The sequence below is a fragment of the Sphingomonas sp. 1185 genome (assembly GCF_040544655.1).
GTDB lineage: Bacteria > Pseudomonadota > Alphaproteobacteria > Sphingomonadales > Sphingomonadaceae > Sphingomonas.
Window position 1 is genome coordinate 1 of record NZ_JBEPKL010000005.1, and the last position, 181,723, is coordinate 181,723.

General features: G+C 67.6%; 192 protein-coding genes, 1 tRNA gene and 1 riboswitch. Of the genes, 94 read left to right on the forward strand and 99 right to left on the reverse strand.

Annotation, left to right across the window (positions count from 1 at the left end; genetic code table 11):
• The first annotated feature begins 215 nt into the window (after positions 1-215).
• The 4 genes from ABIC44_RS05440 (at position 216) to ABIC44_RS05455 (ending at position 2,756) form a co-directional block, all read left to right on the forward strand.
• Positions 216-647 carry a VOC family protein gene (locus ABIC44_RS05440; protein WP_354294182.1) on the forward strand — a complete coding sequence of 144 codons (432 nt, stop codon included), beginning with the start codon at positions 216-218 and terminating at the stop codon, positions 645-647.
• A complete protein-coding gene (locus tag ABIC44_RS05445) occupies positions 644-946 on the forward strand; it encodes a polyhydroxyalkanoic acid system family protein (RefSeq protein ID WP_354294184.1) in 303 nt (100 codons plus the stop codon). The genes ABIC44_RS05440 and ABIC44_RS05445 overlap by 4 nt, the downstream gene beginning before the upstream one ends.
• A gap of 41 nt (positions 947-987) precedes the next feature.
• Entirely contained in the window at positions 988-1,617 is a 630-nt protein-coding gene (locus ABIC44_RS05450) for a LysE family translocator (RefSeq protein WP_307104734.1), read from the forward strand.
• Positions 1,618-1,829: 212 nt separating this feature from the next.
• Positions 1,830-2,756 (forward strand): IS110 family RNA-guided transposase, encoded by a 927-nt coding sequence (locus ABIC44_RS05455; protein ID WP_354294185.1) that lies wholly within the window; start codon positions 1,830-1,832, stop codon positions 2,754-2,756.
• 25 nt (positions 2,757-2,781) lie between these two features.
• Here the strand turns inward: ABIC44_RS05455 and ABIC44_RS05460 are convergent, their stop codons facing one another.
• Positions 2,782-4,113, reverse strand: coding sequence for a PQQ-dependent sugar dehydrogenase (locus ABIC44_RS05460; RefSeq protein ID WP_354294187.1), 1,332 nt, complete (start codon positions 4,111-4,113; stop codon positions 2,782-2,784).
• Positions 4,114-4,241: 128 nt separating this feature from the next.
• On the opposite strand from ABIC44_RS05460, the gene ABIC44_RS05465 reads away from it, so the two are divergent.
• Positions 4,242-5,090, forward strand: coding sequence for a hypothetical protein (locus tag ABIC44_RS05465; protein WP_354294188.1), 849 nt, complete (start codon positions 4,242-4,244; stop codon positions 5,088-5,090).
• A gap of 813 nt (positions 5,091-5,903) precedes the next feature.
• Here ABIC44_RS05465 and ABIC44_RS05470 read toward each other — a convergent pair.
• The 12 genes from ABIC44_RS05470 to ABIC44_RS05525 all read right to left on the reverse strand — a co-directional run bounded on the left by ABIC44_RS05470 (position 5,904) and on the right by ABIC44_RS05525 (position 16,505).
• The gene (locus ABIC44_RS05470; RefSeq protein WP_354294190.1) at positions 5,904-6,809 is read right to left on the reverse strand and encodes a hemolysin family protein; all 906 of its coding nucleotides are present in this window, start codon (positions 6,807-6,809) and stop codon (positions 5,904-5,906) included.
• 9 nt (positions 6,810-6,818) lie between these two features.
• Positions 6,819-7,334, reverse strand: coding sequence for an rRNA maturation RNase YbeY (ybeY, locus tag ABIC44_RS05475; RefSeq protein ID WP_307102851.1), 516 nt, complete (start codon positions 7,332-7,334; stop codon positions 6,819-6,821).
• Positions 7,335-7,428: 94 nt separating this feature from the next.
• Positions 7,429-8,427, reverse strand: coding sequence for a PhoH family protein (locus ABIC44_RS05480; protein WP_354294192.1), 999 nt, complete (start codon positions 8,425-8,427; stop codon positions 7,429-7,431).
• Between the two features lie 401 nt (positions 8,428-8,828).
• The gene (miaB, locus tag ABIC44_RS05485) at positions 8,829-10,151 is read right to left on the reverse strand and encodes a tRNA (N6-isopentenyl adenosine(37)-C2)-methylthiotransferase MiaB (protein ID WP_354294194.1); all 1,323 of its coding nucleotides are present in this window, start codon (positions 10,149-10,151) and stop codon (positions 8,829-8,831) included.
• A gap of 98 nt (positions 10,152-10,249) precedes the next feature.
• Positions 10,250-10,999: a lysophospholipid acyltransferase family protein gene (locus ABIC44_RS05490; RefSeq protein WP_354294196.1), complete on the reverse strand. Its 750-nt coding sequence runs from the start codon at positions 10,997-10,999 to the stop codon at positions 10,250-10,252.
• Positions 10,996-11,418, reverse strand: coding sequence for a Fur family transcriptional regulator (locus ABIC44_RS05495; RefSeq protein ID WP_007406973.1), 423 nt, complete (start codon positions 11,416-11,418; stop codon positions 10,996-10,998). Before ABIC44_RS05495 ends, ABIC44_RS05490 begins: the two co-directional genes overlap by 4 nt.
• A gap of 99 nt (positions 11,419-11,517) precedes the next feature.
• Positions 11,518-11,988 carry a GNAT family N-acetyltransferase gene (locus ABIC44_RS05500; protein WP_354294198.1) on the reverse strand — a complete coding sequence of 157 codons (471 nt, stop codon included), beginning with the start codon at positions 11,986-11,988 and terminating at the stop codon, positions 11,518-11,520.
• On the reverse strand, positions 11,988-12,626 hold the full coding sequence (gene tsaB / locus ABIC44_RS05505) for a tRNA (adenosine(37)-N6)-threonylcarbamoyltransferase complex dimerization subunit type 1 TsaB (RefSeq protein ID WP_354294199.1): 639 nt from the start codon (positions 12,624-12,626) through the stop codon (positions 11,988-11,990). The genes ABIC44_RS05500 and tsaB overlap by 1 nt, the downstream gene beginning before the upstream one ends.
• Before the next feature lie 7 nt (positions 12,627-12,633).
• The gene (locus ABIC44_RS05510; RefSeq protein WP_307102863.1) at positions 12,634-13,224 is read right to left on the reverse strand and encodes a malonic semialdehyde reductase; all 591 of its coding nucleotides are present in this window, start codon (positions 13,222-13,224) and stop codon (positions 12,634-12,636) included.
• The gene (locus tag ABIC44_RS05515) at positions 13,224-13,796 is read right to left on the reverse strand and encodes a NifU family protein (RefSeq protein ID WP_307102865.1); all 573 of its coding nucleotides are present in this window, start codon (positions 13,794-13,796) and stop codon (positions 13,224-13,226) included. Before ABIC44_RS05515 ends, ABIC44_RS05510 begins: the two co-directional genes overlap by 1 nt.
• Before the next feature lie 146 nt (positions 13,797-13,942).
• Positions 13,943-15,685 carry a methyl-accepting chemotaxis protein gene (locus ABIC44_RS05520; RefSeq protein WP_354294201.1) on the reverse strand — a complete coding sequence of 581 codons (1,743 nt, stop codon included), beginning with the start codon at positions 15,683-15,685 and terminating at the stop codon, positions 13,943-13,945.
• A gap of 103 nt (positions 15,686-15,788) precedes the next feature.
• Positions 15,789-16,505 carry an aspartyl/asparaginyl beta-hydroxylase domain-containing protein gene (locus ABIC44_RS05525; RefSeq protein WP_354294203.1) on the reverse strand — a complete coding sequence of 239 codons (717 nt, stop codon included), beginning with the start codon at positions 16,503-16,505 and terminating at the stop codon, positions 15,789-15,791.
• Positions 16,506-16,705: 200 nt separating this feature from the next.
• On the opposite strand from ABIC44_RS05525, the gene ABIC44_RS05530 reads away from it, so the two are divergent.
• A complete protein-coding gene (locus tag ABIC44_RS05530) occupies positions 16,706-19,666 on the forward strand; it encodes a M16 family metallopeptidase (RefSeq protein WP_354294205.1) in 2,961 nt (986 codons plus the stop codon).
• A 153-nt stretch (positions 19,667-19,819) separates the two neighbouring features.
• Positions 19,820-21,661, forward strand: a complete 1,842-nt coding sequence (gene typA, locus ABIC44_RS05535; RefSeq protein ID WP_354294207.1) for a translational GTPase TypA — start codon at positions 19,820-19,822, stop codon at positions 21,659-21,661.
• 364 nt (positions 21,662-22,025) lie between these two features.
• Here typA and ABIC44_RS05540 read toward each other — a convergent pair whose 3' ends face one another.
• From ABIC44_RS05540 to ABIC44_RS05550, 3 genes are all read right to left on the reverse strand, one after another.
• On the reverse strand, positions 22,026-22,526 hold the full coding sequence (locus tag ABIC44_RS05540; RefSeq protein WP_354294209.1) for a hypothetical protein: 501 nt from the start codon (positions 22,524-22,526) through the stop codon (positions 22,026-22,028).
• Between the two features lie 135 nt (positions 22,527-22,661).
• The gene (locus ABIC44_RS05545; RefSeq protein WP_307102875.1) at positions 22,662-23,549 is read right to left on the reverse strand and encodes an LOG family protein; all 888 of its coding nucleotides are present in this window, start codon (positions 23,547-23,549) and stop codon (positions 22,662-22,664) included.
• A gap of 33 nt (positions 23,550-23,582) precedes the next feature.
• Entirely contained in the window at positions 23,583-24,245 is a 663-nt protein-coding gene (locus tag ABIC44_RS05550; protein ID WP_354294211.1) for an extensin-like domain-containing protein, read from the reverse strand.
• A 295-nt stretch (positions 24,246-24,540) separates the two neighbouring features.
• Between ABIC44_RS05550 and ABIC44_RS05555 the strand changes: the two genes are divergently transcribed.
• The 5 genes from ABIC44_RS05555 to ABIC44_RS05575 all read left to right on the forward strand — a co-directional run bounded on the left by ABIC44_RS05555 (position 24,541) and on the right by ABIC44_RS05575 (position 30,424).
• Positions 24,541-25,695, forward strand: a complete 1,155-nt coding sequence (locus ABIC44_RS05555) for a phosphoserine transaminase (RefSeq protein WP_354294213.1) — start codon at positions 24,541-24,543, stop codon at positions 25,693-25,695.
• 151 nt (positions 25,696-25,846) lie between these two features.
• On the forward strand, positions 25,847-27,424 hold the full coding sequence (gene serA, locus ABIC44_RS05560) for a phosphoglycerate dehydrogenase (RefSeq protein ID WP_354294214.1): 1,578 nt from the start codon (positions 25,847-25,849) through the stop codon (positions 27,422-27,424).
• Between the two features lie 152 nt (positions 27,425-27,576).
• Positions 27,577-27,918: an endonuclease domain-containing protein gene (locus tag ABIC44_RS05565; RefSeq protein ID WP_354294216.1), complete on the forward strand. Its 342-nt coding sequence runs from the start codon at positions 27,577-27,579 to the stop codon at positions 27,916-27,918.
• On the forward strand, positions 27,915-29,021 hold the full coding sequence (locus ABIC44_RS05570) for an ATP phosphoribosyltransferase regulatory subunit (RefSeq protein WP_354294217.1): 1,107 nt from the start codon (positions 27,915-27,917) through the stop codon (positions 29,019-29,021). The genes ABIC44_RS05565 and ABIC44_RS05570 overlap by 4 nt, the downstream gene beginning before the upstream one ends.
• A 113-nt stretch (positions 29,022-29,134) precedes the next feature.
• The gene (locus ABIC44_RS05575) at positions 29,135-30,424 is read left to right on the forward strand and encodes an adenylosuccinate synthase (RefSeq protein ID WP_307102887.1); all 1,290 of its coding nucleotides are present in this window, start codon (positions 29,135-29,137) and stop codon (positions 30,422-30,424) included.
• A gap of 233 nt (positions 30,425-30,657) precedes the next feature.
• On the opposite strand, the gene ABIC44_RS05580 is transcribed toward ABIC44_RS05575, so the two are convergent.
• The 6 genes from ABIC44_RS05580 to ABIC44_RS05605 all read right to left on the reverse strand — a co-directional run bounded on the left by ABIC44_RS05580 (position 30,658) and on the right by ABIC44_RS05605 (position 35,640).
• Positions 30,658-31,044 carry a hypothetical protein gene (locus tag ABIC44_RS05580; protein WP_307102889.1) on the reverse strand — a complete coding sequence of 129 codons (387 nt, stop codon included), beginning with the start codon at positions 31,042-31,044 and terminating at the stop codon, positions 30,658-30,660.
• Positions 31,045-31,106: 62 nt separating this feature from the next.
• Positions 31,107-32,174: a chorismate synthase gene (gene aroC / locus ABIC44_RS05585; protein WP_354294219.1), complete on the reverse strand. Its 1,068-nt coding sequence runs from the start codon at positions 32,172-32,174 to the stop codon at positions 31,107-31,109.
• Complete coding sequence (locus ABIC44_RS05590) at positions 32,171-32,716, reverse strand: GNAT family N-acetyltransferase (protein ID WP_307102894.1); 546 nt, start codon at positions 32,714-32,716, stop codon at positions 32,171-32,173. The genes aroC and ABIC44_RS05590 overlap by 4 nt, the downstream gene beginning before the upstream one ends.
• 206 nt (positions 32,717-32,922) lie before the next feature.
• Entirely contained in the window at positions 32,923-33,714 is a 792-nt protein-coding gene (gene fabI / locus ABIC44_RS05595) for an enoyl-ACP reductase FabI (RefSeq protein WP_261269366.1), read from the reverse strand.
• An 8-nt stretch (positions 33,715-33,722) separates the two neighbouring features.
• Entirely contained in the window at positions 33,723-34,694 is a 972-nt protein-coding gene (locus tag ABIC44_RS05600) for a YihY/virulence factor BrkB family protein (protein ID WP_307102896.1), read from the reverse strand.
• Positions 34,695-34,701: 7 nt separating this feature from the next.
• Positions 34,702-35,640, reverse strand: coding sequence for a DnaJ C-terminal domain-containing protein (locus tag ABIC44_RS05605; protein WP_354294221.1), 939 nt, complete (start codon positions 35,638-35,640; stop codon positions 34,702-34,704).
• A 99-nt stretch (positions 35,641-35,739) separates the two neighbouring features.
• Here ABIC44_RS05605 and ABIC44_RS05610 point away from each other — a divergent pair, with 99 nt between their 5' ends.
• On the forward strand, positions 35,740-35,985 hold the full coding sequence (locus tag ABIC44_RS05610) for a hypothetical protein (protein WP_307102899.1): 246 nt from the start codon (positions 35,740-35,742) through the stop codon (positions 35,983-35,985).
• A 192-nt stretch (positions 35,986-36,177) separates the two neighbouring features.
• Here the strand turns inward: ABIC44_RS05610 and ABIC44_RS05615 are convergent, their stop codons facing one another.
• Genes ABIC44_RS05615 through ku form a run of 4 tightly spaced genes read right to left on the reverse strand, consistent with a single transcriptional unit; the run spans position 36,178 to position 42,894 of the window.
• Complete coding sequence (locus tag ABIC44_RS05615; protein WP_307102901.1) at positions 36,178-37,071, reverse strand: transglutaminase family protein; 894 nt, start codon at positions 37,069-37,071, stop codon at positions 36,178-36,180.
• Positions 37,068-39,524 carry a circularly permuted type 2 ATP-grasp protein gene (locus tag ABIC44_RS05620; protein ID WP_354294223.1) on the reverse strand — a complete coding sequence of 819 codons (2,457 nt, stop codon included), beginning with the start codon at positions 39,522-39,524 and terminating at the stop codon, positions 37,068-37,070. The genes ABIC44_RS05615 and ABIC44_RS05620 overlap by 4 nt, the downstream gene beginning before the upstream one ends.
• A 45-nt stretch (positions 39,525-39,569) precedes the next feature.
• Complete coding sequence (gene ligD, locus ABIC44_RS05625; RefSeq protein ID WP_354294224.1) at positions 39,570-42,011, reverse strand: DNA ligase D; 2,442 nt, start codon at positions 42,009-42,011, stop codon at positions 39,570-39,572.
• On the reverse strand, positions 42,004-42,894 hold the full coding sequence (gene ku / locus ABIC44_RS05630) for a non-homologous end joining protein Ku (RefSeq protein WP_354294226.1): 891 nt from the start codon (positions 42,892-42,894) through the stop codon (positions 42,004-42,006). The genes ligD and ku overlap by 8 nt, the downstream gene beginning before the upstream one ends.
• Positions 42,895-42,990: 96 nt before the next feature.
• On the opposite strand from ku, the gene pdxH reads away from it, so the two are divergent.
• The 3 genes from pdxH to ABIC44_RS05645 are packed head-to-tail and all read left to right on the forward strand — an operon-like array spanning position 42,991 to position 45,325.
• Positions 42,991-43,572 (forward strand): pyridoxamine 5'-phosphate oxidase, encoded by a 582-nt coding sequence (gene pdxH, locus ABIC44_RS05635; protein ID WP_354294228.1) that lies wholly within the window; start codon positions 42,991-42,993, stop codon positions 43,570-43,572.
• A complete protein-coding gene (locus ABIC44_RS05640; RefSeq protein WP_354294230.1) occupies positions 43,569-44,522 on the forward strand; it encodes a cation diffusion facilitator family transporter in 954 nt (317 codons plus the stop codon). The genes pdxH and ABIC44_RS05640 overlap by 4 nt, the downstream gene beginning before the upstream one ends.
• The gene (locus tag ABIC44_RS05645) at positions 44,522-45,325 is read left to right on the forward strand and encodes a PhzF family phenazine biosynthesis protein (protein WP_354294232.1); all 804 of its coding nucleotides are present in this window, start codon (positions 44,522-44,524) and stop codon (positions 45,323-45,325) included. The genes ABIC44_RS05640 and ABIC44_RS05645 overlap by 1 nt, the downstream gene beginning before the upstream one ends.
• 202 nt (positions 45,326-45,527) lie before the next feature.
• On the opposite strand, the gene ABIC44_RS05650 is transcribed toward ABIC44_RS05645, so the two are convergent.
• Positions 45,528-48,914, reverse strand: a complete 3,387-nt coding sequence (locus ABIC44_RS05650) for a chromosome segregation SMC family protein (RefSeq protein ID WP_354294234.1) — start codon at positions 48,912-48,914, stop codon at positions 45,528-45,530.
• A gap of 228 nt (positions 48,915-49,142) precedes the next feature.
• Here ABIC44_RS05650 and ABIC44_RS05655 point away from each other — a divergent pair, with 228 nt between their 5' ends.
• Complete coding sequence (locus ABIC44_RS05655) at positions 49,143-49,523, forward strand: hypothetical protein (RefSeq protein ID WP_354294236.1); 381 nt, start codon at positions 49,143-49,145, stop codon at positions 49,521-49,523.
• A gap of 201 nt (positions 49,524-49,724) precedes the next feature.
• Complete coding sequence (locus ABIC44_RS05660; RefSeq protein WP_354294354.1) at positions 49,725-50,060, forward strand: contact-dependent growth inhibition system immunity protein; 336 nt, start codon at positions 49,725-49,727, stop codon at positions 50,058-50,060.
• Between the two features lie 64 nt (positions 50,061-50,124).
• On the opposite strand, the gene ABIC44_RS05665 is transcribed toward ABIC44_RS05660, so the two are convergent.
• The gene (locus tag ABIC44_RS05665) at positions 50,125-51,402 is read right to left on the reverse strand and encodes an NAD(P)/FAD-dependent oxidoreductase (RefSeq protein WP_354294237.1); all 1,278 of its coding nucleotides are present in this window, start codon (positions 51,400-51,402) and stop codon (positions 50,125-50,127) included.
• Between the two features lie 33 nt (positions 51,403-51,435).
• Here ABIC44_RS05665 and ABIC44_RS05670 point away from each other — a divergent pair, with 33 nt between their 5' ends.
• Entirely contained in the window at positions 51,436-52,449 is a 1,014-nt protein-coding gene (locus ABIC44_RS05670; protein ID WP_354294239.1) for a 4-hydroxyproline epimerase, read from the forward strand.
• 231 nt (positions 52,450-52,680) lie between these two features.
• Here ABIC44_RS05670 and ABIC44_RS05675 read toward each other — a convergent pair whose 3' ends face one another.
• The 3 genes from ABIC44_RS05675 to ABIC44_RS05685 all read right to left on the reverse strand — a co-directional run bounded on the left by ABIC44_RS05675 (position 52,681) and on the right by ABIC44_RS05685 (position 58,955).
• Positions 52,681-53,883, reverse strand: a complete 1,203-nt coding sequence (locus ABIC44_RS05675) for a M24 family metallopeptidase (protein ID WP_354294240.1) — start codon at positions 53,881-53,883, stop codon at positions 52,681-52,683.
• A gap of 51 nt (positions 53,884-53,934) precedes the next feature.
• Positions 53,935-57,243: a class I SAM-dependent DNA methyltransferase gene (locus tag ABIC44_RS05680; protein WP_354294241.1), complete on the reverse strand. Its 3,309-nt coding sequence runs from the start codon at positions 57,241-57,243 to the stop codon at positions 53,935-53,937.
• A gap of 206 nt (positions 57,244-57,449) precedes the next feature.
• Positions 57,450-58,955 carry a S10 family peptidase gene (locus ABIC44_RS05685; protein ID WP_354294243.1) on the reverse strand — a complete coding sequence of 502 codons (1,506 nt, stop codon included), beginning with the start codon at positions 58,953-58,955 and terminating at the stop codon, positions 57,450-57,452.
• A gap of 200 nt (positions 58,956-59,155) precedes the next feature.
• Between ABIC44_RS05685 and uvrA the strand changes: the two genes are divergently transcribed.
• The 4 genes from uvrA (at position 59,156) to ABIC44_RS05705 (ending at position 64,985) form a co-directional block, all read left to right on the forward strand.
• On the forward strand, positions 59,156-62,056 hold the full coding sequence (gene uvrA, locus ABIC44_RS05690) for an excinuclease ABC subunit UvrA (protein WP_354294244.1): 2,901 nt from the start codon (positions 59,156-59,158) through the stop codon (positions 62,054-62,056).
• 868 nt (positions 62,057-62,924) lie between these two features.
• The gene (locus ABIC44_RS05695) at positions 62,925-63,335 is read left to right on the forward strand and encodes a glycine zipper 2TM domain-containing protein (RefSeq protein ID WP_354294245.1); all 411 of its coding nucleotides are present in this window, start codon (positions 62,925-62,927) and stop codon (positions 63,333-63,335) included.
• Between the two features lie 115 nt (positions 63,336-63,450).
• Positions 63,451-64,521: a type I restriction endonuclease gene (locus ABIC44_RS05700; RefSeq protein ID WP_309692751.1), complete on the forward strand. Its 1,071-nt coding sequence runs from the start codon at positions 63,451-63,453 to the stop codon at positions 64,519-64,521.
• Positions 64,522-64,661: 140 nt separating this feature from the next.
• Positions 64,662-64,985, forward strand: coding sequence for a hypothetical protein (locus tag ABIC44_RS05705; RefSeq protein WP_309692755.1), 324 nt, complete (start codon positions 64,662-64,664; stop codon positions 64,983-64,985).
• A 37-nt stretch (positions 64,986-65,022) separates the two neighbouring features.
• Here ABIC44_RS05705 and ABIC44_RS05710 read toward each other — a convergent pair whose 3' ends face one another.
• The 14 genes from ABIC44_RS05710 to ABIC44_RS05775 all read right to left on the reverse strand — a co-directional run bounded on the left by ABIC44_RS05710 (position 65,023) and on the right by ABIC44_RS05775 (position 79,381).
• The gene (locus tag ABIC44_RS05710) at positions 65,023-65,988 is read right to left on the reverse strand and encodes a cell wall hydrolase (protein WP_354294247.1); all 966 of its coding nucleotides are present in this window, start codon (positions 65,986-65,988) and stop codon (positions 65,023-65,025) included.
• Between the two features lie 101 nt (positions 65,989-66,089).
• Entirely contained in the window at positions 66,090-68,942 is a 2,853-nt protein-coding gene (locus tag ABIC44_RS05715; RefSeq protein ID WP_354294249.1) for a M16 family metallopeptidase, read from the reverse strand.
• Positions 68,943-68,967: 25 nt separating this feature from the next.
• The gene (locus ABIC44_RS05720; protein WP_307102939.1) at positions 68,968-69,180 is read right to left on the reverse strand and encodes a hypothetical protein; all 213 of its coding nucleotides are present in this window, start codon (positions 69,178-69,180) and stop codon (positions 68,968-68,970) included.
• 22 nt (positions 69,181-69,202) lie between these two features.
• A complete protein-coding gene (gene tgt / locus ABIC44_RS05725; protein WP_354294251.1) occupies positions 69,203-70,333 on the reverse strand; it encodes a tRNA guanosine(34) transglycosylase Tgt in 1,131 nt (376 codons plus the stop codon).
• Positions 70,330-70,833 carry an EF-hand domain-containing protein gene (locus tag ABIC44_RS05730; protein WP_354294253.1) on the reverse strand — a complete coding sequence of 168 codons (504 nt, stop codon included), beginning with the start codon at positions 70,831-70,833 and terminating at the stop codon, positions 70,330-70,332. Before ABIC44_RS05730 ends, tgt begins: the two co-directional genes overlap by 4 nt.
• Positions 70,830-71,867, reverse strand: coding sequence for a tRNA preQ1(34) S-adenosylmethionine ribosyltransferase-isomerase QueA (gene queA, locus ABIC44_RS05735; RefSeq protein WP_309699155.1), 1,038 nt, complete (start codon positions 71,865-71,867; stop codon positions 70,830-70,832). The genes ABIC44_RS05730 and queA overlap by 4 nt, the downstream gene beginning before the upstream one ends.
• Positions 71,864-72,652, reverse strand: coding sequence for a peptidylprolyl isomerase (locus ABIC44_RS05740; protein ID WP_354294255.1), 789 nt, complete (start codon positions 72,650-72,652; stop codon positions 71,864-71,866). Before ABIC44_RS05740 ends, queA begins: the two co-directional genes overlap by 4 nt.
• 213 nt (positions 72,653-72,865) lie before the next feature.
• Entirely contained in the window at positions 72,866-73,369 is a 504-nt protein-coding gene (gene coaD, locus ABIC44_RS05745; protein ID WP_307102949.1) for a pantetheine-phosphate adenylyltransferase, read from the reverse strand.
• Entirely contained in the window at positions 73,366-74,265 is a 900-nt protein-coding gene (locus ABIC44_RS05750; protein WP_354294256.1) for a polyprenyl synthetase family protein, read from the reverse strand. The genes coaD and ABIC44_RS05750 overlap by 4 nt, the downstream gene beginning before the upstream one ends.
• Positions 74,266-74,267: 2 nt before the next feature.
• The gene (locus ABIC44_RS05755; RefSeq protein WP_007406073.1) at positions 74,268-74,507 is read right to left on the reverse strand and encodes an exodeoxyribonuclease VII small subunit; all 240 of its coding nucleotides are present in this window, start codon (positions 74,505-74,507) and stop codon (positions 74,268-74,270) included.
• A 69-nt stretch (positions 74,508-74,576) separates the two neighbouring features.
• The gene (locus tag ABIC44_RS05760) at positions 74,577-74,774 is read right to left on the reverse strand and encodes a hypothetical protein (RefSeq protein ID WP_309692789.1); all 198 of its coding nucleotides are present in this window, start codon (positions 74,772-74,774) and stop codon (positions 74,577-74,579) included.
• The gene (locus ABIC44_RS05765) at positions 74,753-76,552 is read right to left on the reverse strand and encodes a GGDEF domain-containing protein (protein ID WP_354294257.1); all 1,800 of its coding nucleotides are present in this window, start codon (positions 76,550-76,552) and stop codon (positions 74,753-74,755) included. The genes ABIC44_RS05760 and ABIC44_RS05765 overlap by 22 nt, the downstream gene beginning before the upstream one ends.
• A 142-nt stretch (positions 76,553-76,694) precedes the next feature.
• Entirely contained in the window at positions 76,695-79,013 is a 2,319-nt protein-coding gene (gene clpA / locus ABIC44_RS05770) for an ATP-dependent Clp protease ATP-binding subunit ClpA (protein WP_354294258.1), read from the reverse strand.
• 173 nt (positions 79,014-79,186) lie between these two features.
• Entirely contained in the window at positions 79,187-79,381 is a 195-nt protein-coding gene (locus ABIC44_RS05775; protein WP_309692798.1) for a DUF1192 domain-containing protein, read from the reverse strand.
• A 129-nt stretch (positions 79,382-79,510) separates the two neighbouring features.
• On the opposite strand from ABIC44_RS05775, the gene ABIC44_RS05780 reads away from it, so the two are divergent.
• The 4 genes from ABIC44_RS05780 (at position 79,511) to ABIC44_RS05795 (ending at position 82,586) form a co-directional block, all read left to right on the forward strand.
• Positions 79,511-80,494 (forward strand): NAD(P)H-quinone oxidoreductase, encoded by a 984-nt coding sequence (locus ABIC44_RS05780; RefSeq protein ID WP_354294355.1) that lies wholly within the window; start codon positions 79,511-79,513, stop codon positions 80,492-80,494.
• A gap of 111 nt (positions 80,495-80,605) precedes the next feature.
• Complete coding sequence (locus tag ABIC44_RS05785; protein ID WP_354294260.1) at positions 80,606-81,298, forward strand: tetratricopeptide repeat protein; 693 nt, start codon at positions 80,606-80,608, stop codon at positions 81,296-81,298.
• Positions 81,299-81,475: 177 nt separating this feature from the next.
• Positions 81,476-82,150, forward strand: coding sequence for a DUF1013 domain-containing protein (locus ABIC44_RS05790; protein ID WP_307102965.1), 675 nt, complete (start codon positions 81,476-81,478; stop codon positions 82,148-82,150).
• Between the two features lie 115 nt (positions 82,151-82,265).
• Entirely contained in the window at positions 82,266-82,586 is a 321-nt protein-coding gene (locus tag ABIC44_RS05795; RefSeq protein ID WP_354294262.1) for a hypothetical protein, read from the forward strand.
• Positions 82,587-82,770: 184 nt separating this feature from the next.
• On the opposite strand, the gene ABIC44_RS05800 is transcribed toward ABIC44_RS05795, so the two are convergent.
• A tRNA-Trp gene (locus tag ABIC44_RS05800) sits at positions 82,771-82,846 on the reverse strand.
• Positions 82,847-83,153: 307 nt separating this feature from the next.
• On the opposite strand from ABIC44_RS05800, the gene rpsL reads away from it, so the two are divergent.
• The 27 genes from rpsL (at position 83,154) to ABIC44_RS05935 (ending at position 100,679) form a co-directional block, all read left to right on the forward strand.
• Complete coding sequence (rpsL, locus tag ABIC44_RS05805) at positions 83,154-83,525, forward strand: 30S ribosomal protein S12 (protein WP_007406072.1); 372 nt, start codon at positions 83,154-83,156, stop codon at positions 83,523-83,525.
• Positions 83,526-83,591: 66 nt separating this feature from the next.
• On the forward strand, positions 83,592-84,062 hold the full coding sequence (gene rpsG, locus ABIC44_RS05810) for a 30S ribosomal protein S7 (RefSeq protein WP_007406077.1): 471 nt from the start codon (positions 83,592-83,594) through the stop codon (positions 84,060-84,062).
• A gap of 147 nt (positions 84,063-84,209) precedes the next feature.
• Positions 84,210-86,285, forward strand: coding sequence for an elongation factor G (gene fusA, locus ABIC44_RS05815; protein WP_294235119.1), 2,076 nt, complete (start codon positions 84,210-84,212; stop codon positions 86,283-86,285).
• 135 nt (positions 86,286-86,420) lie between these two features.
• Positions 86,421-87,614 (forward strand): elongation factor Tu, encoded by a 1,194-nt coding sequence (tuf, locus tag ABIC44_RS05820; protein WP_007406059.1) that lies wholly within the window; start codon positions 86,421-86,423, stop codon positions 87,612-87,614.
• Positions 87,615-88,204: 590 nt separating this feature from the next.
• A complete protein-coding gene (gene rpsJ / locus ABIC44_RS05825) occupies positions 88,205-88,513 on the forward strand; it encodes a 30S ribosomal protein S10 (protein ID WP_007406109.1) in 309 nt (102 codons plus the stop codon).
• Positions 88,514-88,797: 284 nt separating this feature from the next.
• Positions 88,798-89,532, forward strand: a complete 735-nt coding sequence (rplC, locus tag ABIC44_RS05830; RefSeq protein WP_056430750.1) for a 50S ribosomal protein L3 — start codon at positions 88,798-88,800, stop codon at positions 89,530-89,532.
• A gap of 3 nt (positions 89,533-89,535) precedes the next feature.
• Positions 89,536-90,162 carry a 50S ribosomal protein L4 gene (rplD, locus tag ABIC44_RS05835; protein ID WP_056430747.1) on the forward strand — a complete coding sequence of 209 codons (627 nt, stop codon included), beginning with the start codon at positions 89,536-89,538 and terminating at the stop codon, positions 90,160-90,162.
• Complete coding sequence (locus ABIC44_RS05840) at positions 90,155-90,466, forward strand: 50S ribosomal protein L23 (protein WP_042491181.1); 312 nt, start codon at positions 90,155-90,157, stop codon at positions 90,464-90,466. Before rplD ends, ABIC44_RS05840 begins: the two co-directional genes overlap by 8 nt.
• Positions 90,467-90,470: 4 nt before the next feature.
• Entirely contained in the window at positions 90,471-91,322 is an 852-nt protein-coding gene (gene rplB / locus ABIC44_RS05845) for a 50S ribosomal protein L2 (RefSeq protein WP_042491179.1), read from the forward strand.
• Positions 91,323-91,328: 6 nt separating this feature from the next.
• Positions 91,329-91,607 carry a 30S ribosomal protein S19 gene (gene rpsS / locus ABIC44_RS05850; protein ID WP_037569384.1) on the forward strand — a complete coding sequence of 93 codons (279 nt, stop codon included), beginning with the start codon at positions 91,329-91,331 and terminating at the stop codon, positions 91,605-91,607.
• Positions 91,607-91,984, forward strand: coding sequence for a 50S ribosomal protein L22 (gene rplV, locus ABIC44_RS05855; protein WP_042491177.1), 378 nt, complete (start codon positions 91,607-91,609; stop codon positions 91,982-91,984). The genes rpsS and rplV overlap by 1 nt, the downstream gene beginning before the upstream one ends.
• Positions 91,984-92,694, forward strand: a complete 711-nt coding sequence (rpsC, locus tag ABIC44_RS05860) for a 30S ribosomal protein S3 (RefSeq protein WP_007406047.1) — start codon at positions 91,984-91,986, stop codon at positions 92,692-92,694. The genes rplV and rpsC overlap by 1 nt, the downstream gene beginning before the upstream one ends.
• 12 nt (positions 92,695-92,706) lie before the next feature.
• Positions 92,707-93,141 (forward strand): 50S ribosomal protein L16, encoded by a 435-nt coding sequence (gene rplP, locus ABIC44_RS05865; protein ID WP_007406071.1) that lies wholly within the window; start codon positions 92,707-92,709, stop codon positions 93,139-93,141.
• On the forward strand, positions 93,141-93,341 hold the full coding sequence (gene rpmC, locus ABIC44_RS05870; RefSeq protein WP_007406063.1) for a 50S ribosomal protein L29: 201 nt from the start codon (positions 93,141-93,143) through the stop codon (positions 93,339-93,341). Before rplP ends, rpmC begins: the two co-directional genes overlap by 1 nt.
• A gap of 12 nt (positions 93,342-93,353) precedes the next feature.
• A complete protein-coding gene (gene rpsQ / locus ABIC44_RS05875) occupies positions 93,354-93,626 on the forward strand; it encodes a 30S ribosomal protein S17 (protein WP_037569382.1) in 273 nt (90 codons plus the stop codon).
• Positions 93,627-93,864: 238 nt separating this feature from the next.
• Positions 93,865-94,233 (forward strand): 50S ribosomal protein L14, encoded by a 369-nt coding sequence (gene rplN, locus ABIC44_RS05880; protein ID WP_007406105.1) that lies wholly within the window; start codon positions 93,865-93,867, stop codon positions 94,231-94,233.
• Complete coding sequence (gene rplX, locus ABIC44_RS05885) at positions 94,233-94,550, forward strand: 50S ribosomal protein L24 (protein WP_261269266.1); 318 nt, start codon at positions 94,233-94,235, stop codon at positions 94,548-94,550. The genes rplN and rplX overlap by 1 nt, the downstream gene beginning before the upstream one ends.
• Complete coding sequence (gene rplE / locus ABIC44_RS05890; protein ID WP_307102997.1) at positions 94,543-95,124, forward strand: 50S ribosomal protein L5; 582 nt, start codon at positions 94,543-94,545, stop codon at positions 95,122-95,124. Before rplX ends, rplE begins: the two co-directional genes overlap by 8 nt.
• Positions 95,125-95,181: 57 nt before the next feature.
• Positions 95,182-95,487, forward strand: a complete 306-nt coding sequence (gene rpsN, locus ABIC44_RS05895) for a 30S ribosomal protein S14 (protein ID WP_007406083.1) — start codon at positions 95,182-95,184, stop codon at positions 95,485-95,487.
• Positions 95,488-95,499: 12 nt separating this feature from the next.
• Positions 95,500-95,895 (forward strand): 30S ribosomal protein S8, encoded by a 396-nt coding sequence (gene rpsH, locus ABIC44_RS05900; RefSeq protein ID WP_037569377.1) that lies wholly within the window; start codon positions 95,500-95,502, stop codon positions 95,893-95,895.
• Positions 95,895-96,428 carry a 50S ribosomal protein L6 gene (gene rplF, locus ABIC44_RS05905; RefSeq protein WP_309692858.1) on the forward strand — a complete coding sequence of 178 codons (534 nt, stop codon included), beginning with the start codon at positions 95,895-95,897 and terminating at the stop codon, positions 96,426-96,428. Before rpsH ends, rplF begins: the two co-directional genes overlap by 1 nt.
• Positions 96,428-96,784: a 50S ribosomal protein L18 gene (gene rplR / locus ABIC44_RS05910; RefSeq protein WP_007406066.1), complete on the forward strand. Its 357-nt coding sequence runs from the start codon at positions 96,428-96,430 to the stop codon at positions 96,782-96,784. Before rplF ends, rplR begins: the two co-directional genes overlap by 1 nt.
• A 1-nt stretch (position 96,785) precedes the next feature.
• On the forward strand, positions 96,786-97,502 hold the full coding sequence (rpsE, locus tag ABIC44_RS05915) for a 30S ribosomal protein S5 (protein ID WP_307103002.1): 717 nt from the start codon (positions 96,786-96,788) through the stop codon (positions 97,500-97,502).
• A gap of 6 nt (positions 97,503-97,508) precedes the next feature.
• Positions 97,509-97,685 (forward strand): 50S ribosomal protein L30, encoded by a 177-nt coding sequence (rpmD, locus tag ABIC44_RS05920; protein WP_307103004.1) that lies wholly within the window; start codon positions 97,509-97,511, stop codon positions 97,683-97,685.
• Between the two features lie 247 nt (positions 97,686-97,932).
• Complete coding sequence (gene rplO, locus ABIC44_RS05925) at positions 97,933-98,463, forward strand: 50S ribosomal protein L15 (protein WP_307103006.1); 531 nt, start codon at positions 97,933-97,935, stop codon at positions 98,461-98,463.
• A 159-nt stretch (positions 98,464-98,622) separates the two neighbouring features.
• Entirely contained in the window at positions 98,623-99,987 is a 1,365-nt protein-coding gene (gene secY / locus ABIC44_RS05930) for a preprotein translocase subunit SecY (protein ID WP_307103009.1), read from the forward strand.
• Between the two features lie 44 nt (positions 99,988-100,031).
• Positions 100,032-100,679 carry an adenylate kinase gene (locus ABIC44_RS05935; RefSeq protein ID WP_354294357.1) on the forward strand — a complete coding sequence of 216 codons (648 nt, stop codon included), beginning with the start codon at positions 100,032-100,034 and terminating at the stop codon, positions 100,677-100,679.
• A gap of 365 nt (positions 100,680-101,044) precedes the next feature.
• Here ABIC44_RS05935 and ABIC44_RS05940 read toward each other — a convergent pair whose 3' ends face one another.
• Positions 101,045-101,830, reverse strand: coding sequence for a hypothetical protein (locus tag ABIC44_RS05940; protein WP_354294269.1), 786 nt, complete (start codon positions 101,828-101,830; stop codon positions 101,045-101,047).
• Positions 101,831-101,912: 82 nt separating this feature from the next.
• Between ABIC44_RS05940 and ABIC44_RS05945 the strand changes: the two genes are divergently transcribed.
• Positions 101,913-102,791 (forward strand): tyrosine recombinase XerC, encoded by an 879-nt coding sequence (locus ABIC44_RS05945; protein ID WP_307103013.1) that lies wholly within the window; start codon positions 101,913-101,915, stop codon positions 102,789-102,791.
• 12 nt (positions 102,792-102,803) lie between these two features.
• Here ABIC44_RS05945 and ABIC44_RS05950 read toward each other — a convergent pair whose 3' ends face one another.
• Positions 102,804-103,409, reverse strand: a complete 606-nt coding sequence (locus tag ABIC44_RS05950) for a DedA family protein (protein ID WP_354294271.1) — start codon at positions 103,407-103,409, stop codon at positions 102,804-102,806.
• A gap of 113 nt (positions 103,410-103,522) precedes the next feature.
• Between ABIC44_RS05950 and lepB the strand changes: the two genes are divergently transcribed.
• Positions 103,523-104,332, forward strand: a complete 810-nt coding sequence (gene lepB / locus ABIC44_RS05955) for a signal peptidase I (protein WP_354294272.1) — start codon at positions 103,523-103,525, stop codon at positions 104,330-104,332.
• Between the two features lie 5 nt (positions 104,333-104,337).
• Positions 104,338-104,994: a ribonuclease III gene (rnc, locus tag ABIC44_RS05960; RefSeq protein ID WP_309692876.1), complete on the forward strand. Its 657-nt coding sequence runs from the start codon at positions 104,338-104,340 to the stop codon at positions 104,992-104,994.
• 136 nt (positions 104,995-105,130) lie between these two features.
• Here the strand turns inward: rnc and ABIC44_RS05965 are convergent, their stop codons facing one another.
• Positions 105,131-105,352 carry a hypothetical protein gene (locus ABIC44_RS05965; RefSeq protein WP_354294273.1) on the reverse strand — a complete coding sequence of 74 codons (222 nt, stop codon included), beginning with the start codon at positions 105,350-105,352 and terminating at the stop codon, positions 105,131-105,133.
• A 134-nt stretch (positions 105,353-105,486) separates the two neighbouring features.
• Between ABIC44_RS05965 and era the strand changes: the two genes are divergently transcribed.
• Positions 105,487-106,383, forward strand: a complete 897-nt coding sequence (gene era, locus ABIC44_RS05970; RefSeq protein ID WP_354294275.1) for a GTPase Era — start codon at positions 105,487-105,489, stop codon at positions 106,381-106,383.
• A gap of 182 nt (positions 106,384-106,565) precedes the next feature.
• On the opposite strand, the gene queG is transcribed toward era, so the two are convergent.
• Positions 106,566-107,615 carry a tRNA epoxyqueuosine(34) reductase QueG gene (queG, locus tag ABIC44_RS05975; RefSeq protein WP_354294276.1) on the reverse strand — a complete coding sequence of 350 codons (1,050 nt, stop codon included), beginning with the start codon at positions 107,613-107,615 and terminating at the stop codon, positions 106,566-106,568.
• Between the two features lie 40 nt (positions 107,616-107,655).
• Here queG and ABIC44_RS05980 point away from each other — a divergent pair, with 40 nt between their 5' ends.
• Genes ABIC44_RS05980 through msrB form a run of 3 tightly spaced genes read left to right on the forward strand, consistent with a single transcriptional unit; the run spans position 107,656 to position 110,327 of the window.
• The gene (locus ABIC44_RS05980; RefSeq protein WP_309692885.1) at positions 107,656-108,573 is read left to right on the forward strand and encodes an ABC transporter ATP-binding protein; all 918 of its coding nucleotides are present in this window, start codon (positions 107,656-107,658) and stop codon (positions 108,571-108,573) included.
• Positions 108,570-109,793 (forward strand): ABC transporter permease, encoded by a 1,224-nt coding sequence (locus ABIC44_RS05985; protein ID WP_354294278.1) that lies wholly within the window; start codon positions 108,570-108,572, stop codon positions 109,791-109,793. Before ABIC44_RS05980 ends, ABIC44_RS05985 begins: the two co-directional genes overlap by 4 nt.
• Positions 109,794-109,832: 39 nt before the next feature.
• Positions 109,833-110,327 carry a peptide-methionine (R)-S-oxide reductase MsrB gene (gene msrB, locus ABIC44_RS05990; protein WP_354294279.1) on the forward strand — a complete coding sequence of 165 codons (495 nt, stop codon included), beginning with the start codon at positions 109,833-109,835 and terminating at the stop codon, positions 110,325-110,327.
• Between the two features lie 232 nt (positions 110,328-110,559).
• Here msrB and ABIC44_RS05995 read toward each other — a convergent pair whose 3' ends face one another.
• Together ABIC44_RS05995 and ABIC44_RS06000 are read right to left on the reverse strand one after the other, a co-directional pair.
• On the reverse strand, positions 110,560-111,069 hold the full coding sequence (locus tag ABIC44_RS05995; protein WP_309698102.1) for a CHAP domain-containing protein: 510 nt from the start codon (positions 111,067-111,069) through the stop codon (positions 110,560-110,562).
• Between the two features lie 206 nt (positions 111,070-111,275).
• Positions 111,276-113,138, reverse strand: coding sequence for a M1 family metallopeptidase (locus ABIC44_RS06000; RefSeq protein ID WP_354294281.1), 1,863 nt, complete (start codon positions 113,136-113,138; stop codon positions 111,276-111,278).
• Positions 113,139-113,237: 99 nt separating this feature from the next.
• Here ABIC44_RS06000 and ABIC44_RS06005 point away from each other — a divergent pair, with 99 nt between their 5' ends.
• Positions 113,238-113,636 (forward strand): HIRAN domain-containing protein, encoded by a 399-nt coding sequence (locus ABIC44_RS06005; RefSeq protein WP_354294282.1) that lies wholly within the window; start codon positions 113,238-113,240, stop codon positions 113,634-113,636.
• A 103-nt stretch (positions 113,637-113,739) separates the two neighbouring features.
• On the opposite strand, the gene ABIC44_RS06010 is transcribed toward ABIC44_RS06005, so the two are convergent.
• The 3 genes from ABIC44_RS06010 to ABIC44_RS06020 all read right to left on the reverse strand — a co-directional run bounded on the left by ABIC44_RS06010 (position 113,740) and on the right by ABIC44_RS06020 (position 115,280).
• A complete protein-coding gene (locus tag ABIC44_RS06010) occupies positions 113,740-113,976 on the reverse strand; it encodes a hypothetical protein (protein ID WP_307103037.1) in 237 nt (78 codons plus the stop codon).
• 249 nt (positions 113,977-114,225) lie between these two features.
• Complete coding sequence (locus tag ABIC44_RS06015) at positions 114,226-114,606, reverse strand: hypothetical protein (protein WP_354294284.1); 381 nt, start codon at positions 114,604-114,606, stop codon at positions 114,226-114,228.
• A complete protein-coding gene (locus tag ABIC44_RS06020; protein ID WP_354294285.1) occupies positions 114,603-115,280 on the reverse strand; it encodes an EI24 domain-containing protein in 678 nt (225 codons plus the stop codon). The genes ABIC44_RS06015 and ABIC44_RS06020 overlap by 4 nt, the downstream gene beginning before the upstream one ends.
• 127 nt (positions 115,281-115,407) lie before the next feature.
• Here ABIC44_RS06020 and ABIC44_RS06025 point away from each other — a divergent pair, with 127 nt between their 5' ends.
• A complete protein-coding gene (locus ABIC44_RS06025; RefSeq protein ID WP_354294286.1) occupies positions 115,408-116,400 on the forward strand; it encodes an adenosine kinase in 993 nt (330 codons plus the stop codon).
• Positions 116,401-116,505: 105 nt separating this feature from the next.
• Here the strand turns inward: ABIC44_RS06025 and ABIC44_RS06030 are convergent, their stop codons facing one another.
• The 8 genes from ABIC44_RS06030 to hisB all read right to left on the reverse strand — a co-directional run bounded on the left by ABIC44_RS06030 (position 116,506) and on the right by hisB (position 122,141).
• Positions 116,506-118,044 carry an amino acid permease gene (locus ABIC44_RS06030; RefSeq protein WP_307103046.1) on the reverse strand — a complete coding sequence of 513 codons (1,539 nt, stop codon included), beginning with the start codon at positions 118,042-118,044 and terminating at the stop codon, positions 116,506-116,508.
• Between the two features lie 189 nt (positions 118,045-118,233).
• A complete protein-coding gene (locus ABIC44_RS06035) occupies positions 118,234-118,611 on the reverse strand; it encodes a histidine triad nucleotide-binding protein (protein WP_354294287.1) in 378 nt (125 codons plus the stop codon).
• Positions 118,612-118,628: 17 nt separating this feature from the next.
• The gene (locus tag ABIC44_RS06040) at positions 118,629-118,943 is read right to left on the reverse strand and encodes a phosphoribosyl-ATP diphosphatase (RefSeq protein WP_354294359.1); all 315 of its coding nucleotides are present in this window, start codon (positions 118,941-118,943) and stop codon (positions 118,629-118,631) included.
• A gap of 32 nt (positions 118,944-118,975) precedes the next feature.
• The gene (locus tag ABIC44_RS06045) at positions 118,976-119,131 is read right to left on the reverse strand and encodes a hypothetical protein (RefSeq protein ID WP_307103050.1); all 156 of its coding nucleotides are present in this window, start codon (positions 119,129-119,131) and stop codon (positions 118,976-118,978) included.
• A 331-nt stretch (positions 119,132-119,462) separates the two neighbouring features.
• Positions 119,463-120,224, reverse strand: a complete 762-nt coding sequence (gene hisF / locus ABIC44_RS06050; RefSeq protein ID WP_175313885.1) for an imidazole glycerol phosphate synthase subunit HisF — start codon at positions 120,222-120,224, stop codon at positions 119,463-119,465.
• Complete coding sequence (gene hisA / locus ABIC44_RS06055) at positions 120,221-120,955, reverse strand: 1-(5-phosphoribosyl)-5-[(5-phosphoribosylamino)methylideneamino]imidazole-4-carboxamide isomerase (RefSeq protein WP_261269241.1); 735 nt, start codon at positions 120,953-120,955, stop codon at positions 120,221-120,223. The genes hisF and hisA overlap by 4 nt, the downstream gene beginning before the upstream one ends.
• Positions 120,952-121,557: an imidazole glycerol phosphate synthase subunit HisH gene (gene hisH, locus ABIC44_RS06060; protein WP_354294289.1), complete on the reverse strand. Its 606-nt coding sequence runs from the start codon at positions 121,555-121,557 to the stop codon at positions 120,952-120,954. The genes hisA and hisH overlap by 4 nt, the downstream gene beginning before the upstream one ends.
• On the reverse strand, positions 121,554-122,141 hold the full coding sequence (gene hisB, locus ABIC44_RS06065; protein ID WP_309692922.1) for an imidazoleglycerol-phosphate dehydratase HisB: 588 nt from the start codon (positions 122,139-122,141) through the stop codon (positions 121,554-121,556). The genes hisH and hisB overlap by 4 nt, the downstream gene beginning before the upstream one ends.
• Positions 122,142-122,213: 72 nt before the next feature.
• On the opposite strand from hisB, the gene ABIC44_RS06070 reads away from it, so the two are divergent.
• On the forward strand, positions 122,214-122,699 hold the full coding sequence (locus ABIC44_RS06070; RefSeq protein WP_261269238.1) for an SspB family protein: 486 nt from the start codon (positions 122,214-122,216) through the stop codon (positions 122,697-122,699).
• A gap of 191 nt (positions 122,700-122,890) precedes the next feature.
• Complete coding sequence (fumC, locus tag ABIC44_RS06075; protein ID WP_354294290.1) at positions 122,891-124,294, forward strand: class II fumarate hydratase; 1,404 nt, start codon at positions 122,891-122,893, stop codon at positions 124,292-124,294.
• Between the two features lie 71 nt (positions 124,295-124,365).
• Here fumC and ABIC44_RS06080 read toward each other — a convergent pair whose 3' ends face one another.
• Entirely contained in the window at positions 124,366-124,992 is a 627-nt protein-coding gene (locus tag ABIC44_RS06080; protein WP_354294292.1) for a trimeric intracellular cation channel family protein, read from the reverse strand.
• 134 nt (positions 124,993-125,126) lie between these two features.
• Between ABIC44_RS06080 and ABIC44_RS06085 the strand changes: the two genes are divergently transcribed.
• Positions 125,127-125,435, forward strand: a complete 309-nt coding sequence (locus ABIC44_RS06085; protein WP_058715332.1) for a glycine zipper 2TM domain-containing protein — start codon at positions 125,127-125,129, stop codon at positions 125,433-125,435.
• 169 nt (positions 125,436-125,604) lie between these two features.
• Positions 125,605-126,168, forward strand: a complete 564-nt coding sequence (locus tag ABIC44_RS06090; RefSeq protein ID WP_354294293.1) for a glycine zipper 2TM domain-containing protein — start codon at positions 125,605-125,607, stop codon at positions 126,166-126,168.
• Positions 126,169-126,226: 58 nt separating this feature from the next.
• Here ABIC44_RS06090 and ABIC44_RS06095 read toward each other — a convergent pair whose 3' ends face one another.
• Complete coding sequence (locus ABIC44_RS06095) at positions 126,227-126,472, reverse strand: hypothetical protein (RefSeq protein WP_354294294.1); 246 nt, start codon at positions 126,470-126,472, stop codon at positions 126,227-126,229.
• A gap of 96 nt (positions 126,473-126,568) precedes the next feature.
• On the opposite strand from ABIC44_RS06095, the gene ABIC44_RS06100 reads away from it, so the two are divergent.
• The 3 genes from ABIC44_RS06100 to ABIC44_RS06110 are packed head-to-tail and all read left to right on the forward strand — an operon-like array spanning position 126,569 to position 128,821.
• Positions 126,569-127,306 carry a hypothetical protein gene (locus ABIC44_RS06100; RefSeq protein WP_354294295.1) on the forward strand — a complete coding sequence of 246 codons (738 nt, stop codon included), beginning with the start codon at positions 126,569-126,571 and terminating at the stop codon, positions 127,304-127,306.
• 49 nt (positions 127,307-127,355) lie between these two features.
• Entirely contained in the window at positions 127,356-127,730 is a 375-nt protein-coding gene (gene crcB, locus ABIC44_RS06105; RefSeq protein ID WP_354294296.1) for a fluoride efflux transporter CrcB, read from the forward strand.
• The gene (locus ABIC44_RS06110; protein ID WP_354294297.1) at positions 127,727-128,821 is read left to right on the forward strand and encodes an RluA family pseudouridine synthase; all 1,095 of its coding nucleotides are present in this window, start codon (positions 127,727-127,729) and stop codon (positions 128,819-128,821) included. Before crcB ends, ABIC44_RS06110 begins: the two co-directional genes overlap by 4 nt.
• A gap of 7 nt (positions 128,822-128,828) precedes the next feature.
• Here ABIC44_RS06110 and ABIC44_RS06115 read toward each other — a convergent pair whose 3' ends face one another.
• From ABIC44_RS06115 to ABIC44_RS06125, 3 genes are all read right to left on the reverse strand, one after another.
• Positions 128,829-129,401: an HAAS signaling domain-containing protein gene (locus ABIC44_RS06115; RefSeq protein ID WP_354294298.1), complete on the reverse strand. Its 573-nt coding sequence runs from the start codon at positions 129,399-129,401 to the stop codon at positions 128,829-128,831.
• Positions 129,398-129,742: a PadR family transcriptional regulator gene (locus tag ABIC44_RS06120; protein WP_354294299.1), complete on the reverse strand. Its 345-nt coding sequence runs from the start codon at positions 129,740-129,742 to the stop codon at positions 129,398-129,400. The genes ABIC44_RS06115 and ABIC44_RS06120 overlap by 4 nt, the downstream gene beginning before the upstream one ends.
• Before the next feature lie 124 nt (positions 129,743-129,866).
• Positions 129,867-130,259 carry a glycine zipper 2TM domain-containing protein gene (locus ABIC44_RS06125; protein WP_354294300.1) on the reverse strand — a complete coding sequence of 131 codons (393 nt, stop codon included), beginning with the start codon at positions 130,257-130,259 and terminating at the stop codon, positions 129,867-129,869.
• A 164-nt stretch (positions 130,260-130,423) separates the two neighbouring features.
• Here ABIC44_RS06125 and ABIC44_RS06130 point away from each other — a divergent pair, with 164 nt between their 5' ends.
• Genes ABIC44_RS06130 through ABIC44_RS06140 form a run of 3 tightly spaced genes read left to right on the forward strand, consistent with a single transcriptional unit; the run spans position 130,424 to position 131,981 of the window.
• On the forward strand, positions 130,424-131,089 hold the full coding sequence (locus tag ABIC44_RS06130) for an HAD-IA family hydrolase (protein WP_354294301.1): 666 nt from the start codon (positions 130,424-130,426) through the stop codon (positions 131,087-131,089).
• A complete protein-coding gene (locus ABIC44_RS06135) occupies positions 131,086-131,301 on the forward strand; it encodes a hypothetical protein (RefSeq protein ID WP_309699075.1) in 216 nt (71 codons plus the stop codon). Before ABIC44_RS06130 ends, ABIC44_RS06135 begins: the two co-directional genes overlap by 4 nt.
• On the forward strand, positions 131,298-131,981 hold the full coding sequence (locus ABIC44_RS06140; protein WP_354294302.1) for an ATP12 family chaperone protein: 684 nt from the start codon (positions 131,298-131,300) through the stop codon (positions 131,979-131,981). The genes ABIC44_RS06135 and ABIC44_RS06140 overlap by 4 nt, the downstream gene beginning before the upstream one ends.
• 385 nt (positions 131,982-132,366) lie before the next feature.
• Here the strand turns inward: ABIC44_RS06140 and gmk are convergent, their stop codons facing one another.
• The 7 genes from gmk to rsmI all read right to left on the reverse strand — a co-directional run bounded on the left by gmk (position 132,367) and on the right by rsmI (position 136,342).
• Entirely contained in the window at positions 132,367-133,026 is a 660-nt protein-coding gene (gene gmk / locus ABIC44_RS06145) for a guanylate kinase (RefSeq protein ID WP_307103088.1), read from the reverse strand.
• 79 nt (positions 133,027-133,105) lie between these two features.
• On the reverse strand, positions 133,106-133,315 hold the full coding sequence (locus tag ABIC44_RS06150) for a hypothetical protein (RefSeq protein WP_309699073.1): 210 nt from the start codon (positions 133,313-133,315) through the stop codon (positions 133,106-133,108).
• Positions 133,312-133,521: a hypothetical protein gene (locus tag ABIC44_RS06155; protein ID WP_307103094.1), complete on the reverse strand. Its 210-nt coding sequence runs from the start codon at positions 133,519-133,521 to the stop codon at positions 133,312-133,314. Before ABIC44_RS06155 ends, ABIC44_RS06150 begins: the two co-directional genes overlap by 4 nt.
• A gap of 89 nt (positions 133,522-133,610) precedes the next feature.
• Positions 133,611-134,573, reverse strand: a complete 963-nt coding sequence (gshB, locus tag ABIC44_RS06160; protein ID WP_354294305.1) for a glutathione synthase — start codon at positions 134,571-134,573, stop codon at positions 133,611-133,613.
• 61 nt (positions 134,574-134,634) lie between these two features.
• A complete protein-coding gene (locus ABIC44_RS06165) occupies positions 134,635-135,012 on the reverse strand; it encodes a YraN family protein (RefSeq protein WP_354294306.1) in 378 nt (125 codons plus the stop codon).
• Positions 135,013-135,040: 28 nt separating this feature from the next.
• Positions 135,041-135,409, reverse strand: coding sequence for an STAS/SEC14 domain-containing protein (locus ABIC44_RS06170; protein ID WP_309699067.1), 369 nt, complete (start codon positions 135,407-135,409; stop codon positions 135,041-135,043).
• Positions 135,410-135,472: 63 nt separating this feature from the next.
• On the reverse strand, positions 135,473-136,342 hold the full coding sequence (gene rsmI, locus ABIC44_RS06175; protein ID WP_354294308.1) for a 16S rRNA (cytidine(1402)-2'-O)-methyltransferase: 870 nt from the start codon (positions 136,340-136,342) through the stop codon (positions 135,473-135,475).
• Between rsmI and ABIC44_RS06180 the strand changes: the two genes are divergently transcribed.
• Entirely contained in the window at positions 136,341-137,573 is a 1,233-nt protein-coding gene (locus ABIC44_RS06180; RefSeq protein ID WP_373424675.1) for a penicillin-binding protein activator, read from the forward strand. The genes rsmI and ABIC44_RS06180 overlap by 2 nt on opposite strands.
• Positions 137,570-137,887 carry a divalent-cation tolerance protein CutA gene (cutA, locus tag ABIC44_RS06185; RefSeq protein WP_354294310.1) on the forward strand — a complete coding sequence of 106 codons (318 nt, stop codon included), beginning with the start codon at positions 137,570-137,572 and terminating at the stop codon, positions 137,885-137,887. The genes ABIC44_RS06180 and cutA overlap by 4 nt, the downstream gene beginning before the upstream one ends.
• Here the strand turns inward: cutA and hemW are convergent.
• Positions 137,884-139,056 (reverse strand): radical SAM family heme chaperone HemW, encoded by a 1,173-nt coding sequence (hemW, locus tag ABIC44_RS06190; RefSeq protein WP_354294312.1) that lies wholly within the window; start codon positions 139,054-139,056, stop codon positions 137,884-137,886. The two genes, cutA and hemW, sit on opposite strands and share 4 nt — an antisense overlap.
• Between hemW and ABIC44_RS06195 the strand changes: the two genes are divergently transcribed.
• On the forward strand, positions 139,055-139,678 hold the full coding sequence (locus tag ABIC44_RS06195) for a CAP domain-containing protein (RefSeq protein WP_354294314.1): 624 nt from the start codon (positions 139,055-139,057) through the stop codon (positions 139,676-139,678). The two genes, hemW and ABIC44_RS06195, sit on opposite strands and share 2 nt — an antisense overlap.
• Positions 139,679-139,708: 30 nt before the next feature.
• Positions 139,709-140,095, forward strand: coding sequence for a hypothetical protein (locus ABIC44_RS06200; RefSeq protein WP_354294316.1), 387 nt, complete (start codon positions 139,709-139,711; stop codon positions 140,093-140,095).
• Positions 140,096-140,227: 132 nt separating this feature from the next.
• Here ABIC44_RS06200 and rdgB read toward each other — a convergent pair whose 3' ends face one another.
• A complete protein-coding gene (rdgB, locus tag ABIC44_RS06205) occupies positions 140,228-140,854 on the reverse strand; it encodes an RdgB/HAM1 family non-canonical purine NTP pyrophosphatase (RefSeq protein WP_309692988.1) in 627 nt (208 codons plus the stop codon).
• Positions 140,851-141,567 carry a ribonuclease PH gene (gene rph / locus ABIC44_RS06210; protein WP_343528626.1) on the reverse strand — a complete coding sequence of 239 codons (717 nt, stop codon included), beginning with the start codon at positions 141,565-141,567 and terminating at the stop codon, positions 140,851-140,853. The genes rdgB and rph overlap by 4 nt, the downstream gene beginning before the upstream one ends.
• 294 nt (positions 141,568-141,861) lie before the next feature.
• Here rph and hrcA point away from each other — a divergent pair, with 294 nt between their 5' ends.
• Together hrcA and grpE are read left to right on the forward strand one after the other, a co-directional pair.
• Positions 141,862-142,902 carry a heat-inducible transcriptional repressor HrcA gene (gene hrcA, locus ABIC44_RS06215; RefSeq protein ID WP_354294318.1) on the forward strand — a complete coding sequence of 347 codons (1,041 nt, stop codon included), beginning with the start codon at positions 141,862-141,864 and terminating at the stop codon, positions 142,900-142,902.
• A gap of 12 nt (positions 142,903-142,914) precedes the next feature.
• A complete protein-coding gene (gene grpE, locus ABIC44_RS06220; RefSeq protein ID WP_354294360.1) occupies positions 142,915-143,460 on the forward strand; it encodes a nucleotide exchange factor GrpE in 546 nt (181 codons plus the stop codon).
• Between the two features lie 231 nt (positions 143,461-143,691).
• On the opposite strand, the gene ABIC44_RS06225 is transcribed toward grpE, so the two are convergent.
• From ABIC44_RS06225 to ABIC44_RS06235, 3 genes are all read right to left on the reverse strand, one after another.
• Positions 143,692-144,150 carry a vgr related protein gene (locus tag ABIC44_RS06225; RefSeq protein WP_354294319.1) on the reverse strand — a complete coding sequence of 153 codons (459 nt, stop codon included), beginning with the start codon at positions 144,148-144,150 and terminating at the stop codon, positions 143,692-143,694.
• 71 nt (positions 144,151-144,221) lie between these two features.
• Positions 144,222-146,303: a laminin G domain-containing metallophosphoesterase family protein gene (locus ABIC44_RS06230; RefSeq protein WP_354294320.1), complete on the reverse strand. Its 2,082-nt coding sequence runs from the start codon at positions 146,301-146,303 to the stop codon at positions 144,222-144,224.
• A gap of 264 nt (positions 146,304-146,567) precedes the next feature.
• On the reverse strand, positions 146,568-146,999 hold the full coding sequence (locus tag ABIC44_RS06235; RefSeq protein ID WP_354294321.1) for a copper chaperone PCu(A)C: 432 nt from the start codon (positions 146,997-146,999) through the stop codon (positions 146,568-146,570).
• A 179-nt stretch (positions 147,000-147,178) separates the two neighbouring features.
• On the opposite strand from ABIC44_RS06235, the gene dnaK reads away from it, so the two are divergent.
• From dnaK to ABIC44_RS06255, 4 genes are all read left to right on the forward strand, one after another.
• Positions 147,179-149,077: a molecular chaperone DnaK gene (gene dnaK / locus ABIC44_RS06240; RefSeq protein ID WP_354294323.1), complete on the forward strand. Its 1,899-nt coding sequence runs from the start codon at positions 147,179-147,181 to the stop codon at positions 149,075-149,077.
• A gap of 165 nt (positions 149,078-149,242) precedes the next feature.
• On the forward strand, positions 149,243-150,373 hold the full coding sequence (gene dnaJ / locus ABIC44_RS06245) for a molecular chaperone DnaJ (protein WP_354294325.1): 1,131 nt from the start codon (positions 149,243-149,245) through the stop codon (positions 150,371-150,373).
• Between the two features lie 129 nt (positions 150,374-150,502).
• Positions 150,503-151,324, forward strand: a complete 822-nt coding sequence (locus ABIC44_RS06250; RefSeq protein ID WP_354294326.1) for a hypothetical protein — start codon at positions 150,503-150,505, stop codon at positions 151,322-151,324.
• An 85-nt stretch (positions 151,325-151,409) separates the two neighbouring features.
• Entirely contained in the window at positions 151,410-151,922 is a 513-nt protein-coding gene (locus ABIC44_RS06255; RefSeq protein WP_309693011.1) for a thioredoxin family protein, read from the forward strand.
• A 215-nt stretch (positions 151,923-152,137) separates the two neighbouring features.
• Here ABIC44_RS06255 and purB read toward each other — a convergent pair whose 3' ends face one another.
• The gene (gene purB / locus ABIC44_RS06260; protein WP_309699037.1) at positions 152,138-153,451 is read right to left on the reverse strand and encodes an adenylosuccinate lyase; all 1,314 of its coding nucleotides are present in this window, start codon (positions 153,449-153,451) and stop codon (positions 152,138-152,140) included.
• Between the two features lie 215 nt (positions 153,452-153,666).
• On the opposite strand from purB, the gene ABIC44_RS06265 reads away from it, so the two are divergent.
• Positions 153,667-154,125: an EF-hand domain-containing protein gene (locus tag ABIC44_RS06265; RefSeq protein WP_354294328.1), complete on the forward strand. Its 459-nt coding sequence runs from the start codon at positions 153,667-153,669 to the stop codon at positions 154,123-154,125.
• 178 nt (positions 154,126-154,303) lie between these two features.
• Here the strand turns inward: ABIC44_RS06265 and ABIC44_RS06270 are convergent, their stop codons facing one another.
• From ABIC44_RS06270 to ABIC44_RS06295, 6 genes are all read right to left on the reverse strand, one after another.
• On the reverse strand, positions 154,304-154,909 hold the full coding sequence (locus ABIC44_RS06270) for a 50S ribosomal protein L25/general stress protein Ctc (protein WP_307103134.1): 606 nt from the start codon (positions 154,907-154,909) through the stop codon (positions 154,304-154,306).
• Positions 154,910-155,031: 122 nt separating this feature from the next.
• Positions 155,032-155,919 (reverse strand): TraB/GumN family protein, encoded by an 888-nt coding sequence (locus ABIC44_RS06275; RefSeq protein ID WP_354294330.1) that lies wholly within the window; start codon positions 155,917-155,919, stop codon positions 155,032-155,034.
• A 47-nt stretch (positions 155,920-155,966) separates the two neighbouring features.
• Positions 155,967-156,647: a hypothetical protein gene (locus tag ABIC44_RS06280; RefSeq protein ID WP_354294332.1), complete on the reverse strand. Its 681-nt coding sequence runs from the start codon at positions 156,645-156,647 to the stop codon at positions 155,967-155,969.
• On the reverse strand, positions 156,644-156,823 hold the full coding sequence (locus ABIC44_RS06285; RefSeq protein WP_354294333.1) for a hypothetical protein: 180 nt from the start codon (positions 156,821-156,823) through the stop codon (positions 156,644-156,646). Before ABIC44_RS06285 ends, ABIC44_RS06280 begins: the two co-directional genes overlap by 4 nt.
• A complete protein-coding gene (locus tag ABIC44_RS06290) occupies positions 156,820-157,266 on the reverse strand; it encodes a hypothetical protein (RefSeq protein WP_354294335.1) in 447 nt (148 codons plus the stop codon). The genes ABIC44_RS06285 and ABIC44_RS06290 overlap by 4 nt, the downstream gene beginning before the upstream one ends.
• On the reverse strand, positions 157,244-157,447 hold the full coding sequence (locus ABIC44_RS06295) for a helix-turn-helix transcriptional regulator (protein ID WP_261269196.1): 204 nt from the start codon (positions 157,445-157,447) through the stop codon (positions 157,244-157,246). The genes ABIC44_RS06290 and ABIC44_RS06295 overlap by 23 nt, the downstream gene beginning before the upstream one ends.
• Positions 157,448-157,693: 246 nt before the next feature.
• Between ABIC44_RS06295 and ABIC44_RS06300 the strand changes: the two genes are divergently transcribed.
• The 3 genes from ABIC44_RS06300 (at position 157,694) to ppdK (ending at position 163,465) form a co-directional block, all read left to right on the forward strand.
• Positions 157,694-158,533: a glycine--tRNA ligase subunit alpha gene (locus tag ABIC44_RS06300; protein WP_314732876.1), complete on the forward strand. Its 840-nt coding sequence runs from the start codon at positions 157,694-157,696 to the stop codon at positions 158,531-158,533.
• Positions 158,533-160,680, forward strand: coding sequence for a glycine--tRNA ligase subunit beta (gene glyS, locus ABIC44_RS06305; RefSeq protein WP_354294336.1), 2,148 nt, complete (start codon positions 158,533-158,535; stop codon positions 160,678-160,680). Before ABIC44_RS06300 ends, glyS begins: the two co-directional genes overlap by 1 nt.
• Positions 160,681-160,804: 124 nt before the next feature.
• The gene (ppdK, locus tag ABIC44_RS06310) at positions 160,805-163,465 is read left to right on the forward strand and encodes a pyruvate, phosphate dikinase (protein WP_354294337.1); all 2,661 of its coding nucleotides are present in this window, start codon (positions 160,805-160,807) and stop codon (positions 163,463-163,465) included.
• Between the two features lie 186 nt (positions 163,466-163,651).
• Here the strand turns inward: ppdK and ABIC44_RS06315 are convergent, their stop codons facing one another.
• The 8 genes from ABIC44_RS06315 to ABIC44_RS06350 form a co-directional block, all read right to left on the reverse strand.
• Positions 163,652-164,014: a hypothetical protein gene (locus tag ABIC44_RS06315; protein ID WP_354294338.1), complete on the reverse strand. Its 363-nt coding sequence runs from the start codon at positions 164,012-164,014 to the stop codon at positions 163,652-163,654.
• 63 nt (positions 164,015-164,077) lie between these two features.
• Entirely contained in the window at positions 164,078-165,082 is a 1,005-nt protein-coding gene (locus ABIC44_RS06320) for a type II secretion system F family protein (RefSeq protein ID WP_354294339.1), read from the reverse strand.
• Positions 165,083-166,060, reverse strand: a complete 978-nt coding sequence (locus ABIC44_RS06325; RefSeq protein ID WP_354294340.1) for a type II secretion system F family protein — start codon at positions 166,058-166,060, stop codon at positions 165,083-165,085.
• 4 nt (positions 166,061-166,064) lie between these two features.
• The gene (locus tag ABIC44_RS06330; RefSeq protein ID WP_354294341.1) at positions 166,065-167,327 is read right to left on the reverse strand and encodes a pilus assembly protein CpaE; all 1,263 of its coding nucleotides are present in this window, start codon (positions 167,325-167,327) and stop codon (positions 166,065-166,067) included.
• Complete coding sequence (locus ABIC44_RS06335; RefSeq protein WP_354294342.1) at positions 167,324-167,992, reverse strand: CpaD family pilus assembly protein; 669 nt, start codon at positions 167,990-167,992, stop codon at positions 167,324-167,326. Before ABIC44_RS06335 ends, ABIC44_RS06330 begins: the two co-directional genes overlap by 4 nt.
• 26 nt (positions 167,993-168,018) lie before the next feature.
• A complete protein-coding gene (locus ABIC44_RS06340) occupies positions 168,019-169,548 on the reverse strand; it encodes a type II and III secretion system protein family protein (RefSeq protein ID WP_354294343.1) in 1,530 nt (509 codons plus the stop codon).
• A gap of 2 nt (positions 169,549-169,550) precedes the next feature.
• The gene (gene cpaB, locus ABIC44_RS06345; RefSeq protein WP_354294344.1) at positions 169,551-170,546 is read right to left on the reverse strand and encodes a Flp pilus assembly protein CpaB; all 996 of its coding nucleotides are present in this window, start codon (positions 170,544-170,546) and stop codon (positions 169,551-169,553) included.
• Positions 170,547-170,598: 52 nt separating this feature from the next.
• Positions 170,599-171,093 carry an A24 family peptidase gene (locus tag ABIC44_RS06350; protein ID WP_354294362.1) on the reverse strand — a complete coding sequence of 165 codons (495 nt, stop codon included), beginning with the start codon at positions 171,091-171,093 and terminating at the stop codon, positions 170,599-170,601.
• 50 nt (positions 171,094-171,143) lie between these two features.
• On the opposite strand from ABIC44_RS06350, the gene ABIC44_RS06355 reads away from it, so the two are divergent.
• Positions 171,144-172,079: an alpha/beta fold hydrolase gene (locus tag ABIC44_RS06355; protein ID WP_354294345.1), complete on the forward strand. Its 936-nt coding sequence runs from the start codon at positions 171,144-171,146 to the stop codon at positions 172,077-172,079.
• Positions 172,076-173,155: an NAD(P)/FAD-dependent oxidoreductase gene (locus ABIC44_RS06360; RefSeq protein ID WP_354294346.1), complete on the forward strand. Its 1,080-nt coding sequence runs from the start codon at positions 172,076-172,078 to the stop codon at positions 173,153-173,155. The genes ABIC44_RS06355 and ABIC44_RS06360 overlap by 4 nt, the downstream gene beginning before the upstream one ends.
• 21 nt (positions 173,156-173,176) lie before the next feature.
• Here the strand turns inward: ABIC44_RS06360 and rnhA are convergent, their stop codons facing one another.
• The 3 genes from rnhA to ispH are packed head-to-tail and all read right to left on the reverse strand — an operon-like array spanning position 173,177 to position 175,524.
• Complete coding sequence (gene rnhA / locus ABIC44_RS06365) at positions 173,177-173,614, reverse strand: ribonuclease HI (protein WP_307103169.1); 438 nt, start codon at positions 173,612-173,614, stop codon at positions 173,177-173,179.
• The gene (gene thrB, locus ABIC44_RS06370; protein WP_354294347.1) at positions 173,611-174,564 is read right to left on the reverse strand and encodes a homoserine kinase; all 954 of its coding nucleotides are present in this window, start codon (positions 174,562-174,564) and stop codon (positions 173,611-173,613) included. Before thrB ends, rnhA begins: the two co-directional genes overlap by 4 nt.
• 3 nt (positions 174,565-174,567) lie before the next feature.
• Positions 174,568-175,524, reverse strand: coding sequence for a 4-hydroxy-3-methylbut-2-enyl diphosphate reductase (gene ispH, locus ABIC44_RS06375; protein WP_354294348.1), 957 nt, complete (start codon positions 175,522-175,524; stop codon positions 174,568-174,570).
• A 101-nt stretch (positions 175,525-175,625) separates the two neighbouring features.
• On the opposite strand from ispH, the gene ABIC44_RS06380 reads away from it, so the two are divergent.
• The 5 genes from ABIC44_RS06380 to gcvPB all read left to right on the forward strand — a co-directional run bounded on the left by ABIC44_RS06380 (position 175,626) and on the right by gcvPB (position 181,506).
• Positions 175,626-176,276, forward strand: a complete 651-nt coding sequence (locus ABIC44_RS06380; protein WP_354294349.1) for a hypothetical protein — start codon at positions 175,626-175,628, stop codon at positions 176,274-176,276.
• Positions 176,277-176,567: 291 nt separating this feature from the next.
• Positions 176,568-176,675: riboswitch (glycine riboswitch) on the forward strand.
• Between the two features lie 161 nt (positions 176,676-176,836).
• On the forward strand, positions 176,837-178,012 hold the full coding sequence (gcvT, locus tag ABIC44_RS06385; protein ID WP_354294350.1) for a glycine cleavage system aminomethyltransferase GcvT: 1,176 nt from the start codon (positions 176,837-176,839) through the stop codon (positions 178,010-178,012).
• A 2-nt stretch (positions 178,013-178,014) separates the two neighbouring features.
• On the forward strand, positions 178,015-178,386 hold the full coding sequence (gene gcvH / locus ABIC44_RS06390; protein WP_354294351.1) for a glycine cleavage system protein GcvH: 372 nt from the start codon (positions 178,015-178,017) through the stop codon (positions 178,384-178,386).
• 208 nt (positions 178,387-178,594) lie between these two features.
• Positions 178,595-179,953, forward strand: coding sequence for an aminomethyl-transferring glycine dehydrogenase subunit GcvPA (gcvPA, locus tag ABIC44_RS06395; protein ID WP_354294352.1), 1,359 nt, complete (start codon positions 178,595-178,597; stop codon positions 179,951-179,953).
• Positions 179,950-181,506, forward strand: coding sequence for an aminomethyl-transferring glycine dehydrogenase subunit GcvPB (gene gcvPB / locus ABIC44_RS06400; RefSeq protein ID WP_354294353.1), 1,557 nt, complete (start codon positions 179,950-179,952; stop codon positions 181,504-181,506). The genes gcvPA and gcvPB overlap by 4 nt, the downstream gene beginning before the upstream one ends.
• Positions 181,507-181,723: the final 217 nt, after the last annotated feature.

The window sequence follows — 181,723 nt, forward strand, 5'->3', positions numbered from 1 at the left end:
GGCTCGCTCAACCCCTCACCCAAGCTGCGCTAGCCAGCAGGCTGGCAAGCTTCGCTAACCCTCTCCCCTGTCCAGGGGAGAGGGAAGAAGACGCAGTCCTGAGTGTCGATCCGACCCAAGGGGCCCGCCCCCTCCACCCCGCTGCGTATGTGCAAGCGAGCCGCGCCGGGGAGGAAAGGGTGGCAAAACGGACCCCGCCTCCCTAGCTTCCCTCCATGACCCTGCGCCCCTTCCACCTCGCCTTCCCGGTCCACGACCTGGCCGCTGCCCGCCATTTCTATGGCGAGATTCTCGGCTGTGCCGAGGGGCGTTCGAGCGATCACTGGATCGACTTCGACCTGTTCGGGCATCAGATCGTCGCGCATCTCGACCCCGCCGCACAGCCGGTCGCGGTGGAGAATGCGGTCGACGGCCATCAGGTGCCGGTGCCGCATTTCGGCGTCGTGCTGACCATGGCGGACTGGCAGGCGCTGGCCGCACGGGTCGAGGCGGCGGGCGTGACGTTCGGCATCGCGCCCTATGTCCGCTTCAAGGGGCAACCCGGCGAGCAGGCGACGATGTTCTTCCGCGACCCCAGCGGCAATGCGCTGGAGTTCAAGGCCTTTGCCGATGATAAGATGCTGTTCGCCACGGAGATGCCCGCATGACCGCGCCCATTTCGCTCGATATCCCGCACAAGCTCGGCAAGGAGGGCGTCCGTCAGCGGCTGGACGGCGGCATCGGCAAGATCGGCCGGATGATCCCCGGCGGCGCCACGGTCGAGCATCGCTGGGACGGCGACACGATGCACTTCACCGTCGGCGCGATGGGCCAGACCATCGGCGCGGAGGCGACCGTCTATGACGACAAGGTCCATGCGGTGGTTAACCTGCCCGCCTTCCTGTCGCTGTTTTCCAGCCAGTTGGAGGCGGTCATCCGGTCGGAGGCGCCCAAGCTGCTGAAGTAGGGGCGCACGCGCGGGCTCATCGGGGAAAAGAGGGGGGAATGATGGCACTGCATACATGGTGGCTCTTCGTCGGGGCGGTGTTCCTCCTGTCGGGCACGCCCGGCCCCAACATGCTGCACATCATGACCCGCTCGGTCGATATGGGGCTGAGGCGCAGCACGGCCGCCATGGCCGGATGCCTGAGCGCGGTGGTGATCGTGCTGGCCGCGTCCGCCGCGGGGCTGACGACCGTGCTGCTGGCGCTGCCCGGCGCGTTCGAGGTGATCCGCTATGCGGGCGTCGCCTATCTGCTGTTCCTGGGGATCAAGGCGTGGCGCGCGGACGTCGCGCCGGTCGATGTCGGTGACGGCGCGATCCCGCCCAGCCTGTCGCACCGCGCGGTCTTTCGCGGCGGCTTCCTGATCGGGATCAGCAACCCCAAGCTGATCCTGTTCGCCGTCGCCTTCCTGCCGCAGTTCATCAATCCCGCCAGAGCCCAGATGCCGCAATTCGCGATCCTGGTCGCCACCTTCGCGGTGATCGAGGGGCTGTGGTATGCGGTCTATGCGCTCGGCGGGCGTTCGCTGTCGCGCTATCTGGGCAGGCCGTCGGTGAAGCGCGCGTTCAACCGCCTGACGGGTGCGATCTTCATGGGCTTCGGCCTGGCGCTCCTGAAGGTGAAACCCGCCTGAGCGGGCCCTGAGCGGGAGGGCGGGGCCCGGACCGGCCGGACCCCCCCTGTCTGATGTGATGCTGGTATGACGGTGTTGCGGAAGGGAGCCCGTCCCCCCCCCCCGAGGGTCTGGAGCCCGATAGGGAGCAAGGGTCCCTTCCGCGTTGGTCACAACCCTGAACAGTTGCTTGGGACTGCTGATCCCGCACGACATGGACAGGAGCCTATACCATGCCACAAGCCGTCATCGGCTGCGACCTTTCACGTGCCGTCATCGACATTTGCGAGCTGCCATCAGGCCGGATCGGGCAGATCGCCAATACACCGGATGCCATCGCCGCCTGGCTCGACACACTCGACCACGACATCCGCCTCGTCTTCGAGGCGACCAGCGGCTGCGACGGCGACCTGATCGCCGCGCTGGCAACCCGCAGCCATCCCTTCTCGCGCGTCAATCCGCGTCAGGCGCGCGAGTTCGCCAGAGCCACCGGCACGCTCGCCAAGACCGACCGCGTCGATGCCCGGGTGCTCGCGCAGATGGGCGCGGCGCTCGACCTGCCGGCTACCATCCCGCTCAGCCCGGCGCGTTCCCGCCTGGCCGATTTCCTGCGCCGCCGCAGGCAGTTGGTCGACATGCGAAAAGCCGAAAAGCTGCATCGCCATAGCGCTGGCCAGCCCGACATCGCCCGGGCCATCGAGGCCATGATCGACATGCTCGGCCAGCAGATTGCCGAGCTCGACCGACAGATCGCAGGCTTCATCGCCCAGGACCAGCTCCTGTCCGAACAGGCGCGGCTGCTGAACGCCGTCCCCGGCATCGGACCCACCGTCCTGGCAACCCTGCTCGGTGAACTTCCCGAACTGGGCACGCTGTGCCGTCGCAAGATCGCCTCGCTCGCAGGCCTTGCACCCCACGCCCGCGAAAGCGGGACATGGCGCGGTGCCAGGCGCATCTGGGGCGGTCGACGAAAAGTCCGAGAAGCCCTCTACATCGCCGCCCTCAATGCCTCACGGCGTATCCCCGTCCTCACCGCCATGCGCGACAGGATGCGTGCCAAGGGCAAGGCGCCAAAAACCATCCTCATCGCCGTCGCCAGACAACTCCTCGTCATCCTCAATGCCATGATCCGAAAGCGACAGCCTATCGCTCTCGCATGATCATCACAGTTGCCCCCCTCTCACCTTACTGGGCGGCCTGGACCTTCCACACCACATTGCCGACATCGTCCGCCACCAGCAGGCCGCCCGTCGCCTTGTCGACGATCACGCCGACGGGACGCCCCTGCGCCTCACCCTCGGCGTTGAGGAAGCCGGTGACGACATCGACCGGCTTCACCCCCGGCACCGGAAAGCCGTTCGCGGCGAACGGCACGAACACGACCTTGTAGCCCGAGGGCGGCTTGCGGTTCCACGAGCCATGCTCGCCGACGAACACGCCCTGGGCGAAACGGTCGCCCAGCTTGGCCCCCTGTGCGAAGGTCAAGCCCAGCGCCGCGACGTGCGGGCCCAGCGCATAGTCGGGGCGCTTCACATATTGCTGGAGCGCGGGGTTGGCGGGCTGGACCCGGTCGTCGGGATAGCCGCCCCAATAATACCAGGGCCAGCCGAACTGATCGCCGAACTCCACCTGCGTCAGATAGTCGGGCGCCAGGTCCGAGCCGAGCATGTCGCGCTCGTTGACCACGGTCCATAGCCGCCCGTTCTGCGGGTTCAGCGCCATGCCGTTCGGGTTGCGCAGGCCCGAGGCATAGATCCGCCAATTCTTGTCCTTGGGCCAGACCTGCAGGATGGCGGCGCGGTATTTCTCGGCCTCCATGCCGTTCTCGGCGACGTTGCTGGCCGATCCGACCGAGACGAACAGCGTCTGGCCGTCGCCCGAGGCGATGACGTTACGCGCCCAGTGATTGCCTGCCGGGTTCAGCGGGACGACCTTTTCGGGGCGGGCGGTGATCCTGGTCTCGCCGTCGCGATACGGCACGCGCACCAGCGCATCGGTGTTGCCGATGTACAGATAGCCGTCGAACAGCACCATGCCGAAGGGCGAGTTCAGCCCGGTCAGGAACGGCGTCTTCAGATCGGCCACGCCGTCGCCATTGGTATCGCGCAGCAGGGTGATCCGGTTGGCCGACGGCACCGCCGCGCCCGCCCGGCCGAGGAAGAAGTTCATGACCCGCTGCACGATCCCGGCATTGGGCCGGGGCGGCGAGTTGGTTTCGGCCACCAGCACGTCGCCATTGGGCAGTTCGTACAGCCAGCGCGGATGGTCGAGCCCGCTCGCAAAGGCCTGGATCGCCAGCCCCGGCGCCACGCTCGGCTTGGCCCCGTTCGCCCAGCCCACCGGCTTGGCGATGTCGACGGTCGGGATCACCTGCTCACGCGGTGCCCCGATGGTCGGCTGCTTGCCCGCCACCTGGTCGACGCTCAGCCGGGCCGTGTCGGGCCAAGCCAGCCAGACGACGATGGCGATGCCGATCAGGACGATGATGCCGGATACGATCAGGACGTGTTTGCGCATAGGCCGAAACTAGGCGGATCGCGGCGACGGGGGAAGGGGGGGCGGCCAAATCCCGCTATGGTGCCGAAACGATATTTTCGTCATTCTGTGACGTGCGTTGGGAAGGCTTGGGAGGGCATGACATGCGCATGAGGAAGATGGCTGGCCGTTGGGGCCAGCGGATTGCAATTATCTCGCTGGTGGCGGCAACACATCCGGCGCGGGCACAGGATCGTGACACGCCCCGGGAATCGCAGGGGCGGGATGTCGTCGTCCAGGGTGACAGGCTGCCGAGCACCAAAGCACCGCCGCCGCCGGGGATCACGGTGGAGAGCGATCGAATCGTAAACCGCCTGCTCGATGAAAAGGCGCAGATGTTCATCCGCTGTGCGCCCTTTTTCCCACCCAAAATCCTGCGCCGAGCGATCGACGGCCAACTCAACAGGACGACGACCCTGTTTGCCATGGACAGCTTCATTCGTGCCAATCAGGCATGCTGGCCAGACATGCCGTCACCGCCCTTGCCGCCGCCGCCCAATCTGGCAAGTTGCTGGCAGGTCTATACCGTCACGGGCCTTCCCGTGTGCCGTAGCAATTACGACCGGGGCGCAGTGTTAGAAGCAGCCATCGCACGATTCGCGCCCGATGCGGCCCTGACCACGCGGGAGGTCGACGATCCGGCGGCGATCGCTCGTATGGAGAAGCAGGAGAAGGAGCGGTTGCTCTTCGCTTATTCAGATGAGAAAATCCGGGCGCAGGCCATGCAATGTCTGGTTCGTGCGGAGCCGGACGAAACCACGCGGATGGTCCATGCGCATGGCGATCCGGCGCTACAGACCCAATATGTCTATCGCATCCTCGACCGGGCCAAACATTGTCTGGGCAATCCCGAGCGGATCAAGGTTGAGCCGCTCCATCTTCGTTATGCGCTTACCGACGCCTTTTATCGCTGGGTCGTGGCGGTGCGCGGCGTGGATTCCCTGCTCCCCGCCGCCTGAAAATGGCGGCCGCCGGTGCCATAGGGGAGTGCACCAGCGGCCTTCGATGGCGCGAATGTCAGGGAGTTTACTCGCGCTATCGATCCTGGGGACTGGCAGTTCTTCGGGCACGGAACATGCCAGAAAGCTTTGCGATGCTCCGGGGCAGCTTCCATGTCCTGACCTGACCCCTATCGTGCCTCGTCCGTCCGCGCTAATGCATTAGGATGGCCAGTGTAATCGAGTGAGTGATTTGGAGCAGGCGCGATAGCGTCTAAACCGAGCCATCCCTCATTGCTGGTCGCTGTTCCGCCAATGCAGCCTACCTCTTGCCGTTCGCGCCACGAAGCAGGCATGGCATGAGAAAGCTACGGACATTCATTCCCGTGTTCGGAACGATCGCTGTCTTGGCGTGCTTACGGCGCCGCAGCCTGCCCAAGCGGTGCCGCCCTGCGAGCAGAGAATCCGCGTCCACTACTCGGCCTATGACCCACAGGGTCGTCTGCGGCTCGATACGCAGCATTCCAGCTATGAGGAATGTGTCTAGGAAGAAACGGCATTACGCCGCTCCGGTTCGCACTATACCGGATTTGACGAGATGATGGCTTTTCGGCGCGAGGGCTTGGGCGACTGATCCAAATTCGTCGAAGCTGGTCCGGATAAGGTGCGGCCACCTCCACCCCTATTGGGGCAATCTGTGGATCGGTACCCTCCATCGATCGTCCCGCGCACCATCCGTGCGAAGGGGCGGGCGGCGGCAGAAAATGTCAGGCACGCCTCCCGGTCCGCCGCTGCATGGGCGTGGATGAGGTCATCCGGCCTAAAAAGCTCCGGTCACTCGACTTCAGCCGCCACCGCGGGATGCAGGCGCAGGCGGTGGATGCGGCGTTCGTCGGCCTCCGTCACCTCGATCCGCCAGCCGCTGGGATGGTCGAGGCATGTGCCGACCGGCGGCACCTGTCCCGCCATCACCGCGGTCAGGCCGCCCAGCGTGTCGACATCGTCCTCCGCCTCTTCGAGCGCGGGGTCGACGGTGCGCGCGACCTCCTCCAGCCCGACCCGCGCATCGGCATCCCAGGCCCCGCCGTCGAGCGGCACCAGCAGCGCCTGCGGCGCCTCGTCATGCTCGTCCTCGATCTCGCCGACGATTTCCTCGATCAGGTCCTCGATGGTGACGAGCCCCTCGGTCCCCGAATATTCGTCGAGCACCACCGCCAGATGCACCCGCTTCTGGCGCATGTCGGCGAGCAGATCGAGCGCGCCGCGCGACATCGGCACATAGAGCGGATCGCGGATCAGCCCGGCCAGGGTGGCGGGATGCTCCGCGCCGGTCGCCAGGATATTGAACACGTCCTTGATATGGACCATGCCGATGATCTGGTCGAGCGTCTCGCGATAGACGGGCAGGCGGCTATGCCCGGCCTCGGCGAAGATCTGGACGAGATGGTCGAAGGTCGTCCGCTCCTCGATCGCGATGATGTCGGCGCGGGGGACGCCCACATCGCCCGCGTCGCGCTCGCCGAAATGCAGGAGGTTGCGCACCATCTGCCGCTCCAGCGGGGTCAGGTCGCCCTTGGCGTCGGGGCCGGGATCGTCCTCGTGCCGGTCGATCGCCTCTTCCAGCTGGTCGCGCAGCGATTCTTCCTGATCGCCGCCGAAGATCAGGGATTTCAGCCCCTGCCAGATACCGGATTCGTGGGAGTCACCGTTGCCGGTGCTGCTACTGGGGCCGTCGGCCATCGGGGGGTGTCAGTCCTCGCGTATCAGATAGGGGTCGGCGATGCCGAGGCTGGCCAGCGCGTCGCGCTCGATCGCTTCCATCGCTTCGGCCTCGTCATCCTGCATATGGTCATAGCCTAGCAGATGAAGCACGCCGTGCACCAGCAGATGAGTCGCATGGGTTTCGGTCGCGATCCCGCGTTCGGCCGCCTCGGCGACGCACACGCCATGCGCCAGCACGATGTCGCCCAGCAGCACCTCGCCATCGTCCGAATTCTGCGTGACCGTCTCGATCAGATCGGGCTGGACCATCGGGAAGGACAGGACGTTGGTCGACTTGTCCTTTTGCCGATACTGGCGATTGAGCGCATGCACCTCGTCATCGCTGGTCAGCCGGACCGAGATCTCGATGATCGCGGGCGTGGTCAGCAAGGGGCCATGCGGCGTCCGCTCGATCGCGGCGCGGGCGGCGCGGGTGGCGAGCGCGGTCCACTGGTCCTCGTCGCCGGACCAGGGCTCTTCATGGATCAGCGCAATCTCGATCATCGGGGCCTTTCAGGGGGCGGCGGGGGCGGTCGGACGGTAAATCGCCGCCCCCTATCAACAGTTCCGGCGTTACGCCAACGAAAGGACGAGGCCGTCAGGCATTCGGCCCCTCATAGGCATCGACGATCCGCCCAACGATGGGATGGCGCACCACGTCGGCGGCGGTGAAGCGGCTCATCGCGATCCCCTCCACGCCCTCCAGGCGCCGCACCGCGTCCGCCAGGCCCGAGGCCGCGACGCCGCCGGGCAAGTCGACCTGGTTGGGATCGCCGCAGATCACCATCCGGCTGTTCTGGCCGAAGCGGGTCAGGAACATCTTCATCTGCGCAGGGGTGGTGTTCTGCGCCTCGTCGAGGATGACGAAGGCATCGGCCAGCGTCCGGCCGCGCATGAAGGCGATCGGCGCGATCTCGATCTCGCCGCTGGCGATCCGCCGCTCCACCTGCTCGGCGGGCAGGCAGTCGTAGAGCGCGTCGTAGAGCGGACGGAGATAGGGATCGACCTTCTCCTTCATGTCGCCGGGCAGGAAGCCCAGCCGCTCGCCCGCCTCGACCGCGGGGCGCGACAGGATCAGCCGCTGGACGGAGCCGGTGATGAGCTGCGCCACCGCCTGCGCGACCGCGACATAGGTCTTGCCGGTGCCCGCCGGCCCGAGCGCGAAGATCATGTCGTTGGACACGAGCTGCTTCATGTAATGCGCCTGGGCGGGCGTGCGCGGGACGATCGTCTTCTTGCGCGTGCGGATTATGATCGGCGGGGCGGACGTCCGCTCGGCGCTGAGAATGCCGTCGAGCGTCGGTTCGGAGGCCATCGCGATCGCGGCGTCGACCAGGCCGGTGTCGACCTCCTCGCCGCGCTGGATACGGGCATAGAGGTCGTTCAGCACGTCGCGGGCCAGCGCCACCTGCTCCGAGGTCCCCTCCAGCCCGACGCGGTTGCCGCGTGCGGTGATGTAGACGCCCAATCGATTTTCCAACGCGACCAGATTGCGGTCATATTGGCCGAACAGCTGCGCCAGCACTTGCGGCTTGTCGAAGCTGAGTTCCGCCCGGCTGCGTTCACCGGCCTGGGCGGGGAGGGGCTTGCGGCTCATGCGGTCCTTTCACCGTCTGTTGTCCCGCCAAGATGGGATGGCAGGGCACGGAACGCCAGCGAAATTGCATGACATAGGTGTGTCGGCGGGACGGTTTTTCGCGCGCAGAGGCGCGGAGGACGCAGAGAAGAAGAGCATTCCCTCGCGATCGGCAGACCCTCTTCTTCCTCCGCGCTCTCTGCGCCTCTGCGCGATCAGGAAGATTTGGTTCGCGCGGAGACGCGGAGGCGCGGAGAGTGCGCATCCAGCCGCGATCTCGGCCTGTTGGCCATTCGCCGTGGAAAAGGTCTTCCGGTCGCGAGGGCTGAGTGAAGCATCAGCGGGCGAGACATCTCCGCGCCTCCGCGTCTCCGCGCGAACAATCATCTTGGGCTTAGCCCGAACGGAGGTAGGGGGACGGCTTACGCCGCCGCCTTGACCTTGGCCTGTCCGGTCAGCGAGTTCGGGCCCGCCGCGACCAGTTCCACCTCGACCAGGTCGCCGATCTGGTGGTCGCCGATCAGGTGGACCGACTGCAACCAGGGCGACTTGCCGAGCATCTGGCCGGGTAGCTTGCCGCGCCGCTCGATCAGGACGGTGCAGGTCCGCCCAACGCTCGCCATGTTGAAGGCGTGCTGGTCGCGGTTGAGTGCCGCCTGAAGCCGCTGGAGCCGGTCGTCCATCACCTCGGCGGGGACCTGATCGGCCATGGTCGCGGCGGGGGTGCCGGGGCGGGGGGAGTATTTGAAGCTGAATGCCTGCGCATGGCCCATCGCATCGACCAGGCTCAGCGTGTCGGCGAACTCCGCCTCGGTCTCCCCCGGAAAGCCGACGATGAAGTCGCCCGACAATGCGATGTCGGGGCGCGCTTCGCGGACCCGGTCGATCACCCGCATATAGCTGTCGCGGCTATGCTGGCGGTTCATCGCCTTCAGGATGCGGTCGCTGCCCGACTGGACCGGCAGGTGGAGAAAGGGCATCAGGCTCTCGACATCGCGGTGCGCGTCGATCAGCCCCTGCGTCATGTCGTTGGGATGGCTGGTCGTGTAGCGGATGCGGTGAAGCCCCGGAATCCGGTCCATCTCGCGGATCAGCCCGTGCAGCCCCCGGTCGTCGGCGTCGTTCCAGGCATTGACGTTCTGGCCCAGCAGCGTGATCTCGCGCGCGCCCGCATCGACCAGCGCGCGCGCTTCGTCCATGATCGCCGAATAGGAGCGGCTGACCTCCGCCCCGCGCGTATAGGGCACCACGCAATAGGTGCAGAATTTGTCGCACCCCTCCTGCACCGTCAGGAAGGCCGAGGGGCCGACCTTGCGACGGCCGGGCAGGTGGACGAATTTCGATTCGACCGGCATGTCGGTGTCGAGCGCGGCCTCGCCCGCCGCCGCCCTCGCGACCAGGTCGGGCAGGTTGTGATAGGCCTGCGGGCCGACCACCACATCGACCTTGGCGCGGCGGACGATCTCGGGCCCTTCGGCCTGCGCGACGCAGCCAGCGACCGCGATCATCGGCTTGCGACCTTCGTCGGCGGCGTCCTTGCGGATACGGCCGATCTCCGAATAGACGCGCTCGGTCGCGCGTTCGCGGATGTGGCAGGTGTTGAGCACCACCAGATCGGCGGCACCGGCATCGTCGGTCGCCGACAGGCCTTGCGCGGCCATCAGCTCGGCCATGCGCTCGCCGTCATAGACGTTCATCTGGCAGCCGAAGGACTTGACGTGGAAGGTCTTGGGAGATGCGGGCATGACGCGCCCCTTATCGCAAATCGCGGGGCCTCGCCAGCGTCGGCGATGGGGGCGTCGCGCCGGGCAGGACAGGGCCCCCGCGCGGTGCGACAAACGGGTCAGGAGGCGGCGATGCGCGCCCGTGCCTCGGCGGCGATCGCCTTGCGGTCGGGGAAATCGGCGGGATCGAACGGCTCCAGATAATGAAGCGTCACCACGAAGCGCCCCGGTCGCCGCAGCACCCGCCTGGCATGGGCGTCGCCCGCATCGTCGCCCAGCCAGGCCAGATCGGCCGCTGCCGCGCCATAGTCGATCCGCACCGGCTGGACGCGGATGCCGGGAATGGGCGGGACCAGGGCGGCGAACAGCGCGGGCTTGAAGGGCAGGAGGTGCAGATCGTCGCCCGTCGTCCCCTCGGGAAAGATCGCGAGCGTCTGCCCCTCGGTCAGTGCGGCGCGGATGGTCGCCACCTGATCGCCGACCCCCAGGCGGTCGCCGCGCGCGACGAATAAGGTGCGGTTGAGCCCCGCCAGCCAGCCGATCAGCGGCAGCGCCGCCACCTCCGCCTTGGCGACGAAGCGGGTGCCCGATGTGCCTGCCAGAAGCAGGATGTCCATCCAGCTCAGGTGATTGGCCGCGATCATCGCATCCCGCCGGAGCGGGGTGCCGGTGACCCGAATGTCCGCGCCCAGGATGATGGCGACCCGGCGCAGGAACCGGGGCGGCCAGGGCGAGCGGCGTCCGAGTGCCCGCCAGGCGCCATGCAGCACCAGCGCGATCAGCAGGGTGCCGATAATGCACGAAAGGCGACCCGCTGCACGCAGGCCGCCCTTGTGGTCGGCATCGGACAAGGCGATGCTCGCCGTCATCCCTTGCGGTCGAGGCTGACGCCGTAAAGCTCCATCCGGTGGTCGACCAGGCGGAAGCCCAGCTTCTCGGCGATCGCCTTTTGCAGCTGTTCCAGCTCGGGGTCGACGAACTCGATCACGCGGCCGGTCTCGACATCGATCAGGTGATCGTGATGCGCCTCGGGCGAGGGTTCGTAGCGGGCGCGGCCGTCGCCGAAATCATGGCGGTCCAGGATGCCGGCTTCCTCGAACAGGCGGACGGTGCGGTACACCGTCGCGATCGAGATGCCCGGATCGATCTTGGCGGCGCGCTCATAGACCTTTTCCACATCGGGATGGTCTTCCGCTTCCGACAGGACGCGGGCGATCACGCGGCGCTGTTCGGTGATGCGCAGTCCCTTTTGCGCGCACAGCGCTTCAAGATCGATTTTGCGGGCCATGGTAACGTTCAACTCCTCGGGCTGGCCCCCTCTCTACGCGCAAAGCCTAATTGCGAAAAGGGGATAGCGACTCGCAATAACCCGGAAACTGTGATCGGGTCAGCCGATGGCGCGGGCATAGGTGTGGGCATCGTAATGCCGCCCGTCCGCGCCCTTGTAATAATTGCGCCGCTCGCCGCATTTGGCAAAGCCGTGCGCGGTATAGAACAGCACGGCCGGATTGTTCGAGCGGACCTCCAGATGCAGCGTCACCACCCCCGACGCGGCGCAGTCGGCGATCACCGAGCGGATCAGCGCGCTGGCGATCCCATGGCGGCGATGATCGGGCACGACGCCCAGCAGCAGCAGCTCCGCCTCGTCCATCACGGCGCGGGTCAGCGCGAAGCCCGCCGGTTCGCCGCCCGCCTCGGCGATCAGCAGATGGACGCCGGGCATCGCCATCACGCCCAGCAGCTGGGCCCGCGTCCAGGCCTCGCCCCATTGCGGATCGAAGGCGGCGGCCATGACCTGCTCGGCCGCGCCCGCATCGCGGGCATCCCCGGCGCGCAGCTGCACGCTGAGGCTGGCCATCAGGCGGCGAGCTCGGGCGGGGTGATGCCGCCGGGCAGCTTGGCATCGGGCGCGCGGCCATAGACGGGGCGCGGCGTCAGCCCGACCAGCCCCGGCGGCAGCCGCCAGGCCTCGGACGCATCGGGCAGCGCCTCGACCACCGGCAGGTCGGGGGCGAGCGCGGTCAGCCAGCGCACGCCGTTGCCGACCGCCACCCGTCCCTCCAGCGCGGCGAGCGCGGCATCGGGCTTCATCGAGGCGAAGGGGGAGAGCGGCGTCAGGTCGCGGGCAAAGGCCTGGACGAACACCTCGCCATGCCCGCCCTCCAGCACGACGGTCAGCGCCTCGTCCGTCCGCGTCGCAAAGGCGGCGGCGGCGACCAGCGCCAGCGAGTGATAGCCCGTGGCGCTGACGCCCCAGCCCAGCGCCAGCCCGCGCGCGGCGGCGATGCCGACCCGGATGCCGGTGAAGCTGCCGGGGCCGCAATCGACCAGGATGCGCGCCGCCCGACCGCCATCGGGCAGCGCGGCGATCATCGGCACCAGCTTCTCGGCATGGCCGCGCCCGACGACGTCATGGGCATGGCCGATCACCCGCTCGCCCTCCAGAAGGGCGACCGAGCAGGCGGCGGTGGCGGTGTCGATGACCAGCGTGCGCAAGATGGGCTCAGACGATCCGGTTGGCCTGTTCGAACGACAGGCGGGGATTGCGCGGGTGCAGCGTGCTGCGGTCGCCATAGCCGATCGTCGCGATGAAGTTGGACCGCACGCCCGGCTGGTCGGCGAAGAACGCCTTGTCCACCGCGCCCTGGTCGAAGCCCGACATCGCGCCGGTATCCAGCCCCAGCGCGCGCGCGGCCAGGATCAGATAGGCGCCCTGAAGCGAGCTGTTGCGGAAGGCGGAGGCTTCGCGCAGCTCGGTATTGCCGTCGAACCAGCTCTTGGCATCGACATGCGGGAACAGCTGCGGCAGGTTTTCGTGGAAATTGACATCCATGCCGATCACCACGGCGGCGGGGGCGGCGCGGATCTTGTCCGCGTTGCTGCCCGTCGCGCAGTCGGCCAGCCTGTCCTTCGCCTCCTGGCTCAGGCACCAGACCATGCGCGCCGGGCTCTGGTTGGTCGAGGTCGGGGCCATCTTCATCAGGTCCCAGACCGCGCGGATCTCGTCCTCGCCGACGGGCGTGTCGAGATAATGGTTGAAGGTCCGTCCTTCGCGGAACAGCCGGTCGAGGCTGGCGTCGTCGATCGGGTTCATCAGACGGCCCTCACTTCGGTGACTTCGGGGACATAATGGCGCAGCAGCTGCTCGATGCCGTTCTTGAGCGTCGCGGTGGAGGAGGGGCAACCCGCGCAGGCGCCCTGCATCTTGAGATAGACCTTGCCCTTGTCGAAGCCGCGATAGACGATGTCGCCGCCGTCATTGGCGACCGCGGGCCGGACGCGCGTGTCGATCAGTTCGCGGATCTGCGCGACGATGTCGGCATCCTCGGGATCGTCGGCGAACGCCTCTTCCTCGCCCGGAACCGCGAAGTCGGCCGCGCCCTGCCTGAACAGCGGCATCTGTGCCGAGAAATGGTCCAGCAGGATGCCCAGCACATCGGGCTTCACATCCGACCAGTCGGTGCCGGGCGCGACCGTGACCGAGACGAAGTCGCGGCCGAAGAACACGCCGGTCACGTCGCCCAGGTTGAAGATCGCCTCGGCCAGCGGGCTGGCGGCGGCTTCCTCGGGCGAGGCGAAGTCGCGGGTGCCGCTGTCCATGACCTTGCGGCCGGGCAGGAATTTCAGCGTCGCCGGATTGGGCGTCGGTTCGGTCTCGATCAGCATATCCCCCATGTGGCGCGGGTCGCGACGGGGATCAAGCACGGGCGGGGAAAGGATGCGTTTCGAATCCCCAAGCCTTGATGGTCCCCACCCGATTCCGGGGGCCGGTGCCGCCCGACTTTGTTGCGAGCGAGTCTCCAACCAGTCCCTCAGGCGACGAGGTGCAGCGGCGCCGACGGCCGGGTGCTGCGCGGCTCGGCCAGGCGGAAGCGGGCGATCGCCGCGTTCAGCTCTTCCGCCTCCTGCGCCAGGGTGCGCGCGGCGGCGGTCGCCTGTTCGACCATCGCGGCATTTTGCTGGGTGACGCCGTCCATCTCGGTCAGCGCGAGGTTGATCTGGCCCATGCTGCCCGCCTGATGCGCGGTATCCTTGGCGATGCCGGTCATCAGCGCGCCGATCTCGCCCATCCCCTGATTGATCCGGGTCAGCGCGTCGCCGGTCTGGCCGACCAGGTCGACGCCGACGCGCACCTGATCCGCGCTGGCCAGGATCCGCGCCTTCACGTCGCGCGCGGCATCCGCCGAACGCTGCGCCAGCGCGCGCACCTCGGACGCGACGACCGCGAAGCCCTTGCCCGCATCGCCCGCCCGCGCGGCTTCGACCCCGGCGTTGAGCGCGAGCAAATTGGTCTGGAAGGCGATGCCGTCGATCACCCCGATGATCGTGGCGATCTCGGTCGAGGCGTGTTCGATGTCGCCCATCGCGGCGCGCGCGCGGTCGACCACCGCGCCACCCTCACGCGCCTCGCTGCGGGTCCGTTCGACCACCTGCGCGGCCTGGGCGGCGCCGTCGGCGGCGTGGCGGACGGTGGCGGTGACCTCGTCCATCCCGGCGGCGGTCTCCTCCAGGCTGGCGGCCTGTTGCTCGGTCCGGCGGGACAGGTCGTCGGAGGCCTGGCGAATGTCGATCGCGCCCGCCCGGATACCGTCCGCCGTGCCCGCCACCGCCGCCATGGCGGCCTGCAAGGCCAGCATCGCGCCGTTGAAATCGGCCTTCAGCCGCGCGAAGGGCGCCTCCAGCGGCGCGTCGATCCGGGCGGTCAGGTCCCCCTTCGCCAGCGCGGACAGGCCCTGGCCGATGCTCGACACGATCAGGTCGGTCTGGCGCGCCTTGGCTGCCTCGGCCTCGGCCAGATGGTCGCGAAACGCCGCCATCGAGCGGGCCATCTCGCCCACCTCGTCCGCGCGCGATCCGTGCGGGATGGCGATGTCGGTCCGCCCGGCGGCCAGCGCCCCCATCGCGGCGCGCAGGTCGTGTAGCGGGCGCACCACCGTCCGCAGCGCGATGGTCACCCCCATGGCCAGCCCGACCACCGCCAGCATCGCGGTCGCGCCGATCAGGATCCAGCGACCCTGTTCGGCGGTCTCGGCGGCACGTTCGTGAAGCGCGGCGACCTCGTCCTTGAGCGCGTCGATCCGGCTGTCGGCGATCGTGGAGGCGCGCCGCTCGGCGGGGCGGACGCGCTGGCGGAAATGGGCCAGGCCGCCCGCCCGGTCGCCGCCATTGGCCAGCCGCCCGGCGATCGCCAGTTCGGCGCGCACCTGGTCCTGCGACGCCAGATAATCGGCCGATACCGATCCCGGCGGCGCGCGGCGCAGCGACGCCAGCCCGTCGCCGAAGCTGGCCAGTCGCCTGGTGAATTTGGTCAGGATCACCTGCCGCTCCGCCGGGTCCTCCTCCAGCGCCAGGTTGAGCGCATCGCGCTGCAACGACCGGCTGAGCGAGCGCAGTTCCGCCAGCCGGAACATCAGCGCGCCCGCATCGGTGGCGGCCTCATTGGCGGCGGCCACCCTTTGCGAGAGGTGAAGCGTCACCCCCGACAGGCTGGCGAGCAATATCACGGACACCAGGACCGGGGCGATCAGGCGAGCGGCGACACTTTTGATTTTCATGACAAATTTGTGACAAAAGCCAATGGAAAGAATGACTTGCCATTGGTGTCGGCGGGTTGCCAAAATATTAACGTCGCCCGCGTCACGGCCCCGGACGGGATTTTCAGGCGGGGCGGTCGCGCTGCCCCAGTCCCAACAGCGACTCGGCGATCCAGCGTCCCGGCTGGCGCAGCGGGCGGACGACCTGGACGACCAGGACGGTGCGCGTCCCGCCCGTCTCGTTCCACATTTCATGGACATAGGTGTCGTCGAACACCAGGGTCTCGCCCTCGGCCCAACGGACGATGCGATCCTTCACTCGCATCCGCGCATCGCCGTCGCGCGGGACGGCGAGCCCCAGATGGCAGGTGATCAGCCCCTTGGTCGCGCCGCGCCGGGGCGGGACATGCGCACCGGGCGCGAGTCGGGCGATATGGGCATCATGAAGCCCCGGAATCGCCGCGACGATCGCCGCCAAGCGCGGGCAGGCGCGCCAGTCCGCCCCGGCCGCCGGATCGGCTCGCACCTCGTCGCGGATCGCGGCCCAGTGGCAACGGAGCCCCGCCGTCCAGCCGAAGTCGCGCACGTCGAGCACCGGATCATTGGCGACCAGCGAGGAGGCCGCGAGCAGCCGGTCGGGCAGGTGCCGCAACCGCGCGCCGATCGCCCGGCCGAGCGACGGCCGCGCCGCCGCGTCGGTCGGCGGGAACGGAGCGGGCTGGGGCGGGACCAGCGACAGGTCGGCCCTGGGGGCGGGGGCATCCGCGTCGCATGCGCCCGATTTATGCCATATTGCGCCCTGCGAAGGACGCTGGACTCCGGCATTCATCGACTTGGTCATCACGCGCTTCATATCCCCGGCCTCGACGCCTGCACCGGGGACGTTGGCCGTCCTCCTGCCGCAAGGTCAGTGTCGCCGGACTAGCCCGCCTATGGGTCGAAATGATGGCGGCGACCCGGCGGGGGAGCGCCGCGGGACGGGGGATTGGGGCGATTTGGGGGCGACTGGCGGTGGCGCGTTCGCCGCGATAAGAGGGGGGCATGGCGTTCACGATCCGCGCGTTGCGCAGTCTTGCCCTGCCGGTCCTGATCGGGCTGGCCCTTCCCGTCATCGCCCAGGCCCCCCGGCCGGGCCCGACGGACCAGCGTTCGGTGCCGCAGGGGATGCCCGTCCCCGTCACGGTGGCGACCGCACCCGCCGCGCCCGCCGAGCGCGATCCGCTCGCGCCGCTGCCGCCCATTCCCGGCGTCGACCAGAGCGCCTGGCTCTACAAGGGCTCCGACCTGCCGCAGGACAAGGCGTGGAAGTTCGGGCGGCTGGCCAATGGCCTGCGCTTCGCGGTCCGGCGCAACGGGGTGCCGCCGGGGCAGGTGGCGGTGCGGGTGCGGATCGATGCGGGGTCGCTCAACGAACGCGACTCGGAACGCGGCTTCGCCCATCTGATCGAGCATCTGTCGTTCCGCGGCTCGCAATATGTCCCCGACGGCGAGGCCAAGCGGATTTGGCAGCGGCTGGGCGCGACCTTCGGGTCGGACTCCAACGCCTCGACCACGCCGACCCAGACCGTCTATCAGCTCGACCTGCCCGGCGCGACCGAGGCGGGGCTGGACGAGAGCCTGAAGATCCTGGCGGGCATGATGGCGGCCCCCTCGATCACCGCCCAGTCGCTGAATGCCGAGCGGCCGGTGGTGCTGGCCGAGCGGCGCGAACAGCCGGGGCCGCAGGTCCGCTATTCGGACAAGCTGCGCGAGACCTTCTTCGCCGGCCAGCCGCTCGCCGAGCGGTCGCCGATCGGGCAGCTCGCCACGCTGGAGGCGGCGACGCCGGAGAGCGTGCGGGCGTTCCACGACCGCTGGTATCGGCCCGAGCGCGCGGTGGTCGTCATCTCGGGCGACATGGACCCGCTCGTCCTGGCGCAACTGGTCACCAGGAATTTCGGCGGCTGGCAGGGCGTCGGCGCCAATCCGCCCGATCCCGATTTCGGCAGCCCCCGGGCCGATGCGCCGATGGCGGGCGCGCTGGTCGAACCCGCCCTGCCGCCGACCGTGGCGATGGGCGTGCTGCGCCCCTGGCAATATCAGGACGACACCGCGATCTTCAACCAGAAGCGGATGGTCGACATGGTCGCCGCGCGCCTGATCAGCCGCCGGCTGGAAAACCGGGCACGGGCGGGGGGCAGCTTCCTGCAGGCCAGCGTCGCGCTCGACGACGTGTCCCGCTCGGCCAATATGACGACGGTGAACGTCGTGCCTCTTGGTGAGGATTGGGAGGCCGCGCTCAAGGACGTGCGCGCGGTCATCGCCGATGCGATGGCGACCGCGCCCACCCAGGCCGAGATCGACCGCGAGCTCGCCGATTACGACGCCATCCTGCGCACCGAGGTAGAGACCGCGCGGGTCGAGGCGGGGGCCAAGCAGGCCGACGACATGGTCGGCGCGCTCGACATTCGCGAGACCGTGACCGCGCCGGAGAGCAGCTATCAGATCTTGAAGCAGGCGGTGGCGGCGCGGATGTTCACGCCCGAGACGGTGCTGGCGTCGACGCGCCGGATCTTCCAGGGGACCGCGACGCGCGCGCTGGTCAACACCCGCACCGCGCAAGCCGATGCGGTCGCCCGGCTGACCGCCGCGCTGAAGGCCGATGTCCGCCCGCTGGCCGAACAGCGCCGCCGACAGGGGACGATCAGCTTCGCCCAGCTGCCCAGGCTGGGCGCGCCGGGCAAGGTCGTGGCGCGCGAGAAGATCGATGCGCTGGGGTTGGAGAAGATCACCTTCGCCAATGGCGTGCGGCTGTTGCTGTTCGCGAATGACGGTGAGACGGCGCGCATCTATCTGCGCGTCCGGTTCGGGCGTGGCTATGACGCGCTGCCCGCCCATCGCGAAAGCCCGGCCTGGGCGGCCGATCTGGCGCTGGTGGCGGGCGGGATCGGCAAGTTCGACCAGGGCGATCTCGACCGGCTGACCGCCGGGCGGCGCATGGGGATGGACTTCGGGATCGAGGACGATGCCTTTGCCTTCAACGCGCTGAGTTCGCCCGACGACTATGCCGACAATCTGAAGCTGATGGCGGCCAAGCTGGTCGCGCCGCGCTGGGACGCCGCGCCGGTCAACCGGGCCAAGGCGGCGATGCTGGCGGGGTATGACGGGCTCGACGCCTCGCCCGACAGCGTGCTGGGCCGCGATCTGGAGCGGTTGCTGCGCGACGGCGATCCGCGCTGGGGCACCCCGCCGCGCGAGGCAGTGGCGGCGCTCACCCCCGCGTCGTTCAAGGCGCTATGGGCGCCCTTGCTCGCCTCCGGCCCGATCGAGGTGTCGGTGTTCGGCGACGTGAAGGCGGACGAGGCGATCAAGGCGGTGGCCGAGAGCCTGGGCGCGATCCCCGCGCGCAAGGTCGATGCGTCGCCCGCTCCTCCGGTCCGCTTCCCCGCGCATGTCGCCACGCCGGTCGTGCGCACCCATGGCGGCCCCGCCGACCAGGCGGCGGCGGTGATCGCCTGGCCGACCGGCGGCGGGGCGGGGGACGACCGGATCCGCAACCGGCTGGACGTGCTGGCGCAGGTCTTTTCGGACCGGCTGTTCGACCGGCTCCGTTCGCAGGCCGGGGCCAGCTACAGCCCGCAGGTCGGCAGCCAGTGGCCGCTCGGCCTGCCCGGCGGCGGGCGGATGATCGCGATCGGCATGGTCGCCCCCGACAAGGTCGACTTCTTCCTGTCGACCGCACGCGCCATCGCCGCCGACCTTGCCGCGCATCCGATCGATGCCGACGAGTTGCAGCGGATCAAGCGCCCCATGGCGCAACGGCTGATGCGGATGTCGTCGGGCAACCAGTTCTGGATGCAGCGCCTGGCGGGTGCCTCCTACGACCCCCGCCGGATCGAGGCGACCCAGCGGCTGGCACAGGATTTCGTCTCGATCGGCCCCGCCGACATCCAGGCGGTGGCGGCGAAATATCTGCGGCCTGACACCGACTGGACGCTGAAGGTGGTGCCGCGCGCCAAGTAATCCTCCCCACGAGCGGGGAGGAACCTGTCGCTTTCCCGCTCGTTTCAGCCAATCACCGCCTTTGTGCGCCGCAATATTTGCGCCACCCTTTCGCTTTGCGCAGCTTTCGGCTATGGCGCGCGGCGACATACCCTCCGAACAAGAGAAACCTGCATGAGCCTCCGCAACGTGGCGATCATCGCGCACGTCGACCATGGCAAGACGACCCTGGTCGATCAGCTGTTCCGCCAGTCGGGCACCTTCCGTGACAACCAGCGCGTGGAAGAGCGCGCGATGGACTCCAACGACCTGGAAAAGGAGCGCGGGATCACCATTCTCGCCAAGCCGACCTCGGTCGACTGGACTCCCCCGGGCAGCGACGAGTCGATCCGCATCAACATCGTCGACACCCCCGGCCACGCCGACTTCGGCGGCGAGGTGGAGCGCATCCTGTCGATGGTCGACGGCGTCGTCCTGCTGGTCGACTCGTCGGAAGGCGCGATGCCGCAGACCAAGTTCGTGACCGGCAAGGCGCTGGCGCTCGGCCTGAAGCCGATCGTCGTCGTCAACAAGGTCGACCGCGCCGACGCGCGTATCCAGGAAGTGCTGGACGAAGTGTTCGACCTGTTCGTCTCGCTCGACGCGAATGACGAGCAGCTGGACTTCCCGGTCCTCTACGCCTCGGGCCGCAACGGCTATGCCTCGACCGACATGGACGCGCGCGAAGGCACGCTGATCCCGATGTTCGAGACGATCGTGAACCATGTCCCCGCCCCGAAGGTAGAAGTCGAGGACGTGCCCTTCACCTTCCTGGTGACGTTGCTCGACCGCGACAATTTCCTGGGTCGCATCCTGACCGGCCGCGTCAACTCGGGCACGGTCAAGCTGAACCAGGCGATCCATGCGCTCGACGCCGAGGGCAATGTGATCGAAACCGGCCGCGCGTCGAAGATCCTGTCGTTCCGCGGCCTGGACCGCGTGCCGGTCGAGGAAGCCAAGGCGGGCGACATCATCTCGCTGGCCGGTCTGGCGGTCGCGACGGTGGCGAACACCATCGCCGACACCAGCGTGTCCGAGCCGCTGCAGGCGCAGCCGATCGATCCGCCGACGCTGTCGATGCGTTTCGCGGTCAACGACTCGCCGATGGCGGGCCGTGAGGGCACCAAGGTCACCAGCCGCATGATCCGCGACCGCCTGATGCGCGAAGCGGAATCGAACGTCGCGGTGAAGGTCACCGAGAGCGACGACCGCGACAGCTTCGAGGTTGCCGGTCGCGGCGAACTCCAGCTCGGCGTTCTGATCGAGACGATGCGCCGCGAAGGCTTCGAGCTGGGCATCAGCCGCCCGCGCGTGCTGTTCGGCGAGGACGAGGACGGCAAGAAGACCGAGCCGTACGAAACCGTCATCATCGACGTGGACGAGGAATATTCGGGCACGGTCGTCGAGAAGATGAACCTGCGCAAGGCCGAGATGACCGACATGCGTCCCTCGGGCGGCGGCAAGACCCGCATCACCTTCTCCGCGCCGTCGCGCGGCATGATCGGCTATCACGGCGAGTTCCTGTCGGACACGCGCGGCACCGGCATCATGAACCGCCTGTTCGAGAAGTACGGCCCCCACAAGGGCAAGATCGAAGGCCGCAAGAACGGCGTCCTGATCTCGAACGGCGCGGGCGAAGCGCAGGGCTATGCGCTGGGTCCGCTCGAAGAGCGCGGCATCCTGTTCGTCGGGCACGGCGAAGCGCTGTATGAAGGCATGATCATCGGCGAGAACGCCAAGACGGATGACCTCGAGGTCAACCCGATGAAGGCGAAGCAGCTGACCAACTTCCGCGCGTCGGGCGGCAAGGATGACGCCATCCGCCTGACCCCGCCGAAGAAGATGACGCTGGAACAGGCCATCGCCTATATCGACGACGATGAAATGGTCGAAGTGACCCCGAAGTCGATCCGTCTGCGCAAGCGCTTCCTGGATCCCAACGAGCGCAAGCGCGCCGCGCGCTCGAAGGCGGCGTAACAGCCAGCCTGTCGGAAAGGGGGTCGGACGGAAACGTCCGGCCCTTTTTCTTTGGGGGCGGCGGCCTGTCCAGAGGAAGGACGCGGCGGCCTTCAATCACGCCTCCGATCACCGACTGCGAACAAGTTTGTTGGCGCGATAGTGTTTATCCCGATACATGGATCGTCATAGAGAGACGGGGAGGGGTGTCATGGCACTGGCCATTGAAATCGGTGTGAGCTGGATAGTAGGTTCGGTCGTGTTTGGCTGCGCGATCGCCCGGATGATTCCGACGACTCGCTGACGCGCGGGCGGCGTTTTCCGCCGCCCGGCTCGGTCATGAGCGGGGGCTGATGATCGGCGGGTGAGGACGGCCCGAATGGGCTCAGCGGCTGCCCGAGCGGGTGGAGGACGCACACCCGACCAGATCGAAGAATTGCGTGGCGGCCCGATCGCGCTGGCCCGTGTCGCCATGCCACGCCGCGTCGCGCAGTTCGGGAAGCAGGATGTGCGCGGGTGCCGGTCCGCCGCGCCGTGGCACCGATCCGATGACATCATAGGCGGCGGTCGTTCCGACATAGGCCATGTCGCCCAGCGGCCGGGGCCCGCCATCGGGGGAGGGCGGGTGCCAGCCGGGCCGGGTCACGTCGGTCGTGGAGGCCAGATGCTGGCGGCCGTCGGTGCCGCCGTTCCAGGGCAGCCACCAGAGACGCCGCCCGCTATCGCCGAAGCGAATGGCCATGGCGACCCCGGCGGGCCATTGCGGGCCGCTGTCGACCGGGCGGAACGCGGCGGTCACGCTCGGCTGATGGCGCAGCACGTAGCGAGCATTCTCGACCCGGCAATGATCCGCAGCGACGGAAGCGAAAAAGGCCAGCGCAAGCATCGACGATCATCCCAAGAGGTGCCGCGATCATGCGCGACGCCGTGGGCGAAGACAATCGATTCCCGCCGCCAACGACAAAGCCCGCCTTCTTGCGAAGACGGGCTTTGGAAACCGCTTTTGTCGGGTTGCCGGGGTTCAGCCCCGCTCGGCTTCCTTGCGGGCGCGTTCCTCATAGAAGTTGCGCACCACGTCCCAGGCTTCCTCGGCGGTCTCGACATAGGTGAAGATGCCCAGGTCGCGCTCGGACACCACGCCCTCCTCGACCAGCGCCTCGAAATTGACGACGCGCTCCCAGAAGGCCCGGCCGAACAGCAGCACGGGAATGGGCTGGATCTTGCCGGTCTGGATCAGCGTCAGCAGCTCGAACAGTTCGTCAAACGTCCCGAACCCGCCCGGAAAGGCCGCCAGCGCGCGCGCATGGAGCAGGAAGTGCATCTTGCGCAGCGCGAAATAGTGGAACTGCAGGCTCAGCGACGGCGTGACGTAAGGGTTGGGCGCCTGCTCGTGCGGCAGGACGATGTTCAGGCCCACCGACTCGGCGCCGACGTCATGCGCGCCGCGATTGGCCGCCTCCATGATCGACGGGCCGCCGCCCGAGCAGACGACGAACTGCCGCATGCCCCGATCGTCGCGCGGCAGGCGGCTGGTGATCTGCGCCAGTTCGCGCGCGATGTCGTAATATTTGCTCTTTGCGACGAGATTCTCGGCGATCTTGCGCGACTTGTCGTCATGCGCCAGCTCCAGCATCGCCTGCGCCTTGGCAGGCTCTGGGATGCGCGCCGAGCCGTAGAAGACGAAGGTCGAGGCGATCTTGGCCTCTTCGAGCAGCAGCTGCGCCTTCAGCAATTCCAGCTGGAAACGGACGGGGCGAAGGTCTTCGCGCAGCAGGAAGTCCATGTCCTGAAAGGCCAGCGTATAGGCCGGGCTTTCGGTCTGCGGCGTCGAGACGATCGTCTTGGCGCTTTCGGCGTCCTGGCTGGCATTGGGGAAGACGCGGTTCGGTACTTGGGTCTTATCGGTCATTTCGGATGATGTAGGGGATCGCCGGGGCCGATGCTACCGGCAAAAACGGGCGTTATCGTCTTCCAGATGCAGGTGATTGCGGTGCGCGGCGTTATAGTCGGGGCTGAGCACCGTGCCGAAGCGCCGACAGGCGGATGCGCGAATCGTCGTCCAGAACTGGCGGATTTGCGGATCGGTGGAATACCAGTCGTTCAACAGGGTGATCCGCCGCCCGTCCTTCAGCACGAAGCCGCCGACATCCACCGCATTGGCCAGCGCATGGCCCGATCGCCGATCCCCCATCCGCGTGGTGCCGACGATGTTGCGACAGGCATAGCTGCCCATCCCCTCGACCTTGACCAGTTGCGATCCCAATATCTGCCAGGCGGCGGGGGCGACGGCATTGCGCACCCATCCGGCAAAGGCGCGGGCATTGCCGCACCGCATCGCGGTGACGCCGGTCACGGGCACGCCGATATCGGTCAGTTGCACCGCGCCGTACAGGCCGCAGCCCGGCCCCAATTCCTTGTCGGGCAGGCGGCGATAGGCCACGCCCTCGCGCCGCAGATCGGCCTCGCACTGCGCGGTTTCGCGGGCCGGCGGGCGATAGGGCTCGGGGCGCGAGGCCGGTTGCGAGGGCCGGTCGGGACGGCCGCATCCCGAAAGCAGAACGGCCCCGAGAATCGGGAGGGCGAGGGAAAGGGGAACGCGAACCATGTATCCCCTTGTCCGCTGCCGCTGCGCTTTTGTCAGCCCCGATCCGGCGTGCGGAGCCGGGGTTGCGACATGCTCCGGCCCATCGCCGGGCTGGCCGTGCAGCGCGGTCGCGGTGGCGTCGGGTGGCTGACGACCTCTGTCGCTGCAACCGTTTCGACATGCTTGGCGAAGGCCCGGATCGACGCAAAATTGCGCCGTTGCGATTGTGGTTGTCATCTTCGATCGACATCGCTAGGGCCGTCGACGGGCCACGCGGTCCCAACGCCGCGCGTGCTCTCTGTGAGGAGAGTCTTAAATGACTGATACGATTGCCGCCGACGCCACTCTTGCGCCCGCGAAGCCCGCCACCAAACCGGCGCGCCCCTATTTCTCCAGCGGTCCCTGCGCCAAGCCTCCCGGTTGGGAAGCGGCCAAGCTCGCGACGGACAGCCTCGGCCGTTCGCATCGCTCGAAGATCGGCAAGCAGCGGCTGCAATATTGCATCGACCTGATGCGCGAGCTGCTCAAGCTCCCCGACACCCACCGCATCGGCATCGTCCCCGGCTCCGACACCGGCGCGTTCGAGATGGCGATGTGGACCATGCTGGGCGCACGCCCCGTCACCACCCTGGCCTGGGAAAGCTTCGGCGAGGGCTGGGTGACCGACGCGGTCAAGCAGCTGAAGCTCGACCCCACCGTCCTGCGTGCCGATTACGGCCAGATCGCGGACCTGAACGCGGTCGACTGGTCGAACGACGTGCTCTTCACCTGGAACGGCACCACCTCGGGCGTGCGCGTGCCCAATGGCGACTGGATCGCCGACGACCGCGAGGGCCTGTCCTTCGCCGACGCGACCAGCGCGGTGTTCGCCTATGACCTGCCCTGGGACAAGATCGATGTCGCGACCTTCTCGTGGCAGAAGGTGCTGGGCGGCGAGGGCGCGCATGGCGTCCTGATCCTGGGCCCGCGTGCGGTCGAGCGCCTCGAAACCTACACCCCCGCCTGGCCGCTGCCCAAGGTGTTCCGCCTGGTGTCGAAGGGCAAGCTGGCCGAGGGCGTGTTCAAGGGCGAGACGATCAACACGCCGTCGATGCTCGCCGTCGAGGACGCGATCCTCGCGCTCGAATGGGGCAAGGCGCTGGGCGGCGCGGCGGCGCTGGTCAAGCGGTCGGACGCCAATGCGGCGGCGCTGAACAAGATCGTCGAGGAGCGCGACTGGCTCGGCCATCTCGCCGCCGATCCGGCGATCCGCTCGACCACCAGCGTCTGCCTGACGGTCGAGGGCGCTGACGAGGCGCTGATCAAGAAGATGGCCGCGCTGCTGGAGGCCGAAGGCGCGGCCTATGACGTGGCGGGTTACCGCGACGCGCCCGCGGGCCTGCGCATCTGGTGCGGCGCCACGGTCGAAACCGCCGATATCGAGGCGCTCGGTCCCTGGCTCGACTGGGCCTACGCCACGGCCAAGGCCTGACCCTTCTTGGCCCTCTCCCCGCCGGGGGGAGGGTTGGGTGAGGGGCGGCACTAGGCTGATCCGCAAATGGATCGCCCAGCCCCAACCCCTCACCCCGACCCTCTCCCCAGTGGGGAGAGGGAGCTATTCCCCTATTCCCGGAGCCATCCCCATGCCCAAAGTTCTCATCAGCGACAAAATGGACCCCAAGGCCGCTCAGATCTTCCGCGAGCGCGGGGTCGAGGTGGACGAGATCACCGGCAAGACTCCGGAAGAGCTGAAGGCGATCATCGGCCAGTATGACGGCCTGGCGATCCGCAGCTCGACCAAGGTCACCAAGGAGATCCTGGAGCACGCGACCAATTTGAAGGTCGTCGGCCGCGCCGGGATCGGTGTCGACAATGTCGACATCCCCGCCGCCAGCGCCAAGGGCGTGGTGGTGATGAATACGCCGTTCGGCAACTCGATCACCACCGCCGAACACGCCATCGCGCTGATGTTCGCGCTTGCCCGCCAGCTGCCCGAGGCCGATGCCTCGACGCAAGCGGGCAAGTGGGAGAAGAACCGCTTCATGGGCGTCGAACTCACGTCCAAGACGCTGGGCCTGATCGGCGCGGGCAATATCGGCTCGATCGTCGCCGACCGTGCGCTGGGCCTGCGGATGAAGGTCGTCGCCTTCGACCCGTTCCTGACGCCCGAGCGCGCGCTGGAAATGGGCGTCGAGAAGGTCACGCTGGACGAACTGCTCGCCCGTGCCGACTTCATCACGCTGCACACGCCGCTGACCGACCAGACCCGCAACATCCTGTCGGCCGAAAATCTCGCCAAGACCAAGAAGGGCGTGCGGATCATCAACTGTGCGCGTGGCGGCCTGGTCGATGAGGAGGCGCTGAAGGCCGGGCTCGACTCGGGGCATATCGCGGGCGCGGCGCTCGACGTGTTCAAGGTGGAGCCCGCCAAGGAGAGCCCGCTCTTCGGCACGCCGAACTTCATCTCGACGCCGCATCTGGGCGCGTCGACCACCGAGGCGCAGGTCAATGTCGCGATCCAGGTCGCCGAGCAGATGGCCGATTTCCTGGTGTCGGGCGGCGTCACCAACGCGCTCAACATGCCCAGCCTGTCGGCCGAGGAGGCCCCCAAGCTGAAGCCGTACATGGCGCTCGCCGAAAAGCTGGGCGCGCTGGTCGGCCAGCTGACGACGGGCGCGATCGCGCGCATCTCCGTCCATACCGAGGGTGCGGCGGCCGACCTCAACGCCAAGCCGATGGTCAGCGCGGTGCTGGCCGGGTTCCTGCGCAACCAGACCGACACGGTCAACATGGTCAACGCGCCGCTGCTCGCCCGCGACCGCGGTGTCGAGGTGCGCGAAGTGCGGACCGAGCGCGAGGGCGATTATCACACGCTGCTGCGCGTGTCGGTGAAGACGGCGGACGGTGAGCGTTCGGTCGCGGGCACGCTGTTCGGCGATCAGGCCCCGCGCCTGGTCGAGCTGTTCGGCATCAAGGTCGAGGCCGATCTGGCCGGGCCGATGCTGTACGTCGTCAACGAGGACGCGCCGGGCTTTATCGGCCGCCTGGGCACCACGCTGGGCGAGGCGGGCGTCAATATCGGCACCTTCCACCTCGGCCGTCGTTCGGCGGGCGGCGAGGCGGTGCTGCTGCTTTCGGTCGACGAGGCGGTGGACGCGAACCTGCTTGGAAAGGTCAAGGCGCTGCCGGGCGTGAAGACCGCGATGGGCCTGGTGTTCTGATCCCACAAAGCCCTCTCCCCCTCGGGGAGAGGGTTGGGTGAGGGGCGGGGGCTGGGCGATAACGTTGTGCCAAGCCCCAACCCCTCACCCCGACCCTCTCCCCAGTGGGGAGAGGGAGTGGTACGCTCCTCGAAACAGGGGGAGCCATTCACATGCAGACCGACCCCGTCCTTCGGGATCGCGCCCGCGCCATGCGTCGCGCAATGACCGAGCCGGAAAAGCGCCTTTGGCTCATTCTCCGCGACCGGCGCTTCCACGGCATCAAATTCTCGCGCCAAGTCCCGGTCGGCCCTTATATCGCCGACTTCGCCGCGCGCTCGCACAAGCTGGTCATCGAGGTTGACGGCGATACGCATAGCGACCAATCACGCGATGCCCGTCGTACGGCATGGCTGGCGCAAGCGGGATACCAGGTGATCCGGTTTCCCAATGCGGATGTCATGACCAACCCCGACGGCGTGGCGCACACGCTGATGAACAGGTTTACTCGATGACCGCGCTCCTTCCCGAAGGCTATCACGACCGTCTTCCGCCTTATGCCGATGCCGCCGCCTCGGTCGAGGCGCGGGTGCTGGAGGCGGCGCGTCTGCATGGCTATGAGCGTGCCGATCCGCCGTCGATCGAGTTCGCCGAGGCGCTGGGCTCGCGGTTGAAGGCGGGGGGGCTGCATGATGCGGTTCGCTTCGTCGATCCGGTGTCGCAGCGCACGCTCGCCATCCGGCCCGACCTGACCGCGCAGGTGGCGCGGATCGCCGCCACGCGCATGGGGCATCACCCGCGCCCGGTGCGCCTGTCCTATGCGGGCACCGTCGTGCGCCTGCGCGGCTCCGAACTCGCGCCCGCGCGTGAGTGGCGCCAGATCGGTGCGGAGCTGATCGGGCTCGACTCGACGGCGGCGGCGACCGAGGTGGTGCGTGTCGCGGTCGAGGCTCTGGTCGCGGCGGGTACAACCGGCATTTCGATCGACTTCACCCTGCCCGATCTGGTCGACCTGCTGGCCGCCGGGCCGTTGCCGGTCGCGGGCGATCAAGTGGCAGCGCTCCGCGACCGGCTGGATGCCAAGGATGCGGGCGGGGTCGCGGCGATCGCACCCGCCTATCTGCCGCTGGTCGAGGCCGCCGGGCCGTTCGCAACCGCCATCGCGCGTCTCCGCGCCTTCGACACCCAAGGCGTGCTCGCCAGCCGTCTCGATGCGCTGGAGGCCATTGCGGCCGCACTGGGCGAGGGGGTGTCGATGACGCTCGACCCGACCGAACGGCATGGGTTCGAGTTCCAGAGCTGGCTGGGCTTTTCGCTGTTCGTCGCGGGGCCCCCGCGCGAAGTGGGACGCGGCGGCACCTATACCATCTTCCACGAGGACGGCGCCGAGGAGAAGGCGACCGGCTTCTCGCTCTATGCCGACGCCATCGTCGCCACCGCCCCGCCGACCGAGCGGCGGCGGCTGTTCCTTCCCTTCGGCACCGAGCCTGCGACGGGGGCCTCGCTCCGCGCGCAGGGCTGGGTGACCGTGCAGGCGCTGGAGGAAGGGGACACCCCGCAGGCGCAGCTTTGCACCCATATCCTCGACGGCGGCGCGCCGCGCGCCATCGCCGGTTGACATCGGGGGCCGCGTCCCGCTAGGCGCGCCCCGCACATCATTGGAAACCCCCCTCGCGCCGAGTCCTGTCGAAGGGCGCATGGGGTCCGTCCGGCAGGCGGAGCATAGCATCCATGGCAAATGTAGCAGTCATCGGCGCGCAATGGGGCGACGAAGGCAAGGGCAAGATCGTCGACTGGCTGGCCGAGCGCGCCGACATGGTCGTCCGCTTCCAGGGCGGGCATAATGCCGGTCACACGCTGGTCGTCGGCGAGAATGTCTACAAGCTGTCGCTGCTTCCCTCGGGCATCGTGCGCGGCACCCCCAGCGTCATCGGCAACGGCGTCGTCCTCGACCCCTGGGCGCTGAAGGCGGAGATCGAGCGGCTGGGCGAGCAGGGCGTGAAGGCCACGCCGGAGACGCTGCGCATCGCCGACAATTGCCCGCTGATCCTCCCCATCCACCGCGACCTGGACGGTCTGCGCGAGGATGCGAGCGGCGCGGGCAAGATCGGCACCACGCGGCGCGGCATCGGTCCGGCGTACGAAGACAAGGTCGGCCGCCGCGCGATCCGCGTGTGCGATCTGGCGCATCTGGATGACCTGGGTCCGCAGCTTGATCGCCTGTGCGCCCATCACGACGCGCTGCGCGCCGGGTTCGGCGAGCCGCCGATCGATCGCGAGCGGCTGCTGGCCGATCTGCGCGAGATCGCCGATTTCGTCCTGCCCTTCGCCAAGCCGGTGTGGCGCGACCTCAACGAGGCGCGAGCCGGCGGCAAGCGCATCCTGTTCGAGGGTGCGCAGGGCGTGCTGCTCGACATCGATCACGGCACCTATCCCTTCGTCACCTCGTCCAACACCATTGCGGGTGCGGCGGCGGGCGGCTCGGGCCTGGGGCCATCTGGCGTCGGCTTCGTGCTGGGCATCGCCAAGGCCTATACCACCCGCGTCGGATCGGGCCCGTTCCCGACCGAGCTGGAGGACGAGACCGGCCAGCGTCTGGGCGAGCGCGGGCATGAGTTCGGCACCGTCACGGGCCGCAAGCGGCGTTGCGGCTGGTTCGACTCGGTGCTGGTCCGCCAGTCGGCGGCGGTCGGCGGCATCACCGGCATCGCGCTGACCAAGATCGACGTGCTCGACGGGTTCGACGAGGTGAAGATCTGCGTCGGCTACAAGCTGGGCGACCAGACGCTCGATTACTACCCGACCCATGCGGCGGATCAGGCCAAGGTCGTTCCCGTCTATGAGACGATGGAAGGCTGGCAGGAATCGACCGCGGGCGCGCGCAGCTGGGCCGACCTGCCTGCCCAGGCGATCAAATATATCCGGCGGATCGAGGAATTGATCCGCTGCCCCGTGGCGCTGGTTTCGACCAGCCCGGAGCGGGAAGACACGATCCTGGTGCGCGATCCATTTGCGGACTGATCTGGAAGGCCCCGGCGAGAGTCGGGGCCTTTTTTGTTGCGGGCGGTGTCGCGTGGCCTTCGACTTCGCTCAGGCTGAACGGGGTTCAGTACCGAGGCTCGTTCACCCCGACGGCGGTCAGCTCAAACCTCCGTTCAGCCTGAGCGAAGTCGAAGGCCAAGCCCCGAACCCAAACAAAAGACCCGGCCGCTCGCGCGACCGGGTCTTTTCCGTAGTGACGAACCCGTAAGGGCTTACATGCCGCCGCTGCTGCCCGGCGGAGTGGTGGTGCCGCCCGTCGTGCCGCTACCCGCCGAACCGCTGGTGGTCGGGTCGCTGCCCAGCGTGCCGCTGCCCGTGGTCGTCGACGAACCCGTGGTGTCGGGCATGGTCGAGGGGGTGTTGACCGTGCTGTCGGGCGTGGTCGTCCGGCTGCGGCTCTTGCTGCGCGTGGTCGAGCGGGTGGTGGTGCTCGGCGTCGTGCTCATCGTGTCGCCAGGCTGGCCCATGGTCTGTCCGGGCGCCTGGCCCGGCATGGTCGTCTGGCCCGACATCGTGCCCGTCGTGCCGCCCGTGACCTGCGCCATGCCGGCGGCGGGGATCAAAAGGGCACCGGCTGCGATCATATGCATGTAACGCATTGATTCTCTCCTGCTTTATTCTCGCAATGGTTAACGAGGCAGGAGAACGTCCGTTCCTCTAGTTAACCACACTGACCGCGATGAAGCAACGCCTGATCGGCTAAAACCAGCGCGACCATCGACTCCACAACCGGAACGCCGCGAATGCCCACACAGGGATCATGACGTCCCTTGGTCGCGATCTGCGTTTCCTCGCCGGTGCGGGTGATGGTGTCGACAGGGGTCAGGATCGAGCTGGTCGGCTTGAACGCGACGCGCATCGTCACCGGCTGACCGGTGGCGATCCCGCCCGCGATCCCGCCCGCATGATTGGCCAGGAAGCGCGGGCCGCCATTGCCGCTGCGCATCGGGTCGGCATTCTGTTCGCCGGTCAGCGCGGCGGCGGCGAACCCGTCGCCAATCTCGAAGCCCTTGACCGCATTGATGCTCATGCAGGCCGAGGCGAGTTCGCTGTCCAGCTTGGCATAGAGCGGCGCGCCCCAGCCCGCAGGCACGCCGGTCGCCTCGCACGCGACGACCGCGCCGACTGAGGAACCCGATTTCCGGGCGCCATCGACGATCGCTTCCCAGCGTTCCGCCGCCGCCGCATCGGGGCAGAAGAACGGGTTCGCGTCGATCTGCGCATCGTCAAAGGCGTCATAGTCGATCCGGTCGCCGCCGATCGATTCGACCCAGGCGCGGATGCGGACCTGCGGGATCACCGCCCGCGCGACCGCGCCCGCCGCGACCCGCGCCGCCGTCTCACGCGCCGAGGAGCGCCCGCCGCCGCGATAGTCGCGAAAGCCGTATTTCGCGTCATAGGCATAATCGGCATGGCCGGGGCGATAGGCGAGCGCGACGTTGGAATAATCCTTCGACCGCTGGTCGACATTTTCGATCATCAGGCTGATCGGGGTGCCGGTGGTCTTGCCCTCAAACACGCCCGACAGAATGCGGACCTGATCGGGCTCGCGCCGCTGGGTGGTGAAGCGGCTGGTGCCCGGACGGCGCTTGTCGAGCCAGGGCTGGATGTCCTCCTCGGACAGCGCGATTCCCGGCGGGCACCCGTCGACCACCGCGCCCAGCGCCGGGCCATGGCTCTCGCCCCAGGTGGTGAAGCGGAACAGGCGGCCGAAACTGTTGAAACTCACGCTGCGTCTCCAAGCCGGGCGAAGGCGGGGGCATGGGCGGCGGCGCCCCGCACGCCGCAGGGGATCAGTCCGCCTTGCAGCGGCACCGCCAGGAAATAATCGCCCGCATAGGGGCTGTCGAAACCGCGCGCCACGTCCGCCGCAAAGCCGAACCGTCCGTAAAAGGCGGGGTCCCCCAGCGCGAAGCACAGGACGACGCCCTCCTGCTCCAGCCGCTCGATCCCCGCAGCGACCAGCGCCTCGCCCACGCCCTGCTGCCGCCAGTCGCGCGCGACGGCGATCGGGGCGAGCGCGACCGCGTTGATCGGCTTGCCGCCGATCTCGACGCTCATGCGGCTGAAGGCGATCGCGCCGACCAGCGCGTCCGTCGCCTCGTCGATCGCGACCAGCATCAGCACCATGTCGCCCTCGACGCACAGGTCGCGGACCAGTGCGGCTTCGGCGGGGGCGGGGAAGCTGGCGACCAGCAGCGCGTCGAGCGCGGCGACGTCCTGTCCCTGCGCAGGGCGGATGGTGATGGCAGCGTTGGGCTGTTCGGACATGGGTTCGTCTTTAGCGAGGTCACAGCGGAAGACGCGATAGATAATGTTGGCGACCCCTTCCTCCCCTGGAAGGGGAGGTGGCAGGCCGCAGGCCTGACGGAGGGGTGTCAGCGTCCGCGAGGTGGGGCTGTCTTTCGACGCGCCATGCCCCTCCACCATGCTTCGCATGGTCCCCCTCCCCAAGCGGAGCTTGGGGAGGATTGGGGTTACGCCAGCGCGATGTCGGGTGCGTCCTCGGCCTTCATGCCGATGACATTATACCCGGCGTCGACATGGTGGATCTCGCCGGTCACGCCCGACGACAGGTCGGATAGCATGTACAGGCCAGCACCGCCCACATCCTCGATCGTCACGGTGCGACGCAGTGGCGAGTTCAGCTCGTTCCACTTGAGGATATAGTTGAAGTCGCCGATGCCGCGTGCCGCCAGCGTCTGGATCGGGCCCGCCGAGATCGCGTTGATGCGGATATTCTCCGGACCGAGGTCGACCGCGAGATACTTCACGCTGGTTTCCAGCGCCGCCTTGGCCACGCCCATGACGTTGTAATGCGGGATGACCTTTTCCGCGCCATAATAGGTCAGGGTCAGGATCGAGCCGCCCTCGGGCATCATCGTGCGCGCGCGCTGGGCGACCGCGACCAGCGAATAGGCCGAGATGTTCATGGTCATCAGGAAATTGTCGAGCGTGGTGTCGTAATAACGCCCGCGCAGCTGCGACTTGTCGGAAAAGCCTATGGCATGGACGACGAAGTCGATCGTCGGCCATTCCGCCTTCAGGTCCTCGAACAATTTGTCGAGCGACTCCATCTCGGAGACGTCGCAGTCGAACAGGCGCGCCACGCCCAGCTGTTCCGCCAGCGGGCGGACCCGCTTTTCCATCGCCGCGCCCTGATACGAAAAGGCGAGCTCCGCGCCCGCCTCCGAAAGCTGCTTGGCGATGCCCCAGGCCAGCGACTTGTCATTGGCCAGGCCCATGATGAGCCCCCGCTTGCCTGCCATCAATCCGTTCACGCCGTTACCGCTCCTGCCGGTTCGCTGTCTTCAATCGCCCTCTCTAGCGCCGGTTCGGGCGGTTCCGCCAGTGCCGCGTTCAAATGAGCGCCGAAAACCAGCCCCAGGCCGATCAGATAGAAGAACAGCAGCATCACGACGACGCCCGCCAGGCTGCCATAGGTCAGGTCGTACCCGCCCAGTTGCGACAGCGCCCAAGGCAGCAGCGCGGTCATGCTGACCCACCAGACGGCGGTGAACAGCGCGCCGGGCCATTTGCGGCAGTTGCTCTCGCGATATTTGGACGGGGTGACCGAATAGAACAGCATGTAGAGCGCGCCGAACATCACCGCGCCGGGGATCAGCCGCGACAGCCCGACCCAGCCTGCGACATTCTGCGCAAAGGGGACGAGGCGATAGATGAACTGTTCGGCGGCGGTCAGGATACCAGCCGCCAGGAAGGAAAGCAGTGCGATGACGACCGAGGCGATGATGACCAAAGTCGAGGACAGCCGCGATCGCCAGAAGGCCGCCGTCGCCTTCACGCCGTAGGCCCGGTGGAAGATGTCGCGGATCGTCTCGATGAAGCCGCCGACCGTCCACAGCCCGACCAGCCCGCCCAGCCAGAGCAGCGATCCCGTCCGCGCCGCCAGCACGTCGCGAATCGGCTTGCGCAACAGGTCGCTGACATCGGGGGGCAGGACGTGCAGGAAGCTCTCGACCGCATGCTGCGTCTCGTTGCTCTGCCCGAACAGCGAGAGGAGGGCGGCCGTCGTGATGAAGAACGGGAACACCGTCATCAACGCCAGATAGGCCAGGTTGCCCGCATGGATGAACCCGTCGTTGAAGACGCCGATCGAGGTCCGCTTCAGGATCTCGAACGCGTACGAACCCGGCCGGACCTTGGCGAGTTGCCGGTCCAGCCCGGTTCGGGCCTTGCCCCTGTGATGCGCGCGGTCTTCGGGGGTCAGGCCATTCGGGTCGTTCATGGAACGATCAGACGCCCAGCGCGGCCCTCGGGTTCCTGTCGTCGCTCCATTCGGCCGCGAAGCGTTGCAAGGCTGCATCATCGGCCGGAATGTCGATGATCAGCGTGATGAGCTGATCGCCGCGTCCGCCATCCTTGCGGTGGAAACCTTTTCCCTTCAATCGCAATGTCTTGCCCGAGCTGGTGCCCGGCGGCACGGTCAGCATCACGGGGCGCTCGACGGTGGGAACCTTCACCTTGCCGCCCAGCACCGCCTCGCCCAGCGAAATGGGCAGGTCGAGCCGGACATCGTCGCCGTCGCGGATGAAGAAGGCGTGCGGGCTGACCTCGATCGCGACGATCGCATCGCCCGCGCCGCCCGGACCCGGCTCGCCCTTGCCCGCCAGACGCATCTGCGTGCCCGTCTCCACCCCGGCGGGCAGCTTCAGGTCGATCGTCTTGCCGTCGCCCAGCGTCACCCGCTGCGGGCTGAGCGTCGCGGCGTCGATAAAGGGCACCTTGAGCGCATAGGTGATCGTGTTGCCCTTGGGCGCCTCGCGACGGCCGCCGCCGCCGAAACCGCCAAAGCCGCCGCTGAACCCGCCGCGCCGCGCGCCGCCGAACATCCCCTCGAAGATGTCGGACATGTCCGCACCCTCGCCGCCAAAGTCGAACTGCTGGCGAAAGCCGCCCGCACCGGGGCGCGGTCCCGCGCCGCCGCCCCCGAAGCCGAAGGGCGCGGCGGGGTTGCCGTCGCCGTCGATCTCGCCCCGGTCGAACCGGGCCCGCTTGTCCTTGTCGTTCAGCAGGTCATAGGCGTTGGTCACCTGGCTGAACTTTTCCGCCGCCTTGGGATTGTCCTTGTTGCGGTCGGGATGCAGTTCCTTCGCCAGCTTGCGATAGGCTTTCTTGATATCGGCTTCGCTGGCCGTGCGGCTTACGCCCAGCGTCTGATATGGATCGGCCACTCTTGTCCCCGTTGCCAGTGTATTACCGATCTATGTGGGGAAGTCCGCACCGGAGCGCAATCCGTCTCCCATGCGTTGCAGCATCGAAGGAGACGGATCATGACCCAGCCGATGCAGGCGACCGGCAAAGACGGCAAGATGGGCGACGCCAAGAAGGGCGCCCCCGACGGCGTATCCGACGCGCCCGGCAAGCATGGCGGCGAAAGCCAGGGCGGCGGTTACGAAGGCGTGCCCGAGCGCGAGGGTGATTTCCACGGCGGCCAGAGCGGCGCGGCCTATCACGGCACGGGCGGGCATCCCGACCCCGACAAGGACAATCCCAATGCGGTGACGGAAGAGGGCTAAAACCCCAACCCTCGTTCAGCGATGCCTGTTCTTCCCTCGCCCCTGTCCAGGGGAGAGGGAAGAAGCCATCCCGAATGTCGATCCGCCCTGAAACCGCAACTCCCGTTCAGCCTGAGCGAAGTCGAAGGCCAAGGGATTCGGTCTGACGCCGCGCCCTTTGCTCCGTTCGAACGGTGGCGAGGCGGAGGCTGACTACCCCGCCACCATCTCCCCGACCGGCGCGACGTCGACGCTGACGTCCATCTTCTGCGCGCCCGAGCCCAGCACCACGCCGTCGACCGGCGCGATCTCGGCATAGTCGCGGCCGACCGCGACGATGATGTGGTCGCCCGCCATCCAGATGCCGTTGGTCGGATCGACCCCGACCCAGCCGCGTTCGGGCCCGCACCAGATCAGCACCCAGGCATGGGTCGCATCCGCCCCCACCAGCCGGGGCTGGCCCGGCGGCGGCAAAGTGCGGATATAGCCCGAGGCATAGGCCGCCGGAATCCCCGCGGCGCGCAGGCCGGTGATCATAATCTGCGCGAAATCCTGGCACACGCCGCGCCGCTGGCGAAACGCCTCGGCCGGGGGCGTGTCGACCAGGGTGGCGGCGGGGTCGAAGGCGAATTCGCGCTGGATGCGCCCCGCCAGCGCGAACCCGGCCTCCAGCGCGCCACGCTCCGGCGACAGGTCGGGGGCGCACCATTCGGCGATGGCGGGATCGAGCGGGATCAGCGCCGAGGGAAAGATGTAGTTGGCCGGGCCCGCCGCCGACAGGTCGCGGCTCGACCGGGCGAGCGCGGACACCTCGGCCAGCGTCGGGTCGCCGGGCGAGGGCATCGGCACCGGCCGGTCGACCACCATATGGGCGCGGCTTTCGATCGTCAGGCTGCGCACCGGCCGGTCGACGACCAGCCGGGTGACATGCGCCAGCCCCGCCTCGGCCCGTGCGGTGCGGGTGCGGCCGACCGGCTCGACGATCAGGTCATAGGCCTCCAGCGTCTGGCCCGGCCAGTCGATCGGCTTCAGCCGCAGGTTGCACCGCGCATATTTGACCTGCGCGCCATAGTCGAAGCGCGTGATGTGGCGGATGTCGTAGATCATGCCAGTGTCAATCCGCCCGCCCGCAAGGGCTCGGCTCCCTGCAGGAAATAGCGGCGCGCGATGGCCTCGGAAAGCAGGCCCAGCCGCCGCTCGACATCGCCCAGCGTATCGGCGTCCAGGGTGCGCGCATCCTGGGTCTCGACGGCGGCGCGGATGGCGATGGCCAGCGCCTGTTGCGGCTCGGCCATGTCGTCGTCGGACAGGACCGGCAGCCGCGACAGGCAGTCGGCGATGCGCGCGGTCTGATAGGCGAGCGCGCGCGGGTTGTTGGGGTCGAGCGCCACCAGATCGACCACCGCGACACGCGCCAGCCCGGTCGGATAACGCTGGCGATAGCTGATCTGGCTGTTGGCGAGGTCGAGCAGCGTTGACAGGTCGTCCGCCGACGCCCCCGCCATGCCGAACAGTCGCGTCGCGCGCGCCACCGCCATCGCCCGCTCCACCCGGCGGCCGAGATCGTGGAAGCGCCAGGCCGTGGTGCGAACCATATGCTCGGCCGACAGCCCGGCGATGGCGGCGTAGCGGCGCTGGAGCGAACCCGCCCGGTCGAGCATCCCGACATGGCTGGGGAAGGGCGCCTCCAGCAGCCGCACCATGTCGGCGGACAGGCGATCGCGCGACCCCTCGCTGATCCCGCGCGCCAGCCGGTTGATCCGCGCGACCGAGTGCCAGGCCTCGTCCTCCATCGCGGTGCGGGCGAACTGGGTGAGGGCGGCCCGGTGCAGGCTGTCGGGATGCGGCGCGGCTCCCCCGCCGGTGATCAGCCCGACCAGCCGTCCGACGGTGCGCGGGTCGAGCGCCGCGCCGCCATCGACGTCGATCGAATTGCCCAGCATCACCCGGATCGCGGCGAGCAGCGCCTCGCCACGCTCCAGATACCGGCCCAGCCAGTAGAAATTGTCGGCGACCCGGCTGGGCAAGGTCCCCGGATTGCGCCGGACATGCAGCGAATCGGGCGCGGCGAGCAGCGACATCGGCGCCACCGGGTCCGGCCCATGGACGCAGACATCGGCCGACCACAGCCCTTCGCCGATCATCGCGGCGGTCGCTTCCGGATGGTCGCCGATCCGGCCGAAGCCGCCGGGCAGGACGGTCCAGCGCCCCTCGGCATCGCGCGCGGCGAAGACCCGCAGGGTGAAGGGGCGGGGCTCCAGCCGGTCGCCGATGACGACGGGCATGGTCGACAGCCGCACCATCTCCTGCCCGACATAATCCTGCGGGCGGCGGGCCATGTCGGCGAGCAATGTCGCGCGCTCCCCGGCCGACAGGGTCGCGCCCGGCCGCGCGCCGTCCGGCAGGCCGAGCGGCCGGGGACCGAAGGCGGGGGCGATCAGCAGCCGGTCGAGATGGGCGGTGACATGCCCGGCCTGAGCAGGACCGCCGCACCACCAGGTCGCGATATTGGGCAGCTTGAGCGGCGCGCCTGCCAGCTTCTGCGACAGCGCGGGCAGGAAGGCGGAAAAGGCCGGGCTTTCCAGCACGCCCGCGCCCGGCGCGTTGGCCAGCACCACCTGTCCCTCGGCATAGGCGTCGATCAGGCCGGGCACGCCGATCTGCGAATGGCTGTCGAACGCCAGCGGGTCGAGCAGCCGGGGATCGAGTCGCCGCCACAGCGCGTCGATCCGCTTGAGCCCGCCGACCGTGCGGACATAGACCTGCCCCTCGATCGCGGCCAGGTCGGCGCCCTCGACCAGCAACAGCCCCAGATAGCGCGCCAGATGCGCCTGTTCGGGATAGCTGGGGTTGAACCGGCCGGGGGTCAGCAGGCCGATGCGTGGATCGGCGCGACGGCATTGCGCCGCCAGCCCGGCGCGGAAGGCGGCGAAGAAGGGCGCATGGCGCTGGACGTTCAGCCGGTTCTGCAGCCCGCCGAGCGTCCGGCTGACCGCCAGCCGGTTCTCCAGCGCATAGCCCGCGCCCGCCGGGTTGCGCAGGTGATCGGCCAGCACCCGCCATTCGCCGTCCGGCCCGCGCGCCAGGTCGAAGGCGACGAAGCTGAGATGATGCCCGCCCGGCGGCGTCACCCCGACCATGGGCCGCAGGAAATAAGGGCTGCCGGTCGCGAGCGCCGCGGGAATATGCCCCTGGGCCACCAGATCGCCGGGACCGTATAGATCGGCGAGGATCGTCTCCAGCAGTTCGGCGCGTTGGACCACGCCCGCCTCGATCCCCGCCCATTCGGTGGTGTCGATCAGCAGGGGCACGGGCGAGACGGGCCAGGGGCGCTCGTCGGTTTCGCCGATGATGCGGAACCCCGTGCCGATATCGGCGGCGTGGCGCTGCACCCGCTCGCGCGCATGGGCCAGGTTGCTGGCGACGGCGGCCAGTTCCTCCAGCATCGCGGGCCAGGCCGGGTCGGTCGATCCCGCCAGCACGTCCGAGGGCGTCGCGATGCTGCGATAGGTGGCGATCCAGGCGGCGGCCTGTGCGGGGCTGTCCTCGGATGGGTCCATCGGGCGGGGAAAATCGCCGTATCCGCCCAAGGTTGCAACAGGCGATTAGAGGTCGGGCAGGATTTGATCCGCGCCCCCCCAGCCGCGCAGGGCCGCGCCGTCGGCGCGCGCGACCAGTTCGGCGGCGTCGCGGATGGTCCAGCGTGCCGCCCGGTCGATCGCGTCCAGCTCGCGCCACGCCACCGGGGCGGCCACCGGCGCCCCGGCCCGTGCCCGCGCCGAATAGGGCATGACCGCCGTCGCGCCGCGCTGGTTGCGCAGCCAGTCGATGAAGATGCGGCCCTTGCGCTTGGCCTTGGTCATGACCGCGACGAAGCGTCCCGGATCGCTTTGCGCCAGCGCCTTGGCGAAACGCTCGGCAAAGTCCGATACGGCAGGCCAGTCGGCATCGGGCGTCAACGGCACGACGACATGCACGCCCTTGCCCCCCGACAGCATCGCGAAGCTCGTCAGCCCCAGTTCGGCCAGCTGGTCGTGGATATGCACGGCGGCGCGCTTCACCTCGTCGAACGACACGCTGGGGTCGGGATCGAGGTCGAAGATCATCCGGTCGGGCTGCTCCAGCGCGGCGATGCCCGCACCCCAGCCATGGAATTCGATCGACCCCATCTGGATACAGGCGCGCAGGCCCTCGGCATCCTCGACATAGAGATAGGGTTCGGTGCCGCCGTCCTTCTCGCGGATCGGCACCGAATGGACCTGCGGCCCGAAACTGCCCGCGTCATGCTTCTGGAAGAAACAGGCCCGCGCGCGGCCTTGCGGACAGCGGACCAGGCTGACCGGCCGCCGCGCGGCCCAGGGAAGCATCAGCGGCGCGACGGTCGCGACATAATCGGCCAGATCGCCCTTGGTCAGGTCGCTGTCGGGGAAGATCACCCGGTCGGGATGGGTGATCGTGACCGCGCTTTCGCCCGACGAGGAAGCGGGGGCGGGGGCGGGGCGTTCCTCGACCACCTGATCGGCGGGCTTGTCCTCGCGCAGCCCGATGAAGCTGGGATGGCGGAGCAGGCCATCGGGCGTCGTCTCGGTAAAGGCGATCTCGGCGACCAGATCGGGGCGGACCCAGTGCGCGCCGCGTACCATCGCGCGCGGGGCCTCGACAGGGGCGGTCTTGCGCGGGCGAGCGTCGAGCAGCGTGCGCAACTCGGCCATGCGTTCCTGCGTGAAGCCGGTGCCGACCTTGCCGACATAGGCCAGCTTCCCGTCACGGTACACGCCCAGCAGCAGCGACTTCAGCCCCCGTCGTGCCTTGTCCGATGGCAGCCAGCCGACGATGACGAATTCCTGCCGTTTCAGGCATTTGATCTTCAGCCAGTCGCGGCTGCGCGCCGAGGGATAGCGGCTGTCGGCGCGCTTGGAGACGACACCCTCCAGCCCCTCGGCACAAAGCTTGTCGAACAGCGCCTCGCCCGCGCCGGTGATATGTTCGGCGAACTGGATCGTCCGGTCGCCCTTGGGGACGATGCCGCGCAGCCGTTCCTTGCGCTGGACGAGCGGCAGGCCGGTCAGATCCTCGCCATCGAGCGAGAGCAGGTCGAAGGCGAAGAGGCTCATCGGCCTGTCGGTGCCGATCGCGTCCTTCAGCGTCGAGAAGTCGGGCCGTCCTTCCTTGAACGCGACGATCTCGCCGTCGATCAGCGCGGTGGTGGCGGGTAAGTCGGCGGCGGCCGCGACGACCCCTGGGAATTTGTCGCTCCAGTCCAGCCCGCTGCGGGTAAATACGCGCGCCTCACCATTGCCGACCGCGATCAGCGCGCGGTAGCCGTCATATTTGATCTCGTGCAGCCAGCCATTCCCGGCGGGCACCTGGTCGACCAGCGTGCAGAGCGCCGGGGGCTGAAATTCGGGCATTGCGCCCCCTTTCGCCTTGGCTTTCGCTTTGCTCGGCCGCGTCTTGGCGGACTTTGGCTTTGCCGCTTTCCCTTCGGCGATCTGCGCCATGGTCCGTCCGGTCGAAACGCTGGTCAGCGCCTGATCGGTCAGCGTGTCCGTACCCCCGGCATGGGCATCGGCGACCTTGCGGAGCAGCCAGTTCTCACGCTTCTCCTTGGCCCGTGGTTTCATCCGCACGAGTAGCCATTCGCCCTTCATCCGCTCACCGTCGAGGATGAAGTGGAGGTGGCCGTCCTCCAAGTCGTTGGCGCTCTTGCCTTCGACCGGCGACCAGGTCCCGCGATCCCACAGCATCACCGTGCCGCCGCCATATTCGCCCGCCGGGATCGTCCCCTCGAATGTCGCATAGGACAGCGGATGATCCTCGGTCCTGACCGCCAGCCGCTTTTCGTCGGGGTCGATGCTGGGCCCGCGCGTGACGGCCCAGCTCTTGAGCACTCCGTCCACCTCCAGCCGGAAGTCCCAGTGCAGCCGGGTCGCGTCATGCTTCTGGACCATGAAGCTGTTGCCCTTGCCCGGTTCCAGCGTTCCCGCAGGCTCGGCGGTGCGGGTGAAGTCGCGCTTGGCGTTATAGCGTTCGAGCGGATCAGCCATGTTTGCGCGCCGGGGCTTTGCGCGTGGTCGTCTTTTTGGCGGGGGCCTTGCGCGTCGTCTTGGCCGGGGCCTTGCGGGTTCGCGATCGGGTTTCGCCCGTCTCCATCGACTTTTTCAGCGCCGCCATCAGGTCGGCGACATTGCCGCCCGACTTGGGCGGCGTGTCATCCTCGTCCTCGATGATCTTCTTGGCCCTGCTCTTGCGCTTGCGTTCGATCAGCCGGTGCAGCGCCTCGACATAATGGTCGTGGAACTGTTTGGGATCGAAGGGACCGGACTTCTTCTCGATCAGCGCCTCGGCGAGGTCGAGCAGTTCGGCGTCGGGCTTGGCATCGCCGATGTCGCTGAAATAGGCTTGCGCCTTGTTCACCTCGTCGGCGTAGCGCAGCGTCTCCAGGATTAGCCCGCGCCCGCACGGCCGCAAGCTGACGATATACTCCCGGCCCCGCAGCGCCAGCTGGCCCAGGCCGACCTTGCCCGTCCGCTTCAACGCCTCGCGCAGGACGATGAAGGCTTCCTCAGCGAGATCGTCGGCGGGCACGACGAAATAGGGGCGTTCGTAATAAAGGACGTTGATCTCGCCCGCGTCGACGAAGCGAGTCAGTTCCAGCGTCTTCTTCGATTCCAGCTTGACCGCGTCGATCTCCTCCTGGTCGAGCAGGACATAATCGCCCTTGGCAACCTGATAGCCCTTCACGATCTCGTCGGTGTCGACGGGGCCGATATCGTTGACGACCTTTTCGTAATGGATCGGCTTGCCGCTGGGTTCGTGGATCTGTTTGAACTGGATGGTCGCGCCGCTTTTGGTCGCCGGATAGAGCTCGACCGGGATCGAGACGAGCGCGAGGCGTATCTGACCCTGCCAGTAAGCGCGTGCGGGCATTGGGAAAATCTCCGTTGCGTTACCGACCCAATGACGGACTCAGCGTTTCCGTTCCCGACATTGGTTTTCGGATGGCAGAGGCGTATGGGCGACGACATGGCCGACGATCCCTTTGCCCTGTTCGATGCGTGGTTTGCCGAGGCGCGTGCGAGCGAAATCAACGATTCCAATGCGATGGCGTTGGCAACCGTCGATGCGACCGGACAACCCTCTGTGCGCATGGTCCTGTTAAAGGGCCATGATCCGCGCGGATTCGTGTTCTACACCAATCGCGAGAGCCGCAAGGCGCAGGACCTGGGCGAGGGGAGCAAGGCCGCGCTTCTCTTCCACTGGAAGTCGCTACGCCGCCAGATCCGCATCGAGGGGCCGGTATCGCGCGTCGATGACACCGAGTCGGACGCCTATTTCGCCAGCCGGGGCCGCGACTCGCAACTGGGCGCCTGGGCCTCGGACCAGTCGCGCCCGCTCGACGCCCGCGAGACGTTCGAGACGCGGTTCGAGGACATGCGGGCCCGCTTCGAGGGCGGCGACGTGCCGCGCCCGCCGCATTGGGGCGGGTATCGCGTGACGCCGCAGCGGATCGAATTCTGGCTCGATCGCGAACACCGGCTGCATGAACGCCGTGTCTTCACCCGCACCGGCGAGGGCGGTTGGGACGAAGGATTGCTGTTCCCGTGACCCAGGACGAACGCAAGAAGCTTCTGCCGCTGGCGACCAAGGCGGCGCTGGCCAGCGTCGCCATGGCGCTGTTCCTGTTGGCACTCAAAGGCTTCGCCGCGTGGCGGACGGGATCGGTCGCGATGCTCGGGTCGCTGGCCGATACGGCGCTCGATCTGCTGGCCAGCCTGGTCACGCTGTACGGCGTCCGGCTGGCGGCGACCCCGGCCGACCATGACCATCGTTTCGGCCATGGCAAGGCGGAGGCGCTGGCGGCGCTGTTCCAGGTCGCGCTGATCACCGCCTCGGCGGCGGGCATCGCGTGGCGCGCGGTCATGGCGCTGGGGGCGGACAATCCGACGAGCGACGCCGAGTTCGGCATCGGCGTGTCGGTGATCGCGATCGCCGCGACCGTGGTGCTGCTCGCCTATCAGCGCAGCGTCATCCGTCGCACCGGGTCGGTCGCGATCCTGGCGGACAATGTCCATTACCAGTCGGACGTGCTGCTCAACGGATCGGTGATCGTCGCCATGGTGCTGGACCAGTATTTCGGTTGGCATGGCGCGGACCCGATCTTCGGCATCGCCATCGCGCTGTGGCTGGCCTGGGGCGCGTTCCAGGCCTCCTCGACCGCGATCGACCAGCTGATGGACAAGGAATGGCCCGACGATCAGCGCGCCGCGTTCCTGGACGTCGCCGCGCGCCAGCCGGGGCTGAAGGGCATTCACGACTTCCGCACCCGTCGTTCGGGCAGTCACGACTTTGCGCAATTCCATATGGAGGTGGCGCGCGACCTGACCGTCGCCGCCGCGCATGATATTGTCGAGGGGGTCGAACGCGCGCTGCGCCGGGCCTTCCCCAAGGTCGAGGTGCTGATCCATCTCGATCCCGAAGGCCATGTCGACACCGACAATCCGCTGGTCGAGGCGGACGTGACCCCGCACTGGTTCGGCAAGCGGATCGGCTATTGATGCGCATCCCCTTCACCCAGGTCGATGCCTTTGCCGAGGCGGCGTTCGGCGGCAATCCGGCGGCGGTGATGATGCTGTCGGAGTGGCTGGACGACGCCACGCTGCTGGCGATCGCGCAGGAGAACAACCTGTCCGAAACCGCCTTCCTGGTGGCGGCCGACGGTGCGGCGGCGGATTTCGAGCTGCGCTGGTTCACGCCGGGCGACGAGGTCGAGATGTGCGGCCACGCCACGCTGGCGAGCGGGCATGTCGTACTGTCCTCCGATACGACGCGCGAGCGGGTGCGCTTCGCGACCCGCCATGCCGGGGTGCTGGAGGTGGCGCGCGACGGGCTGGGCTACAGCCTGTCGCTGCCCGAACGGACGCCGTCGCCGGAGGCGCTGCCGGGGGTGGTCGAGGCGCTGGGCGTCGGGGGCGTGGTCGCGACGCTGCGCCATCCGGCGGGCTATGCGGTGGTCGTGGTCGACGATGCGGCGCGGGTACGGGCCTGCACGCCCGACTTCGCGGCGCTGGCGGCGGCGGGTCGCTACGTCGTGATCCTGACCGCGCGCGGCGGGGCAGGGGAGGCGGACGTGGTCAGCCGCGTCTTCGTGCCCGCCTTCGCGATCGACGAGGACCCGGTGACGGGCGCGGCGCACGCGGTGATCACGCCCTATTGGACGCAGGAGCTGGGCCGCGATGCCTTTGTGGCGGAGCAGGCGAGCGCGCGCGGCGGGCGGCTGCGTTGCCGGATGGAAGGCGACCGGGTGGTGCTGGGCGGCGGATGCGTGACGGTGATCGAGGGAACGTTCCTGCTGCCGTGAGCGGCCGGGTGCGAGGGCTTCGACTTCTTCGTTCAGCTTGAATGGGGTTCAGCACCCCGGCGAAGGCCGGGGCCCAGGCTCCATCAAGCCTGTGGCGCGCCACGCGATGCGGGGGAGGCCAATGCCCGGCGCCTTCGATGACACATAGCAACTGGACCCCGGCCTCCGCCGGGCTGACGTTATAGGAAATTGCAGGGCGGCCTCACTCCGCCGCCAGCAACGTCTCCGCCGCCTGCAAATCCACCGACACCAGCCGGCTGACCCCGCGTTCGATCATCGTCACGCCGAACAGCCGGTGCATCCGGCTCATCGTCACCGCATTGTGCGTCACGATCAGATAGCGCGTGTCCGTCTCGCGCGTCATCCGGTCGAGCAGCCCGCAGAAACGGTCGATATTGGCATCGTCCAGCGGCGCGTCGACCTCGTCCAGCACGCAGATCGGCGCGGGGTTGGTCAGGAACAGCCCGAAGATCAGCGCCACCGCCGTCAGCGCCTGTTCACCCCCCGACAACAGGGTCAGCGACTGGAGCCGCTTGCCCGGCGGCTGCGCCATGATCTCCAGCCCCGCCTCCAGCGGATCGTCCGAATCGACCAGCGCCAGATGCGCCGAGCCGCCGTCGAACAGAGTCGCGAACAGCGTCTGGAAATGCCCGTTGACCGCCTCGAACGCCTCGAGCAGCCGCTGCCGCCCCTCGCGGTTGAGCAGCCCGATCGAACCGCGCAGCCGCGCCACCGCTTGGACCAGATCCTCGCGCTCGGCCGCGCTCGCCGCGCCGCTGGCCTCGAGTTCGGCCAGTTCCTGTTCGGCGACGAGGTTGACCGGACCGATCCGCTCGCGATCGGCGGACAGCTTCTCGTGCGCGGCCCCCTCGGCCTGGGGCGAGCCGACGCCCGCGCTCTCGAACCCCAGCTTCTCCGGCAGGACCGGCGCGGGGCAGGCGAAGCGCTCGCCCGAGACGCGGCCCAGCTCGACCCGGCGCAATTCGTGATTCTCGACCCGCGCCAGCGCGCCCGCCCGCGCTTCCCGCGCCGCCGACAGCAGGGCGTTGGCCCCGGCATGCGCAGCCTCCGCCGCGCGCAGCGCGCGTTCGGCTTCGGCCTCCTCCGCCTGGGTCCGCTCCGCCTCCGCCTTGGCGGCGTCATGCGCGGCGGCGAGCGTGGCGATCTCCTCGGCCAGCTGCGCCGGGCGATCGGCGATGGCGGCGGTATCGCGGTCCAGCGTGGCGGCGCGGGCATCCATCTCGGCGATCCGCCCGGCCGCCTGACCCGCGCGCTGTTCCCAGCCCTGCGCCTCGGCAATGGCGGCGGCCAGCCGGTCGCGGGTCTGCGCCAGGCTGCGTTCCAGCGTGGTCCGCTCCGACCGCGCCAGCGCCACCGCCGAGCGGGCGAGCTGCGTCTCGGTCTGGAGCCGCGCCGTCTCCGCCGCGCTCGCGCTGCCGTCGGGCAGGGCGGCGAGCGCGGCGGCGGCGCGGTCGCATTCGATCGCCGCCTCGTCCATCTCGTTGGCGATCCGCTCGGCCCGGATGGCGAGGTCGGCGCGCTGTCCGGACAGGCGTTCGATCTGCGCCTGCGCCCGGTCCTCGGCGCGCTGCGCCTCGCGATGCGCGGCCTCGGCCTGGGCGAGCAGCGTGCGGGCGCTGGCGGCGGCACCCCGCGCACGCGCGATCCGCTCGTCGATCGTGACCCGCGCGGCGGTGGCGGCGGCGACCACGCTTTCGGCCGCGGGACGCTCCGCCTCCAGCTTCGCCAGCCGGTTGCGGCGTTCCATCCGCTCCGCCGCCGCCGCGCCGCCGCCCTCGCCGACATAGCCGTCCCAGCGCCGCAGCCGCCCCTCGCGCGTGACCAGCCGCTGGCCGACGCGGAGCGGCTGGCCCGAATCCGCCTCGACCAGGAAGATCTGCGACAGCCGCCGCGCCAGCGTCTCGGGCGCCTGGATCCGCGCGCCCAGCGGCAGCGTGCCGACCGGGGCGGGGGGATCGTCCTCGGCGATGGGCGACCCCTGCCAGTCGACCAAAGGCGTATCCAGCTCGTCGCCCAGCGCCGCCGCCAGCGCGCGCTCGAAGCCCGGATCGGCCTGCACTTCGTCCAGCAGGCGGTCGCCGCCCTTGCGCTCGGTCGCGCGGGTCAGCGCGGTCATCTCGGCATCCAGCGCGGCGAGCGCGGCGATCGCCTGCGCGCGCGCCGCCTCGGCGGGATCGCGTTCGGCGGTGGCCATGGCCTCGCTCTCCTCGGCCCATTGCGAAGCGGCGCGCGCCTTGTCGGCGTCGGTGCGCGCGGCGGCCTGGGCGGCGATGGCGGCATCGCGCACCGCCTCCTGCCCGGCCAGGTCGGGCAGCGCCTCGATCGCGGCGGCGACCCCGCGCGCCTCGCGCTCGGCGCGTTCGTGGCGCGCCCGCGCGGAGGTCAGCCCGGCCTCGGCGATGCGGCGTTCGGCGGCTTCGGCGGCCTGGGCGGACAGGGCCCGCGCCAGCGCCACCTCGGCATCGCGATTCTTGCTCTCCGCTTCGGCCAGCAGCGTGTCGAGCCGGGGCATGGCCTGGGTCGCATGGGCGATGCGCGCGTCCAGGTCCTCGCGCTCGTCGGTCAGCCGCTGGATGGCGGCGGCGGCGTCATGCGCCAGCGCATCCTCGCGCGCGCGATCCTCGCCGACGCGGGTGCGCGAGGATGCCAGTTCCTCGATCCGGCGTTGCAGCCCGTGACGCTGGTCGCGGGCGCGGGACAGGGCATGGCCCGCCTCGCTCAACGCATCGCGCGCCGCCAGCGCGGCGGCACGGGTCCGCGCGGCCAGCGCCACCGCCTGCTCCTGTGCCCCGGCGGCGATCCGCTCGGCCTGCGTCGTCTCGGTCACCCGGCGTTCGGCGGCGTCGGCCTCGATCCGGGCGGACGCGGCGGCATCGGCGGCGTCGCGCCAGCGGGCGAAGATCATCCGCGCCTCGGCCATGCGGATCTGGTCGGAGATCAGGCGATAGCGCTCCGCCGCGCGCGCCTGTCGCCGTAGGGTCGCGATGCGGGCATCCTGGTCGGCGATCGCCTCGTCCAGCCGGGTGAGATTGGCCTCGGTCGCGCGCAGCTTGGCCTCCGCATCACGGCGGCGGACGTGGAGCCCGGCGATCCCGGCGGCTTCCTCCAGCATCGCGCGGCGCTCGGCGGGCTTGGCGGCGATGACCGCGCCGATCCGGTTCTGGCTGACGAGCGCGGGCGAATGCGCGCCGGTGGCGGCATCGGCGAACAGCAGCGCCACGTCCTTGGCGCGCACGTCGCGCCCGTCGATCCGGTAGGCCGAGCCCGCGCCGCGTTCGATCCGGCGGACGATCTCGGTCTCCTCGCCCTCGCGCTCGGCCAGGATCGTGACCTCGGCGAAGTCGCGCGGCGGGCGGCTGGCGGTGCCCGCGAAGATGACGTCTTCCATCCCCGCACCGCGCATCGACCGCGCGCTGTTCTCCCCCATCGTCCAGCGCAGCGCCTCGAGCAGGTTCGACTTGCCGCAGCCATTGGGCCCGACAACGCCGGTCAGCCCCGGTTCGATGACCAGATCGGCCGGATCGACGAAGCTCTTGAAACCCGAAATGCGAAGCCGCTTGATCTGCACGGACCCGGTCGCCGCTCCCCCCGATGCGCTGTGGTTAACCGATAGCGGATGGGGGCGGGATGTCGAGGGGGGAGGCGTGGTGGAGACGCTCGCGGCGTGGTTGGGGTTTCCTGGCCAGGAATGGGGGATGTCGCCCAATTGCGGGCATTCAGCGGCTTGAGGTGCTTGCTCCACTTCGGTCGTTCGTTCAGTCTTCTGGCCTTCCGTGCAGCGAAGGATGCGAAGACGATGGTACGGCTGATTATTGCTGGCGTGCTGCTTTCTTTCTGCTCTGCCTTGTTGGGTTGGAAAGCCCAAAATTTTCGGAACGCTCAATCCTGCAAGTATATGGCTGGAAAAATTCCGACCTATGAAGGCTATATTAGCCGCCTACCTCTGACGGAAGGTAATATACCTCCATTTGCGATAGCAGAGATCTATCGTTGCTGGGCAGCGTATCCCGGGCGAACCATGATGCGGCCGCTGAAAATTGAAGATGCGCGGCGGCTCACTGCATCAACATACCTGCTTGCGTTCGGTATTTGGGGAGTGTCGGACTACTCTCTCTTGTTCGAAGTGGACAAGTCCGGGAAGGTGCGACGTGCTTATCAATATCCATACACGCTATAACGGAACAGCTTTTCGTTTCGCACAGACAGACGTCTCGTGTTGCCCGCTCTCGAAAGCTGCCGTTCCGCGTTCGCCCACTTGCCGACATTCTATAGGTTGATACGCTATCCTATGCCCTTGGTGCGCGAAACGAACGTCTGCCTCACGCTTGAACAGTTGGAGGGTGTGATTTGGGATGAGCCGGATCAGGAGGACACCCCCATGGTGCAGCGGATTCATGCAATCCGAAAAAAGCCTATTGGTAGTCTAACTGATGAGGAGTTGCGGTTAGCCGTCAGACAGCGTGTAGGAATACCTTTCATTCTCGACGTAGCTTTCCAGCGTTTGAGCGACGACCCACTGCTTGACGCGGACTGCTATCCCGGTGACCTTCTGTCCGCCTTGATCAGGGCCAAGGATGAGCTTTGGGTCGAGCGCGCTCACCTCCGTTCCCAACTTGTAGACCTGTATGCCTACGCGATGGCGCAGCCCCGCGACGCGACCGCTTCCTTTCGAGAGAGCTTGGGCCTGCCGCCAAGTGATCGGCCGACAAACTGATCCGGGCCGCTTGTCCTCTTCCCACCCATTTCCGTCATTCGCGCAGGTGCATGCCGTTTTCGGATCACCCGAACCGCGCCAATCCGAACGGTTCCAGAGGCACGGGTGACGCCTTTCCATCCAGCATCGCCGCCACCAACTCCCCCGTTATGGGGGCGAGGGTCAGGCCCAGATGGTTGTGCCCGAACGCATAGGACACACCCGTCATCCCCGGCACCCGCCCGATCGCGGGCAAATAGTCCGGCAGGGTCGGCCGCGCGCCCATCCAGGGTTTGGCGTCCTTGCCGATCGGCAGGCCCAGCGCGGCGATGTGGCGGCGCAGGCGGTTCCACTTGGCGGGGTCGGGCCTGGCCTGGGCGCGGGCGAACTCGACGATGCTGGCGGCGCGCAGGCCACCGGCGAAGCGGGTGACGATCATCGAGCGGTCCTCGAACACCACCGGGGGCAGGTCGGCGGGCCAGTCGACGGCCGGGCCGGTCTGGAGGTGATAGCCGCGCTCGGCGATGATCGGGGCCTTGAGCCCGAACGGTCGGAGCAGCGCCGCGCTCGCCACGCCCGCCGTCACGACGATCTGCGCCGCCGACAGGCGACGGCCGTCCTCGAGCCGGGCTTCGCCGTCGCCGACCGCCGCCACGCGTCCGACGATGCGCGTGCCGCCGTCCGCCAGGAAGCGGGCGAGGGTGGCCTCGGCAAGATGGGTCGGGTCGGCGATCTGGCCGCTCCCCTCGAAGCGGATGCCGCCCGCGAGCGGGGCGTGGACGCGGGGGCGCCAGTCCTGCAACTCCGACTCGGTCAGGGCGCGGAAGCGCGCGGTGCCGGTGTCCGCCGCCTGCCACCCGGCAAGCCCGCGCGCGGCGCTTTCGGGGGTTTCCCACAGCACGACATGACCGTCCTCGCGCAGCAGTTCGGGCGCGCCCAGCGCCGCGACATGACGCCGCCAGGCGGGCATCGCCTGTGCCAGCAGAGCGGCAAGCGCGCCATGCGCCCGCCGATAGCGATCCGCCCGCGCCGCGCCCAGCAACCGCAGCGCGAAGGGCAGCCAGGTCGCGATCTCGCGCGGGGGCAGCGCCAGCGCGCCGCCGCGAAAAAACAACCGCTTGGCAAAGCCGCGCACCATCGCGGGCGAGGCGATCGGCTCGGCCTGCTCGGTCGCGATATGGCCCGCATTGCCCCAGGAGGCGGCGCGCGGGGTCTCCTCCGCCTCGACCAGCGTCACCGCCCATCCGGCCCGTTGCAGCGCCAGCGCGGTGGTGGTGCCGATAACGCCGCCCCCGACGATCAGGGCGGTGCAATCTTGCGGGGCGGCGGCGTGATTTTCGGGCTTGGGCATAAGTCGGGTCATATCGTATACGGATTTCCTAGCAAGGGAATCCCGATGACGTCACCGACCATCCGCCACACCTTTTTCTGTATCGACGGCCATACCGCGGGCAATCCGGTCCGGCTGGTCGCGGGCGGTGCGCCGCTGCTGCGCGGGAGCAGCATGGCCGAGCGGCGGCTGGACTTTCTGGAGCGCTTCGACTGGATTCGCACCGGACTGTGCTTCGAGCCGCGCGGGCATGACATGATGTCGGGCGGCTTCCTCTATCCGCCGTGCGAGCCCGACAGCGACGCGGCGATCCTGTTCATCGAGACCAGCGGCTGCCTGCCCATGTGCGGCCACGGCACGATCGGCATGATCACCTTCGGCCTGGAAAACGGCCTCATCACCCCGCGCGAGCCGGGCAAGCTGAAGGTCGAGGTGCCGGCGGGCACCATCCATATCGAATATGAGAAGGAAGGCGCCAAGGTCACGGCGGTCCGCATCCGCAACGTCCCCGCCTATCTGGCGGCCGAGGGCATTGCAATCGACGTGCCGGGCTTCGGCCCGCTGACGCTCGATGTCGCCTATGGTGGCAACTATTACGCCATTGTCGAGCCGCAGGGGGCCTATACCGGGCTGGACGATCTGGGCGCGTCGAAGCTGGTCGAGTTGAGCCGCACGATCCGCGAACTGGTGCGCGAGAAGTTCGAGCCGGTGCATCCGCTCGAACCCTCCATCCGGGGGGTCAGCCATGTGCTTTGGGCGGACAAGCCCTCGGCGGAGGATGCCGATGGGCGCAACGCGGTCTTCTATGGCGAACGCGCGATCGACCGTTCCCCTTGCGGCACCGGCACCTCGGCGCGGTTGGCGCATCTGGCGGCCAAGGGGCGCTTGCGCGTCGGTGACCGCTTCGTCCACGAAAGCTATATCCGCAGCCGCTTCATCGGCCGGGTCGAGGAAGCGACCGAACTCGGCGGGCAGGCGGCGATCGTGCCGTCGATCCAGGGTTCGGCGGTGGCGACGGGCTTCAACACGATCTGGATCGATCGCGAGGACCCGTTCTGGGCCGGGTTCACCGTCGTCTGAGGCGATTTTCACGCGAAGACGCGAGGGCGCGAAGAAGAAGAGGTTCGCGCGGAGACGCGGAGGTGGAGGGACTCGCCGCGCCAGCGGCCCTCCAATCTCCACCCGTTGCTGATTCCAAAGCGCTGCCGCGCGGACGACCATCTCCGCGCCTCCGCGTCTCCGCGCGAACAAAATCCTTCGCGTCTTCGCGCCTTCGCGTGAACCAATCCCGGCCTCAGCCGGGCTCGCGCCTCACCCCAGATCGTCGATCGCGGGCTGCGGCTGGGTGAACCAGGCGGCGCCCGTCTCCGTGACATAGAAATGATCCTCCAGCCGCACGCCGAAGCGGTCCGGCACGACGATCATCGGTTCGTTGGAAAAGCACATGCCGGGGCTCAGCGGCGTCGTGTCGCCGCGCACCAGATAGGCGGGCTCGTGGATCGACAGGCCGATGCCGTGGCCCGTGCGGTGCGGCAGGCCGGGCAGGCGATAGTCGGGACCCAGCCCCGCGCGCTCCAGCACCGCGCGGGCAGCATAGTCGACTGCCTCGCACGGTTCGCCCGGCCGGACGGCGGCGAAGGCGGCGGCCTGGGCCTCCTTCTCGATGTCCCAGATGCGGCGGACCTCATCGCCGACATCGCCGAACGCATAGGTGCGGGTGATGTCGCTATGATAGCCGTCGATCAGCGTGCCGGTATCGACCAGCACCACGTCGCCGTCGCGCAGCACGTCGTCCTGCGGCAGGCCATGCGGGAAGGCGGTCGAGCGGCCGAACTGCACCGCGCAGAAATAATTGCCGGTCGATGCGCCAAGTGCGCGGTGCGCGGCGTCGATGAAGCGGATCACCTCCGACGCGCGAATGCCCTCGTGCAGGATGCGCGCGGCGCGGCGATGCACCTCCAGCGTCATGTCCATCGCCTGTTGCATCAGCGCGATCTCGGCGGGCGACTTGATCATCCGACAGCCATCGACGACCGCCGCCCCGCTGACCAGCGCGACGCCGGGCGCGGCGGCGCGGATCCGGTCGACGAACAGGAACGCCATGGCGGGATCGATGGCAAGCGTCCTGGCCCCCATCGCCGCCAGCGCATCGGCGACCAGCGCGGAGGGGCTTTCATCCTCTTCCCACAAGCGGATGTCGGTGGCGGGGATGGCGAGGCTCGCCTCGAACGAGCCCAGCTCGAAGCCGGGGCAAATGAAGATCGGATCGCCCGCGACGGGAAGCAGCATCGCGACCAGCCGCTCGGTCGCACCCCACGCGACGCCGGTGAAATAGCGCAAGGATGCCCCCGCGCCGATCAGCAGCGCATCGGCCCCCGTCTCGGCCATCAGCGTGCGGGCGCGCGCGATCCGGCGGGCGCGTTCGGCGGCATCGATCGGCGGCGCGGGGTTGGCCCAGGGCGACAGCTCCGCCAGTTCGCGCTCCGCCGTCGATCCGCCGATCATCCCTGCCATGTCACTCGCTCCGTTTCGTATACGGTTGCGGCTCTAGCGTGGATCGGCGGCTCATGCCACCCGGCGCAGGCGATAGCCCTCCGGCCCCTGCGCGACATAGCCCAGCCGCACCGTGCCCTGAAGCGCGGCGACGACCGCGCGCTCGACCTGGCGGCCTTGCGCGAAATGCCGGGCGATGGCGGCGGCGGACAAGGGACGGTCGGTGCCGAGCAGCGCGAAGACGCTGGCGATCCGCCCGCCAAGGTCGCGCGGAAAGCTGGGCTTGGTCGCGGCAGGCTCGGCGAGCGGCAGCGCCCGTTCGGTCGGGCCGAGCGGGGTCGCGCCCGCGCGGCGGCTCTGGAAGTCGGGGCGCAGCCACAGGACATGGCCGGCGCGCTCGTCCGCCCGGCGCTGCGCGTTGAGCGCGACCAGCCGTGCGACCATCTCCGCCGCCGGGATCGCGGCGGGCCAGCCATAGGCGGCGATGACGGCGGCATCGATCTGGTCGTGCAGTCGCGCGATCAGGTCGACCGATCCCCGGCGGCGAAGCGCTTCGTCCCCGGCGGTCAGCCTGTCCCCCGCGACCAGCCGGTGGCGCAGATTGTACAGGCCGGTCAGGGTCAGGTCGGGCGTCTCGGCCAGGATGCGCTTGCGCGTGGCGTCGAGTTCCTCGGCGAGGTCGGCGATGACTTGGCGGGCGGGGTCGCTGGCATCGGGAAAGGGGAAGGGGTCGAAACATTGGCTTTTTGTGAAGCGGGGCCGATCCTCCAGCGTGCCTCCCATTACGTGGGACCATGCCAGGCTCGCCGAGGACGACAGGACGCCAAGATGAAAGGCATCCTCGGTGGCGACGCAGACCAGCATATTGTCGGGCAGGGTGTCGGCGGGCAGGAACTGGAAGATGCGATGCTTGGCCGTCTCGACGGTCGCGATATAGCGCGACAGGCCGTCGAGCGCGGGGCGCAGCTCGCGGCGGGGTTCGCCGAACAGCCACCATTGGTTGCGATAGGTCGCCCGTGCATTGCCGTCGCGCTCGGGCTTCACGCTTCGCAGCACATGGCCATAGACCTCGGGAAAGCGCTGGCGCACCTCGGCTTCGGACAGGCCGAGCAGGTCGATCACCATGGCCCCGCGCGTCCGCGCGGTCAGGTCGCGGCCGTGGCAATAGGGGCGGATATGTCGTTCCAGCCCTTCGCGGCGGCCGAGCCCCAGCATCTCCGCCTCGGCCGGTGACACGATGAAGCCCGCGCCGTGGAGCTTCACGCCGGGCGAACATAGCCACTGGTTTGCGAGCAACGGCCGGGCCTGGGTCACGTCCGTTCCCACCGACAGGTCCGCATTGATCCGCCCGATCGTCTCGGCGAAGCGGATGTCGGGCGTGTCGCTGTCCAGCCCGCTCTCCCCGGCGATGCGCAGGCGTCGACCGTCGACCGTGCCGCGCCCCATGACCGTCATCGCGATCCGCACCATCGCGGCATCGGGCGTCGCCTTGGTCCAGGGATGGTCGGGGATCGCCAGCAGGATCGACAGCGGCGGCGTACCCTCCAGCGCGCGAGCGATGACCCGGCGGCCGAAGGTCTGGGTGATCGAGTTGGTCGTGACGAAGCCGAAGCGGATCAGCGGCGTATCCCGCGCCGCCAGCGCCTGCGCGGCGCGGTCCCACCAATAGAGGACGTAATCGGCGGCGCGCGGCATCTTGGGATAGGCGCGCCACAGCGCCTCCGCCATGCCCTCGGGCAAGCGCCCGCGCAGGTCCTTGCCGCCGATGAAGGGCGGGTTGCCGACGATGAACTCCGCCTCCGGCCAGGGTGTTCGCTGGCCCATGGGGGTGAGCAGCGCGTCGGCGGTGACGATCGACTGGACATCCTCCAGCACCGGGTCGGACACCTGCCCGCCATTGCGCAGCTGCCAGCGTATATAGCCCAGCCACAGCACCAGCTGCGCGATGGCGGCGGCGCGGGCGTTGACCTCGATCCCGTGGAAATTGCGCGGGTGCACCGTCTCGGTATCGAGGTGCAGTATCTCCTCGCCAGACAGCTCGGCCAGCACCTCCAGCACCTCGCCCTCCAGCCGCTTCATCAACTCGAGCGTGACATAAAGGAAATTGCCGGTGCCGCAGGCCGGGTCCAGGATGCGGATCGCCGCCAGCCGCCGGTGGAAATCGCGCACCCGCTGGACGGCGGCGCGGGGATTGTCGGCGCGTTCATTCTCCATCGCGCTCAGCACCTGCGCCCAGTCGTCGCGCAAGGGGGCGATGACGGTCGCGGTCACCAGCCGCTCGACATAGGCGCGCGGCGTGTAATGCGCGCCCAGCCGCCGCCGCTGCGCCGGATCGAGCGCCTGTTCGAGCAGCGTGCCGAAGATGGCGGGCTCGACATCGCGCCAGTCGCGCCTGGCGGCGGCGAGCAGCTCGCCAATCTCCTCGCGGTTGAGGGGCAGGGCGTCGGCCGTGTGGAACAGCCCGCCATTGAACCGCCGCACCGCGCAGCGCAGCACATTGGCCTCGCCGCCCCGGTCCATCGAATGCCACAGATCCTCGATCCAGGGCACGAAGGCATCGGGCCGCTCGCGCGCGTCGGACAACAGGGTGACGAAACCCCCGGCGGGCAGCAGTCCGCTATGCTCGGCGAACATGGTGAACAGACAGCGCATCAGGAACAGCGCCACCCCCTCCGGCTCATGCCCGCGCTCCTCCAGCAGCCTGGAGATGCTGGCCAGCCGCGTCGCCACGTCGCGGGTGACGGCGGCGGCATGGCGGGTCGGGTCGAGCGAATGCGGCGCGTCCCAGATCGCCGCCAGCCGCTGGCGCACCTCCTCGCGGCGCAGATCGTCCAGCGCGATGCGGAAGCGGGCGCGGTCGGGGAATTGCTTGTAATGCTTCCCCTGACCCGAAAAGTCGGCGAACAGCTCGATCACCCGGCCGACATCGACCACGATCAGGAAGGGCGGCCAGCCATGATCGACGGGCAGCGCGCGGGCATATTGCTCGGCCTGTTCGCGCGCGCGGCGCATCAATATGTCCCACTGCCGTGACCGGGGCGCGGCGCCCGCCCCGTCGGGGAGCAGGCCGGGGAGCAGCGGGCCCTCGGCGGCGAGCGATTTCGCGCCCAGGCCCTCGCGGCTCTGCTTGGCCTCCAGCACGAAGCAGCCGCGCTTGTAGAGGTCGATCCGCCCGCGCCGGTCCTCATCGCCGGGCAGGACGACCGCGCGCTCGAAGACATAGTCGTTGCGGGCGCTGGTGGCATGGGCGGGCTCGGGCGGGGCGACGCCAATGATCGCGCACAGCTCGGTCAGGAACAGCGCATAATTGGCGCGCTCCGCCCCGCCCTCGCATGCCTGCCAGCGCCGGATGAACGCCTCGATCGCCGCCGGGCTCGCCATGAATCGAAATCCTCCCGATGGGGATCATCGGGAGGATTTGAGATTAGGCGAGCGATGTCCCCTCCGTTTCGGAGGCGGTTATTCCGCGCCTCCGTTCAGCCTGAGCGAAGTCGAAGGCCAAGGGAATCGGGAACCCGCCGGGCGTACGCTTCGACTTCGCTCAGCGCGAACGGCCGTGGGGATATGGGTCCGTGACGATGCAAGACTTATCCCCCGTACATCGCCATCGCATCGCGCCGGAACGCCGCGCCGCTGTCGGTGCGGCTGTAGAACATGTGCCCGCCCGGATAGACGTTCAGATGCACCCGCTGCGCCACGCCATAGCTCGGCATCTGGTCGACGATCAGCCGCGACGCGAAATAGGGGCAGGACAGGTCGTCCCAGCCATGGACGATCATCACCTTCATCTTGGGATCGTTGGCGATCGCCTTGCGCAGGTCGGTGACGGGGGTATCGTCGGGCTTGCCGCGATCCCAGGCGCTGTTCACCTCATAGGACAGCGCATGATAGCGCGCATCGGTCTTCCAGCCCACTTCGCGCGTCACGAAATCGACCATCGCGCTGGTCGTCGGCGCGATCAGCGAGTCGAGCAGCGGGTCGTTGGACCGCTGCTGCGACGACCAGGGGAAGGGGTCGAAGGCGGTGACGTTCGAGTCGTAGATGCTGCCGATCGTCGAATCATTGCGGTGAATCTCGCGCAAGTACGTCCGCGTGTCGATCCGCCCGCCCAGCCGGCGGACCAGCGCGGGGTCGAGGCCGGTCAGCTCGGTCACGCGGCTGACCAGCCGGTCGACCGCCTGGGTGTCCGACCGCCCGCGCATCAGGTCGCGCAGGTAATCGCCGCGCGCATAGGCTTCGACGCCCGCCATCGCCTCGGGGGTCAGCTTCCCCTGCCGCTCCAGCTGGGCGGCCGCCATCGAGGGCAGGTCGATCATCCAGGGCAGCGGCGACAGCGCGGTGGCGTCGTCGCCCGAGGCGGGGTCGAGATAGGGCGACACCATCACCAGCCCGTTGACCCCGACGCCGATCTGCGACTGAAGCTCATAGGCGATGCGCGGCGCGCGGTAGCCGCCATAGCTTTCGCCCATCACATATTTGGGCGAGCGCAACCGGCCTTCCTTGACCAGCCAGTCATAGACGACCTTGGAGAGATATTTGATGTCCGGGTCGTTGGCGTAGAAGGCCTTCTTGGTCTCCGCCTCGTCCACCAGGCTGCGGCTGAAGCCGGTGCCGATCGGGTCAATGAAGACCAGGTCGGTAAAGTCCAGCCAGCTGTTCGGATTGTCGGTCGTGACCGGCGCGTCGGACGGCGCATCGCCCTGCGCGCCGAAAGGGACGCGCTTGGGCCCCACCGCGCCCATGTTGAGATAGACCGACGACGCGCCCGGCCCGCCGTTGAACGCGAAGGTCACCGGGCGCCGCACATCGCCGCCGGGCACGGTATAGGCGGTATAGACGACCTGCCCGATCTCCTTGCCCTTGTCGTCGCGCACCGGGATCGTGCCCACGGTCGCCTTGTAGGTGACGACCCGGCCGCCGATCCGCGCGCTTTGCGTGATCGTCCTGTCGGCGGGGAGCGGCGGACGCTTGCTGTCGTCGTCCTTGGTTTCGGTGGTGGCCTTGGTCTCGGTCTTCTCGGCCTTTTGCGCCAGGGCAGGCGTCGTCTGGGCGGCCAGCAGCAACAGGGCGGACAGGTGCAGGGTCTTGGACAAGATGGAAACGCTCCCCCTCGATAATGAGACAGTGTATCATGCAAAGCGCGGGAATTGCCAAGCCCCCGGCTTTTCAAGGGGATCATGGGCGAAGCTCCGGCGTTCCTGCAAGCCCGTCCCAAACCGCCCCTCGCAATGGGGCCTGTCGCTTCCTATCTCGCCTCTGGCCTTCTCTCCGGAACAGAAGTAGAACCTGCCTCATGCTGACCAAGATTTCCGTCCGCGGCGCGCGCGAGCACAATCTCAAGGATGTCGATATCGACATTCCCCGTGACACGCTGACGGTGATCACCGGCCTATCGGGGTCGGGCAAATCCAGCCTGGCGTTCGACACCATCTATGCCGAGGGGCAGCGCCGCTATGTCGAGTCGCTGTCGGCCTATGCGCGCCAGTTCCTGGAGATGATGCAGAAGCCGGACGTCGACCATATCGAGGGGCTGTCGCCCGCCATCTCGATCGAGCAGAAGACGACCAGCCGCAATCCGCGCTCGACCGTGGCGACGGTCACCGAAATCTACGACTATATGCGCCTGCTCTGGGCGCGGGTCGGCATCCCCTACAGCCCCGCCACCGGCGAGCCGATTGCGGCGCAGACGGTCAGCCAGATGGTCGACCGGGTGATGACGCTGCCCGAGGGCACGCGCCTCTATCTGCTCGCCCCCGTCGTGCGCGGTCGCAAGGGCGAATATCGCAAGGAAATGGCCGAGTGGCAGAAGGCGGGCTTCACCCGCGTCCGCATCGACGGCCAGCTTTACGAGATCGACGACGCCCCGGCGCTCGACAAGAAGTTCAAGCACGACATCGAGGTGGTGGTCGATCGCCTGGTGGTGCGCGAGGATATCGCGACCCGCCTGGCCGACAGTTTCGAGACCGCGCTGAAGCTGGCCGATGGCCTGGCCTATGTCGACCCCGCCGATCCGGTCGAGCCGCACACGCCCAAGTCGGCGGTGCTGGGCGACAACGCGCCCGACGGCCGCATCGTGTTCTCGGAGAAATTCGCCTGCCCGATCTCCGGCTTCACCATTTCCGAGATCGAACCGCGCCTCTTCTCGTTCAACGCGCCGCAGGGGGCGTGCCCGGCCTGTGACGGCCTGGGCGAAAAGCTGATCTTCGACGAGGATCTGGTCGTCCCCAATCACGAGCTGTCGATCAAGAAGGGCGCGGTCGTGCCCTGGGCCAAGTCCAACCCGCCCAGCCCCTATTATATGCAGGTGCTGGGCAGCCTCGCGCGCGAGTTCGGCTTCTCGCTGGAGACGCCGTGGAAGGACCTCGACCCCAAGGTGCAGGAGGTGATCCTGCATGGCACCAAGGGCAAGGCGGTCACGCTGACCTTCATCGACGGCAAGAAGTCCTATGACGTCAAGAAGCCGTTCGAGGGCGTGATCGGCAACCTCAACCGCCGGATGCTCCAGACCGAGAGCGCCTGGATGCGCGAGGAACTGTCCAACTATCAGTCGTCGCAGCCCTGCGAAGTCTGCCACGGCGCGCGGTTGAAGCCCGAGGCGCTGGCGGTGAAGATCGCCATGCAGGACATCTCTTACGCGACGCGCCTGTCGGTGGTCGATGCGCTGGCCTTCTTCACCGGCCTGCCCGAACATCTGACCGACCAGCAGCGCGCCATCGCGCAGCCGATCCTGAAGGAGATTGTCGAGCGGCTGGGCTTCCTGAACAATGTCGGGCTGGATTACCTGAATCTCGACCGGACCAGCGGCACGCTGTCGGGTGGCGAGAGCCAGCGGATTCGCCTCGCGTCGCAGATCGGTTCGGGCCTGTCGGGCGTGCTCTACGTGCTGGACGAGCCGTCGATCGGACTTCACCAGCGCGATAACGACATGCTGCTGGCGACGCTGCGGCGGTTGCGCGACCTGGGCAACACCGTACTGGTGGTCGAGCATGACGAGGATGCGATCCGCACCGCCGATTATGTCATCGACATGGGACCGGGCGCGGGCGTGCATGGCGGCCAGATCGTCGCACACGGCACGCTCAAGCAGTTGCTCAAGTCCAAGACCAGCGTCACCGCCGATTATCTGAACGGTACGCGCGAGATCGCGGTGCCCGCCAAGCGCCGCAAGGGCTCGGGCAAGAAGCTGACCGTGCACAAGGCGACCGCCAACAACCTTCAGGGCGTGACGGCGAGCATTCCGCTCGGCACCTTCACCTGCATCACCGGCGTATCGGGGTCGGGCAAGTCGAGCTTCACCATCGACACGCTCTACGCCGCCGCCGCGCGCACGCTGAACGGCGCGCGCATCCTGGCGGGCAAGCATGAGAAGATCAGCGGGCTCGAACATCTCGACAAGGTGATCGACATCGACCAGTCGCCGATCGGCCGCACCCCCCGGTCGAACCCGGCGACCTATACTGGCGCCTTCACCCAGATCCGCGACTGGTTCGCGGGGCTGCCCGAGGCGCAGGCGCGCGGTTACAAGCCCGGACGTTTCTCGTTTAACGTAAAGGGCGGCCGGTGCGAGGCGTGCCAGGGCGACGGCGTGCTCAAGATCGAGATGCACTTCCTGCCCGATGTCTATGTGACGTGCGACGTCTGCCACGGCGCGCGCTACAATCGCGAGACGCTGGAGGTGAAGTTCAAGGGCCACTCGATCGCCGATGTGCTCGACATGACCGTCGAGGACGCCGCCGAATTCTTCCAGGCGGTGCCGCCGATCCGCGACAAGATGGCGATGCTGGTCGAGGTCGGCCTAGGCTACGTCAAGGTTGGGCAGCAGGCGACGACCCTGTCGGGCGGCGAGGCGCAGCGGGTGAAGCTGGCCAAGGAATTGTCGCGCCGCGCGACCGGCAACACGCTCTACATCCTCGACGAGCCGACCACGGGGCTTCACTTCGAGGACGTCCGCAAGCTGCTCGAAGTGCTGCATGCGCTGGTCGAACAGGGCAATACGGTGGTGGTGATCGAGCATAATCTCGACGTCATCAAGACCGCCGACTGGATCGTGGACCTCGGGCCGGAAGGCGGCGTCAAGGGCGGCGAGATCGTCGCGGTCGGCACGCCCGAAGTGGTCGCCGCCGAACCGCGCAGCTTTACGGGCAAGTATCTGAAGCCGCTGCTCGACAAGGGGCAGGCGCAGGCGGCGGAATAGCGATCCTCCCCGGCATGGGGAGGGAAACCATGCCGGTATGGGGAAGGGGGCAGCCTGTTGCTTGCTCCTTTCCGCACCGCCCCGGCGGAGGCCGGGGTCCAGTCGCGGGACGGGTAGGGCAACGCATCAATGTCCGCCCAACTGGATCCCGGCCTTCGCCGGGATGGTGGGGGGCGCTGATAGCGGCATGACTTGCTTGGACATCTCGTCCGGCAGGGGCGTCTTTGGCGCACTGGGAGCGGGACGGGTTTTCCCTTGGCCTTCGACTTCGCTCAGGCTGAACGGAGTGTGGGGGATGGGAATGGCCTTGGCGACCAACCCGTTCGCACTGAGCGAAGTCGAAGTGCACGCCCCGACATCCCGCAAACAGCCCCGCCCCACACGGCAAACCGATTTAACATATCGCAACTCTCCCCGGTATGGAGGGAACCATGCCAGTATGGGGAAGGGGGCAGCCTGTTGCTTGCTGCTTTCCGCGCCACCCCGGCGGAGGCCGGGGTCCAGTCGCGGGACGCGTGAGGCAACTCATCAATGCCCGCCCAACTGGATCCCGGCCTTCGCCGGGATGGTATGCGGGATTTGTATCGATCGCGGCAGGACTTGGGTGGGTATCTCCGGCAGGGAGCGTCTTTGCCGTCCCCGGATCGGGACGGGGTTTCCCTTGGCCTTCGACTTCGCTCAGGCTGAACGGAGTGTGGGGGATGGGAATGGCCTTGGCGACTCAATCCGTTCGCACTGAGCGAAGTCGAAGTGCACGCCCCGACATCCCGTAAACAGCCCCGCCCCCACGCGGCAAAACCCATTTAACATATCGCAACTTTTGTCGCATCAAAGCGATTACCCCACATCACCCATAAGGGAGGATGTGATGCGTGCACTGACACTCGGCCTGGTTGCGGCCGCGACGCTGGTTTCGGGTTGCTCGACCTATGGCGGCGGGTTGGGCGGCGGCTATGGCGGCCCGCGCTACGCCTATGATTATGACCGGCCCGACCCGGCCTATGGCGGCTATTATGCCGACCGCTATTATGTCGACAACAATCGGTATCGCGAACGCCGCCTGGGCGCCAACGACCGCGTCTATGTCGGTCAGGACGGTCGCTATTATTGCCGCCGCAACGACGGCACCACCGGCCTGATCGTCGGCGGTATCGCGGGCGGCGCGCTGGGCGCGGCGATCACCTCCGGCGGGTCGCAGACGCTGGGAACGCTGCTGGGCGCCGCTGGCGGCGCGCTGGCGGGCCGTGCGATCGAGCGCAACAATGTCCGCTGCCGCTGATCGCAAGCGCTGATCGATAAAGGGCCGGTCGGTCGCCTCCGTTTCGGATGCGACTGCCCGGCCTTTTCGCACCCGCCTCGCCTACGCTGTCGCCGATCAAGGCATGGGGATGGCGATGGATTTGGCGACGAAGCTGGTCGAACTGGAAAAGCGGACCGCGCAGCACCGCGAATTGCTGCTGACCGAGGAAGCGGCCAAGACCGCGCTGGTCATGCCCTTCATCCAGGCGCTGGGCTATGACGTGTTCAACCCGGCCGAGGTGATCCCGGAATTCACCGCCGATGTCGGTATCAAGAAGGGCGAGAAGGTCGATTACGCGCTGGCGATCGACGGCAAGCTGGCCATCCTGATCGAGTGCAAGCCCTCCTCGATCGAACTCGACCTGAAGCACGCCTCGCAACTCTATCGGTATTTTTCCACGACCGAGGCACGGGTGGCGATCCTGACCAACGGGGTCGTCTATCAATTCTATTCCGACACCGAACAGCCCAACAAGATGGACGAGAAGCCGTTCTTCGTCTTCACGATGGACGGCATCCGCCGCACCGATCCGGCGATCCTCGAACGCTTCGCCAAGGCGTCGTTCGACATCGACCTGATCATCGCCGAGGCCGGGCGGCTGAAGCTCCAGTCGCTGCTGCGTATCGAACTGGAGAAGGAGTTCGCGCATCCCTCGGAGGACTTCGTGAGGATGATGATGGCGCGCCTCTATAACGGCCGCGCCAATGCCGCGATGAAGGAGCAATATCACGCCGCGCTGACCAACTCGATCGCGACGCTGATCCGCGACCGGGTGAACGAGCGGCTGACCTCGGCGCTCAACGTCGCCAATCCGATCCCCGACATGATCGAGGAGGGCGCGTCGGACGATATGTCCGAGGGCTCGGGGATCATCACCACCGAGGACGAGATTGCGGGCTTTCGCATCGTCCAGGCGATCGCCGCGCGGCATGTCGACCCGGAGCGGGTGGTGATCCGCGACTCCAAATCCTATTGCGCGGTGCTGCTCGACGACAATAACCGCAAGTCGCTGGTCCGGCTGCACTTCAACAGCCCGACGACGCGCTATGTCGGCACCTTCGAAGGCAAGGTCGAGACACGCCATCCGGTGGCCGCGCTGACCGACATCTATCGGCTGGAAGAGGCGATCGTCGCGCGCATCCGCGAGCTGGCGGGGGCGGCCTGAGGCCAGCGAAGATGAACAAAGTCGAACGAATTGCGACACTTGGCGACATATTCGTGGGGTGGTTGCGATAGCTTTGGGACCAGCGCCACCCATATTGCGGATCGGGCCAGTAATCGCCCGCTTGTTATGGGAGTAACGCTATGAAAGCCATGATCCTCGCGACCCTGGGGTTCGCCACCATCGCGGTTCCGACCGTCGCCGATGCGCAGCGCTGGACCCCTATCGCCCAGCGTCAGGGCCAGCTTCAGGGGCGGATCGATCAGGGTATCCGTTCGGGGGCGCTCAACCGTCGCGAGGCGGATCGGCTGCGGGGCGAGCTTCGCCAGCTCGACCGGCTGGAAAATCGCTATCGCCGCTCGGGCGGGGGGCTGAGCATGTCGGAGCGCAACGATCTCGATCGTCGCTATGCGGTGCTCAGCCGCCAGGTCCGCTTCGAGAAGCATGACCGCAACCATCGCCGCTGATCGGTGAGCAAGACCGCGCCCGCCGCTTCGGGCGCGGTCAGTCGCGTGGCGGCAGCGGGCGGCCGCTGTCCTTCCACTTGTCGAGGATCTGCCCCGACGTCGCCAGCCGATCGCTGATGATCGTATCGCCAGCGGGCGCGGCCCTGGGCGGTTCGGTCGTCGGTCGGGGCGGCGTCGCGACCGGGCTCGCGGATGCGGCAAGCGGCGGCGCGGCCATGGTCGGCGGTGCGATCGCCAGCTCGGCCGGGGCTTCGCTGCGCGCGGACGGCAGGACCGGCACGACCTCGCCCCCGGCATAGCTGCGGTTCATCGCCGCCGCCGTGCCCCAATAGCCTTTCCACCGATGGAAGAGATGCGCGCCGACCATGTCGGTCATCACCATCGCGCGGTTCCAGCCGGGGGCGACCGCGAAGCTGTGATAATGGGTCGCCAGCCCGACCGGCGCATAGACGCTGCCCGCCAGCGCCGCCGCCGCGATCCGCGCCGCGCGTGCCCAGCCCGCCACGGCGGGCGTCCGCGACAGGGCTCCGTCGCAGACGAAGCTGAACTGGCAATGCGCCTGTTCCACCCCCTGATAGACGACGCCGCAGACGCTGGCGGGAAAGGCGGGATGGCGCGCGCGGTTGAGCACGACCTGCGCCACCGCGCGTTGTCCGTCGATGCTCTCGCCACCCGCTTCGTAATAGATGGCGGCGGTCAGGCACTGCATCGCGCGGGCCCGGTCCACGACCGTCGCCCGGCCCCAGCGAAAGGGCTGGGCGGCGACCACGCCGCTGTCCGCCAGGACCGCGCCGGGCGGGATGGGCAGGCTGGGCAGCGCGACGGTGCCGGTGCTGCCGTCGGAGGCGGGGATGGGGCGGGACGGCGCCGTTCCGGGCGCGGGCGCGACCGGCGCGCGAGACGGTCGGGGGGCGGCGTCGTCCCCGCGTCGCCAGGCGGCCTGGGCGGCGAGCATCAGCCCCCCGGCCAGCATCAGGCCCAGCATGGCGAACCATGCCTGCACCAACCGCCTTACTGTCCGCCTCGCCACCCGCAACGCGCCGCCGTCCTTCCCGTCCCGTGGCTTTTCAGCGTGCTATAACGCCTGGGGTTAAGGATTTGGCCTCAACGCAATTTGGGGGTGTCGAGATCGACCGCCGCCGCCGGGATCACCTCCACATCCGGATGCGCCTGGCGTAGCGCGGGCAGGAACTGCTTCGCGTCGCCGACCACCACAATGCTCGCCGCCTTGGGATCGAGCAGGCTGGCCGAGGTCGCCTGCACCGCCGCCGGATCGACCGCCTGGACGCGCGGGATATAGTGGCTGAGCTCGCCCAGCGGCACGCCCTGCAACGTATAGCTGGCCAGGATGTCGGCGATGCCGTCGGTGGTCTCGACCGTCCGGCCGAAGCCGCCGACCAGCACCGCCTGCCGCGTCGCCAGCTCGGCGGGCGGCACCGGCTCGCTGCCCAGCTTGCGCATCTCGGCATCGATCAGGTCCACCACCTCGGCCGCCGAGGGGTTCTTGGTTTGGGTCCGTGCGGAGATCAGGCCGATGTCGCGCCCGGTCGCCACCGAGCTGCCCGCGCCGTAAGCCAGCCCGCGCTTGATGCGGATTTCCTGGTTGAGCCGCGACGAGAAGCCGCCGCCCAGCACCGTATTGGCGACCGCCAGCGGATAATAGCGATCGTCGGCGCGGCGAATGCCCGGGCGGGCCACGACGACCCCGGCCTGTCCGGCATCGGGCATGTCGATGACGACGACGCGCGGCGCGGGGAAGGCGGGTTCGGCCGGGCGGGGCGCGGCGGCCGAGACGCCGGGGGCGCGCCAGTTGCCCAGATAATGCTCGGCCACCTGCCGGGCCCGCGCCGGGGTGATGTCGCCGACCAGCAGCAGCGTGGCCTGTCCGGGCTTCCAACTGCGCGCATAGGCGGCGGTCAGGTCGGCGCGGGTCAGTGCCTTGAGCGAGGCGGGCGTGCCCGACAGGGGCTGGCCATAGGCGCGCGAGCCGTACACCACCCGGTCGGCGACCATCGCGGACAGTTGCGCCGGATTCTTCATCGCCACGTTCAGCCCGTCGATCGACTGGGTCCGCGCGCGCTCGATCTCGTCGGCGGCGAAGGCCGGGTGGGTGGCGACATCGGCCAAGATGGTCATCGCGGTGTCGATCTGCGCCGAGGGGACGGTCAGGTCGATGGTCGCGCCGTCATCGGTGGCGCTGCTGGCGATCGATCCGCCGACGCTTTCGACCGCGCGCGCGATCTGCGTGGCGGAGCGGGTTGTGGTGCCCTTGGTCATCAATTCGGCGGATAGGCTGCTCGCCCCGGCCTTGCCCGTCGGATCGGTCGCCGCACCGCCCAGCGCGACCAGCGAGGCGGTGACCAGCGGCAGGTCGTGCCGCTCGACCGTCACGACGCGCACGCCATTGGCCAGCCGCGTCTCGACCGGCTGGGGCAGGACGGGCGCGATCGGCGCGCCGGGGGCGGGGGGCAGGATGCGCTGCCCCTCGGGCGCCGGGGTCACGACCGGGATGTCGGCGGGCGGGGTCAGCGCGGCGGTCTGGACGGTCGGCGCCAGTTCGATCGGCATTTCCCGGACATTGGCCGGGCGGTCCGAGTCGGGGAGGTAGCGGATCGTCGCGCTCTGCTGATCCTTCAGATAGGCGCGCGCCACGCGCTGGATGTCGGCGGCGGTCACCGTCTGGATTGCGGCGATCTGGCGATCGGCGGCATGGGGATCGCCATCGACGATGACGCTGTTGGCGATCAGGCTGGCCTTGCCCTCGGCCGTCTCGCGCTGCTTGAGCGCGCTGGTCAGCAATTCGTTCTTCGCCTCGGCCAATTCGGTCGCGCTGACGGGCTGGTCGCGCAGGCGGGCGATCTCGCGCTTCAGCGCGGCCTCGCCCTCGGCCACCGGTTTGCCGCTGGCCATCATCGCATAGGCGACGAGGTTGCCGGTCGACTGTTTGGTGTCGAGGAAGGTCGCGGCCGATTGCGCCAGCTGGTCGCGATACACCAGGGTCTCGTACAGCCGCGAGCTTTCGCCCGCCGACAGGATCGCGTTCAGCACCATCAGCGCGGGCGTGTCGGCGCTTCGCTCGGGCGGGATGTGATAGCTGATGAGGACCGCGGGAAGCGGCACATTGGCGTCATAAGCGGTGCGCGACACCGCCGCCGTCCGTGCTGGTTCTGCGACCGTCACGCGCGGAATCGGACCGGCGGGGCGCTTGATGCCCGCGAAATACTGGTCGACCCAGCGGTCGAGCTGCGCAGGATCGAAATTGCCCGACACGACCAGCACGGCATTGTCGGGCCGGTAATAGGTCGCATGGAAGGCGCGGACATCGTCGATGCCCGCCGATTCCAGCTCCTCCAGGCTGCCGATGCCCGGCCGCGCATAGGGATGCGTGGTATAGGCCAGCTTGGGATAATAGATGGAGAACAGCTTGCCATAAGGCTGGGCGAGGGTGCGCTGGCGCAGTTCCTCCTTCACAACGTCGCGCTCGCTGGCGAAGCTCTTGGGCTCGACCACCAGCGCGGCCATCCGGTCCGCCTCGGCGAAGAGCAGGCGTTGCAGGTGGTTGGCGGGCACCACCTCAAAATAATTGGTATAGTCGTCGGCGGTGGAGGCGTTGTTATAGCCGCCAACGTCTTCGGTCAGGCGATCCATCTGTTCGGGGACGAGGTTGCGCGTCGCCTTGAACATCAGATGCTCGAACATGTGCGCAAAGCCCGAGCGGCCCTTGGGATCGTCCTTCGACCCGACATCATACCAGACCTGGACCGAGACATTGGGCGTCGTCGTGTCGCGAATGGCATAGACGCGCAGCCCGTTGGGCAAGGTGCGCGTGGTGAAGGCGATCGGCTTCACGCTTTCCGTGCGCGCCCCCTGTTCACCTTGAGCAGCGGCGGTCTGTGCCCCCGCCAGCGAGGGAGGGGCGGCGACGCCGAGCAGGAGCGCGGCACGGAAAAGGCGCATGAAGACCCTCTTGATGGAGTGCGGGTTACTTGGACTTGTTGCGGTTGCCGTAGAGAACGGCGGCGGCGATCGCGGCCGATCCGATGCCGACGCCCAGACCGATCTTGCCCAGCGGCCAGTTGCGCGTCTTGTCCTTCACCGAGTCGGCGGCGGCTTCGGCCGCGGCGACGGCATGCTCCTTGGCCTCCTTGGCGGCGGCAAGAATTTCGTTGGGGGCGTCTTCGGTATGATCGGTCATGTTACTCTCCTACTCGACCAGCTTATTCCTTGGCAGCGTAGCGCGCCCGGAAGTCGTCCGCAAAGGCCGTGAGCCGCCCCCCGGCGATCGCGCCGCGCAGATCGGCCATCATCTGCTGATAGAACCAGATATTATGCTCGGTCATCAGCATCGCGCCCAGGATCTCGCCCGCGCGGACCAGGTGATGCAGATAGGCGCGGCTATATTGCGCGCAGACCGGGCAACCGCAGGCAGGATCGAGCGGCCCCTGATCCTCGGCGAACCGCGCATTGCGGATGTTGATCGGCCCCGAGCGGGTGAAGGCCTGCCCCGTGCGCCCCGAACGCGTCGGCAGCACGCAGTCGAACATGTCGACCCCGCGCTCCACGGCACCCACGATGTCGGTCGGCTTGCCCACACCCATCAGATAGCGGGGCTTCTCGACCGGCAACTGACCCGGTGCGAAGTCGAGGCAGCCGAACATCGCCTCCTGTCCCTCGCCGACCGCCAGGCCGCCGATCGCATAGCCGTCGAACCCGATATCGATCAGCGCGTCGGCCGACGCCTTGCGGAACCCTTCGTTGAGCGCACCCTGCTGGATGCCGAAGATCGCATTGTCCTCGGCATGCTGCCCGCCCGCGTCGAAGGCATCGCGGCTGCGCCTGGCCCAGCGCATCGAGCGTTCCATCGCGGCGGCCTGCACCTCGCGCGAGGAGGTGGTCGGGACCAGCTCGTCGAACGCCATGACGATGTTCGAGCCCAGCAGCCGCTGGATCTCGATCGATCGTTCGGGGCTGAGCATATGGCGGGTGCCGTCGAGATGGCTCTTGAACGACACGCCGTCCTCGGACCGCTTGGTCAGGTCGGCCAGGCTCATCACCTGATAGCCGCCCGAATCGGTCAGGATCGGCCGGTCCCAGCCCATGAAGCCGTGCAGCCCCCCCAGCCGGTTCACCCGCTCCGCGCCGGGGCGCAGCATCAGGTGATAGGTGTTGCCCAGGATGATGTCCGCCCCGCTGGCGCGCACGTCGCCGGGCTTCATCGCTTTGACGGTGGCGGCGGTGCCGACGGGCATGAAGGCGGGGGTGCGGATCTCACCGCGCTTCATGGTGATGGTGCCGGTGCGGGCGCGACCGTCGGTGGCGTGGATGGCAAAGGAGAAGCGGGCGGTCATTTTCTTCTGTCTCGGGGCGCGAGCGGGCCGGTGGGGCCATTGGCGTCGGCGGGAATGGTGCGGATGGTCAGCGCCTCGGCGCGGCTGATCGCGCCGTCATGGTCGCGATCGAAGCGCGAGAACAGGCGCGAGAAATGCGCCTGCAACTCGGGCAGGGTGATGCGGTTGTCATTGTCCTTGTCGACATCGAACGGGCTGGGCAGCGCGTTGCGGTCGCCCAGCCAGCGTTCGGCCCAGTCGGCGAACTGGAGATAGCCGATCGACCCCTGATGCGCGGTGTCGATGGCGTCGTAGGATCGCTTGACCCCCGCCTCCATCTCCTCGCGCGTGGTCTTTCCGTCGCCGTCCACGTCGAAGGCGGCGATCATCATCGCCACCGGCTCGACCACCATCGTCGCCGGGGTCTGGGCGAAGGGCGCGGGGCGCGCGGTGACGGTCACCGTCTCGTTCGCCCCCGGCACCGGCGTCGCCGCCTGGAGCAGCAGCGCCAGCAGGATCATGCGCGCGGCCCCGGCAGCAACAGCGAGGCGTCGCCATAGGAATAGAAGCGATACGCGTGCGCGATCGCATGGGCATAGGCCGCCTGCATCCGATCCAGCCCCATCAGTGCCGAGACCAGCATGAACAGGGTCGAGCGCGGCAGGTGGAAATTGGTCATCAGCCCGTCGATCCCGCGAAAGCGATAGCCCGGCGTGATGAAGATCGCCGTGTCGCCCTCGAACGGACGGATCACGCCGTCCTCTCCGGCCGCGCTCTCGATCAGCCGGAGCGAGGTGGTGCCGACCGCGATCACCCGGCCGCCGCGCGCCTTGACGGCGTTCAGCCGGTCGGCGGTGGCGGCGTCGATGCGGCCCCATTCGGCGTGCATCTTGTGATCGACCGTGTCGTCGGCCTTGACCGGCAGGAAGGTGCCCGCACCGACATGCAGGGTCAGCGTGGCATGTTCGATCCCTGCGGCCGCCAGCGATTCGAGCAGGCCGGGCGTGAAGTGCAGCGCCGCCGTGGGCGCGGCGACCGCGCCGGGCTCGTTGGCAAACATCGTCTGATAGTCGTCGGCGTCCTTCTCGGTCACGCCCCGCTTCTGCGCGATATAGGGGGGCAGCGGCATGGTGCCCGCCCGCTCCAGCAGCAGCTCGACCGGCTCGTCCCCGGCAAAGTCCAGCGCGAAGCTGCCGTCCTCGGCCCGATCGCGCGCGGTCGCGCTGACCCCGGCGCCGAAGTCGATCACGTCGCCGTCGCGCAGCCGCTTGGCGTTGCGGATGAAGGCGCGCCAGCGCCGCGCCCCCTCGCGCTTGTGCAGCGTCGCGCCGATCTTCGCCTCGCCGCGTATCCCCTCCAGCTGGGCGGGGATGACGCGGGTGTCGTTGAAGACCAGCAGGTCGCCGGGGCGCAGCGCGGCGGGCAGGTCGCTCACCCGCTCGTCACGGGTGGCGTCGCCGTCGAGGACCAGCATCCGCGCCGAATCGCGCGGGGAGGCCGGGTAAAGCGCGATCCGCTCGGGCGGCAGCGCGAAGTCGAAGAGATCTACGTTCACTTGGTGGCCGTTGCCGCCTTCTTGGCCGGGGCCGCCTTGGGGGCGGAACGACGGGCCGGAGCGGGCCGGGGCGCGGGTTTCGTCGCAGGGGCCGCGCCGGGCAGCGTCACCGGCGCGCCCAGGCTGGGGGCGGCGACGGGGGCGGGGACATAGGCGGGGGGATTGTCGGCCGCGACATAGGCGTGGACGATCCGGCTGGGGTTCGCGGGCGGCTCGCCACGCTCGATCTTGTCGACATATTGCATGCCGTCGATCACCCGGCCGAACACCGTGTACTTCTTGTCGAGCGAGAAGCGCGGCTGGAAGACGATGTAGAACTGGCTATTGGCGCTGTTGGGATCGTCGGCGCGCGCGGCGGCGACTGATCCGCGGACATGCGGCAGATAGTTGAACTCGGCGGGAACGTTGGGCAGGTCCGACCCGCCGGTGCCGTCGCCCTTGGGGTCGCCGCCCTGCGCCATGAAGCCGTCGATCACGCGGTGGAAGGTCAGCCCGTCATAGAAATGGCGACGGGTCAGCGTCTTGATCCGCTCGACCATCTTGGGCGCGACATCGGGACGCAGCCAGATCGTCACCCGGCCGCCGGTCGACAGGTCGAGCAGCCAGAGATTCTCCTTGTCGGTGACGGGCGGCGGGGCCGGCCGGCCGGTGACATTGTCCTCCAGCACCTGTGCCGCCTTGGCGGGAGTGGTGAATTTGGGCTGGGCCTGGGACCTGCTTTGGGCCTGTGCCGGAACGGCGATCAGGCTGGCCATCATCATGGCAAGAGCGGCGAGAACGCGCATCACATCTCTACGACAAGGAAAGGAATGGGGAGGCTGTAGAGCAAATCGCCCCTTGCGCCAATCTGAACCTTTTCGAGGATCAACTCCTCCCCGGCACGGGGAGGGGACCGTTGCGAAGCGATGGTGGAGGGGGTGTGCGGCAAAGGACGCCGGTTGCGGAGAGCCCCCTCCGTCAGCGCTGCGCCCTGCCACCTCCCCGTGCCGGGGAGGATCCTAAGATCCCTTGCGGCCGATCTTCTCGACCCGCGCGACGACATCCTCGCGCACCGCGGGGGTCACGAACTTGGCGATATTGCCGCCATAGAGCGCGATCTCCTTGACCAGGCGGCTGGCGATGGGTTGCAGCGCGACATCGGCCATCAGGAAGACGGTCTCGACGCGCGGATTGATCTGCTGGTTCATCCCCGCCATCTGATATTCATATTCGAAATCGGCGACCGCGCGCAGGCCCCGGACGATGACCTTGGCGCCCTCGCGCTCGGCAAAGTCCATCAGCAGCGAATCGAAGGCGACGACATGAATCTCGCCCGCCACACCGGCGACCTCGCGGCGGACCATCTCCATCCGCTCGTCCAGCGTGAACATGGGCGACTTGGAGGGATTGGTGGTGACGCCGATCACCAGCCGGTCGACCAGCTTCGCGCCGCGCCGGATGATGTCCATATGGCCCAGCGTGACGGGGTCGAAGGTGCCGGGATAGACGCCGATCCGGGTCATCGGTCGCGCTCCACGACATAGGCGGCGATGGCGCGGAGCAGGTCGGCCTCGGGGCCGTAGTCGCGCAAATGCTCGATCGCCTGGGCGACCAGCATCCGGCACTGTTCGCGCGCGCGCTCGACGCCGAGCAGGCTGAGGAAGGTGGCCTTGCCCGCGTCCTCGTCCTTGCGCAGCTTCTTGCCCGCCGCCGCCTCGTCCCCCTCGGCGTCGAGCAGGTCGTCGGCGATCTGGAAGGCCAGACCCAGGTCGTGCGCATAGCCGCGCAGATGGATGCGGCCCTCGGGCGCGACGCGTCCCAGGATCGCGCCCGCCTCGACCGCGGCGCAGATCAGCGCGCCGGTCTTCATCTGCTGGAGCCGGGTGACGGTGGCGAGGTCGAACACTTGCCGCTCGGCCTCCAGGTCCATCATCTGCCCGCCCGCCATGCCGCTGGGGCCCGAGGCGCGGGCGAGGTCGAGGATCAATTCGGACCGGACGAAGGGATCGGCATGGGTCGACGGATCGGCCAGTATCTCGAAGGCCAGCGCGTGGAGGCAGTCGCCCGCCAGGATCGCGGTCGCCTCGTCGAACGCCTTGTGGACGGTCGGCTTGCCGCGCCGTAGGTCGTCATCGTCCATCGCGGGCAGATCGTCATGGATCAGCGAATAGACATGGATCGCCTCCAGCGCGGTCGCGACCCAGCCCGCACAGTCGCGGTCCACGTCGAACAGATGCGCGGTGGCGAAGACGAGGAGCGGGCGCAGCCGCTTGCCCCCGCCGATCGCGGCATGGCGCATCGCGGCATAGAGCGAGGCGCGGGGATCGCCCGGATCGGCCAGCACCTGCGCGAAGCGGCGGTCGATATCCTTGGCGACCTCGGCCAGCGCGCCCGACAGGGTCGTGGCGGTCAGCGTCACGCTCAACCCGCCTGGAACGGGCGGGTGCCCGCAGCCTTGCCTTCGGCGTCGAGGCGGATCGCCTCGATCCGGGCCTGGGCGGCGTCGAGCCGCTCGGCGCAACGCTGACGCAGACGGTCGCCGCGCTCATAGAGGCGGATCGATTCGTCGAGCGTCGCTTCGCCGCTTTCCAGTCGGCCGACGATCCTCTCCAGTTCCTTGAGGGCGTCCTCGAACGTCAGTTCTTCGATGGGCGTATCCATGACGTCGCTATGCGGCACGCATCCGGCGCGCGCAAGGATGCTTGATCCATCCTTATGCCGCGCCTGTCCCTATCGGAGTCGGTCGACGGTCCAGGTGTAGAGGAACGAGACGCTGAGCAGCCCCAGATCGACCGCCGCCTGCACCCGGCGCGGCGACCGGTCGGTCAGGTCATGGGTGATGAGGCGGATATCGGCGGTCGGATGGCGATAGGCGAGCGCGACCAGCGCCAGCACCGCCATTCCCATCACGATCCGCCGTTCGCGCACGCCCCCGTCTCCCCGCGCGCCGGTCTAGGCCGTGTCCGGACGAGCGGCAAGGGGGCTGCGGGGCGGCTTTCCGCCATCCCGCCGGTCATCGGGAGGGAGCGGCCCCGGCACGCCCTATCGCGCCCGCAATTCTTGGCGGCGTAGAGCGCCTGATCCGCCTCGCGGTAGATCGCCCTCCAGTCCGTCTCGTCCAGCATCGGGCCGGTGCACAGCCCCAGGCTGGCGGTGACCTTCAGCCCCGAGGGATAGGCGACCTCGCGCAGCCGGGCGAGCAGCTGGTCGATGTCCGGTCCACGCGCGGCGTCGGTCAGCAGCGCGAACTCCTCGCCGCCGATCCGGGCGATCAGCGTGTCGGGGCCGACCAGATCGACCAGCGCATGCGCAAAGCCGCGGAGGACCTCGTCGCCGCCGTCATGGCCCAGCTGGTCGTTGATCCGCTTGAAATGATCGATATCGACCAGGATCAGCGTCTGCGGCCCGCTGCGCCCGATGGCTTGGTCGAGAAAGGCGCGGCGGTTGAACAGCCCGGTCAGCGAATCGGTATCCGCCAGCCGCCGCGCGACCCGCTCGTCGGCGCGCGCCAGGTCGCGGTCGCGGCTGAGCAGATAGATGCGATAGGCGACGCCCAGGCTGGCGATCAGCGCCTCGGCCCCCATCGACAGCACCGTCGACTGGTCGATCCATGGTCGCCAGGCGATCAGATGCGCGGCGTGGAGCAGCCGGAACATGGCAAAAACGATCGGCGCGCCCCATGCGAAGGCGAAGGCCCAGAGGAAATTGCTCCGTCGCCGCCAGGCCTGGACCAGCACCGCGATCAGGAAGAACAACAGGATGAGGAAGCCGAAGACCACGGCCTGGTCGAGCGGCAGGATCCAGCGCGGCGCGAGCAGCGCGAAGGCGACGTTGGGAATGGCGATCAGCACGAACGACATGATCGCCAACCGGTCCAGCCAGCCCTCGAACACCTTCCGCTCGAAGAAGTGGCGCGCGAAGATGACCAGGGTCAGCGCGACCCCGCCCAGCATGATGGCGTTCCATCGGTGCCGCTCGTTATTGTCCAGCCAGGGCAGCCACTGGCCGATCAGCCCCGACGACGCCAGCGCATAGCCGGTGATGAAGAACAGCAACAGGCAATAGACGGGCTGGAGCGGCTGGCGCAGCGCGGGCCAGAGCGCGAGATTATAGACCGCCAGTCCGATCACCATCCCCATGATCAGGCCATAGATCAGCCCCAGCGAGGATTCGGTCGCCAGCATGTCGCCATGACGGGCCAGACGCGCGCCGCGCACGACGCCGCGCATGTTCGCCGCGCCATGCGCCTCCCACAGGATGCGGACCGGCCGCGCCCCCTCGCGCGGCAGGGGGACGCCGATCATCGCGCCCAGCAGCAGATAGGGAGAGGTGGTCGCGCTGGTATAGGCGACCCGGCGCATCTGGCCGTCGGCATAGAGGATATGCAGGGTCGTCGCGTCCTGCCAGGTGCTGGCGAAGCGGACCGCCAGCCGAACGCGCGGATCGCCGGCAATCACCGGCAGCGGCTGGGAGAGCACCCAATAGTCGCCGACACCATAAGAGGACTGGTCGCTTCGGCAGTCGAAACGCTGCGGGGCTGCCAGCATCGCCTGCGGCGTATCGCCGGGGTGGATGGGCCGGATACAGGTGGTCAGCGGTTGGCCCACCTGTGCCCGCGCGGCGGACAATGGCACAAGGCCCAGCATGATCGCCAGAATCAGCGTGCCAATCCTGGTCAGCCATCCACCACCCATGGCGCGGACCATATCATGGCTTAATTTAAATTCGGCTTAAATTTTATGAGTGTGTGGTTAACGGTTTGATCTGGGAAAGCCGCCGCATCGGCCCTTCGCACGGACACCCGAAAAAAGGGCCGGGTGATGTCACCCGGCCCGATCATGTCGGCGATCAGCCTGCGTCGACTTCCGCCGGCTTGCCGCCCTTCTTGCGCGGCTTCTTCGGCGCGGCGGGTTCGATCGCGAAGGACAGCGCGCCGTCCTTCATCCTCACCGTCACCTCGCCGCCATGGACCAGCTTGCCGAACAGCAGTTCCTCGGCCAGCGGCTGCTTGATCTTCTCCTGGATCAAACGGCCCATCGGACGCGCGCCATACAGGCGGTCATAGCCCTTTTCGGTGAGCCAGCTCTTCGCCGCTTCGTCCAGACTGATATGGACGTGACGATCGGCCAGTTGCAGTTCGAGCTGGAGGATGAACTTATCCACCACCCGCGCCACGACCTCGGGCGGGAGATAGCCGAAGGGTACGATCGCATCGAGGCGGTTGCGGAATTCCGGCGAGAACATCTTCTGCACCGCCTGCTCGTCTTCGCCCTCGCGGGTGAGGTTGCCGAACCCGACCGTCTCGCGCGCCATGTCGGCGGCGCCCGCATTGGTCGTCATGATGATGATCGTGTTGCGGAAATCGACCGTCTTGCCGTGGTGATCGGTCAGCTTTCCATTGTCCATCACCTGCAACAGGATGTTGAACAGATCGGGATGCGCCTTCTCGATCTCGTCGAGCAGCAGCACCGAATGCGGATTCTGGTCGACCGCATCGGTCAGCAGCCCACCCTGGTCATAGCCGACATAGCCCGGAGGGGCACCGATCAGACGGCTGACCGAGTGACGCTCCATATATTCGGACATGTCGAACCGCTGGAGCGGAATGCCCAGGATCGTCGCCAGCTGCCGTGCAACCTCGGTCTTGCCGACGCCGGTGGGGCCGGTGAACAGATAGTTGCCGATCGGCTTGTCGGGATCGCGCAGGCCCGCCCGGCTAAGCTTGATCGCCGAGGACAGATTCTCGATCGCGGCATTCTGGCCGAACACCACCCGCTTGAGATCGGTCTCCAGCGTCTCCAGCTGCTGGCGGTCGTCGGTCGACACGCTCTTGGGCGGGATGCGCGCCATGGTGGCGATCACGGCCTCGATCTCCTTGGGGGTGATCGTCTTCTTACGCTTGCTGACCGGCACCAGCATCTGCATCGCGCCCACTTCGTCGATCACGTCGATCGCCTTGTCGGGTAGCTTGCGGTCGTTGATGTAGCGCGCCGACAGCTCGACCGCCGACTTGATCGCGTCGGGCGTGTACTTGACCTGATGGTGATCCTCGAACGCCGAGCGGAGCCCCGCCAGGATCTTGATCGTGTCCTCGATCGTCGGCTCGTTCACGTCGATCTTCTGGAACCGGCGCAGCAGCGCGCGGTCCTTTTCGAAGTGGTTGCGGAACTCCTTATAGGTCGTCGAGCCGATGCAGCGGATCGTGCCGCCCGACAGAGCGGGCTTGAGCAGGTTCGACGCATCCATCGCCCCGCCGCTGGTCGCGCCAGCGCCGATGACGGTGTGGATCTCGTCGATGAAGAGCACCGCGTGGGGCAGCTTCTCCAGCTCGTTGACGACCGCCTTCAGTCGCTCCTCGAAATCGCCGCGATACCGCGTGCCCGCCAGCAGCGCGCCCATGTCGAGCGAGTAGATGACGGCGTTCAGCAGCACCTCGGGCACATTGCCCTCGATGATCTTGCGCGCCAGCCCTTCGGCGATGGCGGTCTTGCCGACGCCGGGATCGCCCACATAGAGCGGGTTGTTCTTCGACCGGCGGCACAGGATCTGGACGGTACGGTCCACCTCGGGCCCGCGCCCGATCAGCGGATCGACCTTGCCCAGCTTGGCCTTTTCGTTGAGGTCGACGGTGAACTGCTTGAGCGCGCTTTCACCCTTGCCCTTCTCAGTAGGCTTGGCGGGCTTTTCCTCCTCGACGCCCTTGGGCGGGGTCGACTCGCTTGTCGCACTACCCTTGCCGACGCCGTGGCTGATGAAGCTGACCGCGTCCAGGCGGCTCATATCCTGCTGCTGGAGGAAATAGACGGCATAGGATTCGCGTTCGGAGAACAAGGCGACCAGCACGTTCGCGCCGGTCACCTCGTCGCGGCCCGAGGACTGGACGTGCAGGATCGCGCGCTGGACGACGCGCTGGAACCCGCTGGTGGGGGAGGGGTCGGTCGCCGCCTCGACCTTCAGCGCGTCGAGTTCGGTGTCGAGATACTGGGCGACCGTCGCCTTCAGCTCGCCCAGGTCGACATGGCATGCCTCCATCACCTTGGAGGCATGGTCGTCGTCGATCAGCGCGAGGAGGAGGTGCTCCAGCGTGGCATATTCGTGGCGCCGCACGGTCGCGGCTTCCAGCGCCTTGTGAAGCGTGGTCTCGAGCGCGGGGGCGAAAGATGGCATCTACGATACTCCTTCCGAAGCGCCATGGACTGACGCCTCGTTTCGACCAATGTCGGGATGGTTCGCCCCGGCATCAAGCGGGTGTAACGCGCGGCGGCTGAACAAAGCGTATCGCGCGAACGAAAATATGGGACCGCCTCGGAGCGTGCGCGCCGGGTGGGGCCCCCCTTGCGTCACCGCTTGAACAGCGCGTCGGCGCTGGCGCGGTGGAGTGCGGCGCGGTCGATGTGGCGGCGGGTCCGTTCGATCTCCTGCTCCAGCACCGCGATCCGCGTCTCCAGCTCGGCGAGCGAGAGCGGATCGAGATCGGTCCGGACCAGCATGGTCAGGCTGTCGGGAATGCGGATCGGGGAGTCGTCCTGTTCCATATCGGGATGCAGCGTTGACCCGGTCGCCGCCGATGTCAATAACGGGGCGACATGGCGACGTTCACGAAGGGGCGGTAATCGGTGCACGCGGATAACGACGTGATGGGGATCGGTGATCTCCCCGAGATGATGACCGCGATCGATCCCGAAGCGGCGGGCGGGCCGGAGGTGCTGGTCCCGACCCGTCGGCCGACCCCGCGGCCCGGTGCGGGCGAAGTGCTGATCCGGATCGCCGCCGCCGGGGTCAACCGGCCCGATGTGATGCAGCGCCAGGGGCTCTATCCGCCGCCGCCGGGCGCGCCCTCCATCCCCGGTCTGGAAGTCGCGGGCGAGGTCGTCGCGATCGGCGAGGGCGTCGGGCCCGAGCTGCTGGGCCAGCCGGTCTGCGCGCTGATCGGCGGCGGCGGCTATGCCGAATATGCGGTGGCGGTGGCCGAGCACTGCCTGCCCGTGCCCAACGGCCTGTCGATGGTGCAGGCGGCGGCGCTGCCCGAGACGCTGTTCACCGTGTGGACCAATGTCTTCGAGCGCGCCTATGCCCGCGAGGGCGAGACGCTGCTCGTCCATGGCGGGACCAGCGGCATCGGCACCATGGCGATCCTGCTGGGCAAGCTGTTCGGCCTGACGGTGATCGTCACCGCCGGATCGGACGACAAATGCGCGGCCGCCGAAAAGCTCGGCGCGGCCAGGGCGATCAACTATCGCACCGGGGATTTCGTCGAGGCGGTCCAGGCCTTCACCGGCGGCAAGGGTGTGGACATCGTCCTCGACATGGTCGGCGGCGATTATGTGCCGCGCAACCTGAAATGCCTGGGCGAGGAGGGGCGGCATGTCTCGATCGCGGTACAGCGCGGCGCGAAGGCCGAAATCCCGCTCTGGGAGGTGATGCGTCGCCGCCTGATCCTGACCGGATCGACGCTGCGCGGCCGGGATGCCGAGTTCAAGGCGATGGTCGCCGACGAGCTGGCGCGGATCGTCTGGCCGCATGTCGAGGAAGGGCGGCTGCGCCCGGTCATCGATCGCAGCTTTCCGCTGGTGCAGGCCGCGGACGCGCATCGCCGGATGGAAGCGGGCGACCATATGGGCAAGATCGTCCTGACGATCGGCGAATAATCCGATCTGCCCATTTCGGACTGTGATCGACCGGGGTAACGGATCGGACGAGCGAATCGGCCGGGTCGGCCCGATCCGTTCGGTCTGCACGATTGGCCAAGGGGGATGCGAATGCTGCGATGGGGGCTGGCCGCCGGGATCGTGATGGCGGGCAATATGGCGGCGATACCCGCCGCTGCCCAGTCGGCGCGCGACATCCTGACCCAGGCTTCCTTCGCCGATACCGACGAGGCGAGCGCGTTGCGCCGGGTGACGCTGGCCTATGCGACCGCCGGCAATATGCTCAAGCACAGCCCCGACGACCACGAGGCGCTGCTGATGCGCGCCACCGCGCTGGGCTACCGCGCCAAGCTGACCGGCAACCGCACCGACGCGCTCGCCGCGCGGCGTCAGTTCGAGGCGCTGATCGCGGAGAATCCCCGCGACGCCGAGGCGCAGCTGGCGCTGGGCGCCTGGCATATCGGCGCGGTCAAGAAGCTGGGGGCGATCGTCGGGCGCGCGGCGCTCGGGGCGCAGCGGGGGGCGGGCTTCGCCCTGCTCGACCGGGCGATCGCGCTCGGCGGCGACCGGGCCTTGTTCCCCGGACTGGCGGCGCTGCTGCGGCTGGAGCTCGATCCGCGCGACCCGCGTGGCCGCGCACTGGCCGAGGCGGCGGCGCATGCCGCGACGGTGACGCCAATCGACCGCATCCTGCAACGCGCCGCCATCGCCGTGCTGACGCCGGTGCGCGCGGGCGATGGTCCCGCAACCCGCAGGCTGGCCTCGCAGCTTCTGCCCTTCGGACGATTCGACGACGATAATTGATGCGAGGCGGGGCCGCCGGGGTGCTGGACGGGGCAAGGGCAGGGGCGTATGAGACACTGTTTCGGTCACTTTGTGGCGCCGCACCTTGCTCTTGGAGGCGGCTCGCATTAGATTTGCCGCCGCTACGGCCGCTCCGATGAGGGGCGGCCCTTTTATTTTCCGACTGGAGTGATCCCCGTGGCCCAGCCGCTCATGCCCCATGCGACCGCTTCCTGGCTGGTCGACAACACCTCGCTCTCCTTCGAGCAGATTGCGGATTTCTGCGGCCTTCATATCCTGGAAGTGCAGGCGATCGCCGACGACACGGCGGCGACCAAGTTGACCGGCCGCGATCCGGTCCGCGCGCACGAAGTGACGCAGAGCGAGATCGAGAAGGCGCAGGCCAATCCCGATTATCGCATGAAGATGACCAAGGGCCCCGAGCAGGTCCGCCGGACCAAGGGGCCGCGCTACACGCCGGTCAGCAAGCGGCAGGACAAGCCCGACGGCATCGCCTGGATCATCCGCAACCATCCGGAAATCTCGGACGGCGCGATCAGCAACCTGATCGGCACCACCCGCACCACGATCGCCGCGATCCGCGACCGCAGCCACTGGAACATCGCCAACATCACGCCGAAGGACCCGGTGACGCTGGGCCTGACCACCCAGCGCGAGCTCGACTCGGCGGTGGCCAAGGCGGCGAAGGCGACCGGCGGCAATGCCGATGCGCAGCCGACCGACACCCGCCTGGAGGGCGACCGCGAAGCGCTGCTCGCCTCGCTGCGTGCCGAGCGCGATCAGCAGAGCCGCGATTCGGATTCGATCGGGCATGGCGACATCATCGATCCGCACTCGCTGTTCCGCAGCTGATCGGCACGCTTCGGCTTGACGAAAGGGGCGTCCACCGACCGGGTGGGCGCCCCTTTTGCATGACGGGGAACGGCGTCACCCTTGCCCCGTTGAGTCCGGGCAAAGGAGATCATCCATGTCCGAGCAGGAAAAGCGCGACCCTCGGCCCTTCGATCGCGATGGTGGCTATACGGGCCAGGACTATCATCGCGCCGACGAGCACGCGATGGGCCGGGCGGAGCCCTCGGGCAGCGTGACGACCACCCCGCCGGTACCGGGTGAGGGCAATGCCGGCACCAGCCTGTCCGATGACGATGGCAGGCGCGCCACGGTCGATCCGAAGACGGGCGAAGTCCATGGCAGCGGGGCAGGCGCCGGTGGCGGCCATCGCGGCGACGAGATCGACGAGGTGGACTCCGCGACTCCGCCGGGCGTTGGGCGGCGGCCGGTAAACTGAAATCCCCAGTAGCCTGTTGTCACCCCAGCGCAGGCTGGGGTCTTTTGCCGTAGGAGCCCCTTGCGGCCAACGATCCCGGATTTCACTGGGATGACGCGTGTCGTGGCGGGGGCTTCTCGGACGGCAGGTGCAGCGTGGCGCTCACCGCAGAGGTGGCGCGATCATTCCGGCGATGTCGGGAAAGTGGCAGGAGTGCACGGACTCGAACCGTGGGCCCTCGGTTTTGGAGACCGATGCTCTACCAACTGAGCTACACTCCTGCGAGGCGGCCGCCATTAGCCCGGCTGATCGGGCAGGGCAATAGGCTGTTTCACTATTTTCGTGGAATCGCTCGCCCGATGCCTCGGGTGCCGTGCAGGGCGCGACATTGACCCCAGGGCGACTCCCGCGTATAGGCCGCCGCTGCACGAAGGGGATTTCTCGGGAATCGGGACATGTCCGTCGGGCAAGCTTGAACATTGCTGGATGCGAATATGGGCCGGGCGCAAGCCGCGATGGCCCCTTTTTGTATTCCTAAGTGCTGTGATGGCTCCAGCAAAGTAACCTCATGGAAAGGTGAAGGCTTCAATGCCGACGATCAACCAGCTGGTCCGCAAGGGCCGCGAACTGCAGAAGGCCAAGTCCAAGGTCCCTGCAATGGAGCAGAACCCGCAGAAGCGCGGCGTTTGCACCCGTGTCTACACGACGACCCCGAAGAAGCCGAACTCGGCACTTCGCAAGGTGGCCAAGGTCCGTCTGACCAACAGCCGCGAAGTCATCTCGTACATCCCGGGCGAAGGCCACAACCTGCAGGAGCACTCGGTGGTGCTCATCCGCGGCGGCCGTGTGCGCGACCTTCCCGGCGTGCGCTACCACGTGCTGCGCGGCGTCCTCGACACGCAGGGCGTGAAGGATCGCAAGCAGTCCCGCTCGAAGTACGGCGCGAAGCGTCCGAAGTAAGCCGGTCGGGCCTCAACTGAGGCTCCTCGACCACCAAAGGCTGAAGTTTTGTAAGGAAATACGAGAATGGCTCGTCGTCGTCGTCCCGAAAAGCGGGAAATCCTGCCGGATCCCAAGTTCGGGGATGTGGTCCTGTCGAAGTTCATGAACTCGGTCATGCTGGACGGTAAGAAGTCCGTGGCCGAAGCCATCGTGTACGGTGCCCTGGAAACCGTCGAGACGCGCGCCAAGCGCGATCCGATCGGCGTGTTCCACGATGCGCTGAACAACATCAAGCCGGGCATCGAAGTCCGTTCGCGCCGCGTCGGCGGTGCGACCTACCAGGTCCCGGTCGAAGTCCGTCCGGAGCGTGCCCAGGCTCTGGCCATCCGTTGGCTGATCGGCGCGTCGCGCGCCCGTTCGGAGAACACGATGGCCGCGCGTCTGTCGGGCGAGCTGATGGACGCCGCGAACAACCGCGGCAACGCGGTCAAGAAGCGCGAAGATACGCACCGCATGGCGGAAGCGAATCGCGCCTTCTCGCACTACCGCTGGTAAGGGCCTTGCGGCGGACCGGATTCCTTTCCGCTCTGCCGCAACCTTTTCGGGGTGCGGTGCCGGCGGTCTTCCGCTGGTCACGCAAACAGCCTATATAAGGGGGAGCCGGGCCAACCGGCTCCCCCCTACGCTTGAGGAAGATCGATCATGGCCCGCAGCCATCCGCTCGAGAAGTATCGCAACATCGGCATCATGGCGCACATCGATGCCGGCAAGACGACCACGACCGAGCGCATTCTTTATTACACCGGCAAGTCCTACAAGATCGGCGAAGTGCACGAAGGCACCGCCACCATGGACTGGATGGAGCAGGAGCAGGAGCGCGGCATCACCATCACGTCGGCCGCGACGACCTGTTTCTGGAACGACAACCGCATCAACATCATCGACACCCCCGGGCACGTCGACTTCACCATCGAAGTGGAGCGTTCGCTCCGCGTGCTCGACGGCGCGGTCGCCTGCTTCGACGGCGTGGCGGGTGTTGAGCCGCAGTCGGAAACCGTGTGGCGTCAGGCCGACAAGTACGGCGTGCCGCGCATGTGCTTCGTCAACAAGCTCGACCGCACCGGCGCCGACTTCTATTTCTGCGTGAACTCGATCATCGAGCGCCTGGGCGCGCGTCCGGCGGTCCTGTATCTGCCGATCGGCATCGAGGGCGGCTTCAAGGGCCTGGTCGACCTGGTCGAGAACCGCGCGATCATCTGGCTCGAAGAATCGCTGGGCGCCAAGTTCGAATATCAGGACATCCCCGATGACCTGAAGGAAAAGGCCGCCAAGTATCGCAGCGACCTGATCGAAATGGCCGTCGAGCAGGACGACGCCGCGATGGAAGCGTATCTGGAAGGCAACGAGCCTTCGGTCGCCGAACTCAAGGCGCTGATCCGCAAGGGCACGCTGGAAATGGCGTTCGTCCCCGTGGTCTGCGGCTCGGCGTTCAAGAACAAGGGCGTGCAGCCCTTGCTCGACGCGGTCATCGACTATCTGCCGTCGCCGCTCGACGTTCCGGCCATCAAGGGCGTGAAGCTCGACGGCGAGACGCCGGACGAGCGTCCTTCGTCGGACACCGAGCCGTTCTCGGCGCTGGCGTTCAAGATCATGAACGACCCGTTCGTCGGTTCGCTGACTTTCGCTCGCATCTATTCGGGCAAGCTCGAGACCTCGTCGCAGGTCCTGAACTCGGTCAAGGACAAGAAGGAAAAGATCGGCCGCATGCTGCTCATGCATGCGAACAGCCGTGAGGACATCCAGGAAGCCTATGCGGGCGACATCGTCGCTCTGGCGGGCCTCAAGGACACCACCACGGGTGACACGCTCTGCGCGCAGAACGCCCCGATCATCCTCGAGCGGATGGAATTCCCCGAGCCCGTGATCGAGCTGTCGGTGGAGCCGAAGACCAAGGCCGACCAGGAGAAGATGGGCGTCGCGCTCAATCGTCTCGCGCGCGAGGACCCCTCGTTCCGCGTGACCTCGGACGCCGAGTCGGGCCAGACCATCATCAAGGGCATGGGCGAGCTCCATCTCGAGATCCTGGTCGACCGCATGAAGCGCGAGTTCAAGGTCGAGGCGAACGTCGGTGCGCCGCAGGTGGCGTATCGCGAATACCTCAAGAAGCCGGTCGACATCGACTACACGCACAAGAAGCAGTCGGGCGGCACCGGCCAGTTCGGCCGCGTCAAGGTCAAGCTGACCCCGGGCGAGCGTGGTTCGGGCTTCGTCTTCAAGGACGAAATCAAGGGCGGTAACATTCCGAAGGAATATATCCCCGCGATCGAGAAGGGCTTCCGTGAAACCGCGGAAACCGGTTCGCTGGTCGGCTTCCCGATCATCGACTTCGAGGTCCTGCTGTATGACGGCGCGTACCACGACGTCGACTCGTCGGCGCTGGCGTTCGAAATCTGTGCCCGCGGCGCAATGCGCGAAGCGGCCCAGAAGTCGGGCATCACGCTGCTCGAGCCGGTCATGAAGGTCGAGGTCGTGACCCCGGAAGACTATCTGGGCGACGTCATCGGCGACATGAACAGCCGTCGCGGCCAAATCCAGGGCACCGACACGCGCGGCAACGCGCAGACGGTCGAGGCGATGGTCCCGCTGGCCAACATGTTCGGCTATGTGAACGCGCTCCGCTCGTTCACCCAGGGTCGTGCGCAGTACTCGATGCAGTTCTCGCACTATGACGAAGTGCCGCAGAATGTTGCGGACGAGGTCAAGGCGAAGATGGCCTAACAGCGTCCGTCGCGCCCTCGGGGCAACTGGGGGCGCGGACACGCTAGGGGCTGGCAATCGCTTCAAACACCCGCTATGGGGCCGCGTTCGCGTGGCCTCGGATGCGGCACCGAATTCGATTCAGAAGGTAGGAAAATGGCAAAGGCAAAATTCGAGCGGAACAAGCCGCACCTCAACATCGGCACCATCGGCCACGTCGACCACGGCAAGACCTCGCTGACCGCAGCGATCACCAAGGTTCTGGCCGACAACGTCGCCGGCAACGCGGCGGTGGACTTCGCGAACATCGACAAGGCGCCGGAAGAGCGTGAGCGCGGCATCACCATCTCGACCGCCCACGTCGAGTATGAGACCGAAGCGCGCCACTATGCGCACGTCGACTGCCCCGGCCACGCCGACTATGTGAAGAACATGATCACCGGCGCGGCGCAGATGGACGGCGCGATCCTCGTCGTTTCGTCGACCGACGGCCCGATGCCGCAGACCCGCGAGCACATCCTGCTCGCCCGCCAGGTCGGCGTGCCCGCGATGGTCGTGTTCATGAACAAGGTCGACCTGGTCGACGACGAGGAAATCCTCGAGCTGGTCGAGCTGGAAATCCGCGAGCTGCTGAGCTCGTACGAATTCCCGGGCGACGACATCCCCGTCGTCAAGGGTTCGGCGACCTGCGCGCTGTCGGGTTCGAACGACAAGTTCGGCAAGGATGCCGTTCTCGAGCTGATGAAGCAGGTCGACGAATACATCCCGCAGCCGGAGCGTCCGCTCGACAAGCCGTTCATGATGCCGATCGAAGACGTGTTCTCGATCTCGGGTCGCGGCACCGTCGTCACCGGCCGTGTCGAAACCGGCATCATCAAGGTTGGTGAAGAAGTCGAGATCGTCGGCATCAACGACACCCGCAAGACCACCGTCACCGGTGTCGAAATGTTCCGCAAGCTGCTCGACTCGGGCCAGGCCGGCGACAACATCGGCGCGCTGATCCGTGGCGTCGCTCGTGACGAAGTCGAGCGTGGTCAGGTTCTGGCCAAGCCGGGTTCGATCACCCCGCACACCGACTTCCAGTCGGAAGTGTACGTCCTGTCGAAGGAAGAAGGCGGCCGTCACACCCCGTTCTTCGCGAACTATCGTCCGCAGTTCTACTTCCGCACGACCGACGTGACCGGCACCGTCGAGCTGCCCGAGGGCACCGAGATGGTCATGCCGGGCGACAACGTCGCTCTGGGCGTGAAGCTGATCGCTCCGATCGCCATGGACATCGGTCAGCGCTTCACGATCCGTGAAGGCGGCCGTACCGTCGGCGCGGGCGTCGTCAGCTCGATCGACAAGTAAGTCTCGGGCGAAAGCCTGAAACTTCTTCGGAAAGGGCCGGCCCCGGCGACGGGGTCGGCCTTTTTCGTATGTGGTTTCCGGGACGCGACACCCTCACCCTTCCGGCGCTACGCGCCTCCCTCCCTCTCCCGCCGGGAGAGGGAAGGGGCCCGCCCGCGCCAGCGGGTGGGAAGGGTGAGGGCGGTCTGACCCCGTTCGCACTGAGCGAAGTCGAAGTGCACGCCCGGCGGTCGCTGTTTTCCCGTGGCCTTCGACTTCGCTCAGGCTGAACGGGGGTAGGGGTTTTCCGGGTTGGGGGCCCTGGTTCCATCCCGCTCAACAAAAACCGCACCCACCCCTTGCGGCACCCCCGCCATATGCGTATAGGCACACGCCTTGAGGGAATCGGCTGGCACCGGGCACACCGGAGTCGGCCGTTTGCTTTTAGTGAGGGCAGGGGTGGTTTTCCGCTCTTGTCGTAACCCAGAGTTTGTTTCGGCCCAGGGTCGCCTTCACGGCGGACGGTCGAGTGCCCGGTCGGATAGCCGATCGCACTTGCCGCTCACCGCGATCGCAACCGGAAAGCCCGCTCTTTCGCATCGGTAGGGATCATGGACAGCAATATCCGCATTCGTCTGAAGGCGTTCGACCATCGCGTGCTCGATCAGGCGACCGGCGACATCGCCGACACCGCGCGCCGCACCGGCGCTCTTATCCGCGGTCCGATCCCGCTTCCGACGCGCATCGAGAAGTTCACGGTCAACCGTGGTCCGCACATCGACAAGAAGTCGCGCGAGCAGTTCGAAGTCCGCACCTACAAGCGGATGCTGGACATCGTGCAGCCGACCCCGCAGACCGTCGATGCGCTGATGAAGCTCGACCTCGCCGCAGGTGTTGATGTCGAGATCAAGCTGGCGTAAGAGAGCCGGCATTCCCGTGGTCGACGATTCCGTCCCACGGGATTTTGGCGTTTCTCCGGCCTGAAGCTACCGGAGAACGCGCCGAGGTCGCTCCCGCGATCCGGCACTCTTAAGGGATACCGCCCGGTGGTCTCGCGCAAGCGGGATGGTGCCGGGGCAGCGTCCCCCGTCTGACCGGTCCGCCGGTCGCCAGCCCGGGACGGGGGCTCGTTTCGCTTTAATCGGGCTGGATATGCCCCCCTTGAATGGTTCTTGGGGGCCTCTGTCGAGGAAGGAACAGGATCATGCGTACCGGCGTGATCGCGAAGAAGCTGGGGATGACCCGCCTGTTCCAGGACGATGGTCGGCACGTGCCGGTCACCGTCCTGGCGCTTGAAGGCGTACAGGTCGTCGCTCGCCGCGAGATGGATCGTGACGGCTACACCGCCGTCCAGCTTGGTGCAGGTGTCGCCAAGACCAAGAATGTTGCCAAGCCGCAGCGTGGCCACTTCGGCAAGGCCGAAGTCGAGCCCAAGCAGGTGCTGGTCGAGTTCCGCGTGAACGAAGACGGCCTGCTCGACGTCGGCGCGGAAATCTCCGCCGACCATTTCGTCCCCGGCCAGTATGTCGATATCCAGGGTCGTACCCAGGGTAAGGGCTTTGCCGGTGCGATGAAGCGCTGGAACTTCGGTGGTCTGCGCGCGACCCACGGCGTCTCGGTCTCGCACCGTTCGCATGGTTCGACCGGTAACCGTCAGGATCCGGGCCGCGTCTTCAAGAACAAGAAGATGGCCGGTCACATGGGTGACAAGAACCGCACGCAGCAGAACCTGGAAATCGTGTCGACCGACGTCGAGCGCGGCCTGATCTTCGTCAAGGGCTCGGTGCCCGGCTCGAAGGGTGGCTGGCTGATCGTCAAGGACGCGGTCAAGGTTTCGCGCCACGCGGACGCCCCGTTCCCCGCCAGCATCAAGGCGGCCGCCAACAACAACGCTTCTGCCGAGCCTGCTCCGGAAGCCACCGAGAGCCAGGAGGGCTAAGTCGTGAAGGTCAAGGTTCAATCCTTCGCCGGCACCGACGCCGCGGACATCGAGCTCAACGACGAGGTCTTCGGCCTCGATCCGCGCGCCGACATCCTGCACCGCGTTGTGACCTGGCAGCTGGAAAAGCGTCGCGCCACCGCGCGCGGCACCCGTGAGCGCGCCGATGTCGCGCGTTCGGGCAAGAAGCTCGGTCGCCAGAAGGGCGGCGGTGTCGCTCGTCACGGCGATCGTCGGGCCCCCGTCTTCATCGGCGGTGGTAAGGCGCACGGCGCCCGCGTCCGCGACTTCAACCCGGGTCTGAACAAGAAGGTTCGCGCCCTGGGCCTGAAGATGGCGCTGTCGAGCCATGCCAAGGCGGGTTCGCTGATCGTGATGAACGATCTGGCGGTTGCCGGTAACAAGACGAAGACGCTGCAGGGCGATCTGGCGAAGCTGGGCTTCGGCAAGACCGCGCTGGTCATCGATGGCGACGCCGTCGAGACGTCGTTCGCACTGGCCGCAGGCAACCTGAAGGAAATCAACGTCCTTCCGGCTGCTGGCGCCAATGTCTACGACATTCTGAAGCATGACACCCTGGTGCTGACGCGCTCGGCTGTCGAAAAGCTGGAGGCCCGTTTCCATGGCTAAGCAGCAGAAGGCGGTCGATCCGCGTCATTACGACGTGATCGTCGCGCCGCACATCACCGAGAAGGCGACGCTCCTGAGCGAGCACAACGCCGTGGTGTTCAAGGTCGCCCCCGGTGCTACCAAGCCCGAGATCAAGGCGGCGGTGGAAGCGCTGTTCGACGTCAACGTCACCGGCGTGAACACCATCGTCCAGAAGGGCAAGACCAAGAAGTGGAAGGGCGCTCCGTACCAGCGCTCGGACATGAAGAAGGCGATCGTCACCCTCAAGGACGGTCAGTCCATTGACGTGACGACGGGGATCTGAGCCGATGGCACTCAAGCATTATAACCCGACGAGCCCGGCCCGCCGCGGCCTGATCCTCGTCGACCGCTCGGCGCTGTGGAAGGGCGCGCCCGTCAAGGCGCTCACCGAAGGCAAGCGCAAGACCGGCGGCCGCAACAACAAGGGCCATGTGACCAGCCGCGGCATCGCGGGCGGCCACAAGCAGCGCTACCGTTTCATCGACTTCAAGCGTCGCCAGTGGGACGTCGAGGGCACCGTGGAGCGGATCGAATATGATCCCAACCGCACCGCCTTCATCGCGCTCATCAACTATGGCACCGACGAAGCCGGCAAGGTCGACCAGTCCTATATCATCGCTCCGCAGCGCCTCGCTGTCGGCGACAAGGTGATCGCGGGCAAGAAGACCGACGTGAAGCCGGGCAACGCCATGGAACTGGGCCAGATGCCGGTCGGCACGATCGTCCACAACGTCGAGATGAAGCCCGGCAAGGGCGGTCAGATCGCACGTTCGGCCGGCACCTATGTGCAGGTCGTGGGCCGCGACAAGGGCATGGTCATCGTCCGTCTGAACTCGGGCGAGCAGCGCTACATCCATGCGAACTGCATGGCGACCGTCGGCGCGGTGTCGAACCCCGACAACGGCAACACCAACCTGGCGAAGGCTGGTCGCAACCGTTGGAAGGGCCATCGCCCGCTGACCCGCGGTGTTGCGAAGAACCCGGTCGACCACCCGCACGGCGGTGGTGAAGGCCGGACCTCGGGCGGCCGTCATCCGGTCACCCCGTGGGGCAAGCCGACGAAGGGTGCGCGCACTCGTCACAACAAGGCGACGGACAAGATGATCATCCGTAGCCGTCACGCCAAGAAGAAGGGCTAACACGCAATGGCTCGTTCCGTTTGGAAGGGTCCTTTCGTGGACCTCCATCTCCTGAAGAAGGCCGAAGTGGCGCAGGATGCTGGCAACCGCGCAGGTCCGATCAAGACCTGGTCGCGTCGCTCGACCATCCTGCCGTCGTTCGTCGGTCTGACCTTCAACGTCTACAATGGTCGCAAGTTCGTTCCCGTCTCGGTGAACGAGGACATGGTCGGCATGAAGCTCGGTGAATTCGCGCCCACGCGCTACTTCCCCGGCCACGCTGCCGACAAGAAGGGTAAGCGCTGATGTCGAAGCCCGCATCCCCCCGCAAGGTCGGTGACAAGGAAGCGCTGTCGGTCGGCACGCAGATCCGTGGTTCGGCGCAGAAGCTGAACCTGGTCGCGGCCCTGATCCGCGGCAAGAAGGTCGGCGACGCGATGAACATCCTGGCCTTCTCGACGAAGGCGATGGCTGTCGACGCGCGCAAGATCCTGGCCTCCGCGATCGCCAATGCCGAGAACAACCACAACCTCGACGTCGACTCGCTCGTCGTCGCCGAGGCGTCGGTCGGCAAGTCGATCACCATGAAGCGTTTCGCGACGCGCGGCCGTGGCAAGTCCACCCGCATCCTGAAGCCGTTTTCGCGGCTCCGCATCGTCGTCCGCGAGCAGGAAGAAGCATAATGGGTCAGAAGAGCAATCCGATCGGCCTGCGTCTCCAGATCAACCGCACCTGGGACAGCCGCTGGTTCGCCGAAGGCCATGACTATGGCCGCCTGCTGCTGGAGGATCTGAAGATCCGCCAGTACATCATGAAGACGCTGCCCCAGGCCGCGATCTCGAAGGTCGTCATCGAGCGTCCGGCCAAGCTGTGCCGCATCTCGATCTTCGCGGCGCGTCCGGGCGTGATCATCGGCAAGAAGGGCGCCGACATCGAAAAGCTTCGCAAGAAGCTGGGTTCGATGACCTCGTCCGACGTGTCGCTGAACATCGTCGAGATCCGCAAGCCCGAGATCGACGCCAAGCTCGTCGCACAGGGCGTCGCCGACCAGCTGGAGCGCCGTATCGCGTTCCGCCGCGCCATGAAGCGCGCGGTGCAGTCCGCGCTCCGTCTGGGCGCCGAAGGCATCCGTATCACCTGCGGCGGCCGTCTGGGCGGCGCGGAAATCGCGCGCACCGAATGGTATCGTGAAGGCCGCGTTCCGCTGCACACGCTGCGCGCGAACGTCGACTATGCCGAAGCGCAGGCGCACACCGCTTATGGCGTGTGCGGCGTGAAGGTGTGGATCTTCAAGGGCGAGATCCTGGGCCATGATCCCATGGCGCAGGACCGGCTGATGATGGAGGCTCAGACCTCCGGCGTGCGCCCGGCGCGCGACGATCATCGCCGCTAAGGATCAAAGAACATGCTGCAACCAAAGCGCACCAAGTTCCGCAAGGCCTTCAAGGGCCGCATCCACGGCGATGCGAAGGGCGGCACGAGCCTGAACTTCGGTTCCTACGGCCTGAAGGCCATGGAGCCGGAGCGGATCACCGCTCGCCAGATCGAGGCGGCTCGCCGCGCGATCACGCGTCACATCAAGCGCCAGGGTCGTCTCTGGATCCGCATCTTCCCGGACGTCCCCGTCTCGTCGAAGCCTGCCGAAGTCCGCATGGGCTCGGGTAAGGGTTCGCCGGAATTCTGGGCCGCCCGCGTGAAGCCGGGTCGCATCCTGTTCGAGCTCGACGGTGTCGACGGCCCGCTGGCCGCCGAGGCATTCGAGCGCGCCGCGATGAAGCTGCCCATCAAGACCAAGGTCGTTGCCCGCCTGGGCGACACCTCGCACCTCGGAGGCGAGTAATGGCCAAGACTGAATATACCGGCCAGAGCGACGACCAGCTCGTCGAGGCGCTGGGCAACCTGAAGCGCGAGCAGTTCAACCTGCGCTTCCAGGCGGCCACGAGCCAGCTCGAAAAGCCCAGCCGGGTCAAGGAAGTCCGTCGCGACATCGCGCGGATCAAGACCATCCAGGCGCAGCGCACCGCTGCGGCTGCCAAGTAAGGACCGAGACACATGCCGAAGCGCGTGCTGACCGGGGTGATTGTCTCGGACAAGACCGACAAGACGGTCGTCGTCAATGTAGAGCGGAAGGTCAAGCACCCCCTCTACGGCAAGATCATCCGTCGGTCGAAGAAGTATCATGCTCACGACGAGAGCAATGAGTTCAAGGCCGGTGAGACGGTGCGGATCGAAGAGACCGCCCCGATCTCGAAGCTGAAGACCTGGAAGGTGATCGAGCGGGTGAACACCCACACGACGCCGGAACGGGCCTCGGCCGAGGGCTGAACCCTTTGACATCCGACCCCGCTCTTTCCGCGTGAAAGGGCGGGGTTCGGGTTGAAAAGGGCGCCCTTCGTGGCATCGAGCGGATTGGTCGAAAGGTCCGGGCGACTCGCTTGCCTTTCGCACCAGGAGTGGCTATGGGGCCTCTCCCCCTGGCGCGGGTCATCCCTGCGCCGGGGGTCGTTTTTTAAGGCGGGGTCGGGTCGGTATCCACCCCAGGTAGAGAGAAGGAAGCGGATCCATGATCCAGATGCAGTCCAATCTCGACGTCGCTGACAACAGCGGCGCGAAGCGGGTGCAGTGCATCAAGGTGCTGGGCGGCTCGAAGCGCCGTACCGCATCGGTCGGCGACATCATCGTCGTCAGCGTCAAGGAAGCGCAGCCGCGTGGCCGCGTGAAGAAGGGCGACGTTCACCGCGCGGTGATCGTGCGTACTGCCAAGGACATCCGTCGCGCCGACGGCTCGGTGATCCGTTTCGACGGTAACGCCGCCGTGCTGGTCAACAAGAACGAGGAGCCGATCGGCACCCGTATCTTTGGCCCGGTCGTGCGTGAGCTTCGCGGCAAGAAGCACATGAAGATCATCTCGCTGGCTCCGGAGGTGCTGTAATGGCCGCCGCCAAGATCAAGAAGGGCGATCGCGTTATCGTCCTGTCCGGCAAGGACAAGGGCAAGACCGGCACCGTGTCGCTGGCGATGCCGAAGGACGGCAAGGTCGTCGTGGACGGCGTCAACATCGCCACCCGTCACCGCAAGCCGACCCAGGCGAACCCGCAGGGTGGCCTGGAGCGCACCGCTGCGCCGCTGCACATCTCGAAGGTCGCGCATGTGACCGCCGATGGCAAGCCGACCCGCGTCCGTTTCGAGACGCAGGATGGCAAGAAGGTCCGTGTCGCCGTCAAGACCGGGGAGAAGATCGATGGCTGATTACAAGCCCCGCATGAAGGCTATCTATGACGATAGCATCATCAAGGCGATGACCGACAAGTTCGGTTACAAGAACGTCAACGAGATCCCCCGGATCGAGAAGATCGTGCTCAACATGGGCGTGGGCGAAGCGACGCAGGACAAGAAGCGCGTCGACCAGGCCGCCTCCGAGATGGAGCTGATCGCGGGTCAGAAGCCCGTCATCACCAAGGCGAAGAAGTCGATCGCGCAGTTCAAGCTGCGTGAAGGCATGCCGATCGGTGTGAAGGTCACGCTGCGTCGCGAGCGCATGTACGAATTCCTGGACCGCTTCATCACGATCGCGCTGCCGCGCGTTCGCGACTTCCGCGGCCTGAATCCGAAGTCCTTCGACGGTCGCGGCAACTATGCCTGCGGCATCAAGGAACAGATCATCTTCCCCGAAATCAACTATGACCGCATCGACAAGGTGCGCGGCATGGATGTGATCGTGACCACCACGGCGAAGACCGACGACGAGGCGCGCGAGCTGCTCCGTCTCTTTGGCTTCCCGTTCCCCAAGGAAGACGCTGCCGACGAGAAGAAGGCGGCGTAACCGGACTGCCCCCTCTCCACGCCGGGGAGGGGGTCCTTACAGAAAGAGCTTAAGTCCATGGCGAAACTGAGTTCAATCAACAAGAACGAGAAGCGTCGCCTTCTCGTCAAGAAGTATGCCGGCAAGTACGCGAAGCTGAAGGCGATCGCGAACGACCAGAGCCTCGATGAGACCGAGCGTCTGATCGCGCGCCTGAAGATGGCCGAGATCCCCCGCAACGGCAATCCGACCCGTATCCGCAACCGCTGCGAGATCACCGGTCGCCCGCGTGCGTATTACCGCAAGTTCCGTCTCGCTCGCGTCATGCTGCGCGATCTGGCCAACAAGGGCCTGATCCCCGGCGTCACCAAGTCGAGCTGGTAAGGACCATTTGAGATGGCAGTGACCGATCCCCTGGGTGACCTGCTCACCCGCATCCGCAACGGCCAGCGCGCGCGCAAGGACTCCGTCCTGACGCCTGCGTCGAAGCTGCGCGCCCGCGTGCTCGACGTGCTCCAGCGCGAAGGCTATATCCGTGGCTACAGCGAAGAGCAGATGGGCCCCGCGGCCGGCATCCGCATCGAGCTGAAGTATTTCGAAGGCCAGCCCGCGATCAAGCATGTCGCGCGCGTGTCCAAGCCCGGCCGCCGTATCTATTCGGGCGCGCAGGAGCTTCCGCGCGTTCGCAACGGCCTGGGCATCACCATCGTGTCGACGCCGCGTGGCGTTCTGTCGGACGCCGAAGCGCGCGAGCAGAATGTCGGTGGCGAAGTCCTGGCGGAGGTGTTCTGATGAGCCGCATCGGTAAGAAGGCGGTCCCGGTTCCGGCCGGCGTCACCGCGACCATCGCCGACAAGGTGCTGAGCGTGAAGGGTCCCAAGGGCACCCTGACCATGCCGCTCGTTGACGAGATCACCTATGACGTCCAGGCGGACGCCATCGCGGTGCAGCCTGCCAACGCCACGAAGCGCGCCCGCGCCTTCTGGGGCATGCAGCGCACCATGGTGCAGAACCTCGTCACCGGCGTGACCGCAGGCTTCTCGAAGAAGCTGGTCATCACCGGCGTCGGCTACCGCGCCGCCGCGCAGGGCAAGACCCTGAAGCTGCAGCTCGGCTACAGCCACGACGTCAACATCGACGTGCCGGAAGGCATCGAGGTGAAGACGCCGGACGCCACCACCGTCGAGATCAGCGGTTCGGACAAGCAGAAGGTCGGCCAGCTGGCCGCCGAGATCCGTCGCTGGCGCAAGCCCGAGCCGTATAAGGGCAAGGGCATCAAGTACGACGGCGAGTTCATCTTCCGCAAGGAAGGGAAGAAGAAGTAATGACCAAGGGTCTCTCTCTTTTCGAGAAGCGCCGTCGGCGCAACCGTACCGCGCTGCGTGCGCGTGCGGGCACCCGTCCGCGCCTGTCGGTGCATCGCTCGGGCAAGCATATCTATGCCCAGGTGATCGACGACGAGGCCGGTCGTACCGTGGCTTCGGCCTCGACGCTGGAAAAGGACGCACGCGGCCAGTCGGGCGCGAACGTCGCAGCGGCGAGCGAAGTCGGCAAGCGCGTGGCCGAGAAGGCCAAGGCCGCCGGCGTCACGCAGGTCGTTTTCGACCGTGGCGGCTTCCTGTTCCACGGTCGCGTCAAGGCGCTGGCCGAGGCGGCACGCGAAGCGGGATTGGAGTTCTAATATGGCTGACGAGAACAACGTGGCCGTTGCCGGTGCCGAAGGCGCCGCGCAGGACGCGACCCAGGGTCGCGGTCCCCGGGGCGGCCGTGGCCGTGGTCCGGGCGGCGATCGCGGCCGTGGCGGCCGTGACGGCAACCGTGGTCGTCGCGACGACCGTCGCGGTGGCGCCGAGGAGCAGGGCGAAGAGCTGATCGAAAAGCTCGTCCACATCAACCGCGTCTCGAAGACCGTGAAGGGCGGTAAGCGCTTCGGCTTCGCCGCGCTCGTCGTGGTCGGCGACGGCAAGGGTCGTGCGGGCTTCGGTCATGGCAAGGCGCGCGAAGTGCCGGAAGCCATTTCGAAGGCGACGGCTGCCGCCAAGAAGGCGATGGTCCGCGTTCCGCTGAAGGACGGTCGCACGCTGCATCATGATGGCAACGGCCATTTCGGTGCGGGCCGCGTGACGGTGCGTTCGGCGCCGCAGGGTACCGGCATCATCGCCGGTGGTCCGATGCGCGCGATCTTCGAATCGCTCGGCGTTGCCGACGTGGTGACGAAGTCGATCGGCACCTCGAACCCGTACAACATGATCCGTGCCACCTTCGAAGCGCTGGGCGACCAGACTTCGCCGAAGGCGGTGGCGCAGCGTCGTGGCAAGAAGATCGCCGACCTGCTGGGTCGCGGTCACGGTGCCACCCAGCAGACTGCCGAGGCGGAAGCCGCGGCCGTCGTGGAGTAAGCGACCATGGCAACCATCAAGATCAAGCAGACCGGTTCGCCGATCCGCCGCACCAAGGACCAGCGCGCGACCCTCGTCGGCCTGGGCCTCAACAAGATGCACAAGGTCGCCGAGCTTCAGGACAGCCCTGAAGTCCGTGGCATGATCCGCAAGGTGCAGCACATGGTTCAGGTGGTGGACTGAGGCATTTCGGGATCGATCCTGCGCTCCGTTCAGCCTGAGCGTAGTCGAAGGCCACGCCGCTCGGCTTGCACTTCGACTTCGCTCAGTGCGAACGGAGAGAGGGATGAAGTCCCGGTCTCATATCCGTCACATTGAACAGTGACAAACACGGGGAAGGGGGCTATGCGGCCCCCTTCCTTTTATCCAGCGGTCGTGATTCTTCCCGAATGACGGCCATGCGCGAAACAAGCGAAAGCGAGTGCAAATCATGAAGCTGAACGAACTTTTCGACAACCAGGGTGCCCGCAAGTCCAAGATCCGCGTCGGTCGCGGTATCGGTTCGGGCAAGGGCAAGACCGGCGGTCGCGGCGTCAAGGGCCAGAAGAGCCGTGAGGGCGTGTCCATCGCGGGCTTCGAGGGCGGTCAGATGCCGCTCCACATGCGTCTGCCGAAGCGTGGCTTCAACAACATCTTCGCCAAGGATTATGCCGAGGTGAACCTGGGCGCGATCCAGAAGGCGGTCGACTCGGGCAAGCTGAAGACCGACGGCACGATCGATCACGCCGCGTTGAAGGCCGCCGGCCTCGCCCGTGGCGGCAAGGACGGCGTCCGTCTGCTCGGCAAGGGCGAACTGACCGCCAAGCTGTCGTTCGTCGTGCAGGGCGTGTCGGCCTCGGCACGTGAAGCGGTCGAGAAGGCCGGTGGTTCGGTCGACGTGCCGCACGTCGTGCCCGCCGCCGAGAAGGCCGCCGCGAAGAAGGGCCAGGCCCGCGCCGCGAAGCTCGCCGCCAAGGCCTGAACCGGATAGGATCCGCCGCTGTCGAATGGCGCCATGCCATCTCCGACAGCGGCGGATTTTGCATCCGGGTTAGACAAGCGCGTCTTCGCGCCTATATGAGCGGCGGGGCGGTTCAAAACGCATCCCGCCGTTTTTCGTTTCCAGGATAACGCAACAGCTATGGCATCCGCAGCCGACCAGATGGCGCAAAGCATCAGCCTGGCGAAATTCGCCAAGGCCACCGACCTCAAGAAGCGGCTGTGGTTCACGATCGGCGCGCTGATCGTCTTCCGCCTGCTCAGCTATGTTCCGCTGCCGGGTGTCGACCCGACCGCACTGGGCCTGCTGAGCCAGAAGACCACGGGCGGCGTGCTCGACTTCTTCAACACCTTCTCGGGCGGTTCGCTCAGCCGCATGTCGCTGATCGCGCTGGGCGTGATGCCGTACATTACGGCGTCGATCGTCATCCAGCTCGCGACCTCGCTGAGCCCGCAGCTCGCCGCCATCAAGAAGGAAGGCGAGAGCGGCCGCAAGAAGCTGAACCAGTACACCCGCTACGGCACGGTTCTGCTGACCGCGATCCAGGGCTATTTCATCGCCGTGGGCCTCGAGACGCTGGGCGCCAGCCAGGGCATCCAGGCGGTGATCGAGCCGGGCATGACCTTCCGCATCGCGGCGGTCATCTCGCTGATCGGCGGTACGATGTTCCTGATGTGGCTGGGCGAGCAGATCACCAGCCGCGGTATCGGCAACGGCGTGTCGCTCATCATCATGGCGGGCATCGTCGCGCATCTGCCGACGACGCTGGTCAACCTGCTCGAAGGCGGCCGGACCGGCAGCATCGATCCGGTCCGCCTGATCGGCATCATCGTCGCGGTCGTCGTCCTCGTCCTGTTCATCTGCTTCATGGAGCGCGCGCAGCGCCGCATCCTGATCCAGTACCCCAAGCGCGCGACGCAGCGGGGCATGCAGGCCGATCGCAGCCACCTGCCGCTGAAGATCAACACCGCCGGCGTGATCCCTCCGATCTTCGCCTCGTCGCTGCTGCTGATGCCGCTGACCATCTCGCAGTTCGCAGGCCAGCGCGTCGCGGGCGAGAGCCGCTGGGGCGACTTCATCATCAGCCTCAACCAGTATCTGCAGCACGGCAGCCCCGTGTACATGCTGCTCTATGGTGCTGGCATCATCTTCTTCTCGTTCTTCTACACCGCGGTTGTCTTTAACCCGGAGGAAACGGCGGACAATCTGAAGCGCTATGGCGGCTTCATTCCGGGCATCCGTCCGGGCAAGAACACCGAGACCTATCTCGATTACGTGCTGACCCGCATCACGGTGATCGGGGCGGCCTATCTGACGATCATCTGTCTGCTGCCCGAATATCTGGTGTCGGCGCTGCAGATTCCCTTCTATCTGGGTGGGACCAGCCTGCTGATCGTCGTCAACGTGACGATGGACACGGTGACCCAGATCCAGAGCCATCTGCTGGCGCATCAATATGGCGACCTGATCAAGAAGGCGAAGCTGAAGGGTGGCCGCCTGCGCTGAGGCGCGGACGGGACTAGCGGAAAACAGGGGAGAATGACGTGGGCGTGAACATCATCCTGCTGGGGCCGCCGGGCGCGGGCAAGGGGACCCAGGCGCAGCGGCTGGTGGCGAATCGCGGCATGGTGCAGCTGTCGACCGGCGACATGCTGCGCGCGGCGGTCAAGGCGGGCACCCCCGTCGGCCTTCAGGCCAAGGCGGTGATGGATGCGGGCGAGCTGGTGTCGGATGCGATCGTCTCGGCGCTGATCGGCGAGCGGCTGGACCAAGCCGAGGCCGAAGGCGGCGCGATCTTCGACGGCTATCCGCGCACCGCAGCGCAGGCCGAGGCGCTGGACGTGCTGCTCGCCGAGCGCGGCAAGTCGCTGGACCATGTCATCGAGCTGGCGGTGGACGAGGATGCGCTGGTCGAGCGGATCACCGGGCGCTTTACTTGCGCCTCGTGCGGCGCGGGCTATCATGACAGCTTCAAGCCGACCCAGGTCGAGGGCGTCTGCGACGTCTGCGGCTCGACCGAGTTCAAGCGGCGTCCCGACGACAATGCCGAGACGGTGCGGACGCGGATGGCCGAATATCGAGCCAAGACCGCGCCGATCCTGCCGATCTATGAGGCGCGCGGCATCGTGACGCGGGTCGACGGCATGGCCGGGATGGACGATGTGGGTGCGGCGATCGACGCGATCCTCGATCGCTGACCGACCGCATGACGCGATGGCAAAGGGGGCCGCTTCCGATCGGGAGTGGCCCCTTTTTCGTTGCACGTTTCCAAGGGGGATCGACATTGAGCGATGCTAGTCCTTCCCTTGCCCCTCGCCCCTCGCCCCTCGCCCCTCGCCCCTCGTCAGAGGGGAGAGGGTTGCGCAGACTTGGCCTTTGCAAAAGCAAAGGCTTAGTCGGAGCTGGGTGAAGGGTGGGCGCTCGCTTTGCGAGCGCGCGAGCCCTTGGGCTCGCTCAACCCCTCACCCAAGCTGCGCTAGCCAGCACGCTGGCAAGCTTCGCTAACCCTCTCCCCTCTGCGAGGGGCGAGGGAAGGAAAGGCCATCCCGAACGTCCATCGGCCTTATGCCGTGACGGGGGCGCTAGCGTCACGGGGCAGGAGTTTTTGGAAGTCCTGCCAGGAATCCGTCATTTCCGTCAGTTCGTGGCGTTGTCGGTCGGTCAGCATATTTTGACGACCGGCATCCAAGGACTTGTTCACCAGCGCGACGATCTGCGAAACGCGGGTGTCCGCATTCTCGCCGCTGCGGGCGATGGTGAGGGTGGATGTGGCGAGGTCGGCCCGGATCGGGGTGGCGTCGGCCATGCTGTCGAACACCCGGCCGAGGATCGCGGTGGCTTCCTCCTTATGCTCGGGGGCGATCAGGCGGTCGGCGATTGCGGTCATCTTCATGTGCTTCAGCGCGAATTCGGCCGCATAGGTGGTGTCGGTGCGCTGCCCCTGCTGCGGCAGGATGCTCGTCAGCGCGGCGGTGAGAGCCTCTTTCGCCGATGCGCCGTCCTTCAGCATCCCATAGAGCGGGGCGACATCGGCCGCGAAGGGCGCGGTATAGGGATTGGTGACGAGCGTGTTGCCGGTATCGCCCAGATCGATACCCCCGCCGCGCCCGATCACGTCCTGGCGGGCGGCGAGCAGCGCCTTGACCGTCTTGTCATAGGTCACGGGGTCCTGGGGTTTCGCGACGGACCCCTTCTCCAAGGTCTCCAGGGCCTCGAACGCCTCGCGGGAAATCGAGATGGTGGTCGGCCCCTTCGGCTTGTCGAAAGGCGATGGCGCCGACGCCGGGGCGTCCTGGCCCGACAGCGGGCTGAAGCGGATCGGAGAGGCGGACGAAACGGGCGAGATCATGGTCTTTATGACGACCGTTTCATCTGAATCCTAACCGATTTATCTTTGCCGCCGTGCCGCCGCCTGTCATCGTTTCGCGCCTATGACCGCGCTGATTGCCGATTATTACCGCCATCTCACAGTCGACCTGCGACGGTCCGACCATACGGTGCGGGCCTATGTCGCCACGGCCGGGCGGCTGTGCGGCTTTCTGGGCGAACATTGGGGGGAGGCCATGGACGGCGGGGCGCTCGCCCGCCTGACGGCCGCCGACCTGCGCGCCTATCTCGCGCGGCGTCGCGGGGAGGGGCTGACATCGGCGTCGACGGCGCGGGAATTGTCGGCGGTCCGCCACTTCCTGCGCTGGGCGGGCGCCGAGCCGCCGCCGATGAAGGGCCCGCGGCGCAAGCGGACGATCCCCCGCCCACAGGCCCCTGCCGACATCATGGCGCTGGGCGAGGATGTCGCGGAAAACGCCGCCGAGCCCTGGATCGCCGCACGCGACTGGGCGGTGCTGATGCTGCTCTATGGCGCGGGGCTGCGGATCGGGGAGGCGCTGTCGCTGCCTGCGGGCATCCTGCCGCTGGGCGAGACGATCCGCGTCACCGGCAAGCGCAACAAGACGCGGATCGTGCCGTTGCTGCCCGAACTGCGCGCCGCGATCGAGGCCTATGCCGCGCAGATGCCCTTTGCGGTGGCGGGCGACGAACCGCTGTTCCGGGGTGCCAAGGGCGGGCCGCTGTCGCCCACGATCATCCGGCGCGCGGTCCAGGCGGCGCGGGAGCGGCTGGGGCTGGCGGCGCGGACGACGCCGCATGCGCTGCGGCACAGTTTCGCCACCCATTTGCTGGGCCGGGGCGCCGATCTGCGCCAGCTTCAGGAACTGCTCGGCCATGCCAGCCTGAGTTCGACGCAAATCTATACCGAGGTCGATGCCGCGCGGCTGCTCGACATTTACCGGACCGCGCATCCGCGTGCGTGAGGCGCGGGCGGATCACCGCTCGCCGCGCGGCTTCCAGGTGAAGACCCGCCAGAGATAGCCGACCGCGATCGCCCCGGTCATCACGATGGCGGCGGGGCCGACATAGCGGTCGATCGCCTCGAAATTGGCGCCCAGCCAAAGCCCCGCATAGGCCAGGATGGCGTTCCAGATCGTGCTGCCCGCAAAGGTCCAGATCAGGAACCTGGCCAGTGGCATGCGCGTGATCCCGGCGGGAAGCGAGATCAGGGTGCGGAAGGCGGGCATGAAGCGGAACACGAACACCACCCAGCCGCCATGCCGGACGAAGAATTCGTGCAGCCGCTCGACATCACGCCATTCCATCGTCAGCCAGCGGCCATGGCGGTCGATAAAGGGACGGAACCGCTCATAGCCGATATAGCGGCCGACCGCGTACCAGGCATAATTGCCCGCCGTGGTCCCCGCCGTGCCCCACAGGATCAGCGGAATCATCTCCATCTGCCCGCGCGCGACCGCCATGCCGCCCAGGCCCATGATGACCTCGGACGGGATGGGGGGCAGGATATTTTCCAGCGCCATCAGCAGGAAGATGCCGAAATAGCCGCCCCAGGCGATCAGGTTGAGGATGAAATCGGTCATGCTTGATGGACTGTACCGCCGAACGCAGGGGCGGTTCCCGTATCGCTGCGGCGAACGCGGCGAAAGGGGGAAGCCGCTTGACGAGGCGAGCGGGTTGCGCGAACCCGACGACCATGGCCGACACGTCCCCCTCATCGCCCAAATCGTCGGAAGCGAAGGATACGCTGCGCTTCTTCCTGAAGCTGGCGCTGTTCGTCTTCATCCTGCGCAGCTTCATCGTCACGTCCTTCGTGATCCCGTCGGAATCGATGCTGCCACGGCTGTTGATCGGCGATTACCTGTTCGTGACGAAGTGGAATTACGGCTATTCTCGCTGGTCCCTTCCGTTCGGTGTGCCGTTGCTGCCGGGGCGGATATTGGGGCGCGATCCAGCGCGCGGCGATGTGGTGGTGTTCCGCTCGCCGGGGCCCGACGACCATGACGTCATCAAGCGGGTGATCGGCCTGCCCGGCGATACGATCCAGGTGACGAACGGGCAGGTGATCCTGAACGGCCGTCCGGTCCCCAAGCAGCGCGTCGCCGATTTTGTCCTGCCGCTGACCCCCAATTTCGGGCCGACCGAGTGCGGCGCGGCCTATCTCGACTCCGTCGGCGGCCGGTCGGTCTGCCGCTATCCCCGGTTCCGTGAGACGCTGCCGGGCGGCAAGAGCTATGACGTGATCGACCAGGGCAATTTCCCGGATCGCGACGATACCGGCGTCTATACCGTGCCCGCCGGGCGGGTCTTCCTGATGGGCGACAATCGCGACGATTCGGCCGACAGCCGCTTCGCGCCGCCGATGGGCATGGGGATGATCCCGATGGACCGGCTGGAGGGGCGCGCCGCCGTCACCTTCTTCTCGACCGATGGCTCGGCGGAGTGGATCAAGCCCTGGACCTGGGTGACCGCCGCGCGCTGGAACCGGATCGGAGAAGGGTTTTGAGCGCGGTGGATGACTGGCTGAAGGCGATCTTCGGCCGCGCGCCCGCCGACACCGCGCCGTTCCAGCGTGCGCTGACCCATGGCAGCCAGGCGGCGGAGAATTACGAGCGGCTGGAGTTTCTCGGCGACCGGGTGCTGGGGCTGGTCATGGCCGAATGGCTGTGGGAGCAATTCCCGAACGAGCCCGAGGGGCAGCTGTCGCGGCGGCTCAATTCGCTGGTGACGGGCGCGGTCTGTGCCGATGTCGCGCGCGACCTGGGGGTGCGCGAGCATCTGCGGCTGGGCAAGCAGGCGCGCGATGACGGCGCGTCGGACAGCGACAATGTGCTGGGCGACGTGATGGAGGCGCTGATCGGTGCCTGGTATCGCGAGGCGGGGCTGGACGCGGCGCGCGGCTTCATCCGCAAGGCCTGGGGCGACCGCGTGCATGCGCAGGGCAAGGCGCCGCAGCATCCCAAGTCGGCGCTGCAGGAATGGGCCGCCGCGCATAATCGCAAGGCGCCCGAATATGTGGTGACGGATCGCTCGGGACCGCACCATGCGCCGCGCTTTACCGTGGCCGTCCGGATCGGGCGCACGGCGGAGGCCAGCGCGAGCGGCGCGAACAAGCAGGAAGCGGAGACGGCCGCCGCCAAGGCGTTGCTGGCGAAGCTGAAGGCCTGAGCGGGGAAGGGGCGGGGCGTGGGCTTCGACTTCGCTCAGCCTGAACGGAGGTTGGGGAAGAAGGCCGTTTTAAACAACAGCCGTTCAGCCTGAGCGAAGTCGAAGGCCAAGCCCCGACCCCGCTCAGGCACCGGACTTAACGCCCCTTGGCGGCCGCTGCTTCCTTCCTGGCCTGAACCTTCGCGCGGTGGTGTCCGATCGCGCAGCCCGCGACCGCGCCCAGCACCGCATGGCCCTTGCCGACGAAATGCCCGGCGACGCCGCCGACCGCCGCGCCCTTGAGGCAGCCCTTGGCCGAGGCCGGGCCCGCCGCCGTCAGCAGGATCGCGGCCGACAGGGTGGTCATCAGGGTCTTCATGACACGCACTCCTTTGCGAAAACGGAGTGGGGATATGGCCGGTGACGAATGGCCGGGTGTTGATCGCGATGTGACGATCCGTCCATGCGGGCTTTTCCTTGCAGGCAGGGCCGCTTCGCCTGTACCGCTGGGGCATGACTGAACAACGTTGCGGCCTCGTGGCCGTCGTCGGCGCGCCCAATGCCGGAAAATCCACCCTCGTCAATGCGCTGGTCGGCCAGAAGGTCGCGATCGTCAGCCCCAAGGCGCAGACGACTCGCGCCAAGCTGCTCGGCGTGGCGATCGAGGGGGATGCGCAGATCCTGCTGGTCGACACCCCCGGCATCTTCGAACCCAAGCGCCGCCTGGACCGCGCGATGGTCGCCGCCGCCTGGGAAGGCGCGGAGGGGGCGGACATCCTGGCGCTGGTCGTCGACGGCAAGGGCGGGATCGGGCCGAAGGTGACCGCCATCGCCGAGTCGATCGCGCACCGGCCCGAGCCCAAGCACCTGATCATCAACAAGGTCGACATCGCCGACAAGGCGCGGTTGCTGGGCCATGCCGAAAAGCTGAACGCGGTCGTGGCGTTCGACGAGATCTGGTTCGTCTCGGCGCAGACCGGCGACGGCCTGCCCGAGCTGAAGGCGCATCTGGCGAAGCTGATGCCCGAGGGGCCCTGGCATTATCCCGAGGACCAGGTCTCCGACGCAACCGAGCGTGCGCTGGCCGCGGAGGTGACGCGCGAGCAGATCTATCTCCAGCTCCACGCCGAACTGCCCTATGCCAGCGCGGTCGAGACCGAGGCCTATAAGGAGCGCGAGGACGGATCGGTCGAGATCCACCAGCAGATCCTGGTCGAACGCCCCACCCAGCGCGCGATCGTGCTGGGCAAGAACGGCGTGCGGATCAAGGAGATCGGCGCCAAGGCCCGCGAGGAGCTGTCGCGCATCCTGGGGCACAAGGTGCACCTGTATCTGCACGTCAAGGTGAAGCCGGGTTGGGACGAGGATCGCTCGGTCTACAAGGATATCGGGTTGGATTGGGTGGATTGATCGTTTGGGGTGGGGGCTCGGTGAGACACCTTGCCCTCCCCCATCCCCTCCCGCTTGCGGGAGGGGCGTGCCTAGACCGACCAGGCAGCGCTTCAAAAAGCGATACGCTCGTGGCTTATGCGCTCCATCAGTCTTAAAGCACGCCCCTCCCGCAAGCGGGAGGGGATGGGGGAGGGCAGGGGCTAGGCCACTCCCTCACCCAACCGCCCCAAGGCCCATGCCGCCGCCTCCACCACCACCGGATCGGCATCCGCCAACAACCCCCGCAAGACTGGCACCAGCTCCGCCGCCCCGCTATTCCCCGCCGCGATGGCGGCATTGCGCACCATCCGGTTCCGCCCGATCCGCTTGATCGGCGACCCCGCGAAGACCTGCCGAAACTCCGCATCGTCCAGCGACAGCAAATCCCCCAGCTCCGGTGCGGTCAGTTCGGCACGCGGATGGAACGCCATGTTCGCCTGCGCCGCCGCCGCGAACTTGTTCCACGGGCACACCGCCAGGCAATCGTCGCAACCATAGATGCGGTTGCCCATCGCCGCCCGGAATTCCTCCGGGATCGGCCCCGCATGTTCGATCGTGAGGTACGAAATGCATCGCCGCGCATCGAGCTGATAGGGCGCGGGAAAGGCGTCGGTCGGGCACGCCCGCTGGCACGCATCGCACCGGCCGCAGGTGTCGCGCGCCACCGCGTCGGGCTCCAGTTCCAGCGTGGTGTAGATCGCCCCCAGGAACAGCCAGCTGCCATGCTCGCGACTGACGAGGTTGGTATGCTTGCCCTGCCAGCCCAGCCCGGCCGCCTCGGCCAGCGGCTTTTCCATGACGGGCGCGGTGTCGACGAAGACCTTGAGGTCGCAAGCCCCCTCCTGCGCCAGCCAGCGGCCCAGCGCCTTGAGCTGCCGCTTCACCACGTCGTGATAATCGGCACCCTGCGCATAGACCGAGATGCGCCCGATCCGCCCGTGATCGGCCAGCCGCATCGGGTCCTCGGCGGGGGCATAGCTGACGCCCAGCGAAATGATGCTCTTCACCTCGGGCCACAGGCTGGCGGGGCTCTGCCGCTGGTGCGCGCGGTCGGCCATCCAGATCATCGATCCGTGCCGCCCCTCGGCCAGCCACTGGTGCAGCCGCTCGACGGTCCTGGGCGCGGCGTCGGCATGGGTGATGCCGATCGCGGCAAAGCCCAGTTCGGCCGCCTTCGCCTTGATCCGGGTTTCCAGCTTGTCTTGCGCCACGCAGGCCCGCTACCACAGGCGATCAGGGAGGAACAGTTGCGTGGATAATCAGTGGGCGGTCACCGCCTCGGGCCTCGCCAAACGCTTCGGGGATCGCCGGGTGGTCGACGGGGTCGACATCGCGGTGCCGACCGGCGCGGTGTACGGCGTGCTGGGCCCCAACGGCGCCGGCAAGACGACCACGCTTCGGATGCTGCTCGGCATCATCGAACCCGATGAGGGGCAGCGCACGCTGCTGGGCCATGCCCATCCGCGCGATGCCAGCGACATGGTCGGCTATCTGCCCGAGGAGCGCGGGCTGTACCCGGCGATGAAGGCGCGCGAGGCGATCGCCTTCATGGGCGCGCTGCGTGGGCTCGACTGGGCGACCGGCCGTGCGCGGGCGGTCGAACTGCTGGAGCAGGCCGGGCTCGGCCACGCCGCCGACAACAAGATCCGCAAATTGTCCAAGGGCATGGCGCAGCTGGTCCAGCTGCTCGGCTCGGTCGTGCATCGCCCGAAACTGCTGGTGCTGGACGAGCCGTTCTCGGGCCTCGACCCGGTCAACCAGGAACGGCTGGAGGCGCTGATCCTGGGCGAGCGCGACCGGGGGGCGACGATCCTGTTCTCCACCCATGTCATGGCGCATGCCGAGCGGCTGTGCGACCGGCTGGCGATCATCGCAGGCGGACAGCGGCGGTTCGAGGGGACGGTGGACGAGGCGCGCGGCACGCTGCGTTCCTGGGTCCGGTATCGTCCGCGCGATCCCGCGCAGGTCCTGCCGCCGCTCTTGCCCGCCGATGCGGTGCGCGACGGCGAGGATTGGCGATTCCCGTTGCCCGATGAGGGGATCGAGCCGGTGCTCGGACGGCTGCTCGCGGCCGGGGCTGGGGTACTGAACCTGTCGATCGAGCGCCCCAGCCTGCACGAAGCCTTTGTCCGCATCGTCGGTGCGCCCGCCGAGGAGATCGCGGCATGAATTCCACCCGCCGCCTGATCCGCCAGACGATGACGATCGCGCGCCGCGATTTCATCGCGACCGTCTTCACGCCGATCTTCCTCCTGTTCCTGTTCGCGCCGCTCATCATGGTCGCGTTCAGCACCATCGGCGCGATGGGCGCGGCGCAGGCCGCCGATCACGGCGCCGACCATGTCCGTATCGTCGCGATCGTCCCCGACGCCCTGGCGGGCAGCTTCGTGGAGGCCGACCGGCGGTCGCGCGCCATCTTCCGCCGCGACGAGGAGCCGCCCGCGCTGGTCACCCTTGCCCCGGCACGCGATCCGGCGGCCCAGGCGCGCGCCGCGTTCGAATCGCGGGATTATGACGCGACCGCGGTGCTCTATGGCCCGCTCGACCGGCCGACCCTGCTCTATGGTGCACGCGGCTCGCGCGCGGCGGATTATCTGGCCGTGCTGGCGGGCAGCGCACTGGCGGCCGAGCGGCTGGGCGGGGAATTGCCGCGGGTCACGCCGACCAAGGTCAGCTTTTCGCGCCAGCGCGCGACGCTGGGCGGGCAGAACCAGACCGCGTTCCTGGCGGTGTTCGGCGTGTTCTTCCTGACCCTGTTCCTGGCGGGGCAGGTCGTCGGCACCATGGCGGAGGAACGCTCGAACAAGGTGATCGAGGTGCTGGCCGCCGCCGTGCCGCTGGAGGCGGTGTTCCTGGGCAAGCTGCTGGGCATGTTCGGGGTAGCGGTGCTGTTCGTCGGCTTCTGGGGCACGGTGCTGGGCCAGGTGACGAGCGTCCTGCCCCCGGCGTTCAGCGGGGTGGTCGGCGAATTGTCCCCGGCGGTCGGCCTGCCGATATTCGCCATCCTGTTCGTCAGCTATTTCACCATGGCCTATCTGCTGCTGGGATCGGTATTCCTGACGATCGGCGCGCAGGCGACCACGATGCGCGAGATCCAGATGCTCTCGCTGCCCATCACCATCGTCCAGGTCGGCATGTTCACCCTGACGCTGAGCGGACTGTCCAAGCCCGACAGCTGGCTGGCACGGGTGGCGGAGATATTCCCGCTATCCTCGCCCTTCGCGATGGCGGGCATGGCGGCGGCGAGCCCCTCGCTCTGGCCGCATGCGCTGGCGCTGGCGTGGCAGGCGCTGTGGGTGGCGATCTTCGTGACGCTGGGGGCGCGGCTGTTCCGGCGCGGCGTGCTGCAATCGGGCAGCACGCGGCCCTTCTGGCGGCGCAAGGGCTGACCCCCTGTCATCGGGCGGCGGCCTTCCTATCTTGGGGGCATGAGCACGCAACCTGCCGATCGCCGCGCCTTTCTCTCGCTTGCCGGTCTGGGGCTGGCGGGGATGGGCCTGTCCGCCTGCGGCCGCGAGGCGGTGGCCGCCGAGCGCTATCCGGTGGCGATGAGCGACGCGGCATGGCGGCAGAAGCTCGGCCCGGCGGCCTATGCGGTGTTGCGGAAGGAAGGGACCGAGCGGCCCTATAGCAGCCCGCTCAACGAGGAGCATCGCAGCGGCGTCTTCGGATGCAAGGGCTGCGGCCAGCCGCTCTTCTCGTCCAGGACGAAGTTCGACAGCGGCACCGGCTGGCCGAGCTTTTGGGCATCCCTGCCCCGCGCGGTCGGCACCACGTCCGATCGGTCGCTGATGATGGAGCGGGTGGAGGTGCATTGCAGCCGCTGCGGCGGGCATCTCGGCCATGTCTTCGACGACGGGCCCAAGCCGACGGGCAAGCGTTATTGCATGAACGGCGTGGCGATGACGTTCCGGGCGGGGTGAGGGGGCAACGGCCCTTCACGCTAAGCGCAATCGAAGCATGGGCTGCGCGCTGGGTGAGGTGTTCCCTTGGCCTTCGACTTCGCTCAGGCTGAACGGGGGTTTGGAAGAGGAATGGCGGCTGCTGCTGCCCTGTTCGACCACATCCGGTCACGCTGCGCGACGTCGAAGCGTATGTCCCACGTGATGCGCCGGGCTCTCCCCACCATCGCCGATGCGGGCCGGGCGGAAAATCTTACTGGGTAGGGGCCGCGAAGGTCAGGATGCCCGAGACGCGGCTGTCGGTGCGCGAGGCGATCTCGTTGGCGGGCATGGCGCTGCTTGGCGCATGGTCCGCATAGATGAAGCCCTTGGTCGGATAGGCCGACGTGCCCAGGTCGCCATTGGGGCCGTACCACACCTTGACCATCGACCAGTCATTGTCGGGCGAGACGTCGATCGCGCGGACGTCGCGCTCGATGCCGCCGCGGCGCGACCAGTTGGCATGGGTGAGCAGGACTTCGCGGTTGCTGACGACCCGGCTGACCATCGCGACATGGCCGACGCGCATCCGGTGGGTGGCTTCGAAGGCGAGGACCGATCCTTCCTTCGGGGTGTGGCCGCGCTCGTAACGGCCCTCGGCCTGGCCCCACCAGGTGTTGGCGTTGCCGTGAAGATCGATGCCCGAAATCTCGCGGGCATAGGGTGCGCACTGCCAGAACTGCGCCGCAGCAGGGGTGGCCATCATCAGGCCGCACGATGCCATCAGCGCGAATCGCACTGCAAATGCCTTGAACTTCACATGACCCCCCGGTCGGAATGTCGGTGTGAGTGTCGATTAACCGGGGCTAAACGGGTTGGAAAGCGCAGGCGCAACCATATCCGGTGAACGGTGTTGCGGCGGCGATGACTTGAAAATCCGGCGGCGAAACGAGTTTTTCGTTCCTCGTTTCGCCGCGCGGCAGGCTCGTTTTATCGTCCGAGCAAGCGGTCGACCGTAACCTGGGTCACCGAATGATAGCCGGGACGCGCCTTGTCATAGATCCGCCCGGCCAGCGCCTGGCCCCATTCGCCCTGTCCCTGAAGCTGCTGGAACAGCGGTGCGACGAACTTGCGGCGGCCCTGCGCGGTCAGGAACTGCTCGGCCGACGCCTCGGCGGGCGGATAGCGATTGGCGAGCGCGAGGCGCAGCCAGGCGAAGCGGATCTCGCTATTGCCCGTCCCGTTCCAATGGAAACGGCCATCGAGCGCGGCGAGCCGTTCGGCGGACAGCTGGCGGGGCAACTGGTCGAGGAAGCGGACATATTCCTGCGTCGTGACCTTGTCCGGCACCGCCGAGACCGGGCCACCCGCCGCGAAGGCCCTGGCCGCCGCGTCGATCGCGGGGAAGGCGTCGGAGCGGACATGGACCGCATTGGCGGGAATGCCGGGCTGATAGACCCATTGGTCGACGCCGATCCTGGCATCCTCGCCGGGCTTGAGCAGGTTCTGGCGCAAATCGGCCAGGAAGCCAGCGCTGGTCTGCGGCTGGAAGGCATGGCGGTCGAAATAGCCGCGCAGATACGCGTCCCAGCGCGCGCGCCCGACGACGGACTCGATCGTCCGCAGGAAGGTCGCGCCCTTGTCATAGGCGATCTGGGTCATGCCGTCATCGGGATCGCGCGCGGCATTCAGGTCGAGATGCAGCTTGGTATCGGGCGACTGCGGGCCACCGGCTTCCTTCACCGCGTTCTGCATGTCGGTCCAGGCCAGGTCCGCCTCCATCGCGGCGCGGCGCTTGCCGTACATCGACTCCATGATCCGGTTCTCGAAATAGCTGGTAAAGCCCTCGTTCAGCCAGAAATCGTCCCAGGTCGCGTTGGTGACGAGATTGCCCGACCAGCTATGCGCCAGCTCATGCGCGATCAGGCTGACGAGGCTGCGGTCGCCCGCCAGCACGGTCGGCGTGGCGAAGGTCAGCATCGGGTTTTCCATGCCCCCGAACGGAAAGCTGGGCGGCAGGACCAGCACGTCATAGCGGCCCCAGCGATAGGGGCCGTACAGCCCCTCGGCGGCGGTGACGAACTTGTCGAGCCCGGCGAATTCCCACGCCGCCTTGTCGAGCATCGCGGGCTCGGTCCAGATGCCGGTATGGGCGCTGAGCGGCCTGAACTTCAGGTCGCCGATCGCGAGCGCAATCAGATAGGGGGCGACCGGCTTGTCCATGCGATAGCTGGCGGTGTGGCGGCCATTGTTGCAGGGCGTCTCGCCGGTCCGCTCGCCGCTCATCACCACGGTCAGCGCGCAGGGGGCGTTGACGGTGGCGTCCCAGGTCTGGCGGATGCCGGGCGAATCCTGGGTCGGAATCCAGCTGCGGTTGAGGATCGCCTCGCCCTGGCTGAACAGATAGGGCTGTTTCTTGCCCGCCGTCTGCTCGGGCGACAGCCATTGCAGCGCCTTGGCCCCCGGCGCGGAGGCATAGGCGATCTTGACCGTCCGCTGGCCGTTCAGCGTGATGGTCAGTGGCGCGCCGTGCACCTTGTCGACCGCGCCGACCGTATAGGGCAGGGGCCGGTTCTGCGCATCGGTGACGGTGACGATGCGCAGGCCGTTGTCGTCGACGACCAGCTGCCGGGCATCCGGCCTGGCATCGACCGACAGGGTCGCGATGCCGCGCATCACATGGGTGTCGAAATCGGCATAGAGGTTCAGCGAGACATGCGTGACCCGCGCCTCCAGCGGTCGGGCATAGCTGTGCACGTCGCGCGCGTCGGGGCTGGCCAGGACAGGCGCGACGGTCGGGGCGGGGGCGGGGCTTTGGGCGGCGAGCAGCATCGCCAGGGCGGCAACGGACATGGATACTCCGAATGGGACAGGATGATTGCACTATAGCCTGCCCGGCCCGGATTGGGAGGGCTCTGGACCCGGGCGGCCGGGATACCCAGTTAGGGGCGCATGGATGAATTGACGCTGGCCGTGGTCGGGATCGACTTTCCCAATGAGGACAAGGCGCGGAGCAACCGGCGCTTCGAGTTGCTGGCATCGGCCGTCGGCGATCCCGTGACGCTGCGGTCCGAGCCGCGCAACCGGCACGATCCCCATGCGGTGGCGGTGTTCAGCGCGCGGGATGTCCAGGTCGGCTATCTCTCCGCCGAACGCGCGCCGCTGATCGGCGCCCGGATCCGGCGTGGCGAGGTGGTGCGGGCCGTTTTTCAGGGGCTGAGCGGATCGGTCGCCTATATCCGGGTCCGCTTCGGTGGCGAGCCGCCAAGCCTGCCGCCGCTACGCCCGGACGCGCCCGCCCAGGGCGATGATGTCTTCCCCGACCCGGACGGCCCCGACTGGGGCGCCTGAGCCCTTGTCCCGGCCAACAAAAAAGGGAGCCGAAACGGCCCCCTTTTCCGTGCATGTCACCATGCGATGATGGCCGGAGCGGGCCTAGACCCGCCCCCGACGATCAGTTGCTGTCCGAGTTGTCGTCCTTGACGATCGCGACGACGCCGATGGCGACCACGCCAGCAGCGATCAGCGCGGCGAGGATGCCGCCACCGGCCAGCTTGTTGCCCTTAGCGGTCGGAGCCGAGGCGCGGACCGACTTGGCGACCGACAGGCTCGAAGCGGCGTTGGTCGGCGCAGCGGCGACCGGAGCAGCGACGAGAGCGGTGGCAGCAACGGCAGACAGGAACTTCATCATATATAATCTCCCATGGCGAACTACAGCCAAGACGCGGCGTTGTTCTTCGTCCCGATAGCGCATACGCTTCGATCCGCAAAATTGTTCCTGCAGCGCATCAATTTTTTGCAAATGCACGGAACCCTTTTGCAACACCCATAAATCATGAAGATTTGTTAATCACTTGGTGTCCCGGTCATGGGCAGGTCGCGGCCATCGCCGGACCTGCGGCGCACTCCATCCGCACCAGAAGCCGGTGCCGCCCGCCGGTCAGCGCCCGCCGTCACGCCTGGTCAGCGCCGCGACACAACTGGCGCGGTCGATCGCGCTGCCATCGGGTTCGCGCGCGTCGATATAGGTGACGCGCGGCTCGGCCCCGTCCTTGGGGTAGAGATAGGCATCGAGGACGCAGAAGCGGCCCTGATATTGCAACTTGCGCGCGGTCCCCTCGCGCACATCGGCATCGGCCGTGCCGAACAGCTTGGTCAGTCCGGCGGCGTCCTGCCCCAGCACCCGCTCCAGCCCGACGCTGGTATAGGGCACCGGCACCGGGGCCATGCCGCCGGTGCGGACCGGCGCGGCGGTCTGCGGTACGGTACAGCCCGCCAGCGCGATCGGGGGCAGCAGCATCAGCGCGAAGGAGCGGTTCATGCTTTACGTCTCATGTGAAAGAAATGGGTCGCCATGCTCGCCCCCAGGACGGGGGCCAGCAGGTTCACCCCCGGAACCACGAACAGGGCGGCGGCGGCAAGCCCCAACAGGAAGCGCGCGGGTCCGGTCGCCTTGCGCCAGCGACGCATGGCGGCCCGGTCCATGTGTCGCGCCGCCACCATGTCGCCCAGATCGCGCGCGAGCAGCCAGCCATTGACGACCAGAAAGGCCGCCGCCGTACCCACCCCGGTCGCCAGCAGGACTATATAGAGCGGCAAGAGGATCAGGTTGATCGCGATCACGCGCCCCGCCGACCCCAGCCCCATGGCGACCCCGCGCGCGAAGGGCACCGGCCGCGCGCTTGCCAGCCGGTCGGGATAATGGCGCGCCTCGACCGCGGCGACGATATCGTCGGCGAACAGGCCGACCACCGCGACCGCCACCGCCCGAAAGGCGAGCCAGAAGGCCAGCAGTTCGACCACCACGGTCAGCGCGGCCGACCATCCGCCCGCCTGCGCGCCCAGCCACCCGCTCAGCGCCGCGCGCACGCCCCACCACAAACCGATCCCGGCACCCGCGAACAGGGCGAGCGTGACCGCCAGCGAGCGAAACAGCACGCGGCGGATCGCAGGATCGCCAAGCTGGGCCAGCGACAGGAAAAAGGCGCGGATCATGGCGTCGGGAATGGCGCGGCGCCAAGGCTTGAGTCAATGCGCGGCGGCGGCGTCCGCGCCTCCCTTGCGCGGGGGTAGCGCGCTGACTAGGGCGGCGGCATCACAGCTTTTTCCCGGAGTCCCTTTCTTGACCAACCCCACTTACGACGTGGTGGCGATCGGCAATGCCATCGTCGACATCCTCAGCCCGGCCGAGGATGACTTCATCGCTGAAAACGGCATGACCAAGGGCGCGATGCAGCTGGTCTTCTCGCCCGAAGAGGCAGATGCGCTTTATGCCAAGATGGGGCCGGGGCGCGAGATTTCGGGCGGCTCGGCGGCCAATACGCTGGCGGGGATCGCGGCGCTGGGCGGCAAGACCGCGTTCATCGGCCAGGTCGCCGACGACCAGCTGGGCGAGGTCTTCGCGCATGACATCCGGGCGGCGGGCGTCCGCTACGACACGCCGGTCCGCGCCGGGCAGCCGACGACGGGCCGCTGCATGATCTTCGTCAGCCCCGACGGGCAGCGGACGATGAACACCTTCCTGGGCGCGTCGCACTACCTGCCTGCCCAGGTGCTCGACCGCGCGCTGATCGCCGATGCCGCCTATCTCTATATCGAGGGCTATCTCTGGGATCCCGAAGAGCCGCGCGCCGCGATGCGCGCCGCGATCCAGGTCGCGCGCGAGGCGGATCGCAAGATCGCCTTCACCGCCTCGGCCGAGTTCGTCATCGACCGCCACCGCGCCGATTTCCATGCGCTGATCGATGCCGGGCTGATCGACGTGATCTTCGCCAACGAGACCGAGATCGTCGCGCTGACCGAGACGGCGGATGTCGAGGCCGCGATCACCTTCCTGAAGGACAAGGTCGAGACGCTGGTCGTCACGCTCGCCGAAAAGGGCGCGCTGGCGGTGCGCGGCGACGAGCGCGTGACCGTGCCCGCCCAGCCGGTGGACAAGGTGGTCGACACGACGGGCGCGGGCGACCTGTTCGCGGCGGGCTTCCTCCATGGCCAGACGCATGGCCGGGACCTTCAGGCCTCGCTGACCCTGGGCGCCGTCTGCGCGGCCGAGATCATCAGCCATTTCGGCGCGCGCCCGCAGGTCGATCTGAAGGCGCTCGCCGCCAGCCTGTAATCCGCCATCCTCCCCCGGGCCTTGGCCTGGGGGGAACGGCAAGGCCCCAAACAGAAAGGGCCGGAGGATCGCTCCTCCGGCCCTTTTCCATGGTCGTGAAACCGATCAGCGATCGAGCGGCCGGGCGACCTCCGGCTGCATCGCGGGATCCTCGACCACGTCGATGATGCCGCGCCCGACATGGCTGCGCTTGCGGCTGTAGAGGAAGTAGATCAGCAGGCCGACCGCGCCCCAGCCCGGCAGGACCAGGATCGCGATCAGCGGCAGCGAGAAGTACAGATAGGCGCACCCGATCATCGCGGCGGGGGCGACGATCCACACCGCCGGGGTGCGGAAGGGGCGCTTGCGGCCCGGATCGGTCCGGCGCAGCACCATCACCGACAGCGCCACCATGAAGAAGGCGAACAGCGTGCCCGAGTTGGAATAGTCGGCCAGCTTGCCGACCGGCAGGAAGGCCGAGGCGATGGTCGCGGCGATGCCGGTGACGATCGTCACGACGTGCGGGGTGCGATAGCGCGGATGCACCGAGGCGAGCTTTTCGGGCAGCAGGCCGTCGCGCGCCATGGTAAAGAACACGCGGGTCTGGCCGAACATCATCATGAGCACGACCGAGGGCAGCGCCAGCGTGGCGGCGAGGCCGATCAGGTTGCCGATCTTTTCCCAGCCGATGGTACGCAGCACATGCGCCAGCGCCTCGCGCGAGCAGGATAGCGGCTCGGCCGCGCCGCCCGCGACGATCGCCTTGCAGCGATCGGCCAGTTCCGACGTGCCCGGCGACAGCAGGACGCCCGCGGCGTCCCGCACCGGCTGTGCGCCCAGCGGCGATCCGATCGCGCCCGCCGATACCAGCAGGTAGAAGATGGTGCAGAACAGCAGCGAGGCGATCAGGCCGATCGGCACGTTGCGCTGCGGATTCTTGGTTTCCTCGGCGGCGGTCGACACCGCGTCGAAGCCGACATAGGCGAAGAAGATCGACGCCGCCGCCCCCGCGACGCCGGTCAGTCCGGTCGGCATGAAGGGTTCGAAATGCGCGCCGTTCATGACCGGCACCGACAGCGCGATGAACAGGGTCAGCGCGGCGACCTTGATCGCGACCAGGATCGCATTGACGCGCGCGCTCTCGGTCGTGCCGACGACGAGCAGCCAGGTGACCAGCAGCGAGATGATGACGGCGGGCAGGTTGATGTAACCGCCCGAGGAGGGGCCGTTGACCCATTCCATCGGTATGTCGATGCCCAGCAGGTTGCGGATCTGCCCCACCACATAACCCGACCAGCCGACCGCGACGGCGGACGCGCCGACCGCATATTCCAGGATCAACGCCCAGCCGACCATCCAGGCGAGCAGTTCGCCCATGACCGCATAGGTATAGGTATAGGCCGACCCCGCGACCGGCACCATCGAGGCCAGTTCGGAATAGCACAGCGCCGCCACCGCGCAGACGAAACCCGCCAGCACGAAGGACAGCATCATGCCCGGCCCCGCCTTTTGCGCGGCTTCGGAGGTGAGGACGAAGATGCCCGTGCCGATGACGGCGCCGATGCCCAGCATGGTCAGCTGGAACGCGCCTAGCGATCGTTGCAGCCCCTTCTTCTCAGCGGTCGCCAGAATGGCGTCCAGAGGCTTAACGCGCCCGAAAATCATGAATGTCCAATCCCCCCAAGGGAAGGGCCGCCCCGACAGGGGGCGTACCCGGCGTTCGGTGAATGATCCGGGAAGTTAGCTGCAATTTTATTACGCGCAATCCCTAAGACGCAGCCGATGCGGTCAGGGGAGGAGAAAGGCGTGCGTTTAAAGCCCCTCGCCCGGCAGGAGGAGGGCCAAGTGGCCCGATCAGCGCGCCAGCATCGGGCCGAGCGGCTTGCCCGCCAGGATATGGACATGGAGATGGGGCACCTCCTGCCCGGCGTCCGGGCCGATATTCGCCAGCAGGCGGTAACCCGGCGCCACCGCGCCCGCCTCGCGTGCGACATGGCCGACCGCGCGGACGAAGCCCGCAATCTCCGCCTCGCTGGCGCGCGTCGAGAAATCGTCCCACGACACATAGGGGCCGCGCGGGATCACCAGGATATGCGTCGGGGCGTGCGGCGCGATATCGTGGAAGGCGACCGCCCATTCATCCTCATAGACGCGCTTCGAGGGGATTTCGTCGCGCAGGATCTTCGCGAAGATATTCTGGTCGTCATAGGGAAGCGTGGCGTCGATCGGCATCGATAATCTCCGTGGGATCAGCGGGCGCGCGCGGCCTTTTCGTCGTGGCCCGATATGCCTTCGCGCCGCGCGAGTTCGGCGCGGACATCGTCCAGCGACAACCCCGCATCGGTCAACAGCACGATCAGGTGGAAGAGCAGGTCGGCGGCCTCGGACACGATCTTGTCGGGCTGCGCCATGGCGGCGATGATGGTTTCCACCGCTTCCTCGCCCAGTTTCTGCGCGATCTTGGGCCGCCCCTTGGCGAACAGGCTGGCGGCGTAGGAAGTGGCGGCGTCGCCCTCGTCCCGGCGCGCGCGGATCGTGGCTTCGAGGCGGTCGAGCATGTCCATGGCGGCGTGGGTGGCGCAGGCGGCGGGCGGCGTCAATCCTTGCGATTCCGGCGACGCAGCGCACGCCGCAAAAACCAGATCGCGCCGATCGCGAAGACGAACAGCGCGATGTCCGACAACTCGGGATGGCTGCGCAGGCGGACGACGCCGCTATGGCCATTGGCCGGGGTCATGATGGCGAGTGGCATAGGGGATGTTTAGCAGCCTGTGCGGCGGCGGTCATCGGGAGAGATTCCACGCGAAGCCGCGAAGGTTTTTGGTTCGCGCGGAGGCGCGGAGGCGCGGAGGGTTTCGATTTGGGGCGGGCGCTGGCCCGCGCTTCGAATGTGGGAAGGTCTCCCGATCGAAAGCGATGACTCCGCAACCCCTCCGTTCAGCCTGAGCGACGTCGAAGGCCACGGGAACCCGGCGCGGCAAAGGGCAGGGCGTGCGCTTCGACTTCGCTCAGCGCGAACGGGGACGATCGAAGAGCACCAAGCTGACCGCCCGGAAACCAAACCCCGCGCCGCCGCGCGAACCTCAATGCGCCCGAACCGGCACCCCCGCCGCCGCGAGCGCGCGGTGGGCGTCCGCGATCGATGCATCGCCGAAATGGAAGATCGATGCCGCCAGCACCGCCGAGGCATGGCCGTCGCGCACGCCCGCGACCAGATCGTCCAGCCCGCCGACGCCGCCCGACGCCACGACCGGCACGCTGGTCCGATCGGCGATCGTGCGGATCAGGTCGAGGTCGTATCCACCCCGCGTCCCGTCGCGGTCCATCGAGGTGACCAGCAACTCGCCCGCGCCCAGTTCGGCCAGGCGCAGCGCATGTTCGACCGCATCGATCCCGGTCGCGCGCCGCCCGCCATGGGTGAACACTTCCCAGCCATCCGCCGTCCGCCGCGCATCGACGCTGGCGACACAGCATTGGCTGCCGAATCGCTCGGCAATGTCCGAGACGACTTCCGGGCGGCTGACCGCGGCGGAGTTAACCGCCACCTTGTCCGCCCCTGCCAGCAGCAGCGCGCGCGCATCCTCCGCCGTGCGCACCCCGCCGCCGACGGTCAGCGGCATGAAGCACACCGCCGCCGTCCGCCGCACCACGTCCAATATGGTGCCGCGCGCCTCATGGCTGGCGGTGATGTCGAGAAAGCACAGCTCGTCCGCGCCCGCCGCGTCATAGGCGCGTGCCTGCTCGACGGGATCGCCCGCATCGATCAGGTCGACGAAGTTGACGCCCTTGACCACGCGCCCGTTGGCGACGTCGAGGCAGGGGATGACGCGTGCCCGGACGGTCATGCGGCCGCCGCCACCGACAGCGCCGCCGCCAGATCGAGCCGCCCGTCATAGAGCGCGCGGCCGGTGATGACGCCCTCGACCCCGTCCTGATGATGGAGCGCCAGCATATGGATGTCGCCGATCCCCGCCACGCCGCCGCTGGCGATCACCGGTATGCGGACCGCGCGGGCCAGGTCGACGGTCGCGGGCACGTTGCAGCCCTTGAGCAACCCGTCGCGGCCCACGTCCGTAAACAGCAGCGAGGCGACGCCCGCATCCTCGAACCGCCGCGCCAGATCCTCGACCGACACGTCCGACACGTCCGCCCAGCCGCGCGTGGCGACCATGCCGTCCTTGGCGTCGACCGCGACGACGATGCCGCCGGGATAGGCCCTGGCCATGTCGCGCACGAAGTCGGGATTCTCCAGCGCCGCGGTGCCGATCACCACGCGCGAGACGCCCAGGTCGAACCAGCGTTCGACATTCTGAGGGTTACGGATGCCGCCGCCCAGCTGGACGTGACCGGGAAAGGCTTTGACGATGGCCTGCACCGCCTCGCCATTGACCGACTCGCCCGCAAAGGCGCCGTCGAGATCGACGACGTGCAGATGCTGCGCGCCCGCCTCGGCGAACAGCATCGCCTGATGGGTGGGATCGTCGCCATAAACGGTCGCGCGGTCCATATCGCCCTCGGCCAGACGCACCACTTGGCCGCCCTTCAGGTCGATGGCGGGGAAGACGATCAGGCTCACGGATGCCACTCCAGGAAACGGGTGAGGAAGGAGAGGCCATAACGCTGGCTCTTCTCGGGGTGGAATTGCGCGCCGACCACCGTGTCGCGACCGATCGCGGCGGTGACGGGGCCTGCATGGTCGGTGGTCGCCAGCACATGCTCGCCGGTAAAGGCAAAACTGTGGAGGAAATAGGCCTCGCCCGGTACGATCAGCGGGTGGTCGCGCGTCGGGCGGACATCGTTCCAGCCCATATGCGGGACCTTGGCCGCCGGGTCGGAGGGAGCGAGTCGCGCGACCCGGCCGCGAATCCAGCCCAGGCCGCGATGCTCACCCATCTCCTCGCCCGTGTCGGCGAGCAGCTGCATACCAACGCAAATGCCCAGAAAGGGGCGGGCACGGGTGAGGGCGGCCTCGCGCAGCGCCTCTTCCAGCCCGTCGACCGCGCGCAAATTCGCCGCGCACGCCCCGAACGCACCGACGCCCGGCAGGACGATCCGGTCGGCCTTGGCGATCACATCCGGGTCGGCGGTGATGACGACATCGCTCGCCCCCGCCGCGCGCAGGGCATTGTCGACCGAGTGGAGATTGCCCGACTCGATGTCGATCAGCGCCAGCGTCACAGCATGCCCTTGGTCGAGGGGATGGCGTCGGCCTTGCGCGGGTCGATCTCGACCGCCATCCGCAGGGCGCGCGCCAGGCCCTTGAAGACGCTCTCGGCGATGTGATGGTTGTTGTGGCCGTGCAGCAGCTCGACGTGCAGCGTGATGCCCGCCTCCTGCGCGAAGCTGTGGAACCAGTGCTCGATCATCTCGGTCTGGAGCGTGCCCAGCATCGGGTTGGTGAACGGCACCTTCCACACCAGCCAGGGCCGCCCCGAAATGTCGAGCGCGGTGCGGGTCAGCACCTCGTCCATCGGCGACAGCGCCTCGCCGTAGCGATAGATGCCACGCTTGTCGCCCAGCGCCTTGGCAAAGGCCTGTCCGATCGCCAGCGCGCTGTCCTCGGTCGTGTGATGCCCGTCGATATGCAGGTCGCCCTCGACCTTGACCGACAGGTCGATCAGCGAATGCCGCGACAGCTGGTCGAGCATATGGTCGAGAAAGCCGATGCCGGTGGCGTTCTGATAGACGCCGGTGCCGTCGAGATTGACGGTGACGTCGATGACGGTTTCCGCGGTGGCGCGGTGGACGGAGGCGGTGCGCATGGCCCCTCCCTTAAACACCTATCCGTCCCATGCAATCTTGACCCGCGATCAAAGGCCGCTAGTCCATGAGCCATGACCGAAGGATTGCCCGACAGCCTCATCCCCTATGACGACATCGTGCAGGAGGCCCTGCGCGCCGTGGTGGGGCGTGTACTCGGCCCGGTGGCGGAGACGGGGCATCTGCCCGGCACCCACCATTTCTACATCACTTTCAAGACCCAGGCGCCGGGCGTCGACATCCCGCAGCGGCTGGTCGAGCGATTCCCGGACGAAATGACCATCGTCCTCCAGAATCGCTTCTGGGACCTGACGGTGGACGAGAATCGCTTCTCGGTCGGCCTCAGCTTCAACCAGGTGCCGTCGAAGCTGGTGATTCCCTATTCGGCGATCACCCGCTTCCATGACCCGGAAGTGCAGTTCGAGCTGGGCTTCCATGTCGCAGACGATCCCCAGGGCGATCCCGATCCGCATGATTCGGCCGAGAATGACGAGCCGGTCGCCAAGCCGGTCGAGGACGGCAGCAACGTCGTCGCGGTGGATTTCAAGCGGAAGAAGTAAAGCGGAAGCGGAGAAGGACGAGACCCTTCTCCCTCTCCCCCTCGGGGAGAGGGCCGGGGTGAGGGGTTGGGGCCGGGCCTGCACTCCGCCTGTCTTGCCAAGCCCCAACCCCTCACTCAACCCTCTCCCCGGAGAGGAGAGGGCTTGATATTCACCGGGAACCCATTCCCCATCCGGTGAGTCCCTAGCCCATGACCCAGACCCCCACCGCTACCCGCACCGAGACCGATTCGATCGGCCCGATCGAAGTCCCCGCCCATGCCTATTGGGGCGCGCAGACCGAGCGGAGCCTGGAAAACTTTCCCTTTGGCGCGCGCGAGCAGATGCCGATCGGCATCGTCCATGCACTCGCCATCGTCAAAAAGGCCGCCGCGCGAATCAATCGCGGGCACGGGCTGGCGGCGGACAAGGCCGATGCGATCGAGGCGGCGGCGCAGGAGGTGATCGACGGGCGGCATGACGACCAGTTCCCGCTGGTCATCTGGCAGACCGGCTCGGGCACCCAGTCCAACATGAACGCCAATGAGGTGATTGCGGGCCGCGCCAATGAAATCCTGACCGGCACGCGCGGCGGCAAGAGCCCCGTCCACCCCAATGACGATGTGAATCGCGGCCAGTCGTCCAACGACACTTTCCCGACCGCGCTGCACGTCGCCGCCGCGCTGGCCGTGACGCGGCAGCTTTATCCCGCGCTCGACCGGCTGCACGCCGCGCTGGATGCCAAGGCGAAGGAATGGGATTCGATCGTCAAGATCGGCCGCACCCATTTGCAGGACGCGACCCCACTGACGCTGGGCCAGGAATTTTCGGGTTATGTCCAGCAGTTGGCCAATGCCCGCGCCCGGATCGAGGGGACGCTCCACCGCAATATCCTGCCGCTGGCGCAGGGCGGTACGGCGGTCGGCACCGGGCTGAACGCGCCGCATGGCTTTGCCGAGGCGATCGCGGCGGAAATCGCCGAGGCGACCGGGCTCGACTTCGTCACCGCGCCCAACAAGTTCGAGGCGCTGGCGAGCAATGACGGGCTGGTCGACCTGCACGGCACCTTGAATGTCCTCGCCGTGGCGCTGACCAAGATCGCCAACGACATCCGCCTGCTGGGCTCCGGCCCGCGCTCGGGGCTGGGCGAGCTGGAGCTTCCGGCCAACGAACCGGGCAGCTCGATCATGCCGGGCAAGGTCAACCCGACCCAGAACGAGATGCTGACCATGGTCGCCGCGCAGGTGATCGGCAACAATGCCGCCGTCACGGTCGGCGGGCTACAGGGGCATCTGGAACTCAATGTGTTCAAGCCGTTGATCGGTGCGAATGTGCTGCGTTCGATCCATTTGCTGTCGGTCGGCATGGAGAGTTTCGCCGAGCGGACCGTCGAGGGCATGACGGTCAATCGCGACCGGATCACCGACTTGCTCGACCGCTCGCTGATGCTGGTGACCGCGCTGGCCCCGGAGATCGGCTATGACAATGCCGCCAAGATCGCCAAGCACGCGCATCACAAGGGACAGACGCTGAAGGAGGCCGGGCTGGAACTGGGGCTGGTCGACGAAGCGACGTTCGACCGGGTGGTGCGTCCGGAGTTGATGCTGGGTCGGTGAGGCGAGGGGGCATGGCCTTCGACGTCTCGGGCCGAGCGCGGTCGAAGGCCAAGAGGAATCCACCCCCAATCCTACCCCTTGGCCGGATAGGCGGGCAAGGCGAGCCGATACCGGATCGCCGCCCCGCGCAGGGCGAATCCCGCCAGCGCGGCGATCGGACCGGCCCCCGGCACGCCGAGCGCGCTGAGCAGCACATAGCTGGTCGAGGCCAGCGCGGCGGCGGTGACGTAGAGTTCGGGCCGCATCAGGATCGACGGCTCCCCCGCGATCACGTCGCGGATGATGCCGCCGACACAGGCCGACACCACGCCCAGCATCGCGGCCGGGATCGGCGAGATGCCATAGCCGCTCGCCTTGGCCGCGCCATAGACGGCATAGGCCGCCAGCCCCACCGCGTCGAACCAGTCGAGCGCGCTGCCCCGCCACCAGCGTGCGGGCGTCGCCCAGACCGCGACGGCGGCGACCAGGCAGACGAGCGGCACGCGCGGATCATGCACCCAGAAGACCGGCGCATTGATCAGCAGGTCGCGCAGCGTGCCTCCGCCGACCCCGGTGATCAGCGCGAAGAAGACCAGCGTCACCATCGTCTGGCGATGCCGGGCCGCAGCCAGCGCGCCCGACACGGCAAAGACGGCCAGGCCCGCCAGGTCGAGCCAGGGCATGACGGCGGGCAGCATGGCGGTCGGTTCGGGCAGCATCGCGCGACCCTAGAGCGACGGACCGGGGTCGGAAAGGGCGCGGCGAAGATGAATGCGGCGTTATCTCATGTTCATGCAACGGACAGTAGAATGCGGACGTTACGGCATCAGATCAAATTGGAAGGATATATCTCATGCGCAAATTGATGCTTGCTCTGGGCTGCACCGCCATGGTCGTCCCCTCGCTGGTCCTGCCGGCCACCGCCGCCGATGCGCAGCGCCGCTACAAGTATCGCGAATGGCGTGACGATCGCGGCCGCGTCCGCTGCCGCAAGCCGGACGGCACCACCGGCCTGGTCGTCGGCGGCGTCGCGGGTGCGCTGCTGGGCCGGACGATCGACACGCGCGGCGATCGCACGCTGGGTACGCTGGGCGGTGCCGCCGTGGGCGCCTTGGCCGGTCGCGAGATCGAGCGCGGCACGAGCAATCGCCGCTGCCGCTGATCCGACGACGCATTGGGCTGTCAAAGGGGCGTCACCTGCGGGTGGCGCCCTTTTTCGTGGTCGGGCGGGGAGGGCGCCTGTCCCTCCGGTGAACGGCAAGTAGTTTCCGGTTCACGCAACAGTTTGAAAGATGACGGGTTTTATCGGCATCATCATCGGGAGTTGAGTTATGCGTATCGCTCTGTTGTCGGTTGCCATGGCCGCCACCGCATTTGCCGCCCTGCCTGCCGAAGCGCAGCGCAATGGTTGGGAAGCGCGGCAGGAATATCGCGAAGACATTCGCGATGCGCGCCGGGACTATAATCGCGACGTCCGCAACGCCGATTCGCGCCGGGATATTCGGGACGCCCGCCGCGAATATCGCGAGGATGTGCGCGATGCGCGCAAGGATTATCGCCGCGACATGCGCAACGTCCGCTGGCGCAACTATGACTATAACCGGTTCGAGCCGGGCCAGCGCGGCTATTATCCCGAGCGCTATTATCGCGACGGCCGCTTCTATCAGCCGCGTACGCTCGGTCGCAACGACCGCATCTATCGCGGCATGAACGGGCGCTATTATTGCCGCCGCAACGACGGCACCACGGGTCTGGTGATCGGCGGCGTGGCGGGCGGCGCGCTGGGCAATGTGATCGCGGGCGGCGGTTCGCGGCTGCTGGGCACGGTGATCGGTGCGGGCGGCGGCGCGCTGCTGGGGCGGCAGATCGACCGCGGTCAGGTCCGCTGCCGCTGATCGGGCGGCCCGGACGTCAGGACGGCCCGGCGGGGACACCCGCCGGGCCGTTTTGCGTTCAGATCAGGCCGCCGCCCAGCATCAGGCGCAGGCCGAAGATCAGGATCAGGATCAGGTTGAGGTTCCGCCCGCTGCTGCGCGACGACAGCGCGCCGATCGCCGCGCCGACGATCGCGATAGGAATGACGAACCAATAGCCCCAAGCGAAGAAGGGCAGGAACGGCACGATCCCGAGCAGAAGCGCGACGAGGCCGATGACGATCGAGAACAGGTTCAGCATGGAATCAAGATGGAGAGCGGCCATGCGATTCACAAGTCGCGGCGAAGCTCATCCCGTCACGGGACGGCGGCGGCGGGCGCGTTAACGACCGGCTGGCATCGTCATGCTAGGGGTAACGCCATGATTGCCGTGTCGCCGCGAATCCTGATCCCGCTGGTTTGTCTGCTACTTGCCGCCTGTGGCGGCGGCGCGTCCGACGACGATGCGCAGCTGAACGCGCTCGATAACGAACTGGCCGCGATGAACGACGGCAGCCCGGCGCGTGATCCGCAGCTTCGCGAGGCGCTGGCGGGGCAGATCATGGTCGATCCCGGCCTGACCCAGAGCGCCAACGCCAATGCGGTGCGTCCGCCGAATCGCCCCGTGACCGACCAGCTTCCCGCGATGCCGCCGCCCGCCGATCCGGTCGATGCGCGCACCTTGAAGGCCGCGCCCGCGCCGACGCGCGACTGCCCCGAATGCCGTGCCTCGACCAGGGCCTACACGCTGGCCGCGCTGGCGGGGCAACAGGCGCGCAATGCCGGGTGCCTGTCGGGCCTGCGTTATGCGGCGGGCTGGGCCGGGCGGTTGCCGGGGGCCTTCGCACCCTATCCGGGCAGCCGGCTGGCGGAGGCGGCGGGCAACGACGCCCCTGGTTGCGGCTTGCGTATCGTCAGCTTCCGCGCCGGGGGCGGGGTGGGCAAGGTCGTCGACTATTATTACACCCGCGCCGTCCAGGCGGGCTATACCGCCGAGCACAAGATGGACGGGACGCAGCATGTCCTGGGCGGCACGCGCGGCGAGGCGGCCTATATCCTCTATGCGACCCCTCGCGCGGAGGGCGGCAGCGATGTCGATCTGGTGGTCAAGGGCGGCTGATCGCTTGTCCTTTGCGCATCGCGCGGGGTTGCGCTAGGGAAAGCGGATTATGTCACCGCTTCTTCTCGTGATGCTGGGCGGCGCGCTGGGCTCGGGGGGACGGTATTTGACGGGGCGGGTGCTGACCGATGCACTCGGCCCCGGTTTTCCGTTCGGCACGCTGGCGGTCAACTGGATCGGATGTCTCGCCATGGGCGTGCTGGCCGGGGTGCTGGCGCGCATGGGGAGCAGCGAAGGCTGGCGGCTGTTTCTGGGCGTCGGGGTGCTGGGGGGCTATACGACCTTCTCGGCCTTTTCGCTGGATACCATCACGCTGATCGAGCGGGGGCAGGGGGCGATGGCGCTGGGTTATGTCGCGCTGTCATTATTGGGTTCGCTGGCCGCGCTGTGGGCGGGGCTATGGATGACGAGGATTTTCGCATGACGGACTTTGTCCGCCAATTCACGGTCGGCTATGACGATGACGGCATCCGGCTGGATCGCTGGTTCAAGCGGCATCTGCCCGACACCAGCTTCACCACCGTCGCCAAATGGGCCCGCACCGGCCAGCTGCGCGTCGACGGCGCGCGCGCCACGCCCGGCGACCGGATCGTCGCGGGCCAGGTCCTGCGTGTCCCGCCCGCCGAGCCGGCCCCCGCCGAAAGCAGCAAGCCGACGATGCGGCCGCGCAACGTGCTGTCCGAGGACGAGGAGTCGTTCGCGCGCGAGATGGTCATCCACAAGGACCGCGACGCGCTGGTCCTGAACAAGCCGCCGGGCCTGGCGACTCAGGGGGGCACGAAGACGACCACCCATGTCGACGGCCTGCTCGACGCGCTGCAATTCGAGGCGGAGGGGCGGCCCAAGCTGGTCCACCGGCTCGACAAGGATACCTCGGGCGCGCTGCTCGTCGCGCGCAATGCCCGCGCGGCGGCATTCTTCGCCAAGGCGTTTTCGGGGCGGACCGCCAAGAAGATCTATTGGGCGCTGGTCGTCGGCGTCCCCTCGATCGAGGACGGCACGATCGAGCTGCCCATCGCCAAGCAGCCGGGCACCGGCGGCGAGAAGATGCATGTCGACGAGGAGAATGGCCAGGCGGCGCGCTCGCGCTACCGGGTGATCGAGCGGGCGGGCAACCGCTGCTGCTGGGTCGAGCTGCAGCCCTTTACGGGGCGCACCCACCAGCTGCGCGTGCACATGGCGGCGATCGGGCACCCGATCGTCGGTGATGGCAAATATGGTGGCGCGGCGGCGTTCCTGACCGGCGGGATCAGCCGCAAGATGCACCTGCACGCCCGGCGCATCTGGGTCGACCATCCCGATGGCGGCCGCATCGACCAGACCGCCGAACTGCCCAGCCACTTCGCCGAATCGATGAACCAGCTGGGCTTCGACGAGATTCGCGGCGACGTCCTGCCCCAGGACGAGGATCGCGGGCCCCCGCCCAAGGACGTGCTGAAGCAGCGCGCCAAGGCGCACGCCAAGCAATATCGCAAGGAACGCCGCGGCGAACGGCGCGGGCGGGGTTCGCGCTGATCGAAGGTCAGAAGGCGGGGGCGCGGCGGAGGAGATGCCGCCCCGTCCCCCGCAATATGAGGGTGGCCAGCGCATAACAGGCCAGTGCGCCCGCAATTCCGATCGGCAGCACCCAGAATCCGATTATCTCCGGTGTGGCGGGCGTATCCGCCAGAATGCCGAATGCCGGTCCCTGAGGCAGCGACCATAGGCCGACATGGCTGGGGAAGAGCGGCTTGACGATCGCGACCGCCGCGAAGCTCAGCGCAAACAGATAGAGTAGCATGGCCACCAGCATGGCGCCAAACGCTGCCGCGCTCCGCCCCGACCGGACCAGCATCGCCGCGATCAGCGGAGCCGGACGATCTTCGCCCAAGGCCCCCGCCAGCCGATATTCCTGGACGAAGCGCGCCGCGAGCGCATGTGGCGCACCAAGCGCGGCGATGCTGGCGTCGAGGCGCTCCAGGCCGGCGGCCAGGCTTTCGGCCAGGTGGCTTTCGATCTCGCGCACGATTCCTTCGCGATCCTCGCAAGGGATCGCCTGGAGCGACCAGCGCAGGCGGCGCACATAGTCGGCGATGATACGGGCAGGCTCGGTCATGGCTGATCCTCCACGAGAGTCGTGATGGTGGTGCGAAAATCGATCCAGGCTGCGCGCATCGCTTCGGCCAGCACGGCGCCCTCGTCGGTCAGGCGATAATATTTGCGCGGATTGCCGCCCTCGACGGGCAAATCCCAGCGGCCGGTGATTCGCCCGGCCTTCTCCAGCCGATTGAGCAGGGGGTAGAGACTGCCTTCGCTGACCAACTCACCGGCCGACCGGATGCGCGCGAGAATCTCCAGGCCATAAGCCTCGCCCCGCGACAGGACGGTCAGCAGAACCAGTTCCGCCGCTCCCTTGCGCAATTGCGACTGCCAGCTTGCCATGTCCATGAGGCGCATGATGTTGCAATGTGCCTTGCTATGCAAGATGCATTGTGAAGATATGGCAAGAGCCCCGCCGACCTTATGGCCGACGGGGCTCTTCCTTGTTACGGCGGAGGGCGCTTGCCCCCCGCCTTCGCCGTTAACGGCAGTAGCCGGGATTGTTCGACTTTTCGATCGCGTGACCGGCCAGCGCACCCGCGCCGCCGCCCAGGATCGTGCCGAGCGTCCGGTCGCCGCGCGTGTCGATCGTCCGGCCCAGCAGGCCGCCTGCGATCGCGCCGACGATGGTGCCGGTGGTGCCGCTGTTGCAGCGCTGCGGACCGCGGTTGTAATAGCCGCGGTCATAGCCGCCGCGACGGTCGTCATAGCCACGGTCATAACGCGGGCCCCGGTTGTAGCCGTCATAATAGGCATCGCCATAGGCGCGCTCATAGCGGTCGCCATAATAACGCTGCGCCGAGGCGGCGGTCGGAACCATCGCCGTCGCGCCGACGGCAAGGGCAGCGGCTGCGAGCGAGAGCTTCTTGAACATCGTCTTCTCCCTTGATCTTCAATCCGGCGGCGAAGGGACCAATCCCGTCGTCGTTGATGCTCTTCTGCCCGATTCGCCATGATGCGATGCTGAATGCGTTTGTTAGCTATCGTTCATGGACGAGGGCGCTTCCCCCGCCGCGACCTTGCCGATAGGACGGGCCGATGACGCGCCCGCGCCTTGCCCTGTTCGATTGCGACGGCACCCTTGTCGACAGCCAGGCCAATATCTGCCTTGCCGCCGTTGAGGCGTTCGCCCTGTCCGGCCTCACCCCACCGCCCGCACCGGCAATTCGCCGGATCGTCGGGCTGAGCCTGGTCGAGGCGATGCACGTGCTCGCCCCCGACCAGCCCGACGAGGCGCATCACCGGCTGGCGAGCGATTACAAGGCGGCGTTCTTCCGCCTGCGCACCGAAGGCGCGATGGCGCCCGAGCCGCTGTTCGACGGCATCCCCGCGCTGCTCGACCATCTGGCGGCGGAGGGCTGGCTGATGGGCGTGGCGACCGGCAAGTCGGACCGGGGGCTTGCCCGCGTGCTGGCCGAACACGGTCTGGCGCATCATTTCGTCACATTGCAGACCGCCGACCGGCACCCCTCGAAGCCCGATCCCGCGATGGTCTTTGCCGCCATGGCCGAGACGGGGGTGGCCGCGGCGGACGTGGCGATGATCGGCGATACGAGTTTCGACATGGCGATGGGCAAGGCGGCGGGCGCCTTCGCGGTCGGCGTGGCCTGGGGATATCATGACGTGCACGAACTGGTGAATGCGGGCGCGCAGGTTGTCGCGCAGGACGTGGCCGATCTGCCTGCGCTGCTGGTGCGGGCATGAGCGCCGATAGCCGCGCGCGGCGGCACTGGTTCATCATCACGGGCGTCCGCCTGATCGGCGTGGCGGGGGCGCTGTTCGGCATCGTGCTGGCCTCGCGCGGGGTGGCCTGGCCGCAAAAGGCGCTGGGCGTCGCCATTGTCCTGTCGGCCTTGGCGATGATCGCGGTCGTGCCTGCCGGTCTGGCGCATCGCTGGCGGAGTGGTGCGGAATGAAGCGGTTCTGGACGAATGTCGGCGTCGATGCCGATCGGGTGGTCCGGCTGGACGATCGGCCGGTGCGCACGCCGGGCCGCGCGCCGCTGGCCCTGCCGACGCCCGCGCTCGCCGAGGCGGTGGCGGGGGAATGGCGCGCGGTCGAGGAGACGGTGGACCCGCGCGCCATGCCGCTGACCGGGCTGGCCAATGCCGCGATCGACCGGATCGGCGCGGACCCGGCACCCTTTGCGCAGGGGCTGGCGCGCTATGCCGAAACCGACCTGCTCTGCTACCGCGCCGACTCGCCGCCCGAGCTGGTCGAGCGGCAGGACCGGGTGTGGAACCCGCTGCTCGACTGGGCGCGCGATCGCTACGACGTGCATTTCACGCTGGTGAGCGGGATCATGCACCGGCCCCAGCCCGATGCGACGGTCGATCGGCTGGCGCAGGCGGTGGCGGCGCTCGATGCCTTCCGGCTGGCGGCGCTGTCGCCGGTGGTGACGATCAGCGGCTCGCTGGTCCTGGCGCTGGCGCTGCTGGAGGGCGCGGCGGAGCCCGATGCGGTGTGGATCGCCGCGCATGTCGACGAGGATTTCCAGGCCGAGATATGGGGCGAGGACTATCTCGCTATCGAGGCACGCGACGGCAAAAGGCGCGAGTTCGACGCGGCGGTGCGGTTTCTGGCGGCGCTGGGGTAGGGGCGTAGGCTTCGACTTCGCTCAGCCCGGACGGGGGTGGGGCGCGAGGCGGGGATTTCTACTGGCAGGCCACGCCCTCCGTTCGCACTGAGCAAAGTCCAAGTGCACGGGATTCGTTTGCGGCGAGGCTTTCCCTTGGGCTTCGACTTCGCTCAGCCTGAACGGAGGTGGGGCGTGAGGAGGGGCTCTTTGCTGGCACGCCCGCCCGCCGTTCGCACTGAGCGAAGTCGAAGTGCACGGGATTCGTTTGCGGCCAGGCTTTCCCTTGGGCTTCGACTGCGCTCAGCCTGAACGGAGGTGGGGGTGAGGAGAGGCTCTCTGCTGGCACGCCACCCCTCCGTTCGCACTGCGAAGGCGAAGGGCGCGCCCGGCACCCATCCCGTAGTTACTTCGTGGTCAGCTTCCGGATGAATCCGATCAGCCCGGTCTGGCGCGAACGCTTCAGCCGTTCGGCCTGGAGGATGGTCTTCACCCCCTGGAAACACTGTTCGACATCGTCATTGACCAGGACATAGTCATAGCCGTCCCAGTGGCTGACCTCATTGGTCGCACGGGCCATGCGCGCGTCGATCACCGCCACCGAGTCGGTCGCGCGGCGCTCGAGTCGCTGGCGCAGTTCCTCCATAGAGGGGGGGAAGATGAAGACGCGGACCACGTCGCCGCCCGCAATCTGGAACAGCTGCTGCGCGCCCTGCCAGTCGATGTCGAACAGCACGTCCTTGCCGGCCGCCAGCATCGCCTCGACCTGCGCGCGCGGCGTGCCGTAGCGATTGTCGAAGACATGCGCCCATTCCAGGAACTCGTCATTCGCCACCATGTGGCGAAATTGCTCGAGATCGACGAAGTGATAGTCCTTGCCGTCCTCTTCGCCGGGACGAATCGGACGGGTCGTCGCCGACACCGACATCTGAAGGCCCGCGTCGTCCGCCAGCAGCTTGCGCGCGATGGTCGACTTGCCCGCGCCCGAGGGCGAGGACAGCACGAACAACATGCCGCGGCGCTTCAGCTTGTGGGGATCGTCGGGATTGGCGGGCGAATTGGGCATGGCTGCCTTTGACGCACGCCACCGCAGCGCGTCAAGCCATGGCTTACGCGCTGCGACAGGTCGAAGGCGATCGGGCGCGTCAATAGCGCGTGGCGGTCGCCTTGCTGGCCTTGTGGCGGTCATAGGCCTTCTTGGCCGCATAGCCGCCGCCGAGCAGCAGGCCGAGCGGGCCCAGCCGCCGCATGCCGCCCACCGCCAGCGCGCCCAGCGCGGCACCCTTCAGCCCGTCATTGCCTTCGCGACGGCTGACTTCGCGCCCGACCAGCGCACCGATGATTCGTCCGATCATTGCACCTCTCCAAAAACCCGGTCCTTGAGCTCGCCTGCGCCACGCAGCACCGCCCAGCCCACCGCATAGGTGATGGCCAGCGGCAGCACGACCTTCAGGACATTGGCGGTTACCGCGCCGATGATCGCGCCGTCGGCGACGCCATCGTCGCCCGACAGGCCGTCGATCGCGGAACCGACCAGCGCGCCGATAGTGGTTGCACCCATTGCTCTGCCCCTCATTGCTTAAGGCAGGAAAAGCACGGGAGGGGCGATGGGTTCCGTGCGCATCGGCGGTCCTGCGCGCGACGTGATCCTCAGCCCTTGGTCGCGACCTTGGCCTCGATCGCGTCCCAGATCATGGCGGCGACATCGGTGCCGTCGAATTTCTCGATCGCGACGATGCCAGTGGGGGAAGTAACGTTGATTTCGGTCAGCCATTCGCCGCCGATCACGTCGATCCCGACGAACAGCAGCCCGCGCCGCTTCAATTCCGGCCCCAGCACCGCGCAAATCTCGCGTTCGCGCGCCGTCAGCTCGGTCTTCTCCGCCGAGCCGCCGACCGCCAGATTGGAGCGGATCTCACCCTCGCCCGGCAGGCGGTTGATCGCGCCCGCGACCTCGCCGTCGATCAGGACGATCCGCTTGTCGCCCTTCGCCACGGCGGGGAGGAACGCCTGCACCATATGCGGTTCGCGATATGCGGTGTTGAACACCTCGATCAGCGCGGACAGGTTCGCGCCGTCGCGCCCGACCTTGAAGATCGCCTTGCCGCCATTGCCGTGCAGCGGCTTGATGACGATCTCGCCATGCTGGGCCAGGAACGCCCGCGCCTCGTCCAGCGAACGGGTGACGAGCGTCGGCGGCATGAATTGCGGATAGTCGAGGACGAAGACCTTTTCCGGCGCGTTGCGCACGCTGCGCGGATTGTTGACGATCAGAGTCTTCTCCGCGACCCGCTCCAGCAAATGGGTAGCGGTGATATAGCCCAGGTCGAAGGGCGGCTCCTGCCGCATCAGCACGACATCGATCTCGTCGCCCAGGTCCAGCTTCACCGGGTCTCCGTAGCGATAGTGATCGCCCGTCACCCGTTGAACGGTGACGGGATGCGCCTTGGCCCAGAGATGCCCGTCCGACCAATTGAGCTCACCCGCTTCATAATGGAACAGCCGGTGGCCGCGCGCCTGTGCCGCGAGCATCAGCGCGAAGCCCGAATCGCCCGCGATATTGAGCTGGTCCATCGGCTCGATCTGCACGGCGACGGTCAGGGGCTTGGACATGGGGTATTCCTTCCTTCGGACGGGGCTTTGCTAGCGGAGGTAATCCCTCACCCCTGTCCTGTCACCCGCACCAGGCATTTTCGATGTGACGCGGCCGCGTACCCGGCGCGAGCAGAATGACGTCGACGCGGATATCGTCGCTCGGCCCCGCATAGCTCGCCATCAGGATTTCCGCCGCCGCCGCGACCCGTGCCAGCCGCCGTTCGTCGATCGCGAAGTCCAAGTCCGCGGCGGTCTTGCGCGTCTTGACCTCGACGAAGGCGACCAGCGATCCGCGCCGCGCGATCAGGTCGACCTCCCCCGCAGGCGTGCGGACCCGGCGGTCGAGAATGGTCCAGCCCTTCAGCCGCAGCCACCATGCGGCCAGGCGCTCGCCGCGTCGGCCCGACTCTTCGGCGGCGCGGCGGTTCCGGCGGGGGCGGGGCGGAACGAGCGACATGCGCCCCTGCTAACCCATGACCCGGCGATCAGGCGAGGCTTTCCTCTGGCGATACCAGCCATTCCAGGGCGGATTCGGGCGTCTCGAAGATGCGCAAATAGGGTTGCTTCATCAGGCGCAGGATCTGCTGCCGTGCGATCGCGCTGTTGGTCACCATGCCGATGCGGCGGGCGCGCGGGAAATTGCGCATATTGTTGTGCACGACCATGACGGAATCGGACGGCTGGACGCGGATGACGCTCATATCGACGCGCAGGAGATAGCCGGGCACGAAGCCGCTGCGCCAGAAAGCGTCCGTCAGCTCATGGGCATAGCGCGCCGCGATCTCGGGCGTGAACAATCCTGTCCAGCGTATGTCCAGCAGGTTGATGTCGTGATGAAAATCGAAGGCGTACATGAGGGAGCGGCTCCTGGCCCCGCCATGCGCCTGCGTCCCTTAGAAATTCCCTAACGCCGCATCCTAATCGCTTGAATCTCCGCTCTTCAGCGCCAGGGCACGGGCGTAGAGCGCCTTGCGGTCAAGGCCCAGCGCCTTGGCCACCTCGCTCGCCGCACGGCCGACCGGCAGGCGGGTCAGCGCCTCGGCCAGCGCGGCGTCGGCATCCTGCTCGGTGGCGGGCGGGGCCTCGCCCGGCGGTGCGACGACGATCGCGATCTCGCCCTTTGGCCCGCCCTCGGCATAGCGCGCGGCGAGGGTGGAGAGGGTGCCGGTCACCGCCTCCTCGAACTTCTTGGTGATCTCGCGCGTCACCGCTGCCTCGCGGTCACCCAGCCCTTCCGCCAGCGCGGTCAGCGTCGCGGCGAGGCGCGGCCCCGATTCGTAGAGGACCAGGGTCGCGCGGATCCCGGCGATCTCGGCGATCGCATCGGCGCGCGCCTTTTCCTTGGGCGGCAGGAAGCCCGCGAACAGGAACCGGTCGGTCGGCAGCCCTGCCAAAGTCAGCGCGGCGATGGCGGCGCACGGGCCGGGGATCGTCACCACCGCATGGCCCGCCGCGCGCGCATCGCGCACCAGCTTGTAGCCCGGGTCCGAGATCAACGGTGTCCCGGCATCTGACACCAGCGCCACCGCCTGGGTCGCCATGCGCGCGATCAGGCCGGGGCGGACATGCTCGGCATTGTGGTCGTGATAGGGCTGCATGGGCCGCTTGGCCCCGATATGGCGGAGCAGACCGGCGGTCACGCGGCTGTCCTCGACGGCAATGACATCGGCGTTTGTCAATATGTTGGCGGCGCGCGGCGACAGATCGCCGAGATTGCCGATCGGGGTCGCGACGATGTACAGCCCGGGTTCGAGAGTGTGTTCGGATTGGGTCACGGGGATCGTCATGACAGAGGCAGGGCTGTTCGTACAACCGGGGGCCGCAGATTCGGGCGGCTCGCAATTTCACGGCTGGCGGATCGGGCGCGGCCTGGCGCTGGCGACGACGCTGTTCCTGGGTGCGTGCCAGACGATCGTCCCGCGCGGGCCCGTCGAACAGCCCCAGACCCGGCCCGTGCCCACGACGCCGCGCCCGTCGACCGAGGTCGAGCACGGCCTGCCGCGCGACACCGCGCGCCACCGCGTCGCGTTGCTGGTGCCGCTGTCGGGCGCCAATGCGGGCGTGGGCCAGTCGATCGCCAACGCCACGATGATGGCGCTGCTCGATGCGCAGGCGGACACGATCCGAATCACCAATTACGACACCGCGAACGGCGCGGCGGCGGCGGCGCAGAAGGCGATCGCCGAGGGCGCGCAGCTGATCCTGGGGCCGCTGCTGTCCGAGGATGTCCGTGCGGTCGCCCCCGTCGCACGGGCGGCGCGGGTGCCGGTCATCAGCTTTTCCAACGATGCCGGGGTCGCGGGCGGCGGCACCTATCTGATGGGCTATACGCCCGCCCAGTCGATCGACCGGGTGGTGGATTTCGCGCACGAACGCGGCGTCACGACCTTTGCGGGCCTCGTCCCCAACGGCCTGTATGGCGAGCGCGCCTCGACCGCCTTTCTCCGCGCGGTCGAGGGGGCGGGGGGGCAGGTCGTCTCGCTCCAGCCCTATGGCCGGGTCGCGGGCGGGATCGCGGCGGCGGCGCAGCGGCTGAATGCCAAGGCGCCCTATGACGCGGTGCTGGTCGCCGATGGCGGCGCGGCGGCGGCGGCGGCGGCCCCAATCCTGAAGCGCGGGTCGGGCGCGAACACGCATCTGCTGGGGACCGAGCTGTGGAACTCCGAATCGGGGATCGCCGCGCGCGCGCCGTTGAACGGGGCCTGGTTCGCCAGCGTGTCGAACACGCTCTACCGGCAATATGCGACCAAATACCGCGCCCGGTTCAGGACCGCGCCCTATCGCCTGTCGAGCCTGGGCTATGACGCGGTCCTGCTGACCGTACGGATCGCCCGCGACTGGAAGATGAACGCGCCGTTCCCCGAGACCCGGCTGCGCGCGTCGGACGGCTTCTCCGGGATCGACGGCGCCTTCCGCTTCGGCCGCGACGGCGTGGCCGAACGCGCGCTGGAGGTGCAGGAAATCCGCGACGGCACCACGATCACCGTATCCCCCGCCCCGACCGGGTTCGGGGAGTGAACCCGGAACCGATCGTCGTCATGTGCGCGGTGGGCGGGCGTGACGAGGCCGCCGCCATTGCGAGGATGCTTGTCGAGAACCGATTGGCCGCGTGCGTTCAGGCGATGCCGATCGAAAGCTGGTATCGCTGGGACGGGGCGGTGCAGAACGACTCCGAAGTGATGCTGCATATCAAGACGGTGAAATCCCGCTTCGCCGCCCTGTGCGAGGCGATCGGAGCGTTGCACAGCTATGACGTGCCCGAAATCCTCGCGCTGCCCGTCACCGACGTCTCGCCGCCTTATCTGGACTGGATGCGCGACGCGGTCGGTTAGCCCGGAACCCCGTCCGTCACGACCACTTCCCGCAGCACCGCGTCCAGAAGAAGCGCCCCCGCCTCGGTGACGATCAGCCGGTTGCCCTCCAGGCGTATCAGTCCCTGTCGCGACATGGTGTCGAGCGTGGCATGGTTCACCATCTCCCGACCCCCGGCCAGCGCGGTGATGCGGGTCAGGTCGACGCCTTCGCGCAGGCGCAGGCCCATGACCAGCGCCTCGGTCGCGCGGGTGACGGGATCAAGCGTTTCCTCGGCTTCGATGCCGTGGCCGTTGCGATCGACCGCGGCCATCCAGTTTTCGGGCTTCTTGCGACGCACTGTCGCCACGCCCTCGCGGCGGCCATGCGCGCCGGGGCCGACCCCAACATAATCGCCATAGCGCCAATAGGTCAGGTTGTGGCGGCTCTCCGCCCCCGGCCTCGCATGGTTGGACGTCTCATAGGCGGGCAGCCCGGCGGCGGCGGTGCGCTGGCGGGTCGCCTCGAACAGATCGGCGGCGGCGTCGCCGTCGGGGATGGTCAGCCGCCCCGCCGCCGCCTCGGTGTGGAAGCGCGTGCCGGGTTCGATCGTCAGCTGATAGAGCGACAGATGCTCGGTGCCATAGCCGATCGCGCGGCTGAGCTCGGCCTCCCAGTCGGGCAGGGGCTGGCCCGGGCGGGCATAGATCAGGTCGAAGCTGACCCGCCCGAACACCCCTTGCGCGGTCTGGAGCGCGCGCAGCGCCTCGTCCACGCCGTGCGCCCGGCCCAGGAAATGCAGCGCCTCGTCATCGAGCGCCTGTACGCCCAGCGAGGCGCGGTTGACCCCGGCGGCGGCCAGATCGGCGAAACGCGCCGCTTCGACCGAGGAGGGATTGGCCTCCAGCGTGATCTCAATTCCCTCGGCAAAGCCCCAGTGGCGCTCGGCGGCGTTCAGGATCGCGGCGACCGTGGCGGGGGGCATCAGCGAGGGCGTGCCGCCACCGAAGAAGATCGAGGTCAGCCGCCGGTCGGGCAGCGCCTCTGCCTCATGCGCCAGATCGGCGAGCAGCGCCTTTTGCCACGCTGCCTGGTCCACCGACTCGCGGACATGGCTGTTGAAGTCGCAATAGGGGCATTTGGAGACGCAGAAGGGCCAATGGACATAGAGCGCGAGCGGGGCGGGGGTCGGCGATATTGCGGAGGACATGATGCGGCCCGATATGGCGGCGATGCGTGCGCTTCGCCATCTCTTATCGATTCCCGTCCTTGGCCTGTTGCTGGCGGGATGCGGCCAAATGGTCCCGTCCTCGCGGCCGGGGACGGGGGAGCGTCCGCCCGCGCGCGTGGTCGAGGCGCGCCCCTCCGATGCGCCCGCGCCGCGGGGGGCCGGATTGTTGCGACAGGCGATGCTGGCCGGGCACCGCGCGGCGCGGGCCGAAATCGGGTTGCCACCCCTGGCCTGGGACGACCGGCTGGCGGCGAGCGCGCTGGCCTATGCGCAGGAAATGGCGCGTACCGGCCGCTTCCAGCATGCCGAACAGCCGCAGGGACCGACCCGGCAGGGCGAGAATCTGTGGACCGGCACGCGCGGCGCCTATCGCTATGACGAGATGATGGGGCATTGGGTCGCGGAGAAGCGCGACTTTGTGAATCTGCCCGTGCCGCAATCGAGCCGGACCGGGCAGTTCGGCGACGTGGCGCATTATACCCAGATCGTCTGGGCGCGTTCCACGACGGTTGGATGCGCGATGGCGAGCAACGCACGCGACGACTTCCTCGTTTGCCGCTATAGCCCGACGGGCAACGTCTTTGGCGAACGGGCATTCTGACTCGACGGACGCGGCAAAAGGAACGGCGCAATGGCGAATCCCTATGATCCGATGGCGTGGATCGCCTTCTGGAGTGCGCCCGCGCGTTTCGCGGTGATGGCCGGGGAGGCGATGCTGAGCGCGCAGAGCGTGATCGCGACCCGCATGGGGGCGATGGCGACGGGCACGTCCTCGGTCGCCGAGATGACGCTGATGGTCAGCGAGAAGGTGAAGGCGTTCGACCAGTCGGCAAAGGTCTGGAACCGCGATCAGGCGGCCCTGTCGCGTCTGTCGCGGCACGATCCGCGCGGCGGGATCATCGATGCATGGGAGTCGATGGCCCGCGCCATGCTGATCGGCGCGTCGATGCCGGTCCAGGCGATGGCGCCGGTGCACAAGGCGGTGACCGCGAACCAGAAGCGGCTGGCCAAGGGGTAGCCGATTTCCTCCCCTGCAAGGGGAGGGGGACCATGCGCAGCATGGTGGAGGGGTGTCACCCTATCGAGAGCGCGACACCCCTCCGTCAGCCCTTCGGGCTGCCACCTCCCCTTTCAGGGGAGGAATAGAAGGTCAGAACACCGCCTTCACCAGTTGGCCGAACGCGTCGGCGCGGTGGCTGATGCGGTTCTTTTCGTCCTGGTCCATCTCGGCGAAGGTCTCGCTATAGCCGATCGGCTGGAAGATCGGGTCATAGCCATGGCCCTTGTCCCCGCGCGGCGGCCAGACGATGGCGCCGTCGACGCGGCCCTCGAACCATTCGACATGCCCGTCGGGCCAGCCGACCGCCAACGCGCAGACGAAATGCGCCGAGCGCGCCATGTCCGGTTCCTCGTTCAGCCGATCCTCGACCGCGCGCATCGCCATGGCGAAGTCCTTTTCCGGCCCCGCCCAGCGCGCCGAGAACAGCCCCGGATCGCCGCCCAGCGCATCGACGCACAGCCCGCTGTCGTCCGACAGGGCCGGCAGCCCCGACAGGTCGGCGGCGGCCAGCGCCTTCAGCTCGGCATTGGCGACGAAGGTGGTGCCGGTCTCCTCGGGCTCGGGCAGGTCGAGGTCGGCGGCCGCGATCACCTCGACGCCGTATGGCGCGAGCAATTCGCGGAATTCGACGATCTTGCCCTTGTTGTGGCTGGCGAGGACCAGCTTGCCGGGTTCGAGCTTGCGGATCGCCTGGCGGCCATTGCCTTCGCCGCTCATGCGCGGATCGCCCGGTCCTGCGCCGCGAAGATCTCGGTGCAGCCCATGCGTGCCAGACGCAGCAGACGCAGTAACGCTTCCTCGTCATAGGTGGCGTGTTCGGCGGTCGCCTGGACCTCGGCGATATGGCCGTTCTCGATCAGCACGAAATTCGCATCGGCATCGGCATTCGAATCCTCGATATAGTCGAGGTCGAGGACCGGCGTGCCCTGATGGATGCCGCACGACACGGCGGCGACCTTGTTGCGGATCGGGTCGCTGGTCAGCTTGCCCTCGGCCATCAGCTTGTTCACTGCCATGCGCAGCGCGACCCACGCGCCCGAAATGGCGGCGGTGCGGGTGCCGCCATCGGCCTGGATCACGTCGCAGTCGATGGTGATCTGCCGCTCGCCCAGCGCCTTCAGGTCGCAGACGGCGCGCAGGGAGCGACCGATCAGCCGCTGGATTTCCTGAGTGCGGCCCGACTGCTTGCCCTTGGCCGCTTCGCGGCTGCCGCGCGTATGGGTGGCGCGGGGGAGCATACCATATTCGGCCGTGACCCAGCCTTCGCCCTTGCCGCGCAGGAAGGGAGGCACGCGCTCCTCGACGCTGGCGGTGACGAGCACCTTGGTATCGCCGAACCCGATCAGCACCGAACCTTCGGCGTGGCGGGTGAAATTCGGCTCGATGGTGATGGGACGCATCTGGTCGGGCATCCGGCCGGACGGGCGCATAGTCTTCTCCTTGTTCCTTGACCCAGCCCTAACCGGCCCCCGCCGGTAGCGCCAGAGCGGACGGTGGCGATCGGAAGACACTCCTCTTCTCTCTGCGTCCTCTGCGCCTCTGCGCGACAAAATGGTTCACGCGAAGCCGCGAAGCCGCGAAGAGGGGACTGGCAATCTTCGCGCCTTCGCGGCTTCGCGTGAACAATCTCTTTTTTTGCGCGCAGAGGCGCAGAGGGCGCGGAGAAGAAGGGGCGTCTCCCGATCGCGGTTGAGCGGCGTGCGGGGAATGCCTACATTTCCGGCATGGTCACGCCACCGATCACCGAGCTGACCGACCGGGCGCGCGATATCTTTCGCGTGGTGGTCGACAGCTATCTCACCAGCGGCCAGCCGGTGGGGTCGAAGACCATCGCGCTGTCGGGGATCAACCTGTCGCCCGCCTCGATCCGCAACGTGCTCCAGGAACTGGAGGAGCGCGGGCTGCTGGCCGCGCCGCATACCAGTGCTGGGCGGATGCCGACCGATATCGGACTGCGGCTGTTCGTCGACGGCATGATGCACGCGATGGAGCCCAGCATCGAGGAGCGCGCCGCGATCGAGGCACGCGCCGCGCGCTCCGGCCCGGTCGAGGAGGCGCTGGCGGCGACGACGGCGGTGCTGTCGGGCCTGTCGGCCTGTGCGGGGCTGGTGATGGTGCCCAAGCGCGAGATGAAGCTGCGCTCGATCGGCTTCGTACCGCTGTCGCCGACCCAGGCGCTGGCCGTGCTGGTCGCCGAGGACGGCGCGGTCGAGAACCGGGTGCTGGAGCTACCGCCGGGCATGACGCCCTCGGCGCTGGTCGAGGCGGGCAATTACCTGTCCGCGACGCTGGCCGGGCTGACGCTGGGCCAGGCGCGCGAACGACTGGAGCGCGAGCTGGCGGCGGGACGCGCGGCGCTGGACGGCGCGGCGCGCGTGCTGGTCGAACAGGGGCTGGCGGTATGGAGCGAGGATGGCGAGCGTCGCCCCATCCTGATCGTGCGCGGGCAGGGGCGGCTGATCGATGCCGCCGCCGCCGCCGATCTGGAACGGGTGCGCGACCTGCTCGACGATCTGGAGGGCAAGCAGGAGATTGCCAGCTTGCTCGATTCGGCGCGCGCGGGGGATTCGACCCGCATCTTCATCGGCGCGGAGAACAAATTGTTCGCGCTGTCGGGATCGTCGGTGATCGCGCGACCGTTTCGCGGGCTGGACGGCCAAGTGGTCGGCGTGGTCGGCGTAATTGGCCCCACGCGGTTGAACTATGCCCGCGTCGTGCCCATGGTGGATTTCACGGCGGCAACGCTTGCCCGGATGATGGGCTGAACAGGGATTATGATGAGCGAGAACACGACCAACGCACCCCAGACCGACCTGCGTGAGGAAACGGCCGAGGCCGCGCCCGAAGTGGCGGGGCAGGACCGTCTGGCCGAGCTGGAGAACCAGCTGGCCGAGGCCAAGCAGCAATATCTCTATGCCCAGGCCGAGAATCAGAATGTCCGTCGTCGCGCCGAAAAGGAAGCGGCGGATGCGCGCAACTATGCCGCGACCGCCTTTGCGCGCGACGTCCTGTCGGTCGCCGACAATCTCCAGCGCGCGCTGGCGGCGATCCCGGCCGATCTGCGCACCGACGACAAGTGGAAGGGCCTCGTGACCGGCCTCGACGCCACCGGCCGCGAGCTGGACAGCGTGCTGGGCCGTCACGGCATCACCAAGATCGAGGCGATGGGCCAGCCGCTCGACCCCAACAGGCATCAGGCGATGATCGAAATGCCCTCCGACCAGGAGCCTGGCACGATCGTGCAGGAGATGCAGTCGGGCTATATGATCAAGGACCGCCTGCTGCGACCCGCGCTGGTGGCGGTGGCGAAGAAGCCGGACTGATCAGTTCTAGAGGAATGACGAGGGGCGGGCCGGTTGGTCCGCCCTTTTTCGTTCGGGGTTTCGCGGGTTTCGCGGCTTTCCCTCCCCCATCCCCTCCCGCTTGCGGGAGGGGCGTGCTCGCGGTTACCGCAAGCGCTTCTTCGGGGGTGAACCTGACGTGGCCACGTAACGCGCCCCTCCCGCAGGCGGGAGGGGATGGGGGAGGGCCCCCGCCCCAAAGGCAAACGCCCGCTAATCCCCCCGAAACGGCACCAGCGTCTGATACTGCGCCAATGGCGGCGCCCCCGCGACCACCGCGCCGCGCTTCAGCAGGAAGGCATGGCGGACGATCTCCGCCTGCTGTTCGATGCCATAGCGACCAAAGGCCTGTCCCGGCTTCAGCGCATAGCCGTACCGGCAAAAGGGATAGCGCTTCAGCGGCAGGAAGATGCCCCGCTGATGCTGCCAGATATGCACCATCTCATGGATGAACAGCCCCTGCTCATGGAGCGGGCAGGCGCCGAAATCCTCGCGCCACAAATCGCCCTTGGGGTGGAAATGGATGCAGCCGGTGGGCGCCATCACCGTATCGCGCGGCTGGAAGAAGGCCCATTTGGTCGGGGACAGCCGCACCTTCGCATAATCGATCGCATCGCCGAAGACGGACCGGGCCAGTCGTTCTTCGCCGGGGGTGAGCGCGCGCTTGGTCATGGGGACCAGATGGGGCACGTCTGGCGAAGAGGGAAGGGGCGGGCCACCATCGCGACCCGCCCCCCGATCGATCAGCTCCGCCGCGCGGTCAGCCATTGGCTGCTGGTCAGCGGCTTGGCGACGATGCGGACCTCGCCGATATGGCCGAAATAGCCGTCCTTGCGCGCGCCGTCCCACCAGGCCGCGCCCAGCACCCAGGGCATGTCGGCGGCCAGCGTCGCGATGCCGACCTGGCCCGCGCTGTTGCGCAGGACGGGCGCGCCGTCGACATAGAGGATCGTCTCGTTCGCCACCGGATCGTTGACGATCGCGATGTGGTACCAGGTGTCGACCATCACCTCGCCCGACCAGTTGGCCTGCGGATAGGCGGTGTTGGAGGACGGCACGACCTCCCACTGGATCTCGCGCAGCGACGAGATGGCGAACAGCACCGGCGGCGATTCCCGGTCGCCCCCGGCAAAGCCCGGCAGATTGCCGCGATTGCCGTTGCGGGTCAGGATGTTGCCCCAGCGGTGGTTGGTCACGGTCCAGTTGGCGTCGATCTTGATGAACGCCTCGACCGTATAGCCCGCGCCGAAGGTCGCCGCGTTGATCGGCGCACTGGTCGCGGTGGCGAAGGCGCTGCTGCGCGCGGTCACCTTGTCGGTGTTGCGGAAGCGGACGCTGCCCGGCGCGGAGGACAGGCGGTGGCGGTCGGTCGACCACACCACGTCCTCGATCATCGCCGGGCCCGACAGCGGCACGCGCGCCATGGGATTGCGGCCGGTGACGTCGGGCAGCGTTTCGCCGACCTGGACGACCTTGCCGTCGACGATGCCGCTTGCCACGCGCCAGTGCGCGGCGGTCTCGGCGATCTTGGGATGGTCGTCGGCGTCGCGCGGCAGCACCTCGGCGGGCGCGGCGGGCTCGGTGTAGCCGTTCAGCAGCGCCGTGCGGACGCGCGGCAGGATCGGCACGCCCGCCGTCATCTCGGTATAGGCAAAGCCCGGCAGGAAACGGGCGAAGCGCTTCTTGAAGTCCATGCTGATCGTGAAGCGGTTGTTCGCATCGTCCAGCACCGCGCGGTCGAACTGGTTGAGCGTCACCTTCGGCTTCTGGACGACCCAGGGCGAGAAGCTCATCACGTCGATCGTGTTGGCGGAGAAGTCGATCTCGTACAGCCGCATCATCGCGTTGCCGCCCTGATAGGCCATCTGGTAATCGACGACCATCTCATGGACCGGATTGCCGAAGTCGTTGGTCTTGGTCAGCAGCGCGGCGCCGTGGTGATGGCCGTTCAGCGTCATGAAGATCTGGTCGTTGTCGCGGATCAGGTTGTTCCACAGCATCAGGCCGTAATCGGTCTCCAGCGGGCTCTTGCCGTCCTTGTCGATGTTGAGCAGCTGGTGGTTGGCCAGGATCACCGGCAGGGACGGGTTGCGCCGGATCACGTCGCGCGCCCACAGGATGCCAGCGTCCGAGATGCGCCAGGACAGCGACAGCACCATGAACGTCACGCCGTACATCTCGAAGATGTGATATTCATGGAAACCGGTGCGGTCGCGCTCGCGGAAGGTCGTCTGGGCCTGTGCGCGCGAGGTCGGGAACCAGTTGAGATAGGGCTCGGCCGACAGGGTACGCTGGCTATCGGTGCCGTTCTGCTGGTCGGACGGGACGTGATAGTCGACATCGTACAGGACGTCGTGATTGCCCGCCAGGATCGAATAAGGGATGCGCGCCGTCTCCAGCCGCTTCATCGCGGCATCGGCCACCGCCCACTGCGCGGGCTTGCGCACCTGATCCACCACGTCGCCCAGATGGATGACGAAGGGGATCGCATAGGCCTGGGCGTTGTCGACGATCCACTGGGTCTGCGCGGCGAAGGGCTCGGAGCCATATTTGCGCTGGAACTGGCGGTTCTCGTCATTGGTCGCATAGCGCGAATAGAATTGCGTGTCGGGCAGCACCGCGATCGAGAAGCTGGTGGTGCCGACCGGCGTGGCGGCGGCTGTTCCGGCGGTCGTGGTCGGTCTGGCGTTCAGCAGCGCATCGTCGTCGCACCCCGCCAGCGCCCCCGTCAGCGGCAGCATCGACAGACCCGCAGCCCCGCGCAGCAGCGTCCGCCGGTCGGCGATCCGCCGCAGGCTGAACCGGGTGTCGTTCGTATCGGACATGGTCAAAATTCCCCCATTTCTGGCTCGTTCGAGCCAGCGGGGCGCGCTGTATGGCGCTTGTTTGACACATGAAGGACCGATTAATTACCGATTTAGGTCGATGCTCGAAAAATAAATCAGTCCGCCGTCATTTTTCGGTCATCGGGGGGAGGCGGATCGTCCCCAGAGCCGATCGACATTCACGATTGCTTCTTCTTCTTCCCCTCTCCCCTCTGCGTGGGGCGAGGGACGGAAAGGCATCGCTGAATGGCGATCGGCCCTGGCTTATTCCGGCGCCGGATCGCTCGCCCCGATCACCCGCGCCCCCTGGCGCAACCGGGTGCCGTCCGAAAAGGACAGGAGCAGCGACAGGATACGTCCGGGCTTCACGCCGGGGTTCATGTCGTACAGCATGACATGCCGTCCGCCGGGGGCGAAGGCGACGGTCCCTCCGGCGGGGATGGGGACGCGGTCGACCTTCTTCATCGCCATTCCGCCCTCATGCATCTCGCTGGTGATCGCGACGTCGCTGCTGACCGAGATCAGGTCGACGGCCTTGGAGCCGCCATGAACGATGAAATAGGCGGCGGCGGGGCGGCCGGGCACGGCGGCCAGACGGACCCAGCCTTCTTCGGCATAGAGTTCCGGCTTTTGCGCGCATCCCGTCAGCGTCGCCCCGGCAAGCGCACAAAGGCCCAGAAAAACGGCGCGACACATGATGAACCCTCTCGTTTCGGCAAATCCCGAGACCACACTAGGTTCCATCCAATCTTGCGGCAACGGATCGCCCACCTATATCCGGCCAGTGAACGGGGTTTTCGGGTTGCCGCTTTCGGGACCGGCGAACCCCGGCATTGGACTTCCAGACTATGTTCTTGAGGGGCATTTAGAGACTTATGGCAAAAGTGATCGGCATCGACCTCGGCACCACCAACAGCTGTGTCGCTGTCATGGAGGGCGGCAAGCCCAAGGTCATCGAGAATGCGGAAGGCGCGCGCACCACGCCGTCGATCGTCGCCTTCGCCAAGGATGGCGAGCGCCTGATCGGCCAGCCCGCCAAGCGCCAGGCGGTGACCAACCCCGACAACACCATCTTCGCGGTGAAGCGCCTGATCGGCCGCCGCTATGACGATCCCGTCACCCGCAAGGACACCGAGCTGGTTCCCTACGCGATCGCGCGCGGTCCGAACGGCGACGCATGGGTGAATGCGGGCGGCAAGGATTACAGCCCGTCGCAGATCAGCGCCTTCACGCTGCAGAAGATGAAGGAAACCGCCGAATCGTACCTCGGCGAGACGGTGACCCAGGCGGTCATCACGGTTCCCGCTTACTTCAACGACGCGCAGCGCCAGGCGACCAAGGACGCCGGCCAGATCGCGGGCCTCGAAGTGCTGCGCATCATCAACGAGCCGACCGCGGCTGCTCTGGCCTATGGCCTGGAGAAGCAGGACGGCAAGACGATCGCGGTCTATGACCTTGGCGGCGGCACGTTCGACATCTCGATCCTCGAGATCGGCGACGGCGTGTTCGAGGTGAAGGCGACCAACGGCGACACCTTCCTGGGCGGCGAGGACTTCGACAACAAGATCGTCGACTTCCTGGCGTCGGGCTTCCAGAAGGAAGAGGGCATCGACCTCACCAAGGATAAGCTGGCGCTCCAGCGTTTGAAGGAAGCGGCCGAAAAGGCGAAGATCGAGCTGTCCTCGGCCCAGTCGACCGAGGTCAACCTGCCCTTCATCACCGCCGACCAGAACGGCCCGAAGCACCTGGTCAAGTCGATCACCCGCGCCGACCTCGAGCGTCTGGTCGAGGACCTGATCCAGCGCACGCTGGAGCCCTGCAAGAAGGCGCTGGCCGATGCGGGCATGAAGGCCGACGAGATCGCCGACGTGGTGCTGGTGGGCGGCATGACCCGCATGCCGCGCGTCCGTGAGGTCGTGAAGAACTTCTTCGGCAAGGACCCGCACACCGGCGTGAACCCCGACGAAGTCGTCGCCATGGGTGCGGCGATCCAGGCGGGCGTGCTGCAGGGCGACGTCAAGGACGTGCTGCTGCTCGACGTGACCCCGCTGTCGCTGGGCATCGAGACGCTGGGCGGCATCATGACCAAGATGATCGACCGCAACACCACGATCCCGACCAAGAAGAGCCAGGTCTATTCGACCGCCGACGACAACCAGAATGCGGTGACGATCCGGGTCTTCCAGGGCGAGCGCGAAATGGCGCAGGACAACAAGCTGCTGGGTCAGTTCGACCTGGTCGGCATCCCGCCTGCGCCGCGCGGCGTGCCGCAGATCGAGGTCACGTTCGACATCGACGCCAACGGCATCGTCAACGTCTCGGCCAAGGACAAGGGCACCGGCAAGGAGCAGCAGATCCGTATCCAGGCCTCGGGCGGTCTGTCGGACAGTGACATCGACCAGATGGTCCGTGACGCGGAGAAGTTCGCGGAAGAGGATAAGAAGCGTCGTGCCGAGGCCGAGGCCAAGAACAACGCCGAGTCGCTCATCCACACCACCGAGCGTCAGCTGGCCGACAATGGCGACAAGGTCGACGCGTCGCTGAAGTCGGAAATCGAGGCGGCCATTGCCGAGACCAAGACGGCGGTCGAGGGTGGCAACCCCGACACCATGAACGAGAAGGCGCAGGCCCTCGCTCAGGTCGCGATGAAGCTGGGCCAGGCGATCTACGAGAAGCAGCAGCAGGCAGAGGCTTCGCCCTCCGCCGATGCCGGTGCGGCCAAGCAGGACGATGTGGTCGACGCCGAATTCTCGGAAGTCGACGACACCAAGTAAGGCTGTCGGCCCGGTCTGCCTGTCGGCGGGCCGGGCCTTCGGTTGCTGTTGAGAATACCGCCTTTCGGGGCATGAAGTGGCGAAGCGCTTGGGCGTCCGCTCCGTCCGGCCTGACGGCACGGTCGGTCGGCGGGCCACGCACAGGCGGACGGGGCGAGACCGGGCATGAGCACGACGATCGACTATTATGAACTGCTCGAATGCGAGCGCACCGCGGACGATGCGACGATCAAGTCGCGCTACCGCAAGCTGGCCATGCAATACCACCCGGACCGCAATGCGGGCTGCAAGGACTCCGAGGCCAAGTTCAAGGCGATCAGCGAAGCCTATGACTGCCTGAAGGACCCCCAGAAGCGGGCGGCCTATGACCGCTATGGCCATGCGGCCTTCCAGCAGGGCATGGGCGGTGGCGGCGGCCATGGCGGGCAGGATTTCGGTGCCTTCTCCGATATTTTCGAAAGCGTCTTCGGCGAGTTCATGGGCGGCGGACGCGGCGGCGGGCGGCAACAGCCGCGACGCGGTGCGGACCTGCGCTACGACATGGAAATTTCGCTCGAGGAAGCGTTCCATGGCAAGTCGACCGAGATCACCATCGATGTCTCGGCCGCGTGCGACACCTGCGACGGCACCGGCGCCAAGCCCGGCACCAGCGCCAAGACCTGCCAGCATTGCGGCGGCCATGGCAAGGTCCGCGCGCAGCAGGGCTTCTTCGTGGTCGAGCGGACCTGCCCGGTCTGTCAGGGCGCGGGCCAGATCATCGCCGATCCGTGCCCCGATTGTCGCGGCGACGGCCGGATCGAAAAGACCAAGACGCTGTCGGTCAACATCCCGGCGGGCGTAGACGAGGGCACCCGCATCCGCCTGTCGGGTGAGGGCGAGGCGGGCGCGCGCGGTGCGCCTGCGGGCGACCTCTATATCTTCCTCCACGTCAAGCGGCACGCCATCTTCGAGCGGGAGGGCACGACCCTGTTCGCGCGTGCGCCGATCAGCTTCACCACGGCGGCACTCGGCGGGGCGCTGTCCATTCCCGGCCTCGACGGGCGGATGCACGAGATCAAGATTCCGGCGGGCATCCAGTCGGGCAAGCAACTCCGCCAGCGCGGGGCGGGCATGCCCGTCCTGCAAGGGCGCGGCACCGGCGATCTGGTCATCCAGATCGAAGTCGAGACGCCGACCCGGCTGTCGACCCGCCAGCGCGAATTGCTCGAACTGTTCCGTGAAACCGAGACCGGGGACGAATGCCCTGAAAGCCAGGGCTTTTTCGCCAAGTTGAAGAGTGTCTTCGCGGGCGAATAAGCAAGGTTTTCCGTCGATTGACATTGTCAGACGGTGCAGGGCCGGGATGATCATCCATCCCTGCCCTGTTGACTCCCGGGCAGGGCGGGAGTCATGATTGTCGCGCGACTTTGACAGGGAAGTCCTGCGATGCGTCACCTGCTTGGATGCTTGATCGCCCTCGGTGCGATGGTGTTGGCGCCTGTCGCGGCGCAAGCTGTTCCGCCCCGGAAAGTCGAAAAGGCCGTTCTGCCGGATGCCGGATCGTCCGACGAGATCATCGTCCAAGCGCTCAGCCTTCCGCGCGACGCCTTGCCCGTCAATGTCCGCTGGGCGCCGGTCGACAATACACAGGTCAACATCGCCTATGAGCGCGCGGACCAGTTCCTGGCCTGTGCCTTCGACAAGGCCAGCCGGGACTGGTTGCGCAAGGCGGTCGAAGGACCCCCGTCGCTGGCCAGCACCGAATATGCGCAGGGCATGGTCATCGTCACCAACTGGGGATGTTACCCGCCGCTGGGATCCAGCCCGCCGTGGAACCCCGCGCTGGCGGGGCAGGATATCCTCCATCGCGGAATCCTGCTCGAGCGGACGTTGCGCGCCTTCGCGCCGGATGCGTCGCTCGATGCCGTGCAGACCTTCGACCCGGTGGTACGCGCGCGCTTCCGCAAGGTGGAAACCGACCATAACCGCTATCGGCAGAATCCGGAGAAATCGGGGTTCGTCGTGGCCGCCTGCCTGGTTCAGACCCAGCCGGTCCTCGCGACCCGGCTGTTCCACGCACCGCAGGGCAGCGATCTGGTCCGAGGGCTGGAACAGGCGATGCTCGTCAATGCGCCCGAGTGCCTGGAGGGGGTAAAGAAGCTGAGCGTCGAGCCGACCACGCTTCGGGTGTATCTAATCGATGCCTTTTACCGCTGGCTGCTCGCCGCGCGGAACGTGCCGACGCTGATCCCGGCCAGTGGGGCATAGGCGCGGCGTCCAGCCCCCAAGCAAAGCCATATTGCATTGCGGCGACGGTCGCGCTCCAATGGCGGTCATCAGGATGGAGATTGTCATGTCGCCGTGGAAAGCCGCTTTGCCCCTTCTCGCTGCGTGCGCGCTGCTCCCCGCCGCCGCGCCGGTCGCCGCGCCGCGCGTCGGGATCGCCAGTTTCGAGGCGCTGCCCAAGCCCCTGCCGCTGCCCTACCATGCGGGCGACGCCAAGGCGGCCATCGCGGCGGCCCGCGCGCGGGCGGTCAAGGCGCACAAGCGGGTGCTGATCGATCTGGGCGGCAACTGGTGCCTCGATTGCCGGTTGCTGGCAGGGGTGATGGAGTCGCCGAAGATGCGGCCCTTCGTCGCCCGGCATTTCGAGGTGGTGACGGTCGATGTGGGTCGGTTCGACCAGAATATGGATGTCCCGGCCTCTTACGGCATCACCGGGCGGCTGGCGGGCGTGCCCGCGGTGCTGATCGTCGATCCGAAGACCAACAAGCTGGTCAATGCCGGGCGAGAAACCGCGCTGGCCGATGCGCGGGCGATGACGCCGCAGGCGGTGGCGGACTGGCTGGCGCAATGGGTGGGGTGAGGGGGCTCACGGCCGGTTGATCGTCATGTGACGATTTATGGGCCGATCGCATTTGATCGGCCGGGTTCCCTCCCCCAAACCCCTCCCGCCTGCGGGAGGGGAGAGGGAAAAGGGTAAGCGCTTCCCCAGGCAACTCCCCTCCCGCAGGCGGGAGGGGTTGGGGGAGGGGAGTCCGTCTCGGCGGGACAGGCCGCCAATGGGACTCCCCCGACCGATTACGCGCCGAACACCCGCGCGAAGATCGTGTCGACATTCTTGTAATGATAATCGAGGTCGAACCGCGCCTCGATCTCCTCGGGCGACAGCGCCGCCGTCACGTCCGCATCGGCCTTGAGCAGTTCCATCAGCGACAGTTCGCCATCGGACTCCCACACCTTCATCGCGTTGCGCTGGACGAGGCGATAGCTGTCCTCGCGGCTCACCCCCGCCTGGGTCAGCGCCAGCAGGACGCGCTGCGAATGGACCAGGCCCCCCATCTTGTTGAGGTTCTTCTCCATCCGCGCCGGATAGACGACCAGCTTGTCGATCACGCCGGTCAGGCGGGCGAGCGCGAAGTCGAGGGTGATGGTCGCGTCGGGGCCGATATAGCGCTCGACCGAGCTATGGCTGATGTCGCGCTCATGCCACAGCGCGACATTCTCCAGCGCCGGGGTGACATAGCCGCGCACCATGCGGGCCAGGCCGGTCAGATTCTCGGTCAGCACCGGGTTGCGCTTGTGCGGCATCGCCGACGAGCCCTTCTGGCCAGGCGAGAAATATTCCTCGGCCTCCAGCACTTCGGTGCGCTGCAGGTGGCGGACCTCGGTCGCCAGCCGCTCGATCGAGCTGGCGATGACGCCCAGCGTCGCGAAGAACATCGCATGGCGATCGCGCGGGATGACCTGGGTCGAGACGGGCTCGACGGTCAGGCCCATCTTCTCGGCGACATGGGCCTCCACGCGCGGGTCGATATTGGCGAAAGTGCCGACCGCGCCCGAGATCGCGCAGGTGGCGATGTCGGCGCGCGCCGCGACCAGGCGGGCGCGGTTGCGGTCGAACTCGGCATAGGCTTGCGCCAGCTTCAGGCCGAAGGTGACCGGCTCGGCATGGATGCCATGGCTGCGGCCGATGGTCGGGGTCAGCTTGTGCTCATAAGCACGACGCTTGATGACGGCGAGCAGCGCGTCGAGGTCTTCGATCAGGATGTCGGAGGCGCGCGCCAGCTGCACCGCCAGGCAGGTGTCGAGCACGTCGGACGAGGTCATGCCCTGGTGCAGGAAGCGTGCTTCCGGCCCGGTCCGCTCGGCGACATGGGTCAGGAAGGCGATGACGTCGTGCTTGGTCTCCGCCTCGATCGAATCGATCCGGTCGATGTCGAAATCGCCCGCCGCCTTGTCGGCTTCCCAGATGCGCGCGGCGGCTTCCTTCGGCACGACGCCCAGCTCGGCGAGCGCGTCGGTGGCGTGCGCCTCGATCTCGAACCAGATGCGGAAACGGGTCTGGGGATCCCAGATCCGGGTCATGGGAGCACGGGAATAGCGCGGAATCATCGGGGCACCTTCAGGTCGTGGAAACGGCACGGCTTACCGTGCACTCCCTCTCGGAATCACGGTGTGCCGTGCCGTTAGCAGGGACGAGCCGAGCCTTCAAATCCGAAGATGCAAACCCCATATGGTCAAATGCCGAACGGGATCGTATCACTAAAGGCGAAGATGCGTTTCCGGTCTTCATAGTCATCGATCGACCAGAGTAAGGGAGAGACGAGATGATGAAATATGCTTTTCTTGCCGGTGCCATGATGGCGTCTGCCCCGGTGCTTGCGCAGGTCGCGCCTGCCCCCGTCCAGACCACGCCGGCGGCGCCGCAATCGGCGACGACAACCACGGCTGATCCGATGCAGGCCGCCACGCCCTCGGCGGAACCCGCCGCGCCCGCCCAGGCGGCCCCCGCCGAGGGGCAGGTCCAGGCGACCGGCAGCCAGATCGCGCAGGTCGTCGACACCCAGTTCCCGACCTATGACAAGGACGGTGACGGCCAGCTGAACAAGGCCGAGTTCACCCAATGGATGGTCGCACTGAAGGCGCAGACCGACCCGTCGACCAAGGCCGAGTCGCCTGCGACTAAGAAATGGGTGGGCACCGCCTTTGCCCAGGCCGACACCGACAAGAGCAAGAAGGTGTCGAAGACCGAGCTGACCGGCTTTCTGAGCCAGGGTCAGGGCTGAGCCGGAACACCCCCTCCGTTCCTACGATTCCCCGAGCGGGGATGAGCGGGGCCGTCGGACCACCCGGTTCGGCGGCCCCTTTTTCGTGCCTGTTTGCGGGGCACGAAAAAGGGCAGGGGCGTCGCCGCCACCTGCCCTGATTTTCGTTCGCTCGCTCGTGAGAGAAAGCGAGGCCGGATCAGGCCTCTTCCGAACCTTCCGACGCATCGGCCGCTTCGTCCGCGGCGGTCGGAACCGTCGGCGGAACGATGGTGGCGATCGCGAAGTCGCGGTCGTCGATGGCGGGCTCGGCGCCCTTGGGCAGCTTCACGTCCGAGATGTGGATCGAGTCGCCCACGGCCAGACCCTTCAGCGAGATGCTGATCTCGGTCGGGATGTTGGCGGCGTCGACGACCAGCTCGATCTCGTGGCGGGTGATGTTCAGCACGCCGCCCTGCTTGACGCCGCTCTCGTCCTCGTCGGTGAAGACGACCGGAACGGCGACCGTGACGGTCTCATGCTCGCCGATGCGCAGGAAGTCGACGTGCAGCGGGCGGTCGGTGACGGGATGGAACGCGACGTCCTTCGCCAGCGTGCGCTGGCCGTCCACCATGATGACCGAGGTGAAGAAGTGGCCGGTCATCAGCGCCTTGACGAGCGCCTTCTCTTCGAGATGGATCGACGCGGCGGCCTTGTTCTGGCCATAGATCACGGCGGGGACGCGGCCTTCACGACGCAGCGAACGGGAGGCTCCCTTGCCAACCTGATCGCGCGTCTCGGCGGCGAGCGTAAGGGTGTCGCTCATTCCAGTAACTCCGAAACAAAAGGGATATAGCTTCCCGATCACGCCTCCAGGGATGACCATGACCGGAAGCGGCGGCGCATAGCCGCAAAGGCGGCAAAAGGCAAGGTGTCGGCCGCCGCGCCTCAATAGGCGATGCGCTGCGCCTTGATTCCTTGCTTGGCGAGCTGCGCCTGGACGCTGTCGTCCCCGGCCAGATGGCCCGCGCCGACCGCCATGAAGATCGTGCCGGGCTTGGCCAGCCGCTGCTTGATCCAGCTCGCCCAGCGGCCATTGCGGTCGGTCAGCAGCGTCTTGGCGACCTCGGGCGAGTCCTTCAGGCTCTCGTTCATGTCGCGGGCCAGCGCGTCGGGGTCGCCATGCGCCCATTCGTCGACCATCTTCGCCATTTCCTCGCCCGCCTTGGGTAGTTCGTCCACGGTCGAGGTCAGGAACTCGATCTGCGCCTTGGGCGACAGGCCGTTGAAATAGCCGATCTGCTGCTCGGCGGTTTCCAGCCCCTCGACCGGCTTGCCCTCCGACCTTGCCGCTTCGGTCAGCACCTTTTCCGGCCCGTTGGCGGGATCGTAACCCTGTTTCTGGAGCGGCGCGATCGATAGGGTGACGGCGGCGAGCCATGGCTTCATCCGGTCGAACGCCTGGGGCGGCGCGCCCAGATCGGCGATCGCCTTCAGATAGGCGCCGCGCTTGTCGGCGGGCAGCTGTTCGGTCAGCGTGGGGCCGGTCGGGGAAAAGCCGTTCTTCAGCACGATCTGCTGCATGGTCGCCTTGTCGGGCTCGACCATCTCCAGGACCAGCTGGTCGGATTTGTCGAAGGCGGTCTTCACCGCCTCGTCGAACCAGGTCAGGCCGGGCTTCAGCACATGGATAGTGCCGAACAGATAGATGGTGGTGTCGGCATCCTTGACCACCCACAAGGCGGGGTCCGCGTCATTGGGGTTCTGAGCGGGCTTGGTCTGCGCACAGGCGGGCAGCGCCAGCATCAGCGCGAGCGAGGTGAGGGCGGTCTTCATGATCGTCTTCATGGGATCGGGCTTTCGGAAAGGGAAGGGGCAGACGTTCAGCGGTAGCGTTTCCACAGCGTGACGAAGAGCGTGGTGACGAGGACGGCGCCGAAGATCAGGTCATGCGCATGGGGGATGGGCGAACCGAAACGCGTCGCCAGAAGCTGTGCCCCGTAAAGCAGGACATACAACGTCATCCCGCAATAGGCGCCCCAGAGATTGGCGTCGCGCTCCTGCTCGTCGATGCGGCGCATGTAGACCAGCGTCGAGCGAACCGCCACGAGCCCCGTCAGCGCGATCATGGCGACCAGCAGGGCGGTCCGACCTGCACCATCGGGCAGGTGGTGCAGGACTGCACCGCCGATGCCCAGCAAGATGCCGGCTATCACGGCATCGCGCCAGATGGCCGCGATGCCCAGTTGACGATCGGCGGCGCGTGGATTGGCGCGGAGCACCGGATCCTTCACCAGATGACGCCGATAACTGCGCCAACTGGCAAGTGCGACCGCCAGGATAAGGAAGGCGGGCAGGACCTTCGCGACCGTCAGTGCGATGTCGCGATCGACCGATCCGAACGTCGCCGCTGCGACTCCGACGCAAAACGGCACCACGATCATCGCGAGGACGCCGATCAGCACCCAGCGCACAATACGCCCTCGGGTAAAGAAACCCGGCTCCTGGTCTCCGGCTTCGGTGAAAGATACATGTGGATTCTGCATGGGCGCCGGGGTCATCATGGTCGCACCTCGATGGAAAGATGGACGGAGAGGCTGGGCAGCGCGGTTTTGTGGGCGGCCTGTGCGTTCGGGCGGAGCGTATCGAGCGTGATCTCCCCCACGCGCCCGGCGCCCCAGCCGAGCAGCGACAACGCGATGCCCGCGCCGATGACTGTATGGGTCGGGCGGCGGCTCATGACCGCACCCGCCGGATGATGTAGAAGGCCATGCCGATGGCGACCGAGGCCCACCAGCTATTGTCCTCGAAATCAGTCCGATGCGTCTGCGCGCCGATGATGGTCAGGACCGGGTGCAGGACGAAGTTCGTCAGTCCGATCAAGGCCCAGGTCTCGATCGCCAGCCGCCGCTGCATCTCGTCGGCCTCGCGCCAGTTGCGCCAAGTGACGATCCCGGCGACGATCAGGATGACGACGGCCGCGATCTGGGCGAGTTGCCGGGGCGGTGGCCCGAAATGGACATCGAACAGGCCGTCGATGAAGCCGGAGATGAACGGCAACCCGACCAGCAGGACCATGACCACGATCGTCAGCGCGATCTGCCGCCGCCGCTTGCGAACGGCCCGCTTGGCGGCGCGCGCCTCGCCCCAGCCGGACGGTTCACTCACCATGATGCTCGTCATCGAAAATCTCCTCGATGGGCATGTCGAACAGGCGGCCGATGCGGAAGGCGAGCGGTAGCGAGGGGTCGTATTTCCCCGTCTCGATGGCGTTGACGGCCTGTCGCGACACGTCCAGCCGCCCGGCGAGTTCCGCCTGGCTCCAGTTGCGTTCGGCGCGCAGCACCTTGAGGCGATTTTTCATGTCCACCTCCTCTTGCATGGCAACCTCCCTTTGTCACCCGTGCATGACGGAATGTCAGGTGACCATGACAAAGTGACAGCGAGTCGTGACCATGTCAACAAGACCTGACAAAATATCATGCTTGGCTGACTGGCGGCATCGCGGGCGCGGCGGCTCGCCTTGACCGCGAAGGGGGCATGAGCCAAAGCCTGCCGCGTTATGCTGACCCGGAACGGACCCCCGGAAGGACCACTTTCCTTCCAGCGCATGATCCTCACCCTCCATGACTATTGGAGCGAGCGCGGATGCGTGATCCTGCAACCCTATGACATGGAGATGGGGGCGGGCACCTTTCACCCCGCGACCACGCTGCGCGCGCTGGGTCCGGATTCGTGGAACGCCGCCTTCGTCCAGCCCTGCCGCCGCCCGACCGACGGCCGCTATGGCGAGAACCCCAACCGGCTCCAGCATTATTACCAGTATCAGGTGATCCTGAAGCCCTCGCCCGCCGACCTGCAGGACCTGTATCTGGGCAGCCTCGCCGCGATCGGCGTGGACATGGCCAAGCACGACATCCGCTTCGTCGAGGACGACTGGGAAAGCCCGACCCTGGGCGCCTGGGGCCTGGGCTGGGAAGTCTGGTGCGACGGCATGGAGGTGACCCAGTTCACCTATTTCCAGCAGATGGGCGGTTACGACATGAAGCCGGTCGCGGGCGAGCTGACCTATGGGCTCGAGCGTCTGGCCATGTACATCCAGGACGTCGACAACGTCTACGACCTGCGCTTCAACGATGCGGGCGTGAGCTACGGCGACGTGTTTCTCGAAAACGAGAAGCAGATGTCGACCTGGAATTTCGAGGTGGCCGACACCGAGACGCTGTTCGACGCCTTCCGCAAGGCGGCGGCCGAGTGCGAACGCTGCCTGGAGGCCAAGCTGCCCATCCCCGCCTATGAACAGGCGATCAAGGCCAGCCACACCTTCAACCTGCTGCAGGCGCGCGGCGTGATCTCGGTGGCGGAACGCCAGGCCTATATGGGCCGCGTCCGCGATCTGGCGAAGGGCGCGTGCGGCGCCTGGATGGACAAGAACGGCTGGGCCGCGTGATGACCGATTTTCTGCTCGAACTCCGCTCCGAAGAAATCCCCGCCCGGATGCAGGCGGGCGCGCGCGAGAACCTCGCCAAGCTGTTCGCCGCCGAACTCGCCAAGGCCGGTCTGTCGGCGGGTGAGATCGTCACCTATGCGGGCCCGCGCCGCCTGGCTCTGATCGCCAAGGGGCTTCCGTCCGCGACCGAGGCGGTGTCCGAGGAAGTGAAGGGCCCGCGCGCCTCCGCCCCGCCTCAGGCGCTGGAGGGCTTTCTCCGCAAGACCGGGCTGACGCGTGAGCAGTTGACCGAGCGCGACGGCGTGCTCTTCGCGATCACTGAAAAGCCCGGCCGCGCGACCGCCGAGGTTCTGGCCGAGGCGATCCCCGCGATCGTCCGCGCCTTCCCCTGGCCCAAGTCGATGCGCTGGGGGGCGGAGTCCGCCTCGACCGAGTCGATGCGCTGGGTCCGCCCGCTGCACGCCATCGTCGCGCTGTTCGGCGGCGAGGTGGTGCCGTTCGAGATCGCCGGGATCACCAGCGGCAATGTCACGCGCGGTCACCGCTTCCACGCGCCCGCTGAGATCGTGCTGACCGGCGCCGACGCCTATGTCGAGCAGCTGCGCGGCGCCAAGGTGCTGGTCGATCAGGACGAGCGGGCCGCGATCATCCGTGCGCGCGCGTCGGCGCTCGCCGCCGAGGCCGGGCTGGAACTGGTCGAGGATGAAGGGCTAGTCGCCGAGAATGCCGGGCTGACCGAATGGCCGGTGCCGCTGCTCGGCCGCTTCGACGAAGCCTATCTCGACGTGCCGCCCGAGGTCATCCAGCTGACCGCGCGGGTGAACCAGAAGTACTTCGTCTGTCGCTCGGGCGACGGCAAGCTGGCGAACGCGTTCGTATGCACCGCCAATATCGAGGCGAGCGACGGCGGCGCGAAGATCGTCGAGGGCAATGGCAAGGTGCTTGCCGCCCGCCTGTCCGACGCGCGCTTCTTCTACGAGACGGACCTGAAGACCAAGCTGGACGATCTACGGCCCAAGCTGGAAAAGATCGTCTTCCACGAAAAGCTCGGCACCGTCGCCGACAAGGTGGAGCGGGTGGCCAAGCTCGCCCGCTGGCTGGTCGAAGAGGGGATCGTCACCGAGTCCCCCTCCCGCAGGCGGGAGGGGCTAGGGGAGGGGCGTGCCCCAAGCGACGTCGCCAGCGGAACCGTCCCCCCCCCATCCCCCCCCGCAAGCGGAGGGGGCGAGCTTGCCGATCTGGCGGAGCGCGCCGCGTACCTTGCGAAGGCCGATCTCGTCACCGGCATGGTCGGCGAGTTCCCCGAATTGCAGGGCCTGATGGGCGGATACTACGCCGCCGCGCAGGGCGAAGACCCGCGTGTGGCCGAGGCGGTTCGCGATCACTACAAGCCGGTCGGGCAGGGCGATGATGTCCCTACCGCGCCGGTGACGGTGGCCGTGGCGCTGGCGGACAAGCTGGATAGCGTCGCGCAGTTCTTCATGGTCGGCTTGAAGCCCAGCGGCTCCAAGGACCCGTTCGCCCTTCGCCGGGCTGCTCTGGGTATCGCCAGCACGATCCAGCAGAACGGCCTGCGACTGCCCTTCTACCCGACGACGATCCGCGCCATGGGCAATGCCGATCATGGATCGACGGAGATGTTGGATTTCATCATCGACCGCCTCAAGGTCCAGCAACGCGAAGCGGGCGTCCGTCACGACCTGATCGATGCGGTGTTCGCGCTCGGCGGTGAGGACGACCTCGTCCGCCTGCTCGCCCGCGTCCATGCGCTGCAAGCCTTCGTCACCACCGACGACGGCGCCAACCTGCTCGCAGGCTATAAGCGCGCCGCGAACATCCTGAAGAAGGAAGGCGTCGAGGGCGACCAGGGCTGGACCGCGCCGACCTACACGCCCGAACCCGCCGAGGCCGATCTGATCGCCGCGCTCGACGCGGCCGAGCCCAAGGCGGCCGAGGCGGTGCAGGCTGAGGATTTCGAGGCCGCCATGGCCGCGCTCGCCTCGCTTCGTGCGCCGATCGACCGCTTCTTCGACGATGTCACCGTCAACGACGCCGACCCTGCCAAGCGGGCGGTGCGCCTCGCACTGCTTGCCCGTGTCCGGGCCGCCGTTCACATGGTGGCGGATTTTTCGAGGATCGAGGGATGAGTTGAGCCGGATCGGGAGACGGACCGACAGCTTCCTGTCTTCCCCTCCGGCAATATCGCCTTATTAACACCGACGCCTGTGTCCCCAGGGCGTCGGACGATACGACCAGTAAAGGATCGAACCGATGACCTATGTGTACCGCTTCGGCGGCGGCGTTTCGGACGGCGGTAAGGGGGACAGGAACCTGCTTGGCGGCAAGGGCGCGAACCTGGCCGAAATGGCGTCGATCGGGCTGCCGGTGCCGCCGGGCTTCACCATCTCGACCGCGATGTGCACCCGCTATTACGAGGATGGCGAGCAGTTTCCGCAGGAACTGCGCGACGAGGTGGCCGACGGCATCGCGCATATCGAGGCGGTGACCGAGAAGCGCTTCGGCGACTCGGAAAACCCGCTCCTCGTCTCGGTTCGGTCGGGCGCGCGGGTGTCGATGCCGGGCATGATGGACACGGTGCTGAACCTGGGCCTCAACGACGCGACCGTCGAGGGGCTGGCGAAGAAGGCGGGCGACGAGCGTTTTGCCTGGGACAGCTATCGCCGCTTCATCCAGATGTATGCCGATGTCGTGCTGGAGCTGGATCACGGCGCGTTCGAGGAAGCGCTGGAGATCGCCAAGGAGGATAACGGCTTCACCCTCGACACCGAGATGTCGGCCGAGGACTGGAAGGCGCTGGTCACGACCTATAAGGGCTTGGTCGAAGAGCAATGGGGCAAGCCCTTCCCGCAGGACGTGCAGGACCAGCTCTGGGGCGCGGTCGGCGCGGTGTTCGGGTCGTGGCAGTCGGAGCGCGCGAAGGTCTATCGCCGCCTGAACGACATTCCCGCCGACTGGGGCACCGCCGTCAATGTCCAGGCGATGGTCTTCGGCAATATGGGCGACACCTCGGCGACGGGCGTGGCCTTCACGCGCGATCCGTCCAAGGGCGACCGTGCCTATTATGGCGAGTTCCTGATCAACGCGCAGGGCGAGGATGTGGTCGCCGGCATCCGCACGCCGCAATATCTGACCAAGGCCGCGCGCGAGGAAGCCAACGCCAAGCCCGCCTCGATGGAAGAGGCGATGCCCGAGGTGTATGCGGAGCTGGCCGCCGTGTTCGACCGGCTGGAAAACCATTACCGCGACATGCAGGACATCGAGTTCACGGTCGAACAGGCCAAGCTCTGGATGCTCCAGACCCGCTCGGGCAAGCGCACCGCCAAGGCGGCGCTCAAGATCGCGGTCGACATGGCCAATGAGGGCCTGATCACCCGCGAGGAAGCGATCGCGCGGGTCGATCCGGCGGCGCTCGACCAGCTGCTCCACCCGACGCTCGACCCCAATGCCCGGCGCGACGTGCTGACCAAGGGGCTTCCCGCCTCGCCGGGGGCGGCTTCGGGCAAGGTGGTGTTCGACGCCGATGCCGCCGAGCGCGCGGCGGCGGCGGGCGAGGCGGTGATCCTCGTCCGTGTCGAAACCTCGCCGGAGGACATTCACGGCATGCATGCGGCCAAGGGCATCCTGACCGCGCGCGGCGGCATGACCAGCCATGCGGCGGTCGTGGCGCGCGGCATGGGCCGCCCTTGCGTCTCGGGTGCGGGCAGCCTGTCGATCGACAACAAGGCCAAGCTGCTGCGCGTCGGTGCCCGCGAGGTGCGCGAGGGCGATATCCTGACGCTCGACGGTTCGACCGGCGAGGTGATGGTCGGCGCGGTGGCGACCGTCCAGCCCGAGCTGGCGGGCGATTTCGGCACGCTGATGGAATGGGCCGATCAGGTCCGCCGCCTGAAGGTGCGCGCCAATGCGGAAACCCCGCTCGACTGCCAGGCCGCGCGCGATTTCGGCGCGGAGGGCGTCGGCCTGTGCCGCACCGAGCATATGTTCTTCGACGCCGCGCGGATCACGGCAGTGCGCCAGATGATCCTGGCCTCGGACGAAAAGGGCCGCCGCGTCGCGCTCGACAAGCTGCTGCCCGAACAGCGCGCCGACTTCACCGCGATCTTCGAGGTGATGGCGGGCCTGCCGGTGACGGTGCGGCTGCTCGACCCGCCGCTGCACGAATTCCTGCCGCAGCAGGAGGCCGAATTCGCCGAGGTCGCGACGGCGGCTGGCGTGGATGTGGATACGCTGAAGCGCCGGGCGAGCGAACTGCACGAGTTCAACCCGATGCTCGGCCATCGCGGCTGTCGCCTGGGCGTGACCTATCCCGAAATCTACGAGATTCAGGCGCGGGCGATCTTCGAGGCGGCGCTGGACGTCGCGGAGAAGTCGGGTGAGGCCCCGATCCCCGAGGTCATGATCCCGCTGGTCGCCACCCGGCGCGAGCTGGAGCTGATGAAGGCGGTGGTCGACAAGGCCGCGCAGGCGGTGTTCGCCGAGCGCGGCAAGACGGTCGAATATCTGGTCGGCACCATGATCGAGCTGCCGCGCGCCGCGCTGAAGGCCGGGGAAATCGCCGAGGTGGGCGAGTTCTTCTCCTTCGGCACCAACGACCTGACCCAGACGACGCTGGGCGTCAGCCGCGACGACGCCGCGCGCTTCCTGGGCGCCTATGTCGAGAAGGGCATCTACGCCAAGGACCCGTTCGTCAGCCTGGATGTCGAGGGCGTCGGCGAACTGGTCAGCCTGGCCGCCGAGCGCGGCCGCGCGACGCGCCCCGGCATCAAGCTGGGCATTTGCGGCGAGCATGGCGGCGATCCGGCATCGATCGCCTTCTGCGAGCAGGTCGGGTTGGATTATGTCTCGGCCAGCCCTTACCGGGTTCCGATCGCCCGGCTGGCGGCGGCGCAGGCGGCGTTGAAGGCGCGGTAATCGGTCGCGGGGAGGGGAGCGGTTCGCCTGGAGCCTTCCCTCCCCCAACCCCTCCCGCTTGCGGGAGGGGCGTGTCCGGCGGCGGGGGTTAGGGATAGCCGACAAGGCCTCTTCTCCCCTCCCGCAGGCGGGAGGGGCCGGGGGAGGGCAGGGTGTCTCACCGAGCCCACACCCGATGAAACCCCGTTACCCCCGCGTCGAGACCCGGTTCCCGAAATCGAACCAGCCCCGACGCTCACCCGCCGGATAGGCCGGACGCGCGGCGGTGGCGGCGACCGGGCGGTACGGCGCCCGCTCCGTCACGGGGGTCGCCGCCACGGGTTGCGCACTGGCCAGCCTCTGGTTCTCGCGCTCCAGCTCGGCGATGCGGGCCTGCGCGGCGGACAATTTGGTCTCGGTGTCCTTCACCTGCGCGGCATGGGCGTCGCGCTCGGTCGAATAGCGGGTGCGCCATTTGCGGCCGCCCGGATGGCTCGCCAAACCGAAGAGCCACCCTGCGATGAGGACCAGCCCCAGCACGGCGAATTGTGTCGTCGAAGTGAACAGCATCGCGGTCGATCCCTGCCTGTTACGTCCGGACAACGACCGGACGCGTCGGTGGTTGCGCGGGCGTTACTGGCCGGTGGCGAGCGTATCCTTGATCGAGCAGGCGGCGGGGCCCAGGATCACCACGAACAGCGTCGGCAGGATGAACAGGATCAGCGGCACCGTCATGATCGCGGGCAGGCGCGCGGCCTTTTCCTCGGCGCGCATCATGCGTTCGTTGCGGAACTCGGCCGACAGGACGCGCAGCGCGCTGGCGAGCGGGGTGCCGTATTTCTCGGTCTGGATCATCGTCGTGACGACCCCGCGCACCGAATCGAGATCGACGCGCATCGCCAGATTCTCCAGCGCCTGGCGCCGGTCGGTCAGGAAACCCAGCTCGACCGAGGTCAGCTGGAACTCGTCGCCCAGCTCGGGATAGGCCCGGCGCAATTCGCGCGCCACGCGCATGAAGGCCGCGTCGATGGTCAACCCGGCCTCGGCGCAGATGACCAGCAGGTCCAGCGCATCGGGTAGGCCCTTGCGGATCGCCTGGCTGCGCTTGGTGATCTGGTTCTTCAGCGCCAGATCGGGGGCCTTGTACGCCAGCAGCAGCGTACCCGCGACCAGGATGTTGCGGCTGAACGGGCTCCAGGTGGCGAAACCGTCGGTGCCGTAGACCCACAAGGCGATCAGCCCGCCCAGCACGATCGGCAGCGCGAGGCGCCCGAAGATCACCGCGACCGCCATCTCCTTGGACCGGATGCCCGCCTGGAGCAGCTTGGTCTGGACCGCGCGGACCTGTTCGTCCTGCAACATCTTCAGCGAATCGAGGATGGCGTGCATCCGGTTCAGCATCGTGTCGCGGTCGATCAGCTTTGCCCGCGACGGGGGCGGGGCGGCGGTCCCGGCCTTGAGCTGCTCGCGGCGCGCGTTGAGGGCACGCACCCGCGCCTTCATCGGGTCGCGGCTGCCGATCAGCAGATAGCCGACGAACAGCAGCGCCAGGATGCAGACGCCCCATAGCAGCGTGGCGGTGGAGGCGGCGTCGAGGCCGAACGGGCCGGTCGCGGAAGAGGGGGCGGGACTGCGCATTCAGATCTCGAAATTGATCATGCGGGACATGATGAACGCGCCCAGCCCCATCCACAGGATGCCGACGCCGCCGACCAGCATCAGGCGCGGATCGATGAAGAAGCGCGCCATATAGGGCTGGTTGATCATCCAGATCATGGCGAACACCGCAAAGGGCAGGACGCCGATGATATAGGCCGACGCCTTGGATTCGGACGACATCGCCTTGATCTTCAGCTTCATCTGGGCACGCTTGCGCAGCACATCGGCCAGGTTGGACAGCGTCTCGGCCAGGTTGCCGCCGGTTTCGCGCTGGATGGCGATGGCGATGACGAAGAACTGGAATTCGGGTGTTTCCAGCCGGTCGGCGACGTCCTGCAGCGCGGCATCCATCGTCCGGCCGATCCGCATCCGGTCATAGACCGCGCGAAACTCCTCGCCGACCGGGCCGGGCACCTCCTGGCCGACGACCGCCATCGTCTCGGCGATGGGCAGGCCCGAGCGCAGCCCGCGGACCAGCAGCTCGATCGCGTCGGGAAAGCGGGCGGTGAACTTCGCGATCCGGCGGCCGATCGTCATCGACAGGAAGACATGCGGCAACCACAGCCCGATCCCGATGCCCAGCAGCAGCGCCAGGATGAAGGACAGCCCGATCATCAGGCCCAGCATCAGCGTGACGAGCGCGACGGCGGCGCAGCCCAGGCCATATTGCCCCAGCGTCCAGCCGCGCCCCGCCCGGTCCAGCCGCCTGGCCAGCTTCGCCGGGTTGGGCAGCAACCGGCCGAACGCCTTGTCCAACCGGGTATCGGTGGCGAACGCGATCCCGCGCGACGCGGTCGCCACGGCGGGCTTGTCGAGATCGAGCGCCACCCGCGTGCGCAGGCCCGCCAGCCGCCGCGACTGTGCGCGCGGCGTCGACGGGGCCGACAGTGCGGCCATCACCAGCATCAGCGTCGCGAAGACGCCGATCGCCAGGATCAGGGTCGCCAGGATGCTCACCCGGTCAGGCCGTCCCGGCGCGCTTCGACAGCAGCGCCTTGAAGTCGAACCGGTCGAGCAGCCCGCGCCGCGCCGGGGCGGCGGTGCCGTCCTCTGCCGAGGCGCAGATGCGCTGGACCATGGCGATCATCGGCGCGACGGTGCGCGAGGACTTGCCCAGCTCGGCGATCGGCTTGCCCAGCTTGGCGGCCTGCACGACTAGTTTCTGGTCATAGGGGATGAGGACGTCGACGGGGCGCTCGATCGACCCCTCGAAATCGCTTTGCGCGATCTCGCAGAGCGCGGCGGGCTGGACCCGGTTGGCGACGAGCAGGACGGCGGCCTGCGGCGCGTTGAGCTTCAGCCAGGCGAGCATGCGGATCGTGTCGCGCGCGGCGGCCAAAGTCAGTTCCGTCACCAGCACCACGGTCTGGGCGGTGTTCAGCAGCATCGGCTGTTGCAGGGCCATGTCGCGCGGCAGGTCGACCAGCGTCGTCTCGAAGGTCAGCCGCATCTCTTCCTGCAACTGGGCGAAGGCGATGCCGTCGGTCAGGATCGGCGCGCTGATCGGCGCTTCGGCGGACAGGATGGCCAGCCGCTCCGACGCCTTGACCATCGCGCGTTCCAGGAACAGCCCGTCGATCCGGCTGGGATTGTCGATCGCGTCGACCAGTCCGCGTCCCGGCTCCAGGTCGAGCGAGAGCGCGGCGGTGCCGAAATGCACGTCCAGGTCGAGCAGCGCGGTCGAACGCCCCAGCCGCTCCGCCATCAGCCAGCCGAGCGAGGTGGCGATGGTCGAGGCGCCGATGCCGCCGCGCACGCCGATCACCGCGACGCCGCAATGCGCCCGCTCGGGCGTCTGGTCGGCGGGGCGGGGGGCGTGCAGGATCGCGCGCGCCTGTTCGAGCGTGTCGCGAAGCTGATCGGCGCTCAGCGGCTTGAGCAGATAATCATGGATGCCGCTGTTCATCAGCGTGCGATAGAGGCGGACGTCGTTGACCTGCCCGATTGCGATGACGATCGTGCCGGGTTCGCACACCTCGGCCAGATTGTTGATCTCCCCCACCGCATCGTCGGTGTCGCTCAGGTCGACCAGCAGGATCTGCGGGCTGGCCGACACCGCCAGCGACTGGATCGCACCGCGCATGCCGGTCTTGAAGACCTTGTCCGGCGACCATCCCTGTTCGTCGGCGATCGGGCGGATCGCCTCGGCCGCCCAGTCGTCGCAGACATAGGCCTGGAACGGGTCACGCTTCAGCGCGCGTTGGGGATTCCAGGGGGCGTTCACTGGGGCTCTCCGCTGCTGGTCGGCGCGGGGCCGCTGCTTGCGGTCGCGTTGGGATCGCGCAGTGTGGTGCCGCCCGTGCCGGTGGTGCCCGCCCGCCGCATCGCGACGATCGCGCGGGTGGCGGAGCGCGGGTCGGCGGTGGCGGGGCCGTCGGTGCCGCGGACCAGTTCCCGGGGATCGGCGACCATCGCCGCCAGATTGCGGTTGATCGCGCAGCCATGGTTGGACGAGGTGTCGCCGCTCCAGTCGGGGGCCAGATCGCTGCGCCAGTCGGGGCAGCCGGGCACCGTCGCGCGGGCGCGGGTCACGATCACGCGGATCGTCGCGGGCGCGACCGAGCTCTGCGCGATGGGCGAGGACGGATTGAGCAGCAGGCCATAAGCGCCGATCACCGCCGCGACCTGGCGATAGGCGCCGGGGGCCTCGCCCGCCGGGTCCTCGACGGTCACGCGGTCGCCATAACCCAGCCGCAGGTTGCGCGCCCAGCCGTCGAGGCGACGATCCTCGTCGGTCGCCAGTTGCCCGCGCGACACGGCGAGGTCGAGCGCATAGTCGGTCTGCGACACGACCGGCTGATGCGCGGTTTCCAGCCCGTGCTGGCCACCGGCGTTACAGGCGGACAGCAGCAGGCCGAGGGACGTCAGGCAAAGCGGGGCGCGGCGCATGGGGCGGGGCATCCTTGGGCGGGCGGTCATTCGGAAAAGCCTGGCATGGGAACGGGCTTGCCGGGCCGGGCGGCGGGCGCGGCTCCGACCGGCGCGGCGGCGCCGGATACGGGGCGACCCTGGACCGGCGGGGCCATGGTGGGGACGGGACGCGGCTCTCCGGACCCGGCGGCGACCCGTCCCAGCAGGACGCGCTCGGCATCGTTGGGCGGGCGCTGGCCGTCCGTCGGCAGGGCGATGTCCGAGGGGGAATCGACCGGCTTGACCAGATAGGGGGTGATGATGATGACCAGCTCGGTTTCGTTGCGCTTGAACGCGTTGGAGCGGAACAGCGAGCCGATCAGCGGCAGGTCGCCCAGCCACGGCGCCTTTTCGATGCTATTGTCATGGGTGTTGGACAACAGCCCGCCGATCATCATGCTCTGCCCCGACCCCAGCTCCAGCGTCGTCTCGGCGCGGCGGGTGGACAGAGCGGGGATCGAGGTGCCGTTGATCCGGACCGACCCGACCGACGAGATTTGCGAGACCTCGGGCCGGACGCGCAGCGAGATCCGGCCGTCGGACAGCACCGTCGGCGTGTAGGACAGGCTGACGCCATATTGCTTATAGTCGACCGACACCGCGCCGAAGCCGCTGGTCAGCGGAATGGGGATCTCGCCCCCCGCCAGGAAGGTCGCCGTCTCGCCCGACAGCGCGGTCAGGTTGGGATTGGCCAGCGTCGAGACCTGGCCCAGCGTCTCGCCCAGATCGATCGCGGCGAGCAGGTTCATCCCCAGCACCCGTCCGGCCAGCCCCACCGACGTCCGCGCGTCGCCCGAGGTGAAGCCATAGCGGGTGCCGATGATCTGCCCCGTGGTCGGATCGGTGACGTCGCTGATCGTCCCGGCATTGCGGCCCGACGCGACGCCGAACAGGAAGCCGCCGCTATTGTCTCGGCTCAGCAGGTTGACGCCGATCGTCTTGACGAAGCTGCGACTGACCTCGGCGATGCGGACCTGGAGGTTCACCTGAAGCGGGGTCGCGGTCTTCAACCGGCTGATGATCCGGGTGTCCTTGCCGACATAGGCCTGGACCAGCCGCTCCGCCTCGGCGACATCGTCGGGGGAGGCGACGGTGCCGGTCAGCAGGATCATGCCGTTGATCGGCGTGGCGGCGATCTTGGCCTCCGGCATGGCCAGCCGCAGCATCCGGCCGATCGAATCGGTGTTGTTGCCGACCCGCACCGTCGCCGAATAGACGACCGCCCCGCCGCGCCCGGTGGCCGAGATCGTCGTTTCGCCCGGCTTCTTGCCATAGATATAGAGCTGGGTGGGCGAGCGGACCTGGACGTCGGCGATGCTGTCGTCGGCGACGAACAGATCGGTCATCGGACGGCGCAGGGTGATGAGGCGCGCCCGCCCGGTGTTGATCTCCATCGCGCCCGACCCGTCGCTGACGACCGTGGAGCCTTCCGGATCGGCGGCGGCGGATGGCGCGGGGGCGAGGAGCAGCGGCGAGAGGATCAGCATATGGGCGGCGGCGCGTGCCGAGCCCGCCAGGATGGACCGGGACGCCATGTTCAATTCATCCTTCCAGCTGTGGACGGACCCGAATCGCCCGAACCATGGCCGCGCGTGACCTGCACGCCGCCTTCGCGAACCGGGGCGCCCACGCCCGTGGCCGCGCCCGCGCTGCCTGCCACGGGCATCGCGCCGCCGGGCATCGGTATCGTGCCGTGATCGGGCCCGGCATTGGCCTGGCGTCCGGGCACCGTCCGGCGCTGATAGCGCGACACGTCGCCGCCGGTGGCATAGGAGGCGCGGTCGATCATCGGCTGGCTCGCGCCTGCGCTTCGGTCGGGCTGGTCGGCCAGCGCGCGCAGCGACAGCGACAGCGTGCCGACCGTCTGCGCGACGGCGAGCTGTTCGGCCATTTTCGGCGTCGTCTCGACCGTGACGGTGGTGAAGGGGTGGACCGCCGTCTTGCCGTCCGAGCCCGCCTGATGGTCGGTGCTCTGGTCGGTGGCGAGCACGCGGACGTTGCGCATGATCGTCTCCGACACCTTCAGCGGGGGGCCGTCGCCGCCGCCCGCGACATCCTGGGTCAGCACCATGTCGATGCGGTCGCCGGGAAAGACGAAGCCCGCCACCGCCGTCTGCGCCGATACCGGCACCGTCACCGCGCGCATGCCCGGCGTGAGTGCCGCGGCCAGAAAGCCCCGGTCGCCCGGCGGCACCACCGACCCCTGGGTCAGCGGCTGCCCGGCGGTGATCGCATAGCGCAGCACCGTGCCCTGCAGCTTGGAGGGATCGGCCTGGCCCTTCACATAATAGGCACCCTGGACCATGTCCTTGGGCCAGGGCTGGAATTTCAGCGCGGTCGGGTCGATGATCGTGCCGACCGGCAGGGTGCGGGTCGCGACCAGCACCTCGGGGCCCGATTCGGCGGGCGCGACGATGACGGCGGCGGCGGCTTGCGGCGCGCTGCTGCCCGACGTGACGGTCCGGGCGAACAGCGCGGTCATCCCCGCGACCACCAACGCGCCCAACACCAGTAACAATTTGCGACTGTCCATCCCGCGCTCTTGGCCTCGTCGCCGAACCCTCTGCCCGGCCTGTTCAGGAAAATCAGGTATGATTGAATGGGTTAAAGATCGGTTCCCGCAGGATCATCAGCCCGGCCATCGCGATCGCGACGCCATAGGGAACCTCGATCGGCCGCGCCTCCCCGCCCTGGCGCCGACGCCGCCACCGATGGTCGAGAATCATGGCGAAGGTCACCGCGCCGCCCGCGATCGACATGATCAGCAGCATCCGGAACAGCGGTTGCAGCGGCAGCCATAGCGCCAGCGCGGCGATCATCTTCACGTCGCCGCCGCCCATCATGCCGACGCGAAACGCCTGCGCGAACAGCAGGAAGACCAAGCCCGCCACCGCCAGCTGCACCACGATATCGGGCCAGACCGACAGTCCCGACGCCCACCACCAGAGCGGCGCGAGCAGCGCGATGGCGGCGTTCTTGCGGTCGGCGATCTCGCGGGTGCGCGCGTCCTCGATCCCCGACGCCACCAGCAACAGGGTCAGCGCACCGATCAGCGCGATACGGACAATGGTCCATTCCATCATAGAACCACCTAGACGGCAGGGCTTTCTAAACCGTAACCGGGAGGCGGATGACCGACGCCTTCGCCCTTCGCCGATCCTTCCCCGCGGATGCGCGGCTGTCGCACTGGACCGCGCCCGATGGCTGGGCGCATCGCCGGTTCGACTGGGTGGCGGCGCGGCCGGTCGGCCGGTTGCTGTTCCAGACGGGGCGCGCCGACATGATCGAGAAATATCTGGAGATCTTCGCGCATCTGGTAACGCGCGGCTGGAGCGTCACCGCGTTCGACTGGCGCGGGCAGGGGGGATCGGGACGCCTGCTCGCCGACCGGCATGTCGGGCATGGTGCCGATTTCTCGGTCTATGTCGCGGACCTGCGCAGCTTCTGGCAGCAATGGCGGGGCGAGGACGGCGCGGGACTTCGCCATGTCCTGCTCGGCCATTCGATGGGCGGCCATCTGGCGTTGCGCGCCGTGGTCGAGGAGGCGGTCGATCCCGATGCCCTGGTGCTGGTCTCGCCGATGCTGGGGCTTCGCCTGCCGACCGGCGCGCTGCTGGGGGCGATTCTCATCCGCACGATGGCGGCGCTCGGTCGGGGCGAGCGCGCGATCTGGCGCGCCGATGACGGGGCGGGCCGCCACACCCGCCAGCGCAACCTGACCCATGACGTCACGCGTTACGAGGACGAGGCCTTTTGGTACGCGCGGATGCCCGAGCTGGCGCTGGGGCCGCCGAGCTGGGGATGGCTGGCGGAGGCGTCGCGCTCGATCCGGGGGCTGTCGCGCGATCCCCGGCTCGACCGGCTGGGCCTGCCGACGCTGATGCTGATCGCCGAGGCCGACCGGCTGGTCGATTCGCGCGTCGCGGCGCGGGTCGCCGCCCGGATCGGCGCGCGCACGGTCCGCTTCGGCGACGAGGCGGCGCATGAGCTGCTGCGCGAGGCGGACCCGGTGCGGCTGCGCGCGCTGGAGGCGATCGATACGTTCCTGGCCGGGGTCGCCGCATGAGCCATGACATCGCGATCGTCGGCGCGGGCATGGCGGGGGCGAGCCTGGCGGCGGCGATCGGATCGCACGCGCACGTCATCCTGCTCGAGGCGGAGGACATGCCCGGACGCCATGCGACCGGGCGCTCGGCGGCCTTCTGGTCGGAAACCTATGGCGGCCCGGCGGTCCAGCCGCTGACCACCGCCTCCGGCGCGGCGCTGCGCGACGGCGGGTATCTGACCCCGCTCGGCTCGCTTCACGTCGGGCGCGCGGAGGATTCGGCACAGATCGAGCGGCTGCTCGGCGATTTCGCGGGCAGTGGGGTGGACCTGTCGCCGGTCGATCCCGCCACGCGCATTCCCGGCCTTCGCCCCGAATGGGTGCAGGGCATCTGGGAGCCGAGCTGCGCCTATATCGACGTGGCCGCGCTCCACGCCGATTATCTGGCGGCGGCGAAGGGCGCGGGGGCGGTGCTGAGGACCGATGCCGCGCTGGTCGCCGCCGAACGCCGCGACGGGCTATGGCATCTGGAGACGCGCGCCGGGCCGGTCGAGGCGCGGATCTTGGTCGACGCGGCGGGCGCCTGGGCGGACGAGGTCGCGCGGATCGCGGGGGCCGCGCCGGTCGGCATCACGCCCTATCGCCGGACGATGATGCAGTTGCGCACTGATCCGCCCGCGCCGTCCGGCCTGCCGCATGTCATCGACATCAACGGCCGATTCTATTTCAAGCCCGAGGCGGGCGGGCGGCTGTGGCTGACCCCGCATGACGAAACTCCCAGCGTCCCCTGCGACATCGCGCCCGAGGAATGGGACGTGGCGGTCGCCATCGACCGGCTGGAAAAGGTGGTCGACTGGCGCGTCGCGGCGGTCGAGCGCCGCTGGGCGGGGCTGCGCAGCTTCGCCCCCGACCGTGCGCCGGTCTATGGCTTCGACGCCAAAGTGCCGGGCTTCTTCTGGTGCGCGGGGCAGGGCGGCTTCGGCATCCAGACCGCCCCCGCCGCGTCGCGCATGGCGGCGGCGCTGCTGCTGGGCCAGGGGGATATGCCGGGCGGCGTGGATGTGGCGCGCTATGCGGCGGGGCGGTTCTCGCGATAGCCACGCGCCGCCCGGAAGCGGCTATTTGCGGAACGTCTCCGCCGCGTCGCTCGCCAGCTTGTCGGCGCGTTCATTGTCGGGGTGGCCAGCATGGCCCTTGACCCATTTCCACTCGATCTGGTGCCGCTCCGCCGCCGCGACCAGCGCCTGCCAGAGCTCGGCATTCTTGACCGGCTTCTTGTCCGCCGTACGCCAGCCATTGCGCTTCCAGCCATGGATCCACTTGGTCAGGCCGTCCATCACATAGCGGCTGTCGGTCGACAGCGTCACCGCACACGGGCGCTTGAGCGCGTTCAGCGCCTCGATCGCCGCCATCAGCTCCATGCGGTTGTTGGTGGTCAGCGGCTCGCCGCCCGACAATTCCTTCTCATGCGCGCCCGACCGGATCAGCGCGCCCCAGCCGCCGGGGCCGGGATTGCCCTTGCACGCGCCGTCGGTGGCGATCTCCACGGGGGTCACAGTCCGGCCTTTCCGTCGCGATAGGCGATATAGCGCCGCCAATAGGCGAGCGGGTCCTTGCGCGTCACCAGCGCATCGGCGGGGGTGTTCAGCCAGTCCCAGGCCCGCGACAGCGCGAAGCGGAGGCACGCGCCCATCGCCAGCTTCGCGAATGCCGCACGCTCGGTGTCGGACAGCGGGAAGTGGCGCTCATATCCTTCGATCAGCGCCGCGCCGATTTCGGGTGCATAGGTCTCGCCGGCGGCGTCGAAGCTCCAGGCCGAGTGCATGACGGCGAGGTCATAGACGCGGTAGTCGGTGCAGGCGAAATAGAAGTCGATCAGACCGGTGACCTGATCGCCCAGCACCAGCACATTGTCGGGGAACAGGTCGGCATGGATGACGCAGGCGTCGAGGCTCTGCGCGTCCCAGCCGTCCAGCACCGAGTCCAGCGCCTCGCCCATCGCATCGTGCAGGCCCGGCTGTATCCGGTCGAGATCGCGCCCGCATTGGGCGAATAGCGGGTGCCAGCTGGCATGGCCCATCGAATTGGGGCGGTTCAGCGGGAAGTCGGCGACCGCACGGTGCATCGCGCCCATCGCGTCCGCCGCCGCCAGCGCCTGCGCCGGGGTCGGGTGCGACAGCGACACGCCGGTCAGGAACTGGATCAGGCAGGCCGGGCGGCCCGCCAGTTCCTGGATCTCGACGCCCTGCCGGTCCTTGATCGCGGGCGGCACGGCCAGCCCCTTGGCCGCCAGATGGTCGAGCAGCGCGAGGAAGAAGGGCAGGTCGCCCGCCGCCACGCGCTTTTCGTACAGGGTCAGGATGAACCGCGCGGTCGTGGTGTCGACCAGGTAATTGCTGTTCTCGACCCCCTCGGCGATCCCCTTGGCGGAGATCAGCTCGCCCACGTCATAGCGTTCCAGAAACGCCGACAGCGCCTCGGCCGAAACCTGCGTATAGACGGCCATGGTTCAGGCGACCGCTTCCAGGCCGCGCGGCAGCTTGAACGCGATCGTCTCGCGCGTCGTCTCTTCCTCGCGTTCGGTGACGGTGAAGCGTTCGGACAGCCGGTCGACCAGCTCGCGGACCAGCAGCTCGGGCGCCGAGGCCCCGGCGGTCAGGCCCAGCGTCCTGACCCCGTCGAGGAACGCCCAGTCGAGATCGGCGGCGCGCTGGATCAACTGGGCGCGCTTGCCCGCCCGCTCGGCGACCTCGACGAGTCGCAGCGAGTTGGACGAATTGGGCGCACCGATCACCAGCACTGCGTCGCACTCGGCGGCGATCGCCTTGACCGCGGCCTGGCGGTTGGAGGTCGCGTAGCAGATATCCTCGCCACGCGGCGCCTGGATGCTGGGGAAGCGGCGCTGGAGCGCCTCGATCGTCGCGGCGGTGTCGTCGACCGACAGGGTGGTCTGGGTCAGGAACGCCAGATTGTCGGGATCGGCGGGGGTGAAGGCTTCGACATCGGCGACCGTCTCGACCAGCGACATCGAGCCCTGCGGCACCTGGCCGAAAGTGCCGATGACCTCGGGGTGGCCCGCATGGCCGATGAAGACGATGTGGCGACCCATCTCGACCAGCCGCTCGGCTTGGCGATGGACCTTGGATACCAGCGGGCAGGTGGCGTCGAGATAGTCGAGGCCCCGGCTCTCGGCGTCCGCAGGCACCGACTTGGGCACCCCGTGCGCGGAGAAGACGACATGCGCGTGCGGCGGCACCTCGTCCAGTTCCTCCACGAAGATCGCGCCCTTGGCCTTCAGGCTGTCGACGACGAACTTGTTGTGGACGATCTCATGCCGGACATAGACCGGCGCGCCATGTTTTTCGAGCGCCAGCTCGACGATGCGGATGGCGCGGTCGACGCCCGCGCAGAAGCCGCGCGGGGCGGCGATCAACAGGTCGAGCGGCGGCTTGGGGGCATCGGTCATGCTGCGGCTCTACGCCATTGCTTGCGCGCGTCCAACCCGGTTCCTATGCTGGCGGCCAAACCGGCATCCTGCTTCGGCATCCAGAATAGGCGTTTCGACCTGTGAAAGCATCGCTCCCCGTTTCCGTCTTGGCGCCCGTTGCCCTTGCGCTCGTGCTGGGGGGCTGCGCCCGCACCGGTGAGATCGATGCCTCGGGCGGGATCACCGCCGTCCGCTCGGCCTGCCCGGTGGTGGGCGTGGCGGCGGGCACCGGCGACGTGACGCTGTTCAAGACGCCGGGCGCGACCGACGAGGGGGCGATCGATCTGGTCGCCAACATGACCGATGTCCGCTCGACCTGCGCCGATGTGGGCAGCGACATCGTCACCACCGTGACCTTCAACGTCGAGGCGCGGCGCACCGACACGGCGGCGGCGCGCGACGTGACGCTGCCCTATTATATTGCGATCGTGCGCGGCGGGACCAATGTCGTCGCCAAGCGGGTGAGCCGCGTATCGGTCCATTTCGACGCGGGCCAGGCGCGCGGCCAGGTGGCGGGCGAGGCCTCCACCACCATCGCGCGCGCAGCCGCGACCCTGCCCGACGATGTCCGTGAGAAGCTGACCCGTCGCCGCAAGGCGGGCGACGAGGACGCGGCGGTCGATCCGCTGAGCCAGCCCGAGATCCGCCAGGCGGTGGCGAGCGCCAGCTTCGAGGCGCTGGTCGGGTTCCAGCTGACCGAGGCGCAGCTGAAGTATAACGCGACGCGGTGATTTCGGCGTGCCCCGGCGAAGGCCGGGGCCCAGTTGCGGTAAGGCCTGTGGCGCGCCGTGTCGTGGCGTGGGAGGCTCCGGCCGATCGCTCGCTCTTGCCTCCCACGCGACGGGCGCGCGCGCCTCGGACCGTTTGGCATCTGGGCCCCGGCCTTCGCCGGGGAACGAATTGGGGTTGCGGCACCCGGTCCCCATCCAGCCGCTTAATCCACAATATTGATCGCACCCCCGATTGACTTGGGCACCCCCTGTCGGCAGAGGGCGTGGCGTCGATGTCGGACATGTCCGACATAGGCGCGCGCGGGAGAGCGCCGGGTGCATCTTTCAGATGGCGAGACCCGGCCGCCGAAGGAGCAACCACCCCGGAATCTCTCAGGCAAATGGGACCGCGCGATCGCCATCGACACTCTGGAAAGCGCGCCTCGACCCCGGTCGCGGCGCCACCGAAGGGGTAAGCCGGAATTTCTGGCGAAAGCTCTCAGGTTCCGTGACAGAGGGGGATCGGATCGGGTAGGAGACACGCGTCCCTAGCCGACACCCTTTTGACGGAGACCGGCCCCGTGAGCGACGCAACCGACCTGAATGTAGAAGACGCCCCCGAGGGTCAGGAGATCATCCAGACGCTGCCGCTGGACGCCTGGCACCGCGCGCGCGGCGGGCGGATGGTCCCGTTCGCGGGCTATGAGATGCCGGTCCAGTATGAAGGCATCATGGCCGAGCATCTCTGGACCCGCGAGTCGGCCGGGCTGTTCGACGTCAGCCATATGGGCCAGGTGGTCTTCACCGGTGACAATGGTCTGGCCCCGGTCATCACCGCGCTGGAAAAGGTCCTGCCGGGCGACATCGCTGGGCTCGGCGATCGTAAGAACCGCTATTCGCTGCTGCTGAACGAAGAGGGCGGCATCCTCGACGACCTGATGGTGACGAAGCGCACCCTGGACGGTGCCGAGGAACTCTACATGGTCGTCAACGGCGCGACCAAATATGACGACATCGCCTATCTGCTCGACTTCATCCCCGACGATGCGACGCTGAACCTGCTCGACGAGCAGGCGCTGCTGGCGCTCCAGGGGCCCAAGGCGGTCGATGCGCTGTCGCGGATCGTGCCGGGCGTCGAGGCTCTGGTGTTCATGACCGCCGCCGACTTCGTGTGGAACGACGTGCCGCTGTGGATCAGCCGCTCGGGCTATACCGGCGAGGACGGTTACGAAATCTCGATCCCCGCCGAGCATGCCGCCGCTTTCGCCGACGTGCTGTGCGAGCAGGCGGAGGTGAAGCCGATCGGCCTGGGCGCGCGCGACTCGCTGCGTCTGGAAGCGGGGCTGCCGCTCTACGGCCATGACCTCGACCCCGAGACGACGCCGGTAATGGCCGATCTGGGCTTCGCGCTCGCCAAGAAGCGCCGCGAGGCGGCCGACTTCCTGGGGGCCGGGCGCATCCTCGCCGAGCGTGAGAATGGCCCCGCCGTCAAGCGCGTCGGCCTGACCGTCGCGGGCCGCCAGCCGGTGCGCGAGGGCGCGTCGGTGGTCGCCGAGGACGGCTCGGTCATCGGTCGCGTCACCAGCGGCGGCTTCGCCCCCTCGATGGGCGCGCCGATCGCCATGGCCTATGTCCCCACCGAGCTGGCGACGCCCGGCACGGCCCTCAAACTGCTTCAGCGCGGCAAGACCCATGACGCCACCGTCACGGCCATGCCGTTCGTCCCCCATCGTTACGTTCGTTCAGGAGCCAAGTGACCATGAGCCGCTATTTCACCGAAGATCATGAGTGGATCGACGTCGATGGTGATGTCGGCACGGTCGGCATCTCTGACTACGCGCAAGGAGCCCTGGGCGACATCGTGTTCGTCGACGTGCCCGAGGAAGGCCGTGAGCTGTCCAAGGGCGACGAGGCCGCGGTGGTCGAGTCGGTTAAGGCCGCCTCGGACGTCTATGCGCCCGTCTCGGGCACCGTGATTGAGGGCAATGCCCAGCTGTCGGACGAGCCCGCGCTGGTCAACACCGATCCCGAGGGCGAGGGTTGGTTCTTCAAGATCACCCTGTCGGACGCGTCGGAGCTGGACGGCCTGATGGACGAAACCGCCTACGCCGCGTTCGTCACGAAGCTCTGATTTAAAGCCCCTCCCTCGTTAGGGGAGGGGCCTTCTTCCTCCCCTCCCGCAGGCGGGAGGGGTCGGGGGAGGGGACTCGATCTCCTCCAGCGATATCGCCTGCCGAAGCCGGGTGCCCTCCCCCGGCCCCTCCCGCCTGCGGGAGGGGAGAAGAAGAAGCCCTCCGCTCGGCGGCGGGGGCGAAGAGGAGGGCGGAGAAATGGAACGCATGCGCTACCTGCCCCTTACCTCTTCCGACCGGGCCGAGATGCTCTCGGTCATCGGCGCGGGATCGGTCGACGACCTGTTCGTCGACGTGCCCGAATCCGCCCGCCTGTCCGGCCCCATCGAGGGGCTGCCCAACCACGCGTCCGAACTGGCGGTCGAGCGGCACATGACCGCGCTCGCCCGCAAGAATATCGTGGCGGGCGACGTGCCCTTCTTCCTGGGCTGCGGCGCGTATCGGCACCATGTCCCCGCCAGCGTCGATCACCTGATCCAGCGCGGCGAGTTCCTGACCGCCTACACGCCCTATCAGCCGGAAATCGCGCAGGGCACGTTGCAGATGCTGTTCGAGTTCCAGACGCAGGTCGCGCGTCTGCTCGGCACCGATGTCGCCAATGCGTCCATGTATGACGGCTCGACCGCCTGCTGGGAAGCGATCGGCATGGCGCGGCGCATCACCAAGAAGTCCAAGGCGATCCTGTCCTCGGGCCTTCACCCGCATTATGTCTCGGTCGCAAAGACCATGGCGAAGTACACCGGCGACACGCTGGAGACGGCCGCGCCCGTCCTGACCGCCGAGACCGATATCGACCAGATGATCGCGGCGATCGACGGCGATACGTCCTGCGTCGTCGTCCAGTATCCGGATATTCTCGGCCGCATCGCCGACCTGACCCCGCTGGCCGACGCCTGCCACGCCAAGAAGGCGCTGCTGATCGCCGTCGTGACCGAGCCGGTCGCGCTGGGCGCGATCCGCAGTCCGGGCGAAATGGACGCCGACATCGTCGTCGGCGAGGGCCAGTCGCTGGGCGTCGGGCTTCAGTTCGGTGGGCCTTATGTCGGCCTGATGGGCTGCAAGGATAAGTATATCCGCCAGATGCCGGGCCGCTTCTGTGGCGAGACGGTGGACGCGGACGGCAAGCGCGGCTTCGTGCTGACGCTGTCGACCCGCGAGCAGCATATTCGCCGCGAAAAGGCGACGTCGAACATCTGCACCAATTCGGGGCTGTGTGCGCTCGCCTTCTCGATCCACATGACGCTGCTGGGCGAGGCGGGTCTGCGCCGGATGGCGGGGATCAACCACGCGCAGGCCTGCCGCGCGGCGGACCGTCTGGCGAAGGTGCCCGGCGTCAAGCTGGTCAACGACGTGTTCTTCAACGAGTTCACGCTCGACCTGGGCCGCGAGGCGCGTCCGATCGTGCGGACGCTGGCCGAGCGTGGCGTGCTGGCGGGCGTGTCGCTCGGCCGGCTCTATCCGGGCGAGGATGCGCTCGCGAACGGACTGGTGGTGGCGGTCACCGAAACGGTGACGGCGGAGGATATCGAGACGCTTGCCCAAGCGCTTGAGGAGGTGCTGGCATGACGATCAACCAGAGCGGCTGGAAGCCCACGAGCCCCGAGGCCAAGGACGGCGAGATCGCAGCGACCTTCACCGGCAATCGCGCGCTGATGCTCGAGGAAAAGCTGATCTTCGAGATCGGCGATGCCGAGACCACCGGCGTCGACTTTGCCGAGGGCGATGTCGCGGGTTCGCGTCTGGGCGACCTGAGCCGCAAGGCCCCGATCGGCCTGCCCGGCCTGTCGGAGCCGGAGACGGTCCGCCATTACACCCGTCTGTCGCGTCAGAATTACGCGATCGACCTCGGCCTCTTCCCGCTGGGTTCGTGCACGATGAAGCACAATCCGCGCCTGAACGAGAAGATGGCGCGCCTGCCCGGTTTCAGCGACGTTCACCCGCTCCAGCCCGTCGACACGGTGCAGGGCGCGCTGGAGGTCATTCACCAGCTGGCGCACTGGCTGGTCACGCTGACCGGCATGACCTCGGTCGCGATGAGCCCCAAGGCGGGCGCGCATGGCGAACTGTGTGGGATCCTGGCGATCAAGGCGGCGCTGGAGAAGCGTGGCGAGGGGCATCGCAAGGTGATTCTGGTCCCCGAATCGGCGCATGGCACCAACCCGGCGACGGCGGCATTCGCGGGCTTCTCGGTCGAGGACATTCCCGCGACCGCCGACGGGCGCGTCGACACGGCGGCGCTGAAGGCGCGGCTGGGGCCGGACGTGGCGGGCGTGATGATCACCAACCCGAACACCTGCGGCCTGTTCGAGCGTGACCTGAAAGACATTTCCGACGCGGTCCATGCGGCGGGCGGCTATGTCTATTGCGACGGCGCGAACTTCAACGCCATCGTCGGGCGCGTGCGTCCGGGCGACCTCGGCGTCGATGCGATGCACATCAACCTGCACAAGACCTTCTCGACCCCGCATGGCGGCGGCGGGCCGGGTTCGGGGCCGGTGGTGTTCTCGGAGGCGCTGACCCCGTTCGCGCCGCTGCCCTTCGTAGAGAAGACGGGCGAGGGCTTCCGGCTGGTCGAGGAAGAAAATGCCGAGGACCATCACGCCGACAGCTTCGGCCGCATGGTCGCCTTCCACGGCCAGATGGGCATGTTCACCCGCGCGCTGACCTATATCCTCAGCCACGGCGCGGACGGGCTGCGCCAGGTCGCCGAGGATGCGGTGCTCAACGCCAATTACGTCCTGCGCTCGCTGGAAAGCACGCTCGACGCCCCCTTCGCCAAGAGCGGCCCGTGCATGCATGAAGCCATCTTCTCGGACGAAGGGCTGGCCGAGGGCTTCTCGACGATCGACGTCGCCAAGGCGCTGATCGACGAGGGCTTCCACCCGATGACCATGTATTTCCCGCTGGTCGTCCACGGCGCCATGCTGGTCGAGCCGACCGAAACCGAATCCAAGGCCGCGCTCGATCAGTTCATCGGCGCGCTGGCGTCGGTGGCGGAACGGGCCAAGGCGGGCGACCCGTCGCTCAAGACCGCGCCGCACTTCGCGCCGCGCGCGCGCCTCGACGAGACGCTGGCCGCGCGCAAGCCCGTGCTGGTGTGGAAGGACAAGGCGGCCTGATCGGCTATTCCCCGCGCCGCCCGAGCGGTGGCGCGGGGGCATCGTCATCCCGGCGCAGGCCGGGATCTCTGGCGATTGTCGGCTGCCGTCGCCAAAGGCCCCAGCCTTCGCTTGGGCGACATCGCTAGAGCAAATTCCGATCAGTCTGCATCGTAACCGGCTGCGGCGAAGTAGTTGGCGCATTCGGCAGGCGTGAAGGTGTCGATGGCGGCACCGA

Coding starts and splice junctions, on each gene's coding strand:
- hemW (WP_354294312.1), bottom strand. CDS start 139,056: ATGTCCTCCGCAATATCGCCGACCCCCGCCCCGCTCGCGCTCTATGTC.
- ABIC44_RS06135 (WP_309699075.1), top strand. CDS start 131,086: ATGAGCGCCGATAGCCGCGCGCGGCGGCACTGGTTCATCATCACGGGC.
- ABIC44_RS05660 (WP_354294354.1), top strand. CDS start 49,725: ATGGTGCAGCGGATTCATGCAATCCGAAAAAAGCCTATTGGTAGTCTA.
- ABIC44_RS05620 (WP_354294223.1), bottom strand. CDS start 39,524: ATGGACCCATCCGAGGACAGCCCCGCACAGGCCGCCGCCTGGATCGCC.
- ABIC44_RS05785 (WP_354294260.1), top strand. CDS start 80,606: ATGCTGCGATGGGGGCTGGCCGCCGGGATCGTGATGGCGGGCAATATG.
- ligD (WP_354294224.1), bottom strand. CDS start 42,011: ATGGCTGATCCGCTCGAACGCTATAACGCCAAGCGCGACTTCACCCGC.
- ABIC44_RS05995 (WP_309698102.1), bottom strand. CDS start 111,069: ATGGCATCGTGCGGCCTGATGATGGCCACCCCTGCTGCGGCGCAGTTC.
- ABIC44_RS05580 (WP_307102889.1), bottom strand. CDS start 31,044: ATGCGTTACATGCATATGATCGCAGCCGGTGCCCTTTTGATCCCCGCC.
- ABIC44_RS06285 (WP_354294333.1), bottom strand. CDS start 156,823: ATGAGCCGCCGCCCGACCCATACAGTCATCGGCGCGGGCATCGCGTTG.
- miaB (WP_354294194.1), bottom strand. CDS start 10,151: ATGCCCGCATCTCCCAAGACCTTCCACGTCAAGTCCTTCGGCTGCCAG.
- ABIC44_RS05520 (WP_354294201.1), bottom strand. CDS start 15,685: ATGAAAATCAAAAGTGTCGCCGCTCGCCTGATCGCCCCGGTCCTGGTG.
- ABIC44_RS05570 (WP_354294217.1), top strand. CDS start 27,915: ATGACCGCGCTCCTTCCCGAAGGCTATCACGACCGTCTTCCGCCTTAT.
- rpmC (WP_007406063.1), top strand. CDS start 93,141: ATGGCCAAGACTGAATATACCGGCCAGAGCGACGACCAGCTCGTCGAG.
- cpaB (WP_354294344.1), bottom strand. CDS start 170,546: ATGGACAGTCGCAAATTGTTACTGGTGTTGGGCGCGTTGGTGGTCGCG.
- ABIC44_RS05615 (WP_307102901.1), bottom strand. CDS start 37,071: ATGATCTACGACATCCGCCACATCACGCGCTTCGACTATGGCGCGCAG.
- ABIC44_RS05550 (WP_354294211.1), bottom strand. CDS start 24,245: ATGGTTCGCGTTCCCCTTTCCCTCGCCCTCCCGATTCTCGGGGCCGTT.
- rpsL (WP_007406072.1), top strand. CDS start 83,154: ATGCCGACGATCAACCAGCTGGTCCGCAAGGGCCGCGAACTGCAGAAG.
- ABIC44_RS05450 (WP_307104734.1), top strand. CDS start 988: ATGGCACTGCATACATGGTGGCTCTTCGTCGGGGCGGTGTTCCTCCTG.
- clpA (WP_354294258.1), bottom strand. CDS start 79,013: ATGCCATCTTTCGCCCCCGCGCTCGAGACCACGCTTCACAAGGCGCTG.
- rplB (WP_042491179.1), top strand. CDS start 90,471: ATGGCACTCAAGCATTATAACCCGACGAGCCCGGCCCGCCGCGGCCTG.
- ABIC44_RS05655 (WP_354294236.1), top strand. CDS start 49,143: ATGGTACGGCTGATTATTGCTGGCGTGCTGCTTTCTTTCTGCTCTGCC.
- ABIC44_RS05840 (WP_042491181.1), top strand. CDS start 90,155: ATGGCTAAGCAGCAGAAGGCGGTCGATCCGCGTCATTACGACGTGATC.
- ABIC44_RS06280 (WP_354294332.1), bottom strand. CDS start 156,647: ATGATGACCCCGGCGCCCATGCAGAATCCACATGTATCTTTCACCGAA.
- ABIC44_RS05590 (WP_307102894.1), bottom strand. CDS start 32,716: ATGTCCGAACAGCCCAACGCTGCCATCACCATCCGCCCTGCGCAGGGA.
- ABIC44_RS05445 (WP_354294184.1), top strand. CDS start 644: ATGACCGCGCCCATTTCGCTCGATATCCCGCACAAGCTCGGCAAGGAG.
- ABIC44_RS05755 (WP_007406073.1), bottom strand. CDS start 74,507: ATGGATACGCCCATCGAAGAACTGACGTTCGAGGACGCCCTCAAGGAA.
- ABIC44_RS06100 (WP_354294295.1), top strand. CDS start 126,569: ATGATTGCCGTGTCGCCGCGAATCCTGATCCCGCTGGTTTGTCTGCTA.
- ABIC44_RS06360 (WP_354294346.1), top strand. CDS start 172,076: ATGAGCCATGACATCGCGATCGTCGGCGCGGGCATGGCGGGGGCGAGC.
- hisB (WP_309692922.1), bottom strand. CDS start 122,141: ATGCGCACCGCCTCCGTCCACCGCGCCACCGCGGAAACCGTCATCGAC.
- era (WP_354294275.1), top strand. CDS start 105,487: ATGACTGAACAACGTTGCGGCCTCGTGGCCGTCGTCGGCGCGCCCAAT.
- ABIC44_RS05945 (WP_307103013.1), top strand. CDS start 101,913: ATGACCGCGCTGATTGCCGATTATTACCGCCATCTCACAGTCGACCTG.
- ABIC44_RS05965 (WP_354294273.1), bottom strand. CDS start 105,352: ATGAAGACCCTGATGACCACCCTGTCGGCCGCGATCCTGCTGACGGCG.
- fabI (WP_261269366.1), bottom strand. CDS start 33,714: ATGGCAGGCAAGCGGGGGCTCATCATGGGCCTGGCCAATGACAAGTCG.
- rplC (WP_056430750.1), top strand. CDS start 88,798: ATGCGTACCGGCGTGATCGCGAAGAAGCTGGGGATGACCCGCCTGTTC.
- rpsJ (WP_007406109.1), top strand. CDS start 88,205: ATGGACAGCAATATCCGCATTCGTCTGAAGGCGTTCGACCATCGCGTG.
- ABIC44_RS05575 (WP_307102887.1), top strand. CDS start 29,135: ATGGCAAATGTAGCAGTCATCGGCGCGCAATGGGGCGACGAAGGCAAG.
- ABIC44_RS05455 (WP_354294185.1), top strand. CDS start 1,830: ATGCCACAAGCCGTCATCGGCTGCGACCTTTCACGTGCCGTCATCGAC.
- gshB (WP_354294305.1), bottom strand. CDS start 134,573: ATGTCCAAGCCCCTGACCGTCGCCGTGCAGATCGAGCCGATGGACCAG.
- ABIC44_RS06335 (WP_354294342.1), bottom strand. CDS start 167,992: ATGCGCCGCGCCCCGCTTTGCCTGACGTCCCTCGGCCTGCTGCTGTCC.
- ABIC44_RS06130 (WP_354294301.1), top strand. CDS start 130,424: ATGACGCGCCCGCGCCTTGCCCTGTTCGATTGCGACGGCACCCTTGTC.
- ABIC44_RS05555 (WP_354294213.1), top strand. CDS start 24,541: ATGACTGATACGATTGCCGCCGACGCCACTCTTGCGCCCGCGAAGCCC.
- ABIC44_RS06235 (WP_354294321.1), bottom strand. CDS start 146,999: ATGTGTCGCGCCGTTTTTCTGGGCCTTTGTGCGCTTGCCGGGGCGACG.
- ABIC44_RS06225 (WP_354294319.1), bottom strand. CDS start 144,150: ATGACCAAGCGCGCGCTCACCCCCGGCGAAGAACGACTGGCCCGGTCC.
- hrcA (WP_354294318.1), top strand. CDS start 141,862: ATGGTCACGCCACCGATCACCGAGCTGACCGACCGGGCGCGCGATATC.
- ABIC44_RS06070 (WP_261269238.1), top strand. CDS start 122,214: ATGACCGAAGGATTGCCCGACAGCCTCATCCCCTATGACGACATCGTG.
- ABIC44_RS05565 (WP_354294216.1), top strand. CDS start 27,577: ATGCAGACCGACCCCGTCCTTCGGGATCGCGCCCGCGCCATGCGTCGC.
- ABIC44_RS06125 (WP_354294300.1), bottom strand. CDS start 130,259: ATGTTCAAGAAGCTCTCGCTCGCAGCCGCTGCCCTTGCCGTCGGCGCG.
- purB (WP_309699037.1), bottom strand. CDS start 153,451: ATGATTCCGCGCTATTCCCGTGCTCCCATGACCCGGATCTGGGATCCC.
- glyS (WP_354294336.1), top strand. CDS start 158,533: ATGACCGATTTTCTGCTCGAACTCCGCTCCGAAGAAATCCCCGCCCGG.
- ABIC44_RS06340 (WP_354294343.1), bottom strand. CDS start 169,548: ATGGCGTCCCGGTCCATCCTGGCGGGCTCGGCACGCGCCGCCGCCCAT.
- rplP (WP_007406071.1), top strand. CDS start 92,707: ATGCTGCAACCAAAGCGCACCAAGTTCCGCAAGGCCTTCAAGGGCCGC.
- ABIC44_RS06355 (WP_354294345.1), top strand. CDS start 171,144: ATGACCGACGCCTTCGCCCTTCGCCGATCCTTCCCCGCGGATGCGCGG.
- fumC (WP_354294290.1), top strand. CDS start 122,891: ATGACCCAGACCCCCACCGCTACCCGCACCGAGACCGATTCGATCGGC.
- ABIC44_RS06115 (WP_354294298.1), bottom strand. CDS start 129,401: ATGACCGAGCCTGCCCGTATCATCGCCGACTATGTGCGCCGCCTGCGC.
- ABIC44_RS05665 (WP_354294237.1), bottom strand. CDS start 51,402: ATGACCCGACTTATGCCCAAGCCCGAAAATCACGCCGCCGCCCCGCAA.
- ABIC44_RS06080 (WP_354294292.1), bottom strand. CDS start 124,992: ATGCTGCCCGAACCGACCGCCATGCTGCCCGCCGTCATGCCCTGGCTC.
- ABIC44_RS06140 (WP_354294302.1), top strand. CDS start 131,298: ATGAAGCGGTTCTGGACGAATGTCGGCGTCGATGCCGATCGGGTGGTC.
- ABIC44_RS06195 (WP_354294314.1), top strand. CDS start 139,055: ATGATGCGGCCCGATATGGCGGCGATGCGTGCGCTTCGCCATCTCTTA.
- ABIC44_RS05675 (WP_354294240.1), bottom strand. CDS start 53,883: ATGGCAGGGATGATCGGCGGATCGACGGCGGAGCGCGAACTGGCGGAG.
- ABIC44_RS05460 (WP_354294187.1), bottom strand. CDS start 4,113: ATGCGCAAACACGTCCTGATCGTATCCGGCATCATCGTCCTGATCGGC.
- ABIC44_RS06265 (WP_354294328.1), top strand. CDS start 153,667: ATGATGAAATATGCTTTTCTTGCCGGTGCCATGATGGCGTCTGCCCCG.
- ABIC44_RS06090 (WP_354294293.1), top strand. CDS start 125,605: ATGCGTATCGCTCTGTTGTCGGTTGCCATGGCCGCCACCGCATTTGCC.
- tgt (WP_354294251.1), bottom strand. CDS start 70,333: ATGACCGCCCGCTTCTCCTTTGCCATCCACGCCACCGACGGTCGCGCC.
- ABIC44_RS05510 (WP_307102863.1), bottom strand. CDS start 13,224: ATGAACCCGATCGACGACGCCAGCCTCGACCGGCTGTTCCGCGAAGGA.
- ABIC44_RS06110 (WP_354294297.1), top strand. CDS start 127,727: ATGACGGACTTTGTCCGCCAATTCACGGTCGGCTATGACGATGACGGC.
- gmk (WP_307103088.1), bottom strand. CDS start 133,026: ATGCCCAATTCGCCCGCCAATCCCGACGATCCCCACAAGCTGAAGCGC.
- msrB (WP_354294279.1), top strand. CDS start 109,833: ATGAGCACGCAACCTGCCGATCGCCGCGCCTTTCTCTCGCTTGCCGGT.
- ABIC44_RS05705 (WP_309692755.1), top strand. CDS start 64,662: ATGAAAGCCATGATCCTCGCGACCCTGGGGTTCGCCACCATCGCGGTT.
- ABIC44_RS05695 (WP_354294245.1), top strand. CDS start 62,925: ATGCGTGCACTGACACTCGGCCTGGTTGCGGCCGCGACGCTGGTTTCG.
- serA (WP_354294214.1), top strand. CDS start 25,847: ATGCCCAAAGTTCTCATCAGCGACAAAATGGACCCCAAGGCCGCTCAG.
- ABIC44_RS06200 (WP_354294316.1), top strand. CDS start 139,709: ATGGCGAATCCCTATGATCCGATGGCGTGGATCGCCTTCTGGAGTGCG.
- ABIC44_RS06045 (WP_307103050.1), bottom strand. CDS start 119,131: ATGCCACTCGCCATCATGACCCCGGCCAATGGCCATAGCGGCGTCGTC.
- ABIC44_RS05780 (WP_354294355.1), top strand. CDS start 79,511: ATGACCGCGATCGATCCCGAAGCGGCGGGCGGGCCGGAGGTGCTGGTC.
- ABIC44_RS06300 (WP_314732876.1), top strand. CDS start 157,694: ATGATCCTCACCCTCCATGACTATTGGAGCGAGCGCGGATGCGTGATC.
- rpsS (WP_037569384.1), top strand. CDS start 91,329: ATGGCTCGTTCCGTTTGGAAGGGTCCTTTCGTGGACCTCCATCTCCTG.
- rplV (WP_042491177.1), top strand. CDS start 91,607: ATGTCGAAGCCCGCATCCCCCCGCAAGGTCGGTGACAAGGAAGCGCTG.
- ABIC44_RS05730 (WP_354294253.1), bottom strand. CDS start 70,833: ATGATCCTGCTGGCGCTGCTGCTCCAGGCGGCGACGCCGGTGCCGGGG.
- ABIC44_RS06270 (WP_307103134.1), bottom strand. CDS start 154,909: ATGAGCGACACCCTTACGCTCGCCGCCGAGACGCGCGATCAGGTTGGC.
- ABIC44_RS06010 (WP_307103037.1), bottom strand. CDS start 113,976: ATGATGAAGTTCCTGTCTGCCGTTGCTGCCACCGCTCTCGTCGCTGCT.
- ABIC44_RS06150 (WP_309699073.1), bottom strand. CDS start 133,315: ATGATCGGACGAATCATCGGTGCGCTGGTCGGGCGCGAAGTCAGCCGT.
- ABIC44_RS06020 (WP_354294285.1), bottom strand. CDS start 115,280: ATGATCCGCGCCTTTTTCCTGTCGCTGGCCCAGCTTGGCGATCCTGCG.
- rplX (WP_261269266.1), top strand. CDS start 94,233: ATGGCCGCCGCCAAGATCAAGAAGGGCGATCGCGTTATCGTCCTGTCC.
- ABIC44_RS05610 (WP_307102899.1), top strand. CDS start 35,740: ATGACCCAGCCGATGCAGGCGACCGGCAAAGACGGCAAGATGGGCGAC.
- ABIC44_RS05670 (WP_354294239.1), top strand. CDS start 51,436: ATGACGTCACCGACCATCCGCCACACCTTTTTCTGTATCGACGGCCAT.
- ppdK (WP_354294337.1), top strand. CDS start 160,805: ATGACCTATGTGTACCGCTTCGGCGGCGGCGTTTCGGACGGCGGTAAG.
- rplF (WP_309692858.1), top strand. CDS start 95,895: ATGAGCCGCATCGGTAAGAAGGCGGTCCCGGTTCCGGCCGGCGTCACC.
- ABIC44_RS05680 (WP_354294241.1), bottom strand. CDS start 57,243: ATGGCGAGCCCGGCGGCGATCGAGGCGTTCATCCGGCGCTGGCAGGCA.
- ABIC44_RS05495 (WP_007406973.1), bottom strand. CDS start 11,418: ATGGCCCGCAAAATCGATCTTGAAGCGCTGTGCGCGCAAAAGGGACTG.
- rplE (WP_307102997.1), top strand. CDS start 94,543: ATGGCTGATTACAAGCCCCGCATGAAGGCTATCTATGACGATAGCATC.
- ABIC44_RS06095 (WP_354294294.1), bottom strand. CDS start 126,472: ATGGCCGCTCTCCATCTTGATTCCATGCTGAACCTGTTCTCGATCGTC.
- ABIC44_RS05500 (WP_354294198.1), bottom strand. CDS start 11,988: ATGGCCAGCCTCAGCGTGCAGCTGCGCGCCGGGGATGCCCGCGATGCG.
- ABIC44_RS05940 (WP_354294269.1), bottom strand. CDS start 101,830: ATGATCTCGCCCGTTTCGTCCGCCTCTCCGATCCGCTTCAGCCCGCTG.
- hisF (WP_175313885.1), bottom strand. CDS start 120,224: ATGACCGTCCGGGCACGCGTCATCCCCTGCCTCGACGTCGCCAACGGG.
- gcvPA (WP_354294352.1), top strand. CDS start 178,595: ATGCGCTACCTGCCCCTTACCTCTTCCGACCGGGCCGAGATGCTCTCG.
- uvrA (WP_354294244.1), top strand. CDS start 59,156: ATGCTGACCAAGATTTCCGTCCGCGGCGCGCGCGAGCACAATCTCAAG.
- ABIC44_RS06350 (WP_354294362.1), bottom strand. CDS start 171,093: ATGGAATGGACCATTGTCCGTATCGCGCTGATCGGTGCGCTGACCCTG.
- gcvPB (WP_354294353.1), top strand. CDS start 179,950: ATGACGATCAACCAGAGCGGCTGGAAGCCCACGAGCCCCGAGGCCAAG.
- ABIC44_RS05480 (WP_354294192.1), bottom strand. CDS start 8,427: ATGAGCCGCAAGCCCCTCCCCGCCCAGGCCGGTGAACGCAGCCGGGCG.
- ABIC44_RS06250 (WP_354294326.1), top strand. CDS start 150,503: ATGCGTCACCTGCTTGGATGCTTGATCGCCCTCGGTGCGATGGTGTTG.
- ABIC44_RS06290 (WP_354294335.1), bottom strand. CDS start 157,266: ATGACGAGCATCATGGTGAGTGAACCGTCCGGCTGGGGCGAGGCGCGC.
- crcB (WP_354294296.1), top strand. CDS start 127,356: ATGTCACCGCTTCTTCTCGTGATGCTGGGCGGCGCGCTGGGCTCGGGG.
- ABIC44_RS05490 (WP_354294196.1), bottom strand. CDS start 10,999: ATGACGGCGAGCATCGCCTTGTCCGATGCCGACCACAAGGGCGGCCTG.
- dnaK (WP_354294323.1), top strand. CDS start 147,179: ATGGCAAAAGTGATCGGCATCGACCTCGGCACCACCAACAGCTGTGTC.
- ABIC44_RS05525 (WP_354294203.1), bottom strand. CDS start 16,505: ATGACCAAGTCGATGAATGCCGGAGTCCAGCGTCCTTCGCAGGGCGCA.
- ABIC44_RS06315 (WP_354294338.1), bottom strand. CDS start 164,014: ATGCTGTTCACTTCGACGACACAATTCGCCGTGCTGGGGCTGGTCCTC.
- ABIC44_RS06155 (WP_307103094.1), bottom strand. CDS start 133,521: ATGGGTGCAACCACTATCGGCGCGCTGGTCGGTTCCGCGATCGACGGC.
- ABIC44_RS06295 (WP_261269196.1), bottom strand. CDS start 157,447: ATGAAAAATCGCCTCAAGGTGCTGCGCGCCGAACGCAACTGGAGCCAG.
- rplO (WP_307103006.1), top strand. CDS start 97,933: ATGAAGCTGAACGAACTTTTCGACAACCAGGGTGCCCGCAAGTCCAAG.
- secY (WP_307103009.1), top strand. CDS start 98,623: ATGGCATCCGCAGCCGACCAGATGGCGCAAAGCATCAGCCTGGCGAAA.
- ABIC44_RS05440 (WP_354294182.1), top strand. CDS start 216: ATGACCCTGCGCCCCTTCCACCTCGCCTTCCCGGTCCACGACCTGGCC.
- ku (WP_354294226.1), bottom strand. CDS start 42,894: ATGCCCGCACGCGCTTACTGGCAGGGTCAGATACGCCTCGCGCTCGTC.
- ABIC44_RS06005 (WP_354294282.1), top strand. CDS start 113,238: ATGGATGAATTGACGCTGGCCGTGGTCGGGATCGACTTTCCCAATGAG.
- ABIC44_RS06165 (WP_354294306.1), bottom strand. CDS start 135,012: ATGTCGCTCGTTCCGCCCCGCCCCCGCCGGAACCGCCGCGCCGCCGAA.
- ABIC44_RS05700 (WP_309692751.1), top strand. CDS start 63,451: ATGGATTTGGCGACGAAGCTGGTCGAACTGGAAAAGCGGACCGCGCAG.
- typA (WP_354294207.1), top strand. CDS start 19,820: ATGAGCCTCCGCAACGTGGCGATCATCGCGCACGTCGACCATGGCAAG.
- ABIC44_RS05465 (WP_354294188.1), top strand. CDS start 4,242: ATGAGGAAGATGGCTGGCCGTTGGGGCCAGCGGATTGCAATTATCTCG.
- ABIC44_RS05470 (WP_354294190.1), bottom strand. CDS start 6,809: ATGGCCGACGGCCCCAGTAGCAGCACCGGCAACGGTGACTCCCACGAA.
- rpsC (WP_007406047.1), top strand. CDS start 91,984: ATGGGTCAGAAGAGCAATCCGATCGGCCTGCGTCTCCAGATCAACCGC.
- ABIC44_RS05645 (WP_354294232.1), top strand. CDS start 44,522: ATGCGCATCCCCTTCACCCAGGTCGATGCCTTTGCCGAGGCGGCGTTC.
- ABIC44_RS05775 (WP_309692798.1), bottom strand. CDS start 79,381: ATGGAACAGGACGACTCCCCGATCCGCATTCCCGACAGCCTGACCATG.
- dnaJ (WP_354294325.1), top strand. CDS start 149,243: ATGAGCACGACGATCGACTATTATGAACTGCTCGAATGCGAGCGCACC.
- ABIC44_RS05740 (WP_354294255.1), bottom strand. CDS start 72,652: ATGCGCGTTCTCGCCGCTCTTGCCATGATGATGGCCAGCCTGATCGCC.
- rpsG (WP_007406077.1), top strand. CDS start 83,592: ATGGCTCGTCGTCGTCGTCCCGAAAAGCGGGAAATCCTGCCGGATCCC.
- ABIC44_RS05985 (WP_354294278.1), top strand. CDS start 108,570: ATGAATTCCACCCGCCGCCTGATCCGCCAGACGATGACGATCGCGCGC.
- ABIC44_RS06030 (WP_307103046.1), bottom strand. CDS start 118,044: ATGATTTTCGGGCGCGTTAAGCCTCTGGACGCCATTCTGGCGACCGCT.
- ABIC44_RS05545 (WP_307102875.1), bottom strand. CDS start 23,549: ATGACCGATAAGACCCAAGTACCGAACCGCGTCTTCCCCAATGCCAGC.
- ABIC44_RS06255 (WP_309693011.1), top strand. CDS start 151,410: ATGTCGCCGTGGAAAGCCGCTTTGCCCCTTCTCGCTGCGTGCGCGCTG.
- rdgB (WP_309692988.1), bottom strand. CDS start 140,854: ATGAGCGGCGAAGGCAATGGCCGCCAGGCGATCCGCAAGCTCGAACCC.
- rsmI (WP_354294308.1), bottom strand. CDS start 136,342: ATGACGATCCCCGTGACCCAATCCGAACACACTCTCGAACCCGGGCTG.
- pdxH (WP_354294228.1), top strand. CDS start 42,991: ATGGCCGACGATCCCTTTGCCCTGTTCGATGCGTGGTTTGCCGAGGCG.
- ABIC44_RS05540 (WP_354294209.1), bottom strand. CDS start 22,526: ATGCTTGCGCTGGCCTTTTTCGCTTCCGTCGCTGCGGATCATTGCCGG.
- ABIC44_RS06040 (WP_354294359.1), bottom strand. CDS start 118,943: ATGGACATGCTCGACCGCCTCGAAGCCACGATCCGCGCGCGCCGGGAC.
- rplR (WP_007406066.1), top strand. CDS start 96,428: ATGACCAAGGGTCTCTCTCTTTTCGAGAAGCGCCGTCGGCGCAACCGT.
- rpmD (WP_307103004.1), top strand. CDS start 97,509: ATGGCAACCATCAAGATCAAGCAGACCGGTTCGCCGATCCGCCGCACC.
- ABIC44_RS06180 (WP_373424675.1), top strand. CDS start 136,341: ATGACAGAGGCAGGGCTGTTCGTACAACCGGGGGCCGCAGATTCGGGC.
- ABIC44_RS05950 (WP_354294271.1), bottom strand. CDS start 103,409: ATGACCGATTTCATCCTCAACCTGATCGCCTGGGGCGGCTATTTCGGC.
- ABIC44_RS05720 (WP_307102939.1), bottom strand. CDS start 69,180: ATGACCGATCATACCGAAGACGCCCCCAACGAAATTCTTGCCGCCGCC.
- ABIC44_RS06035 (WP_354294287.1), bottom strand. CDS start 118,611: ATGCCGATCGACGCCACGCTTCCCTATGACGACCAGAATATCTTCGCG.
- ispH (WP_354294348.1), bottom strand. CDS start 175,524: ATGACCGATGCCCCCAAGCCGCCGCTCGACCTGTTGATCGCCGCCCCG.
- rpsQ (WP_037569382.1), top strand. CDS start 93,354: ATGCCGAAGCGCGTGCTGACCGGGGTGATTGTCTCGGACAAGACCGAC.
- ABIC44_RS06275 (WP_354294330.1), bottom strand. CDS start 155,919: ATGAAGACCGCCCTCACCTCGCTCGCGCTGATGCTGGCGCTGCCCGCC.
- lepB (WP_354294272.1), top strand. CDS start 103,523: ATGGCCGACACGTCCCCCTCATCGCCCAAATCGTCGGAAGCGAAGGAT.
- grpE (WP_354294360.1), top strand. CDS start 142,915: ATGAGCGAGAACACGACCAACGCACCCCAGACCGACCTGCGTGAGGAA.
- ABIC44_RS05795 (WP_354294262.1), top strand. CDS start 82,266: ATGTCCGAGCAGGAAAAGCGCGACCCTCGGCCCTTCGATCGCGATGGT.
- ABIC44_RS05530 (WP_354294205.1), top strand. CDS start 16,706: ATGGCGTTCACGATCCGCGCGTTGCGCAGTCTTGCCCTGCCGGTCCTG.
- rpsN (WP_007406083.1), top strand. CDS start 95,182: ATGGCGAAACTGAGTTCAATCAACAAGAACGAGAAGCGTCGCCTTCTC.
- ABIC44_RS06230 (WP_354294320.1), bottom strand. CDS start 146,303: ATGTCCGATACGAACGACACCCGGTTCAGCCTGCGGCGGATCGCCGAC.
- ABIC44_RS05600 (WP_307102896.1), bottom strand. CDS start 34,694: ATGAACGACCCGAATGGCCTGACCCCCGAAGACCGCGCGCATCACAGG.
- tuf (WP_007406059.1), top strand. CDS start 86,421: ATGGCAAAGGCAAAATTCGAGCGGAACAAGCCGCACCTCAACATCGGC.
- coaD (WP_307102949.1), bottom strand. CDS start 73,369: ATGACCCGGATCGGCGTCTATCCCGGCACCTTCGACCCCGTCACGCTG.
- ABIC44_RS06015 (WP_354294284.1), bottom strand. CDS start 114,606: ATGAACCGCTCCTTCGCGCTGATGCTGCTGCCCCCGATCGCGCTGGCG.
- rplN (WP_007406105.1), top strand. CDS start 93,865: ATGATCCAGATGCAGTCCAATCTCGACGTCGCTGACAACAGCGGCGCG.
- ABIC44_RS06170 (WP_309699067.1), bottom strand. CDS start 135,409: ATGTACGCCTTCGATTTTCATCACGACATCAACCTGCTGGACATACGC.
- gcvH (WP_354294351.1), top strand. CDS start 178,015: ATGAGCCGCTATTTCACCGAAGATCATGAGTGGATCGACGTCGATGGT.
- ybeY (WP_307102851.1), bottom strand. CDS start 7,334: ATGATCGAGATTGCGCTGATCCATGAAGAGCCCTGGTCCGGCGACGAG.
- ABIC44_RS06000 (WP_354294281.1), bottom strand. CDS start 113,138: ATGTCCGTTGCCGCCCTGGCGATGCTGCTCGCCGCCCAAAGCCCCGCC.
- rph (WP_343528626.1), bottom strand. CDS start 141,567: ATGCGCCCGTCCGGCCGGATGCCCGACCAGATGCGTCCCATCACCATC.
- rpsE (WP_307103002.1), top strand. CDS start 96,786: ATGGCTGACGAGAACAACGTGGCCGTTGCCGGTGCCGAAGGCGCCGCG.
- ABIC44_RS05715 (WP_354294249.1), bottom strand. CDS start 68,942: ATGCGCCTTTTCCGTGCCGCGCTCCTGCTCGGCGTCGCCGCCCCTCCC.
- rpsH (WP_037569377.1), top strand. CDS start 95,500: ATGGCAGTGACCGATCCCCTGGGTGACCTGCTCACCCGCATCCGCAAC.
- ABIC44_RS05515 (WP_307102865.1), bottom strand. CDS start 13,796: ATGCTGATCGAGACCGAACCGACGCCCAATCCGGCGACGCTGAAATTC.
- ABIC44_RS06320 (WP_354294339.1), bottom strand. CDS start 165,082: ATGCGCAGTCCCGCCCCCTCTTCCGCGACCGGCCCGTTCGGCCTCGAC.
- thrB (WP_354294347.1), bottom strand. CDS start 174,564: ATGGCCGTCTATACGCAGGTTTCGGCCGAGGCGCTGTCGGCGTTTCTG.
- ABIC44_RS05765 (WP_354294257.1), bottom strand. CDS start 76,552: ATGGTCCGCGCCATGGGTGGTGGATGGCTGACCAGGATTGGCACGCTG.
- ABIC44_RS06085 (WP_058715332.1), top strand. CDS start 125,127: ATGCGCAAATTGATGCTTGCTCTGGGCTGCACCGCCATGGTCGTCCCC.
- fusA (WP_294235119.1), top strand. CDS start 84,210: ATGGCCCGCAGCCATCCGCTCGAGAAGTATCGCAACATCGGCATCATG.
- ABIC44_RS06120 (WP_354294299.1), bottom strand. CDS start 129,742: ATGCGCCTCATGGACATGGCAAGCTGGCAGTCGCAATTGCGCAAGGGA.